199 protein-coding genes, 4 tRNA genes, 3 rRNA genes and 6 pseudogenes (2 of these 212 only partly in view) are annotated in these 230,686 nt (G+C 61.6%); 118 read left to right on the top strand and 94 right to left on the bottom strand.

Annotated features, from left to right (window positions below; all coding sequences use genetic code 11):
- From hisB to tatC, 12 genes and pseudogenes are all read left to right on the top strand, one after another.
- Positions 1-177: the end of an imidazoleglycerol-phosphate dehydratase HisB gene (gene hisB / locus RA167_RS11115; protein ID WP_076785590.1), read on the top strand. 411 nt of this gene lie to the left of the window's left edge; the window shows 177 of its 588 coding nt (coding positions 412-588); the start codon falls outside the window, past its left edge; the stop codon is at positions 175-177.
- Positions 178-264: 87 nt separating this feature from the next.
- A pseudogene (locus RA167_RS11110) lies at positions 265-435 on the top strand (MarC family protein); the annotation flags it as partial.
- A gap of 107 nt (positions 436-542) precedes the next feature.
- On the top strand, positions 543-1,184 hold the full coding sequence (hisH, locus tag RA167_RS11105; RefSeq protein ID WP_076785588.1) for an imidazole glycerol phosphate synthase subunit HisH: 642 nt from the start codon (positions 543-545) through the stop codon (positions 1,182-1,184).
- Between the two features lie 312 nt (positions 1,185-1,496).
- Positions 1,497-2,246, top strand: a complete 750-nt coding sequence (hisA, locus tag RA167_RS11100) for a 1-(5-phosphoribosyl)-5-[(5-phosphoribosylamino)methylideneamino]imidazole-4-carboxamide isomerase (RefSeq protein WP_076785587.1) — start codon at positions 1,497-1,499, stop codon at positions 2,244-2,246.
- 84 nt (positions 2,247-2,330) lie between these two features.
- On the top strand, positions 2,331-3,104 hold the full coding sequence (gene hisF, locus RA167_RS11095; protein WP_076785586.1) for an imidazole glycerol phosphate synthase subunit HisF: 774 nt from the start codon (positions 2,331-2,333) through the stop codon (positions 3,102-3,104).
- Complete coding sequence (hisI, locus tag RA167_RS11090; RefSeq protein ID WP_076785585.1) at positions 3,104-3,505, top strand: phosphoribosyl-AMP cyclohydrolase; 402 nt, start codon at positions 3,104-3,106, stop codon at positions 3,503-3,505. The genes hisF and hisI overlap by 1 nt, the downstream gene beginning before the upstream one ends.
- Before the next feature lie 17 nt (positions 3,506-3,522).
- A complete protein-coding gene (locus RA167_RS11085) occupies positions 3,523-3,927 on the top strand; it encodes a phosphoribosyl-ATP diphosphatase (protein ID WP_076785584.1) in 405 nt (134 codons plus the stop codon).
- 29 nt (positions 3,928-3,956) lie between these two features.
- Entirely contained in the window at positions 3,957-4,358 is a 402-nt protein-coding gene (locus RA167_RS11080; protein ID WP_076787473.1) for a DUF4870 family protein, read from the top strand.
- A 24-nt stretch (positions 4,359-4,382) separates the two neighbouring features.
- Positions 4,383-4,745 carry a histidine triad nucleotide-binding protein gene (locus RA167_RS11075; protein ID WP_076785583.1) on the top strand — a complete coding sequence of 121 codons (363 nt, stop codon included), beginning with the start codon at positions 4,383-4,385 and terminating at the stop codon, positions 4,743-4,745.
- Positions 4,746-4,778: 33 nt separating this feature from the next.
- On the top strand, positions 4,779-5,012 hold the full coding sequence (gene tatA / locus RA167_RS11070) for a Sec-independent protein translocase subunit TatA (protein WP_076785582.1): 234 nt from the start codon (positions 4,779-4,781) through the stop codon (positions 5,010-5,012).
- Between the two features lie 33 nt (positions 5,013-5,045).
- Entirely contained in the window at positions 5,046-5,573 is a 528-nt protein-coding gene (gene tatB / locus RA167_RS11065; protein WP_076785581.1) for a Sec-independent protein translocase protein TatB, read from the top strand.
- A gap of 45 nt (positions 5,574-5,618) precedes the next feature.
- A complete protein-coding gene (gene tatC, locus RA167_RS11060) occupies positions 5,619-6,401 on the top strand; it encodes a twin-arginine translocase subunit TatC (RefSeq protein WP_076785580.1) in 783 nt (260 codons plus the stop codon).
- A gap of 54 nt (positions 6,402-6,455) precedes the next feature.
- Here tatC and RA167_RS11055 read toward each other — a convergent pair whose 3' ends face one another.
- Positions 6,456-7,658: a Do family serine endopeptidase gene (locus RA167_RS11055; protein WP_076785579.1), complete on the bottom strand. Its 1,203-nt coding sequence runs from the start codon at positions 7,656-7,658 to the stop codon at positions 6,456-6,458.
- Positions 7,659-7,677: 19 nt separating this feature from the next.
- Here RA167_RS11055 and RA167_RS11050 point away from each other — a divergent pair, with 19 nt between their 5' ends.
- The 8 genes from RA167_RS11050 to RA167_RS11015 all read left to right on the top strand — a co-directional run bounded on the left by RA167_RS11050 (position 7,678) and on the right by RA167_RS11015 (position 15,949).
- Positions 7,678-8,424, top strand: coding sequence for a Nif3-like dinuclear metal center hexameric protein (locus tag RA167_RS11050; protein WP_076785578.1), 747 nt, complete (start codon positions 7,678-7,680; stop codon positions 8,422-8,424).
- Between the two features lie 455 nt (positions 8,425-8,879).
- A complete protein-coding gene (gene petA, locus RA167_RS11045; protein WP_076785576.1) occupies positions 8,880-9,500 on the top strand; it encodes a ubiquinol-cytochrome c reductase iron-sulfur subunit in 621 nt (206 codons plus the stop codon).
- The gene (locus tag RA167_RS11040) at positions 9,501-10,886 is read left to right on the top strand and encodes a cytochrome b (protein ID WP_076785575.1); all 1,386 of its coding nucleotides are present in this window, start codon (positions 9,501-9,503) and stop codon (positions 10,884-10,886) included.
- A gap of 32 nt (positions 10,887-10,918) precedes the next feature.
- Positions 10,919-11,668, top strand: a complete 750-nt coding sequence (locus RA167_RS11035) for a cytochrome c1 (RefSeq protein WP_076785574.1) — start codon at positions 10,919-10,921, stop codon at positions 11,666-11,668.
- Between the two features lie 94 nt (positions 11,669-11,762).
- A complete protein-coding gene (locus tag RA167_RS11030; protein ID WP_041753298.1) occupies positions 11,763-12,374 on the top strand; it encodes a glutathione S-transferase N-terminal domain-containing protein in 612 nt (203 codons plus the stop codon).
- Positions 12,375-12,465: 91 nt separating this feature from the next.
- The gene (locus RA167_RS11025; protein ID WP_076785573.1) at positions 12,466-13,044 is read left to right on the top strand and encodes a ClpXP protease specificity-enhancing factor; all 579 of its coding nucleotides are present in this window, start codon (positions 12,466-12,468) and stop codon (positions 13,042-13,044) included.
- A gap of 43 nt (positions 13,045-13,087) precedes the next feature.
- A tRNA-Thr gene (locus tag RA167_RS11020) sits at positions 13,088-13,163 on the top strand.
- An 890-nt stretch (positions 13,164-14,053) separates the two neighbouring features.
- A complete protein-coding gene (locus RA167_RS11015) occupies positions 14,054-15,949 on the top strand; it encodes a hypothetical protein (RefSeq protein ID WP_076785572.1) in 1,896 nt (631 codons plus the stop codon).
- A gap of 201 nt (positions 15,950-16,150) precedes the next feature.
- Here RA167_RS11015 and RA167_RS11010 read toward each other — a convergent pair whose 3' ends face one another.
- Positions 16,151-16,744, bottom strand: a complete 594-nt coding sequence (locus RA167_RS11010; RefSeq protein WP_338876867.1) for a tyrosine-type recombinase/integrase — start codon at positions 16,742-16,744, stop codon at positions 16,151-16,153.
- Between the two features lie 45 nt (positions 16,745-16,789).
- On the opposite strand from RA167_RS11010, the gene RA167_RS11005 reads away from it, so the two are divergent.
- Positions 16,790-17,119 carry a DUF6516 family protein gene (locus tag RA167_RS11005; RefSeq protein WP_076785571.1) on the top strand — a complete coding sequence of 110 codons (330 nt, stop codon included), beginning with the start codon at positions 16,790-16,792 and terminating at the stop codon, positions 17,117-17,119.
- A complete protein-coding gene (locus RA167_RS11000) occupies positions 17,116-17,490 on the top strand; it encodes a winged helix-turn-helix domain-containing protein (RefSeq protein WP_076785570.1) in 375 nt (124 codons plus the stop codon). The genes RA167_RS11005 and RA167_RS11000 overlap by 4 nt, the downstream gene beginning before the upstream one ends.
- Positions 17,491-17,604: 114 nt before the next feature.
- Here the strand turns inward: RA167_RS11000 and RA167_RS10995 are convergent.
- The 7 genes from RA167_RS10995 to RA167_RS10965 all read right to left on the bottom strand — a co-directional run bounded on the left by RA167_RS10995 (position 17,605) and on the right by RA167_RS10965 (position 25,601).
- Positions 17,605-18,692, bottom strand: a protein-coding gene (locus RA167_RS10995) for an IS3 family transposase (protein ID WP_139337009.1) whose coding sequence is annotated in 2 segments (ribosomal slippage) — positions 17,605-18,431 and positions 18,431-18,692 — 1,089 coding nt in all. Because the reading frame shifts where the segments join, the coding sequence is not laid out codon by codon here.
- Positions 18,693-18,883: 191 nt separating this feature from the next.
- Positions 18,884-20,101 (bottom strand): hypothetical protein, encoded by a 1,218-nt coding sequence (locus RA167_RS10990; RefSeq protein ID WP_139337008.1) that lies wholly within the window; start codon positions 20,099-20,101, stop codon positions 18,884-18,886.
- A 677-nt stretch (positions 20,102-20,778) separates the two neighbouring features.
- Positions 20,779-22,560 (bottom strand): ATP-binding cassette domain-containing protein, encoded by a 1,782-nt coding sequence (locus tag RA167_RS10985; protein ID WP_076785566.1) that lies wholly within the window; start codon positions 22,558-22,560, stop codon positions 20,779-20,781.
- A 17-nt stretch (positions 22,561-22,577) separates the two neighbouring features.
- Complete coding sequence (locus RA167_RS10980; protein WP_076785565.1) at positions 22,578-24,320, bottom strand: asparagine synthase C-terminal domain-containing protein; 1,743 nt, start codon at positions 24,318-24,320, stop codon at positions 22,578-22,580.
- Positions 24,317-25,063, bottom strand: a complete 747-nt coding sequence (locus RA167_RS10975; protein ID WP_083705989.1) for a lasso peptide biosynthesis B2 protein — start codon at positions 25,061-25,063, stop codon at positions 24,317-24,319. Before RA167_RS10975 ends, RA167_RS10980 begins: the two co-directional genes overlap by 4 nt.
- Before the next feature lie 141 nt (positions 25,064-25,204).
- Positions 25,205-25,354: a burhizin family lasso peptide gene (locus RA167_RS10970; RefSeq protein ID WP_175972412.1), complete on the bottom strand. Its 150-nt coding sequence runs from the start codon at positions 25,352-25,354 to the stop codon at positions 25,205-25,207.
- A gap of 106 nt (positions 25,355-25,460) precedes the next feature.
- The gene (locus RA167_RS10965; protein ID WP_175972411.1) at positions 25,461-25,601 is read right to left on the bottom strand and encodes a burhizin family lasso peptide; all 141 of its coding nucleotides are present in this window, start codon (positions 25,599-25,601) and stop codon (positions 25,461-25,463) included.
- Between the two features lie 350 nt (positions 25,602-25,951).
- On the opposite strand from RA167_RS10965, the gene RA167_RS15680 reads away from it, so the two are divergent.
- Positions 25,952-26,275, top strand: coding sequence for a hypothetical protein (locus tag RA167_RS15680; RefSeq protein WP_076785563.1), 324 nt, complete (start codon positions 25,952-25,954; stop codon positions 26,273-26,275).
- A gap of 305 nt (positions 26,276-26,580) precedes the next feature.
- Here RA167_RS15680 and RA167_RS10955 read toward each other — a convergent pair whose 3' ends face one another.
- Positions 26,581-26,724, bottom strand: coding sequence for a burhizin family lasso peptide (locus RA167_RS10955; protein WP_175972410.1), 144 nt, complete (start codon positions 26,722-26,724; stop codon positions 26,581-26,583).
- Positions 26,725-27,075: 351 nt separating this feature from the next.
- Between RA167_RS10955 and macA the strand changes: the two genes are divergently transcribed.
- Genes macA through RA167_RS10940 form a run of 3 tightly spaced genes read left to right on the top strand, consistent with a single transcriptional unit; the run spans position 27,076 to position 31,790 of the window.
- On the top strand, positions 27,076-28,248 hold the full coding sequence (gene macA / locus RA167_RS10950) for a macrolide transporter subunit MacA (protein ID WP_076787471.1): 1,173 nt from the start codon (positions 27,076-27,078) through the stop codon (positions 28,246-28,248).
- Between the two features lie 2 nt (positions 28,249-28,250).
- The gene (locus tag RA167_RS10945) at positions 28,251-30,347 is read left to right on the top strand and encodes a MacB family efflux pump subunit (RefSeq protein ID WP_076785562.1); all 2,097 of its coding nucleotides are present in this window, start codon (positions 28,251-28,253) and stop codon (positions 30,345-30,347) included.
- Positions 30,348-30,356: 9 nt separating this feature from the next.
- On the top strand, positions 30,357-31,790 hold the full coding sequence (locus RA167_RS10940) for an efflux transporter outer membrane subunit (RefSeq protein WP_076785561.1): 1,434 nt from the start codon (positions 30,357-30,359) through the stop codon (positions 31,788-31,790).
- 639 nt (positions 31,791-32,429) lie between these two features.
- Here the strand turns inward: RA167_RS10940 and RA167_RS10930 are convergent.
- The 3 genes from RA167_RS10930 to RA167_RS10920 form a co-directional block, all read right to left on the bottom strand.
- Positions 32,430-33,071 (bottom strand): DUF2290 domain-containing protein, encoded by a 642-nt coding sequence (locus RA167_RS10930; protein ID WP_076785560.1) that lies wholly within the window; start codon positions 33,069-33,071, stop codon positions 32,430-32,432.
- 30 nt (positions 33,072-33,101) lie between these two features.
- Entirely contained in the window at positions 33,102-34,235 is a 1,134-nt protein-coding gene (locus tag RA167_RS10925) for a DEAD/DEAH box helicase (protein ID WP_237574245.1), read from the bottom strand.
- A 299-nt stretch (positions 34,236-34,534) separates the two neighbouring features.
- Positions 34,535-35,263, bottom strand: a complete 729-nt coding sequence (locus RA167_RS10920) for a hypothetical protein (RefSeq protein WP_237574246.1) — start codon at positions 35,261-35,263, stop codon at positions 34,535-34,537.
- 300 nt (positions 35,264-35,563) lie between these two features.
- On the opposite strand from RA167_RS10920, the gene RA167_RS10915 reads away from it, so the two are divergent.
- Positions 35,564-35,701: a hypothetical protein gene (locus RA167_RS10915; protein WP_175972409.1), complete on the top strand. Its 138-nt coding sequence runs from the start codon at positions 35,564-35,566 to the stop codon at positions 35,699-35,701.
- A gap of 129 nt (positions 35,702-35,830) precedes the next feature.
- Here RA167_RS10915 and RA167_RS10910 read toward each other — a convergent pair whose 3' ends face one another.
- Entirely contained in the window at positions 35,831-37,195 is a 1,365-nt protein-coding gene (locus tag RA167_RS10910; protein ID WP_076785559.1) for a sigma-54 dependent transcriptional regulator, read from the bottom strand.
- Between the two features lie 471 nt (positions 37,196-37,666).
- Positions 37,667-38,995: an aspartate aminotransferase family protein gene (locus tag RA167_RS10905; protein WP_076785558.1), complete on the bottom strand. Its 1,329-nt coding sequence runs from the start codon at positions 38,993-38,995 to the stop codon at positions 37,667-37,669.
- A gap of 107 nt (positions 38,996-39,102) precedes the next feature.
- Between RA167_RS10905 and RA167_RS10900 the strand changes: the two genes are divergently transcribed.
- From RA167_RS10900 to RA167_RS10890, 3 genes are all read left to right on the top strand, one after another.
- Positions 39,103-39,507, top strand: a complete 405-nt coding sequence (locus tag RA167_RS10900) for an aminotransferase class III-fold pyridoxal phosphate-dependent enzyme (RefSeq protein ID WP_370642923.1) — start codon at positions 39,103-39,105, stop codon at positions 39,505-39,507.
- A 114-nt stretch (positions 39,508-39,621) separates the two neighbouring features.
- The gene (locus RA167_RS10895) at positions 39,622-41,094 is read left to right on the top strand and encodes an NAD-dependent succinate-semialdehyde dehydrogenase (protein ID WP_076785556.1); all 1,473 of its coding nucleotides are present in this window, start codon (positions 39,622-39,624) and stop codon (positions 41,092-41,094) included.
- A gap of 164 nt (positions 41,095-41,258) precedes the next feature.
- Positions 41,259-42,128 (top strand): class I SAM-dependent methyltransferase, encoded by an 870-nt coding sequence (locus RA167_RS10890; protein WP_076785555.1) that lies wholly within the window; start codon positions 41,259-41,261, stop codon positions 42,126-42,128.
- Here the strand turns inward: RA167_RS10890 and RA167_RS10885 are convergent, their stop codons facing one another.
- Entirely contained in the window at positions 42,129-42,704 is a 576-nt protein-coding gene (locus RA167_RS10885) for a DUF1415 domain-containing protein (protein ID WP_076785554.1), read from the bottom strand.
- The gene (locus tag RA167_RS10880) at positions 42,688-42,894 is read right to left on the bottom strand and encodes a hypothetical protein (protein ID WP_076785553.1); all 207 of its coding nucleotides are present in this window, start codon (positions 42,892-42,894) and stop codon (positions 42,688-42,690) included. Before RA167_RS10880 ends, RA167_RS10885 begins: the two co-directional genes overlap by 17 nt.
- 418 nt (positions 42,895-43,312) lie before the next feature.
- On the opposite strand from RA167_RS10880, the gene RA167_RS10875 reads away from it, so the two are divergent.
- Positions 43,313-44,575 (top strand): Hsp70 family protein, encoded by a 1,263-nt coding sequence (locus RA167_RS10875; protein WP_076785552.1) that lies wholly within the window; start codon positions 43,313-43,315, stop codon positions 44,573-44,575.
- A 129-nt stretch (positions 44,576-44,704) separates the two neighbouring features.
- Here RA167_RS10875 and RA167_RS10870 read toward each other — a convergent pair whose 3' ends face one another.
- A complete protein-coding gene (locus tag RA167_RS10870; protein WP_076785551.1) occupies positions 44,705-44,908 on the bottom strand; it encodes a cold-shock protein in 204 nt (67 codons plus the stop codon).
- A gap of 541 nt (positions 44,909-45,449) precedes the next feature.
- On the opposite strand from RA167_RS10870, the gene RA167_RS10865 reads away from it, so the two are divergent.
- A complete protein-coding gene (locus RA167_RS10865) occupies positions 45,450-47,048 on the top strand; it encodes an APC family permease (protein ID WP_076785550.1) in 1,599 nt (532 codons plus the stop codon).
- 89 nt (positions 47,049-47,137) lie between these two features.
- Here the strand turns inward: RA167_RS10865 and RA167_RS10860 are convergent, their stop codons facing one another.
- From RA167_RS10860 to hemA, 6 genes and pseudogenes are all read right to left on the bottom strand, one after another.
- A complete protein-coding gene (locus tag RA167_RS10860) occupies positions 47,138-48,160 on the bottom strand; it encodes a CopD family protein (protein WP_083705987.1) in 1,023 nt (340 codons plus the stop codon).
- A 371-nt stretch (positions 48,161-48,531) separates the two neighbouring features.
- Positions 48,532-49,134 (bottom strand): UbiX family flavin prenyltransferase, encoded by a 603-nt coding sequence (locus tag RA167_RS10855; RefSeq protein ID WP_076785548.1) that lies wholly within the window; start codon positions 49,132-49,134, stop codon positions 48,532-48,534.
- Complete coding sequence (grxD, locus tag RA167_RS10850; protein WP_013434908.1) at positions 49,124-49,438, bottom strand: Grx4 family monothiol glutaredoxin; 315 nt, start codon at positions 49,436-49,438, stop codon at positions 49,124-49,126. The genes RA167_RS10855 and grxD overlap by 11 nt, the downstream gene beginning before the upstream one ends.
- Positions 49,439-49,513: 75 nt before the next feature.
- Positions 49,514-50,419: a peptide chain release factor N(5)-glutamine methyltransferase gene (gene prmC, locus RA167_RS10845; protein WP_076785547.1), complete on the bottom strand. Its 906-nt coding sequence runs from the start codon at positions 50,417-50,419 to the stop codon at positions 49,514-49,516.
- Positions 50,420-50,426: 7 nt separating this feature from the next.
- The gene (gene prfA / locus RA167_RS10840) at positions 50,427-51,509 is read right to left on the bottom strand and encodes a peptide chain release factor 1 (protein ID WP_076785546.1); all 1,083 of its coding nucleotides are present in this window, start codon (positions 51,507-51,509) and stop codon (positions 50,427-50,429) included.
- A 95-nt stretch (positions 51,510-51,604) separates the two neighbouring features.
- Positions 51,605-52,750, bottom strand: a pseudogene (gene hemA, locus RA167_RS10835) (glutamyl-tRNA reductase); the annotation flags it as partial.
- Positions 52,751-53,003: 253 nt separating this feature from the next.
- Between hemA and RA167_RS10830 the strand changes: the two are divergent.
- From RA167_RS10830 to RA167_RS10820, 3 genes are all read left to right on the top strand, one after another.
- Positions 53,004-53,363 carry a hypothetical protein gene (locus RA167_RS10830; RefSeq protein ID WP_175972408.1) on the top strand — a complete coding sequence of 120 codons (360 nt, stop codon included), beginning with the start codon at positions 53,004-53,006 and terminating at the stop codon, positions 53,361-53,363.
- A gap of 88 nt (positions 53,364-53,451) precedes the next feature.
- A complete protein-coding gene (locus tag RA167_RS10825) occupies positions 53,452-53,706 on the top strand; it encodes a hypothetical protein (RefSeq protein ID WP_076785543.1) in 255 nt (84 codons plus the stop codon).
- 5 nt (positions 53,707-53,711) lie between these two features.
- A complete protein-coding gene (locus RA167_RS10820; RefSeq protein WP_076785542.1) occupies positions 53,712-55,532 on the top strand; it encodes an aminopeptidase P family protein in 1,821 nt (606 codons plus the stop codon).
- Between the two features lie 25 nt (positions 55,533-55,557).
- Here the strand turns inward: RA167_RS10820 and ettA are convergent, their stop codons facing one another.
- Positions 55,558-57,225 carry an energy-dependent translational throttle protein EttA gene (gene ettA / locus RA167_RS10815; protein ID WP_076785541.1) on the bottom strand — a complete coding sequence of 556 codons (1,668 nt, stop codon included), beginning with the start codon at positions 57,223-57,225 and terminating at the stop codon, positions 55,558-55,560.
- A 588-nt stretch (positions 57,226-57,813) separates the two neighbouring features.
- Here ettA and RA167_RS10810 point away from each other — a divergent pair.
- A complete protein-coding gene (locus tag RA167_RS10810) occupies positions 57,814-59,706 on the top strand; it encodes an ABC transporter ATP-binding protein (protein WP_076785540.1) in 1,893 nt (630 codons plus the stop codon).
- A 100-nt stretch (positions 59,707-59,806) separates the two neighbouring features.
- Here the strand turns inward: RA167_RS10810 and ychF are convergent, their stop codons facing one another.
- From ychF to RA167_RS10790, 4 genes are read right to left on the bottom strand one after another with little or no spacing between them, the layout of a single operon-like run.
- A complete protein-coding gene (gene ychF, locus RA167_RS10805) occupies positions 59,807-60,901 on the bottom strand; it encodes a redox-regulated ATPase YchF (RefSeq protein WP_076785539.1) in 1,095 nt (364 codons plus the stop codon).
- A gap of 24 nt (positions 60,902-60,925) precedes the next feature.
- On the bottom strand, positions 60,926-61,387 hold the full coding sequence (locus RA167_RS10800) for a hypothetical protein (RefSeq protein WP_139337007.1): 462 nt from the start codon (positions 61,385-61,387) through the stop codon (positions 60,926-60,928).
- A gap of 12 nt (positions 61,388-61,399) precedes the next feature.
- The gene (locus tag RA167_RS10795) at positions 61,400-61,528 is read right to left on the bottom strand and encodes a hypothetical protein (RefSeq protein ID WP_255710704.1); all 129 of its coding nucleotides are present in this window, start codon (positions 61,526-61,528) and stop codon (positions 61,400-61,402) included.
- The gene (locus tag RA167_RS10790; protein ID WP_076785537.1) at positions 61,525-63,228 is read right to left on the bottom strand and encodes a site-specific DNA-methyltransferase; all 1,704 of its coding nucleotides are present in this window, start codon (positions 63,226-63,228) and stop codon (positions 61,525-61,527) included. The genes RA167_RS10795 and RA167_RS10790 overlap by 4 nt, the downstream gene beginning before the upstream one ends.
- 346 nt (positions 63,229-63,574) lie before the next feature.
- Here RA167_RS10790 and RA167_RS10785 point away from each other — a divergent pair, with 346 nt between their 5' ends.
- The gene (locus RA167_RS10785; protein ID WP_139337006.1) at positions 63,575-63,835 is read left to right on the top strand and encodes a hypothetical protein; all 261 of its coding nucleotides are present in this window, start codon (positions 63,575-63,577) and stop codon (positions 63,833-63,835) included.
- Positions 63,836-63,906: 71 nt separating this feature from the next.
- On the opposite strand, the gene RA167_RS10780 is transcribed toward RA167_RS10785, so the two are convergent.
- Both RA167_RS10780 and RA167_RS10775 read right to left on the bottom strand, forming a co-directional pair.
- On the bottom strand, positions 63,907-64,527 hold the full coding sequence (locus RA167_RS10780; RefSeq protein WP_237574247.1) for a hypothetical protein: 621 nt from the start codon (positions 64,525-64,527) through the stop codon (positions 63,907-63,909).
- Positions 64,528-65,405: 878 nt separating this feature from the next.
- Entirely contained in the window at positions 65,406-66,488 is a 1,083-nt protein-coding gene (locus RA167_RS10775; protein WP_139337005.1) for a hypothetical protein, read from the bottom strand.
- Between the two features lie 374 nt (positions 66,489-66,862).
- On the opposite strand from RA167_RS10775, the gene RA167_RS10770 reads away from it, so the two are divergent.
- The 4 genes from RA167_RS10770 to RA167_RS10755 all read left to right on the top strand — a co-directional run bounded on the left by RA167_RS10770 (position 66,863) and on the right by RA167_RS10755 (position 71,399).
- A complete protein-coding gene (locus RA167_RS10770; protein WP_076787469.1) occupies positions 66,863-68,044 on the top strand; it encodes a UbiH/UbiF family hydroxylase in 1,182 nt (393 codons plus the stop codon).
- A 32-nt stretch (positions 68,045-68,076) separates the two neighbouring features.
- Positions 68,077-68,820 (top strand): DsbC family protein, encoded by a 744-nt coding sequence (locus RA167_RS10765; protein ID WP_076785535.1) that lies wholly within the window; start codon positions 68,077-68,079, stop codon positions 68,818-68,820.
- A 76-nt stretch (positions 68,821-68,896) separates the two neighbouring features.
- Positions 68,897-70,690 (top strand): M61 family metallopeptidase, encoded by a 1,794-nt coding sequence (locus RA167_RS10760; protein ID WP_076785534.1) that lies wholly within the window; start codon positions 68,897-68,899, stop codon positions 70,688-70,690.
- A gap of 115 nt (positions 70,691-70,805) precedes the next feature.
- On the top strand, positions 70,806-71,399 hold the full coding sequence (locus RA167_RS10755) for an FMN-dependent NADH-azoreductase (RefSeq protein WP_076787467.1): 594 nt from the start codon (positions 70,806-70,808) through the stop codon (positions 71,397-71,399).
- 220 nt (positions 71,400-71,619) lie between these two features.
- Here the strand turns inward: RA167_RS10755 and RA167_RS10750 are convergent, their stop codons facing one another.
- The 8 genes from RA167_RS10750 to rpe all read right to left on the bottom strand — a co-directional run bounded on the left by RA167_RS10750 (position 71,620) and on the right by rpe (position 79,658).
- Positions 71,620-72,591, bottom strand: a complete 972-nt coding sequence (locus RA167_RS10750) for a uracil-DNA glycosylase (protein ID WP_306666072.1) — start codon at positions 72,589-72,591, stop codon at positions 71,620-71,622.
- Between the two features lie 51 nt (positions 72,592-72,642).
- The gene (locus RA167_RS10745; protein WP_076787463.1) at positions 72,643-73,284 is read right to left on the bottom strand and encodes a CYTH domain-containing protein; all 642 of its coding nucleotides are present in this window, start codon (positions 73,282-73,284) and stop codon (positions 72,643-72,645) included.
- Positions 73,285-73,289: 5 nt separating this feature from the next.
- Positions 73,290-74,096 (bottom strand): indole-3-glycerol phosphate synthase TrpC, encoded by an 807-nt coding sequence (gene trpC / locus RA167_RS10740; protein WP_076785533.1) that lies wholly within the window; start codon positions 74,094-74,096, stop codon positions 73,290-73,292.
- An 18-nt stretch (positions 74,097-74,114) separates the two neighbouring features.
- A complete protein-coding gene (trpD, locus tag RA167_RS10735; protein ID WP_076787460.1) occupies positions 74,115-75,146 on the bottom strand; it encodes an anthranilate phosphoribosyltransferase in 1,032 nt (343 codons plus the stop codon).
- A gap of 68 nt (positions 75,147-75,214) precedes the next feature.
- Positions 75,215-75,802, bottom strand: a complete 588-nt coding sequence (locus RA167_RS10730) for an aminodeoxychorismate/anthranilate synthase component II (protein ID WP_076785532.1) — start codon at positions 75,800-75,802, stop codon at positions 75,215-75,217.
- Positions 75,803-76,401: 599 nt separating this feature from the next.
- Positions 76,402-77,907 (bottom strand): anthranilate synthase component I, encoded by a 1,506-nt coding sequence (trpE, locus tag RA167_RS10725; RefSeq protein ID WP_076785531.1) that lies wholly within the window; start codon positions 77,905-77,907, stop codon positions 76,402-76,404.
- A gap of 331 nt (positions 77,908-78,238) precedes the next feature.
- Positions 78,239-78,979, bottom strand: coding sequence for a phosphoglycolate phosphatase (gene gph, locus RA167_RS10720; RefSeq protein ID WP_076785530.1), 741 nt, complete (start codon positions 78,977-78,979; stop codon positions 78,239-78,241).
- A gap of 7 nt (positions 78,980-78,986) precedes the next feature.
- Positions 78,987-79,658 (bottom strand): ribulose-phosphate 3-epimerase, encoded by a 672-nt coding sequence (gene rpe / locus RA167_RS10715; protein WP_076785529.1) that lies wholly within the window; start codon positions 79,656-79,658, stop codon positions 78,987-78,989.
- A gap of 322 nt (positions 79,659-79,980) precedes the next feature.
- Here rpe and apaG point away from each other — a divergent pair, with 322 nt between their 5' ends.
- Both apaG and RA167_RS10705 read left to right on the top strand, forming a co-directional pair.
- A complete protein-coding gene (apaG, locus tag RA167_RS10710) occupies positions 79,981-80,355 on the top strand; it encodes a Co2+/Mg2+ efflux protein ApaG (protein WP_076785528.1) in 375 nt (124 codons plus the stop codon).
- Positions 80,356-80,729: 374 nt separating this feature from the next.
- The gene (locus tag RA167_RS10705) at positions 80,730-81,803 is read left to right on the top strand and encodes a murein transglycosylase A (RefSeq protein ID WP_076787458.1); all 1,074 of its coding nucleotides are present in this window, start codon (positions 80,730-80,732) and stop codon (positions 81,801-81,803) included.
- 107 nt (positions 81,804-81,910) lie between these two features.
- On the opposite strand, the gene paaK is transcribed toward RA167_RS10705, so the two are convergent.
- The 5 genes from paaK to paaN form a co-directional block, all read right to left on the bottom strand.
- The gene (paaK, locus tag RA167_RS10700; RefSeq protein WP_076785527.1) at positions 81,911-83,218 is read right to left on the bottom strand and encodes a phenylacetate--CoA ligase PaaK; all 1,308 of its coding nucleotides are present in this window, start codon (positions 83,216-83,218) and stop codon (positions 81,911-81,913) included.
- Positions 83,219-83,264: 46 nt separating this feature from the next.
- Positions 83,265-83,735 (bottom strand): hydroxyphenylacetyl-CoA thioesterase PaaI, encoded by a 471-nt coding sequence (gene paaI, locus RA167_RS10695; RefSeq protein WP_076785526.1) that lies wholly within the window; start codon positions 83,733-83,735, stop codon positions 83,265-83,267.
- Position 83,736: 1 nt separating this feature from the next.
- Positions 83,737-84,528 (bottom strand): 2-(1,2-epoxy-1,2-dihydrophenyl)acetyl-CoA isomerase PaaG, encoded by a 792-nt coding sequence (gene paaG / locus RA167_RS10690; RefSeq protein ID WP_076785525.1) that lies wholly within the window; start codon positions 84,526-84,528, stop codon positions 83,737-83,739.
- A gap of 45 nt (positions 84,529-84,573) precedes the next feature.
- Positions 84,574-85,776, bottom strand: a complete 1,203-nt coding sequence (gene pcaF / locus RA167_RS10685) for a 3-oxoadipyl-CoA thiolase (RefSeq protein WP_076785524.1) — start codon at positions 85,774-85,776, stop codon at positions 84,574-84,576.
- Between the two features lie 71 nt (positions 85,777-85,847).
- Positions 85,848-87,527, bottom strand: a complete 1,680-nt coding sequence (gene paaN / locus RA167_RS10680) for a phenylacetic acid degradation protein PaaN (protein WP_076785523.1) — start codon at positions 87,525-87,527, stop codon at positions 85,848-85,850.
- A gap of 124 nt (positions 87,528-87,651) precedes the next feature.
- Here paaN and RA167_RS10675 point away from each other — a divergent pair, with 124 nt between their 5' ends.
- From RA167_RS10675 to RA167_RS10635, 8 genes are all read left to right on the top strand, one after another.
- Entirely contained in the window at positions 87,652-88,428 is a 777-nt protein-coding gene (locus tag RA167_RS10675) for an enoyl-CoA hydratase (RefSeq protein ID WP_076785522.1), read from the top strand.
- Between the two features lie 450 nt (positions 88,429-88,878).
- Positions 88,879-90,411 (top strand): 16S ribosomal RNA (locus RA167_RS10670).
- Positions 90,412-90,479: 68 nt separating this feature from the next.
- Positions 90,480-90,556 (top strand) — tRNA-Ile (locus tag RA167_RS10665).
- Positions 90,557-90,609: 53 nt separating this feature from the next.
- Positions 90,610-90,685: transfer RNA gene (locus tag RA167_RS10660), tRNA-Ala, on the top strand.
- Positions 90,686-90,946: 261 nt separating this feature from the next.
- Positions 90,947-93,831, top strand: a 23S ribosomal RNA gene (locus tag RA167_RS10655).
- A gap of 109 nt (positions 93,832-93,940) precedes the next feature.
- Positions 93,941-94,054: ribosomal RNA gene (gene rrf / locus RA167_RS10650) — 5S ribosomal RNA — on the top strand.
- Together the 16S, 23S and 5S rRNA genes with 2 tRNA genes alongside form the textbook arrangement of a ribosomal RNA operon.
- 877 nt (positions 94,055-94,931) lie before the next feature.
- Positions 94,932-102,284, top strand: a complete 7,353-nt coding sequence (locus RA167_RS10645; protein ID WP_076785521.1) for a YadA family autotransporter adhesin — start codon at positions 94,932-94,934, stop codon at positions 102,282-102,284.
- A 517-nt stretch (positions 102,285-102,801) separates the two neighbouring features.
- A complete protein-coding gene (locus RA167_RS10635; protein WP_076785520.1) occupies positions 102,802-104,478 on the top strand; it encodes a long-chain fatty acid--CoA ligase in 1,677 nt (558 codons plus the stop codon).
- Positions 104,479-104,647: 169 nt separating this feature from the next.
- Here the strand turns inward: RA167_RS10635 and RA167_RS10630 are convergent, their stop codons facing one another.
- Positions 104,648-105,832 carry a porin gene (locus tag RA167_RS10630; RefSeq protein WP_076785519.1) on the bottom strand — a complete coding sequence of 395 codons (1,185 nt, stop codon included), beginning with the start codon at positions 105,830-105,832 and terminating at the stop codon, positions 104,648-104,650.
- A gap of 374 nt (positions 105,833-106,206) precedes the next feature.
- Between RA167_RS10630 and coq7 the strand changes: the two genes are divergently transcribed.
- The 17 genes from coq7 (at position 106,207) to lpxC (ending at position 126,128) form a co-directional block, all read left to right on the top strand.
- Positions 106,207-106,836, top strand: a complete 630-nt coding sequence (gene coq7 / locus RA167_RS10625) for a 2-polyprenyl-3-methyl-6-methoxy-1,4-benzoquinone monooxygenase (protein WP_076785518.1) — start codon at positions 106,207-106,209, stop codon at positions 106,834-106,836.
- A 572-nt stretch (positions 106,837-107,408) separates the two neighbouring features.
- Complete coding sequence (gene mraZ / locus RA167_RS10620; protein ID WP_076787457.1) at positions 107,409-107,837, top strand: division/cell wall cluster transcriptional repressor MraZ; 429 nt, start codon at positions 107,409-107,411, stop codon at positions 107,835-107,837.
- Positions 107,838-107,851: 14 nt separating this feature from the next.
- A complete protein-coding gene (rsmH, locus tag RA167_RS10615) occupies positions 107,852-108,805 on the top strand; it encodes a 16S rRNA (cytosine(1402)-N(4))-methyltransferase RsmH (RefSeq protein ID WP_076785517.1) in 954 nt (317 codons plus the stop codon).
- Entirely contained in the window at positions 108,802-109,161 is a 360-nt protein-coding gene (ftsL, locus tag RA167_RS10610) for a cell division protein FtsL (RefSeq protein ID WP_076785516.1), read from the top strand. Before rsmH ends, ftsL begins: the two co-directional genes overlap by 4 nt.
- Positions 109,158-110,948 (top strand): peptidoglycan D,D-transpeptidase FtsI family protein, encoded by a 1,791-nt coding sequence (locus tag RA167_RS10605; protein WP_076785515.1) that lies wholly within the window; start codon positions 109,158-109,160, stop codon positions 110,946-110,948. The genes ftsL and RA167_RS10605 overlap by 4 nt, the downstream gene beginning before the upstream one ends.
- Complete coding sequence (locus RA167_RS10600; RefSeq protein ID WP_076785514.1) at positions 110,945-112,477, top strand: UDP-N-acetylmuramoyl-L-alanyl-D-glutamate--2,6-diaminopimelate ligase; 1,533 nt, start codon at positions 110,945-110,947, stop codon at positions 112,475-112,477. The genes RA167_RS10605 and RA167_RS10600 overlap by 4 nt, the downstream gene beginning before the upstream one ends.
- A complete protein-coding gene (locus RA167_RS10595; protein WP_076785513.1) occupies positions 112,474-113,904 on the top strand; it encodes a UDP-N-acetylmuramoyl-tripeptide--D-alanyl-D-alanine ligase in 1,431 nt (476 codons plus the stop codon). Before RA167_RS10600 ends, RA167_RS10595 begins: the two co-directional genes overlap by 4 nt.
- 11 nt (positions 113,905-113,915) lie before the next feature.
- Positions 113,916-115,085 carry a phospho-N-acetylmuramoyl-pentapeptide-transferase gene (gene mraY, locus RA167_RS10590; RefSeq protein WP_076785512.1) on the top strand — a complete coding sequence of 390 codons (1,170 nt, stop codon included), beginning with the start codon at positions 113,916-113,918 and terminating at the stop codon, positions 115,083-115,085.
- A 23-nt stretch (positions 115,086-115,108) separates the two neighbouring features.
- Complete coding sequence (murD, locus tag RA167_RS10585; RefSeq protein WP_076785511.1) at positions 115,109-116,626, top strand: UDP-N-acetylmuramoyl-L-alanine--D-glutamate ligase; 1,518 nt, start codon at positions 115,109-115,111, stop codon at positions 116,624-116,626.
- Positions 116,623-117,906, top strand: coding sequence for a putative lipid II flippase FtsW (gene ftsW, locus RA167_RS10580; RefSeq protein WP_076785510.1), 1,284 nt, complete (start codon positions 116,623-116,625; stop codon positions 117,904-117,906). The genes murD and ftsW overlap by 4 nt, the downstream gene beginning before the upstream one ends.
- Positions 117,903-119,033, top strand: a complete 1,131-nt coding sequence (murG, locus tag RA167_RS10575; RefSeq protein ID WP_076785509.1) for an undecaprenyldiphospho-muramoylpentapeptide beta-N-acetylglucosaminyltransferase — start codon at positions 117,903-117,905, stop codon at positions 119,031-119,033. The genes ftsW and murG overlap by 4 nt, the downstream gene beginning before the upstream one ends.
- A complete protein-coding gene (gene murC / locus RA167_RS10570; RefSeq protein ID WP_076785508.1) occupies positions 119,030-120,421 on the top strand; it encodes a UDP-N-acetylmuramate--L-alanine ligase in 1,392 nt (463 codons plus the stop codon). The genes murG and murC overlap by 4 nt, the downstream gene beginning before the upstream one ends.
- A gap of 2 nt (positions 120,422-120,423) precedes the next feature.
- Positions 120,424-121,365, top strand: a complete 942-nt coding sequence (locus tag RA167_RS10565) for a D-alanine--D-alanine ligase (RefSeq protein WP_076785507.1) — start codon at positions 120,424-120,426, stop codon at positions 121,363-121,365.
- Positions 121,366-121,380: 15 nt separating this feature from the next.
- On the top strand, positions 121,381-122,142 hold the full coding sequence (locus RA167_RS10560) for a cell division protein FtsQ/DivIB (protein WP_076785506.1): 762 nt from the start codon (positions 121,381-121,383) through the stop codon (positions 122,140-122,142).
- 36 nt (positions 122,143-122,178) lie between these two features.
- Positions 122,179-123,411, top strand: coding sequence for a cell division protein FtsA (gene ftsA / locus RA167_RS10555; RefSeq protein WP_076785505.1), 1,233 nt, complete (start codon positions 122,179-122,181; stop codon positions 123,409-123,411).
- Between the two features lie 111 nt (positions 123,412-123,522).
- A complete protein-coding gene (ftsZ, locus tag RA167_RS10550; protein ID WP_076785504.1) occupies positions 123,523-124,713 on the top strand; it encodes a cell division protein FtsZ in 1,191 nt (396 codons plus the stop codon).
- A gap of 497 nt (positions 124,714-125,210) precedes the next feature.
- Positions 125,211-126,128: a UDP-3-O-acyl-N-acetylglucosamine deacetylase gene (gene lpxC / locus RA167_RS10545; protein WP_076785503.1), complete on the top strand. Its 918-nt coding sequence runs from the start codon at positions 125,211-125,213 to the stop codon at positions 126,126-126,128.
- Positions 126,129-126,135: 7 nt separating this feature from the next.
- Here the strand turns inward: lpxC and RA167_RS10540 are convergent, their stop codons facing one another.
- Entirely contained in the window at positions 126,136-126,615 is a 480-nt protein-coding gene (locus RA167_RS10540; protein ID WP_076787455.1) for a DciA family protein, read from the bottom strand.
- 287 nt (positions 126,616-126,902) lie between these two features.
- Here RA167_RS10540 and secA point away from each other — a divergent pair, with 287 nt between their 5' ends.
- The 4 genes from secA to RA167_RS10520 all read left to right on the top strand — a co-directional run bounded on the left by secA (position 126,903) and on the right by RA167_RS10520 (position 132,463).
- On the top strand, positions 126,903-129,737 hold the full coding sequence (gene secA, locus RA167_RS10535; RefSeq protein WP_076785502.1) for a preprotein translocase subunit SecA: 2,835 nt from the start codon (positions 126,903-126,905) through the stop codon (positions 129,735-129,737).
- Positions 129,738-129,826: 89 nt separating this feature from the next.
- On the top strand, positions 129,827-131,068 hold the full coding sequence (gene argJ, locus RA167_RS10530; protein WP_076785501.1) for a bifunctional glutamate N-acetyltransferase/amino-acid acetyltransferase ArgJ: 1,242 nt from the start codon (positions 129,827-129,829) through the stop codon (positions 131,066-131,068).
- 43 nt (positions 131,069-131,111) lie between these two features.
- Positions 131,112-131,984, top strand: coding sequence for an ATP-binding protein (locus tag RA167_RS10525; protein WP_076785500.1), 873 nt, complete (start codon positions 131,112-131,114; stop codon positions 131,982-131,984).
- 17 nt (positions 131,985-132,001) lie between these two features.
- A complete protein-coding gene (locus RA167_RS10520; protein ID WP_076787453.1) occupies positions 132,002-132,463 on the top strand; it encodes an NUDIX domain-containing protein in 462 nt (153 codons plus the stop codon).
- A gap of 3 nt (positions 132,464-132,466) precedes the next feature.
- Here RA167_RS10520 and RA167_RS10515 read toward each other — a convergent pair whose 3' ends face one another.
- From RA167_RS10515 to RA167_RS10475, 9 genes are all read right to left on the bottom strand, one after another.
- The gene (locus RA167_RS10515; RefSeq protein WP_076785499.1) at positions 132,467-132,667 is read right to left on the bottom strand and encodes a DNA gyrase inhibitor YacG; all 201 of its coding nucleotides are present in this window, start codon (positions 132,665-132,667) and stop codon (positions 132,467-132,469) included.
- 25 nt (positions 132,668-132,692) lie between these two features.
- Positions 132,693-133,448, bottom strand: coding sequence for a cell division protein ZapD (zapD, locus tag RA167_RS10510; RefSeq protein ID WP_076785498.1), 756 nt, complete (start codon positions 133,446-133,448; stop codon positions 132,693-132,695).
- A gap of 141 nt (positions 133,449-133,589) precedes the next feature.
- On the bottom strand, positions 133,590-134,201 hold the full coding sequence (gene coaE, locus RA167_RS10505) for a dephospho-CoA kinase (RefSeq protein WP_076785497.1): 612 nt from the start codon (positions 134,199-134,201) through the stop codon (positions 133,590-133,592).
- A 2-nt stretch (positions 134,202-134,203) separates the two neighbouring features.
- Positions 134,204-135,124: a prepilin peptidase gene (locus RA167_RS10500; RefSeq protein ID WP_237574216.1), complete on the bottom strand. Its 921-nt coding sequence runs from the start codon at positions 135,122-135,124 to the stop codon at positions 134,204-134,206.
- Positions 135,125-135,241: 117 nt separating this feature from the next.
- Positions 135,242-136,426 (bottom strand): type II secretion system F family protein, encoded by a 1,185-nt coding sequence (locus RA167_RS10495; protein ID WP_175972407.1) that lies wholly within the window; start codon positions 136,424-136,426, stop codon positions 135,242-135,244.
- A gap of 56 nt (positions 136,427-136,482) precedes the next feature.
- Complete coding sequence (locus RA167_RS10490) at positions 136,483-137,841, bottom strand: GspE/PulE family protein (RefSeq protein WP_083705985.1); 1,359 nt, start codon at positions 137,839-137,841, stop codon at positions 136,483-136,485.
- 202 nt (positions 137,842-138,043) lie between these two features.
- Positions 138,044-139,357 (bottom strand): HlyC/CorC family transporter, encoded by a 1,314-nt coding sequence (locus RA167_RS10485; RefSeq protein ID WP_076785495.1) that lies wholly within the window; start codon positions 139,355-139,357, stop codon positions 138,044-138,046.
- Positions 139,358-140,035: 678 nt separating this feature from the next.
- Positions 140,036-140,112: transfer RNA gene (locus tag RA167_RS10480), tRNA-Pro, on the bottom strand.
- A gap of 30 nt (positions 140,113-140,142) precedes the next feature.
- Positions 140,143-141,162 (bottom strand): polyprenyl synthetase family protein, encoded by a 1,020-nt coding sequence (locus RA167_RS10475; RefSeq protein WP_076787448.1) that lies wholly within the window; start codon positions 141,160-141,162, stop codon positions 140,143-140,145.
- A 246-nt stretch (positions 141,163-141,408) separates the two neighbouring features.
- Here RA167_RS10475 and rplU point away from each other — a divergent pair, with 246 nt between their 5' ends.
- The 4 genes from rplU (at position 141,409) to proB (ending at position 144,558) form a co-directional block, all read left to right on the top strand.
- Positions 141,409-141,720, top strand: a complete 312-nt coding sequence (gene rplU, locus RA167_RS10470) for a 50S ribosomal protein L21 (RefSeq protein WP_013434098.1) — start codon at positions 141,409-141,411, stop codon at positions 141,718-141,720.
- An 18-nt stretch (positions 141,721-141,738) separates the two neighbouring features.
- Positions 141,739-141,999, top strand: coding sequence for a 50S ribosomal protein L27 (gene rpmA, locus RA167_RS10465; protein WP_076785494.1), 261 nt, complete (start codon positions 141,739-141,741; stop codon positions 141,997-141,999).
- A gap of 268 nt (positions 142,000-142,267) precedes the next feature.
- Positions 142,268-143,386 (top strand): Obg family GTPase CgtA, encoded by a 1,119-nt coding sequence (gene cgtA / locus RA167_RS10460; protein ID WP_076785493.1) that lies wholly within the window; start codon positions 142,268-142,270, stop codon positions 143,384-143,386.
- 53 nt (positions 143,387-143,439) lie between these two features.
- On the top strand, positions 143,440-144,558 hold the full coding sequence (gene proB / locus RA167_RS10455) for a glutamate 5-kinase (RefSeq protein WP_076787446.1): 1,119 nt from the start codon (positions 143,440-143,442) through the stop codon (positions 144,556-144,558).
- 104 nt (positions 144,559-144,662) lie between these two features.
- Here the strand turns inward: proB and RA167_RS10450 are convergent, their stop codons facing one another.
- The gene (locus RA167_RS10450) at positions 144,663-145,265 is read right to left on the bottom strand and encodes a CNP1-like family protein (RefSeq protein WP_083706082.1); all 603 of its coding nucleotides are present in this window, start codon (positions 145,263-145,265) and stop codon (positions 144,663-144,665) included.
- Between the two features lie 98 nt (positions 145,266-145,363).
- Entirely contained in the window at positions 145,364-146,074 is a 711-nt protein-coding gene (locus RA167_RS10445) for an RNA pyrophosphohydrolase (RefSeq protein WP_237574207.1), read from the bottom strand.
- A 112-nt stretch (positions 146,075-146,186) separates the two neighbouring features.
- Here RA167_RS10445 and RA167_RS10440 point away from each other — a divergent pair, with 112 nt between their 5' ends.
- Together RA167_RS10440 and RA167_RS10435 are read left to right on the top strand one after the other, a co-directional pair.
- Positions 146,187-147,923 carry a proline--tRNA ligase gene (locus RA167_RS10440; RefSeq protein WP_076785491.1) on the top strand — a complete coding sequence of 579 codons (1,737 nt, stop codon included), beginning with the start codon at positions 146,187-146,189 and terminating at the stop codon, positions 147,921-147,923.
- 12 nt (positions 147,924-147,935) lie between these two features.
- Positions 147,936-148,532, top strand: coding sequence for a MarC family protein (locus RA167_RS10435; protein ID WP_076785490.1), 597 nt, complete (start codon positions 147,936-147,938; stop codon positions 148,530-148,532).
- A gap of 55 nt (positions 148,533-148,587) precedes the next feature.
- Here the strand turns inward: RA167_RS10435 and RA167_RS10430 are convergent, their stop codons facing one another.
- Complete coding sequence (locus RA167_RS10430; RefSeq protein ID WP_076785489.1) at positions 148,588-149,136, bottom strand: hypoxanthine-guanine phosphoribosyltransferase; 549 nt, start codon at positions 149,134-149,136, stop codon at positions 148,588-148,590.
- A 114-nt stretch (positions 149,137-149,250) separates the two neighbouring features.
- Entirely contained in the window at positions 149,251-150,618 is a 1,368-nt protein-coding gene (ffh, locus tag RA167_RS10425; protein ID WP_076785488.1) for a signal recognition particle protein, read from the bottom strand.
- 128 nt (positions 150,619-150,746) lie between these two features.
- Between ffh and RA167_RS10420 the strand changes: the two genes are divergently transcribed.
- From RA167_RS10420 to RA167_RS10395, 6 genes are all read left to right on the top strand, one after another.
- Entirely contained in the window at positions 150,747-151,676 is a 930-nt protein-coding gene (locus tag RA167_RS10420) for a cytochrome C assembly family protein (RefSeq protein ID WP_076785487.1), read from the top strand.
- 59 nt (positions 151,677-151,735) lie between these two features.
- A complete protein-coding gene (locus RA167_RS10415) occupies positions 151,736-152,074 on the top strand; it encodes a PP0621 family protein (protein WP_076785486.1) in 339 nt (112 codons plus the stop codon).
- A 124-nt stretch (positions 152,075-152,198) separates the two neighbouring features.
- A complete protein-coding gene (gene ampD / locus RA167_RS10410) occupies positions 152,199-152,822 on the top strand; it encodes a 1,6-anhydro-N-acetylmuramyl-L-alanine amidase AmpD (RefSeq protein WP_076787442.1) in 624 nt (207 codons plus the stop codon).
- Positions 152,823-153,169: 347 nt separating this feature from the next.
- A complete protein-coding gene (locus RA167_RS10405) occupies positions 153,170-156,148 on the top strand; it encodes a ribonucleoside-diphosphate reductase subunit alpha (RefSeq protein ID WP_076785485.1) in 2,979 nt (992 codons plus the stop codon).
- A 380-nt stretch (positions 156,149-156,528) separates the two neighbouring features.
- Positions 156,529-157,776: a ribonucleotide-diphosphate reductase subunit beta gene (locus tag RA167_RS10400; protein ID WP_422393163.1), complete on the top strand. Its 1,248-nt coding sequence runs from the start codon at positions 156,529-156,531 to the stop codon at positions 157,774-157,776.
- A 440-nt stretch (positions 157,777-158,216) separates the two neighbouring features.
- Positions 158,217-158,816, top strand: a complete 600-nt coding sequence (locus RA167_RS10395) for a histone H1-like DNA-binding protein (RefSeq protein WP_076785483.1) — start codon at positions 158,217-158,219, stop codon at positions 158,814-158,816.
- Positions 158,817-158,922: 106 nt separating this feature from the next.
- Here the strand turns inward: RA167_RS10395 and RA167_RS10390 are convergent, their stop codons facing one another.
- From RA167_RS10390 to RA167_RS10345, 10 genes are all read right to left on the bottom strand, one after another.
- Positions 158,923-159,399 carry a glycine zipper 2TM domain-containing protein gene (locus RA167_RS10390; RefSeq protein WP_076785482.1) on the bottom strand — a complete coding sequence of 159 codons (477 nt, stop codon included), beginning with the start codon at positions 159,397-159,399 and terminating at the stop codon, positions 158,923-158,925.
- A 17-nt stretch (positions 159,400-159,416) separates the two neighbouring features.
- Positions 159,417-160,355: a carbohydrate kinase family protein gene (locus RA167_RS10385; protein ID WP_076785481.1), complete on the bottom strand. Its 939-nt coding sequence runs from the start codon at positions 160,353-160,355 to the stop codon at positions 159,417-159,419.
- Positions 160,356-160,517: 162 nt separating this feature from the next.
- Positions 160,518-161,018: a thiol peroxidase gene (gene tpx / locus RA167_RS10380; protein WP_076785480.1), complete on the bottom strand. Its 501-nt coding sequence runs from the start codon at positions 161,016-161,018 to the stop codon at positions 160,518-160,520.
- Positions 161,019-161,103: 85 nt separating this feature from the next.
- The gene (locus RA167_RS10375; protein WP_076785479.1) at positions 161,104-161,901 is read right to left on the bottom strand and encodes a zinc-ribbon and DUF3426 domain-containing protein; all 798 of its coding nucleotides are present in this window, start codon (positions 161,899-161,901) and stop codon (positions 161,104-161,106) included.
- Positions 161,902-161,967: 66 nt separating this feature from the next.
- Complete coding sequence (gene prmA / locus RA167_RS10370; RefSeq protein WP_076785478.1) at positions 161,968-162,867, bottom strand: 50S ribosomal protein L11 methyltransferase; 900 nt, start codon at positions 162,865-162,867, stop codon at positions 161,968-161,970.
- 5 nt (positions 162,868-162,872) lie between these two features.
- Entirely contained in the window at positions 162,873-164,240 is a 1,368-nt protein-coding gene (gene accC, locus RA167_RS10365) for an acetyl-CoA carboxylase biotin carboxylase subunit (protein ID WP_076785477.1), read from the bottom strand.
- A 15-nt stretch (positions 164,241-164,255) separates the two neighbouring features.
- Positions 164,256-164,726, bottom strand: coding sequence for an acetyl-CoA carboxylase biotin carboxyl carrier protein (gene accB, locus RA167_RS10360; RefSeq protein ID WP_076785476.1), 471 nt, complete (start codon positions 164,724-164,726; stop codon positions 164,256-164,258).
- A 76-nt stretch (positions 164,727-164,802) separates the two neighbouring features.
- Positions 164,803-165,252 carry a type II 3-dehydroquinate dehydratase gene (gene aroQ / locus RA167_RS10355; protein ID WP_076785475.1) on the bottom strand — a complete coding sequence of 150 codons (450 nt, stop codon included), beginning with the start codon at positions 165,250-165,252 and terminating at the stop codon, positions 164,803-164,805.
- A 273-nt stretch (positions 165,253-165,525) separates the two neighbouring features.
- Entirely contained in the window at positions 165,526-166,131 is a 606-nt protein-coding gene (locus RA167_RS10350; protein ID WP_076785474.1) for a TlpA family protein disulfide reductase, read from the bottom strand.
- 91 nt (positions 166,132-166,222) lie between these two features.
- Positions 166,223-166,843, bottom strand: a complete 621-nt coding sequence (locus RA167_RS10345) for a UDP-N-acetylmuramate--alanine ligase (RefSeq protein ID WP_076787438.1) — start codon at positions 166,841-166,843, stop codon at positions 166,223-166,225.
- Positions 166,844-167,013: 170 nt separating this feature from the next.
- Between RA167_RS10345 and mpl the strand changes: the two genes are divergently transcribed.
- The 5 genes from mpl to pyrF all read left to right on the top strand — a co-directional run bounded on the left by mpl (position 167,014) and on the right by pyrF (position 173,044).
- Positions 167,014-168,408 carry a UDP-N-acetylmuramate:L-alanyl-gamma-D-glutamyl-meso-diaminopimelate ligase gene (gene mpl / locus RA167_RS10340; RefSeq protein ID WP_076785473.1) on the top strand — a complete coding sequence of 465 codons (1,395 nt, stop codon included), beginning with the start codon at positions 167,014-167,016 and terminating at the stop codon, positions 168,406-168,408.
- Positions 168,405-169,019: a YqiA/YcfP family alpha/beta fold hydrolase gene (locus RA167_RS10335; protein ID WP_076785472.1), complete on the top strand. Its 615-nt coding sequence runs from the start codon at positions 168,405-168,407 to the stop codon at positions 169,017-169,019. The genes mpl and RA167_RS10335 overlap by 4 nt, the downstream gene beginning before the upstream one ends.
- Before the next feature lie 75 nt (positions 169,020-169,094).
- Positions 169,095-171,203: a ribonuclease catalytic domain-containing protein gene (locus tag RA167_RS10330; protein WP_076785471.1), complete on the top strand. Its 2,109-nt coding sequence runs from the start codon at positions 169,095-169,097 to the stop codon at positions 171,201-171,203.
- Positions 171,200-172,078 (top strand): shikimate dehydrogenase, encoded by an 879-nt coding sequence (gene aroE / locus RA167_RS10325; protein WP_076785470.1) that lies wholly within the window; start codon positions 171,200-171,202, stop codon positions 172,076-172,078. The genes RA167_RS10330 and aroE overlap by 4 nt, the downstream gene beginning before the upstream one ends.
- A gap of 153 nt (positions 172,079-172,231) precedes the next feature.
- Positions 172,232-173,044 carry an orotidine-5'-phosphate decarboxylase gene (pyrF, locus tag RA167_RS10320; RefSeq protein WP_076785469.1) on the top strand — a complete coding sequence of 271 codons (813 nt, stop codon included), beginning with the start codon at positions 172,232-172,234 and terminating at the stop codon, positions 173,042-173,044.
- A 36-nt stretch (positions 173,045-173,080) separates the two neighbouring features.
- Here the strand turns inward: pyrF and RA167_RS10315 are convergent, their stop codons facing one another.
- From RA167_RS10315 to thiL, 3 genes are all read right to left on the bottom strand, one after another.
- Complete coding sequence (locus RA167_RS10315) at positions 173,081-173,581, bottom strand: CinA family protein (RefSeq protein WP_076785468.1); 501 nt, start codon at positions 173,579-173,581, stop codon at positions 173,081-173,083.
- Between the two features lie 70 nt (positions 173,582-173,651).
- Positions 173,652-174,212, bottom strand: coding sequence for a phosphatidylglycerophosphatase A family protein (locus RA167_RS10310; RefSeq protein WP_237574210.1), 561 nt, complete (start codon positions 174,210-174,212; stop codon positions 173,652-173,654).
- Positions 174,202-175,227 (bottom strand): thiamine-phosphate kinase, encoded by a 1,026-nt coding sequence (gene thiL, locus RA167_RS10305; RefSeq protein ID WP_076787434.1) that lies wholly within the window; start codon positions 175,225-175,227, stop codon positions 174,202-174,204. Before thiL ends, RA167_RS10310 begins: the two co-directional genes overlap by 11 nt.
- A gap of 173 nt (positions 175,228-175,400) precedes the next feature.
- On the opposite strand from thiL, the gene RA167_RS10300 reads away from it, so the two are divergent.
- From RA167_RS10300 to RA167_RS10290, 3 genes and pseudogenes are all read left to right on the top strand, one after another.
- Positions 175,401-177,713, top strand: coding sequence for an NADP-dependent malic enzyme (locus RA167_RS10300; RefSeq protein WP_076785467.1), 2,313 nt, complete (start codon positions 175,401-175,403; stop codon positions 177,711-177,713).
- Between the two features lie 502 nt (positions 177,714-178,215).
- Positions 178,216-178,627 (top strand): annotated as a pseudogene (locus RA167_RS10295) (ribonuclease domain-containing protein).
- An 8-nt stretch (positions 178,628-178,635) separates the two neighbouring features.
- On the top strand, positions 178,636-179,184 hold the full coding sequence (locus RA167_RS10290; RefSeq protein WP_076787432.1) for a barstar family protein: 549 nt from the start codon (positions 178,636-178,638) through the stop codon (positions 179,182-179,184).
- Positions 179,185-179,232: 48 nt separating this feature from the next.
- On the opposite strand, the gene RA167_RS10285 is transcribed toward RA167_RS10290, so the two are convergent.
- A complete protein-coding gene (locus RA167_RS10285) occupies positions 179,233-179,988 on the bottom strand; it encodes a 16S rRNA (uracil(1498)-N(3))-methyltransferase (RefSeq protein WP_076785466.1) in 756 nt (251 codons plus the stop codon).
- Positions 179,989-180,117: 129 nt separating this feature from the next.
- Entirely contained in the window at positions 180,118-181,035 is a 918-nt protein-coding gene (gene speE, locus RA167_RS10280) for a polyamine aminopropyltransferase (RefSeq protein ID WP_083706081.1), read from the bottom strand.
- Positions 181,036-181,355: 320 nt separating this feature from the next.
- On the opposite strand from speE, the gene tkt reads away from it, so the two are divergent.
- Positions 181,356-183,389 carry a transketolase gene (tkt, locus tag RA167_RS10275; protein ID WP_076785465.1) on the top strand — a complete coding sequence of 678 codons (2,034 nt, stop codon included), beginning with the start codon at positions 181,356-181,358 and terminating at the stop codon, positions 183,387-183,389.
- Positions 183,390-183,468: 79 nt separating this feature from the next.
- Complete coding sequence (gap, locus tag RA167_RS10270; protein ID WP_076785464.1) at positions 183,469-184,479, top strand: type I glyceraldehyde-3-phosphate dehydrogenase; 1,011 nt, start codon at positions 183,469-183,471, stop codon at positions 184,477-184,479.
- 77 nt (positions 184,480-184,556) lie between these two features.
- Here the strand turns inward: gap and fur are convergent, their stop codons facing one another.
- Positions 184,557-184,985 (bottom strand): ferric iron uptake transcriptional regulator, encoded by a 429-nt coding sequence (gene fur, locus RA167_RS10265; protein WP_076785463.1) that lies wholly within the window; start codon positions 184,983-184,985, stop codon positions 184,557-184,559.
- A 114-nt stretch (positions 184,986-185,099) separates the two neighbouring features.
- Between fur and RA167_RS10260 the strand changes: the two genes are divergently transcribed.
- From RA167_RS10260 to RA167_RS10225, 8 genes are all read left to right on the top strand, one after another.
- On the top strand, positions 185,100-185,915 hold the full coding sequence (locus RA167_RS10260) for an outer membrane protein assembly factor BamE (RefSeq protein ID WP_076785462.1): 816 nt from the start codon (positions 185,100-185,102) through the stop codon (positions 185,913-185,915).
- Complete coding sequence (dapB, locus tag RA167_RS10255; RefSeq protein ID WP_076785461.1) at positions 185,915-186,712, top strand: 4-hydroxy-tetrahydrodipicolinate reductase; 798 nt, start codon at positions 185,915-185,917, stop codon at positions 186,710-186,712. The genes RA167_RS10260 and dapB overlap by 1 nt, the downstream gene beginning before the upstream one ends.
- Before the next feature lie 37 nt (positions 186,713-186,749).
- Positions 186,750-187,007, top strand: coding sequence for a hypothetical protein (locus tag RA167_RS10250; protein WP_076785460.1), 258 nt, complete (start codon positions 186,750-186,752; stop codon positions 187,005-187,007).
- Positions 187,008-187,214: 207 nt separating this feature from the next.
- The gene (leuS, locus tag RA167_RS10245) at positions 187,215-189,809 is read left to right on the top strand and encodes a leucine--tRNA ligase (protein ID WP_076785459.1); all 2,595 of its coding nucleotides are present in this window, start codon (positions 187,215-187,217) and stop codon (positions 189,807-189,809) included.
- A 23-nt stretch (positions 189,810-189,832) separates the two neighbouring features.
- Complete coding sequence (lptE, locus tag RA167_RS10240) at positions 189,833-190,381, top strand: LPS assembly lipoprotein LptE (RefSeq protein WP_076787428.1); 549 nt, start codon at positions 189,833-189,835, stop codon at positions 190,379-190,381.
- Positions 190,382-190,394: 13 nt separating this feature from the next.
- Complete coding sequence (gene holA, locus RA167_RS10235) at positions 190,395-191,546, top strand: DNA polymerase III subunit delta (protein ID WP_076787426.1); 1,152 nt, start codon at positions 190,395-190,397, stop codon at positions 191,544-191,546.
- A 119-nt stretch (positions 191,547-191,665) separates the two neighbouring features.
- Positions 191,666-192,937, top strand: coding sequence for a glutamate-5-semialdehyde dehydrogenase (locus RA167_RS10230; RefSeq protein ID WP_076785458.1), 1,272 nt, complete (start codon positions 191,666-191,668; stop codon positions 192,935-192,937).
- Between the two features lie 12 nt (positions 192,938-192,949).
- Positions 192,950-193,366, top strand: a complete 417-nt coding sequence (locus tag RA167_RS10225; RefSeq protein ID WP_076785457.1) for a CopD family protein — start codon at positions 192,950-192,952, stop codon at positions 193,364-193,366.
- A gap of 28 nt (positions 193,367-193,394) precedes the next feature.
- On the opposite strand, the pseudogene RA167_RS10220 reads toward RA167_RS10225, so the two are convergent.
- Positions 193,395-193,532 (bottom strand): annotated as a pseudogene (locus RA167_RS10220) (transcriptional regulator); the annotation flags it as partial.
- 74 nt (positions 193,533-193,606) lie between these two features.
- Between RA167_RS10220 and edd the strand changes: the two are divergent.
- The 3 genes and pseudogenes from edd to RA167_RS10205 all read left to right on the top strand — a co-directional run.
- Complete coding sequence (edd, locus tag RA167_RS10215; RefSeq protein WP_076785456.1) at positions 193,607-195,442, top strand: phosphogluconate dehydratase; 1,836 nt, start codon at positions 193,607-193,609, stop codon at positions 195,440-195,442.
- A gap of 49 nt (positions 195,443-195,491) precedes the next feature.
- On the top strand, positions 195,492-196,127 hold the full coding sequence (gene eda / locus RA167_RS10210; protein ID WP_076785455.1) for a bifunctional 4-hydroxy-2-oxoglutarate aldolase/2-dehydro-3-deoxy-phosphogluconate aldolase: 636 nt from the start codon (positions 195,492-195,494) through the stop codon (positions 196,125-196,127).
- Positions 196,126-196,292: pseudogene (locus tag RA167_RS10205) on the top strand (gluconokinase); the annotation flags it as partial. The gene eda and the pseudogene RA167_RS10205, both read left to right, overlap by 2 nt.
- Positions 196,293-196,351: 59 nt before the next feature.
- On the opposite strand, the gene purB reads toward RA167_RS10205, so the two are convergent.
- The gene (purB, locus tag RA167_RS10200) at positions 196,352-197,740 is read right to left on the bottom strand and encodes an adenylosuccinate lyase (RefSeq protein ID WP_076785454.1); all 1,389 of its coding nucleotides are present in this window, start codon (positions 197,738-197,740) and stop codon (positions 196,352-196,354) included.
- Positions 197,741-198,125: 385 nt separating this feature from the next.
- Between purB and RA167_RS10195 the strand changes: the two genes are divergently transcribed.
- Positions 198,126-198,737 carry a glutathione S-transferase C-terminal domain-containing protein gene (locus RA167_RS10195; protein ID WP_076785453.1) on the top strand — a complete coding sequence of 204 codons (612 nt, stop codon included), beginning with the start codon at positions 198,126-198,128 and terminating at the stop codon, positions 198,735-198,737.
- Here RA167_RS10195 and mnmA read toward each other — a convergent pair.
- The 3 genes and pseudogenes from mnmA to RA167_RS10180 form a co-directional block, all read right to left on the bottom strand.
- Positions 198,685-199,827: a tRNA 2-thiouridine(34) synthase MnmA gene (mnmA, locus tag RA167_RS10190; RefSeq protein ID WP_076785452.1), complete on the bottom strand. Its 1,143-nt coding sequence runs from the start codon at positions 199,825-199,827 to the stop codon at positions 198,685-198,687. The two genes, RA167_RS10195 and mnmA, sit on opposite strands and share 53 nt — an antisense overlap.
- Positions 199,828-199,916: 89 nt before the next feature.
- Positions 199,917-200,397, bottom strand: a pseudogene (locus RA167_RS10185) (NUDIX hydrolase).
- Positions 200,398-200,711: 314 nt separating this feature from the next.
- Positions 200,712-202,004 carry a THUMP domain-containing class I SAM-dependent RNA methyltransferase gene (locus RA167_RS10180; protein ID WP_076785451.1) on the bottom strand — a complete coding sequence of 431 codons (1,293 nt, stop codon included), beginning with the start codon at positions 202,002-202,004 and terminating at the stop codon, positions 200,712-200,714.
- Positions 202,005-202,161: 157 nt separating this feature from the next.
- Between RA167_RS10180 and yajC the strand changes: the two genes are divergently transcribed.
- The 3 genes from yajC to secF all read left to right on the top strand — a co-directional run bounded on the left by yajC (position 202,162) and on the right by secF (position 205,677).
- Positions 202,162-202,539, top strand: coding sequence for a preprotein translocase subunit YajC (yajC, locus tag RA167_RS10175; protein WP_076785450.1), 378 nt, complete (start codon positions 202,162-202,164; stop codon positions 202,537-202,539).
- Positions 202,540-202,650: 111 nt separating this feature from the next.
- Entirely contained in the window at positions 202,651-204,708 is a 2,058-nt protein-coding gene (secD, locus tag RA167_RS10170; RefSeq protein ID WP_076785449.1) for a protein translocase subunit SecD, read from the top strand.
- Between the two features lie 18 nt (positions 204,709-204,726).
- Positions 204,727-205,677 carry a protein translocase subunit SecF gene (secF, locus tag RA167_RS10165; protein WP_076785448.1) on the top strand — a complete coding sequence of 317 codons (951 nt, stop codon included), beginning with the start codon at positions 204,727-204,729 and terminating at the stop codon, positions 205,675-205,677.
- A gap of 122 nt (positions 205,678-205,799) precedes the next feature.
- On the opposite strand, the gene RA167_RS10160 is transcribed toward secF, so the two are convergent.
- The 4 genes from RA167_RS10160 to RA167_RS10145 form a co-directional block, all read right to left on the bottom strand.
- The gene (locus tag RA167_RS10160) at positions 205,800-207,095 is read right to left on the bottom strand and encodes an MFS transporter (protein WP_076785447.1); all 1,296 of its coding nucleotides are present in this window, start codon (positions 207,093-207,095) and stop codon (positions 205,800-205,802) included.
- A gap of 138 nt (positions 207,096-207,233) precedes the next feature.
- The gene (locus RA167_RS10155; protein WP_076787424.1) at positions 207,234-207,794 is read right to left on the bottom strand and encodes a YceI family protein; all 561 of its coding nucleotides are present in this window, start codon (positions 207,792-207,794) and stop codon (positions 207,234-207,236) included.
- Positions 207,795-207,879: 85 nt separating this feature from the next.
- Positions 207,880-208,398: a YceI family protein gene (locus RA167_RS10150; RefSeq protein ID WP_370642894.1), complete on the bottom strand. Its 519-nt coding sequence runs from the start codon at positions 208,396-208,398 to the stop codon at positions 207,880-207,882.
- A 100-nt stretch (positions 208,399-208,498) separates the two neighbouring features.
- Positions 208,499-209,056 (bottom strand): cytochrome b, encoded by a 558-nt coding sequence (locus tag RA167_RS10145; RefSeq protein ID WP_076785446.1) that lies wholly within the window; start codon positions 209,054-209,056, stop codon positions 208,499-208,501.
- A gap of 237 nt (positions 209,057-209,293) precedes the next feature.
- Here RA167_RS10145 and RA167_RS10140 point away from each other — a divergent pair, with 237 nt between their 5' ends.
- Genes RA167_RS10140 through RA167_RS10125 form a run of 4 tightly spaced genes read left to right on the top strand, consistent with a single transcriptional unit; the run spans position 209,294 to position 213,072 of the window.
- Positions 209,294-209,938 carry a paraquat-inducible protein A gene (locus RA167_RS10140; RefSeq protein WP_076785445.1) on the top strand — a complete coding sequence of 215 codons (645 nt, stop codon included), beginning with the start codon at positions 209,294-209,296 and terminating at the stop codon, positions 209,936-209,938.
- Positions 209,935-210,585: a paraquat-inducible protein A gene (locus RA167_RS10135; RefSeq protein ID WP_076787418.1), complete on the top strand. Its 651-nt coding sequence runs from the start codon at positions 209,935-209,937 to the stop codon at positions 210,583-210,585. Before RA167_RS10140 ends, RA167_RS10135 begins: the two co-directional genes overlap by 4 nt.
- Positions 210,578-212,251, top strand: coding sequence for an intermembrane transport protein PqiB (locus tag RA167_RS10130; RefSeq protein WP_139337002.1), 1,674 nt, complete (start codon positions 210,578-210,580; stop codon positions 212,249-212,251). The genes RA167_RS10135 and RA167_RS10130 overlap by 8 nt, the downstream gene beginning before the upstream one ends.
- A complete protein-coding gene (locus RA167_RS10125; RefSeq protein WP_076785444.1) occupies positions 212,248-213,072 on the top strand; it encodes a PqiC family protein in 825 nt (274 codons plus the stop codon). Before RA167_RS10130 ends, RA167_RS10125 begins: the two co-directional genes overlap by 4 nt.
- Positions 213,073-213,084: 12 nt before the next feature.
- Here RA167_RS10125 and tgt read toward each other — a convergent pair whose 3' ends face one another.
- Together tgt and queA are read right to left on the bottom strand one after the other, a co-directional pair.
- Complete coding sequence (gene tgt / locus RA167_RS10120) at positions 213,085-214,215, bottom strand: tRNA guanosine(34) transglycosylase Tgt (RefSeq protein WP_139337001.1); 1,131 nt, start codon at positions 214,213-214,215, stop codon at positions 213,085-213,087.
- 64 nt (positions 214,216-214,279) lie between these two features.
- Positions 214,280-215,332, bottom strand: coding sequence for a tRNA preQ1(34) S-adenosylmethionine ribosyltransferase-isomerase QueA (gene queA, locus RA167_RS10115; protein WP_076787416.1), 1,053 nt, complete (start codon positions 215,330-215,332; stop codon positions 214,280-214,282).
- A 104-nt stretch (positions 215,333-215,436) separates the two neighbouring features.
- Here queA and recG point away from each other — a divergent pair, with 104 nt between their 5' ends.
- The 4 genes from recG to ubiA all read left to right on the top strand — a co-directional run bounded on the left by recG (position 215,437) and on the right by ubiA (position 220,585).
- On the top strand, positions 215,437-217,944 hold the full coding sequence (gene recG / locus RA167_RS10110; protein WP_076785443.1) for an ATP-dependent DNA helicase RecG: 2,508 nt from the start codon (positions 215,437-215,439) through the stop codon (positions 217,942-217,944).
- Positions 217,945-218,058: 114 nt separating this feature from the next.
- Entirely contained in the window at positions 218,059-219,018 is a 960-nt protein-coding gene (locus RA167_RS10105) for a hydrogen peroxide-inducible genes activator (protein ID WP_076785442.1), read from the top strand.
- Between the two features lie 23 nt (positions 219,019-219,041).
- Positions 219,042-219,524 (top strand): DNA starvation/stationary phase protection protein Dps, encoded by a 483-nt coding sequence (gene dps, locus RA167_RS10100; protein WP_076787412.1) that lies wholly within the window; start codon positions 219,042-219,044, stop codon positions 219,522-219,524.
- Between the two features lie 188 nt (positions 219,525-219,712).
- Positions 219,713-220,585, top strand: a complete 873-nt coding sequence (ubiA, locus tag RA167_RS10095; RefSeq protein WP_076787410.1) for a 4-hydroxybenzoate octaprenyltransferase — start codon at positions 219,713-219,715, stop codon at positions 220,583-220,585.
- A 15-nt stretch (positions 220,586-220,600) separates the two neighbouring features.
- Here ubiA and proC read toward each other — a convergent pair whose 3' ends face one another.
- Genes proC through RA167_RS10065 form a run of 6 tightly spaced genes read right to left on the bottom strand, consistent with a single transcriptional unit; the run spans position 220,601 to position 227,437 of the window.
- Entirely contained in the window at positions 220,601-221,413 is an 813-nt protein-coding gene (gene proC / locus RA167_RS10090) for a pyrroline-5-carboxylate reductase (RefSeq protein WP_076785441.1), read from the bottom strand.
- Positions 221,414-221,424: 11 nt separating this feature from the next.
- Positions 221,425-222,129, bottom strand: coding sequence for a YggS family pyridoxal phosphate-dependent enzyme (locus tag RA167_RS10085; RefSeq protein WP_076785440.1), 705 nt, complete (start codon positions 222,127-222,129; stop codon positions 221,425-221,427).
- A 19-nt stretch (positions 222,130-222,148) separates the two neighbouring features.
- Positions 222,149-223,375 (bottom strand): glycolate oxidase subunit GlcF, encoded by a 1,227-nt coding sequence (gene glcF / locus RA167_RS10080; RefSeq protein ID WP_076785439.1) that lies wholly within the window; start codon positions 223,373-223,375, stop codon positions 222,149-222,151.
- Between the two features lie 8 nt (positions 223,376-223,383).
- Positions 223,384-224,466: a glycolate oxidase subunit GlcE gene (glcE, locus tag RA167_RS10075; RefSeq protein ID WP_076787408.1), complete on the bottom strand. Its 1,083-nt coding sequence runs from the start codon at positions 224,464-224,466 to the stop codon at positions 223,384-223,386.
- A gap of 13 nt (positions 224,467-224,479) precedes the next feature.
- Positions 224,480-225,973 (bottom strand): FAD-linked oxidase C-terminal domain-containing protein, encoded by a 1,494-nt coding sequence (locus tag RA167_RS10070; RefSeq protein ID WP_076785438.1) that lies wholly within the window; start codon positions 225,971-225,973, stop codon positions 224,480-224,482.
- A 21-nt stretch (positions 225,974-225,994) separates the two neighbouring features.
- Complete coding sequence (locus tag RA167_RS10065; protein WP_139337000.1) at positions 225,995-227,437, bottom strand: FAD-binding oxidoreductase; 1,443 nt, start codon at positions 227,435-227,437, stop codon at positions 225,995-225,997.
- Positions 227,438-227,610: 173 nt separating this feature from the next.
- Here RA167_RS10065 and RA167_RS10060 point away from each other — a divergent pair, with 173 nt between their 5' ends.
- Entirely contained in the window at positions 227,611-228,159 is a 549-nt protein-coding gene (locus tag RA167_RS10060; protein WP_076787404.1) for a cob(I)yrinic acid a,c-diamide adenosyltransferase, read from the top strand.
- A gap of 171 nt (positions 228,160-228,330) precedes the next feature.
- Here RA167_RS10060 and aroG read toward each other — a convergent pair whose 3' ends face one another.
- Together aroG and tldD are read right to left on the bottom strand one after the other, a co-directional pair.
- Positions 228,331-229,404 carry a 3-deoxy-7-phosphoheptulonate synthase AroG gene (aroG, locus tag RA167_RS10055; protein WP_076787402.1) on the bottom strand — a complete coding sequence of 358 codons (1,074 nt, stop codon included), beginning with the start codon at positions 229,402-229,404 and terminating at the stop codon, positions 228,331-228,333.
- 353 nt (positions 229,405-229,757) lie between these two features.
- A protein-coding gene (tldD, locus tag RA167_RS10050; protein WP_076785437.1) for a metalloprotease TldD crosses the window boundary here: on the bottom strand, positions 229,758-230,686 show its 3' portion. It continues 538 nt past the right edge of the window; only the last 929 of its 1,467 coding nucleotides appear in the window; its start codon lies off the right edge, out of view; its stop codon occupies positions 229,758-229,760.

Below are 230,686 nucleotides of genomic sequence, written 5' to 3'. Positions count from 1 at the left end.
TTCCGCGGCTTCGTCAATCATGCCGGCGTCACGCTGCATATCGACAACTTGCGCGGCTTGAATGCGCATCACCAGGTCGAGACCGCGTTCAAAGCGTTCGGCCGGGCGCTGCGCATGGCCGCCGAGATCGATGAGCGCGCGGCTGGACAGATCCCGTCAACCAAGGGCAGCCTGTAGAACACGTTGCCACCGTTGCTCAACCGCGCGTTGCCGGAGATCAGGCCGGCGAGCACATTATCTCTTTCTTCGGCATTTCGATGGCGTCGCTTGGGCAACGCGCGCAGCACCGCCGAGGAGCGCGATGAGGCCAAGGTGAAGAACAGCGTGGCCGTCTTGCCGCTGGCGATTCCGTTGCTGACGGGGCCGGGGACGATCAGTACCGTCATCGTGTATGCGAACAAGTCGCACTACTGGTGCGAGTTGCTCGAACTGATTGAAAATACTGCTACCGGTACTCAGGTAGCAGGCGAACAGCGCGCGGGGCGGGTGGCGCGACCACCCCGCGCGGTTTTGGGAAGGATGTGTATCAGAAGCGGGTCTGCATGAAAACTTCGATAGCGATTGTCGACTACGGAATGGGCAACCTGCGCTCGGTCTGGCAGGCGATGTTGCACGCCGCACCACAGGCCGACGTGCAAGTGGTTAGCGACGTGCACAAGGTGCGCGCCGCGCATCGCGTGGTGCTGCCCGGACAAGGGGCGATGCGCGATTGCATGGCGTCGCTGGCCGCCTCGGGGCTGCAGGACGCGGTGCTGGAGGCGACACGCACTAAGCCGGTCCTGGGCGTGTGTGTGGGCGAGCAAATGCTGTTCGACTGGAGCGAGGAGGCTGATACGAAGGGCCTGGGCGTGCTGGGCGGCAAGTGCATGCGTTTTCAACTGGGTAGCAAGCTGCAGGACGACGGCTCGCGCTTCAAGGTGCCGCAGACGGGCTGGAACCGGGTGCGGCAGACTCGGTTCCACCCGCTGTGGGATGGCATCGCCGACCAGAGCTTCTTCTATTTCGTGCACAGCTATTATGTGGTACCCGACGACGCGTCTGACACCGTGGGTGAAACCGTGTACGGCGCGCCGTTTACGTCCGCGGTAGCACGGGATAACATTTTTGCCACGCAGTTCCATCCCGAAAAAAGCGCGGAAGTGGGGTTGCGGCTGTATCGCAATTTTGTCCGGTGGGATCCATGATGATTGCCGGTATCTGGTATCTGGTATCTGGTATCTGGTATCTGGTATCTGGTATCTGGTATCTGGTATCTGGTATCTGGTATCTGGTATCTGGTATCTGGTATCTGGTATCTGGTATCCGGTATCCGGTATCCGGTATCCGATGTTCGGTGTTCGGTGTTCGGTGTTCGGTGGCGCGCAGCCTTCGGCACTGGGTCGTGCGCCGGCCGGGGCCGCCTTACAACTTGTACTAAACTAGCAAAGACCTGCCGTCACACCGCAACGTGGTGGCAGCCCAATGAATTTCTTACTCCAGACTGACACGCGATAGTTATGTTGCTCATCCCGGCCATCGACCTCAAGGACGGTCAATGTGTGCGCCTGAAGCAAGGCGATATGGACCAGGTGACGGTCTTTTCCGAGGACCCGGCGGCCATGGCCCGTCATTGGGTGGATAACGGTGCGCGTCGGCTTCATCTGGTCGACCTGAACGGCGCGTTCGCCGGCAAGCCGAGGAACGAAGATGCGATTTGCTCAATCATCGCCGAGGTCGGTGATGAGATTCCTGTGCAGCTCGGTGGCGGGATTCGCGACCTCAATACGATCGAGCGGTACCTGGACGATGGACTGTCGTATGTGATCATCGGTACGGCCGCGGTGAAGAACCCGGGATTCCTGCGGGATGCGTGCAGTGCATTCGGCGGCCATATCATCGTTGGGCTGGACGCGAAGGACGGCAAAGTGGCCACGGACGGCTGGAGCAAGCTGACCGGGCACGAGGTGATCGACCTGGCGCGCAAGTTTGAGGATTACGGCGTCGAGGCGATCGTCTATACCGATATCGGCCGCGACGGTATGTTGCAGGGAATCAACATCGAAGCGACCGTGCGTCTCGCGCAGGCGGTCAAGATTCCGGTGATCGCCAGTGGCGGGCTGTCTAACCTGGCCGACATCGACGCGCTGTGCGCCGTCGAGGACGAGGGGATCGAGGGTGTGATTTGTGGGCGCGCGATCTATTCCGGCGAACTCAATTTCACGGCTGCGCAGAACCTTGCCGATTCGCTGCGCGAGTCCAGCGCCTGAGGCTGCGGCGCGCGCCGTGGGTCGGCTGCCCGGGCGCCGCCGTCGCGCTGGCCCCACGCGTTTCACTTTTCAGCACCTACTTTCATGGCTTTACCGAAACGCATCATTCCGTGTCTTGACGTGACCGCCGGACGGGTCGTCAAAGGCGTCAATTTCGTCGAACTGCGCGACGCCGGCGATCCGGTCGAGATCGCGCGGCGCTACGACGAGCAGGGGGCTGACGAACTCACGTTCCTGGACATTACCGCGACGTCCGACGGGCGCGACTTGATCCTGCCGATCATCGAGTCGGTTGCCGCGCAGGTGTTCATCCCGCTGACGGTCGGCGGTGGCGTGCGCACCGTCGAGGACGTACGGCGGCTGCTCAACGCAGGCGCTGACAAAGTCAGTGTCAATTCCACCGCGGTGGCCAATCCGCAGTTCGTCCGCGACGTAAGCGAGCGCTACGGTTCGCAGTGCATCGTCGTTGCGATTGACGCGAAGCAGGTCGGCGATTCGCATGAGGCGCCACGTTGGGAGGTGTTTACGCACGGTGGCCGCAAGGCGACTGGGCTTGACGCCGTACAATGGGCGTGTCGGATGGCGCAGTTCGGAGCCGGCGAGATCTTGCTGACCAGCATGGACCGGGACGGTACCAAAAGTGGATTTGATCTGGCGCTCACGCGCGCGGTATCGGACGCGGTGTCGGTGCCAGTCATTGCCTCGGGCGGCGTGGGCTCGCTGCAGCATCTGGCTGACGGGGTCACCGATGGCCGTGCGGACGCGGTATTGGCTGCCAGCATTTTCCACTATGGCGAATACACGGTCGGCGACGCGAAGCAGTTCATGGCCGAACGTGGCATTGCAGTGAGGCAGTAATGGACGGCAACGACTGGCTGGACAAGGTGAAATGGGACGCGAACGGCCTGGTGCCGGTGATCGCGCAGGAAGCGTCGAGCAACGATGTATTGATGTTCGCGTGGATGAACCGCGAAGCATTGGCCAAGACCATCGAGCTGGGGCGTGCCGTCTACTTTTCCCGCTCGCGTAACAAACTGTGGTTCAAGGGCGAGGCGTCCGGCCATGTGCAGCACGTGCGCGAAGTGCGGCTGGACTGCGACGAGGATGTCGTGCTGTTGAAGGTCGAGCAGGTATCCGGCATTGCTTGCCATACCGGCCGGCATTCGTGTTTTTTTCAGAAATTTGAAGGCACCGTGGACGACGGCGGCTGGATATCGGTCGCCCCCGTCCTGAAGGATCCGGAAAGCATCTATTCATGACCCACCCTACTCAACCTATGCTGTACGGGACGGCTGACGCCAGGCGTGCGCGGGACGTGAACGACACCCCGCGCGACGTGTTGTTGCGGCTGGCGGCGACGATTGACGGCCGCAAGGGGGGCGATCCCGAAGCCTCTTATGTCGCGCGACTGTTCCACAAGGGCGACGACGCGATTCTGAAAAAGATCGGCGAGGAGGCCACCGAAGTTGTGATGGCGGCCAAGGACGCGCGCCACGAGGGCTCGAGCGCGACGCTGGTGAACGAGGTGGCCGACCTGTGGTTCCATTGTCTTGTCATGTTGTCGCATTATGGTGTCGGGCCCAATGACGTGCTGGCCGAACTGCAACGCCGCGAGGGCCTATCGGGCATTGAGGAAAAGGCGTTGCGCAAGCGGCGCGAGCGCGAACAGGATGGTGATTGAGCCATGCGGCAGTGCTGCGGAGCGATGCGATGAATGATCCGTTAGATGACAACGAGCGTGCGGTGCGCATGGCCCAGCGTGCGCCGCTGGACGAACAGCGGCTGCGCTCGCTCAGAACGCTTACCCATCTGTTGTACGCGCTCTACGCGTTGGTGTGGTTCACTGGCGGCGTGTCGGCCCTGATTGCTGTCATCGTCAACTACGTCAAGCGTGACGATGTCGCCCACACGCCGTACGCCGCGCATTTCGATTGGCAGATTCGCACCTTCTGGTGGGGATTGGTGTGGGGCGGCGTGGGTTTCGTCACGATGGTGATTGTGATCGGTTTCGCCATCTGGTTCGCCGCCGGCGTTTGGGTACTTTACCGGATCATCAAGGGATGGCTGTATCTGAACGACAACAAGCCGTTGCCGGTGCGGGCGGCGGCATGACGGTGGGCTGACTGGAGACGTGATATGACGCAATCCGACTGTATCTTTTGCAAGATTGCCAGCGGCGAGTTGCCGAGCAAAAAGGTGTTCGAGAACGACGAATTCGTCGCGTTCCACGATCTGCGGCCGGCAGCTGCCGTGCACGTGCTGGTCATTCCTCGAAAACATATCGAAACACTGTCCCATTGCACGGAAGAAGATGCACCGCTGCTTGGTAGAATGGCAATATTAGTGGCGCGCCTGGCCGAGCAATTGGGTTGCGCGTACACCGGCGGGCAAACCGGTTTCCGGACCGTGATCAACACCGGGCCGGGCGGCGGGCAGGAGGTCTACCACCTGCACGCGCATATCCTGGCCGGCCCGCGGCCGTGGTTGAGGATGGGCTGATACACCGCACGCATTCGAAATCGGAGAGTTTTTATGGGTTCATTGAGTATTTGGCACTGGTTGGTCGTGCTGTTGATCGTTGCGTTGGTGTTCGGCACGAAAAAGCTGCGCAACATCGGCAGCGACCTCGGCGGTGCGATCAAAGGCTTCAAGGAAGGTATGCGCGACGCGAAAGAGGCTAGCACCGACCCGCACAAGGAACTGCCACGCTCCGATACGATCGATGTCGACGCGAAGGAGAAGGCCGGTTCGCGCGATGCGCGTTGAGCGCGCAGCTCGTGCGCTGTCTGGCTCCCCGCCATGCTCGACTTAGGCCTTAGCAAGATGGCGCTGATCGGCGTCGTGGCGCTGATCGTGATCGGCCCGAAGAAGCTGCCCGGTGTGGCGCGCACTGCGGGCGCATTGTTCGGCCGTGCCCAGCGCTATGTGAACGACGTCAAGGCGGAGGTGATGCGCGAGATCGAGTTGGACGAGTTGCGCAAGATGAAATCCGATTTCGAAGATGCCGCGCGGGATATGCAAACCTCGATTCACGAGCACGTGCAGCAGGCGCAAACCGAGTTGACTGATGCTTGGCGTGACGGCACCGGCCTGAGCACGGACAGTGCCGAGCAAGGTGTCGGCACCGGCACGCCGAATTCGATTTGGCACGACTCGTACAGTGGAGCGGGGCGGACCTCATCGCGCAAAAACTGGCGAGTCCAGCGCACGGCGACGCCGGTGTGGTACAAACGGGTTGCCGCACGCCGTACCCGTGTACAGTCCGGCGCGGCCCGCGTGGCGCGGCATACGCCGCCCAACTTGCGGCGTCCGATCCGTTTCCTGTGATCCGATACCGTTTCCTGTCCACTTTTTTCTCCGTCCCAGGCCGCTGTGAGCGAAGCTCCGCAAAATCCGCAGAAACCAGACACCGAAGAAACGTTTATTTCGCATTTGATCGAGTTGCGCACGCGAGTGATCCGCGCCGCCGTCTCGGTGCTGGTAGTGTTCGTGTCGCTGGTCTATTGGGCGCCGGACATTTTCCGGTTGCTGGCTCATCCGCTGATGGCGAACCTGCCCAAAGGTGGCAAGATGATCGTCACCGACGTCACAGGCTCGTTCTTCGTGCCAATGAAGGTGACGATGCTGGTAGCGTTCGTGATTGCGTTGCCGGTGGTGCTGTACCAGATCTGGGCGTTTATTGCGCCGGGCCTGTACCAACATGAGAAAAAGCTTGTGGTGCCACTAGTTTCGAGCAGCTATGTGCTGTTTCTGTGCGGGATGGCGTTCGCGTATTTCGTCGTTTTTCCGACCGTCTTCCGCGTGATGGCGCACTACAATGCGCCGCTCGGCGCCGAGATGTCGACGGATATCGACAATTACCTGAGCTTCGTGTTGACAATGTTCATCGCGTTCGGCGTGACATTCGAAGTGCCGATCGTCGTCGTGCTGCTCGCGAAGCTGAATTGGGTGACGGTGAAGAAGCTCAAAGAAGTGCGCCCGTACGTAATCGTCGGCGCGTTCGTGGTCGCCGCCATCGTGACGCCGCCCGACGTTTTCTCCCAACTCATTCTCGCGGTGCCGCTGGTCGTGCTATACGAACTCGGGATCATTGCGGCACGGCTGCTGGTCACGGGACAGCCGGACAGCGAGCCCCGAAGCGAAGAGGCAAAATAGCGGCGCGGGCGGGTCGTGCGCCCCTTTCTGCTGAGCGCCGCGCGGCGCCACCCGTCACTCATCGTCGTCGCCGTTGTCCAGCGCTTGCTTGGGTGGCGGCGGGCGCTTGCCGATCGTCACGTCGATGTCCATTTCGTGCGACTTGCGCCACAGGTGCACCTTCGCGACCGTGCCGGGCTGAATCAGCGCGATCACGTTGAGCAGGCTTGTCGTGTCGGTGATGTCCTCATCGTTGACCTTCACGAGGATATCGCCCGGCTTGATACCGGCCTTGTCCGCCGGTCCGCCTCGCAGCACGCCCGCCACGATCGCTCCCGATTTTTGCTGCAGACTGAACGATTCCGCGATTTCCGGCGTCACGTCTTGAGGCTCGACGCCGATCCAGCCGCGCGTGACCGTGCCCGTCGTGATGATGCTCTCAAGCACGCTGCGCGCCGTGGACACTGGAATGGCAAAGCCGATTCCCAGCGAGCCACCGCTGCGCGAATAAATCGCGGTATTGATGCCGAGCAAGTTGCCGTTCACATCGACCAGTGCGCCGCCGGAATTGCCCGGGTTGATCGGCGCATCGGTCTGAATAAAGTTCTCGAACGTGTTGATCCCTAGGTGATTGCGTCCAAGCGCGCTGATAATGCCCATCGTCACTGTCTGGCCGACCCCGAACGGATTGCCGATCGCCAACACGACGTCGCCCACGCGCGCATTCTCCATCCGTCCGAGCGTAATCGTTGGCAGATTGGGTAGATTGATCTTGAGCACCGCCAGATCCGTTTCCGGGTCCACGCCGATCATTTTCGCGTTCGCCGTGCGCCCGTCAGCCAACGCAACCTCAATCTCGTCGGCGCCGTCCACCACGTGCTGGTTCGTTAGAATGTAGCCCTCCGAGCTCACAATGACGCCGGAGCCGAGGTTGGACGCGGGCTCCTGGCGTTTTCGCTCGTAATTGCGATCGCCGAAGAAATAGCGGAACAGTGGGTCATTGGCGCGCGGATCCGGCATCTGAGCGCCGTCCTTGCTGGAAAATACGTTGACCACCGCCGGCATTGCGCGCTGGGCGGCGTCTGCATAGGATGTGACCAGTCCGCGGCCCGCGATGCCCGGGGCGACCTCCTGCAGCGCGACGATCGGGGACGCCAGCTGTTGCCCGAGGTTACCTTGGCGCTGCAGCCAGTGCGGCTTGAGCGTCGCGACGATGAACATCAACGCGAGCAGTACCGTCACCGCCTGCGCAAAGAACAGCCAAAAGCGTCTAAGCATTTGAACTTATGGGGCCTGCATGGATCGAAATGAACTTGAATTGTACTTGAACGGGTTGCTCGAAACGTCGCGGTTCCGGGACTATTGCCCCAACGGCTTGCAGGTTGAGGGCCGTCGCCGGATCGAGAGGGTGGTCACCGGCGTGACCGCTTGCGCGGCGTTGCTCGAGGCGGCGATCGACTGGAAAGCTGATGCGGTGCTCGTACATCACGGGTATTTTTGGAAGAACGAAGCGCCGCAAATCACGGGCCAAAAGTATCGGCGACTGCGCCTTCTGATCCAGAATGACATCAACCTGTTGGCTTACCATCTGCCGCTGGATGCTCACGCGGAATTGGGCAACAACGCGCAACTCGGTGCGCGGATGGGCTGGCTGGCCGACGCACGGTTCGGTGACAATGATCTCGGCTTCATCGCCACGCTGCCGATGCCCACGTCGCTGTCGCATCTGGCCGCACAGGTCGGCAATACGCTTGGGCGCGCGCCGCTCGTGCTCGGCGATCCCGATCGCAAGTTGCGCCGTGTTGCGTGGTGCACCGGCGCCGCGCAAGGCTATTTCGACGATGCGATTCGGGCCGGTGCCGATGTCTACCTAAGCGGTGAAGTATCCGAGCCCACCACCCACTTGGCGGCGGAGTCTGGCGTGGCGTATGTGTCGGCCGGCCACCATGCGACCGAACGTTACGGCGTGCAGGCCATCGGGGCCCTTTTGGCCGACACATTCGGCTTGGAACATCTGTTTATCGACATCGATAATCCGGTCTAGTTGGGCTGCGTCGATATCTGCACCGGCAAACTCGCATGCATCGGCGAGGAGCGAATGATGCGGCGTATTGTCGCACCCGTGCCGTGCCGTGCCGTGCCGTGCCGTGCCGTGCCGTGCCAGGGGTGGTATGTATGCACCGCCGCAGACCGCGTCGCTCGCCTTCGGCACATCACGTCCCCGCACCAGACACATCACACCGCCGGGTTGAGCCTACCATGGAGTGTGCGTCAGTCGCCGCGCCCGCGGATCCCGCGCGGCGTCGATTTTGTGATTTTGTTAAGTATTTGCTTAATTCTAGATGTCGCGCTGTGCGAATCGGTGTCGCCAAACCCTTGCGTAGCAAGCTTTTACGCGGCAGGCTGTAACCAAGGCTTGTAAATGGCGGCTACATTCCCGCACACTATAAGTGGAGAGCCGAAGGAAGACTGGAGTCCAACCAAGAAGTGGGGCGTGTGATGCGAGACAAGGAAGACAATCGCGTCGATGGCAGCCGCCGTACCTGGCTGATAGCGACGTCAGTAGCAGGTGGAGTGGGGAGCATGACAACCCTGGTGCCGTTTGCTGCATCGCTGGCACCGTCCGAAAAGGCCAGGGCCGCAGGCGCGCCGGTCGAAGTGGACATCAGTGCGCTGAAACCCGGCGAGATGATGACCGTTGCATGGCGCGGCAAGCCTGTGTGGATCATCAATCGTACCGAGCAGATGTTGGCCGAGGTCATCAAGGCCGATGGCGAGGTCGCCGATCCGCATACCCAGAATCCCTTTTCGATCCCGCTCCCCGAGTACTGCCAGAACGAATACCGCTCCCGTCCGGAGCACAAGAACATCCTCGTGCTCGTGGGCATCTGCACGCACCTGGGCTGTTCGCCGAGCCCGCGCTTTTCGCCAGGTCCCCAGCCGAACCTGCCGGCCCACTGGCCGGGCGGTTGGCTGTGTCCGTGCCATGGCTCGACCTTTGACTTGGCCGGCCGCGTGTTCAAGAATAAGCCCGCACCGCAAAATCTCGATGTACCGCCGTTCATGTTCAAGACGGCCACGCAGCTCGTGATTGGCCAGGACGAGAAGGGAGAGGCGTAAATGGCGACGACGGACAATCCTGATGAAGGCACGGGCCTGCTCGGCTGGATCGATCGCCGCTTTCCGCTGAGTTCCACCTGGAAGGCGCACGTATCCGAGTACTACGCGCCAAAAAATTTCAACTTCTGGTATTTCTTCGGCTCACTGGCCCTGCTCGTGTTGGTGATCCAGATCGTCACTGGCATCTTCCTGGTGATGAACTACAAGCCCGACTCGCAGCTGGCGTTTGCGTCGGTCGAGTACATCATGCGCGAAGTGCCGTGGGGCTGGCTGATTCGGTACATGCATTCGACCGGCGCATCGATGTTTTTCGTCGTCGTCTATCTACATATGTTCCGGGGGCTGCTGTATGGCTCCTATCGCAAGCCGCGCGAACTGGTGTGGATCTTCGGCTGCCTGATCTTCCTGTGCCTGATGGCCGAAGCGTTCTTCGGCTATTTGTTGCCATGGGGCCAGATGTCGTTCTGGGGCGCGCAGGTCATCGTGAACTTATTCTCCGCAATTCCGTTCATCGGTCCGGACCTGTCGCTGTGGATCCGTGGCGACTACGTCGTATCGGATGTCACGTTGAACCGCTTTTTTGCGTTTCACGTGATCGCGATTCCGCTGGTGCTGATCGGTCTGGTCGTTGTTCACATCATCGCGCTGCATGAAGTCGGCTCGAACAACCCCGATGGCATCGAGATCAAGGCCAAGAAAGATGCAAACGGCATTCCGCTGGATGGCATCCCGTTCCATCCGTACTACTCGGTGCACGACTTTTTTGGCGTCTGCGTCTTTCTGCTCGTGTTCTGCGCGATCATCTTCTTCGCACCCGAGATGGGCGGCTATTTCCTCGAGGCGAACAACTTCGTGCCGTCCGACCCACTCAAGACGCCGACCGAAATTGCACCGGTCTGGTACTTCACCGCGTTCTACGCGATGCTGCGCGCGACGACGGACGACTTCAAGATCGTGTTGATGATCGTAGCCGGGTTGCTCGGCGTGCTTGGCTTGATCAAGGCCCGCGGGGGGGTGAAGAAGATTGGCTCGGTCGTGGCTGCCGTGCTCGTGATCCTCGCGATGATCAGCACCCAGGCCAAGTTCTGGGGCGTTATCGTCATGGGCGGCGCCGTTCTCACGCTGTTTTTCCTGCCGTGGCTCGATTGTAGCCCGGTCAAATCCATCCGCTATCGTCCGGGCTTTCATCGATTCTTCTATGGGATCTTCGTCGTCGTCTTTCTGACACTGGCCTTTCTCGGCACGCGGCCTCCCTCCCCGGCCGCGACCGTGATCGCGCAGGCTTGCACGCTAGTGTATTTCGCATTCTTCCTTGGGATGCCGTTCTGGACTCGCCTGGGCACATTCAAGCAGCCGCCCGAGCGCGTGACCTTCAAGCCGCATTGAACGCGGGAATCGGACGCGAACGGAGAATACCGATGAAGAAATGGCTTTCGATACTTGCGCTGCTGATAGCGGCGCTGGCTGCCACGTTGGGCGTGGCCCGTGCCGAGGAGGATATCGTTCTCGATCGCGCGCCGGACCGCACCAACAATCTCGCGTCGCTGCAACATGGCGCGCAGTTGTTTGTGAACTACTGTCTGAGCTGCCACAGCGCGAGCATGCTGCGCTATAGCAAGCTGCAGTCGATCGGCATTTCGCACAAGGCAATCGAGGACAACCTGTTATTTAGCGGCGGCAAGATCGGTGACACGATGACCGTTGCGATGCGCCCGGCCGATGCGCAGGAGTGGTTTGGCGTCGCGCCGCCAGACTTGTCGCTCGAGGCGCGCGCGCGAGGCGTGGACTGGTTGTACACGTACTTGCGCACGTTCTATCGCGACCCAACGCGGCCGACTGGGTGGAACAACCTCGCGTTCCCGAATGTCGGAATGCCCCATGTACTGTGGCAACTGCAGGGCGTGCGCGACGCGAAATTCATTGAACATAAAGGTGAGAACGGTGAGGTGACGCACCAGTTCGACGGCTTTACCCAGGTAACCAACGGGACGCTTGCGCCGATAGACTATGATTCGTCTGTCGCCGACCTTGTCTCCTACCTTGCCTGGATGTCAGAGCCGGCACGCAAAACGCGCGAGCGCATAGGCGTGTGGGTGCTGCTGTTTCTCGGCGTGCTGACCCTGTGCGCCTGGAGACTCAACGCCGCGTACTGGAAAGATATCAAGTAAACACACCGTTAGCGGTGTGGGGCTGGCAGCGAAGAAGACCGGCATGGGGTGGTCTTCTCAGCACGGGCCCTTCGGTTTTTTGAGGAAAGTAAAAATGATGGTTTTGTATTCCGGCACCACTTGTCCATTCTCCCAGCGTTGCCGGTTGGTGCTGTTCGAAAAAGGCATGGACTTTGAGATCCGCGATGTTGACCTGTTCAACAAACCGGAGGACATTTCGGTGATGAACCCGTACGGGCAGGTGCCGATCCTCGTGGAGCGCGATCTGATCCTGTACGAGTCGAATATCATCAACGAGTATATCGACGAGCGTTTCCCCCATCCGCAATTGATGCCTGCCGATCCGGTCCAGCGTGCCCGTGCACGGCTGTTCCTGCTCAACTTTGAGAAAGAGCTGTTCGTGCACGTTGGCACGCTCGAGAATGAGAAGGGCAAGACCGCCGAGAAAGCGCACGAGCGCGCGCGTGCGGCGATTCGAGACCGGTTGACGCAACTGGCACCGATTTTTGTCAAGAACAAGTACATGCTGGGCGAAGAATTCTCGATGCTCGATGTCGCGATCGCGCCGTTGTTATGGCGCCTAGACCACTACGGCATCGAACTATCCAAGAATGCAGCGCCGCTGATGAAATATGCGGAACGCATTTTTAGCCGGCCTGCCTATATCGAGGCGTTGACGCCATCCGAGAAGGTGATGCGTCGTTAAGCGGCGGCGGGCTTGCGTCCCCAGCCGTCACTGCTTGCCGGTGTGGCGCCCGTGTGTCGGGCGCGACGCGTCGGCAGTTCAAGGAACAATAATGCAAGAGATTTCCACTAAGCCCTACTTGTTGCGTGCGCTCTATGAGTGGTGCACGGATAATGGATTTACGCCGCATATCGCGGCGAAGGTCGATAACCGCACGCGCGTACCTCGGCAATTCGTGCGTGACGGCGAAATCGTGCTCAACATCAGCTTCGATGCGACCAGCCAGTTGCAAATGGGCAACGACGTGATTGAATTCCTCGCGCGCTTCTCCGGCAAGTCGCACAAGATCGAGGTGCCGGTGGGCAATATTCTGGCGATTTATGCGCGCGAGAACGGGCAGGGAATGGCGTTCCCGGTCGAGGGGATTCCGCAGGAGCCGGTTGAAGGCGCGCCGGAATTCGAGGCGCTCGCGGCAGATGAATTTTACGATATGACGCCGCAGGAGAAGCAACGCGTGCTGCGTGAGCGCGTGTTGCAGCAGGCGGAACAGAGCGGGTCGGCCGCGGTCGGCCGTGAGGCGCAGCGCGGGCAGCACGCAGAGAGTCCGAGTGTGCAAGGGCCCGATGCCGGCGAGGCCGCGGGTGAGAGTCGGAAGGACAGTAGTCGCAAGCATCTGAAAGTGATCAAATGATTTTTTGCCGCAGACTAGCGGCTGTAGTATACTATATGGCTATGCCGGCTTAGCTCATCTGGTAGAGCAGTTGATTTGTAATCATCAGGTGGCGGGTTCGAGTCCTGCAGCCGGCACCAATACTGACGCGGGTCCCAGCGAATGGGGCCCGCTTTTTTTGTTCTACAAAATTAATTTTGCTGGCAAGACGGAGGCCGCGTAGCGCGCTCCGAAGGGTCAACTGGTAGTTAAGCATTTCACGCCGATCGGTGCTGCACGACTCGCCAACAACAAGAAGCTGCCGCCAGTTACCATCCCAGCCGATGGAAGAGGGCTGACCATGCAGAGAGTGCCCCCGTCACCGGCCGATCGGCGATTGAATAAGAGCACGGCTGAGTTGGCGATGCGATAACGCCCATCTTGGCGAGACGAAAAGGTTGACGCACACTTGACAAGCTTGCCTACTAGGCGAAGCAGGACCGTATCAGCCGGCAATGAGCGCGACAGCGCCAAGCGTGGCAAAGAAACTCTTGTTAGCTGAGCTACAACCACGCGTATTTACACACGTCGCTTGCAAACAAAATTGTGTCGCCGCTGTCTGGGAAACGCCTTTGTGTATTGAGTGTTGGATGGGTGATGGCCTTGTTCGATGATGCTTTTTGTCGCACCTGGATGCGCGTGCGCCGTTTGGCGCTTAGCGTTGCCTTTTTAAAATAACAAGAACGAGCCCAGCGAGTAGAAGACCCCAATACCGTGGCAATAGCCAGAGGATAGGCCGATTTTGACTTCAATACAGCCGCGCAGCGAGTTTTGGCGGGCAATCTTTGCTCTACCTTGTTAACGCGCCAAATTCAAGATGACCGACTTTGTACATGCGTTATCAGCAAGGGTTCAGAAAACCGTTCACTTACGTGTTATAAAGTCGGCGTAATCCTATTCGTATCCGCCTGGGTGGCCATGCGACATTAGGCTATCGTGCGTGCAGTATCGCTTCGCGCTGCGCTCTTCTCACTTTTTGCTAAGCTTGCCGATGGACTTTGATCTAAACGCCACTTTGAACACGCAGGCCGCCATTTACGCGAGCGACGAACAAGCCCGCCCACAGCCTACGGCTGCACCGCCCACGGGCATAAAGCGTTCGGCGAGTCCGGCACCCGACACATCGCTAAAAAAGCCGAAAACTCACACTGCGCTGCCGGTTAACGTGATTTTAACTATTGCGGATCATTTGCCGGCTAAGGATATCCCTGCGTTTTCACTACTGGACAAGCGCACTTATCACCTAATGGAGGAAAGGCGATGGGCCGCGCGCTGTACCAAGCAAGCACGCAACGTCTGTGATTTTGCGTCGTGGCAACAGCTGATTGAAGATATCGAGCGTATCCAGGCTGGACCGGAACTGCGGGTCGAACCCCTCCTGGCACTCTCTACACGATTAATATATTTACCCCCGCAGCAGCGAGTCGAAGCATTCAAACGACTGTTCGTGGCGGCCGAGCATATCCCGGAACAAGGCTTTCGAATACAAAAAAGGTTGCTATTATCCCAGCGCAGTTACACATGCCCGCAAAGCATATTCGATTTTGCCTATGCAATGGCCGAAAGACGTCGACCTGACCAAGAGAATTTCTGGCCCGAGCTGGCCGAGTTGCTTGGGGAGGTGGACTATCGACGCTTCAACTCACAAGCACCTCAGCGTGAAAGGTACCAGGCGTTGCTCAACCGGCTTGCGCACCTAGACCCGTCTGAACAAGCCAAGCTGATCCCCCTATTGGCTGATCGACTGACACTTAGCAGAGGCAATGCCCCCGACTCGGCCTCTTTGGCCTTGCTACAGCAGCTGGCTGCTTCTCAGCGAGGCAGCGCCTTGGATGCTGCTATACGGGATTCGCCCGAAGCAGAGCAGGCCGTCAGGCGCTACGCAGCATTGGCTGACCCAAGACTTAACGAAAGCAATATTCTTTCGGCCTATGTGGCCTTGCTGCAGCAAACACAATCGCTGCCCCCTTCTCAGCAAGGCGCATCGGTCGGCGCGTTGGCCGCTGCTACACGGGTTTTGCCCGAAGCAGAGCGTGCCGTGCGCTATGCAGAAATGCGACAACTGGCGTTATCGCTTTCGGACGAGCAACTGGGAATGGCGCTACGCCGTCTTCCACTAAGTTTAATTGGATTGCCACCCGAGCAACACGCGCACGAACTTCAATTACTGGAGCCTGCGCTACTGCGCGTGCTGCCCGCGCAGCGTGTGCAGGCCGCCCTCGGCCTACTGGAATGTAGTCCCTATCTGAATGACGTGCTCTCAAAGCAAGTATGGCAGCGTGCGCTGCAGCTGCTTGATGGCAGCAGTGAAGCGGAATTATTGGAGTTGTTTAGTGATTCAAGGCTCATGTCCGCCATAGAGTACTCAATGCATGGTGGAAAACGAAGCGATGCCGTCAATGAAATTTTGGCTTTTGTGGAACGTAACCACGTCACTGAGCCCACTCGTGCAATGATATTTGCGCATATGCCTTTATTATGTTCGGCCATGGGGACCATAGGGCGTCATCAGGTCGCACTCGCCCTACTGCGATATAGTTACCAGTTGGATGACATGCGCTCAAAGCAGGTATGGCAGCTTATGCTACGGCTGTTTAACGGCTACGTTGCAACGGAAATACTGGACGTGCTGAGCAAGGCAAGACAAGAGGGCGTGACAACCGCAATGAGCGACCAGAAATGGCAAGATGCCGTCAACGAAATCACGGCTTTTACGGAACGCAGCCGCCTCAATAAGTCCAGTCGTGCAACAATACTCGCGCATATACCGTGGTTACGCAACCCTAATTTGGAGCGGCCTAGGCAGCAGCGGCTAGAGTTGGAGACGAGGGGTAACGAGTGCCAACTGCGTGCCGAACATCTTCCCTTCTACCATAGGCCACAATAGGTTCGTCACCAGCCTCGGCTTATAACGGGCAGCGCTAGAACCGCAATGGCACGAATTGCGGTGTGCTCAAGACCGGGCAGCTGCCCGCCTGCGATAAACTGAACACCGTGGGGATTGGCCGTCGTCGCTAGCAGATTCACACAAAGTGTGAAAAAACTAATGTACTTCAGCGTTAACATCTCGTTTCCAGTATTGCCGCGCTTACCGGGTAGGCGTAACTTGCATGCCACGCTTGCGGACATAGTGTTCTGTCATCGCCACGCTGCCATGCCCCAGTAACGATTGCGCTGCACGTAGATCGGTCGCACTTTCCTTGTCCGTCCCCGCCTTCGCCCGTAGGTCTCTAAACTGAAAGTCTTTTTTATCAATGCCTGCTACGTCGCGGGCGCGATCGAAGCGAAAGCGCAGTGCGGCCTGCCCGAGCGGGCGTCCATACTCATCGACAATCAAACGCGTTGAGCGTGGGTTGTGCGTTCTTTTCCGGGCGGCTAACCGATTGAGCAGTGCGGAAAGCTCACCCACGATTTGGATGCGCAGGGTAAGCGTTGCGTCTTCACCGTCTGTTCGTGAAGAGCGGAAAGCGGCAATCTGATTCCCACCAGATCTGACTTGCTCCCCGAGATTAGTACGGTGACGGTGTAGAGTCCATTCTGAAAAGGAGTGGTCGTGAAGAAACGATTCACCGAAGAACAGATTATTGGCGTGCTGAAGGAAGGCGAGGCAGGCCTGAAGCCGCCGTAGCCTTGCTAGCCAGCGCAAGGTCGCCCGTAAGCTTTGGCCCTCCTGATGCGCCAAGTCTAGCCTCAGGTGTGCTATCATAGTGCACGGCTGAGGAAGTGTATGGCAAAGGTTAAAGAAATTTTGTTGGAGCAAGAACGCTTCGAACTCAAGGCCAAGTCCGGTGGCGGTCTTTTAAGTTATGAAGTATGGGGATGCAGAGAAGCGGGGCGCAACGTGGTGACGCGTTACAACTTGGCTTACATTAATCATGAAATTTATCCACGTGATAATGGTCGGGTTTTGGGTTTCGATAATGCCCACGGCTATCATCACCGGCATTATATGGGGGCAGTTGAGCCAGTCGAGTTTGAGAGTTACGAAGCCACGCTGGATCGCTTTCAACAAGAATGGCAGGATATTATTTTTCAGTATAGGAAGGTAAAACGATGACTAAGGTTGTTGTTCGTACAGGTGATATTGCAGGTTTTTTCGAGCGTGCCCGGGGGGCAGCGCGCCGCGCCGATGCTGGTAAGGTGTTCCCCGAGAAAATTACCTTGTCGTTCGAGGACCCGCAACGGATGTTCACCGTGCTCTCCGAAGCACGGCGGCGTTTAATGCACGAGATTATTAGCGAACCTCAGACTATCGCTGAACTCTCGCGCCGGTTACATCGTGAGCGTACCGCAGTCACAAAGGACGTGCGTATGCTGGAAAAGGCCGGCTTGGTTGTATCACAACGGCAAGCCAATCCTGGCCACGGCGTTCAAAAGCTGGTGCGCTCGGTAGCACCTAAAATTGAAATGGTCGCCACGCTTAACTAAACGTAAGCCGCTGTGGCGAGGCGATGGACCGGCGCGCACGGTGGACGCATCACCCTATTTTACCAGAGTGGGCTGGGTAATCTCCCCGTTTTCCACGGGGTTCAGAAGTAGAAACTATGCGGCCATGGCCAGCCGCTGTTTTGGCGTCAATCCGCCCAAGGCCATGTTCGGGCGATCGTGATTGTCAGTCCACATCCAGTCGGTCGCGAAACGCTGGACGTGCTCCAGGTCCTTCCAGTGGTACTGCGACAGCCATTCGTAGCGCACCGTCCGGTTGAATCGCTCGACATACGCATTGTGCTGAGGCTTACCCGGCTGGATGTAGTCGAGCTTGATGCCGTATTGCCGGGCCCATTCGGTGATCGTCGCGCTCAGGTACTCGGGCCTGTTGTCACACCGAATCGCCTTTGGCCGGCCACGCCAACTGATGATCTGCCGCAGCGCACGGAGCACCCGCTGCGAGGGCAGCGAGAAGTCGATCTCGATGCCGAGCGCTTCGCGGTTGAAGTCGTCGATCACGTTAAACAGTCGGATGCTGCGTCCGTCGGTCAGTGGGTCGTGCATGAAGTCCATCGACCAGAGCTGGTTGACGGCAGTGGGCACCGACAGCGGTTCCGGAACCTGCCGGACTAGCCGCTTGCGTGGCTTGATCCGCAGGTTCAACTCCAGTTCGCGATAGATCCGGTACACGCGCTTGTGATTCCAGCCGAAACCCTTCACATTGCGCAGGTACAGGAAGCACAGCCCAAAGCCCCAGTTCCGGTGGTTGTCGATCAGGCGCAGCAGCCAGTTCGCAATCTCCTCGTTCTCGGCATTGCGCAGGCCGGCGTACCGATAGCAGCTCTGGCTGATCCCAAACGCCTCACATGCCAGCCGGATCGATATGCCTCGGCTGGACACCGCGTGCATGGCTATCTCGCGCCGGCGAGATGGCCTCAGTCCTTTTTTGCGAGTGCCTCCGAAACGATTTCGGCCTTGATCTTCTCTTCGACGTACATTTTACGCAGCCGGGCATTCTCGGCCTCCAGTTTCTTCATCCGCGCAATCAGCGACACGTCCATGCCACCGTACTTCGAGCGCCACTTGTAGAACGTCGCTGTGCTAATGCCCAGCTCTCGGCACAGATCCGGTACCGCCAGCCCTGCCTCCACGCGCTTGAGCGCCTCCATGATCTGGCTGTCCGTGAATCTCGACTTTTTCATTGCGTAGAACTCCCTTAACGAGAAATTCTACTTCTGTTCCCACCGGTTTTTTGGGGGGATTACCCTTCATTGACTTTCTCTGGCTTCATTGTCCACCCTATTTGGTATCCGTAAAATTGTCAAAGTCCAATCTGGTACCACCACCGCATCGGTCCACGATCCCACATCATCTTCAGCGTTGATTGCGAGGTTCAGGTTTCTCTCATGCTGTTTTCATAGTGTTCAAGATCTTGGAGCAGACGATCAAAACCACTATACCTCTTACGATTACGTTCGACAAAGGCTATGACCTCGGTTTTGACGTCTTCCCATTGCTGGTCAGAAAAGAGTAAAACCGAATTCCAGTATGGCAATTTAGAAAGTGGAGAAAGTGCGTTGAACACGTCTTTTGTATCGCAGTTGTCAAGTAAACGTAGTGCACGCTGCCACACTTGTTGGGATAGCGCTTCATGTTCGTTTAATCTAATTGTACTCAGTGTCAGCTTAGATACTAATGATGCCCGCTGCGCTGACGGCATGTTTTGGATGGTTTCGTTGCTGCTATCGATCAAGCTTAGTGCACGCTGGACTATTTGCTTGGCTAGCCCTTTGTCGTACAGGTCTGGTGCGTATCTAATAAGCTCAATCGCCGCCAGTGCCCGCTGTTCGGGCAGCACACGTTCAATGATGGGTTCAAGTCGCGGTAGCTCGTATGCTTGTTGCTGAGCTGACGGTAAGTCTAGCACCGCTTGTAACAGATAGCGTAACGTCTCACCTAATTGGTGATCTGGCAGAGACAGCGTTAAGTGCCGTAGATTGGCATAGTATAGAGATATTTGTTCCTCTGACAGCAGCCATAGTTCTCTGGCCAACGCGCCGATCGGCGCGCCGCGGTATGACGCCGGCAAATGTTGCACCCATTGGATCAGCGTTTCGTATAATTCAGTGAGTGTCGTAGCTGTAGGATAGTGGTCGGGATCAAATTCGATTAGCAGTGCGGCCAGTTTTCTGATCAGTTCAGCTTGCTCGGCGGGGCTCAATGCGGGAAGCCGGCTCATAAAAGCCCGATATTCGGTTGCAAACTGCAAAGGGTCAATGGGGAGCTCTCTTCGAACTGATGCAAGGGCGGCCCAGGTGCTACCTTGTCCAGGGCGGCGTCGTTCGGCGTCGGCATAGGCAAACTCATACAACTCGCGTTGCGGTGAAAGACAGGCTATGGATACGATCATGTCTTTTTGTAATTGCAGGCCTCGCATTGGTACACGGCCTGCAGCTTCGAAGACCTGTTGGAATGCTGCTCTCTGTTGCTCTTCAGGCAAACCACTTAACTGCTTCGACAGCGTTTGAAGTGGCTCGGCACGCAGCATCGGCTCCGCACGGATGCGCTCAATTTCAGTGAGTAACCGTTGCACCGATGTGAGATTTGGCACAGGGCCATCGTTGGCGTTTCTGGTGCAAAACCAGCTTAGTCGCCACTCTTTGAGTGCGTGGTAGGTCCGTCTGTCTACGGCTGACAGGTTAGGGATGTCGAATAACGACATGTGGGCGGCCACCCGTTGAAGGATTTCAGGCGGCAGGTTATGGTACGTCGTCGGGCGTTGCTGTACGCCAGTATTCGCCCGCGCTGCTAAGCGTGGGGGCAGCGGTGAGGCAGTGGCCGCAGAGCTATGCTGGCTTGGTATCGCATAGACGGCAGCCTGAGCGCTATTAGGCGTGGAAGCGGGATCAAAGTCCATTGTCAACTTTAAAAGAATTGTTAACTTCAGCTAGGTTGGCGGCCGGCAATTAGTCAGCGCTTTGTATTGTAGCTGCCTGGTGTCTTACCTCATACACCTTGATAGCCGCTATAGATATGGAGCTCGTAGGCGTATCCCTTTTATGCCATATAATCCTGATTTCGAACGCCAGATGAAGCTGGCGGAAGAGATCATGCATGACGACCGCGACAGTTTGCGGGCGCTTGCCAAGTGGCCCCTTGGCGATGGATTCGCGCGGACCTGATCTATGCCGTGCATGATCGCCGAAACTACATCGCAAAGACCCGCGCTTACCGGCTAGTCGACACCCGGTTTTGAGGGGCCCATGCGGATGGCTGTGTGCGGGATTTTTATCGTGCCGCTGATAAGTCAGGTTGTTCTGTCGATAGCTGGGTCTGTTTATGCCAAAGATTGGCATAAACACCTTGTCGCCTTAGCAAACTACTATGCGTGCCCGTCTCCACGATCGCACCCTCTTGCATGACTAAAATCAAGTCCGCATGCTGAATGGCCGAAAGTCGGTGCGCAATCACGAGCCGCGTGGTGTGACGATAACGCTCATAGAGATGCTTGAAGATATCGGCCTCCGTGTGTGCATCGAGCGCCGCAGTTGGTTCGTCCAACAGTAGCAAAGGGCTATTGCGCAATAAAGCGCGGGCCAGTCCCACACGTTGTCGTTCACCACCCGACAATTTGTTGCCTCGCTCGCCAATCGGCGTGTCCAGGCCCTGGCTCGCCGCAGCAATAACGGATGTCAGCGCACAGGAATGGATAACTTGTTCAAGTTCCGAATTAGAGGCTTGCGGGCAGGCAAAGCAGATGTTTTCGCGTATCGAGCGATCCAGCAAATGCGCGTCTTGTGTCACATAACTGATCGACTGACGCAACTGCGATTCGGAAAACGATTCGATCGTTTGATCATCGATAAGGATTTGCCCTTCATCGAGCTTATACAGACGCAATAACAGCTTGATGAGCGTAGATTTCCCCGCGCCGCTCGGCCCCACCAGCGCACAGAAGGCGCCAGCAGGAATCGAAAAATTCGCGTGGTGCAATAGTCGTCTACCGCACGGATGGCGAAAGCTGGCGCTGCGAAATTCAATCGACGGTGCTTGCTTGAAGAGGGGAGGACCCAACGGTTCGAAGTGCCATCTAACACGGATAGTGTGCAGCAATTCCGATAGATTAAACAAACCTATCTGAACTTCCCGCACCACATAGCCGAACGTGCTGAGCGGCAAAGTAAATCGCAGCAGGTAACTGTTCAACAGCACGAAATCACCAATGGTGAGCCGGTGTGCCAAGATATCTTGTCCTGCCAAAGCCGTAAGCGTGGTCAACCCGATACCGACAATCAGTAATTGAGTGGCGCCAACGATTTCCATCTTGCGCGTGATATGGATACTCGCCCAGGCGCGCATTTTGAACACACGATCGAGTCGGGTTAATTCGCTGGCTTCATTCGAAAACGCTTTGACCGTATCGGCATGCGTTAGCGTATCGACCAGCCGCGTAGAGGCACGATCCGACGCTCGGTTTTTCTTGCGTTGCAGCGCTTCACAGCGCTTCGCCGTTGATACACTAAAGTAAATATAAAGGGTTAGAACCCCCAGCAAGACAGCTGCATAAACGAGGCCAAACAATGAGAACACGACGATGCCGACGACCGCGATTTCGACAACAATCGGTGCGAGGCTCCAAAAGAGCCCGATAATTGCACGCATCGCACTGTCTTGTACGCGCGAGAGTTCGCTCACAGAAGCGCCCGTTTGGTGAGCACTCAATGCCGCAGCGGGCTGACCGAGCACTCGGCTGACGTAATTCAACGTAATCGTGCGTTTAATACGTTCATTGACCAACACGAACAAATACTGTTCGCAACGGTTCGTCGCTTGTGACAGAAACCACGCGCCGCCGTAAGCTACACAGAGCAGGTAGACGCTCACTGCCGAGAGCGCCGCGTTGGACAAACCGTCGATGAGCCACTTGAGCAACATCGGTGCGATAATGGTCAGCCCGACTGAGCATCCTGTACAGCCAATGGCTGCGATGATCTGAAGACGCGTTTTCCATTCACGCGTCCACAAGCAATGCAGCAAAAACAAGATTGTTTTGAAGAGACCATGCTGCATCACGCTTTACTCGCTAGTCATTGCCATCCTTGAACAAACAGTTCGGCGGCATAGAGGTGAAGGAGGCCCATAAAATATTTGCTATGTCCCTTGCTGCTATGTTGAATCGCAGCACGTGTGCGTTTTACGTCGACATAGCCCTCTTTGGCCAAAAATCCCTCGAGACAGAGCGCCATCATATGATCCTTGTGGTCACGAATGCCCAACAAATCGATACCTGATGTTTCGCCTTTGTTTCGTCGCCATAGGTTCGGATACCCTGTGGCCGCCGAAACAGATTTTCTCAGCACAATGCGATTATGCGCTCCTTCGAAATGATCGTAACTGGGTATGGACAACGCAAACTCGACCATCGGCTGACAAAGAAACGGATAATGCGTGGGTTGAGTAAATGGATAGGCGGGCGATCGAATGTCGTCGAGCGTCAAAAAAGCCAAAGCCAGCTGATAGAGCTGACCGGGTAAACGAACCTTATTTTGCTGGAGAAACGGATGCAGATGGGCTCGTTGATCGAACGACTCGTGCTGTGTTTCTTCAGATAGAAGATCGAGTGTGCTGCCGTTATTTTCAAAAGGATCTGAAGAAAATAACGATCGGGCTGCGCCCGTTGCCACTTGAATCAGAGGCGCTCTGTAAATGAGCGCCAGGTCCATCGCCACGCGCACTAATCGTCGCCATTGCCATGTCAGTGCCGCATCGGCAAGCGCGCTGAAAGGCGGAGGCGCCAAAAAGAGCGAATCCCCTCCATGCCCGCTGATCAACTGAGTATGCTCTCCTTTCTCGAGTTGGCTTGCAAAATACTGATTAAACGCAAGCAAGCAATATCGGATATGTGGTTTAGCCACCCGCGGAACAGACTGAACAGGGGTAAACGATAATACCCTCGTATCCACCTCATGGAGATGAGCCTGTACGCTTTGTGCAACGTGACGCGCATGTTCCAGCTCGTTGGATGAAGCGACACCGGCATGGTAATAATGCGCGCAAGACAGTGGATGGTCAGCAGAGGAGACTGCGCGCATTGCCAGCAGCACGGAACTGGATTCCAGACCTCCGGAGAGTTCCAGCACGGGCCGATCGGCCAACGATACAAACCGGTTAAGATAATTCTTTAAAATGCCGAATGGGGTTTGGGTGTCATCTTCTACTGCGTGCTTGAGGGGATCCCAAACCGTCACGATTTGCGGTTGACCATCATCGATATAGGAGACAGCGCAGCCTGCCGGAATTTCTTGGATACGATCAAACGGCAGCTCACCATTTTGTACGGTACCCGTGCGTAACCATGTCGTAAAAAACTTTTTATTCCATGCCGGACGCTCGCCGCTCTCCACCAAGGTTTGATGCAGGCACGTGATCGTATCCGAAAAAAGCAAACCGTGACGGCTGGACCATGCCCAATATACAGGCCATTGGTTACTTGGATCGCTGCAGCAGATCAACTTTTTGGCAGTCAGGTCAAAGCAGATAAATAAATATTTACCCCAGAATCGAGCCATGAGATGCGCGGGACCTACTGCCGCAATTGCCTGCAAGTCGTCTTCCTTAATTTCGCTCTGGTCTAGCTTCGAAAATGCTGAACCATAAAAACAGTAGAAGTGCGTGCCAGATTGCCCACATAGGGCACGCGTCTTGGCCCTGTCTTGTTGATGCCAAAGTGCACCTGCAATCTGGTTAGATGGGTCGCGTACGAACCTCCAATCCCGTTTTTGTGTTAAATAATCCTGCGTCTTCGGATAGGCGATGCCGAGTAGGGTCATAGGGGCAGTGCTAGCAGAGGATGAGGGCATTCCAGAATAACGGATAGCTCTTTGCGTCTGAGTGGGCTATCGCCAATCACCACCTCTCCGGCTTCCGACCAGGCGTGTGCATAAAACGGAAAAGATTGCACGCCGATCACCAATTTCAATGCCAAGCCGGCACGCGCGCACAGCACAGTCAGCGCGACTGACCACTCCAAACACTTGGTTGGCCGGGGGTAAAATAGGCAGGCCCAATTGAGCGTGTTCACAAAGGGTGCATAATCTTCCGGCTGGCTGACACGCAAGCCTGCTCCGGCCTCACGGTGAGCTTGATTGCATAACTGCAACAACCCGGCCATTCCGCGCCGCGCTGCGCATCGGTGCACGGATCTCAAGATGAGCGTGGCTTTGGCGATGTTTGTCCAAGCAGGTCGATGCGCAAAAGCATCGTCAGGTAACTTCCAACCATTGGCCGACATTCCCCCTGTTTGTGGCGAGGGGCTCAACGTGTTCAGTTTAGCGTCAGCTTCTGGAAACGAAGTGGCACTAATCCAGTTGGCACGCTTTAATTCTTCCAGAATGGCTGAATGCTGAATTGTGCCAGCCTGGGAAAAGCGCTCAATATCCAGACCAAGCTGTGACGCCAATGCTGCAGATTGCCTCTCGGTTAAGACAACGTACCGATCACGCACTACATCGAGCAAGATAATTTGCTTAGCAAAACAGGCGCCCAACACATTGGGCATCAAATGATGCGGCATTTTTTTGTTCTGTATCGTGACTACAAGAGAACGCTAAGCAAAACCTTAGTATGCGTCACAATACATCTAAGATTCATGCAATCCTAAGATACATTCGAAGCAGTACTTAAAGGCATTTGCTTAGCGCTGTTTTATATCAAGTTACGCTCCATCATAGAAGCGGCCAATGCCGACTTCTTTGTATTGCCCCGTACCACCCAGCGTCGACTCAGAAGCACACAGTTCCATCAGCGATTCATCATCCAACAGGAAGTTCGACACTTCATACGTTACGTCTTGTTGCTTATTCATGAGAATCTCCTTGATCCCGTAGTGGAAAGGAAACCGCTACCCGGTAGGCAGGCGGCTGGTCGCCCTATGCCGTTCAAGCCAACATGGGCAGGATTAGTGTAGTAGATCAGAAAAAGCGGCCAACGCCAGCTTCTCGGTATTGTCCCGAACCGCCCAGCGTCGATTCAGAAGCGGACAGTTCCATCAGCGATTCATCATCCAACAGGAATTCCGACACTTCATGCTTCACGTCTTGCTGCTTATTCATGAAAATCTCCTTGATCCCGTAGTGTCAAAAGAAAGCCGCTATCCGAGTAGGCAAGCGGCTAAACCTATGTCGTTAAAATAACATAGGCATTATCAGTGTAGTAAAAAATTGAGATTTTGCAAGAGGGCGGGTGAAATTCTTGTCAGCTCCATTGGCATTGTTCATTATTCTGTGAGAAAAATGCGGAAACTGAAAATATTGTTGCGCGCATCGCACCATAAAGATACTGCCTGCCGCAGTGCCGTGAAGGTGCAACACCTTGAAAAGGTAGCGTCGGATATTTTTCGGTATCATGGTTCACTTTTGGTTGCCACTATGCGCTTGCATTTTCTCTAACTGCTCTGCCATCCATGAAGATCCGCCGTTGGCGTGCCGCGATAGTCGGCGTTATCGCTGTCGTTCTGATTGTCACGCTCTCGCTATATGTCTTTTCTCGGGACAAGCATCCGCATTACTTGACCGCAAATGTCGAACGCGGCGATCTTGAGCATGCGGTGCTCGCGACGGGCACGCTACAGGCATTCACATTGACCGGTATCCCGCCTGTTTGCGGCGAGGGGCTCAGGCTCAACGTGTTCAACTTAGCGTCAGCTTCTGGAAACGAGGTGGCGCTAATCCAATTAGCACGCTTTAATTCTTCCAGAATGGCTGAATTCTGTATCGTGCCAGTCTGAGAAAAGCGCTTAATATCCAGCCCAAGCTGTGACGCCTACACCGCAGATTGCCTCTCGGTCAAAACAGCGTACCGATCGTGCACCACATCGAGCAAGATAATCTGCCTAGCGAAACAGGCTCCCAACACATTGGGCATCAAATGATGCGGCATTTTTTTACGATTGTTATGTATCGGGGCTATAAGGAAACGCTAAGCAAAACCTTAGTATGCGTCACAATACATCTAGGATTCGTGCAAACCTGAGATACATTCGAAGCAGTACTGAAAGGTATTTGCTTAGCGTTGTTTTATATCAAGCTACACTTAGTCCAAGAAGCGGCCAACGCCGGCTTCTTTGTATTTCCCCGAACCGCCCAGCGTCGATTCAGAAGCGCACAGTTCCATCAGCGATTCATCATCCAACAGGAATTCCGACACTTCATGCTTCACGTCTTGCTGCTTATTCATGAAAATCTCCTTGATCCCGTAGTGTTAAAAGAAAGCCGCTATCCGAGTAGGCAAGCGGCTAAACCTATGTCGTTAAAATAACATAGGCATTATCAGTGTAGTAAAAAATTGAGATTTTGCAAGAGGGCGGGTGAAATTCTTGTCAGCTCCATTGGCATTGTTCATTATTCTGTGAGAAAAATGCGGAAAATGAAAATATTGTTGCATGCCTCGCACCATAACGATACTGCATGCCGCAGTGCTGTGAAGGTGCAACACCTTGAAAAGGTAGCGTCGGATATTTTTCGGTATCATGCTTCGCTTTTTGGTTGCCTCTATGCGCTTGCATTTGCTCTAACTACTCTGCCATTCATGAAAAGGATTTTCCGTCGTTGGCGTGCTGCGATAGCTGGCGTTATCGCTGTCGTTCTGATTGCCGCGCTCTCGCTACATGTCTTTTCTCGGGACAAGCATCCGCATTACTTGACCGCGAATGTCGAACGCGGCGATCTCGAGCATGCGGTGCTCGCGACGGGCACGCTACAGGCATTCAAGCAGGTTGATGTCGGTGCACAGGTCTCTGGCCAACTCAAGTCGCTGAAGGTCAAGCTCGGTGACAAGGTCAAGACGGGACAATGGCTCGCGCAGATCGACCCGGTTCTCTTGCAGAACGCGCTGCGTCAGGCGGAAACCAACGAGCAGAACCTCGTTGCGCACAGACGTGCAACGGCTGCGCAGCTTCGGCAGGCTGAACTCGAATTCCGCCGCCAGCAACAAATGCTGCGGGATGACGCGACTTCGCGGCGGGATTGCGAAGAGGCGAGAGCGGCGCTTGATGTGCAGCATGCGAATCTCGCGTCGCTCGACGCGCAGATTCGCTCGGCCCGCATTCAAACCGAGACCGCACGGGCCAATCTCGACTACACGCGAATCGTCGCGCCGATGGATGGGGAGGTGGTCGCGATTGTTACGCAGGAAGGCCAGACTGTGATCGCGCAGCAGCAGGCGCCGGTGATCCTGAAGCTTGCCGACCTCGACACGATGACGGTGAAGGCACAGGTATCGGAAGCTGACGTGATCCGCCTGCACCCAGGCCAGGCTGCATACTTCACGATACTCGGCGAACCGGACAAACGCTATTATGGCAAGTTGCGTGCGATCGAGCCCGCGCCGCAGAATTTCCTCGATACGCAACAAAATTCGCTCGGTGGCTCGTCCAAGCTCAATACGGCTGTGTTCTACAATGCGTTGTTCGAAGTGCCCAATCCCGGTCACCGGCTGCGCATCTTGATGACTGCGCAGGTCAGTGTGCTGCTCGGCGTCGCGCGGCAAGTGCTCAATATCCCGGTTTCCGCGCTTGGAGCGAAGGCGCCGGATGGGCGGTACGCGGTACGTGTGCTCGATGCCAATGGCAGGACCGTCACGCGTCAAGTCAGCACCGGGCTGAACAACAACGTCAAGGTCGAGATCCGCGATGGACTCAAGGCCGGCGAACGCGTTGTGATCGGCGACGCGTCCGATACTTTCACCAGCTCAGCGCGCTGACGATGCCCCGACCGCTGCTGCAGCTCATCAACGTCACGCGGCACTTTCCCGCCGGCGACCGGGATGTGGTCGTGCTGAAAAACGTCAACCTGTCGATCGGCGCGGGAGAGATCGTTGCGATCATCGGCGCGTCAGGTTCCGGCAAGTCGACGCTGATGAATATTCTGGGCTGCCTGGATCATCCGAGCGCCGGCAGCTACCAGGTCGATGGCCGCGAGACACGCGAACTCGACGGAGACGAGCTAGCACAACTGCGGCGCGAGCGCTTCGGCTTCATTTTCCAGCGCTACCACCTGCTGCCACACCTGAGCGCGGCAGAGAACGTCGAAATGCCGGCAATCTATGCGGGCAGTGCGCAGTCTGTGCGGCGAGCGCGCGCTGAGCATCTGTTGGCGCGGCTCGGGCTCGCGCAGCGCGCCGGGCACCGTCCGAGCCAGCTATCCGGCGGACAGCAGCAGCGCGTCAGCATCGCACGCGCGCTGATGAACGGCGGCGAAGTGATCCTTGCCGATGAGCCGACAGGGGCACTCGATTCGAAGAGTGGTCAGGAGGTAATTCGGCTTCTGCGTGAGCTGAACGCGCTCGGCCATACGGTGATCATTGTCACGCACGATGAGCATGTCGCCGCGCACGCGCGCCGGATCATCGAGATCCGCGATGGCAAGATCGTCGCAGACCGGACGAACACGCTATGCTCGGCGGCCGATGTCAGCGTATCGGCCGCGGATACGGTAGCCACCGACGCTACATTGGCCGCATCCGCCTGCGCCGACACATCATTTGCCGTTATCGACCACGTAACTGCACAGGCAAACGCACCGGTCGCATGCGGTACACCCGTTTCCGCGGTGGACACGCGGGCTGCCACGCCTGCGCTACGTGCGCGCCGCTGGCCGGCGAGTGCCGGACGCTTTGCCGAGGCATTTCGGATGGCATGGCTCGCGCTCATGTCACATCGGCTGCGCACGGGTCTGACGATGCTCGGTATTATCATCGGTATCACGTCGGTGGTATCCATTGTTGCGATTGGCGAAGGCGCGAAGCGCTACATACTCGATGAGATCGCCAGTATTGGCACGAACACGATCAACATCTTCCCGGGCCGCGACTGGGGCGACAGCCAGGCGAGCACGATCGAAACGCTTGTGCCCGTTGATGTGGCCGCACTCGCCGAGCAGCCCTATCTTGACAGCGTGACACCCGAGACGTCGCGCAGCTTGTTACTACGCTACCGAAACATCGACATCAACGCGTTAGTGAGTGGTATCGGCGAACATTACTTCCAGGTACGGGGGATACGCTTCACTCAAGGGATGGGTTTCGGTCCTGACGACGTACGCCGTCAGGCGCAAGTGGCGGTGATCGACCAGAACACACGTCGCAAGCTGTTCGGCGCCAACTCGAATCCACTCGGCGAGGTAGTGCTCATCGGCAACCTGCCGTGTGTGGTGATCGGTGTGACGGCGGACAAGAAGAGCGCGTTCGGTGAGATAAAGAGCCTAAACGTATGGGTACCCTACACGACAGCGAGCGGCCGGCTGTTTGGTCAGCGCCATTTTGACAGCATCACGGTGCGGGTGCGCGATGGACAGCCGAGCACGGCAGCCGAAAACAATCTCGTGAAGCTGATGACGCAGCGCCACGGTCGCAAGGATTTTTTCACTTACAACGTGGATAACGTGGTCAAAACGGCTGAAAAGACCGGCCAAATGCTGACGCTATTGTTGTCGCTGGTCGCGGTGATCTCACTTGTGGTCGGCGGGATTGGCGTGATGAATATCATGCTCGTGTCGGTGATCGAGCGAACGCGCGAGATCGGCATCCGGATGGCCGTCGGCGCGCGGCAGAGCGATATCATGCAGCAGTTCCTCATCGAGGCGGTTGTGGTATGCCTGATGGGCGGCGCAATTGGCATCGTGTTGTCGTTTGGCACGAGTTTTATCTTCCCGCTGTTTGTCGCTCAATGGAAAATGGTGTTCTCTGTCGCCTCCATTGTCACCGCGTTCTTGTGTTCGACGCTGATCGGCATCATTTTCGGTTTCATGCCCGCTCGCAACGCTGCACGGCTCGATCCGATCGATGCGCTCGCGCGCGATTGAGGTGACGCCATGATGATCCGCATTGCGAGCGTTTTCCACCGCCTGCTCGCGCTCGCCTGCGCCGCCGCGTTGCTTGCGGGTTGCACGAACGCGCGCCGCCAGCCTTTGCCTGCAGTGGGCCTGCCTGCCCATTGGACAGTGTACGACGCGAGCGGCGCGACAGTGCAGACGCATCCCTGCGCTGCCTCTAGCTCATCTGAGCCTTGCGCGGCAGCGTCTATTCCGGCCGACTGGTGGCGCAGCTTCGGTGACCCGGTGCTCGATCGGCTGATTGCTGACGCGCTTGCCGTGAACAACGATCTCGCCGCCGCTGCGATCCGCGTCTATCGCGCACAGCTGCGGGCCAATCTTGTCGCGACCAACCTGACGCCCACCGTGACGCTAGGCGGCAACGGCCGCGTCTCGCGCACGCTGGATTCGCACCAGACATTACGCGCGAGCAGCGTATCCGGCTCACTCAACTACGAACTCGACCTGTGGGGCAAGCTCGCCGCGCAGCGCGATGCGGCGCGTTGGGAAGCCGACGCGACGCAGGCCGACCGCGACGCAGCACGGCTTTCACTGATCGGCACGACGGCCGCGTTGTATTGGCAGATCGGCTACCTGAACCAGCAGATTGCGCTTGGCGATGCGAACATCGCGTATGCGCGGCGCACGCTCGCGCTGGTGCAGGCGCGTCATGCGGCCGGCGCGGTTTCCGGGCTCGATGTCGCGCAAGCCGAGCAGAGCCTCTCCATGCAGCGCGCGATGCAAACACAATGGATTCAGCAGCGTACCGAAAACCGTCACGCGCTCGCGATCTTGCTGGACCGTCCGCCGCAAGCGCGGGCCGCCGAACCAGCTGCGCTGCCAGACCGGCCGTTGCCGGCAGTGCCAGCGGGCTTGCCTGCTGACCTGCTCGCACGGCGTCCGGACCTGCGCGCGGCGGAGTTCCGATTGCGCAGTTTGCTCGCGAACATTGATATCACGCGCACCCACTTCTACCCGTCGTTCACGCTGACCAGTTCGATTGGTACATCAAGTGTGAGCCTTGAGCGTGCGCTGTCGAATCCTATCGCAACGCTAGGCCTTGGGCTCGCGCTGCCCTTTATTCAGCGGAACACGATGCAGCTGCAGATTAAAGTGTCGCAGACACAATATGAGGAAGCCGTCGTCAACTTCCGTCAGCAACTGTACACGGCGCTCGGCGAGGTCGAGAACGCGCTGTCCGCACGCGTGCAGCTCGAACAAGAAAGCGAACAGCGTACACTGTCGCTCGCTCAGGCGCAGCGCGCGGAAGCGCTTGCGCGGGCCCGCTTCGTTGCTGGTGCGACTGGCGTACAGCCGTGGCTTGATCAGCAGCAGCGGTTGCGCGACGCGCAGAGCGCTGATGCACTGAACCGCTTGAATCGACTTAACAACCGAATGACTTTATATAAGGCGCTAGGCGGCGGTGATTACTGATTGAATTGCCATTCTTCCAGAGCCACATATCCCCGAGACTATCCACCGGCATTCGCCGGCTTGCCATCGTCGAGCTTCTTGTGGTGGTTCGCCGTGGGGGGCTGCCAATTGGCATGAACAGCAGACGCATGGTTTTGGCATTCATCGCCGCGCCATAGCGTTTGGCCAAGCGCGTGAGAAACGGCATGTTGAGTTCTTCTTGTCTCTAGGATAAAAAACTCATTTGCCGGATGACTGCAAGAAACGTCTCGATCGCTAGATGGACTTCAGGCATTCAGACCTACAAAGTATTGAGAATTCGAGAATCTCACACAGATTCTCCTACGCCATACTTAGGACGTGCTGCAGCCGATTCATGCCACCTATGACCGGAATACGGCGATTTCGTGGCGGATCGCTACGTTTGCCGATTATCCGGTTGAAGCGCTCGGCGGCACGCTTCCCGTGCAGCGGGCGGAGACATGGGCGGATTGCGAAATCGATGCCATCGTTAGCGAGGCTGAGACTCTCCCAATCAGGGCAGTTTTAAAGTGGAAATTTCCGGCCCTTCGGGATGGGCCGAATCGGCCCGGGGCTTGCACTGGCAGAACGCCTGATTGATATTGAGCTGGTCAAAGTTCCCACGCTGTCAGATATTCGTTAAATTGTTGGAACTACCACGTGCATCAACAGCTTTTCGTTTTCGGTGATTGCTTCATCAAAACCAAGCCTATGAGCAGGTAGGCGGCCGACAAAGTCGTGCGATTCAGTTTGATAGAAATTTCTGAGGATAAATTCGGCAAACCATCGAGGGGTTATCCCAGAAGAAACAGGAATGCGACATCCCTGAACATCGCCCAATGTAAGGTGGCAGCATGGATGGTTAATGTCGACGGCGGCTGCTTGATCAAAGTCAAATCGCAAGGGGGAGGGCACGATGCGCCGCGATACGATATCCAAAAAGAGCTCATCTCGCATGTACGAATCAGGATCATTCTGGAATGCGCGCAAGCTGGGCGAGGGATAATACGCGAGTCGATGCTTGACGAGCTGTTCACCTTCAAAAAGGTACATCATCTGAAGCAATCCCCCATCGAGTAGCTTGACGTTGTACGAACGTTTATCCGACAGCTCCAGATGAATAACCTCGTAGTCGACTTCGCCCATGGCAATTGATACGTGCTCGGCCCCACCAAATGTGATCTCCCATCCCTGAGCGGAAAGTTGTCGTAGAACGGGAAAATTTTGATCATCAGCAATTCCAAGTTCTATCAACGGTGACACGATTTGCTCGATGTCCATCTCTGACCGTGCGCGGTTGTTGCGGGGGCTTCATACATCGTCCCTAAGCAGTCGAAGAAGCTTCTGCTTTGTTTCTTCATCAAGATCATCGGGCGTGAGTTCTCCTCGTTCCAAGGCGTCTACCAATTCAACTGCACGCCCCTTTTTTTGCTCCAAGCGTCGCTTTTCGTGCGGCGATAGATCGCGGTATGCGATTCTAATCTTTCCGAGAACGCTATCGGTGGGATAGGTGAAATACAAGCGAAAATCATTTTGCTTCAACCGCTGAAATTCTTGAATAAGATGAGACATTCCTTCGCCATGTCCTATCACGCGTACCCACGCCTTGCTTCGGGTGATTGCAGTGAACAAACGGTTGCGCAGATTGGCTAACCCGGCCCCAGCACCATCACAATCTTGTACATTGATCACATATACCATGCCGGCTTCGTTGCCCTTAGCGCGGTAAATGCCGGTGAAAGTGACAGACGGGGTTTCTGTCTTGAAGAAAACATCAGCTAATGTGTCTACACCCGCCAGATGACTCTGAATGCCGCAATCGAACAAGGTCTTTCGAATCGGTCCAAATCGCGTGCGTGCCGATACGGGATCTGGGTGAATGACGATGATATCATCGTGCCGTAGCTCGTCCTCTTCAATATTTTTCTTGATTTGGTCGACAAGCCAGGTATTTTGCTCAGCCTCATTATTGAATTGCTGGAACGAAACCAGATCGTCTATGGGCGAGTGATCGGCAAGGAACTCGGGGCTTGTCTCATTTGTACGTTCGAGAACAACGCGTTCTCCCTTGGCTAAAGTACCTTGGCTGACTCTATATCCAATTTCTTTCCAAAGTGCTGGTTGATCGAACATTTGGACGAGTCCGGTCTCTGTGCCTTTGGGCTGATCATGGTAGATACCAAAACCCAGAGCATGGGCGGTAACAAGCACCGGCCGCGAGTTCCGGTAGCACTTTCCCAAAATTACGTCTCGCCTCGTATCATCGCCGAGGGACACCAAGGGAGCCCCCTTCGTATCAATACCAAAGATGTCTTCCGGAGGAGGTAGCGAGGCCCCAGAGAGATTTTGTAGTTCATCGTAAGCGTAAACTAACCGCTTCGGTGATTTCAGCGTCGAATAACAAAGACGCAAAAAGCTTGGCGCAAAGTCTTGCGCTTCATCCACTAAAACAGCGTCGTAGAGCTCAGGTGCTGACTTCAGGGCACCCAGTGCGGCTTGGCAGGCGCCCTCGAATGCTTTCGCGTCGCCGCCAAACCGGGCGCTCGCAGTTCGAAAATCGTGAAAGTCTTGACCAGTAGCGCGGCAAAATTCATAGTAAACGCCATCACGTTCGTCACCTCCTGGGGCGCCCCATGCGTTTATTATCCGCAGTTTTGACCAATCAGGCTCTTCGCCACTCTGCTCAATGCAAAAATTGTTAATGAGGCGCTTGAATTGCCCCTTTAATGATCGGGTATGAAATGTTACGGCGATGCGCCAATCTGGATGTGTTGTGTGTGAAGATATGCTGCTTTTAGAGCAAGCACGATCGTTTTTCCCGACCCAGCCAAGCCTCGAATGCGCTGTACGCCGTCCACAGTCTCGATGACTGCGCGGTTCTGGCGATGATCCAGCGTAGCAATCGAGTCCTCGAGTTTCTTGAGTTTTGCACCGCGAGAATTGGGTTTGCTGACTTCTCGCTTCGAGCGGCTCTTGCGGATTGAGGACAGGCTCTCGACGGCGGAAAGCGTCATCCGGTATAGGGCCTCGGTGCTGTCATCCCACGATGATATAGACGCGATGACTTCTGCCAAACTCTTGTCGTTGGCAATCGGGTAGCCGTTCTGCGCGAGTCGCTTAACATCATTGATCGCTGGCGCGAAGGAGATGACCTGGAGTACCGGGATCAATCGTCGCCCCTTGACAAGCTCCTTGTGGAGACGGAGTTTGGCGTCAATTTTGTTAGCTAGGTCGTCTTGGCGGGCGGCGTAGTCACCAACGTCTGTCCCTTCAATCAAATCGAAAAGGACAACCCCCTTCTCTGGACTGACAAATGTTGCATCGAGGAAGTACTTGCCCTCGGGGGTGGCGATTAGCGGATACCCAAAGAAGCATTCACCGGAAAGTCCGTCGATCGCGGCCAAAGCTTCTTCCAGTGCCTGTGTGGCGACGGGCTTTCCATTGGCTCCACGCGTGAAGTTCACTTTGGTCATGTCGATTGTCCGTCCAGCAATGCTATAAATCCGTGTCGATACTTCCGCTCGAACTACTTATTACGGTTCTCGGGCGAAACGTTAGCGAGCTGCCAAGCGCCGAAGCTGCGCCTTGTGGTAGGCACTTGGGGACGGAACCCGCGAAGGCGCCGACTACAGACGCCGCATACCGTCCTTCGACAGTGGTACAAAACGCTATGTTCGCCTACCCGTGCGAAGATGGACACTCGGCCGTTTGTCCGCGTTCCGCAGTGAGCAGGGTTTGAGACGTGTGAGCTGTGCCGCCGCATTATCGCATCGTTGATTGCCGATCGCCCGCGATCGGATCAGATCGCGGTGCTGGTCGACGCGATCATCGCGATGGCGCATGTGCTGAAGCCGTGGGTCACTGCCGAGAGCGTCGAGATTGCCGAGCAGGCACGCTTGCTCGGCGAGTGAGTGTACGACCGAAGCACAGGTTTGGGGTATTCCCAGCCGGTCGATGCCATGGCACCGAGCCGGTTCATCGCACCGACACGCTGCCGCTCTAGCGTCGCATCGCGTGGGCCGCTCCGGTCGCGCTTGGGATCATCCCGCGTCCGTAGCCATCTCCGCAAGACGCTGGGTGCGCAGTCGGCGGTACAGCGTGGAGCGGGAAATACCCAACTCTCGCGCCGCTTCGGTTTGCCGGCCGCGGTGCCGCTTCAGCGCCTGGTCGATCAAATGGTCATTGATGACCACGGGCGGCTTGATGATCGGCACGGCCTCCGGCGGCACCCACTGTTCGAGTTCCAGATCGTGAGCCGTTAGGAGGTTGCCGTCAGTCATCACTAAGGCACGCCGTACTCGGTTGATCAACTCGCGCACGTTTCCTGGCCACGGATAGCGACGCATTGCGACCATGGCCGACGGAGAAAAGCCCTTCACGTGCGGCGCATCCGACTTGTATCGTTCGAACATACATTGCGCGAGCACTTCGATGTCTTTGCCGCGCGTGCGCAACGCGGGCTGCTCCACGCGCAGCACGCACAGCCGATGATAGAGATCGGCGCGGAAGCGCCCGGCGTTGACGGCTTCCTCCAGGTTCGCGTGCGTGGCTGAAATGACCCGCACGTCGACGTGGATCGTGTCACGCCCGCCCAGGCGCTGGATCGTGCGCTCTTGCAGGAAGCGCAATAGGCTGGTCTGGCTCTCCAGTGGCAGATCCGCGATCTCATCGAGGAACAGCGTGCCGTGATTGGCCGTCTCGATCCGGCCGACCTTGCGCGACACTGCTCCGGTGAACGCGCCGCGCTCGTAGCCAAACAACTCGGACTGGACCAGGTGAGGCGGAATCGCCCCACAGTTGATCGCGACGAACGGCCGTTTGGCACGGGGCGAGCGCTCATGGATCGCGATCGCGGTCAGCTCCTTGCCGGTGCCCGACTCACCGGAAATGAGCACTGGCGCGTCGGTGCGCGCGATTCTCGGTATCTTGTCGAACAGCTTCAGCATCGCGTCGCAGGTACCGATCATCCTCCCTTCGCGCGAGCGTGACTGGCCCTGGGGGGCGCGCAGCATGAGCATGCCGTATGCTTGGCCAACTGCATCGGCTATGCGCTGCTGCGACGCAGGAAGCGTTACATAATCAAAACAATAGTCACGAAGCACTGCCCTGACTGCCGCGATACTGAGCTGCCGCGGCTCAACTAAGCCGATCCAGGCTACGTCCGATGCCGCCTGGCAGACCGCCAGCGCATCCAGCAATTCGGTGTCGGGCACCGTGCTCAGGTCGAGGATCCCGCCTGCCTGATCGACATGCTGCAGCGCGTGCCTGACGGCATGCCCATCAACGACGACCGACACGAGCCAGCTGCGTCGGGACAATTGTTGTTGTAGGTCCTGGGACGGCTCGCGTGTCCAGTAGACGAGTCTTCGAGAAACGGTGAATTGACTGCCGTTAGATAGCGACATGACTGCCCCGTATCGATGCATTGTTTTTGCTATAGGGACAATCACCCCCGCGGCATAACACGAAAGTGATAGATCTTGTCAAATCGTCGGTTGGCATGTCGCAATCGAGCCGCAGCAACAGCGAATAGTTATCGGATAGGCCGGTCTATTGACCCCCGCCGTTTCTGCCGGCTTTGGATGTCCGGCACTTTTAAACTATAGCGAGGCTCTCCTACTGGGATCGGCACGCATGCGAAAGAGGAGCGAGAAAAACGCAACAATTTGGCACGGGTAGTGTCGGAAGTGATTGGGCCGGTGGCTGAAAAAAATAACATTGGGCGAGAGCGGGGCCGGGTTTCCGTCATACGGGCAACAGCAAATGCTTGCGTTCCCACGAACGGATCACGCGGATGAACGCTTTGTACTCTATTTCCTTCAGCAGCGTACTCGATGGCGTCGGCGCTGGCCGAATACGCGGCTATGGCGTTGTCGTTACTTCAGCGTTTGCAACGCGTTGCGCACCGTGTCGAAAACTTGCGTGATTTGTTGTTCGGAGATGATCAGCGGTGGCGAGAACGCGAGCGTCTCCCCGGTATAGCGGATCAACACGCCAAGCTCGAAACACTTGACGAACGTTTCGTAGGCGCGCGCACCGAATGCGCCGTCGCGTGATTTCAGCTCCACACCACCGACCAACCCCAGGTTGCGCACATCCTTCACGTACGGCGCATCGCGCAGCGCGTGGATCGCATGCTCGAAGAAAGGCGCGATCTTTGCCGCCCGCTCAAATAATCCCTCGCGCTGATACAGGGCCTGCGTCGCGACTGCCGCCGCCGCCGCGATTGGATGAGCCGAATACGTATAGCCATGAAACAGCTCGATGGCGCCCGGCGCGCCGGCGTTCACGATCGTGTCGTAAATCTTCCTGTCCGCGGCTACCGCGCCCATCGGCGCAGCGGCGTTATTGATCGCCTTGGCCATCGTGATTAGGTCTGGCTTGACGCCGAAGAACTCAGCGGCCGTCGCGCAGCCGAGCCGCCCAAAAGCGGTGATGACCTCATCAAAGATCAGCAAAATGCCGTGTTTGGAACAGATCTCTCGCAGCCGCTGCAGGTAGCCCTTTGGCGGAATCAGCACGCCAGTCGAGCCGGCCACCGGCTCGACGATCACGGCTGCGATCGTGGATGCGTCGTGCAGCGCGACCAGCCGCTCGAGTTCGTCGGCTAGGTGCGCGCCATGTTCGGGCTGTCCGCGGGAAAACGTGTTCCTTGCCGGATCATGCGTGTGCGGCAGATGGTCGACCGCGGGCAGCAGCGCACCGGAGAATGCCTTACGGTTGGCGACGATGCCGCCTACCGAGATCCCGCCGAAACCGACTCCATGGTAGCCGCGCTCGCGGCCGATCAGCCGGGTGCGCTGCCCGTCGCCGCGCGCCCGGTGATAGGCGAGTGCAATCTTCAGCGCGGTATCGACTGACTCCGACCCCGAGTTGGTGAAGAAGATGCGGTCCAGCCCGTTCGGCATGATGTGGGCCACCTTGGCCGCCGCCTGGAAGGCGAGCGGATGGCCCATTTGAAATGGCGGCGCATAGTCGAGCGTGTCGGCCGATTGCTGTATTGCAGAGACGATCTCCTCGCGCGCGTGGCCTGCATTCACACACCACAGGCCGGCCACGCCATCGAGTACTTTGCGGCCGTCGCTGCTCGTGTAGTACATGCCCTTGGCCGACGTTAGCAGGCGCGGCGCGGCCTTGAACTGGCGATTGGCGGTGAACGGCATCCAGAAGTTCGACAGGTCGCTGACGGTATCGAATGAAGTCATGGTGGCTCCTTGAGTCGTTATCTAACTCTATCGCCGTCCACTCGCCGACGGACAGATACAGTTTGCCAACTGCGCTGCTAACTGTATCGTTTACCACTCAAGCTGTGTTGGACCATACGAGACGTCGAATCGCGATCATCGAGCCCGACCTGCAGCTGGACCGCGACGGGACACGGGCGCCGCGGGCGGACCAGTTGATGCACAGCTTTGCTCGCTGCCGTGGGATGCAGCACGACGATGTCAAACCGGACTTGATAACGATGGCGAAGAGTCTGGCCGGTGGCATGCTGCTGTCCGATATGGTCGGCCGGGCCGTGCTGACGGATGCCGCGGAGCCCGGCGGACTGGGCGGCATCTACGTGGACCATTCACTCGCCTGCACGGCGGCGCATGTGGTGCTCGAGGTGATCGTCGAAGAGAGCCTGAGCACACGGGCCGGACACGCTGGGGCGGCAACTGAAGAAGCGACTCGAGCATGGCCTGTTGCTGCTCGTAGGCAGCGTACATGGTAAGGTAATTCGCTTCCTTTTCCGCTGACGAGCGAGCCGGCAGCGCTGGACGAGGGCTGGACATACTTGAACACGCGCTGACGCACGGCGCCGTCGCGCAAGCATAGGAACAAGAGCATGGGATCGGACAATCAGGCGTTATCGTTGAAGGATTCGTCGCTGCTGCGCGATCTGGCCTACGTCAGCGGGACGTGGGTCGGCGCGGATGAGGGGCGCACGTTCGATGTGGTCGATCCGGCGACGGGCCGTACGCTAGCGGCCGTTCCGGCGATGGGCGCGGCCGAGACGCGTCGCGCGATCGATGCAGCGCAGCTGGCACAACGCGCGTGGCGGGCGAAGACGAGTAAAGAGCGTGCCGCGGTACTGCGTCGCTGGCACGATTTGATGCTAGCCAATGCGCACGACCTGGCCACGATCATGACGGCCGAGCAGGGCAAGCCGCTTGCTGAGGCAAAAGGTGAGATCAGCTATGCGGCATCATTCCTCGAATGGTTTGCGGAAGAAGCCAAGCGGGTGAATGGCGACACGTTGGCGAGCCCCGCCGGCGACAAGCGGCTTGTCGTGCTGAAGGAGCCGGTGGGCGTATGTGCGGCGATCACACCCTGGAATTTCCCGGCAGCGATGATCACGCGCAAGGTGGCCCCCGCGTTGGCGGCCGGCTGTGCGATCGTGCTTAAGCCGGCGGAAGCCACGCCGCTGTCGGCGCTCGCGCTGGCAGCCCTGGCCGAGCGCGCTGGCGTGCCGGCGGGTGTGTTCAGCGTGGTCACGGGCGATCCGAAGACGATCGGCGCGGAAATGACGTCCAATCCGGTCGTGCGCAAGCTGTCGTTCACGGGCTCGACACCGGTCGGCCGGCTGCTCGCGGCCCAGTGTGCGCCGACAATTAAAAAGCTGTCACTGGAGCTGGGCGGCAATGCGCCGTTCATCGTGTTCGACGATGCGGATCTGGACGCAGCCGTGGAGGGCGCGGTCGCCTCGAAGTACCGCAATGCCGGCCAGACCTGCGTGTGCACGAACCGCTTCTACGTGCACGACTCGGTGTACGACGCATTCTCGCGCAAGCTTGCCGATGCGGTCAGCCGGCTCAAGGTGGGCAACGGGTTCGACGCGGGGGTGACGCAGGGACCGTTGATCAACCAGGCTGCGGTGGACAAGGTCGAGTCGCACATCGCCGACGCGCTCTCCCATGGCGCACGCGTGCTCTGCGGCGGCAAGCGGCATGCGTTGGGCGGCACTTTCTTCGAGGCAACGGTATTGGCCGGCGTGACCCAGGCAATGCGCATCGCGCGTGAGGAAACATTCGGTCCCGTCGCGCCGCTGTTCCGCTTCAGTACCGATGATGAAGTAATCCGTCTGGCCAACGAGACAGAATTCGGGCTGGCTGCGTACTTCTACAGCCGGGATCTGGGGCGCGTGTGGCGCGTGGCGGAAGCGCTCGAGTATGGCATGGTGGGAATCAACACGGGCTTGATATCGAATGAGATCGGCCCGTTCGGCGGTATAAAGCAGTCAGGGCTGGGGCGCGAAGGGTCCAAGTACGGGATCGACGAGTATCTCGAGATGAAGTACCTGTGCATCGGTGGGGTTTGATTCCTTCTGCTCGGGCGCACCGCTCGGAAGAGCGGTACCGCAAGCTTTTTCGGTACACTGTCACCGGTAGGCCGGTTGCGCGGATTGTGCAACCGGCCTACCGGTGACAACTGTGCGCCACCGCGCTTGTCGGCGTGGCGCTTGAACCTGTGTTTCGACCTGCCATGTCCGAGAAGTACAACGTCCGCCCCGGCCAATCCATCGAATTGCTCAAGGAACTCCATATCCTGACGCGCGAGGGCAAACTTAACCAGGACAGCCGGCGCAAGCTCAAGCAGGTCTACCACCTGTACCAATTCATCGAACCACTGCTCGCCGAGTTGAAGCAACAGGGCGGCGACGTGACGCTAGTCGATCACGGTGCCGGCAAGTCGTACCTCGGTTTTATTTTGTACGATCTGTTCTTTAAAAACCTGGGCGACGGCTCGCGTCTGTACGGTATCGAGGCGCGCGACGACCTGGTCACCCAATCCGTTGACTTGGCTGCCCGGCTCGGGTTTTCTGGTATGTCGTTCCTAAAATTATCCGTAGCGGAATCGATCTCATCGGACAAACTACCGTCAGCGGTAGACATCGTCACTGCGCTGCATGCTTGCAATACTGCGACCGACGATGCGATCCGCTTTGCTCTGGCCAAGCAGGCCCGCTATATCGTGTTGGTGCCGTGCTGCCAGGCAGAGGTGGCGGCCGTGTTGAGGCGCAACAAGGCGAAGGCGCTCGGACGCACCGCGCTGAGCGAGCTATGGCGTCATCCGCTGCACACGCGCGAATTCGGTAGCCAGTTGACCAACGTGCTACGCTGCCTGCAGTTGGAGGCGCATGGGTATCACATTAGCGTGACCGAACTGGTCGGCTGGGAACACTCGCTGAAAAACGAACTCATCATTGCCACTTACAAAAATCTGCCACGTCGCAAGCCGTCCGAGCGTCTGACGGCGATGTTGGCCGAACTAGGGCTGGAAGAACTCGCACCACGTTTCTTCATCCCGGCGCTGACCCGCGAGAGCGAGCAGCGGATCGCCAATCCGGCATGATCAACGGCGTTCGTCGTCCGCTTCCAGCAGGCGGCGCCAGCCCGCGTGACCGAGTGCGCGCATCGTTTGCTCGTTGCGTTCGTAGATTTGCGCCGCATCCGCAAACGCGTCAACGGCCCGCGTCACGCTGGCTTCCCGCAGCAGATGCAGGATCGGATACGGCGCGCGGTTCGTATAGTTCTCGATGTCGTGCTCACCGGTGCCGGCGAATTGGAACAGTGGATGAAAGCTCGCGATCTGCACGATGCCTTCCAGCGCGCGCCGACGCAAAAGCTTGTCCGCACGTGGCAGGAAGTCGTTGAACGCGTAGAAGTCGGCAAATGCGTCCGGCAATATCAGCAACGTCGTATCGATCCATTGCGGATCCGCGTCGACCAGCGCCTGCAGTTCGACATCGAGCGCGGCCAGCACGTCGGCGGCGCTGTGGGCGTTGCTGACTGTGTAGCGGATCTGCCGCTTGACATGGACGGACTTCGCGAAAGGGCATAGATTCAGGCCAATGACGGCCCGTTCGAGCCATCGCACCGTGGTGCTAACGACGGCGGCGTGACCCTTGTGTTCATCGTGCATCGGCATCGGAGGGCGCGGTGGCCGCGTCGATCAACTGGGCGGCCAGAGTCGGCGCCGAGGCGATCACGTCGCAGCGCGGATCGAGGGTCTGGCTGGCAGTGTAGACGCCCTCAACGAGCAACGCAAGCGACGCGCCGAGCCGTGCGGGCTCGCGTGCGCCGGCCTGTCGCGCCAGATCGGTCAGTCGTTCGAGCAACGCTGTCTTGTTACGGGTGACGATCTGGCGCGCCGGGTGCTCGCGCTCCGAAAACTCGCACGATACATTGACAAACGAACAACCCCGGTAGTCGGCTCGGCGCGCGCCGAGGCATGCTGGTGGACGGCATCCGCCCCTGTGTGGAGGGTTGATTGCTGTGACTCATGACTCATTCCAGCGCTGCACCAATACGAGATGCCCGGCAGTGCGATACCGTTTCTTGACATGTTACCGCTCAGTCTAAGATCGCAACGCCATGTTGCCGACCGGTAACATGGCGTTGCGATCGAACCAACGGGACAGGCACAGACAGCGACAGAGGCTTTGCCTGCGGCACCGCTTCGTGCTAAAAACCTGTCCCTTCCCGAGTTGGTGGTGTCAGCCGCGAGGTCGCAGCCGGCCGTCCCAGGAGCATTGAATGAATTATTGCGCAATCGATTTTGGCACGTCCAATTCTGCCGTCGCGCTGCCGGCACGGGACGCCGCGCCGCATGGCGTCCGGCTGGCCCCGGTCGAGGGCAACCATGCGACCCTGCCCACGGCCGTGTTCTTTAATCTGGACGAGGACATTCGTGTGTTTGGCCGGGCTGCGATCGAATCCTATATCGATGGTTATGACGGACGGTTGATGCGCTCGATGAAGAGCATTCTGGGCTCGCCGCTGGCCGAGCAGAGCACTGAATTGGGGGATGGCACTGCGGTGCGTTATTTGGACGTGATCGCGCTGTTCCTACATCATCTGAAGCAGTGTGCGGAGGCCGCGGCGGGCCGGCTGGTGGAGCGGGCGGTGTTGGGCCGTCCCGTATTCTTCGCCGACGACGATCCCCGGGCCGATCGTCTGGCGCAGGACCAATTGAAAACAGTTGCCCATGCTGTGGGCTTTCGGCACATCGAGTTCCAATTCGAGCCGATTGCTGCGGCGTTCGACTACGAGTCGCGGCTCGATTCCGAGAAACTGGTGCTGGTCGCCGATATCGGCGGCGGTACGTCCGACTTCTCGCTGGTGCGGGTCGGGCCGGAGCGGGCGCGAAAGCTCGAACGGCAAGCAGATGTGCTTGGCCACCACGGCGTGCACGTGGCCGGCACCGATTTCGATCGGCGCGTGGAACTGGTGGCGATCATGCGTGAGTTGGGCTATCAATCACTGGATGAACAGGGACGTGAGGTGCCGAACCGAATTTACTTCGACCTCGCGACTTGGCACCTGATCAACACCGTTTATGCACCCAAGCGGGTGGGCGAGTTGCGGCTGACCAAGTACGTTTATGCGCAGCCCCGCTACCATGACCGGTTGATGCGCGTCATCGATGCGCGGCTCGGCCATGCGCTGGCTGGGCTGGCCGAGCGCGCGAAGATCGACGTGGCCGTGGGCGGCGACGCGACGCTCGACTTGTCCCAGGTTGAGTCCGATTTGGCGGTGACTTTTTCCGAGCCGGAACTGCTGGAGGCGGCGCAGGACGAGATCCGCCGGATTGCGAACGCGGCGCGCGACACGCTACGTCAGGCCGGCGTGCAGGCCGCCGATTTGGGGGCGGTGTACTTCACCGGGGGCTCGACCGGGTTGCGCTGCGTGACCGGGGCGATCGGCGACGCGTTTCCTCGGGCGGAAAAGGTCTTCGGTGATCGTCTAGCCAGTGTCGCCACCGGACTGGGGATCCACGCGCGGCGTTTGTTTGATTGACGCGTACGCCGGATGAAAAAAATCGCGCTCGCCTAAAAGACGCAACCCCACGCTTCGAAGAACGTGGGGTTCGTCAGCAGTCTGCCCGCGTAGAGGGGGCATTGGCGCGTCGCGCCAGGCGGGAAGGGCTTACGCCGCGCGAATATTCGCCGCTTGCTTGCCCTTCGGGCCCGTCTTCACTTCGTACGTGACTCTTTGGTTTTCCTGAAGGCTCTTGAAGCCATCCATGCGAATTTCGGAGAAATGCGCAAACAGGTCTTCACCGCCGCTGTCCGGCGTAATAAAGCCAAAACCTTTGGCGTCGTTGAACCACTTGACGGTTCCGGTTTCCATAAAACGAATCCTTAAAAATGAATAAGAGCCGAGGCCCGATAGCGCACGAAAATCAAGGAAGGGTGAGAGGAACAACCGAAGTACCGTCGTGGGAGACTACAGATGGATAACCACCAACACTCGCCGCTTGAAATCCTGCAAACACAGTTATATTGCGAAAATCAGACCCGGTCAATGCTTTTGTCGCAAACTCAGTAGTTTCCCCGATGCGCTCCAACCGGTGTCGCTTCGGGTCTCGACCTTTTCGCCGTTTTTTCGTAACGGCCCGCCTCGTCATCGAAATGGGCGTAGAACTCGCTTTCCACGCCGAGTCTGGCGCTTTGTGTTAATCATTTGTCATTTGTTTGATGACCCGCGCATGGGTTAATTCCACGCTTGTCGGGTCGCCCCGTGTTTCGTCGATTCGCAACTGATCAGCCAGTTGAAAGGTGCCACCGTTAAACTTCGCGCCGGTTGCAACCGACGCGTGACGCGTATTCACGAGACGTGCCAGCCGGAAACGGCACAGCGGTAAGGCGCGCTCATGTTCCTAGGAGATGTTGTGGATAGTTCGATCAAGCGAAACATCAGCCCATTCGCGCTGATGTTGACCGGCTTGGGCTCAATCATCGGGTCGGGCTGGCTCTTCGGGGCCTGGAAGGCAGCAAAAATTGCAGGGCCTGCGGCAATCATTGCATGGGTGATTGGCGCGGTGGTGATCCTTGCGATCGCGCTGACCTATGCGGAACTCGGTGCGATGTTCCCCGAGTCGGGCGGCATGGTCCGCTATGCCCGCTACTCCCATGGCTCGTTGGTCGGCTTCATCAGCGCGTGGGCCAACTGGATCGCGATCGTCTCCGTGATACCGATTGAGGCAGAGGCATCGATCCAATATATGAGCTCATGGCCTTATGATTGGGCTCATGCGCTGTTCGTACACGGCGAGTTGGCCTTACCCGGGCTCCTGCTGTCGGCTGTGCTCGTGGTCGTGTACTTCCTGTTGAACTATTGGGGTGTGAAGCTGTTCGCGCACGCGAATTCGGCAATCACGATCTTCAAGTTCCTAATTCCGGGCGCCACCATTTTGGGCCTCGTGCTGACCGGCTTTCATACGGACAACTTCGCGACCGGTGCGACTGGGCAGTTCGCGCCCTATGGCTGGTCGGCGGTGCTGACCGCGGTGGCCACCAGCGGCATTGTCTTCGCGTTCAATGGGTTCCAGAGTCCGGTGAACCTAGCGGGTGAGGCGCGCAATCCGGACCGTAGCGTGCCGTTTGCCGTGGTCGGCTCAATTCTGATCGCGCTGGTTATCTATGTGCTGCTGCAGGTCGCGTATATTGGCGCCATCAAGCCGGCGGACATCATCAAGGGCTGGGACAAGTTGAACTTCAGTTCACCGTTTGCCGAGCTTGCGCTCGCGCTGAACCTGAATTGGCTTGCGATGCTGCTGTACGTTGATGCGTTTGTGAGCCCCAGCGGCACCGGTACCACCTACATGGCGACGACGACCCGGATGATCTACGCGATGGAGCGCAACAACACGTTGCCCAAGATTTTCAGCAGCGTGCATCCGCTCTATGGGGTGCCGCGGCCCGCGATGTGGTTCAACCTGATCGTTTCGTTCATCTTCCTGTTCTTTTTCCGTGGCTGGAGTTCGCTAGCTGCGGTCATCTCGGTGGCCACGGTGATCTCGTACTTGACGGGGCCAATCAGCCTAATGGCGCTGCGCCGCACCAGCGGGGACATCGCGCGGCCGCTGCGCATCCCCGGCATGGGTTTGATAGCGCCGTTTGCGTTTGTCTGCGCGTCGCTGATCTTGTATTGGGCAAAATGGCCGTTGACCGGCGAGATCATCCTACTGATGGTCGTCGCGCTGCCGGTCTTCTTCTACTACCAAGCTAAGGCGGGCTGGAAAGGATTCTCTAAGGACTGGCGCTCAGCCTGGTGGATGGTCACCTATCTGCCGGTGATGGCAGTGCTGTCGTACATCGGCAGCAAGCCGTTCGGCGGGATTGGCTATATCCCTTATGGCTGGGACATGGCGGTCGTCGCGGTGACCTCGCTCGGGTTCTATCAGTGGGGTGTGTCTAGCGGCTGGCGCACCGCGTATCTGGACGAGCGGGAACAGCGCGAGGAAATCCTGGAAGGCGTCGGTATTTGAGCGTGGGGGCATCGGTATCGGCGTGCCGTCGCGTGCATCGGCGCTGATTGACACCGAGGCACGCGGGCCGGCTCGCGCCGCCGCACGCGTTACGCCGGCGGTAGGTGCGATAATGTTGCCGCCGCAATCAGCGCGGCCGCCAGCAGCGCCGACTCGGCTAACAGTGTTTTGCCAAGATGGGCGGCTGTGACTGAATAGCGCGGCGACAACCTATTGCTTTCCCCTCCATGGGCGTGTTGCGCATCGCGCAGCCGCGGCAACCATACAGCACGGTTCAGTGTCCTGAGCAATGCGACTGCTGCCACGATGACGAGCTTGGCGCCAAGCCATCGGCCATAGTATGTGCCGGCCAGCGGGGCGGGCACGTTGGCGCAGATCCATACGACGTTGTATAGGCCCGTGAGCGCGACCAACGTCAAGGAGACCGCCGACGCGCGGGAGAGTCGTTCACAAAACGCCAGATGCCGCCCGCCGTCGGCGCGTGTATGCAATGCGAACGTCGGCAACACGAAGGCCGCGATGCTCACGCCGCCAGCCCATGCGGCGCTCGCTCCGACATGCACGCAGTACACGGCCTGCGCGAGGCTGAAGTCCCCCGTACCTGCCGCATGACTGACTGCGGCCTTACCTGCCGCGTACAGCGCGAGACCCAGCACCGTGATGCGCATCGGCCAACGGGGTGGGGCGCTGCCCGGCCCGGGTGGCGGACCACCTCGTGCTTGGCCGCCGCGCAGATGCATGCGCGAGGCGGCGAGTGCCAACGCGATACCGGTCGTCCCGGTCAGCCACGCGGCGCCGTCATGCGACTGTCGCAGCACGATGCCCAGCGCGGCGCTCAATGTCGAGCCGCTCATCGTGGCGGCCTGCAGCCACAGGTACACCACCTGGGCGATGGCCAGCGCGCACAACGAAAACCATTGGATGGCCGGCAATCGGATGCCGGGCATGGCTTGCTTGATCGAGCCACGCAGCCGCAGCCGTGCCGCGTCGCGAGACGAAGCGAACACGGCGGCCAGTGTCGCGCCGCACAGTATCGAGCCTGCGGCGATCGCGAACAGCACGTCCTGGATGGCGGCGAGCGCCATCTGCATGATGGACAGGGACGAGGTCATCGGGCCGCGCTCCGGTTGACGGCCACGCGTGTGCGCGGTCGCGCGACGGTGGTGGGCGAGGCGTCTTCACGGGTTGTGGCAGTGTTTTCGCGGGCGGCGACGGAAAGTGGGCGCAATGCTTGGATAGTCATCGAGGCTGGAGCGGTCGGCGGGCTGCCTCACCAAGCCATGGCGACCGTCATCGCGTTGTCGGCGGTGGCAAGGCGGGCGGCAGGGGGCGGCGCCGGGGCGCGTATGTGAGGAAGACGAGCACCGATTATGCCATGCGTCGCGATGGGGCGACCGTGCGCAGAGCCGTCTCGCGCAGGGGCCTGAGTGCGCGCCCGTCTAATCAATGCGACCGCAGGCAACGCATTGTGTCGTGTCGGTTGTTAATCTCGCGCGGCTGCCAGTCCTGTCCATGCTCGCGAGCGCGCTGCCGCAAGTCCGAACATATCCAGCGCGCGCGCGACAGTATCGGCCACCACTTCGTCGATCGTCGCGGGACGGTTGTAGAACGCCGGCACCGGCGGGAACACAATGCCGCCCATCTCAGTGACGGCCGTCATGTTGCGCAGATGCGCGAGATTCAGCGGCGTTTCGCGAACCATCAGCACGAGCCGGCGCCGCTCCTTCAGCGTGACATCGGCAGCCCGGGCAATCAGGTTGTCGGACAGGCCATGCGCGATGCTGGCCAGCGTTTTCATCGAGCACGGCGCCACGATCATGCCGTCCGTCTGAAATGAGCCGCTCGAGAGCGTCGCGCCGATGTCGCGCGGATTGTGCACGTGATGCGCCAACTGTTCGAGTGCCGCACGCTCGATGCCCAATTCGTGCCGTATATTGAGCCAGCCGGCGCTGGAGACGACCAGATGGCTTTCGACGCCGTCCAACTCACGCAGCGCGCGCAGCACGCCGGCGCCGTAGACGGCGCCGGTGGCGCCGGTGATCGCGACGATTAACCGTCGTGTCGACGGCCGCGCGTCATGAGGCATTCGTAAACAGCTGTTGCAATTCTCCGGACTGATACATCTCCATCATGATGTCCGAGCCACCGACGAATTCACCGTTCACATACAACTGCGGGATCGTAGGCCAGTTCGAAAACGTCTTAATGCCTTGCCGTACTGCCTCGTCTTCGAGAACATTGACCGTATGCACCGAATCAACGCCGCACGCCTTCAGGACCTGGATGGCTCGGCCGGAGAAGCCGCACATCGGGAACTGCGCGGTGCCCTTCATGAACAGCACGACCGGATGGTCGCTGACGATTTGCTTGATGCGCTCTTGAGTATCCATAGCTGACCTTGCTTCAAATGCGGTTTGGATTAGATGATAGCGGATTTCGTCTGCCCGAGCCGGCGTTGCGGCTCGCTAGCGGCTGCCGCAGGTGACGCGCTCGATGCCGGCCAGGTCCCGCACAGAGCGTACCGAATCAAAGCCGTGCGCGTCGAGCAGCGCGCGCACGGCTTCAGCCTGGTCGTACCCGTGTTCGAGCCATAGCGTGCCGCTCGGCGCTAGCCACGCGACGGAGGCGGTGACGATCGCGCGAATCGCGCTGAGCCCGTCTGCGTGGTCGGTCAACGCGTCCAGTGGCTCGAAGCGCAGGTCGCCCTCGCGCAGGTGCGGGTCCGATGCGGCGATATAGGGCGGATTGCTGACGATGGCGTCAAAGCGCGCCGGGGCGGCGCGATGCGGTTCGCTAAGCGCCTTGAACCAATCGCCGTGGCGTAGTGCGAGACGGGGCTGCGTGGGTGTGCCTGACGTGACGAGGCCGTGACGCGCGGCCGACGCCGGCCGTGCCGGTGCAAGTGCCGCGTCGCCGAGCAGGCGCTGCGCATTGCGCCGCGCGACATCCAGCGCGTCAGCGCAGCGATCCGTGGCGACGATCCGTGCATCCGGGCGCGCATGGGCGATCGCGATCGCGATGGCACCGCTGCCAGTGCCAAGATCGAGTATGTGGGGGGATGGGATTGTCCGTACCGCGTCCAGCGCGCACTCAACCAGCAGCTCCGTCTCCGGACGTGGGATCAGCACGTGCGGCGTCACGTCGAACTCGAGCCCGAAGAATTCGCGCGAACCGACTAGTTGCGCGATCGGCTCGCCCTCGACTCGCCGGGCCTGCAACGCCAGAAAGCGCGCCGACAACGCGTCCGGCAGCGTGTCGTCAGCACGCGTGATCAGCGCGGTACGCGGCCAATTTAGCACGTGGGCGAGCAGAATCCGCGCTTCCAGCGGGGCCAGCGGCGAGGTTCGCAGCAGTTGCGCGACGCAAGTCATAATATGCTTACTCGGTTTCGCCCATCGCGGCGAGCAGCTCGGCCTGGTGTTCCGAGACGAGTGCGTCGATGAGGGTGTCCAGGTCGCCGTCCATCATCTGTTCCAGCTTGTACAGCGTCACGTTGATCCGGTGGTCGGTTAGCCGGCCCTGCGGGAAATTGTAGGTGCGAATGCGCTCGGAGCGGTCGCCCGAGCCCACGAGACTTTTGCGGGTGGCGGCCTCCTTCGCATGCTGCTCCTGATATTGCTTGTCCTTGATGCGGGCGGCCAGCACCTTCATCGCGCGGTCCTTGTTTTTGTGCTGCGAGCGATCGTCCTGGCATTCCACTACGATGCCAGTTGGGAGGTGCGTGATGCGCACTGCCGAGTCGGTCTTGTTGATATGCTGACCGCCGGCGCCCGATGCGCGGAACGTGTCGATACGCAAATCGGCCGGATTGAGTTCGATCTCGGCGATCTCGTCCGCCTCTGGCATCACGGCGACCGTGCAAGCCGACGTGTGGATACGCCCCTGTGTCTCGGTGGCCGGCACCCGCTGCACGCGATGCCCGCCTGATTCGAATTTGAGCCGCGAATAGGCGCCCTGGCCGATGATGCGAACGATCACTTCCTTATAACCGCCCAGGTCCGACGCGCTTTCCGACATCATCTCGACCTGCCAGCGATGGCGTTCCGCATAGCGCAGGTACATGCGTAGCAGGTCGCCGGCAAATAGCGCGCTCTCGTCGCCGCCGGTGCCGGCGCGAATTTCCAAGAAGATGTTGCGCTCGTCGTTCGGATCCTTGGGCAACAGCATTTTCTGCAAGTCGCACTCCAGTTGCTCCATCCGGCTGCGCGCTGCACTGAGTTCGTCCTCCGCGAAATCTCGCATCGATGGATCGGCCAGCAACTCCTGAGCGGTCGCCTCATCGTTGCGCGCGGTTTTCCACTGCGCATATTGCTCGACCACTGGCGCGAGTTCCGCGTGCTCGCGGGTTAGCTTGCGGTACTGGTCAAGATCGGATGTGACATCTTCGCGCGAAAGCTGTTCGTTTAACTCCAGCAGTCGCTTGGTCAGCTGCTCCAGCTTGGCTTGCATACTCGGTTTCATCGGCGCATCTGGCAAAGGGCGCGAACAGGGTCGCGTTCAATGGAAAACGAAGGCACGCTCGACGATACGCGCGTGCCGGCGGGTGACGAGCGCCACTAACGCTCGGAGAGGCCGGCGTGCTGGTAGAAGCCGGACATCAGCTCGACCAGCTTGTCGCGATCGCCGCCGGCCGCGTGGGTCAGCGCATGCGTCGGGCCATGGATGAACTTATTGGTCAGCGCCTGCGACAGTGCCTCGAGCACGGCGGCGGGATCGTCGCCGCGTGCCAGCATTTTCTGGGCGCGCTCCAACTCCACACGGCGCAGCCGGTCGGCTTGCGTGTGCATGTGACGGATCACCGGCACGATGCTGCGTTGCTCAAGCCAGTGCATGAAGGCTTGCACGCGTGTCTCGATAATCGCCTCGGCCTGCGCGACGGCGGCCTGCCGGATGGCATTGCCTTCCCGCACGATCGAGCCGAGGTCGTCCACCGTATAAAGGAACACGTCGTCCAGCTCGGCCACTTCGGGCTCGATGTCGCGCGGCACCGCCAGGTCCACCATGAACATCGGCCGGTGCTTGCGCGCCTTGACCGCGCGTTCCACCGCGCCCAGGCCGATGAGCGGCAGGGTAGACGCGGTACACGACACGACGATGTCGAACTCGTGCAGCCGCGACGGCAGATCGGCGAGCATGATCGCCTTGCCGCCGAAGCGCTCGGCCAGCTTGCTGCCGCGCTCCACGGTGCGGTTGGCGACAATCAACTCACGTGGATTGTGCGCAGCGAAATGCGTCGCACACAACTCGATCATCTCGCCAGCACCGATGAACAACACGCGTTGCCCGGCGATGTTCTCAAAAATGCGTTGCGCCAGTCGCACGGCTGCGGCGGCCATCGATACCGAATGCGCGCCGATCTGCGTCTGCCCGCGCACTTCCTTGGCCACCGCGAACGTGCGCTGAAACAACTGGTTCAGATAGGTACCGAGCGCACCGGCTTCTGACGCGGTACGCACAGCGTCCTTCATCTGGCCCAGGATCTGGGTTTCGCCGAGCACCATTGAATCCAGGCCCGATGCCACTCGCATCGCATGGCGGACTGCTTCGGACTGCGGCAACGCGTAGATATGCGGTGCAAGCGCCTCGACCGGGATCCGGTGATAGCTCGACAGCCACGCGATCGCATGCTCACGCGCGGCGCGGTCGTCAGTCGCACAGTAGATTTCGGTCCGGTTGCAGGTCGACAGTATCGCGGCCTCCGCCAGTGCTTGCGGTGCGTGCGCAATACGCGCGACGGCGCTGGTGGACGCGATGCGCGCCTCATCGCGTCGCGCCCACGCGTCCTTGAGCGTGTGCAAGGCTGGCTTGATCTGCTCGAGCGGAAACGCCACGCGCTCGCGCAATGCGACCGGCGCGGTGTGGTGGTTGATTCCGATGGTGAGCAGATGCATTGGTTGCCGTCAAAAGTAGCGGTCATTATAACTTTTTTGGCTGTTGGCAACCCCGGACGCTGGCGTGCTAAGGGCGGCGCATCGCGGCCGGCTGGCGTTCGATGACGATACCCAATATTCTTGTGCTGGGCGACTTTTCCCGGCGCCGTTCACCTTCCCGATTCGACTAACCGCCGGGATCCTGATTGGCGGCGATCGCCAGTGGCACTGCCACGCGCACGAGCCGCACGTACACGAGATTAATGGCGTGACGGTGTCGGACAGCGGCCAGTCGATTCATGCGAGGCTGCGTCGTCAAGGCTTCACGTTGCAGCGCAAGTTCCTGATCCTGCATCGCCCGCGCAGCACTTTCGGAATGTGCGGGGAACACCGTCGCTATGCGCTACCATATGGAAACCTGTTTCTGATCTCGATGCCTGTTTAAAGCCGTACCCCATGATTCAGGACCGAAACGCAATGCCGGCCGTGGGTGTTCGTCAGGCGAATTCCATGATACTTGGCACAATGCGCTGATGGGCTGGATTGGCACCTTGCTGTTGGGCGCCGCAATTGGCGGCTTTGGCTGGTGGCGCCATCCAGCACGCCGCACGGCGGCACTGCCTGCGCTTATCGTTGGCGCGTTGACCGCCGGCGCGGTTAAACTGGCCGGCAACGCGAGCGGGCTGTTCGAGGATGGCGAAGTGCTCGAATGGTCGCTGTGCGTGCTTGGCGCGATGACGGCCGTGGCCGTGACCGTCTCGCTTGGCTCACATCCTTTTCGCCGATGAACTCAATGAATGTCCGACAACCCGCCGCCGACCAGGCGGTCTCCCTCGCCGAGCGGCTGGCGCGGCTGCGCGATGCGATGAAACGAGCCGATCTGGCCGCGTATATCGTGCCGTCTGCTGATCCGCACTTGTCCGAGTACCTGCCGCAACGCTGGCAGGGCCGTGCGTGGTTATCCGGCTTCACCGGCTCGGCTGGCCTGTTGGTCGTGACCCCGGACTTTGCGGGACTGTGGACCGACAGCCGCTACTGGGTGCAGGCTGCCACGGAACTGGCCGACAGCGGCATCGAGTTGATAAAGATTCAAGCTGGACAGGCGCAGCCCCATGTGGACTGGCTCGCCGCACACCTGGAACCCGGTGCGCGGGTCGGCGTGGATGGCAGTACGCTTGGCTTGGCCGCTGCGCGGGTGTTGCAGGACGCGTTGCAGGCGGCTGGCGTGCAACTGCGCGCCGACGTGGACCTGCTCGAGTTGATCTGGGACGGCCGGCCAACGCTGCCTGGGACGCCGGTGTACGAGCACGATCCCGCCTACGCGCCCGTGACCCGCGCGCAAAAGCTCGACCAGGTGCGCAGCGCGATGCGCGACAAGGGGGCGCACTGGCATTTCGTCTCCACGCTGGATGACATCGCATGGATTTTCAACCTGCGCGGTGCCGACGTGAGCTACAACCCGGTATTTGTTGCGCACGCGTTGATTGGGCCGCAGCACGCGACGCTGTACGTGGCCGACGGCAAGATCGACGCGGTGTTGCGTGAGCGGCTGGCGCAGGACGGTGTGCGCGTCGCCCCATACCGGGACGCGCCGGCGGCGCTGGCCGCGATTGAGCCGGGCAGCACGCTACTGATCGATCCGCGCCGCGTCACGTATGGGTTGATGCAAGCCGTGCAGCCTGGTGTGAAATTCGTCGAGGTGGTGAATCCGTCGACCTTTGCAAAGTCGCGCAAGACGGAAGCGGAAGCCGTCCATGTGCGTGCAACGATGGAGCAGGACGGCGCCGCGCTCGCGGAATGCTTCGCGTGGTTCGAACAGGCGCTCGGGCGTGAGCGCATCACCGAGTTGACGATCGACGAAAAGCTCACCGCCGCGCGAGCACGCCGCCCCGGCTTCGTGTCCCTTAGCTTTCCAACGATCGCTGCGTTCAACGCCAACGGCGCGATGCCGCACTATCGCGCAACGCCGCAGTCGCATGCGCTGATCGAGGGCGACGGTCTGCTGTTGATCGACTCCGGCGGTCAGTATCTGGGCGGCACCACCGATATTACACGCGTCGTGCCGGTGGGCCGGACCAGTGCCGAGCAGCGGCGCGATTTCACGCTGGTGCTCAAAGGTATGATTGCGCTGTCGCGCACGACGTTTCCGCGTGGCGTGCGCTCGCCGATGCTAGACGCGATAGCACGGGCGCCGATTTGGGACGCATGCATGGACTTTGGGCACGGCACGGGCCATGGGGTCGGCTATTTCCTGAACGTGCATGAAGGACCGCAGGTGATTTCGCACTACGCGCCGGCCGAGTCCTACACGGCGATGGAAAAAGGCATGATCACGTCGAACGAGCCTGGTATCTACCGTCCCGGCCAGTGGGGCATCCGCATCGAAAACCTGTTGCTGAGCCAGCCGGCGCGCACGACCGAGTTCGGCGAGTTCCTCTGCTTCGAGACGCTGACGCTGTGCCCGATCGATACCCGCTGCATCGAGCGGTCGTTGCTGCGTGAAGACGAAGTGGCCTGGCTCAACGCTTACCACGCGCAAGTGCGTGAGCGGGTCGGCAAGCATTTGAGCGGCGACGCGAAAGCGTGGCTCGAGGCCCGTACTGCGCCAATCTGACGCATAAGCGGCCCGCGACCGGATGTCAACGCGTGATCGGCTTGTACCGCAGCCGCTTTGGTGCGGCTGCCTCGTCGCCGAGACGCGCCCGCTTGTCGGCTTCATATTCCTGGTAGTTGCCATTGAAGAACACCACCTGCGAATCGCCTTCGAACGCGAGGATGTGCGTGGCAATCCGGTCCAGGAACCAGCGATCGTGCGAAATCACCATCACCGATCCCGCGAATTCGAGCAGCGCATCCTCGAGCGCGCGCAACGTTTCGACGTCCAGGTCATTTGATGGTTCGTCCAGCAGCAGCACGTTGCCCCCGGCGATCAGCGTCTTGGCCATGTGCAACCGTCCGCGTTCGCCCCCCGACAGGTTCCCCACCTGCTTTTGTTGGTCGGCGCCGCGGAAATTGAAGCGGCCGATGTACGCGCGCGACGGCGTTTCGTAGCGGCCGACCGTCAGCACGTCCGCGCCGCCGGAAATCTCCTCGAACACCGTCTTGTCGGCGGCCAGCGCATCCCGGCTTTGGTCCACGTAGGCGAGTTTGACCGTGGGTCCGAGCTTGACGGTGCCGCAGTCCGGTTGCTCGCGGCCCGTGATCATCCGGAACAGCGTCGACTTGCCCGCACCGTTCGGCCCGATGATGCCGACGATCGCGCCGGGCGGTACCGAAAAGCTCAGATTGTCGATCAGCAGGCGGTCGCCGAAGCTTTTGCTGACGTTCTGGAACTCGATGACTTCGTTGCCGAGACGCTCGCCCACCGGGATGAAGATTTCCTGTGTCTCGTTGCGCTTCTGGTATTCGACGCTGTTCAGTTCCTCAAAGCGGGCGATACGCGCCTTGGACTTGGCCTGGCGGCCCTTCGGGTTCTGGCGTACCCACTCCAGTTCCTTATGGATCGCCTTCTGACGAGCGGACTCCGCCGCCTCTTCCTGCTTTAAGCGAGTTTCCTTCTGGTCCAGCCAACTGCTGTAATTGCCTTTCCACGGGATGCCGTGGCCCCGATCCAGTTCCAGAATCCACTGCGCTGCGTTATCCAAGAAGTAGCGATCGTGCGTGACGGCCACGACCGTGCCCGGGAAGCGCACCAGAAACTGTTCGAGCCACTCGACCGATTCCGCGTCGAGGTGGTTCGTCGGCTCATCGAGCAGCAGCATGTCGGGCTTTTGCAGCAGCAGCTTGCACAGCGCGACACGGCGTTTTTCGCCGCCGGACAAGTGCTCGATCCTGGCGTCCCATGGCGGCAGTCGCAGCGCGTCGGCTGCCACCTCGAGTTGCTGCTCGGCGCTACCGCCTTCGGCGGTGGCCAGGATCGCCTCGTACTTCGCCTGTTCGGCAGCCAGCGCGTCAAAGTCGGCGTCCGGTTCGGCATAGGCCGCGTAGATTTCATCAAGCCGCTGCTGCGCGTGGAACAGCTCGCCGAGGCCTTCTTCGACCGCTTGCTTGACCGTGTGTTGCGGGTTAAGTTGTGGTTCCTGGGGCAGGTAGCCGATCTGGATGTTAGACATCGGGGTGGCGTCACCCTCGATGTCTTTGTCCAATCCGGCCATGATTTTCAGCAAGGTCGATTTGCCCGAGCCATTCAGGCCGAGTACGCCGATCTTCGCGCCAGGAAAGAATGACAGCGAGATGTCCTTTAGGATATGTCGCTTGGGCGGCACGATCTTGCCGACCCGGTTCATGGTAAAGACGTATTGAGCCATCGGGTTTGCGTAATAGAGACGAAGCTGGAGGGGGCAGCTTGGCGCGGGCGCGAAGCGCATGCGCGGCTGACTAAAACCATTATTGTACGGCTCCGGGCGACGATGATGGATCGCATCGGCAGTGTGGTAGCTTGGCCCGCGTGCAAGCGGTGCTATAGAACAAGCCGGGGTGAGGAGCAAGGCGGGGCGCGCCCGGAAGTGAGGGGCTATGCGTCGCTACGATAAGGCAGGATACCGCCGTGGAGCGCGTTGCGGCGCGACACCGCCTGGTCGTGGCCGTAGCATGTTAAATTGTCGTAGTTTGCAGTTGCATTGTGCTGCTGCTACGATTCGATTTTTGGCATTCCCGCTTTTCTTTTCTGATCAACAGACACCGAGGGAGGCGCGGTGATGCTGATGCCGCAGATCGCCGTCCCACGTGTGGCGCCACATCATCGTTAGATCGCTGCCGGTGCGGGTTGCCCAGCACCCGCGCGGCTTCCCGACAGATCCGTTGCTTGTCGCCGGTTTATCCGGTCCGCATCGTCTGTCCGTTTCTGTTTCTCTTTTGGGACAGTCCCGCGACCCGCGAGTCGTGGGCGGTTGCAAATGACTCGAAAAAAAATCGACTTTGGCGGGCAGGCCTTCAAGGCTGTCCTCGGTTTCACCTTTTCGCATTGGGGCAAGCAGCCCTGGCGGATCGCGGCGATCGCATCACTGGCGTTGCTGTCGGCGCTCGCCGATGTGCTGACGCCGCTTTATGCGGGACGCCTGATCGATGCGCTCGCCACCGGCGCGAGCGGCGCCGCAGGCAAGCAGGCCGCGTGGGGCGCGGCGGTTTCGGCCTTCTGGACTGTTGCGACGCTGGGGTTGGGTGGCATGTTGATGCGCCAGTTCGGTTTTTTGAGCATCATTGCGCTCACGTTAAAAATGATGAGCGAGACTGCGTCCAGCGCGTTCTATCGCGTGCAGCGTTTCTCCGCCGACTGGCACGCGAACAGCTTTGCCGGCTCGACCGTGCGCAAGATCACGCGCGGCATGTGGGCACTGGACCTGCTCAACGACACATTGCTAATCGCGCTGTTGCCGTCGCTGGTGATGCTCGTTGGCGCCACCGTGCTGCTCGGCGTGCAATGGCCGGTGATGGGCATCGTGGTCGGCATCGGATCGATCGCGTATGTCGCAGTCACCGTGATGTTGTCGCTTGGCTACGTGGCTCCGGCCGCGCGGCTGGGTAATGCGTGGGACACGCGGATGGGCGGCGCGTTGGCCGACGCGGTCAGTTGCAATGCCGTGGTGAAGGCGTTTGGCGCTGAACAGCGCGAGGACATGCGCCTTGCCCGTGTGATCGGCAAGTGGCGGCAACGCACGCGCCGTACTTGGATCCGCGGCACGATCAGCGGTAGTGTGCGGGGCAGCATGTTGGTCGCGATGCAGGCTGCGATGCTTGGAGCGGCCCTGCTGCTGTGGGTTCGCGATTTGGCCAGCGTAGGCGATATCACCTTTGCGCTGACCATGTTCTTTATGTTGCAGGGGTATCTGCGCGACGTGGGCATGCACATCCGCAACCTGCAGCGTTCAGTCAACGACATGGAGGAACTGGTGTCGTTGCAGGCGCAGCCCTTGGGTATCGACGACAAACCGGGCGCGGGGCGTATCATGATTCGACGGGGCGAGATCTGCTTCGAGCACGTGACGTTCCGATACGGCGCTCACCCGACACCGCTGTACAAGGATTTCTCTGTGCGCATCGTCCATGGCGAGCGTGTCGGCCTGGTCGGCCATTCAGGCTCGGGCAAGACGACGTTTATTAAGCTGATCCAGCGGCTGCACGACGTAAGCGGCGGGCGGATCACGATCGACGGGCAGAATATCGCCAACGTCCAGCAGGCGTCGCTGCGCAGCCAGCTTGCGATCGTGCAGCAGGAGCCGCTGTTGTTCCATCGCTCGCTGGCCGAAAACATCGCGTATGCGAAGCCCGGCGCAAGCCGTGCGCAGATCGAGCGTGCGGCGAAGCTGGCCAGTGCTCACGACTTCATCACCGCGCTGCCCGACGGCTACGAGACGTTGGTCGGCGAGCGGGGCATCAAACTGTCCGGTGGCGAGCGCCAGCGGGTGGCGATCGCGCGTGCCTTTCTTGCCGATGCGCCGATCCTAATCTTGGACGAGGCGACCTCCAGCCTAGACAGCGAGAGCGAGGTGCTGATCCAGCGGGCGATGGAGCGACTGATGATGGGGCGCACGACGCTGGTCGTCGCGCACCGGCTGTCCACGGTCCGAACACTGGACCGGCTGCTCGTGATGGATAAGGGACGGATTGTCGAGGAAGGCAGCCACGATGAATTGATTCGCGTGGAGGGGGGCTTCTACCGACGGTTGTTCGAGCGCCAGGCGCTGGAGTTGACGCGGGGATGGGACGCCACCGGTGCGACTGTGGGGCGCCGGCAGGCCGCGGCCGCAGGCGTGCCGGATGCCGATTGGTCGCTGCCGTTGCCTGAGTAGCGGCGGGGACGGCTGCAATGCACGGACATGGCGGCGGGTGACTCGCGGAGTTTGTCGCGGCGCAGTGAGCGCTATTGGACCGCGCGCCGGCAACAGCGCGTTAGACGTTGAACAAGAAGTTCATCACATCCCCATCCTGGACGACGTACTCCTTGCCTTCGGCGCGCATCTTGCCCGCTTCCTTCGCGCCTTGTTCTCCTTTGTACGTGATGTAATCATCGTACGAAATCGTCTGAGCGCGGATAAAGCCGCGCTCGAAATCCGTATGGATGACACCGGCCGCTTGCGGTGCCGTATCACCGACATGGATGGTCCACGCGCGCACTTCCTTGACGCCGGCGGTGAAGTACGTCTGCAGCCCCAGCAGCTTGAAGCCCGCCCGGATCACGCGATTCAGTCCAGGCTCGTCCATGCCCATGTCGGACAGAAAAATGCCTTTTTCATCGTCCGGTAACTCGGCGATTTCCGCTTCGATGGCGGCGCACACGGCGACGACCGGCGAGCCTTCCTTCGCTGCGTAGCCACGCACCGCATCGAGGTACGGATTGTTCTCGAAACCGTCCTCCCGCACGTTAGCCACGTACATCGTCGGCTTCGCAGTAATTAGGCAGAACGGCTTGATCAACGCACGTTCGTCCTCGGACAGATCCATCGCACGGACCGGGCGTACCTGGTCCAGCTGTGCGCGTACCTTGTCCAACACGGCTGCTAGCTTGACTGCTTCCTTGTCATTGCCCGATTTTGCCGCCTTCGAATAGCGTGCGAGCGCCTTCTCCACGGTCGCCAGGTCAGCCAGCGCCAACTCAGTATGGATCACTTCGATGTCCGCGAGCGGGTCCACCTTGCCGGCGACGTGAATCACGTTGTCGTCGTCAAAGCAGCGCACCACGTGCGTGATCGCATCCGTCTCGCGGATGTTGGCCAGGAACTGGTTACCCAGACCTTCGCCCTTGCTCGCACCCGCGACGAGCCCGGCGATATCGACGAACTCGACGACCGCTGGAAGCACGCGTTCAGGCTTGACGATCTGTGCCAAAGCGTCGAGCCGCGGATCCGGCACCTCGACCACGCCGACATTTGGCTCGATCGTGCAAAACGGATAGTTCTCGGCGGCGATGCCCGCCTTAGTCAGCGCGTTAAAGAGAGTGGACTTGCCGACGTTGGGCAAGCCGACGATGCCGCATTTGAGGCTCATGAAATTTCCTGAAGTATCAATCGTTTAAGCGCTGTCTCTATGCGACAGCGGTGGCGATGCCGGGAAAAGGCGGCAGCCAGGCGACGAGAGCAACACGCACAAATCGGAGCGGAAACGCAGCGATTTTGTATAAATTTTAATCACGGAAATGGCAATTGTAACGTTTTTGGAGGCGCTTCTAGCCAAGGGTGCAGGCAAGTCGGGTACGGTTTTGCGGGACAGGATTTTGTGCGGTCTTTGTCTATGGGTTGGGAGTGGGACCACCCTGATTGCCGATGATTTCATCGCTATGCGGTGCATACGAAATCTGTATTTCCGCAATGAAGATGATTTTTTTGCCCGCTGCGAGCGGGTGTTTGCGGCTTGACCAATCAGCGTGGCATAGGGCGCGAACCAGAGCCAGACGACGTTATCGAGCGACGAGAAGCGCGCAACGACTTCGGTTGCAATCAGCGTTTTGCCAATGCCAGTCGGTGCCTGCAGCATGACGGCCGCCGACTACTTGCACAGCGTGTTCAACTCGCCCGGATTCGTTAACCGATTGTAGTCGTCGCGCAGATTCGGGAATCGTTCGACCAGCGCAGCGATATGCCGCTCCTGGAACGGTAACGGGTCGATGCGGCTCATGCTTGAACGCCCCCGAGCTTGCCAAATCGGAAGCCGCGCGTCAGGTCGGACGGCACTTCTCGCAGGTTGTTTTCGTTGACCACATCCACCAATGCCGCTGGCGTCCAGGTATAGACAATGGCTTGTGGATGCTCGGCCAGTGCTTCGCGCAGGGCGGTTTTCATCTTCGCCGTGGTGTTTGGTACATAGATGATGACCTCTTGCATCCAGGCCGACACCGAAATCAGCCTGCCGCGCTCGGACAGAGGATGATGGTGCTTCATCTGGATATACGACCAGACCATGCCATCGTCCAGCCGTTCTTCCAGGCGATGCGTCGGGATGTGGCGGGCACGCACGTATGCGAAATCGCCGCCGAGGCCTTCGACCTGGCCAGCCTTAGCGGACGTGTAGCCTTCGATTGCTCGCCGTACTCGCGTCGCGCACACATCGCGGCACAGGTTTTTGTCCGGCTCGGAATCGGTGGCTTCGGTGTTAGATACCAGAATGAAACGGCGCTCGCCGCCATCTTCCTTGTTGAGTTGCAACATGGCTTGTGCCAGCGTGCCGGAACCGGCAAAGAAGTCGAGAACCAAATCGCCGGGTTTTGTTGCCAAACGCAGGATACGGTCCATCAACTGTAATGGCTTTGGGGTCGAAAATACATCTTCGTTTCTGTCCTTTGACAATATTTCATTGAGCTGCTTTTTTGCGTCTTGTGTGTGGCCTACGGCGTCGTAGGTCCACAGCGTTTGAGGTACGACGCCTTGCTTGACCTCGGAGAGAAATCGTTTGACGGCAGGAGTGTTATTTCCATTTTTCCCCCACCAAATTCGATTATCCGCATCCAGTTCAAGGAGTTTTTCTTTTGAAATTCGCCAGTATGTGCCCGCCGGCGGACCTTCGATTACTCGCCCGGAGGGACAGGTTACCGGATACCGACCTGCGCTATATGGATTGCGCGCCGTCATATTTTCGGCCTTCCATACACCACGAGCATCATTATCGAGATTTTTATATGCCTTGTCTTGTTCTGCTGAACGAGGTAAAGGATTCGGTCGCCAAATATTCCGGTCGGCAGTGTAAATTAACACGTACTCATGGTCATCAGAGAAATGAATGGCCGTATTTTTCGGGGAATAGACTTTCTGCCAAATAACATTGGCGATGAAATTTCCTTCGCCAAACACCTTATTCATTAACAATCCGAGGTTAAATAGCTCGTTATCGTCGATGGACACAAAAATAACCCCATCTTCCGTAAGCAGGTCTTTGGCTAGCCGTAGCCGCTGATACATGAACTCCAACCACGTCGAATGCCGATAGCGATTGGTCGAGTCAAAATAACTGTCGTTGTAAACAAAATCTTTACGCCCCGTGTTATACGGTGGGTCAATATAGATAAGCTTGACCTGCCCGGCATAGGTACTGACTAGGTTGCGCAAGGCATCGTAGTTGTCGCCCTCGATGATGAGATTGCGCCATGGTGCCGCACCGCACGACAACGAGGGGTTTAGCTCAAGCGCGACAAAATCGCGGTTCAGTGCCTTGTCTTGCACAATGTTCTTGCTTTCCCAGACTAAGCCATATGGGGTCTGGCGGTCGCGTCGCCTCAACATCTCAATAAGCGTTTCGCGCGGAAGGTTTTCGTACTCCGCTGCATTCAGGCGCGATGCCTTGTCCGAGTCTGCTTGAGGAGCGTTCTGCAAGTTTTGAGTCATCTGCACAAAGTGATGCTATGAAGTCGAAGCCGTGATGATAGATGCTTCGGGGCTGTCGTGATGGCCGTTCTCATGTGAGGAAAAAATTGGCAGCCAGGGTCGAGGATGACGCTACAGCATCCATCCCTTTTTGCCGATAACCAAATTTTCTGGATTTTAGCTTCAAAGCATATACAGCATCATAACCTTGTATCTGTTATACGTAATAGGGAACGGGCTGGCATGTGAGGTGGATTATAAGAGATGATCAGAGAAGTCCGGTAATTCTGGTTGCGAATGTGCGTCTGCGCGATGTCATGAATACTCTTTTATGGTGATAATCAAGATTCGTTACTTGAGTTGAAAATTGAGTAAAGAAGATTCAACGAAAAAATCGATGGCTAGATTCATTGCCAACCTCATGAATCCGCCGACGGGTGATGAGACTACACAGATAATCGAGGATTACGGATACGTTGATAACTATGACGCACGGAGTGAATTAAATGGATTGTGTCTTACGTTTGGCAACGGAAAACGCATGATAGAGCAAGTGGTGCGCGTGGATTACTATGCCGACGAAGTATCTGCCATGCCTGTTCCTATTGCAAAAAAATCAGACACCTGAAGCAATCAATTCGGCGCCATCGCGCGCCCAGAAATTGGGGAAATATTGAGGAGCGTCAGCTATTAATATGTTTAATTTGACGAGCTGAGGTCAAGATTGGGCCATGAACTGAAAAACGGCCTGGCCGATGCGCTTACTCTGGTTTGTTTATGCCCGTTTTTTAGGGATGATGCGCGAAGACATCGCGAACTGGCGGCTGCCGTTCCTGGGTGGCTGGCTTGAAAAAACACTATAGCCAGAAAATGGTTCTCGGGACAAGAAAAAAGAATTTCTGAAAATGTGGCGACTGGGAAAATACAAAACGAAAACACGATACCCGCAATCGCGATGTCGTTCGCGATGCTGTGGTGGCGGAACTGCGCCGAGCTGAAGCGCCTCACCCAATCCTTGCCCGATACCGCCGGCATGCCGAGCTGCTGCGCGAGCCAGCGCACGCCTGCTTCGGTGAGCGTGTAAATCAGACTGTTATCAGGTGCCCGCGCTCGCAGTACCTGGCGAGCTAGATACAGCCGGCGCAGCGTGTGCTGCGCCATCAGCCGGGCCGATGGAGCCGGCATCCGCGGCTGCATGTCCGGCTCGCTGGCCGGCTTCCGCAACCAGGGCTGCCAGAGTAGCGCACCAAGCGACTTTGTGGGCAGCCAGCCGAACCGATTGAGCGCGCGCAGTACGCGCGCCTCGTTCTGGCTAGCCACAATCCGGCCGTCCTACGCTGTCACAGTATGTCTCTGCGATAGTTTCGACATTTCCGTATAGCGTGCGCATGCCCATATGTGCCCCTGTATGCTCGAGGTCATACAAGGGAATAAAGCCGCTTCTGCGGCAAGGTCACCATCCCCTTACGTGGCTTGCACGGACACATGGGGATTCGTCGGGTTGGACGCCCGCCGTATCCTTAAAACCAGCGCCCCAAGCTGCGCATGTAGGGATTGCGCCCAGTCAGGCGCGACGCCGGTTTCGTCGCGGGTATCGCATACCGCCGTCTTTCGTCACTGCGTCGCACAACCAATGGTGACTCTACGCATGGCAGTCAGGTTGAACCTGCACATGGGTCCCGGCGACGACGCAGAGCTGGTCATCATGATTCTGATGCCGAACGAGGACTAATTTTCACCTGCCCCGCGAAAAGACGCGTGGCATTTCACTACCTCCTCACAAGGAGAGCCGCTATGTATCCAGTCAATCCAGCAACAAGTTTATCGATGAGCACCGACGACTACAGCGGCGTCGATGTTGGCGGCAACCCATATGGCACGAGTCTGTAGTCCGCCGCAATCCCTGGTTGCGGGTTTGAACAGGGAGCCGTATGAGTCAGAAGGGGCGGGCACTGCCGAAGTCCGGCAGTGCCTGATTGATGCATCAACGCTGACGCTTGGCTGTTGCGTTACGCGGTAGATGAGGTATCTTGGCGATGCCCTATTGGGGCAGCATAGGCTCGCTCAAATTTGATGCAAGTTTGCCTCTAGGAAACATGAGGTGACTAGCGCGCTTGCGCGCGCCGAGCGCGACGGCGACGGGATGCGCGACGCATAGCGCTACCCGGGCTGAGCCTCTCGTCGCCGTCCGGGGGGCATCACGCGCCGACTGGATGATGACGCGTCTTACGGAAACGCCGACTGACACGTGAGCTGAAGCTTCTCACGCTGGCCGCGATGCTGGCAAACGAGCGCCTAGTCCTCCCCGTACTGTCGGTATTCGTCGTATCTTGCCGCGTCGGACGGTGTATGCCGGTTTCAATATTTGCATTCGCGGATTCGGTTTTATTTTTTTTCTTGAGAAAACTCTTGACTCGTTTAAGAATGTTTGGCTTTGATGCGAATTGGCTTTGCTGGTCAATAGCCTCTGACGAACCGGTGATATTATGTGCAAATGGCTTAATAGATGATGGAAGGCCGTGATCGTTTATTAATTCCGTTTGCGTGTGGGTTGCCTTGGTTATTCCCTGCTTTAACTGCAACTGCTTTTGGCTGTGTGCATCACTCGCTGCGGGATCCACATCTTTAAATTGACTTTCCAACCATGCTTTAGCCTGCAGTATGCTCTGATTGAGGTCATCGTCCCAAATCTCGTTTATAGAAGAGCGATGGGCTTGAGTCGGTTTTGATTCGGGACTTTGCTTTGCCGGTTGACTCGCCTGGGACGCTGCACTATGGGTAGGTTGAGCCACCGGGCGACCTGCTGACATTGAGGCTCGTACATGTGCTGCGTAGCGCGATGCATCGGTATCGTACTTTGCAGAGCGGCGCTCCGGTGTCCGGGGCTGCTCGTCGTTTTGCGCGCGGTCCTGATGCTGCGCACTCAGTTTATTTTTGTCAAGAGGATTAGCATGTGGATTCTTCAATGCTTTTAAAAATTTGTCGCCCTTTTCTTTGGCTTCTTCTAAATTCGAGAAGCTGGGCACTCTCCTGAGGCTGGTCGGCTGAAAGGATGCTGTATCACGTGCCTGGGAGCTCTCTCCAAGCAGCAATTGGTAAAACTGATCAAGAGTAACGGGTTTCCGTGGTGAAGTTGGCTGCTGTGTCCGCTGGGCAGCACCTCTAAATGGATTGTGGTCTTCTGCGCTGAATGGGTTATCGCTTGCCGAACCTGATACGGCGAGTTGCGTTATGTGCCGATCCGCGAGGGCATTATTTACTTGCATATCGTCAACCAGCATGATTAATTGGAGTTTGCACTTTAACGATTTTGCTTGAGGCGGGATGCCAATTGCGCGATTCCGGGAGGACATAAACGAAGCTACGTAATCATTGATTTGCCTGTGTTTTAATATCCGCCATAATCGGTATATTCTCGGACGGGTGAGGGCTTCATGCAGTTGACGACGCAGTGGTTAATGCAAAAATTGCATCGCAAGCTGTGGCTTGTGTTTGTTGATTAATACATTACGTACCGTGTACTAGTGTGCTGGACGGGGCGTTCCGCACCGATGTTGTCCGGTGCAATCGTGTACCTGTTCGCCGACCGCAAATGCGGCCCTTGCGCGTAGTATCTCGGCCCGAGATCGCCGGCCCCGGCCGCTATAATGTGCCGATGAATTCCGCACATTCGAACCATCAGGTCATCGTAATCGGCGGCGGGCTGGTCGGTAAGGCCGCCGCGCTCGCGCTGACTCAAGCCGGCCTGCGCGTCGCGTTGCTCGCGCAGCGCGCGCCCGAGCCAAGCGAATATCGGTTCGACACGCGTATCTATGCGCTGTCGTCCAGTTCACAAGCGTTGCTGGAGCGGCTGCGGGTCTGGCAAGCGCTTGACCCGGCGCGGTTGTGTCCAGTGTACGACATGCGTGTGTTCGGCGATGCGCACGCGCAACTCCATTTTTCTGCATTTCAGGCGGCGGTTCCGCAGCTGGCGTGGATCGTTGAATCAAGCTTGATCGAACGCGCGCTCGACGCAGCATTGCAGTTTCAGCCGCTACTGACCTGGTGCGAATCGCGGGCACAGGCACTACAACACCACCCGGAAGCCGTCAGCGTGACGCTGGACGATGCGCGGGTGTTGTCTGCCGACCTGGTCGTCGGTGCGGATGGTGCGCACTCGTGGGTGCGGCAGCAGGTCGGCGCGAAGGTAAAACGGCGCGACTACCGGCAAACGGGTGTTGTGGCGAATTTCCGATGCAACAAGCCGCATCACGAAACCGCATTCCAGTGGTTCATCGACGGCGAGATCCTCGCGTTGCTGCCGTTACCGGACTCGCACGTGTCGCTAGTCTGGTCCGCCCGTACCGAGCACGCAAATGGGTTGTTGCAACTGGACCTGGCCGCGCTGGCCGAACGGATCGAGGTCGCCACGGGCGGTGCTAGTTTGCGTCAGGTCGGCACGCTCGAAGGCGTGACCCCCGCGCAAGGATTTCCGCTGGCGCTGCAGACAGTGGACCGGCTGATCGCACCGCGCGTGGCGCTCGTCGGCGATGCGGCTCACCTGATCCATCCGCTCGCGGGGCAGGGGGTCAACCTCGGGCTGCGCGACGTCGCTGCGTTGCTAGATGTGGTGAACCGCAAGGAACCGTTTCGTGATCTCGGCGATCTGACGCTGCTTAGACGTTACGAGCGTTCGCGTCGCGAGGACATTCAAAAGTTGACTATCGCAACCGATGGGCTGCAGCGGTTGTTTGCGCTGCCGGGCGGTCTGGCCCGTGGCATTCGCAACGTCGGGATGGCGATGGTCGGCGCGCAGCCATTCATCAAGCGCTGGCTGGTGTCGGCTGCGCTCGGCTGACGTGTGTGCGCTCAATCAAACAAGGAACCACGATGACACTTCGAATTCGCACGATCGCGCTGACCTCGGTGGCCGGTGCGCTGCTGGCAGCCGCCGCGTTGGCAAGCTATTCCGCATTTGCCGATCCGAGCCTAGATAGCGTGAAGGCCGCGGTGCAGAACCGGCTTGGTTCCGACGCGAGCATCAAGGGCGTGGCTAAGACGCCGATCGCCGGGCTGTACGAGGTCAATCTTGGCAAGGAAATCGTCTATAGCGACGCCAATGCCGATTATCTGGTGCTGGGCGACCTGGTGGAGACTCGCACGCGGAAGAACCTGACGCAGGTACGCAACGACGAGTTGAACAAGGTCGATTTCGCGAGCCTGCCACTGGCCAACGCCGTCAAGGTTGTCAAGGGTAATGGCGCGCGCAAACTCGCAGTGTTCTCTGATCCGAATTGCGGATACTGCAAGCGGCTGGAGACGACGCTGAAGGGACTCGACAATATCACCGTCTACACCTTCCTGTATCCGATGCTTTCGCCCGACTCCGACGTGAAGGCGAAGGCGATTTGGTGTTCGGCGGACCGCGCGAAGGCGTGGCAGGCGTGGATGCTCGATCATCAGTCACCGAGCGGGGCCGGTAATTGCGATACCAGCGCGCTGCAGAAAAACCTGGCGCTGGGCCAGAAGTTGAATGTGAGCGGCACGCCGACGATCATCCTGGCCGACGGGCGCCGGCTCCCCGGCGCGGTGCCGGCCGAGCAACTCGACAAGGCTCTGTCCGCGCAGCATTGACGTTTCGCCCAGTGGCGGTCCGTGGCTCCCGATTCGTTCGTCCGGCCGGCGGGCCGGCGCCTACCTGCGTATCCCGATGAAGCCGATTCGTTATTCCATCATCCCGAAGCACCCGGCTGCCCACTTGTTCGAGGTCACGTTGACCGTGGCGGATCCGGAGCCGGACGGCCAGCAGTTTATGTTGCCGGTTTGGATACCGGGCAGTTATCTGGTACGCGAATTTGCACGCCATATTGTGACGCTGAGGGCGACGAACCAGGCCGGCCGTAAGGTCGCCGTCGCCAAGCTGAACAAGAACACGTGGCGTGCAGCTGCCGTGGACGGCCCGTTGACGTTGACCTACGAGGTCTACGCGTGGGACCTGTCGGTGCGCGCCGCGCATCTGGACGAGTCGCTCGGTTTTTTTAACGGTACCAGTGTCTTCCTAGCCGTGGCCGGACGTGAGCAGTGGCCGTGCGAGGTGGAGATCCGGCGACCTGAAGGCAACGCCTATCGCGGCTGGCGGGTCGCTACCGCGTTGCGCGAGGCACGTGGCACGCGTCGTTACGCGTTCGGCTTGTACGTCGCACAGGACTACGATGAATTGATCGACCATCCGGTCACGGTTGGCGAGTTCGAACTGGCCCGCTTTGATGCGCACCGCGTGCCGCACGACGTTGTGATGGCAGGTAAGGTACCGGCGCTGGACATGCCGCGGTTGTGCGCAGATTTGAAGCGGATATGCGAAGCGCAGATTGCGCTGTTTGAGCCACGCACGAAGCATGCGCCGATGGACCGGTACGTGTTCATGACGCTAGCGGTGGGCGACGGATACGGTGGGCTCGAGCATCGCGCGTCGACCGCACTGATCTGCAAGCGCGATGATCTGCCGGTAAAGGGCAAGCCGCAGACCACGGATGGCTATCGCTCGTATCTCGGCCTATGCAGTCACGAGTATTTCCATACCTGGAACGTGAAGCGGATCAAGCCGGCGGCGTTTGCACCGTACGACCTGACGCGGGAAAACTATACGCCGCTGCTTTGGCTGTTCGAGGGGTTCACGTCGTACTACGAAAACCTCATACTGGTCCGAGCAGGGCTGATCTCGCAGGACGAATACCTTGTGCAGTTGGGCAAGACAATCGGCTCTGTGCTGCGCGGCGCCGGGCGATTGCGTCAAACCGTGGCCGAAAGCTCGTTCGATGCATGGATTAAGTACTACCGGCAGGATGAGAATGCGGGCAATGCGATCGTGAGCTACTACACGAAGGGATCGCTGATTGCGCTGGCATTCGACTTGTCGATTCGGGCGCAGACGCGCCATCGCAAGTCGCTCGATGACGTGATGCGTCTGCTGTGGCAACGCTACGGACGCGACTTCTACGCGGGGCGGCTAACCGGCGTCGAGGCGGCCGATATCCCGGCGTTGTTTGCCGAGGCGAGCGGCGCGGACTTGAGCCGGCTCTTTCGTGACGCGGTGAACGGCACGCGCGATTTGCCGCTGGACGCACTACTCGCGCCGTTCGGTGTTGAACTGGCTGCTGCCGACACGAACGGCAACCCATCGTTGGGGGCGCGCTTGCGTACCGGCAATGACTGTACGCTTGCGAGCGTCTCCGACGGTGGCGCGGCGCAAAAGGCAGGTTTGTCCGCGGGTGACGTGTTGGTGGCCATTGATGGGTTGCGGGTGCCCGGCAGCGGACCTGATGCGCTGCTGGCACGCTATCGGCCCGGTGACGTGGTGCAGGTGCACGCGTTCCGTCGGGACGAATTGCGTACTGTACGACTCAAGCTGGATGCACCGGAGGTGGTGAACTACACGCTTACGGCACGGACGAGTCCTGCGCCGGCCAAGCGCGCGCGCGACGCGTGGTTGCATGCCGGCCGATGATCGTTCCGCCAGTGCAACAATCCGTGTCGCGCAGCCCCCTTTTTCGCGCTGTGCCAAAAACTAGAATGGCTCTTGACCGGGCATGACGCTCGAACTGAACCTGACGGAGCCCAAAATGACTACGATTCTCCAGATCAATTCCGCTGCGCGCACGGAGGCGCAATCCACGCTGTTGGCTAATGAATTGACGGCGAAGCTGCAACAGTCGCATCCGGATGCCACGCTGGTCGTGCGGGATCTGTTGACCGATAGCTTGCCGCACCTGGACGAAGCAGCAATTGGCGCCTTCTTCACGCCGGCAGAACAACGCAATGCGCAGCAGCAGGCGATCATCGCCCGCAGCGACGCCTTGGTGGCGGAGTTGAAGGCTGCCGACATCATTGTCATCGGCGCGCCAATGTACAACTTTGGTATCTCCAGCCAGTTGAAGGCGTATTTCGACCATGTCGCGCGTGCTGGCGTGACCTTCCGCTATACGGCGGAGGGCCCACAAGGACTGGTCACGGGCAAGAAGGTGTATGTCGTGAACGCGCGCGGTGGCAAGTATCTCGGCACGCCGGCGGACTTGCAGACGCCTTATTTGAAAACGTTCCTCGCCTTTATCGGCCTGACCGACGTCACGTTCATCTTCGCCGAAGGGCTGAACCTCGGTGAGCAATCCAAACAAAGCGGCCTGGCGGCGGCGCGCGAGGCAATTGCCGCTCTGTGATGCGCAGTTGCCGGCGTGCGGGCATGACGTCGCCAGTAGCACTGCCAGTTCCGAGCGGTGTTCCGGCCTGCCGACTGGGCGGCCAACGGAGCGGCGCCCCGAATGGGGTTGGCTTCCGGCCGCCTCCAATCGGCTTCGGGCAGGCTTATAGCCGGCTCCCGGCAGGCCACAATCGGCTCAAGGCACGCCCCAGTCAACTCATGGCAGGGCACCAGTCGGCTTACAGCACGCGCCAATCGATCGGCTCGCGACCAACCTGGCGCAGATGCTCATTGGCAAGCGCGAAGTGGCGGCAACCAAGGAAGCCGCGGTGCGCCGACAGCGGTGACGGATGCGGTGCTTCGAGAATCCGGTGGCCGCGGCCGTGCAGTAACTGTCGTTTGGCTTGCGCATGCGAGCCCCACAGCATGAACACGAGGCCTTCGTGTTGCGTGGCAAGGTGCTCGATCAGCGTGTCCGTGCATTGCTCCCAGCCGCGCTTTGCATGGCTGGCCGCCCGGTTACGCTCGACGGTCAGTACTGTATTGAGCAGCAGCACCCCTTGCCGGGCCCAATGATCCAGGCAGCCATGGCGTGGCACCGCATGGTCGAAGTTCGCGGCGATCTCCTTGAAAATATTGCGTAACGACGGGGGAGGCCGGACGCCGGGGGGGACGGAAAACGCTAGTCCGTGCGCCTGCGGCACGCCGTTGTCCTCGCCGTGATAGGGATCCTGACCCAAGATGACCACCTTGACGTCGTCCGGCGACGTCAGATGCAATGCGCGGAATACGTCCGTCGGATAGACCGTCTTGCCGCTGCTGCGCTCGTAGTCGACGAACTCGCATAGGCGTGCGTATGCCGAACTGCCGATGAACGGTACCAGGTGCGCGCGCCACGCCGGTGGCAGGCTGTCGAATTGTTGTTCGAGGGTGAGTGTCGTGCAAGACGGTGGACATGACCGCGGCGATGGTGCCACCGTGCACTCATGCGGGGGCGGTGGATCGTCGAACAACGACGGTTGCCGAGGGGCAGCCTGTGCGTCGCCGAGCCACGATGGCTGCCGGGATTCGCCGGCGGTGTCGCCGTGCAACGATGATTGCCGATGTTCGGCCCGCGTCTCATCGAGCAACGACGGTTGCTGGCGCTCGGTTCGCTGTTCGTCGGCACCGCGCAATGCGGCGGTGGTGGAGTGTCTAGTGCGGGAAGCCATGATCGCGATAAAGTCGGATGGAAGGGTGGGGCGCCGGCAACCACGGATGGTTCACTGGCCGCTGCGCAACCGATAACCCCGTTCGGCCTTGCTGACGTCCTCGGACGTGGTGCCCGGCAAGTGCTGCTTGATGACGGCGGCGAGCGCGTCGAGAGCCGCATGCGCACTGGCCTTCGGCGCATCCTTCAGTTCAAGTTCGATTTCGCAGATCGGCGCACGCCGCACTGCGCCGTCCACCTCGGCCTGCACTTCGCCAATGTCCAGCGCGGCTTCGATGGGTGTGCCGGTCCAGTGAAGCGGCCATAGCGTGCGCGTGAAGTCGGTGCGAAACAGAGGCACGAGCGTCGCCGCAGCGTTGCGCACGAGCGCGCGCGCTTGCGCGTCGCCGCACGCGGCGAGCAGCGCGTCGAGTTCAAGCGCGTCGCCGGCCACCGCCATTTCCCATTCATGGCGACTGTGCACCCCGTCCGACGCGCCGCCGCCGAACTTGAAAGTCTGCAGCCAGCCATCAGGCGTGCGTCGCAATCGCAATGCACCGCCGGCGCGCGCGAGCCTGTCGTCGGGCGTATCGAAGTAGAGATTGGCGAGGGCGGTCGGTTGGCCATCATGTCCACTCAACTCGGCGAGCAGCGCGCGGGCGGCCTCGATCTGCGACGCCGGCAGCGCAAGCTTGATTTCGCGTTCGATGCTCATCGTCGTCATGGACGTTGCAGTCCGAAAAACATGTCGGCGAGCGCGGCACCGGGATTGTCCGCGCGCATGAACGCTTCGCCGACCAGGAAAGTATGAACGTCGGCTGCACGCATCCGGTCCACGTCGTCGCGCGTCAGGATCCCCGACTCGGTTACCACGATACGCTCGTCGGGAATGCTGTCGAGGAGCCCAAGTGTGGTGTCCAGCGTGACGGCGAACGTGCGCAGGTTGCGATTGTTGACGCCGATCAGCGGTGTCTTTAGCGTCAACGCCACGTCCAGTTCGTGCGCATTGTGCACTTCCACCAGTACCGCGAGCCCCAGCGAATGGGCGTACGCTTCCAGCTCGCGCATCTGCGCTGGCTCCAGCGCGGCGGCGATCAGCAGGATGCAGTCCGCACCCATCGCACGCGCCTCCAGCACCTGGTACGGGTCGATGATAAAGTCCTTGCGCAGCACGGGCAGTGGGCACGCGTCGCGAGCCTGCTGGAGGTAGCGCGCGCTGCCCTGGAAAAACGGCACGTCCGTGAGTACCGACAAGCATGCGGCGCCGTGCTGTGCGTACGAGCACGCAATGTCGGCTGGCACAAAAGTTTCGCGCAACACGCCCTTGGAGGGGCTGGCTTTTTTCACCTCGGCGATGATCGCCGGCTGTCCGAGCGCGTGTTTGGCACGCAACGCCGCAACGAAGTCGCGTAGGTCGCCGCGCCGCGCGTGGGCGCTCAGTTGCAACGCTGCCAGAGGTGCACTCGCCTGCGCGGCACGGATCTCATCGCGCTTGACTGCAATGATGCGATCGAGAATATCAGTCATGATGGTGCTCTGTTTGGCTCAATGACTCAACTGCTGCGTAAAACGGACAAGTTCATCGACCTTCGCACGGGCGGCTCCGCTGGCGATTGCCTCACGCGCTTGCCGGATCCCGTCGCCGATCGAAGCGACGACGTTGGCCGCATACAGCGCGGTACCGGCATTGAGCGCGACGATCTCGCGGGCAATGCCCGGCGTATTGTCCAGTGCGCTGAGCAGCATTGTTTTCGATTCGTCCACGTTGGCGACCTTCAGGGAGCGATTCGACACCATTTGCAGGCCGAAGTCTTCGGGATGAATCTCGTATTCGTGCACCTGGCCATCGCGCAGCTCGCCGACCCGTGTCGCCGCGCCGAGCGATACTTCGTCCATCCCGTCTCGCCCGTAGACGACCAGCACGTGGTTTGCGCCAAGCTGTTGCATCACCCGGACCTGGATGCCGACCAGATCCTCGTGGAACACGCCCTGCAGTTGGTTCGGTGCCCCCGCCGGATTGGTCAACGGTCCCAGTATATTGAAGATCGTGCGTACCCCCATTTCGCGACGGATCGGCGCGACGTTCTTCATCGCCGGATGGTGGTTCGGCGCGAACATGAACCCTATGCCGGTCGCCTCGATAGACTGCGCCACCTGTTCCGGCGTTAGGTTGATGTTGACGCCGAGCGCTTCGAGCACATCGGCGCTGCCGGACTTGGATGACACGCTGCGATTGCCATGCTTGGCGACCTTTGCGCCGGCTGCGGCGGTCACGAACATCGTTGCCGTGGAGATATTGAACGTATGCGAGCCGTCGCCGCCGGTGCCCACGATATCGACAAAGTGCCGGTTGTCGGCTACCTGTACGTGGTGAGCGAACTCGCGCATGACGGTTGCCGCTGCAGTGATCTCTCCGATCGTTTCCTTCTTCACGCGCAGCCCGGTGATGATGGCGGCCACCATGACCGGCGACATTTCTCCGCGCATGATCATCCGCATCAGGTGCAGCATCTCGTCATGGAAGATCTCGCGGTGCTCGATGGTACGCTGCAGCGCTTCCTGAGGGGTGATGGGCATCCGGTTCTCCGTGCGGGTTAGGCCAGTGAGCGGGGGAGACAGGGGCATCGCGTCGGTAGGGCGCGCGTTCATCGGGTAAGCGCCGCAGTGCGGCTTTGAGCGATGAAATTCTCAAGCAGGGCATGGCCATGCTCGGACAGGATCGATTCCGGATGGAACTGCACACCCTCGATCGGCAGCGTCTTGTGGCGCACGCCCATGATTTCGCCATCGTCGGTCCATGCGCAGACCTCCAGACAGTCGGGCAGCGTGTCGCGCTCGATGGCTAGCGAATGGTACCGCGTGACCTGAAAGCGGTGCGGTAGATCGGCGAAGATCCCCCGCCGATCGGTCTCGATTTCGCTGACCTTGCCATGCATGATCGTCTTGGCTCGCACGATGCGGCCGCCGAACGCCTCGCCGATCGCCTGGTGTCCCAGGCATACGCCAAGCATCGGGATGCGGCCGGCGAAGCGTTGGATGACCGAGAGTGTCACGCCGGCGTGTTGCGGATTGCTGGGTCCAGGCGACAGGCAGATACGCTGCGGGCTCAGCGCGGCGATCTCGTCACAGCTGATCTCGTCATTGCGGTAGGTCTGCACTTGCTCGCCCAACTCGCCAAAGTACTGGACGAGGTTGTAGGTGAACGAGTCATAGTTATCGATCATCAGCAGCATACGGCACCCAATGGACTGATATTGAACGAAAAATCGACGCGATGAAGCTGCTGGCCCACGGACCTGCTCAATGCGGTCCGGCATGGGGCCGCCACAGGCGGGGTCGCCACAGGCATCCGACACAAGCGAGAGCGAACATGAACCCGGGCGCGCAGCGCGCGGACGTTGCACGCGCAACCGGTTGCGCGTGCCACAGCAGGGACGACGGGGCCCGCATCGAGCGGTTCGGGCGTGTTGGCGACGACTGGATCTGTCAACGGCATCGGCAATCTCCTTGAGCTTGGAGCCGCCGTACCGTAGCACTATCAGGGTTGTCAACCTGCCACCGGATACGGCGGCAAGGTGCGGTGGGCGAACCACGACGTGCCGCTTCCTAGCGGAAGCGCCACCACTGGGCTGCACGGGTCAACGTGGTTCGAAGCATGGGTTACGCCTGGCTGAAATAGCGGCCCGGCGCGTTGGCCGGGTCGGTCGGGTTCATTGTAGCGTTTCGCGCGCGGGCCTGTCGACCCAAATGACACAGTGCGGCTGCCGACAACGCGTTCACGCGTTCAATCTGGTTGGCGGCGGGCACGCGTCGCTCAATGGGGGCGGGCCTGTCAGAACTGCGCGTCCAGGCCATCCTGCACGTGCTCGGCGGCGCGCAATACGGCACGCGCTTTGTTCTCAGTTTCCTGCCATTCCGCTTCAGGCACCGAATCAGCGACGATGCCGGCGGCGGCCTGCGTGTACAAGTTGCCGTCGTGGATCACGCCGGTGCGGATCGTGATCGCCAGATCCATTTCGCCAGAAAATGACAGATAGCCGACCGCGCCGCCGTACAGGCCGCGCTTGACCGGCTCAAGTTCATCGATCAATTCCAGCGCGCGGACCTTCGGGGCGCCGGACAGCGTGCCGGCTGGGAATGTGGCGCGCAGCACATCGAAGGGCGTCATGCCGGGCTTGAGTTTGCCCTCGACTGAGCTGACGATATGCTGCACGTGCGAGTATTTTTCGATCACCATCTTGTCAGTGACGACCACGGAGCCCGTTTGCGCGATGCGGCCGACGTCATTGCGCGCGAGATCAATCAGCATCACATGCTCGGCGATCTCCTTCGGGTCGTTCAGCAACTCCGTCGCCAACTGCGCGTCGCGCTCCGGCGTACTGCCGCGCGCGCGCGTGCCGGCTAGCGGGCGGATCGTCACGATCTGCTCGCCGCCGCGCTCTTCCTGCCGCACCAAGATCTCAGGTGATGCGCCGACCACGTGGAAGTCACCGAAGTTGTAGAAATACATATACGGCGACGGGTTCAGCGAGCGCAGCACGCGATACAGCGACAGGGGATGGTCGCGAAACGGTTTCGAAATCCGCTGCCCGACTTGCACCTGCATCAGTTCGCCGGCGGCAATGTATTCCTTGGCTTTGCGCACCGCGGCCAGATAGTCGTCCTTGGCGAACTCGCGATAGGTGTCAGTGCGCACCGTCGGCGACGTGACCGGAGGCTGGGCCGGGCTGCGCAACCGGTTGCGCAATTCGCGCAGCCGCTGCTTGGCGCGCGTGTACGCCTCCGGTGCACCCGGATCGGCGTAGACGATCAGGTAGAGCTTGCCGGCCAGGTTGTCGATCACTGCCACTTCTTCGGTCAGCAGCAGCTGGATGTCCGGCAGGCCCAGATCGTCCTTGGGCGTCGAATGCGCGAGCTTCTTCTCGATGAAGCGCACCGCGTCGTAGCCGAAGTAGCCCGCCAGGCCGCCGCAGAAACGGGGCATGCCGGGTCGGAGCGCGACTTTGAAACGCGCCTGGAACTGCGCAATGAATGCAAACGGATCGCCTTCGTGCGTTTCGATGACCTGGCCGTCGCACACCACTTCGGTGATGCCGGTGCCGTCAGCTTGCCGCGTACGCAGCAAGGTGCGCGAGGGTAGGCCGATGAATGAATAGCGGCCGAAGCGTTCGCCGCCGACCACCGACTCGAGCAGAAACGAATTCGCGCCTCCTCGTTCGGGGTGAGCGAGTTTCAGATACAGCGACAGCGGCGTATCAAGGTCGGCGAGCACCTCAGCAATCAGCGCAATGCGGTTGTAACCTTTGTTGGCAAGGGACTGGAATTCAAGCTCGGTCATGTTGGCAAGTCCTATTGTCCTATTGGTGCTCGGTGCACGGCGCGGTATGCACTGAACCAATGTCGCGGCCCGGCCGCAGCATAGGTGCCGAAGCCAACGTACCGGGACGCGGCGGCGCTACATGGTGCGTAGCGCGGACACGGCCGCGATGCCGGGGGCGACAACGAAAACAAAAAACGGGGAAATCGAAACCCGGCAAGCAACGGGTTTCGACGCGCAATCGCGCTCAGGCGTGCCAGCGGCGCCAGGGCCAGGCTCCCCGGTCGATACTGCCAAGACTGCGTTTTCTGTTTAGAAACATGACGATGTTGCGGATACCCTGGGACGGATGCTATTGCGCGGCGTGTGGCGCCGTCACCCGGTTGGCCGCCTCCAGCAGCGAACCCACTATACCATCCGAGTCGATCGATTGTACAGGTTGGCCGTGGTTGTAACCGTATGGTACGGTCAACGTCGCGAGCCCGGCGCCGCGCGCCGCGCGCGCGTCGTTTTCCGAGTCGCCGATCGCGACCGCCTGCGCGGGCGGCACGCCGAGCGCGTCGCACGCGGCTAGCATTGGCAACGGGTCCGGCTTTTTCCGCGGCAGGCTGTCGCCGCCGAACACCACTTCGAAATACGGCCGCAGGTTATACTGCTCGAGCAACTCGAGCGCGAATCGAAGCGGTTTGTTGGTCACGCATGCAAGCTTGATCCGCGCAGCCCTGAATGCGTCCAGCCCGCGGATCACGTCCGGGTAGAGCCGCGTGTGGCGACCATTGACCACCGCGTATGCCCGCTGGTACCTGGCCAGTGCCACATCGAACCGCTGCTCGACCTTGGTTGGCGGCAGGCGTGCCGACAGCACGCTGCACACGAGGTGCTCGGAGCCCTTGCCGACGTAGGCGACGACTTCGGCTTGATCGATCGGCGGCAAGTCGAGCTCGCCGAGCACCGTGTTGAGCGCCGCCGTGAAATCGCCGGCGGTATCGACCATCGTGCCATCCAAATCGACGATCGCGGCCTCGACCGGTCTGATGGGGGGCGCACCGCGGCGATTGTCATCGGCAACCGGTGTCAGGCTGGTGTCAGTCATCGCGCGCTCACCGTCTGAGTGCAGCGCGCATCTGGTTGATCACCTGTCGGTAGTCGGGCTGCCCGAAGATTGCCGAACCCGCGACAAACGTATCGGCGCCGGCGGCCGCGATTTGCGCGATATTGTCGGCCTTCACGCCGCCGTCCACCTCCAGGTGGATCTCGCGGCCCGTCTGTGCCGCATACGCGTCGATGCGCCGCCGCGCCTCGCGCAGCTTATTCAGTGCCTCGGGAATGAACGACTGTCCACCGAAACCGGGATTCACCGACATAATCAGCACCAGGTCGACGCGGTCCATCACGTGGTCCAGGTAGTTCAAAGACGTGGCGGGATTGAATACCAATCCCGCCTTGCAACCGTGGTCCCGGATCAGTGATAGAGTGCGATCGATATGGTCGGACGCCTCTGGATGGAAGCTGATCACGTTCGCGCCCGCCCTTGCGAAGTCCGGCACGAGGCGGTCCACCGGACGGACCATCAGATGCACGTCGATCGGCACGTTGACGTGCGGGCGGATCGCTTCACAAACCATCGGGCCGATCGTCAGGTTGGGTACGTAATGGTTGTCCATCACGTCAAAGTGGATCCAGTCGGCGCCGGCGGCGACCACGTTGCGCACTTCTTCGCCGAGGCGGGCGAAGTCAGCGGAAAGAATGCTTGGGGCGATGCGAAAAGTCATCTTGGAATGCGTTGGCGGGCGCTGAGCGGCAAACAAAGCGTTATTCTAGCGTGCCGGCGCGACGCCAGCCTAGCCCGGGAGCGGCGCCCTGATGCCTGCATTGACATGTCAGTGGATCGCGTCACGCTAGCTACGTCACGTCAACCACGTCGGATTAGCCACGTCAGACCAGCCACGTCGGGTCAGCCCGTCGTATCAGCCACATCGCATTGCAGGTTGCGACACGCAAGCGCATCAACGAAAATGCGATGCGCAGGGATCTGCATGCCCGCGCCATGGGTGAGCGTGCGCCCGTATTGCGCGACCTTTATCGGAATCCAGGATGAGTCAGTATGAATTGAGCGTCTCGGCGCGGGCGGCCTATCTGCCGGACCAGTCCGACCCGGAGCACCAGCAATATGCGTTTGCCTACACGTTGACGATACGCAATACCGGACAGGTTGCCTCGCAGTTGATTGCGCGCCATTGGATCATTACCGACAGCGAGGCGAAGGTGCAAGAGGTCAAAGGACTCGGGGTCGTCGGACATCAGCCATTGCTGCGGCCGGGCGAGCAATTCGAATATACGAGTTGGGCGGTCATTGCGACGCCGGTCGGCACGATGCGCGGCGAGTATTTTTGCGTGGCCGAGGACGGTACGCGCTTCGAGGCGCCGATAGCGGAATTTGCGCTGTGCATGCCGCGCATGCTGCATTGAGCGCGCACGATGGCGGCGCGGCGCGGCGCGGCGCCGCGACCGCTTCGGCGTGGACCGCCGTGGCGGCTGGCCGGCGCAGCGCCGCAGGGCGTCAATCGCGCTTGCGCGGCGGGCGGCGCACGTACCATACGATGTACGCGAGCAATCCAATCGGCAGCAGTATTTCAACCGTGGGTAGTAGCCACGGGCAAGCGGTGAAGAACGCAGACATGACGGTTTGGGAAACGAGCGAGCATTTTAACGGTTGCGTGTATGGTAACGGTGGCGCGCATGGCAGCGGGCCGAGGCGGGCGGCCGCAAGGGACCGGCATGCAGCCGGTGTGCGGCGCTGGGGCCGCGCCGCGACACTGATCGCGACGATCGTCGCAGCGGCGATGCTTGCGTCATGCGGTGGCAGCGGTGCGGTGCGGCCGGTGATGCACGTGCCGCCGGTCGTTGCCACGCCAAGCCAGCAGGCGCTGATCAGTGCGCGGCTCACGCCGGTCAGCTGGCAGCAGGTGCCCGGTTGGCAGGAGGACAGCCTGATCGGAACTACCGGCGCGCTGCGGCAGAACTGTGCACGCATGAACACGCTAGCGAATTGGCGGCGTGCGTGTGTTGCTGCGCAGCAACTGGATGATCTTGACGTGGCCGCCGCGCGTACGTTTTTTGAGACGTACTTCACGCCGTTTGTGCTGGCTAATAGCGACGGCACGCTCGACGGTCTCGTCACCGGCTACTACGAGCCGTTGTTGCATGGGTCTCGGTACCGGCGTGCGCCGTACCTGTACCCATTGTATCGCTGGCCGAGGGCAGCCCGCCCGGACGCGGTGTTGCCGCCGCGTGCACAGCTGATACGCTCCGGCATGCTGGCCGGCAACGAGCTTGTCTACGTGGACGATCCGATCGAGGCGTTTTTTCTGCAGGTGCAAGGCTCCGGCCGGGTATTGCTCGACGACGGCACGGTGATGCGGGTCGGTTACAGTGGCACCAACAACCAGCCGTATCGTTCGATCGGCCGTTGGCTGATCGATCGTGGCGAGCTTTCACCGGCGCAGGCGACGATGCAGGGAATTAAGGCATGGGCCCGGGCGAACCGGTTGCGCGTCGATGCTCTGCTGGATGTGAATCCGCGCTTCGTGTTCTTCAAGGAAGTGCCATCCAGCGAAGGCGTGCCCAGCGGCGGAGCCGACGGGCCGGTCGGTGCGTTGGGGGTGCCGCTCACGCCCGAACGCTCGATCGCGGTTGACCCGACGTCGATCCCGCTCGGCACGCCGGTATTCCTGCAGACCACCCGGCCATTGTCGAATCAGCCGATGAACCGGCTGGTGTTCGCGCAGGACGTGGGCAGCGCGATCAAAGGCGGCGTGCGGGCCGACTACTTTTGGGGACTAGGTGATGACGCGGGCGACCTGGCGGGCCGGATGAAGCAGGGCGGCCGGATGTGGCTGCTGCTGCCCAATAGTTGAGTGGCTGGATGTGGCTGCTGCTGCTCAACAGTTGGGCGGCCGGATGTGGCCGCTGCTGTTCAACAGTTGAGCGGCCGTGTTGCGCGTGGCCGCCATCGGCTCAGGCCTCAGGCTGACGCACGACGTTTGTCCACGACGCGGCGCGCCTTACCCACTGAGCGCTCGATGCTGTTCACTGGCAAGGCGGCGATTTGCGCCGTGACGCCGACCAGCGCCTTGACATCGTGCGCTAGGCTTGCGCGTGCCGCTTCGATTGCGCGTTCGTCCAGTGCCGATCCCGGGCAGGGCTCGACATGGATCGTCATCACGTCGAGCGGACCTTCCTTGGTCAGCACGATCTGGTAGTGAGGGGCAAGCACGGTGGCGTACTTGAGCAACAGCTCCTCGATTTGTGACGGGAACACGTTCACGCCCCGGATGATCATCATGTCATCGCAGCGGCCAGTGATCTTCTCCAGGCGCCGCATCGCGCGTGCGGTGCCGGGCAGCAGCCGGCTTAGATCACGGGTACGATAGCGGATGATTGGCAAAGCCTCTTTGGTCAGCGAGGTGAACACCAGTTCGCCGAATACGCCTTCGGGCAGCACCTCACCAGTGTCCGGATCGATGATTTCCGGATAGAAGTGGTCTTCCCAGATCGTCGGGCCGTCCTTGGTTTCCGCGTATTCGGAGGCGACGCCGGGGCCGATGATCTCTGACAGCCCATAGATGTCGACCGCGTCGATGCTCATGCGTTTCTCGATCGCCGCGCGCATGTCGTTGGTCCACGGCTCCGCGCCGAAAATGCCGATGCGCAACGACGATTCGGCCGGATCCAGGCCCCGTCGCTCGAATTCATCGGCGATCGATAGCATGTAGCTCGGCGTGACCATGATGATGTCGGGGCGAAAATCCTGGATCAGCTGGACTTGCTTCTCGGTCTGCCCGCCACCGAACGGGATCACGGTCAGGCCCGCGCGTTCTGCCCCGTAGTGCGCGCCCAGCCCACCAGTAAAGAGCCCGTAGCCGTAGCTGACATGGACCTTGTCGCCGCGCTGCGCCCCTGCTGCGCGGATGGAGCGCGCCATGAGGTTGGCCCACATGTCGATATCGTTGGCCGTGTAGCCGACCACGGTCGGCTTTCCGGTGGTGCCGGACGAACCGTGGATGCGCGAGACCTGGTCCATTGGCACGGCGAACATGCCGAACGGATAGCTATCGCGAAAGTCTTGCTTCGTCGTGAACGGGAAGCGGGATAAGTCCGACAGCGTTTTCAAGTCGTCCGGATGCACGCCCGCTTCATTAAATTTGCGCTTATACACTAGTGAATGTGTATACGCGTGCGCTAGCGTTTTTTTCAGCCTTTCCAGCTGCAGGGCCTGTAGTTCGTCGCGACTGGCTTTTTCAATTGGCTCCGGCGGCAGGGCAGTGTTCATTAAAATCTCCTTATTGCTGTGTCTGTCCCGTAGCTTGTAGCGGGCGTCAATCGTTCGATCGAATGACGTTTCCTTTGATGTGTGCCGACTTGCCGCGAAACATCGCGACCGGCTCGCCGGCGCGATTGGTCACACGGATATCGTAGAGGCCGGTGCGCCCAGATCGCACCTGCTCCACGGCTTCCGCGGTCAGCGCGTCGCCGCGGTGCACCGGCCGCAGGTATTCGATCGTGCATCCGGCTGCCACCGTATTCACGTTATAAGTGTTGCACGCAAATGCGAATGCCGAATCGGCAAGCGTGAAGATCAATCCACCGTGGCAGATATCGTGGCCATTCAGAAATTCGGCGCGCACCTGCATCGTCGCGCGCGCGTAGCCGGGCCGAATTTCAACTATCTGAATGCCGAGCCAGCGGGTGCACGCATCGTTCTCGTACATCGCCGCGGCACAGTCGCGCGCGAGCAGCTCGGCTTGCACCACGCCGGGTTCGGCGTCGGTGAGAGGAGAGTGGTCCATATCAGTGTCCGTCAAAACGGGGTTGACGTTTCTCGATGAACGCGCGCACGCCTTCCGCATAGTCGTGCGACACGCCAAGCTTGCGCTGCAGGTCGCGTTCAAGATCCAGCTGTACATCCAAATCCAGCGTTGCGCCGCTGCGGATGGCCTGTCGGGTCGCGACGATCGCGGCGGTGGGCTGCTGCGCGAGTTCCGCGGCGAGCTCTCGCGCTTGTGGCAGAAGGGCCGCATCATCAACGACGCGCCAGATCAGGCCCCACGCTTCAGCCTTTTCCGCGCTAAGCTTCTCGCCAGTGAGCGACAGTCCCAGCGCGCGAGCGATACCGACTCGTCGTGGCAGCGTCCACGTGCCGCCAGTGTCCGGTACCAACCCGATCTTCACGAAAGCCTGGATGAAACGGCTCGAACGCGCGGCAAGTGTGATGTCGCATGCCAACGCCAAGTTTGCGCCGGCGCCGGCTGCGGTGCCGTTGACCGCTGCGGTCACCGGCAGCGGCAGCTGCTGCAGCCGCCGCACGAGTGCATTGAAGTTTTGATCGATTAGCTCGCCCAGGTCGGTTTCATGGCCGGGCGTGAAGTCGAGGTCCTCGAGGTCCTGACCCGCGCAAAATGCCTTGCCAGCGCCTGTCAGGACCAGCGCCCGGGCACCCGAGTGCTGCACTTCATCCAGCGCCGCGCGTAGCTCGGCGTGCATCGCGCGGGTGAAGCTGTTGAGCTTGTCCGGGCGGTTCAGCGTAATGGTTGCGACGTGAGCGGCTGCGTCGATGTCGAGCAGAATTGACGTGTAAGTCATGGGAGTTTCCTCCTGCCTAGGCGAAATGAATGCGCGAGGCCGACTTCAGACGCGCTCGATGGCCAATGCAATACCCTGTCCGACTCCAATGCACATCGTACACAATGCATAGCGGCCGCCGTTGCGGTGCAACTGGTACATGGCGGCCGTTACCAGCCGCGCGCCGGATGCGCCGAGCGGGTGGCCGAGCGCGATCGCTCCGCCGTTTGGATTCACGCGCGGGTCGGCGTCGGCGATGCCCAGCAGCCGCAGCACGGCCAGGCCTTGTGCAGCGAATGCTTCGTTTAACTCGATGACGTCGAACTGATCGAGCGTCATGTTCAATTGCCGCAGCAGCTTGCGCGTCGCGGGCGCCGGTCCGATGCCCATCACGCGTGGCTCGACTCCCGCCGTTGCCATGCCAAGCACGCGCGCCTTCGGCGTGAGCCCGTGCGCGCGTGCGGCTGCTTCGCTGGCGATTAGCAGCGCACAGGCGCCATCGTTGATGCCGGACGCATTGCCGGCGGTGACAGTGCCATCTGGGCGTACCACACCGCCGAGCTTGGCCAGTGCGTCCATTGACGTTTCGCGCGGATGCTCGTCGTGCTGCACCACGATCGCATCGCCGTTGCGGGACGGCACGGTGACCGGCACGATCTCGGCAGCCAGTACGCCGTCACGCTGCGCACGGGCGGCCTTTTGCTGGCTGCGTAACGCAAATGCATCCTGATCGGCACGGCTCACGTTATAGGCGGCCGCGACGTTTTCGGCGGTCTGCGGCATCGAATCGATGCCGTACTGCTGTTTCATCAGCCGGTTCACGAAACGCCAGCCAAGCGTCGTATCGAAGACTTCGGCCTGGCGTGAGAACGCGGTGTTGGCCTTGCCCATCACGAACGGCGCGCGCGTCATGCTCTCGACACCGCCGGCCAGCATCAGCGACGCGTCACCTGCGCGGATCGCTCGCGCCGCGGTGCCGATCGCATCCATGCCCGAGCCGCATAGTCGGTTCACCGTGGCGCCCGGCACGTCAATGGGCAGGCCGGCGAGCAGCCCGACCATCCGAGCGACGTTGCGGTTATCTTCGCCGGCCTGATTCGCGCAGCCGAAGATCACGTCGTCCACCGCCGCCCAGTCCATTGACGGGTAACGTTCGAGCAGCGCCTTGATCGGGATCGCGCCAAGGTCGTCTGCGCGAACGTCTTTTAGCGCGCCGCCATAGCGGCCGAACGGCGTGCGGATTGCATCACAGATAAAAGCTTCAGTCATGGTGCCAGTCGCCTGTGCTTGTCCGGTAGCGTCGTTCTCGTCGGTGTGGAGCAATGCCGGGGTGGCGCCGGTTAGCCGCGCGGTGCCACGTGCGCGCGGCTTTGCACGACGCGGAAACGGTTCGCCACGAACGCAGCGTCGGTCAGCGTCGCATTGGCCGCTGGGTTTGCACCGGTGCCGTGGAAGTCCGAGAACGCCGCGGACTGGTTCACGAACACGCCGCCGGTTAAGTTCAGCGACAGCGCGACGCCGCCTTCGATTGCCGCTTCGTGCGCGGCTTGCTGCACTGCCTCGTCACCACTGTATACGGATAGCGTCAGCGCGCCGTGCTGTGCGGCAATCGAGCCGGCCAGCGCCAGCGATTGCGCGGTGGAATCCGTCGCGATGACGAATGCGATCGGGCCGAACCATTCCTGCGTAAACCGTTTCTGGTCGGTGGCCGCATCCAGCTTGACCAGCAGCGGCGTATGCACTCGTGCATGCTCGAACGCGGGATGCACGAGCGGTTGGCTGTCCAGTAGCACGGTACCGAGCGAGCGCGCCCGTTCGATGCGCTGCACTACGGCGTCGTTTTGGAGGGCTCCAATTAATTCGACCGCCTTGGCTGGGTCCGACGTCAGTTTCCGGACGGCCTCGGCGATTGCTTGGGCGACTTCGTCGAAGCTAAGCGTACCGTCGGGGGTGCGGATGCCGTTGCGCGGCACATAGATGTTTTGTGGCGCGGTACACATCTGGCCCGAGTACAGTGCCAGCGAGAATGCGATATTGCGTGCGGCTGCCTTGATGTCATCGACCGAGTCGATGACAATCTGGTTCACGCCCGCCTTCTCGGTATACACGTGGGCCTGGGTCGCGTTGCGCTCGAGCCAATTGCCATTGTGCGTGCTGCCCGTGAAATCGATCAGTCGGACATCGGGGCGCGTGGCGAGCTGCTGCACGAGCGTGCCGTCATCCGGATCCGTTGCCAACAGCGTAACGACGTTCGGATCGAAGCCGGCCTCGCGCAGCACGTCGCGCGCGATACGTACGGTGATCGCCAGCGGCAGGATCGCGCCAGGATGGGGCTTGACGACCACCGCGTTGCCAGTCGCAAGATCGGCGAATAGTCCCGGATAACTGTTCCATGTCGGAAAAGTACAACAGCCCAGCACCAGGCCGATGCCGCGCGGCACGATCGTAAAGTGCTTTTCCATTGCCAGCGGCGGGTTCTTGCCTTGGGGTTTTTCCCAGTAAGCTTGGGCCGGGATGCGCCGCAACTGGTCCCATGCGCATGCGATGGCCTCGAGCGCGCGGTCCTGCGCATGCGGCCCGCCGGCCTGGAACGCCATCATGAATGCCTGTCCGGTTGTATGCATCACGCTGTAGGCAATCTCGAAGCTCGCCCGGTTCAGCCGCTGCAGAATCTCCAGGCTCACGCCCACCCACGTGTCGCGGCCCGCACGCTGCCATGGTTGCTGCGCGCGCGCCACGGCGGCGAATAGCGAGTCCGGATCGGCTTTCGGATAGCGCACGCCCAAAGCGAAGCCGAACGGCGAGTGCTCCTGGCCTACCAGTCCATTGCGGGGCTGATCCAAATCGAACGTTTGGTTCAAAAGCGCTTTGAACGATTGCTCACCGTCCGCGTTCGCCGTTTCCCCGTACACCTTGGGGCTGGGCATCTCGGGGAACGGACTCCAGTAGCCGCGCGTTTCCTGTGCCTGAAGTGCCTGTGTCAACGTCGATTCATGCTTCACAAACAGCGGATGTGTCATGGCGAGTCGTCGGAAAATTGAGGCGGAGACGGATAAATAAACCGACCGGTTGGTTGGAAAATGGTAGCATTCTTTTCGGATTGCGCGGCGTTTTTTCGCGGGTCCCCTTGCCAATGGAGCATTCATGACATTCGAAAACATCCTGGTCGACACAAGCGGACGGGTCGGGCTGATCACGCTGCACCGCCCGAAGGTGCTCAATGCACTGAACGACGCGCTGATGGACGAGTTGGGCGCGGCGCTCAAGGCGTTCGACGACGACGAGCAGATCGGCGCGATCGTGGTGACGGGCAGTGAAAAGGCATTTGCCGCCGGCGCGGACATCGGAATGATGGCGAAGTACACCTATATGGATGTTTACAAAGGGAACTACATTACGCGCAACTGGGAGGCGGTGCGTGCGGTGCGCAAACCGGTGATCGCCGCAGTGGCGGGCTTGGCGCTGGGCGGCGGATGCGAACTGGCGATGATGTGCGACATTATCATCGCGGCCGACACCGCGCGGTTCGGTCTGCCGGAGGTCAAGCTCGGGGTCATGCCGGGCGCCGGTGGCACGCAGCGCTTGCCGCGTGCGATCTCTAAGGCCAAAGCGATGGACCTGTGCTTGACCGGGCGGTTCATGGATGTACACGAAGCGGAGCGCGCGGGACTGGTATCTCGCGTAGTCGCGGTAGGCAAGCTGTTAGACGAAGCGCTTAGCACGGCGGCTGCGATTGCTGAATATTCGCTGCCTTCGGTGATGATGATTAAGGAATCGATCAATCAATCGTACGAGACCTTGCTTACCGAGGGTGTGCATTTCGAGCGCCGGCTGTTCCACTCGCTGTTTGCCACCGAGGACCAGAAGGAAGGGATGGCGGCGTTTGTCGAGAAGCGCAAGCCTATCTTCAAGCATCGTTGAAAACGGACTTGCGTTGAAGGTGATGGGTCGCTAAAATCTTATTTTTCGCGCTGCGGATGCCGTTGCGCGAAAGTGGGGCGGGTGAGTAGGATCTTCTCGAATCACTGTGGTGGAAAAAGTTTTCAAAAACTTCTTGACGCTGCGACGAGAAATCTTCATAATCTCGTTTCTCTGCTGCTGATGCAGCGACGCGACGCGACGCGATGCGGGGCCGAGGCCAGATAGGTTGAGGCGAAGCGGTTGCGATGCTCTTTAACAAGTAACAGCCGATAAGTGTGGGTACTTGATGGTGCAGGCGTGCTGCGCCCGGGTGGTAAAAGCCGGGTGGGGCGATGCGAAAGAATCATTAAGTCTCATGCGAAATGAAGGTGGGTTTTGAGAGAATCGAAACCTGTCAACGTTTTGAGTTGAGCGACAGGGTCCTTTGTGGCCCGAACAAGTAACAGGTTTGAACTGAAGAGTTTGATCCTGGCTCAGATTGAACGCTGGCGGCATGCCTTACACATGCAAGTCGGACGGCAGCGCGGGCTTCGGCCTGGCGGCGAGTGGCGAACGGGTGAGTAAGACATCGGAACGTGTCCTAGAGTGGGGGATAGCCCGGCGAAAGCCGGATTAATACCGCATACGCTCTGAGGAGGAAAGCGGGGGACCTGCAAGGGCCTCGCGCTCAAGGGGCGGCCGATGGCAGATTAGCTAGTTGGTAGGGTAAAGGCCTACCAAGGCGACGATCTGTAGCTGGTCTGAGAGGACGACCAGCCACACTGGGACTGAGACACGGCCCAGACTCCTACGGGAGGCAGCAGTGGGGAATTTTGGACAATGGGGGCAACCCTGATCCAGCAATGCCGCGTGTGTGAAGAAGGCCTTCGGGTTGTAAAGCACTTTTGTCCGGAAAGAAAACGGCCTGGCGAATAACTAGGTTGGATGACGGTACCGGAAGAATAAGCACCGGCTAACTACGTGCCAGCAGCCGCGGTAATACGTAGGGTGCGAGCGTTAATCGGAATTACTGGGCGTAAAGCGTGCGCAGGCGGTTTGCTAAGACCGATGTGAAATCCCCGGGCTCAACCTGGGAACTGCATTGGTGACTGGCAGGCTAGAGTATGGCAGAGGGAGGTAGAATTCCACGTGTAGCAGTGAAATGCGTAGAGATGTGGAGGAATACCGATGGCGAAGGCAGCCTCCTGGGCCAATACTGACGCTCATGCACGAAAGCGTGGGGAGCAAACAGGATTAGATACCCTGGTAGTCCACGCCCTAAACGATGTCAACTAGTTGTTGGGGATTCATTTCCTTAGTAACGTAGCTAACGCGTGAAGTTGACCGCCTGGGGAGTACGGTCGCAAGATTAAAACTCAAAGGAATTGACGGGGACCCGCACAAGCGGTGGATGATGTGGATTAATTCGATGCAACGCGAAAAACCTTACCTACCCTTGACATGGTCGGAACCCTGCTGAGAGGTGGGGGTGCTCGAAAGAGAACCGGCGCACAGGTGCTGCATGGCTGTCGTCAGCTCGTGTCGTGAGATGTTGGGTTAAGTCCCGCAACGAGCGCAACCCTTGTCCTTAGTTGCTACGCAAGAGCACTCTAGGGAGACTGCCGGTGACAAACCGGAGGAAGGTGGGGATGACGTCAAGTCCTCATGGCCCTTATGGGTAGGGCTTCACACGTCATACAATGGTCGGAACAGAGGGTTGCCAACCCGCGAGGGGGAGCTAATCCCAAAAAACCGATCGTAGTCCGGATTGCAGTCTGCAACTCGACTGCATGAAGCTGGAATCGCTAGTAATCGCGGATCAGCATGTCGCGGTGAATACGTTCCCGGGTCTTGTACACACCGCCCGTCACACCATGGGAGTGGGTTTTACCAGAAGTGGCTAGTCTAACCGCAAGGAGGACGGTCACCACGGTAGGATTCATGACTGGGGTGAAGTCGTAACAAGGTAGCCGTATCGGAAGGTGCGGCTGGATCACCTCCTTTCTGGAGCAAGAAGTCTGCGCTTCAAGTACTCACGCTTATCGGCTGTGAAAGTCACAGGGACAGACGAAGGGTCTGTAGCTCAGTCGGTTAGAGCACCGTCTTGATAAGGCGGGGGTCGTTGGTTCGAATCCAACCAGACCCACCACGCGAGTCTGGTGTGCGCCACGAGCGCTGCGCGCAGCGCGGCCCGAACCCAAGGGGGGCATAGCTCAGCTGGGAGAGCACCTGCTTTGCAAGCAGGGGGTCGTCGGTTCGATCCCGTCTGCCTCCACCACTGCTCAATCGCGAGCGCTCCCAAACGGAGTGTTGGCGATTGACCCGTGGGTCAAGCAGTGCAGTATGGCTGTGACGTTCTTTAACAATCTGGAAAAAGAAGCAGTAATGTCTATTGGACGCGTCTTGAGATGGGCGCAGAAGATAGACGGGTAGTGATTGAAAGTATTGTTTTGAGTGATCTGAAAAGACGCTTGGAAGATACGGCACAACGCGAAAACTCAACCTATAGCCGGTGCGTTGCAAGACGGACTTGTTATAGGGTCAAGCGAACAAGTGCATGTGGTGGATGCCTTGGCGATCACAGGCGAAGAAGGACGCGGTAGCCTGCGAAAAGCTGCGGGGAGCTGGCAAACGAGCTTTGATCCGCAGATGTCCGAATGGGGCAACCCGGCCCGTATGGGTCATCCGTGACTGAATCCATAGGTCACGTGAAGCGAACGCGGCGAACTGAAACATCTAAGTAGCCGCAGGAAGAGAAATCAACCGAGATTCCCAAAGTAGTGGCGAGCGAAATGGGATCAGCCTGTACCATTTAGCCTCTGAGTTAGCCGAACGCTCTGGAAAGGGCGGCCGTAGCAGGTGATAGCCCTGTAGGCGAAAACTCAGATGTGGAACTAGGGGTACGACAAGTAGGGCGGGACACGTGAAATCCTGTCTGAAGATGGGGGGACCATCCTCCAAGGCTAAATACTCGTGATCGACCGATAGTGAACCAGTACCGTGAGGGAAAGGCGAAAAGAACCCCGGGAGGGGAGTGAAATAGATCCTGAAACCGCATGCATACAAACAGTCGGAGCCTCGCAAGGGGTGACGGCGTACCTTTTGTATAATGGGTCAGCGACTTACGTTCAGTAGCGAGCTTAACCGGATAGGGCAGGCGTAGCGAAAGCGAGTCCGAATAGGGCGAACAGTTGCTGGGCGTAGACCCGAAACCAAGTGATCTATCCATGGCCAGGTTGAAGGTGCGGTAACACGTACTGGAGGACCGAACCCACTAACGTTGAAAAGTTAGGGGATGAGCTGTGGATAGGGGTGAAAGGCTAAACAAACTTGGAAATAGCTGGTTCTCTCCGAAAACTATTTAGGTAGTGCCTCGTGTCTCACCTTCGGGGGTAGAGCACTGTCATGGTTGGGGGGTCCATTGCGGATTACCTCGCCATAGCAAACTCCGAATACCGAAGAGTGCAATCACGGGAGACAGACGCCGGGTGCTAACGTCCGACGTCAAGAGGGAAACAACCCAGACCGCCAGCTAAGGTCCCTAAAATTGGCTAAGTGGGAAACGAAGTGGGAAGGCGAAAACAGTCAGGAGGTTGGCTTAGAAGCAGCCACCCTTTAAAGAAAGCGTAATAGCTCACTGATCGAGTCGTCCTGCGCGGAAGATGTAACGGGGCTAAGCCAGTTACCGAAGCTGCGGATGCGCACGCTAAGTGCGCATGGTAGGAGAGCGTTCCGTAAGCCTGCGAAGGTGCATTGAGAAGTGTGCTGGAGGTATCGGAAGTGCGAATGCTGACATGAGTAGCGATAAAGGGGGTGAAAGGCCCCCTCGCCGTAAGCCCAAGGTTTCCTACGCAACGTTCATCGGCGTAGGGTGAGTCGGCCCCTAAGGCGAGGCAGAAATGCGTAGCTGATGGGAAGCAGGTTAATATTCCTGCACCGTCGTTAGATGCGATGGGGGGACGGATCGCGGAAGGTTGTCCGGGTGTCGGAAATCCCGGTCCCTGCATTGGAGAAGGCGCTTTGGCAAATCCGGGCGCGTAATTCAAGGGTGTGGGGCGAGCGGCGTTTAAGCTGCGAAGCAATCGGAAGGGGTCCCAAGAAAAGCCTCTAAGCTTCAGTCTAACGAGACCGTACCGCAAACCGACACAGGTGGGCGAGATGAGTATTCTAAGGCGCTTGAGAGAACTCGGGAGAAGGAACTCGGCAAATTGGTACCGTAACTTCGGGATAAGGTACGCCCTGCTAGCTTGACTGGCTCGCGCCAGAAGGGTGAAGGGGTTGCAATAAACTGGTGGCTGCGACTGTTTAATAAAAACACAGCACTCTGCAAACACGAAAGTGGACGTATAGGGTGTGACGCCTGCCCGGTGCCGGAAGATTAAATGATGGGGTGCAAGCCCTTGATTGAAGTCCCGGTAAACGGCGGCCGTAACTATAACGGTCCTAAGGTAGCGAAATTCCTTGTCGGGTAAGTTCCGACCTGCACGAATGGCGTAACGATGGCCACACTGTCTCCTCCCGAGACTCAGCGAAGTTGAAGTGTTTGTGATGATGCAATCTACCCGCGGCTAGACGGAAAGACCCCATGAACCTTTACTGTAGCTTTGCATTGGACTTTGAACCGATCTGTGTAGGATAGGTGGGAGGCTTAGAAGCGCGAACGCTAGTTTGCGTGGAGCCGTCCTTGAAATACCACCCTGGTTTGTTTGAGGTTCTAACCTAGTGCCCTGAATCGGGCACGGGGACCGTGCATGGTAGGCAGTTTGACTGGGGCGGTCTCCTCCCAAAGCGTAACGGAGGAGTACGAAGGTACGCTAGGTACGGTCGGAAATCGTGCTGATAGTGCAATGGCATAAGCGTGCTTAACTGCGAGACCGACAAGTCGAGCAGGTGCGAAAGCAGGTCATAGTGATCCGGTGGTTCTGTATGGAAGGGCCATCGCTCAACGGATAAAAGGTACTCTGGGGATAACAGGCTGATACCGCCCAAGAGTTCATATCGACGGCGGTGTTTGGCACCTCGATGTCGGCTCATCTCATCCTGGGGCTGTAGCCGGTCCCAAGGGTATGGCTGTTCGCCATTTAAAGAGGTACGTGAGCTGGGTTTAAAACGTCGTGAGACAGTTTGGTCCCTATCTGCCGTGGGCGTTGGAAGTTTGAGGGGGCCTGCTCCTAGTACGAGAGGACCGGAGTGGACGAACCTCTGGTGTACCGGTTGTCACGCCAGTGGCATCGCCGGGTAGCTATGTTCGGAAGAGATAACCGCTGAAAGCATCTAAGCGGGAAACTCGCCTCAAGATGAGACTTCCCCGGGGACGCGATCCCCTTGAAGGGTCGTTCAAGACCAGGACGTTGATAGGTCGGGTGTGTACGCGCAGTAATGCGCTCAGCTAACCGATACTAATGGCCCGTAAGGCTTGATCCTATAACTGGTCCGTTTTACCGTTGTGCCGTCCTCGACGACATAATCCTACCGGCTGCTTCTTGTTCCAGATTCGCTGGCGCGCCCCGCCGCGCGACAGCTCCCCCTTTTGCCTGATGACCATAGCGAGTCGGTCCCACCCCTGCCCATCCCGAACAGGACCGTGAAACGACTCCACGCCGATGATAGTGCGGATTGCCCGTGTGAAAGTAGGTAATCGTCAGGCTCCCCCATTGCCCCCCAACGCCCGCTTCCCCCCGAAGCGGGCGTTGGGCTTTGCGGCCCACCTGTTCAGCCCACCCGTCTTTTCCCCCTGCCCGTGAGCGTAAGCGATCGACGGTTATCGTCCGGGTGCCAGTGACGCCAGCGGCGAACGCAGTCCATTTTTTACTTGATCCGCTGTTAGCATCATGTTGTTCGTGCGTGCGACGCCGCGTGTAATTCCGTGACCTCATTGCCAGCAAAATAACGATGCAGTTGGCAGAACATGACGCAGGTTGACAGTCCTAGCGGCTCATTTTGTTAAGGATTTTAGTATCCGCGGTGCCTATAACAAATCCTCCAAATCATCGAGAGCGGCGCGCCGGCCATATCGGCCGCGAAAATCGCAGCGGTGCCGAACAGTGTTATCGCTGCATTGTTAATAGTGGTGCTGCGAACAGACAGTGGCGCATTCATATTGATGTTGCGTCCGCAATGGTATGGTGCAGGGAACGCTGTGACCATGAGACGCGGGCGCATGGCGTTGCGGTTCCACCATTCCCCGTGCAGTACGGACCACCGTCAAAAAATTTTGAATAAATTAATTTAAATAATAGTTACGGTGTTGGAGGTGTCCTTTGATGCCGCTATAACAATAAACCTTTTAACCAGTATATGGGCAAGCCGACGAACTCCTGTTAAATTCCGCAACAAGCTTCGCGTCTGATTGCATAGGAGCGGGTCTACGCGTACTGTCACCTTCACCCCGCCCGACTAGCAGTTGACTAACAACTAGAGACTTTAAAATGCGGATTCATAATGCAACACCAGTAGCAGTGTATGGTGCTCCGTGCGCTCGTCGCCCCAATTACTTCAGGTTTGCTTTAACAAGGAAGTTGTGTGTGCTCGGGGTCGTTATTGCATTGCTGTTTTCCGACGACGCGAAGTCAACCATAGTCGAGTCCGATACGGAAGATACACCGATGGACGACGCGTCATCGCATGGTGAGGGGTCGAGCCAGCCGAAGCCACGGGTAACGCGATGGGATGTGACGCCGGAGCAGAAGGCTGAAAAGATGTTGAGGTCCACGCCCGTGTCGGGTATGCAAGACACGCTGATTGCCGAAGCGGCATGGGATAAGAAGCCGTCCGACATGCAAGCTATGATGCAAGCTATGTCGATGGACGATGCGTCATCGTACGGAGAGGGAGCGAGCCAGCCAAAGGTTCGGAAAGAGTCGCGCTGGGATAAGAAGCCGTCCGATATGCAAGCTATGAGGCAAGTTCAAGCTATGTCGATGGACGACGCGTCATCGCATGGTGAGGGGTCGAGCCAGCCGGAGCCACGGGTAACGCGATGGGATGTGACGCCGGAGCAAAAGGCTGAAAAGATGTTGAGGTCCACGCCCGTGTCGGGTATGCAAGACATGCCGATTGCCGAAGCGGCATGGGATAAGAAGCCGTCCGACATGCAAGCTATGATGCAAGCTATGTCGATGGACGATGCGTCATCGTACGGAGAGGAGGCGAGCCAGCCAAAGGTTCGGAAAGAGTCACGCTGGGATAAGAAGCCGTCCGATATGCAGGCTATGAGGCAAGCTCAAGCTATGTCGATGGACGACGCGTCATCGCATGGTGAGGGGTCGAGCCAGCCGGAGCCACGGGTAACGCGATGGGATGTGACGCCGGAGCAGAAGGCTGAAAAGATGTTGAGGTCCACGCCCGTGTCGGGTATGCAAGACATGCCGATTGCCGAAGCGGCATGGGATAAGAAGCCGTCCGACATGCAAGCTATGATGCAAGCTATGTCGATGGACGATGCGTCATCGTACGGAGAGGAGGCGAGCCAGCCAAAGGTTCGGAAAGAGTCGCGCTGGGATAAGAAGCCGTCCGATATGCAGGCTATGAGGCAAGCTCAAGCTATGTCGATGGACGACGCGTCATCGCATGGTGAGGGGTCGAGCCAGCCGGAGCCACGGGTAACGCGATGGGATGTGACGCCGGAGCAAAAGGCTGAAAAGATGTTGAGGTCCGCGCCCGTGTCGGGTATGCAAGACATGCCGATTGCCGAAGCGGCATGGGATAAGAAGCCGTCCGACATGCAAGCTATGATGCAAGCTATGTCGATGGACGATGCGTCATCGTACGGAGAGGAGGCGAGCCAGCCAAAGGTTCGGAAAGAGTCGCGCTGGGATAAGAAGCCGTCCGATATGCAAGCTATGAGGCAAGCTCAAGCTATGTCGATGGACGACGCGTCATCGCATGGTGAGGGGTCGAGCCAGCCGGAGCCACGGGTAACGCGATGGGATGTGACGCCGGAGCAAAAGGCTGAAAAGATGTTGAGGTCCACGCCCGTGTCGGGTATGCAAGACATGCCGATTGCCGAAGCGGCATGGGATAAGAAGCCGTCCGACATGCAAGCTATGATGCAAGCTATGTCGATGGACGACGCGTCATCGCATGGTGAGGGGTCGAGCCAGCCGAAGCCACGGGTAACGCGATGGGATGTGACGCCGGAGCAGAAGGCTGAAAAGATGTTGAGGTCCACGCCCGTGTCGGGTATGCAAGACATGCCGATTGCCGAAGCGGCATGGGATAAGAAGCCATCCGATATGCAAGCTATGTCGATGGACGATGCGCCATCGTACGGAGAGGAGGCGAGCCAGCCGAAGGTACGGAAAAAAGAGTCGCGTTGGGATGTAAAGCCGTCCACGCTCGGTTCGGATACGCAAGATAAGCTGACTCCGGGACGGGAGTGGAAACAGCGATTGGACGTGACGGCTGGAACACCAACGGATGTTGGCGTACGAAGAGAAAAACGGCGGCGCAAGAGGTCTCAGTCGGTCCCAATAAGTTTGCCCAGTGAGTCTTCGCCAAGGGAGGCAGACCGTTTAGTGAAAAGGAAGCGACCGGCAAATGAGTTGCTATCGGTCATAGACTCACAAAAGGGCAGTGGAATGCCCAGCGGCCCGCAGAAGGACGCAGCTAATCAAATCGACGCGCGAGGGCTGCACCCATCACATACGGGAAAGGACCATGCCGACGACAGTCATGCGCCGTTACCTAGCATGCAAGGAGCTAACCGGGTACGCCAGCGGTCTCGGTCGCTACCAGTATTAGCGCCCGGGTTGGAACAACGCCGTTTGCAAGCTGATACGCCGCTGTTCATTCCTGTGCATACGTCTGACGACGGAAATCCGGATAGCGTGCAACAGATAGGGACGCACGAATTGGCCTGGCATCAATCGTCGTTTACCGATGTGCCGCCGATCACTGTTTCCGGCATAGACGTTAGCGTCGTAGATAACAAGGTTGCTGTGTTGCATGATGCAAGTGGCGATACGCATACTCCAATTCTCGGAAAGAATAGTTCCGCCTTTGAGAATGGAGGCAAAGGACAGGGGACGTTGGCCCCGTATGATAAGCTTACGAAACCGTATATTGTGGACAGGGATGACGATGGATGGCAAAGCGGCCCAGCTCCTTCAAGGGAGATGAAACTGTCCACGCTCGGTTCGGATACGCAAGATAAGCTGACTCCGGGATGGGAGTGGAAACAGCGACTGAACGTGACGGCTAGAACATCAACGGATGTTGGCGTACAAAGAGAAAAACGACGGCGCGAGAGGTCTCAGTCGGTCCCAATAAGTTTGCCCAGTGAGTCTTCGCCAAGGGAGGCAGGCCGTTTGGTGAAAAGGAAGCGACCGACAAATGAACCGCTATCGGCCATAGACCTACAAAATGACAATGTAAATCTCAGTGGCCTGCAGAAGGACGCAGCTAATCAAATCGACGCGCGAGGGCTGCACCCATCGCATACGGGAAAGGACCATGCCGACGACAGTCATGCGCCGTTACCTAGCATGCAAGGAGCTAACCGGGTACGCCAGCGGTCTCGGTCGCTACCAGTATTAGCGCCCAAGTTGGAACAACGCCGTTTGCAAGCTGATACGCCGCTGTTCGTTCCTGTGGACACGTTTGACGACGGGAATCCGGATGGCGTGCAACAGGCAGGGGCGCACGAATTGGCCTGGCATCAATCGTCGTTTACCGATGTGCCGCCGATCACTGTTTCCGGCATAGACGTTAGCGTCGTAGATAACAAGGTTGCTGTGTTGCATGATGCAAGTGGCAATACGCATACTCCAATTCTCGGAAAGAATAGTTCCGCCTTTGAGAATGGAGGCAAAGGACAGGGGACGTTGGCCCCGTATGATGAGCTTACGAAACCGTATATTGTGGACAGGGATGACGATGGATGGCAAAGCGGCCTAGCCCTGTCAAGGGAGATGGGCGTTAGGCAGGTGCCGGCGGAACAGCCAGCCTTGTCTCGAAGCAGCACGTCAACGATGAGCGATGCCGGTGCAGATCCGGTTTCTGTCAGTCAAGCCGCTGTAATGGCGAAGACGGATAATGAAAAGCGGTCCCAAGTAGGCGAGAACATCCCTGAACCGGTTGTCAGCAATTCCTCAAGTGTTTTAAATAGTGTGCAGGCCGATCAATATCCAAACTCTGAGCGGGCAAAAACGCAGAGCCCAAAGGCCAGTTTATCCCCTGCCTTGACAGCAGCTGACAAGGTGCAAGGCGTTGCACCAGATAACAGGGGCGTATCTGATTCGGCAGAGTTGCCGCAGCAGGCGCAGCCAACCGAGACGGGGGTAAGTGCCACAATGTTGGCACACTCGGCCTCGCACCGAAGCAGCGCGTCAACGATGAGCGATGCCGGTGCCAGTATCGGCAGTAGGTCAACACAGTCCGCTGACGAGTCCCGCACTCAGCCCTTGGTCCAGACCCCGGAGACCAGTTCGTCCTTTGCCGCGCAGCAGACAGTGGCTGAGAAGGTGCGAGACGTTGCACCGGGCAACAGGGGAAGATCCAAATCGGCAGTGTTGCTGCATCAGCAGCCCCAGGTGGCGAAGCGGTTACGATCCAGCAGTGAAGACCGACGCAGATCGGACGGCCTGGATGCAGCAGGCTTGGAGGGCGGTATATGGCAAAGCGGCCCAGCCCCGTCAAGGGAGATAGAAGTTGGGCAGGTGCTGGCGGAACGCCTGGCTTCGCCTCGAAGCAGTGCGTCAACGATGAGCGATGCCGGTACGCGTGTCGGCAGTAAGCCAACACAGTCCGCTGAAGAGACCCACACTCAACTCCAGACTCTGGAGGTCAGTTTGTCCCCTGCTTTGACAGCAGCTGACAAAGTGCAAGACGTTGCACCAGGCAACAGGGGCGGATCCAACTCGACAGAGTTGCCGCAGCAGGCGCAGCCAGCCGAGCCGGTGGCAAGTGTCACAACGTTGGCACACTCGGCCTCGCGCCGAAGCAGCATGTCAACGATGAACGATGCCGGTGCCAGTATCGACAGTAGGTCAACACAGTCCGCTGACGAGTCCCGCACTCAGCCCTTGGTCCAGACCCCGGAGACCAGTTCGTCCCTTGCCGTGCAGCAGACAGCGGCTGAAAAGGTGCGAGATGCTGCGCTGGGCAGCAGGGGAAGATCCAAATCGGCAGTGTTGTTGCATCAGCAGCCTCAGGTGGCGAAGCGGTTACGATCCAGCAGTGAAGACCGACGCAGATCGGGCGGCCTGGATGCAGCAGGCTTGGAGGACGGTATATGGCAAAGCGGCCCAGCCCCGTCAAGGGAGATGGAGGTTGGGCAGGTGCTGGCGGAACACCCGGCCTTGCCTCGAAGCAGCGCGTCAACGATGAGTGATGCCGGTGCCCGTGTCGACAGTAAGTCAACACAGTCCGCTGACGAGTCCCGCACTCAGCCCTTGGTCCAGACCCCGGAGACCAGTTCGTCCTTTGCCGCGCAGCAGACAGTGGCTGAGAAGGTGCGAGACGTTGCACCGGGCAACAGGGGAAGATCCAAATCGGCAGTGTTGCTGCATCAGCAGCCCCAGGTGGCGAAGCGGTTACGATCCAGCAGTGAAGACCGACGCAGATCGGACGGCCTGGATGCAGCAGGCTTGGAGGACGGTATATGGCAAAGCGGCCCAGCCCCGTCAAGGGAGATGGAGGTTGGGCAGGTGCTGGCGGAACACCCGGCCTTGCCTCGAAGCAGCGCGTCAACGATGAGTGATGCCGGTGCCCGTGTCGACAGTAAGTCAACACAGTCCGCTGACGAGTCCCGCACTCAGCCCTTGGTCCAGACCCCGGAGACCAGCTCGTCCCTTGCCGCGCAGCAGACAGTGGCTGAGAAGGTGCGAGACGTTGCACCGGGCAACAGGGGAAGATCCAAATCGGCAGTGTTGCTGCATCAGCAGCCCCAGGTGGCGAAGCGGTTACGATCCAGCAGTGAAGACCGACGCAGATCGGACGGTCTGGATGCAGCAGGCTTGGAGGGCGGTATATGGCAAAGCGGCCCAGCCCCGTCAAGGGAGATGGAAGTTGGGCAGGTGCTGGCGGAACGCCCGGCTTCGCCTCGAAGCAGTGCGTCAACGATGAGCGATGCCGGTACGCGTGTCGACAGTAAGCCAATACAGTTCGCTGAAGAGACTCACACTCAACTCCAGACTCTGGAGGCTAGTTTGTCCCCTGCTTTGACAGCAGCTGACAAAGTGCAAGACGTTGCACCAGGCAACAGGGGCGGATTTGGCCCGGCAGAGTTGCTGCAGCAGGCGCAGCCAGCCGGCCAAGATGCGAGCGCCACAACATCGGCACACCCGGCCTCGCGCCGAAGCAGCACGTCAACGATGAGCGATGCCGGTGCCAGTATCGGCAGTAGGTCAACACAGTCCGCTGACGAGTCCCGCACTCAGCCCTTGGTCCAGACCCCGGAGACCAGCTCGTCCCTTGCCGCGCAGCAGACAGTGGCTGAGAAGGTGCGAGACGTTGCACCGGGCAACAGGGGAAGATCCAAATCGGCAGTGTTGCTGCATCAGCAGCCCCAGGTGGCGAAGCGGTTACGATCCAGCAGTGAAGACCGACGCAGATCGGACGGTCTGGATGCAGCAGGCTTGGAGGGCGGTATATGGCAAAGCGGCCCAGCCCCGTCAAGGGAGATGGAAGTTGGGCAGGTGCTGGCGGAACGCCCGGCTTCGCCTCGAAGCAGTGCGTCAACGATGAGCGATGCCGGTACGCGTGTCGACAGTAAGCCAATACAGTTCGCTGAAGAGACTCACACTCAACTCCAGACTCTGGAGGCTAGTTTGTCCCCTGCTTTGACAGCAGCTGACAAAGTGCAAGACGTTGCACCAGGCAACAGGGGCGGATTTGGCCCGGCAGAGTTGCTGCAGCAGGCGCAGCCAGCCGGCCAAGATGCGAGCGCCACAACATCGGCACACCCGGCCTCGCGCCGAAGCAGCATGTCAACGATGAGCGATGCCAGTGCCCGTGTCGCCAGTAAGCTAACACAGTCCGCTGACGAGACCCACATGCAACTTCAGATTCTGGAGGCCAGTTTGTCCCCTGCTTTGACAGCAGCTGACAAGGTGCAAGACGTTGCACCAGGCAATAGGGGCGGATCTGACGGGGCAGAGTCGCTGCAGCAGGCGCAGCCAGCTGGCCATGATGCGAGCGCCATAATGTCGGCAGCACCCCCGGCCTCGCGCCGAAGCAGCACGTCAACGATGAGCGATGCCGGTGCAGATCCGGTTTCTGTCAGTCAAGCCGCTGTAATGGCGAAGACGGATAATGAAAAGCAGTCTCAAGTAGGCGAGAATATCCCTGAACCGGTCGCCAGCAGTTCCTTAAGTGTTTCGAATAGTGTGCAGGCCGATCAACCTCCAAACTCTGAGCCAACAGAAATGACGTCCTTGACACGGCCCAGCCCAAGTACGGCAGCCGCTACGTCACGTGACGCCGCCCCCGAACAAGACGTGCTTCATGGGTGGTTGCGCGAGGCGATCGCGGCAGAGTTGCCGTCGGTCATGACCGAGCAACTCGGTATTAGCGTCGACGAAACTCGCGTATCAGTCGGCACGCCTGGCCAGGAGCGCAAGATCACGCATGTCGCACGCGGCACTGAACCGACCGATGCAGTCAACAAAGCTCAGTTGGACGAAGCCGTTGCGCGTGTCGATCGTGACGCGTCAGCAGGCATTGCAGCGGCAATGGCGGTGGCGGGATTGCCACAACCGACGTTACCCGGGAAGAGTTTGGCGGCGTTTGCGGGTGCAACATACCGCGGCCAGTATGGCGCTGCGCTTGGCATATCGCACGTCACGCCGAATAATCGCTGGGTTTTCAAGCTCGCCGCAAACGCGAACGGTCGCGGTTATTTGGGGGCCGTTGCGTCAGGAGGATTCCAATGGTGATAGGTCCTCCTTAGCAGCTCACGCATTTTGCAATGCGGTACTGATGTTGCCGAATCGGATAACTGTGGTTGCGGATCCAACCGCTTCTGCCACCACCCATACCGTGCCGGGCGCGCTACGCCATCGAAAACGGCATAACGGCGTGCATCTTCGACGACCGTGGCGCGATGACTGAGCGAGTCACGGTCACGGATCGTGCACGCGATCAAGGGGCGGTTGGCTTGTCGATACGGTAGAAGAAACTGGCTCCGGATGGCCGCAACGCCAACGAGGTGACCCGCCAGCGATTGACCGGCTCGGGCCGCGGTGCAGGCGCTCTACGACTGCCTGGTCCAGTTCGAAGCCGCTTGAACAGTCAATGCTTCCTGCACGGCCAACACCGACTGCACGTTCAATGCCGACTGAAAGGGGCAATGTCGGCCGAGGAGACCATCTAAAGCGATTGTCCGAGAACGCCGTTGCGGCTAGCATGCCATTTTTAGCACGATCATTCGAAATCAATCGGAGGAGGTGCCGCATGGAACGCATCTGGCTTAAATCGTATCCCGCCGGCGTGCCAGCGGATATCGATCCGTCGATCTATGCGTCGGTGACGCTGCTGCTCGAGGAGAGCTTTGGCAAATTTGCTGAGCGGCCAGCGTTTGCCTGCATGGGGCAGGTGTTGACCTATGGGGAACTGGACCGGCTGTCGCGGGCATTGGCCGCCTATTTGCAATGCAAGGGTCTGACTCAGGGCGCTCGCGTCGCAGTGATGATGCCAAACGTACTGCAGTATCCCGTTGCAATTGCTGCCGTGTTGCGGGCCGGATATGTCATGGTCAACGTCAATCCGCTATACACGCCGCGCGAGCTTGAACACCAGCTGCGCGACAGTGGCGCACAGGCAATCATCCTACTCGAGAATTTTGCGACGACGCTGCAGGCGGTCGTGCCCAACACCGATGTCAACCACGTTATTGTGGCAGCGATGGGCGACCTGATGGGCGTGAAGGGCTGCCTGGTCAATTGGGTCGTGCGGCATGTGAAAAAGATGGTGCCGGCCTGGTCGCTGCCGGGCTCGGTGCGCTTCAACGATGCGCTCGCGCAGGGCAAGCGAGGCACGTTTCGCCCCGTGCAGCAAGGACCGGATGATGTCGCCTTCCTGCAATATACCGGAGGTACGACGGGTATCGCGAAGGGGGCGACGCTGCTACATCGGAACATCGTTGCGAACGTACTGCAATCGGAAGTCTGGCTTAATCCGGCGCGCAGCGCGCATGCAGAACTCACGCAATTGACTACGGTGATCGCGCTTCCGCTGTATCACATTTATGCGTTGACCGTCTGCGCACTGCTGACGATTCGTACCGGCGGGCTTGCGGTATTGATTCCAAACCCGCGCGATATTGCCGGTACGATCAAGCAGCTGAAGGGGTACGCGGTCAGTATGTTCCCCGCAGTCAATACACTGTACAACGTGCTGCTCAATCATCCAGACTTCGGCAAGCTGGACTTTTCGAAACTGGTGGTAGCTAACGCGGGAGGGATGGCCGTGCAGGAGGCGGTGGCGAAGCGGTGGTACGAAATGACCGGTGCGCCGATCGTCGAAGGCTATGGTTTGTCCGAGACGTCACCTTGCGTGACGTGCAACCCGGCGACCTCGACCGAGTACACAGGCACGATCGGCTTGCCGTTGCCGTCCACCGAAGTGTCGATCCGTGACGACGAAGGCAACGAGTTGCCGCTGGGGCAGCCCGGCGAGATCTGCATTCGCGGCCCGCAGGTCATGGCCGGCTACTGGAACCGCCCGGGTGAGACGGCCAGCGTGATGACGGCGGATGGTTTCTTCAAGTCCGGCGACGTCGGCGTGATCGATGAACGTGGTTACGTGAAAATCGTCGACCGCAAGAAGGACATGATCCTGGTGTCGGGCTTCAATGTCTATCCGAACGAGGTCGAGGACGTGGTCGCGCAGATGCCGGGCGTCTATGAAGTCGCCGCGGTGGGCGTGACGGACCCGCATTCCGGCGAGGTGGTGAAGCTGTTCATCGTGAAAAAAGACCCAGCGCTCACCGAGCAGGCTGTTATCGAGTTCTGTAGGGAGCGCCTAGCTGGCTATAAGCGTCCGAAAGCGGTCGAGTTCAGGGCTGAACTGCCGAAGACAAACGTTGGCAAGATCCTGCGGCGCGAGCTGCGCGACGCGCCTCGACACTAAGCCTGCTCTGACATTAAGTTTGCTGGGACGGCGAGTGCGCCGAGACATTGAACTGGCCCCGGCGCTGAGCTAGCTGCGACGTCGAACCTGCCGTGTATCAGCGTGGCAGCGCATTAAAAAAGGCACCCGAAGGCGCCTTTAAAGGTTAAAACCGTTTTAAAGCATGTTATTAGAATTTGTGGCGGATGCCGACGCGAACCGTGGCTTGGTTGTTCGTCGTCGACGGCGACAGGCCCATGATATTGGCGGTGGCCGCAGCCACCGAGTCTACGCCGCTCGACGAAGTCGACACCGTGTTGCCTGACGCGTGCTGGTAGACACCGATCAGGTAGACGTCAGTACGCTTGGACAGGAAGTAGTCCGCGCCCAGCGCGCCTTGGTGGTACTTCGCAGGAGACTGGCCGTTGATCGAGCTGCCCTTCGTGAAGTCATACGCTGCGCCGAGCACCAACGCCGGGGTCAACTGGTACTTAAAGTTGATTTCGGCGTTGTTGAACGTCGCAGTGCTGCCAGCGAAAGCCGATGCGTACGTGCTGCCCAGCTTGTAGAACTTCGTGTTCGAGTACGTGATGCCGACCGTTGCCGGGCCGAACGTGTACGCGCCGCCCGCACCGATCACTTGATACGTGTGGGCCGAGCCGTAGCCGCCGTAGACCGATGAGGTCACGTTCGACACGCCAGCGTTGATCGTGCCCGACGTGCTGTTGCCAAAGAAACTGACGTTCGGGTTACGCACGTTCAAGTAGCCGACACCCAACACCAACGGGCCGTTCGTGTAGCCGGCGCCCAGCGAGAACGCTTGGTTGCGCGAGAAGTCGCCAGCCACGCCGCCTAAGCTGTACAAGCCACCGAAGGTCAAGCCTGCGAAGTTTGGGCTCGTGTACTTGATCGAGTTGTTGATGCGATAGGTGTTGTTGAAGTTGTCCAGGTCGCCCGGGTGAGCGGCAATGTAGCCACCCCATTGGTCACCGGCTTCCAGTGGGCCGACGTAGTCGACCACGGAGTCGTATTGACGACCCAGCGTGACCGTACCGAAGCTGCTCGACGACAAACCGACGAACGCTTGACGGCCGAATTCGAGGCCGCCTTGACCGAGCTTGCCGGTGTTGACGTCAAAACCGTTTTCCAACGTGAAGATCGCCTTCAAGCCACCGCCTAGGTCTTCGGTGCCACGCAGGCCCCAACGGCTGCCTTGCATCACGCCGCTGGACAGGTTCCATAGCGTGTGGCCGCCGCTGTTGCTCGTGTAATTCAGGCCTTCGTCAATGATACCGTACAGCGTCACGCTGCTTTGCGCATGGGCAACACCTGAGAAAGCGCCCAATGCCGCGAGAGCGAGAAGCGACTTTTTCATCAAAATGATCTCCAGAGATTGTCTGACTGATAGGCAAAGTCAGTGTGATAATTTCCTTGCTTTGCAACTTCGCGAGAAGCTAGAGCTTAATGTAGCAAAAGGGTTCATATCGACCAAGAAAAAGACGGTTTTTGTCCGTGCTTGGGGTGCCTTGTGTCACTTTTACGCAACAGCCAGCCAGTAGCTATCCTGATCGGCCACGACTGCAAAGAATCGCTTCAATGTCAATGGTTTATGAGCGTGGGTGTGATGGCGGAATCAATTAAGTTAGCCCGGCGCTATCCGTTACGCGACGGTTGCCGGGCGCGGGCGCGCGCAAGGGGTACCCGGTGCCGCGTCCAGTGATAGTGACGTATGGATGAAGGAGTATTGAAATGTTGCTCGACGAGTTGATCGGGGAGTTTGACCGTGGCTTGCGCTCGATCACAGGGGTGGCCAAAATGAGCCGGCCGGTGCCGCAGCCCGACGTGGTGGCCGACGACAGTGAAATGACGGTGGCCGAGCAAAGTCATGCGGCGGCGCTGATGCGAGTGAACCATGTCGGTGAAGTATGCGCGCAGGCGCTTTATCAGGCGCAGAAGCTGGCGACCCACTCCGAGCGGCTGAAGCAAGCGTTCGAGCGGGCTGCGCGCGAGGAGGAGGACCACCTGGCGTGGACCGCACATCGGTTGCGCGAACTAAACTCGCGGCCGAGCTTGCTCAATCCGTTGTGGTACGCTGGCTCGCTTGCCATCGGCTTTGTCGCCGGCCGGTTCGGCGATCGCGTCAGCCTTGGCTTCATGGCTGAAACGGAGCGCCAGGTCGAGCAGCACCTGGATGGCCATCTGGACCGGCTGCCGGCGCTCGACCACGCGTCACGTGCGATCGTCATGCAGATGCGCACAGACGAGATTACACATGCGCGTGCTGCGTCGGACGCTGGTGGTGTGGAGCTTCCCGCCCCGGTGACCGCACTGATGCGCGTGGCCGCGCGTGTGATGACCCGTACTGCGTACTATATCTAGCTCTAGCGCTATCGCATGCGCCGCCCGGACCTAGCGGGCGTGGGACCGGCCGCAGGCGGGCGACTTCCCAATGCCGATTGCGTTGACACGGTGCGACTGCCGGCGATCTGATCGCGTCGACATGGCCGGGTGCCGTGACGTCGAGCGTGATGACACGGCCGGTAGCTCGCAACGCCGATCGCGTTGGTCCTACGGGTTACCGGGTCAACTCGCCCGATCCGGCGTGGCGCTGCTATTGTTGCGCAAAAATGACCTTTTGCCGGCCCGCGAACCCCGCGACGCAGTGAAAAAAGTGCCGAATTCTCACGTACTACTTTTAAAAGCGCAGGCAATCCCTTCATTTAGTTGAAAAATCTTTATGGAACCCGCTTTAACGGGTTGCGCTAAGTCTTTGTTCTATCGAATGAATTCGCGTGCAAAACCGCAGTTGCGCCCTTGACCCCTGCCGGGCGTTCCTCTAAAGTGGGGCCCAGTGTGAAAAAGTGTAGTTTTGTGTGTTATCTGCGCGACTTGTGCGATGAGGTGGGTCCGGGTGGCATGCGCTGCGCATGTCGGTGACAGGGAGATGGGACGTGTTCCAGGGGGCGTCGGCGCTAACGCTCGATGCGAAGGGCCGGATGTCGGTGCCGTCGCGTTATCGGGAAGCGCTGTTAGGACAGGCAGAGGGCCGGGTAACGATCACCAAGCACCCCGATGGCTGCCTGTTGCTATTTCCATGGCCTGAATGGGAAGTGTTCCGGAACAAGATTGCCGCGTTGCCGATGGATGCGCACTGGTGGCGACGGATCTTCCTCGGTAATGCATCGGACGTCGATATGGATTCTGCGGGCCGGGTGCTCGTCTCGCCTGAGTTGCGCGCCGCTGCGAACCTGGAGCGTGAGGTGATGCTGCTCGGCATGGGTAGCCACTTCGAGTTGTGGGATGCGCAAACGTATGCTGCGAAGGAGCAGGCCGCGATGGCGCAAGGTATGCCCGACGCACTAAAGAACTTTACTTTCTGATTGCGGAGCATCGGATGGCGTCCGCAATAGAAAAGCCGGGACAGCATCGCACGGTGCTGCTGGAAGAAGCGGTCGATGCGCTGGTCACGCGCGCCGATGGGATCTATGTCGATGGCACATTCGGCCGGGGCGGCCACAGTCGCGCGGTGCTCGCGCGGCTTGCGCCTGCCGCGCGGTTGATTGCGTTCGACAAAGACCCGCAGGCGATCGAGGTGGCACGCCGAATCGCCGATCCACGGCTGGATGTCGTGCATGGCAGCTTCGCGCAACTACGCGACGTGCTGGCGGCGCGCGGCGGTGTGCGCGTGTCGGGCGTATTGCTGGATCTGGGCGTGTCGTCGCCGCAAATCGATGATCCGGCGCGAGGTTTCAGCTTTCGCCACGATGGTCCACTGGACATGCGCATGGATCCGACGCGCGGCGAGTCCGCCGCACAATGGCTCGCGCATGTAGACGAGCGGGAATTGATAGGGGTGATACGGGATTATGGGGAAGAACGGTTTGCTGTTCAGATTGCAAAGGCGATTGTTGCTCGCCGGGCGGAATCCGGGCGTCTCGGGCCTCTCGTGCGCACACGCGAGCTTGCCGAGATCGTGGCGCGTGCCGTCAAGACCCGCGAGAAGGGCCAGGACCCGGCCACTCGCACCTTTCAAGCTATACGGATTCACATCAATCAAGAGCTTGCGGAGCTGCCGGTAGTTCTTGAGACTGCATTGGAGTCGTTGGAGCAGGGGGGCCGGTTGGTGGTCATCAGCTTTCATTCGCTAGAGGACCGCATCGTCAAGCGATTCCTTCAATCGCGCGCGCGCGCGCCGGCCATAGACCGGCGCCTGCCGATTCGCGCGGCGGACTTGCCCAGTCCGCCGTTGCGCATTCTTGGGCGTGTCTTTGCTGGCGAGGCGGAAGTGGCGGCCAACCCGCGTGCCCGCTCCGCTGTGATGCGCATCGCTGAGCGGGTGTTGGCATGAGCCGGCTCAATATTGTCCTGCTCATCGTTGTGTTGGGCTGCGCGCTGTCGGTCGTCAACGCGACGAACCGGCAGCGCGAGGTATTTATCGATCTTCAGCGCGCCCAGTCGCAAGAGCATCAGCTGCAGTTGGACTATGCGCAGTTGCAATACCAGCAAAGCGCATTGTCAAAGACCTCGCGCATCGAGCGTATCGCCACCGCCGACCTGAAAATGCAGCCGGTGGTGCCGGGTCGTACCCAGTATGTGAGCGTTGACCCGGCGAGCGTGCCGGCCGATACGCCGCCGGCCAGCGATGTGGGGGTTGGGGCATCTGGCTCCGCGTCGCCGAGCACCACGGTGGGAGTGGCTCGATGAAGCGCTCGGCCCATCATCGTCGTCATGTACCGTTCTCATCGAGCCCGGTGCTGTCGGTGCCCTTGCCGATGTGGCGCTCCAAGCTTGTCGTGTTTCTGCTGTTCGTCGCGTTCGTCGCACTGGCGGCGCGTGCATTCTGGATCCAGGGACTGGGCAACGCGTTTTATCAAAAGCAGGGTGAAAGCCGCTACCAGCGCACCATCGAGTTGCCGGCCACGCGCGGCAAGATCCTGGACCGCAACGGGCTAGTGTTGGCTACCAGCTTGCCGGTGCGCGCGATCTGGGCCATTCCCGAATCGGTGCCCGACGATCTGGGCGCCGATAAGCTGACGAAGCTCTCGCAGCTGTTGTCGATGGGTGAGAAAGAATTGCGCGCAAAGTTGTCGCAGGACAAGACATTCGTCTACGTGAAGCGGCAAGTGCCATTAGACGTCGCGCAGAAGGTCGCCTCACTAGACATCCCCGGCATCTACGCGCGTGCTGAATACAAGCGCTTTTATCCAGAAGGCGAGATCACTGCACATATGATCGGCTTCACCAACGTCGAGGACGAGGGGCAGGAAGGCATCGAGCTGGCGGACCAGAAGGAGTTGGCCGGCGTGCCGGGCAGCCGCCGCGTGATTAAAGACCGGATCGGGCGCATCGTCGAAGACGTCGACGAGTTGGTCAAGCCGCGCAATGGGCAGGACGTCGAGTTGTCACTGGACAGCAAGATCCAGTACATCGCGTACGCTAACCTGAAGGCGGCGGTCGATCGGTTCAAGGCGAAGGCCGGCGCGGCGATCGTCATCGACGTGAAGACGGGCGAGGTGCTCGCGCTGGTCAATTATCCGACATACAACCCGAATGACCGCTCGCACATGACCGGCGAACAGTTGCGCAACCGTGTGCTGACCGACGTGTTTGAGCCCGGCTCGATCATGAAGCCGTTTACTGTGTCGCTCGCACTAGATTTGCGCCGTGTGTCGCCGACGACGTTAGTCGATACCGGTGGGGGCCGCTTCACATTGGATGGCGCGACGATCACGGACGACGCCGGCTTTGGCGTGTTGACCGTTGGCGGTGTCATTCAGAAGTCCAGCAACATCGGTGCGACAAAGATCGCGATGCAATTGCGGCCCGAGGAAATGTGGAATATGTATACGAGCATCGGACTGGGCCAGGCGCCGAAGGTCGGCTTTCCCGGCGCGGCAGCTGGACGGTTGCGCCCTTGGAAGAGCTGGCGTCGCATCGAGCAGGCGACGATGTCGTATGGTTACGGCTTGTCCGCGTCGCTGTTCCAGCTCGGCCGGGCCTATACCGCGATCGCGCATGACGGCCGCATCATTCCGCTCACGCTGGTCAGGGGCAACAACGGTGACGAGCCGCAAGGCACGCAGGTGTTCTCGGCTACTACGGCGCGGCAGGTTCGCGCGATGCTAGAGACCGTCACGCGGCCGGGCGGCACATCGCCCGATGCGGCGGTGCCGGGATACCGCGTCGGCGGCAAGAGCGGCACTGCATACAAGCACGTGGGACGCGGCTACGACCGCGGTAAATATCGGGCGTCGTTCGTCGGCATGGCGCCGATGCCGAATCCGCGCATCGTAGTGGCAGTGTCGGTCGATGAGCCGACCGTTGGCAGTCACTTCGGCGGACAAGTCTCCGGTCCGGTCTTCTCGGCGATTGCCGGCGACACGCTGCGCTCGCTGAATGTGCCGCCCGACATGCCGGTCAAGCAGCTCGTGGTCAGCAACGACGCTAAGCCAATCATCAATGTGAGCGCGACGCAAAGGACCGTACGATGAGCCGCCCGCCACTGACGCCCGAACAAATCGAGCGCGCGCGGGCCGATGTGCTCGCGTGGTTGCGCACCCGGCTTGCGCCGCATGCGCAATTGCAGGCGGACAGTCGCGCAGTGCGCGCTGGCGATGCGTTCGTCTCGTATGCAGTGGACGGCGCAGACAGTCGTCCGTATATTGCCGATGCATTGCAGCGCGGCGCGGCGGCCGTGCTGGTCCAGGCCGGCGGCGAGTCTCCGGCTGGCGGACCGGTGCTTGAGGTTCCTGAACTCGATCAGCTTGCGGGCCACATTGCTAGTGCGTGGTATGGCGAGCCCAGTCGCGACATGCTGATGGTCGGCATTACGGGCACCAATGGCAAGACCACCACCAGTCACTGGGTCGCGGGCGCGCTGAGCGGCAGCGGCACCCGTTGCGCGATCGTTGGCACGTTGGGCACCGGACTGCCGGGGCAGCTTTCGCCCACCGGGTTCACGACCCCCGACGCGCCGCAGGTGCACCGCAGCCTGGCGGCGCTGCGTGCGCACGGCGCAAGCGCAGTATCGATGGAAGTGTCCTCGCATGCACTGCACCAAGGGCGCGTGAATGGCGTCGCGTTCGACATTGCGGTGTTCACTAACCTGACACAGGACCATCTCGACTATCACAAGGACCTTGCGTCGTACGAGGCCGCCAAGGCGCGGCTGTTCGAGTGGCCGGGCTTGCGCGCGGCGGTCATCAATCGCGACGACGAGGCCGGGCGCCGGCTGATCGGGCATTTGGCCACACGGGTGCGCACGATCTCGTACGGCATCGCCTCGACCAGGCCGCGCGGCGACGCTTCGCTGCATGCAATGGCGATCCGCGCGACCGCCACCGGCACCGCCTTCACGGTGGTATCCGACTGGGGGCACGCCGAACTCGAGGTGAGCACGCTCGGCATGTTCAATGTCGCCAATCTGCTCGCCGTCCTCGGCGTGCTACTGGCCGCCGACGTGCCATTCGATACGGCGCTGTCGCAAATCACGCGGCTGGAACCGGTCAACGGCCGGATGCAACAGCTCGGCGGGCGGCTGCAAATGGATGAGCCGCTGGTAGTCGTCGATTACGCACATACGCCGGACGCCTTGGAAAAGGCGCTTGACGCACTGCGGCCGATCGCCACGCAGCGGGGCGGCAAGCTCGTCTGCGTGTTCGGCTGTGGGGGCGAGCGCGATGCAACCAAGCGGCCGCTGATGGGGGCGATTGCCGAGCGGCTCGCCGACGGCGTCATCGTGACGAGTGACAACCCGCGTAGCGAGCCGCCGCTGGCCATCATCGGCCAGATCGTCGGTGCGATGCGCGAGCCGGCACGCGCGCGCACCATCGAAGATCGCGCCGGCGCGTTACTGCAGGCGGTGCGTGGCGCGGCCGCTGCTGACGTCGTGCTGATCGCCGGCAAGGGGCATGAGGCAACACAGGAAGTGATGGGCAAGAAGCGGCCGTTTTCGGATCAGGATCATGCACGCCTCGCGCTCGCGTCGCGCGCCACGCAACCTCGCGGAGAAGCCCAATGACGAGGTTGACGCTGCGCGAGGCGGCTGCACTAATCGACGGCGCCACGGTATTGGGCGACGATACGGTCGCTTTCGATCAAGTCTCAACCGACAGTCGCAGTTGCGGGCCGGCAAGTCTGTTTGTCGCGCTCAAAGGCGAGCGTTTCGACGCGCACGATTTTCTGCCGGAGCTTGCGCGGCGCGGCGTGGCCGCCGTATTGGTATCGCGTAGCCCCGGCGACTGGCGTGTGCCGGCGATCCGCGTGACCGACACACGGGCCGCGCTCGGCGCGCTTGCGGCCGGCTGGCGTCGCAGGTTTGCGTTGCCGCTGGTCGCGGTGACCGGCAGCAACGGCAAGACCACGGTCAAGGAAATGATCGCGTCGATCTTTGCCGCCGCCGTCGGTCAAGCGCAGCGGCTCGCGACGCAAGGCAACCTAAACAACGTCACCGGCGTGCCGCTCACATTGTTGCGGCTCGCGCCGCAGCATCGGCTCGCGGTCGTCGAGCTTGGCATCAATCATCCCGGCGAAACGCAACAACTCGCCCGGATTGCCGGACCCACGATCGCGCTGGTGAACAATGCCCAGCGCGAGCATCAAGAGTTCATGGGGACGGTTGAGGCCGTGGCGCTGGAGCACGCGAGCGTGATCCATGCGCTGCCGCCGGACGGCACGGCGGTGTTCCCCGCCGACGATCCGTATGCCAATATCTGGCGGGTGGCGGCCACCGGCAACCCGATCGTGGAATTCGCGCTGCGCCGGCCCGGTGCCCATAGCGATGCGGCGGTTCAGGGTACGATCGCGGACACTGGCGCATTGCGAATTGAGACCCGCGCCGGCGCGCTCGAGGTATCGTTGCGCGCGCCGGGCGAGCACAATGCGCGCAATGCGCTCGCTGCCACCGCGGCCGCCCTTGCCGCCGGCGTCGGACTGGATGCGATACGGCGCGGGCTCGAGGCCTTCGAGCCGGTCAATGGACGGCTGCAGGCCAAGCTCGCCCAAGTGACGCCATGGGCCGGCGCGACGGTTATCGACGATACCTATAATGCCAATCCGGATTCGATGCGCGCGGCGATCGACGTCCTGGCCATGCGTGCAGCGCCGCGCGTGCTGGTGATAGGCGACATGGGAGAAGTCGGTGACAACGGCCCCGCGTTTCATCGCGAAGTCGGCGCCTATGCGCGCGAACGCGGGCTCGATGCACTGTACGCGCTCGGTGACGCGAGTCGCGCTGCGTGCACCGCGTTCGGCCCGCACGCTCATCATTTCGATTCAGCCGAGGCACTCGTTTCCGCGCTGCTCCGCCAGGATGCCGTCGCATCGGAGCGCGCCGCCGGTGCGACGATTCTGGTTAAGGGTTCGCGTTTCATGCGCATGGAGCGCGTGGTCCAGGCTCTGACCCTTCCCACTGCAACCGATGCGCCGGCTAAGACCGGCGCGCATTGAAAGGACCTCGAATGCTATTGGCGCTGGCGCAATGGCTGCAAAGCGATGCAAGCTATTTGCGTGTGATCAACTATCTGACGTTTCGCGCGGTGATGGCGACCATCACCGCGCTGTTGATCGGACTCGTCTGCGGCCCTGCGGTGATCCACAAGCTCTCCGCGCTGAAGATGAGCCAGGCCGTGCGCAAGGATGGACCGCAGACGCATTTAATCAAGTCCGGCACGCCGACGATGGGCGGTGTGCTGATCCTGATTGGCATTGCCGTGTCGACGCTGTTGTGGAGCGACCTGACCAATCGCTTCATCTGGATTGTGATGCTGGTCACTTTTGGCTTCGGTGTGATCGGCTGGGTCGACGATTATCGTAAGGTCGTCTACAAGGACCCGCGCGGCATGTCCTCGCGCGAAAAGTACTTTTGGCAATCGGTGATCGGCTTGTTCGCCGCCGTGTATCTTGCGTTCTCGGTATCCGAGGCGAATAACGCGCGCGTGTTCGATCTGTTCATGGCGTGGGTGCGCAGCGGATTCTCAATCGGCTTGCCGGCGCGCGCCGATCTGGCCCTGCCGTTTCTGAAAGCGATCAGCTATCCGCTCGGCGTCTGGGGATTCATTGCGTTGACCTATTTCGTAATCGTCGGCTCGAGCAATGCGGTGAATTTGACCGACGGGCTGGACGGACTGGTGATCATGCCGGTCGTGCTGGTCGGGGCAGCGCTCGGCGTGTTCGCGTATGTGATGGGCAGCGCCGTCTATTCGAAGTACCTGCTGTTTCCGCATATTCCCGGCGCGGGCGAGTTACTCATCTTTTGCTCGGCGATGGGCGGTGCGGGACTCGCGTTCCTTTGGTACAACACGTACCCCGCGCAGGTATTCATGGGGGATGTCGGCGCGCTCGCGCTCGGTGGCGCGCTGGGCACCATTGCAGTGATCGTGCGGCAGGAAATCGTGCTGTTCATCATGGGCGGCGTGTTTGTCGCCGAGACCGTCTCGGTGATGTTGCAGGTCACGTGGTTCCGCTACACGAAGCGCCGCTATGGCGAGGGCCGGCGCATCTTCAAGATGGCGCCGTTGCATCACCATTTTGAGTTGTCTGGATGGAAGGAGACCCAGGTGGTCGTCCGCTTTTGGATCATCACGTTGATGTTGTGCTTGTTTGGTCTGTCCACGCTGAAATTACGGTAACTGGGAACTGAGGAAACGAAACGATGTTCGGTGAGAAGTTCGGAGAACGGCAACGCCCGACGACGCTCGTGCTGGGGCTCGGCGAATCGGGGCTGGCGATGGCGCGCTGGTGCGCGCGCCACGGTTGCCGCTTGCGTGTGGCCGATACCCGCGCCGCGCCGCCGAACCTGTCGCAATTGGCAGCGCTGGGTATCGACGCCGAATTTGTCAGCGGTGCGTTCAGTCCCACGCTGCTCGATGGCGGTATCGAGTTGGTGGCCATCAGTCCCGGTTTGTCGCCGCTTGGTGCGGAACTGGCTGCGCTGATCGACGCGGCCCGCGAGCGCGGCATTGAAGTGTGGGGCGAACTCGAGTTCTTTGCGCAGGCGTTGTGCGCGTTGGCCAACGACGGCTACCAGCCCAAGGTGCTGGCGATTACCGGCACGAACGGCAAGACGACGACCACGGCGCTAACTGCGCTGCTGTGCGAGCGGGCTGGTAGGAGCGTTGCGGTGGCCGGCAACATCAGTCCGGCCATGCTGGATAAGCTGGCCGAGGCCATCGACACGGCGAAGCTGCCTGACGTCTGGGTACTGGAGCTGTCCAGCTTCCAACTCGAGACATCGTACACGTTCGAACCCGAGGCGGCGGTGATCCTCAACATCACGCAAGACCATCTGGACTGGCATGGCGGAATGGACGCCTACGCTGCCGCAAAGGGGCGGGTCTTCGGGCTGCGTACGCTGCGTGTATTGAACCGCGACGATGCGCGCGTGATGGCATTCATGCCGGCTGGCGATGCCATTGCATCGTATTTGACCTTTGGACTTAACGTGCCGCAGAACGATGGCGACTACGGTATCCAACGCGATGGAGGCATTGCGTGGCTTATCCAGGCATACGAGCGCAACGATGCATCCGAACAACGCGCGACGAATCGCCGTCGCAAGCGCGGCGGCTGCGCGCCCGATATCGTGGTCAAGCGGCTCATGCCTGTCGATGCCCTGCGCATTCGTGGTTTGCATAACGCGGCGAATGCGATGGCCGCGCTTGCCTTGGCCCAGTCGATCGGCCTGCCGCTCGCCGCGTTGCTGCACGGCTTGCGCGAGTACCGCGGCGAGCCGCATCGCGTCGAGTGGATTGGATCGATCGACGGAGTCGACTACGTCGATGACAGCAAGGGTACCAACGTCGGCGCGACCGTGGCCGCGCTTGATGGCCTCGCGCAGCGGATCGTATTGATTGCCGGCGGTGACGGCAAGAACCAGGATTTTGCGCCGCTTGCGGCGCCGGTGGCGCGCTGGTGCCGGGCTGTGATGTTGATCGGCCGTGACGCGCCTGCGCTGCGCGCGGCACTGGCTGATACCGGTGTCGAACTGGCCCTGCACCCGAGCCTGCAGGCGGCGACGCGTGCCGCGGCAGCCGTCGCCCAGCCCGGGGATGCGGTGCTGCTGTCTCCCGCGTGCGCGAGCCTGGACATGTTTTCCGGATATGCGCAGCGTGCGCAGGTGTTCCGCAGCGAAGTCGAGGACATCGCGGCCGACAAAGGAGGGATGCTATGAGCCGGGTGCAGCGGATCGCAGCAAGGCTCGCTGGGCGCCGCTACGCAGTGCCCAGCGACGGGATCGGCGCCGCCAGTGCGGCCACCCCGGCACGCGGCGTGGGGCTGGCCAGCGCGGTCAGCGGCATCCGCCCGTTGCGCTCGCGCATGCGCGACTATGACCACTCGTTGCTCTGGGCAACGATCGCGCTGTTGTCGCTCGGACTCGTGATGGTGTATTCGGCATCGATCGCGCTGCCCGACTCGCCCAAGTACTCGGCCTATATGCCATACCATTTTCTCGTGCGGCACGTTGCGTCGCTCGTGACCGGTGTGCTCGGCGCGCTGGTGGCGTTTCGCATTCCGGTCAAGACCTGGGACAAGTACGCGCCGCGTCTCTTCCTTGTCGCGTTGCTGTTGCTGGTGGTCGTGCTCATACCGTACCTGGGCAAGGGCGTGAACGGCGCGCGCCGGTGGATTCCACTGGGCATCACAAACATGCAGCCGTCGGAAATCATGAAACTGGCGGTGACGATTTACGCGGCCAACTATACGGTCCGCAAACAAGAGTACATGCACCAGTTCGCGAAGGGCTTCTTGCCGATGGCGCTTGCAGTCGGCGTGGTCGGCGCGCTGCTGCTGCTGGAGCCGGACATGGGGGCGTTCATGGTGATCGCGGCGATCGCGATGGGCGTGTTGTTCCTGGGCGGCGTAAGCGGGCGGCTGTTCGGCGGCCTGGCGCTGACCGCCATTGGCACGTTTGGCATGCTGGTCTGGGCCTCACCGTGGCGTCGCGAGCGCATCTTTGCGTACCTGAATCCGTGGGACGACCGCTATGCGCAAGGCAAGGCGTACCAGCTTACCCATTCGTTAATCGCATTCGGACGCGGCGAGTGGTTTGGGGTCGGTCTGGGCGGCAGCGTCGAGAAGCTCAACTATTTGCCTGAAGCGCACACCGACTTCATTCTCGCAGTGATCGGCGAGGAGCTTGGCTTTGTTGGCGTGGTCGTTGTGATTCTGCTGTTTTATTGGATCGTGCGGCGCGCGTTCGAAATCGGCCGCCAGGCGCTCGCACTGGATCGCACGTTCGCCGGATTGGTCGCGAAAGGCATCGGCCTGTGGGTCGGCGCGCAGACGTTCATTAACATGGGGGTGAACCTCGGTCTGTTGCCGACCAAGGGGTTAACGCTGCCGTTAGTCAGCTACGGCGGCTCCGGCATCCTGCTCAACTGCGTGGCGCTGGCGCTGCTGATGCGCGTCGATTACGAGAACCGGGTGCTGATGCGCGGAGGCAAAGTATGAGCGCACGCACGTTGCTCGTTATGGCGGGCGGCACCGGCGGTCATGTGTTTCCCGGACTGGCGGTCGCGCAGCGGATGCAGGCGCAGGGCTGGCGGGTCGTATGGCTTGGCAATCCGAAAGGCATGGAAGCGACACTGGTGCCTAAGTACGACATCGCGGTCGAGTTCGTGCGTTTTGGCGGCGTGCGCGGCAAGGGCATTGTCACAAAGCTGTGCTTGCCACTGAACCTGCTGCGCGCGTGCCTGCAAAGTCGCGCAGTGCTTGACCGCGTGCGGCCCGACGTCGTGCTCGGCATGGGAGGCTACATCACGTTTCCGGCCGGCGTGATGGCTGTGCTCGCGCGCATTCCACTGGTGCTGCACGAGCAAAATTCGATTGCGGGCCTGGCCAACAAACTGTTAGCCAGGCTCGCGCGCCGCGTACTGGTTGCCTTTCCCGACGCGCTGCCCAGCGCGCAATGGACCGGTAACCCGATCCGCGCGGAACTGGCTGCGGTGGCCCCGCCTCAGGCGCGGTACGCGGCGCGCACCGGTCCATTGCGCGTGCTGGTGGTCGGCGGCAGCCTCGGCGCCGCGGCGCTCAACAAAACGGTGCCGTGCGCGTTGGCGTTGCTCGATCCGGCGCGGCGTCCACACGTGGTGCACCAGGCCGGCGCCAAGCATATCGAAGCGTTGCGTGCGCATTACGCGGACGCGGGCCTGGCGCAGGGCGACGGCATCGAGCTGGTTCCGTTCATCGACGACATGGCGCGCGCCTATGCCGAGGCCGACCTCGTGATTTGTCGCTCCGGCGCGATGACGGTATCGGAAATCGCCGCTGTAGGCGTGGCTGCGCTGTTCGTGCCGTTCCCGTTCGCTGTCGACGACCATCAGACGAGCAACGCGGCATTTCTCGTCGCGCATCACGCGGCGAGCGTCATGCAACAAAATGAGTTGTCCGAGAAGAAACTCGCGGACTGGATTGGCGGTCAGACGCGCGCGTCGCTCGCACGAGTCGCGGCCCGTGCACGCGAACTAGCCATGCCCGATGCCGCCGAGCGCGTCGCACAAGTGTGCGCGTCGCTCGTCACGCGCGATGTGGCAGCCGCATCGCACCATGCGCGGCATGGGGCGCAAGGAAAGCAATGAAACATATCGTCAAGCATATTCACTTTGTCGGGATCGGCGGTGCCGGGATGAGCGGCATCGCCGAAGTGCTCGTCAACCTGGGTTACCAGGTCAGCGGCTCGGATCTGAATCGCTCAGCTGTCACCGACCGGTTGAGCAGGCTCGGCGCCCACGTCAAGTTTGGTCACGACGCACGGCATATCGACGGCGCGGATGCGGTTGTCATCTCTACGGCGGTGCGCACCGACAACCCCGAGGTGCTTGAGGCACGCCGCAGGCATATTCCGATCGTGCCGCGCGCCGTCATGCTCGCGGAGCTGATGCGACTCAAGCAAGGCATCGCGATTGCCGGCACGCATGGCAAGACCACGACGACTAGTCTCGTGGCCAGCTTGCTGGCGGCCGGTGGACTGGATCCGACTTTCGTCATCGGGGGGCGGCTGATCAGCGCGGGCGCGAACGCACGGTTGGGCACGGGCGATTTTATCGTTGCCGAGGCCGACGAGTCGGATGCATCGTTCCTTAACCTGTTCCCGGTGATCGAAGTCATCACGAACATCGATGCCGATCACCTGGATACGTATGGTCATGACTTCGCCCGGCTCAAGCAGGCGTTCATCGAATTCACACATCGGCTGCCATTTTACGGTATCGCGGTGCTGTGCGTGGACGATCCGAACGTGCGCGAGATTTTGCCGTTCGTGTCCAAGCCGACCATCCGCTATGGGTTCGCGCAGGAAGCGGACGTGCGTGCGACCCAGGTGCGCGCCAGCAACGGGCGGATGCATTTCACCGTCCATCGCGCCGACGCGGCGCCGTTGGACATCGTGCTGAACCTACCCGGCACGCACAACGTGCAGAACGCGCTCGCGGCCATCGCGATCGCGACTGAGCTGGAGGTGGCCGATGCCGATATCCAGTCGGCGCTCGCCGAATTCAACGGCGTGGGCCGGCGTTTCCAGCGTTATGGCGAAGTGCCGCTCACGCGCGGCGGCGCGTACTTGCTGATCGACGATTATGGTCACCATCCGGTCGAGATGGCCGCGACGATTGCCGCGGCGCGCGGTGCATTTCCGGACCGGCGGTTGGTCCTCGTGTTCCAGCCACACCGCTACACGCGCACGCGCGATTGTTTCGAGGACTTTGTCAAAGTGCTCTCGACGGTGGACGCGCTGGTGCTGACCGAGGTCTACGCGGCCGGCGAGGCGCCGATCGTGGCCGCGGACGGTCGCGCGCTGGCGCGCGCCATCCGCGTGGCCGGCCGGGTCGAACCGGTGTTTGTTAACACGCTCGACGAGATTGCGGACGCGCTGGCGGCGGTGGTCGCCGACGGCGACGTCGTGATGACGATGGGGGCGGGCTCGATCGGCGGTGTGCCGGCGCGGCTTACGCAGGAGCAAAGGGCGTGATGATGGGCGCGATCGATCCCAAGGCGTTTGGCAAGGTGGCGGTGCTCTATGGCGGCGAGTCGTCTGAGCGCGACGTGTCGCTCGTGTCCGGCCCGCTGGTCTGCCAGGGGCTGCGTGACGCCGGCGTGGACGCGCACTTGTTCGATCCGAAGGAGCGGCCCTTGTCGGCGCTCAAGGACGAAGGGTTCGTGCGCGCATTCATTGCGTTGCACGGCGGATATGGTGAAAATGGTCAGATCCAGGGCGCGCTCGATTTCTACGGGATCCGCTACACTGGCCCGGGCGTGCTGGGCTCGGCGCTGGGCATGGACAAGTTCCGCACGAAATTGATCTGGCAGCAGCTCGGGATCCCGACGCCGCCGTTCGACACGGTGCTACGCGGCGAGGACTACGACACGCGAGCGCAGCAGATCGTCGCGAAACTCGGGTTGCCGCTGTTCGTCAAGCCGGCCACCGAAGGGTCGAGCGTCGCGGTGATCAAGGTCAAGGCGGCCGACAACCTGCCGTATGCACTGGCGCAGGCCGCGCAGCATGATCCGGTCGTGCTGGTGGAGAAGAGCATCGACGGTGGGGGGGAATACACCGCGTGCATCGCTGGCTCGCTGCCGTTGCCGCTGATTCGGATCGTGCCGGCTGGCGAGTTCTATGATTACCACGCGAAATACGTCGCCGACGATACCCAGTACCTGATTCCGTGCGGATTGAGCGATGCCGACGAGCAGCGGCTGACGGCGCTCGCGCGTCGCGCATTCGAGGTCCTCGCGTGCGTCGGCTGGGGGCGCGCCGACTTCATGCTTGACAGCGATGGCAACCCGTATTTCCTGGAGGTCAACACTGCGCCCGGCATGACCGATCACTCATTGCCGCCGAAGGCGGCGCGTGCGGTCGGCATCTCGTACAGTGAACTGCTCGTGAACGTGCTTGCGCTCACGCTGAAGGATTGACGCCCGGCTACCCACATGTGGAACAATCCGCGCCAGCTCAACATGATCACCAGCACGCTGCACGCCGCGCTGCTGGCGATTGTGCTCGCCGGTGCCGGCCTGTGGCTGCTGCAGCGGCCGGCCTTCGCGTTGCGCACGCTGCTGATCGACGGCGATATCGAGCACATCAACCGGCCGACGGTGCGCGCGAACGTGTTGGGCAAGCTGCACGGCAATTTCTTTACGGTGGATCTGGACGGCGCGCGTGCCGCGTTCGAGCAGATCCCGTGGGTGCGCCATGCGAGCGTGCGCCGCGTGTGGCCGAATGCGCTGGCGGTCACGCTCGAGGAGTACAAGCCCCTGGGTACGTGGGGCAGCGACCAGTTCGTTAGCGTCGATGGCGAGGTCTTTACGGCCAATCAGGCCGAGGCCGATGCCGAGTTGCCGGTGTTCGCCGGCCCAATAGGCTCGGAGCGCGACGTCGTGGCCCGTTACCACGATTTCCAGAAATGGTTCGAGCCGTTGGGTGCGAAGCCGGAGGAGGTCACGTTGTCGCCGCGCTACGCGTGGACCGTCAAGCTGACCAATGGCATGCAGGTGGAGCTGGGGCGCGAACGTAACAAGGATATGCTGGCCAGCCGTGCGCGGCGGCTCGTGGTTGCCTGGCCGATGGTCACGCAGCGCTGGGGCAACGACATCGAATATGTGGATTTGCGCTACCCGAACGGGTTCGCGATCCGGGCTGCAGGGATGCGCTTCATTCCCGACGACCCGAAGGCGAAGAAGCTGCGTCCATGACGCAATGAACGGACAACACTCGCAATTGAGCACGCTATGAGCAAAGACTACAAGGACCTGCTGGTTGCCCTTGACATCGGGACGTCGAAGGTGGTGGCCGTTGTCGCCGAGTTAAAAGGCGAGGGCCACTATGAAGTGATTGGGCTCGGGCAAAGCGACTCGAAGGGTCTGAAGAAGGGGGTGGTCGTTAATATCGAGGCGACGGTTCAGTCGATCCAGCGCGCGCTCGAGGAAGCTGAACTGATGGCCGACTGCAAGATTACCAACGTGTTCACCGGCATCGCCGGCAGCCATATCCGTAGCTTCAATTCGAGCGGCATGGTGGCGATCAAGGACAAGGAGGTCACGCAGGCGGACGTCGCGCGTGTGATTGAGACGGCGAAAGCGATCAATATTCCGACCGACCAGCAGGTGCTGCACATCCTGACGCAGGAATTCATCATCGACGGCCAGGAAGACGTGCGCGAGCCGATTGGCATGAGCGGTATCCGGCTGGAGGTGAAGGTGCACATCGTGACGGGTGCCGTCTCGGCCGCACAGAACATTGTCAAATGCGTGCGCCGCTGCGGGCTGGAGGTCAACGATCTGATTCTGCAGCCGCTCGCGTCGAGCCTGGCCGTGCTGACCGAGGACGAGAAGGAGCTCGGTGTTGTGCTGGTCGATATCGGCGGCGGGACTACCGACATCGCGATCTTCAGCGAGGGGGCGATTCGCCATACCGCAGTGATCCCGATCGCGGGCGATCAGATCACCAGCGACATCGCGATGGCGCTGCGCACGCCGACGCCGGACGCGGAAGATATCAAGGTAACCTACGGGATCGCCAAACAGGCGCTGGCCGATCCGGACGAGATGATCGAGGTGCCGGGGCTGGGCGAGCGCGGCCCGCGGGTGCTGTCTCGCCAGGCGCTGGCGGCGGTGATTGAGCCGCGCGTGGAGGAGCTGTTTTCGCTGGTCCAGCAAGTCGTGCGCGAGTCCGGCTACGAGGAGCTGCTGAGCTCCGGCGTAGTGTTGACCGGTGGCGCGGCGATGATGGCCGGCATGGTTGAACTGGGCGAGGACATCTTCCTCAAACCGGTGCGTATCGGCGTGCCGGAATATGCCGGCGGACTGGCGGACGTAGTGCGCAACCCGCGCTATTCGACCGCGATGGGGCTGCTGGTGGAGGGGCGTTCACAGCGCATGCGCGGGCGTAAGGTCGCCACGCAGTCTGGTTCCGCCACGCAGGTGTGGGCCCGGATGAAGGACTGGTTCCTAGGCAATTTTTGAAGTCGTTTCGCAACGCGCTGGCGGCGGCGGCCAGTGCACGGTGACGGAATTGCCCGATTCCGCCACCGCGTAACGCCGAGTGAAGTCGCTTAATACTTGACGGAGGCACTAATGGAATTCGAAATGCTGGAAACCGAAACCAACGGCACGATCATCAAGGTCGTCGGGGTCGGTGGCGCTGGCGGCAATGCCGTCCAGCACATGATCAACCGCGGTGTGCAGGGCGTTGATTTCATCGTGATGAATACCGATGCTCAAGCGCTGAATCGGTCCAAGGCACCGTCCGTGATCCAATTGGGTAAGACCGGCCTGGGCGCCGGGGCGAAACCCGACATGGGGCACGCCGCCGCGGAGGAGGCTCGCGAGCGCATTGCCGACGCGCTGCGCGGTGCGCACATGGTGTTCATCACGGCGGGCATGGGCGGCGGCACCGGTACCGGCGCCGCGCCTGTGGTCGCGCAAATTGCCAAGGAGATGGGCATCCTAACAGTAGGTGTCGTTAGCAAGCCGTTCGAGTTCGAGGGCGGCAAGCGCATGCGGATTGCCGAAGCGGGTTCGCAGGAACTTGAATCGCATGTCGACTCGCTGATCGTCGTGCTGAACGACAAGCTGTTCGACGTGATGGGCGACGACGCTGAGATGGATAAGTGCTTTCAGTGCGCGGACGATGTGTTGCATAACGCGGTGGCCGGCATTGCCGAGATCATCAATGTCGACGGCCTCGTGAACGTGGACTTCGAGGACGTCAAGACCGTGATGGGCGAGCAAGGCAAGGCGATGATGGGCACCGCGACGGTGGCTGGCGTCGACCGCGCGCGGCTGGCAGCCGAACAAGCTGTGGCCAGCCCGCTGCTCGAGGGCGTGGACCTGTCTGGCGCGCGAGGCGTGCTGGTCAACATCACGTCGAGCCGCTCGCTGCGCCTGTCGGAAACCCGCGAGGTGATGAACACGATTAAGAGCTACGCGGCCGACGATGCGACGGTGATTTTCGGCGCGGTGTACGACGACGCGATGGGCGATGCGCTGCGGGTAACCGTGGTGGCGACGGGCCTTGGCCGCGTCGCCAAGAAGCAGCAGGCGGCGCCGATGACGCTGCTGCGCACTGGCACGGATAATCATCCAATCGCCGCGCAGCCGGTCAGCTATGCCGCCGCGCCGAGCGCGACCGACTATGGCGCACTGGATACGCCGGCAGTGTGGCGCAACTCGCGGGAAACTGCTGCATCGCACGTGCAGGCATTGCAAGAAAAGGGCGTAGACACGTACGACATCCCGGCGTTTCTGCGCAAGCAAGCCGACTGATCAGCGCGCCCGACGCAGGCGTCACAGCGACGCGGACCGCGCTGGCTGGACCCGCAAGCTCGGCATCCCGCAAGATGCTCGCCCCGCTTGCTGCCCGCTGAAGAAACAGCGGATGCGACGTTGCGCGCCGGTGGCATGATAGACGCCGGTCGCGAGTGGGCGCTTGGCCGACGAAGAGGTGCAAGCGCAGCAGTGATAGCACGTCCCGGGCAGGGCGTGTGGTTCACCGACGGCGCAGATCTAACGGGATAGCCGCTGCTGTTGCGTGCTGGCAACGCGTGCGCGAGCGTTTTTCGCCCTGCTGTCACACGGCCCGGTGCCTGGAAACCGCCTCCTTCCAGGTATCGGGCCGCTTTATCATCCGTTCAACACGGAAAACGTAACAACGGGAAACAGTTTTATACAGATGGATAAAAGCGGGAATTGAGCAAGTCGAGTATACTAATGACTATGGGATTAAAACCCGCGATTAGAATAACCTATTAAGAGTTAAGACGATGTTGAAGCAGCGGACCATCAAATCGATCGTGAAGACGGTTGGCATCGGCCTGCACTCCGGGCGCAAGGTCGAGTTGACGCTGCGTCCGGCTGCTGCCAATACCGGAATTGTGTTTTGTCGCACCGACTTGGCCGTGCCGGTCGACATTCCGGCCAGTGCGATGTCGATTGGCGACACGCGCCTTGCGTCGGTGCTGGAAAAGGACGGCGCGAGGGTATCGACCGTTGAGCACCTGATGTCGGCTTGCGCGGGGCTCGGGATCGATAACCTGTATGTCGACGTGACGGCCGAGGAAATCCCGATCATGGACGGCAGCGCGGCGTCGTTCGTGTTCTTGCTTCAGTCGGCCGGGATCGACGAGCAGGCTGCCGCCAAGCAGTTCATCAAGGTCACGCGGCCGGTCGAGGTGCGTGATGGGGACAAGTTTGCCCGGCTGGAGCCGTACTTCGGTTTCAAGTTGAAGTTTACGATCGACTTCCGTCACCCGGCGGTGGACAAGACCGGCCAGGAACTGGAGGTCGATTTTGCCGACACGTCCTATGTGCGCGAGATCGCGCGGGCTCGCACATTCGGCTTCGCGCACGAAGTCGAAATGATGCGCGAGTTGGGCCTGGCGCGAGGCGGCAGCATGGACAACGCGATCGTGCTAGACGAGTACCGCGTGCTGAACAACGATGGCCTGCGCTATGGCGACGAGTTCGTGAAACATAAAATGCTAGACGCGATCGGCGACCTATACGTGGTCGGCCATCCATTGCTGGCATCGTACACCGCGTACAAGTCCGGTCACGGCTTGAACAATGCGCTACTGCGCGAATTGCTCGCCCACGAGGACGCGTACGAGATCGTCACGTTTGCCGACCAGAAAGCGGCGCCGCGCGGTTTTGCCTATGACCCGCAGGCAGTGTACGCGTGAAGTCTCGCTAGGCGCGGCGGCGACCCGTATGCCGCTGCGCCATGCGGGCAACGGCTTGCTGCAGCGGCGAAGGCTCCAATGCGTCGGCCAACTCGCGAAGACAATCGGCGCCGGCTACTGAAACCCGGGCTTGCTTGATCTGCGCAGCAGCGGCTGGCGCTTGCGGGCGCACGCGGATCTTAATCGCCCGCAGTGCGAAACCACGCTGCTGCAGTTCGGTCAGCACGGTGGGCTCCAGATGACGCAACCGGGCGGCCAACGCAGTGTGGGCTGCAAAAAGGGTCAGTGCCTGATCCTTGATTGGGCCGGCATGCACATGGCTGGCCAGATAACTGGGCAGCACGGCTTGCAGTGCCGCTTCCAGCGCCGCCACTTGTCGCACGCCGGCTTGCAGCGCGGCCAACTCGGCGCTGGACGACATCAACTCGGCGAGCGGCCGGGGCGTCAACGGCTTGCGTGGCAACGGATAGGGCGAATAGCGGCTCATGGCACTCATGCAGGGACTGGCGGCTCGCGGCCGTCGGGGAATCGACGTGTATCCACGCCACTATTGTAGCCGCTGGTGGCCGGCTTCGACGATTATTGCGCCGCTGGCCGGCTGCACGGGTTGACAACCGCGCGCGAGCGCGTCCTGACGCGGGCAGTACACAGTCGGCGTGATAAAATCGCGCCTTTAAATCCAACTGGACACAGCCGTCGAACCGCCGTTCGCCAACGGGTCGTGCGAGAGTCGCGCCGATCCGGCGTCGCGTGCCGACTCGAGATCCCGATCCGATGACCACCGGTTTTCTGCAAAAGATTTTTGGCAGTCGCAACCAGCGGCTGATCAAACAGTATCAAAAGACTGTCGCGACGATCAATGCGCTGGAGGCGCAGATCGAAAAGCTGACGGACGAGCAATTGCGCGCGAAAACCGACGAATTCAGGCAGCGCGTAGCGGCTGGGGAGTCGCTCGACAGGCTGCTGCCGGAGGCATTCGCGGTGTGTCGGGAAGCGAGCCGCCGCGTGCTGAAGATGCGGCACTTCGACGTACAGCTGATCGGCGGCATGGCGCTGCACTACGGCAAGATCGCCGAAATGCGCACCGGCGAGGGCAAGACGCTGGTGGCCACGCTGGCGGCGTACCTGAATGCGCTATCGGGGCGCGGCGTGCATGTGGTGACGGTCAACGACTATCTCGCGCAGCGCGATGCGGAGTGGATGGGCCGGCTCTACAATTTTCTCGGTCTGTCCGTCGGCATCAACCTGTCGCAGATGGAACACGGCCAGAAGCAGCAAGCTTACGCGTCGGACATCACGTATGGCACGAACAACGAATTCGGCTTCGACTACCTGCGCGACAACATGGTCTATGAGACCGATGCGCGCGTGCAGCGTGGGCTGAATTTCGCGATCGTCGATGAGGTCGACTCGATTTTGATCGACGAGGCGCGCACGCCGCTGATTATTTCGGGGCAGGCTGAGGACCACACCGAACTGTATGTGCGGATGAATGCGTTGCCGCCGCTGCTGGAGCGCCAGATTGGTGAAGAAAAGGCCGATGGTAGTGGCGTCGAGAAGCCGGGCGACTACACGCTGGACGAGAAGGCGCGCTCGGTATTCTTGACTGAATCGGGTCACGAGAAGGCCGAGCGTCTGCTGGCCGAATGGGGCCTCATTGGCGATGGCGAGAGTCTTTATGCACCGCAGAACATCACGCTGATGCATCATGTGTATGCGGCGCTGCGCGCGCATACGCTGTTCTTCCGCGATCAGCACTATGTCGTGCAGAATGGCGAGGTAATCATCGTCGATGAGTTCACCGGGCGCCTGATGCCGGGTCGGCGCTGGTCGGACGGCCTGCACCAAGCTGTTGAGGCGAAGGAGCATGTGAAGATCCAGGCGGAGAACCAGACGCTGGCGTCGATCACGTTCCAGAATTACTTCCGGATGTATGCCAAGCTGGCTGGCATGACCGGCACGGCGGACACCGAGGCGTACGAGTTCAACGAGATCTATGGACTCGAGACGGTCGTGGTCCCGACCAACCGGCCGTCCAAGCGCACGGATCGCCAGGACCAGATCTACAAGACCGCGAAGGAGCGCTATGACGCGGTGATCCGCGATATCCGCGACTGCTACGAGCGCGGACAGCCGGTGCTGGTCGGCACCACGTCGATCGAGAATTCCGAGTTGCTATCGCGCCTGCTCAAGCAGGCCGGGTTGCCACACGAGGTGCTCAACGCAAAGCAGCACGCGCGTGAGGCGGCGATCGTCGCCGAGGCTGGCCGTCCGAAGCGCATCACGATCGCGACCAACATGGCGGGCCGTGGCACCGACATCGTACTCGGCGGCAACCCGGACAAGCAGGCGTCGCTGATCGAAGCCGATGCGTCGATCAGCGACGACGAGAAGCGACGTCGGATTCAGCAGATCCACGACGAATGGCAAACGCTGCACGAGCAGGTCAAGGCAGCCGGTGGACTGCACATCATCGGCACCGAGCGGCACGAGTCCCGCCGGATCGACAACCAGTTGCGCGGACGGGCGGGCCGCCAGGGCGATCCCGGTTCGTCGCGCTTCTACCTGTCGCTCGAGGACCCGTTGCTGCGCATCTTCGCCGGTGACCGTGTGCGCGCGATCATGGACCGGCTGAAGATGCCGGAAGGCGAGGCGATCGAGGCCGGCATCGTGACGCGGTCGATCGAATCGGCGCAACGCAAGGTCGAGGCCCGTAACTTCGATATCCGCAAGCAGTTGCTCGAGTATGACGACGTCGCCAATGACCAGCGCAAGGTGATTTACCAGCAGCGCAACGAGTTGCTGGAAGCGCAGGACATTCACGAGACGATTGGCGCGATGCGGCATGGCGTGCTGACTGAGGTGGTGCGCACCTATGTGCCGGCTGGCAGCATCGAGGAGCAGTGGGATGTGCCGGCGCTCGAGGAGGCGTTGCGCAACGAGTGGCAGCTCGATCTCGCGTTGCAGGAGATGGTGAACGAGGCGGACACAATCGAGGCCGACGAGGTACTCGACGCGGTGATCGCGGCAGGTGACGAAGCGTACGAGGCGAAGGTCGCGCAGGTCGGCCGCGATGCGTTCAGTGGCTTCGAGCGCTCGGCGATGCTGCAGACGCTGGATTCGCGTTGGCGCGAGCACCTGGCCGCGCTCGAGCATCTGCGCCAGGGCATTCACCTGCGCGGCTATGCGCAGAAAAATCCGAAGCAGGAATACAAGCGCGAGGCATTTGAGCTGTTTGCTGCGATGCTGGACGCGGTCAAGCACGAGGTCACGCGCATTGTGATGAACGTGCAGATCCAGACACCGGAGCAACTCGAGGCAGCGGCCGAGCAATACGAAGAGCAGGCGAGCCATTTGGAGAACGTTGAATTTCGACACGCTGACTTTGCCCAGGCCGCCGAGGCCGAGGCCGCGTTCGCCGATGCGCTGCCGCGCGGGTTACCGATGGCGCCCGCGCCCCATACGGTCTCTGGGCTGTCACTGGACTTCGCCGCCGGCCAGTCGTCGGTGGCCGCGCGCGACAACCCGTACCCGAAGGTCGGCCGCAACGATCCGTGCCCGTGCGGCAGCGGCAAGAAGTACAAGCAGTGCCACGGTCGGCTCGCGTGATGTGCTCCGCGAGCGGGGTGGTCCCGTTCCTGTCCGATGCCGCCCGCTGTGCCCGCGGGCGGCTTTTTCTCTGACCAGCGCTTGCAATCATGGCCGTCAATTTCCCCTCGATCGATCCCGCGTCGCTTCATCCCGTGCCCGGCGTCACGCTCGGCTGGGCCGAGGCCAATCTGCGCAAACCGAATCGCAAGGATGTACTGGTGATCGCCGTCGATGACGGTGCAACGGTGTCCGGCGTGTTGACCACGAACCGCTTTTGCGCCGCGCCGGTCGTCGTGTGTCGTGAGCATCTCGCGTCGGCGCGTGGCGGTGCCGCGCCGATTCGAGCGCTGCTCGTCAATACTGGCAATGCGAACGCCGGGACCGGCGAGCCGGGTTTGGCGCATGCCCGCGACAGTTGTGCGGAATTGGCGCGGCTGCTGCGCATCGATGCGCAGCAGGTGCTGCCGTTCTCCACTGGCGTGATCCTTGAACCGCTACCGATTGAGCGGCTCAAGGCAGGATTGCCGCAAGCCGTTGCGCAACTCGCGCCGGCGCACTGGTACGAAGCTGCGCAGGCGATCATGACGACCGATACGTTGCCCAAGGCCGCCTCACGGCAGCTCGACATCGACGGCCATACGATCACGCTAACTGGGATCAGCAAGGGCGCCGGGATGATCAAGCCGAACATGGCCACGATGCTAGGGTTTGTCGCGACCGATGCGGCCATCACCCAGCCCGTACTGGACGCACTGGTCAAGGACGTGGCCGACCAATCGTTCAACTGCATCACCATTGATGGCGATACGTCGACGAATGACTCGTTCATCGTCGTAGCGTCCGCCCGCTCGACGCTGCCGGCGATTACGTCCACGCAAAGCGCCGCATACCGCGCGTTGCGCGACGCGTTGACGCAACTCGCGCAGACCCTGGCGCAATTGATCGTGCGCGACGGCGAAGGGGCGACGAAATTCATGACAGTGCGCGTCGAGGCGGGCCGCAGTGTCGACGAGTGCAGGCAGGTGGCCTATGCGATTAGCCACTCGCCTCTGGTCAAGACTGCTTTCTATGCGTCTGACCCCAACCTGGGCCGGCTCCTGGCAGCGATCGGCTACGCTGGCATTGCTGACCTAGATGTGAGCCGCATCGAGCTGTACCTGGACGACGTGCTGGTGGCCAAGGCCGGTGGCCGCCATCCCGACTATCGCGAGGAGGACGGCCAGCGCGTGATGAAGCAAAGCGAAATCACGATTCGCGTGCGCTTGGCGCGCGGTGATGCCCAGGCGACCCTCTGGACCTGCGACCTGTCGCACGACTACGTGTCCATCAATGCCGATTACCGCTCCTGACCCACACTAACGGACATGACCGTACCGCTGGAGATCGATTGCGATGGACAAGCTTGAACAATTCCTGACGCGCGCCGAGGCGCTGCTCGAACGCCTGGAGGCTGTGTTGCCGCCGGCCGCGCCGGTTACCGACTGGGACGCGGCCATTGCGTTTCGATGGCGCTCACGGCAGGGGCGGGGCTTTTTGCAGCCGGTCGCCCATTCGTCGACGCTCCAGTTGTCTGACTTGCAGAACATTGACCGGCAAAAGGCGTTGGTCGAGCAGAACACCCGTCAGTTCGTGCGGCGCCTGCCGGCGAACAACGTGCTGCTGACGGGCGCGCGCGGCACCGGCAAGTCGTCGCTGATCAAGGCCTGCTTGAACCAGTTTGCGCCCGAAGGCCTGCGCCTGATCGAAGTCGACAAGGGCGACCTGCACGATCTGGGCGACATCGTTGAGCAGATCGCCTCGCGCCCGGAGCGGTTCGTCGTGTTTTGCGATGACCTGTCGTTCGAGGAAGGCGAGTCCGGTTATAAGGCGCTGAAGGTGGCCTTGGATGGCTCGATTGCAGCCCAGTCCGACAACGTGCTGATCTACGCGACGTCGAACCGTCGTCATTTGCTACCCGAGTACATGCGCGACAACGAGACCTACCGGCACACGGCGGATGGCGAGATCCATCCGGGCGAAGTGATCGAGGAGAAGATTTCGCTGTCCGAGCGCTTTGGGCTGTGGGTCAGCTTCTATCCATTTAAGCAGGACGACTATCTGGCGATCGTCGCGCATTGGCTCAGGCATTTTGCGTGCAGCGATGCGCAGATCGAGGCCGCGCGGGGCGACGCGCTGGTTTGGGCACTGGAGCGCGGCTCGCGTTCGGGCCGGGTTGCGTGGCAGTTTGCCCGGGACTGGTCTGGCCGACGGCAGGAAGCCCAATGACCGCGCGGCGCCCGACCATGACGCCGGATACGGTCGCACGGCGCGACGTGTCGCAGGCGCACGCCGCCACGCATACTGCTGATGGACGTCGGATCACCGAAGTGGCCGTCGGTGTAATGTTGCATGAGGACGGGCGTTTCCTGCTCGCGCAGCGGCCCGCCGGCAAGCCATACGAGGGCTACTGGGAATTTCCGGGTGGCAAGCTGGAGCCGGGCGAAAGCGTCGAGGACGCATTGGCGCGCGAGCTGCATGAGGAACTCGGCGTGACGATTGTCGATTGCGTGCGCTGGCGGGTCCTTGAACATGACTATCCGCACGCTTACGTGCGGTTGTTCTTCTGCAAGGTGACCCGGTGGAGCGGTGAGCCGAGCGGTCGAGAAGGGCAGGCGTTTGTCTGGCAGGCACCCCCCATCCAGGTTGCGCCGCTACTGCCGGCGGCATTGCCGGTGATCGACTGGCTCGACGCTGAACGGGGTTAAACCTCAGTTTAGCCCGCCCGGTTTTTGCGGGTCGCCATGCGGCTCATCGGCCGGGCGGTCATCGCCGCCAATCGTGTACTTCCCGGTGGCCCACGCGCCGAGATCGATTTGCTTGCAGCGCGCGGAACAAAAAGGACGGAACCGGCTTTCTGGCTTCCATTCGACCTTTTGGCCGCAAGTCGGGCAGTTGACGACAGTCGTCATATCGGCAAAGGGTTGATTATCCGGCTTACAGGTTGCACAACGTTAGTTGGAATGGCACGTCGACGTCAACAGCACGCGGCCGCATGTCGCCGTCCTGCGCAGTGAAGCGCACCCACAACATATACTTGTTGGCGCTAGCCTCGGGAATGACCCGCAGGTCCGGCGCCACACGCACTTGCATCAATTGATAGGCCCGCCCCGACAACATTTGCTGATAGCTGCCCTGCATCGCCATGACCTTCGCGGCCTGCCCCGATTCGCGGGCAAGACGCAATATAATGACTGTTGCATCGCGCAGCGGCAACAACGGCATCGCCCATTGCATGATATCTGCGCGGCGCTGCTCTGCAGCGCTGCGCTGCCATGCGTAGTACGACGGCAGATCGAAGCGGCAAGTTCCGCCGGGAATGATGGCCCGGCTGCGGATGCTGGCCAGCCATTCATTATCGGTCAAATGCTGCCCCGTTTTCCCTTGGATCTGCGCAAGGCCGGCCAGCGTTTGCTCGATTTCCGAGAGGACGGTCTCGAGCGCGTCCTGCTCGATCTCGGGATTGCCGCGAAAGGGTGTCAGGGCCTGGCGCTGGCGCTCAAGCTCCTTCATCAGATCCGACTTCAAGTCGCTGCGGCTTGTCACTTCAGCGATCTCGAACAGGGTGGTCAGTGCGACGTGGTGTTCTCTCGGGTCTTCTTGCGTTAGGAAGAACGTAAAGCGCTCGAACAGGTCTTCGAGGCGCAACAACGTCCGAATGCGCTCATTGAACGGATACTCGTAGAGAATCAAGCGTAGGTGCCTTTCACTTTGGAAATGCCGGAGAGAAGCGGCAATTTGCGCCCATTCTAATGCGCTCGAATTCCGCTAGCAATCGCTGTGGAATTCGCAACGAAATTCGCACTGTATTGCATGCCACCGGCGCACGCCGATTCACGATGGTGCATTACGCGCCAATAACAAATAGCGCTGATGCAGCGATGCGATTTCTGGCCGCAGCGGCTCGATGGTGTCGGTTTCATTGACGATGATATCGTCTGCGGTGGCGAGTCGCGTCTGCCGTGTGGCCTGACGTGCAATGATGGCGTGCACCTGTTCGCGCGTGAAGCCATTGCGCCGCATGACGCGCTCGACCTGCGTCTGCACCGCGCAATCTACCACCAGCACGCGATCGACGCGTTCGCGCCAATTGCCCGCCTCAACGAGTAACGGCACGACACAGATCACGTAGGGACCGCTCGCCGCTTGCATTTCGCGTTCTGTCTCGGTGCGGATCAGCGGGTGCATGATTGCTTCGAGCCGTTGCTTCGCTTGCGCGTTGCTGAACACTAACTCGCGCATCCGCGCGCGGTCCAGTGCACCTTGCGCCGTGATGAAGGTGGTACCGAACTGTGTCCGGATGCCGGGTATCGCCGCGCCGCCTGGTGCGGTGACACGATGCGCGATCAAATCAGTGTCCACGATCGGCACGCCATAGGCGGCGAAAGCATTGGCGACCGTTGTTTTGCCACTGCCGATCCCGCCCGTCAGTCCCACCTTGAACATCGTTAACCTCCGAGCAGCTGATAGAGCGGCGTGCCGCCGAACAGCGTGAGCACCGCTGCCCCCGCCAGAAACGGACCGAACGGCAACGGCTCCTCCAGGCGCATCCGCTTGGCGAGCGTGGCGCCAAGACCGACGATCGCGCCACACACTGAGGCAACTAGTATGACTTGCAACAGTGGGCTCCAGCCGAACCATGCGCCAATGGCGGCAAACAACTTGAAGTCGCCGTAGCCGATACCCTCGGCGCCGCGCACGAGCTTGAACAGCCAGTAGACGGCCCACAGTGACAAATAGCCGGCCGCCGCACCGATCACGGCCGCGTCCAGGGGTGCGAACACGGCGTGTAGATTGATCAGCAGCCCCGCCCAGAGCAGCGGCAACGTCAGCGAATCGGGCAGCAGCTTGGTCTCCAGATCGATGGCGCTCATCGCCAGCAGCGCAGCGCAGAACGCAAAGGCGATAAGCGCCGTAGGCGTGGGGCCGAACGCCGCGAGTGAGAGCGCCGCGAACAGTGCACAGGCGGACTCGATCAACGGATAGCGCCAATGGATCCGCGTACCGCATGCCGAGCATCGGCCGCGCAATGCGATAAAGCTAAGCAACGGGATGTTCTCGTACAAGCGCAACGTATGTCCGCATGCAGTGCACGCCGAGCGTGGCACACACAGGTTATAGCGCCGTGGCAAATCGGGTTGCGACGACGGAGCGGGACTTCGCTCGGGCGTCGGATTGGGCTCGGCACCGTGCTCATCGCTTGCTGCGCTTAACGCGTGCAGCGCATTGTGCGGCACGTAGCCGGCCAGTTCTTGCTGCCATGCGTGTTCAAGCATCTGCGGCACACGATGTACGACAACAGTCAGGAAACTGCCGATGACCAATCCGAGCACGCATGCGAAAGCGTACTGCCAAGCAACCGGCAGCATCGAGAAAGCGTCGGCGAAGCCGGCGATCCAGCGGCCGGGGCCGTAGGGGACGATGACAGGAAACGAATGCATGTCGATGGCCAGCGAGGAACGGTACGCGATGCTACCTGATTGAAATTACATTACGTTACCCATTTCGATAATGGGCAAATACATGGCGACCACGAGTGCGGCAATCAGCGCACCGGGCCCGACAATGATAAGCGGTTCGGCCAGTTGTGCGAGCAGGCCGATTCGTTCCGCCACGAGCTGGTCATTCCAAGCGCCGATGTCGGCCAGCGTCGTGCCGAGCGTGCCGGCTTGCTCGGCAAGTGCGATCGTGGCCACGACGTCGGGCGGGAAGCAGGTGCTGGCACGCATGGCATCGGCCAGGCTTGCGCCGACGCGCACGCGTGCCGCGATGTCGCGTGTTGCCGCGTCCATCGCGGCATTGCCGCTAATGCCGTCCACGGCATCGAACCCGTCAGCCAGGGCGATGCCAGCATCGAGAACCTGGCCCAGCGCATGGCTCCAGCGCGCGATGACCGTGCGCTGCACGATGGGGCCCACGAGCGGCGCACGTAACAGCAGTGCATGCAGGCGCAGGCGAAACTGTGGCGAGCGTTGCCAGGCAAGCATGCCGCACGCGATCCCGAGGCCCCCCGCCGCGACCATCGCCGGGCCGTGAGTTAGCCACTGCCGGGACAGCGCGACCACGATCCGCGTGGGTTTGGGCAACTGCGAGCCGAATCCGGCGAATACTTGTTCGAATGTCGGTACCACCCAGACCAGCAGTAGCGCGCACAGGCCCAGTGCCAGCGCGAGGATTAGTGTCGGATACCATAGCGCGTTGCGCAGCCGCGCACGTTGTGCGGCCACACGGTCCCGAGTGTCCGCCAGTTGAGCGAGGATCGTATCGAGCGAGCCGGTGTGTTCCGCAAGCTCGACGAGCCGCCAGTACGCGGCCGGAAACACATGGCTGTGGCGTTGCAGCGCCCTGGACAGCGTACTGCCTTCTGTGATGTCTTGCAGCACGGTTTCGAATAGGGGTCTCAGTGGCGTACTCGCGTGCTGTGCCACCAGCGCCAACGCAGGTTGCAGCGACAGTCCACTGCGCAGCAGCATGGCCAAGTGTCGCGTGGCGCGCGTCAGATCGGTGTGGCGTACGCGTGGACTCCACCGTGCGCGGACCTCGATAAGCTCAATCGCGACAATCCTGTCGCGCCGAATACGCTCGAGTGCCGAACGCGCGTCGAGCGCCACGAGCGTACCGCGACGTCGGCGGCCGTCGGCGTCGATGCCTCGCCAACGGAAGCGGGACATTGCCGGCCGACGGGGCGAAGTGGCTTGGATAGGAGACTGCATCGCGCATCAATCCATCACGCATCGTCTGTCACCGCAAGGGCTTCATGCAGCGATGTCGTTCCATCGCGCACGCGCGCGAGCGCGGATTGCCGCAATGTTTGCAGGCCGGCTGCGCGCATCGCGTCTGCCAGCGCATGGGTCGGCGTCCGCGCTGCGATGCGCTGTTGCAGTGCGGTGGTTACAGGCACGACCTGATGGATCGCGCAGCGGCCCACAAAGCCGGTGCCGCGGCATGCCGTGCAGCCGACTGGTCGATAGGATTGCCAATAACCCGCCAGCGCTTGGTCGACATGTGTGGCCGTCATGCCGGCCGCACGCAGCGCGACGGGGTCGGGCGTATCGGCGAGCCGGCACGCGTTGCATAACCGCCGCACCAGCCGTTGCGCCGTGATGAGCTTGACCGCTGCCGCCACGTTGTACGGTTCCACGCCCAGGTCCGTGAGTCGCGCGAGCGTCGCTGGCGCATCATTGGTGTGCAGCGTGGCAAGCAGCAAATGCCCGGTTTGTGCAGCGTTGATGGCGACCGAGGCGGTTTCCGTATCGCGGATCTCACCGACCATGATCACGTCCGGGTCTTGCCGCAGCAACGCGCGCAGCACCGATGCGAAACCCAAGCCTGCTCGGTCGTTGACCGACACCTGGTTGACGCCGGCGAGCTCGATCTCGGACGGGTCCTCGATCGTGCAAAGATTAAACGCATCACGATCGAGTTCGCGCATGAAGGTATAGAGTGTCAGCGTCTTGCCGCTGCCCGTGGGTCCGGTGACCAGCACCATGCCTTGTCGGACGCGCAACGCATGCTGTACGGCGGACAACTGGGCGGCGTCAAAACCCAGTCCTGTTAGATCCAGCTCATCGGGTAGCGCATCAAGGCGGCGCAGCACCACTTTTTCGCCGAATACCGTGGGCAGCGTTGACACGCGGAATTCATCGAACTCGGTGCCGGACACGGCGATGCGCAACCGGCCATCTTGTGGCGCGCGCCGCTGTGCGATGTCCAGTCGCGACAGCACTTTGATTCGTGTGATGACTGCGTCACGCAGGTGCGCGGGTGGATTGTCGAGGCGATGTAGTCGACCGTCGATCCGCAGCCGAATTTGCCATTGGTGTCGGCTCGGCTCGATATGGATATCCGAGGCGCGACACGCGCCGGCTTGTGCAAATAAATCGTTCAGCAGGCGTACCGCCGGTGCGTCGGTGTCGTCTGATTGCGCGGCGTGTGCGAGCGCGCGGGCACGCTGTGCCGCACGCGTCGTCAGCTTGGTAGCGACGGGCGCCGCAGCCGAGCGCACCGGTGCGGCCGGCGCCGTGAAACCGGAACGCGTGTGCTCATCGGCTTCGCGCGGCACGGGCGGCTCAGCCGTGGACCGCATGGAAATGGGATGGGCGCCGTGCGCCGCAGGGGACGGTGGCACGGCTGGGAACAACGGGTGATTGGGCATGCTGGCGATGTGCTGACGGCGCAATGCAATAAAGACCTACTTATCGTCGCGTGCTCGCTGCATTCGCGCCATTCAGCCGAACGGCCAATCGCGTTGGTGTACTGCCGGGCCGGCGTACCGCTTTGCTGATAGGCTAGCGGGCGTGCTGCCGTGCTGCCACCGCGTGCGCGGCGTCCAACCGCGTGGGCCGGAAGAGTTTCACCGTGCGAATGGCTTGATTGTCGATCTGCATGACCTCCATGCGCGTGTCGCCGACCACCAGGCTCACGTCGCCTTCCGGGATGGCCTCCAACAGTTCCAGGATCAGGCCATTTAACGTCTTTGGACCATCAAGCGGCAACCGCAGACCAAGCCGGCGGTTCAACTCCCGTAATGGGATGCCGCCCGCGACGATGCATTCCCCTTGCGCGTTCCAGCCGCCTGCCGCGCCGCTTGCCGTGCGCGGCAATGTCGTCGTGAACTCGCCGATCAACTCCTCGATAATGTCCTCCGGCGTCACCAGCCCTTGGACTTCGCCATATTCGTTGACGACCAGCGCCATCCGGTGCCGGTTCTCTTGGAAGAACTGCAACTGCTGGAAGACCGGCGTGCCGCTGGGCACGAAATAGGGCTCCGTGAGCAACTCGCGCAGTTTTTCTCGCTCGAATTCCTGGTTGTGCAACGCGGCTAGGGTCTTGCGCACATGAAGCATGCCGAGCACGCGGTCAATGTCCCCCTGATAGACGACCAACTTGTTGTGGTAGCAGGTTTCCAACTGCTGGACCAACTGGTCGAACGGCGCATCGAAGTCTAGCGCCTCGATGCGCCGGCGTGGCACCATGACATCATCGACCGAGATGCTCTCCAGATCGAACAGGTTCAGCAGGATGCTGCGGTGCTTGCTTGGCATGAAGCTGCTCGATTCCAGTACGACGCTGCGCAATTCGTCGTTGGACATGCGCAGTTCACGCCCGCTTTTCGTATTGATGTGCAGCACGAGCAGGATGCCGTTGGCCAGCATGTTGACGAACCACACCAGCGGGCGGGCGAGGGTGATCAGCGGCTTGATGACGAGGCTGGCCGGCAACGCGATCTTTTCGGGATAGGTCGCGCCGACAATCTTCGGTGTGATCTCGGCGAACACGATGATGAGGAATGCGACGATCCCGGTGGTGATCGACAGCACCGCGCTGTGGTTGCCGAACGCGTGCAGCGCGATCGATGTCGTGAGCACCGGGATGATGACGTTCATCAGATTGTTGCCGATCAGGATCACGGACAGCAACTGGTCGGTGTGCACGAGCAGGCGCTGCGTCGTCTTCGCACCCACCACGCCCTTGCCCGCCAAATGCTTGAGCCGATGGCGGTTTAACGCCATCATCGCGGTTTCCGAGATTGAAAAAAAGCCCGATATGAGCAGCAGCACGACTACGGCGCCAATTTGCGCCCAAAGAGGGAGAGTTTCCACGTGAAAAAGCCGGATGCCGGCTAATGGACGATGAAGTCAACTATATCAGAGCGCCGGGGGCGTCCGTGCAGTAGCCCGGCGGGCGACATACTGGCGCGACGCGCGTCCTGCCGGTTCTTTGCATCCCTGCATTAGCGCTTTTGAGCCGCCACAGCTCCCCATTCCTTTCAATCCAGCCCGAAAAGTAGGAGGCTGGGTGGAGACCGACGGAGCATGGTGTCATGGCATGACTCGCATCGCCAGCGTGAAAGCCAGCACGCCACACGTCGGGGTCTATCTGCACGCCGATTGTCATCGTATTCCCTTCGAGTGCGAGAACGGCGCCGGCGTTTGCCGCTGCCAGGCGGTCTGCTGCGCTTTTGTGGGACGGGGCCGTGCGGGCGCCGAGCAGTCGGAGGCGGAGGTTTCTGGTTGGCATCGATCCACGCGAGAACCTTGCACTCGTACCTTCACAGCCGCCGGCTATGAGGCACCTTGAACGAGCGTCCGCCGCGAATCCAACGTTCCTGGCCATGAAGCTTGCAGCCATGAATGCTGACGTGAGGGAAGACAGTCAAAAAGAAAATGTCCTGCTAACTTGGCGGGACATCCTTGGGCAACTCGATGTAGGATTTATTCTATCTCGACATGGACATCGAGTTAGAAGGACCGGTAAATCACTGATCCTATTGAGAATTCTGGTCGGGGTGAGAGGATTCGAACCTCCGGCCTCTACGTCCCGAACGTAGCGCTCTACCAGGCTAAGCTACACCCCGAATTGGATCACTTCAGCATTTTCGTCTCTTTCAAGACTGGCGCGCCGCTGAATAAGAGCATAATTGTAGCAGCGATTCTTTGAATTGGGAATCTGGAAATGCAAAAATGGCGCGCGCCGCGGCCTGTGCTTCCGCTTCGGCGCAGCGCAGCGTGTGGTCGAGCGCGCCCGACTCGGTGACGGCGGTGAAAATCGTGTCGAATCGGTCGGTGCCGCCGTGCTCGATGGCGTCCCGGGCCAACTGCGCCTGCTCGTCGGTGCCGTGCTCGATCAAATAGATCAGCGGTAGCGTCGGCTTGCCTTCGCGCAGGTCGTCGCCGGCATTCTTCCCCATTGACTCGGGCGTGCCTGTGTAATCGAGCCAGTCGTCCATGATCTGGAAGGCGGTGCCGATCGTGCGGCCAAACTCCGCCGCGGCGGCCTCCATCGCGGGGGGCGCACCGGCGATGACCGCGCCCAACTGGGCTGCCGCCTCGAACAGCTTGGCGGTCTTGTAGCGGATCACCTGCATGTAGCGCGCTTGATCCACGTCCGGATCATGCATGTTCAGCAACTGCAACACCTCGCCTTCCGCGATGACGTTGGTGGCGTCCGACAGGATCTGCATTACACGCAAGTTACCGCACGCGACCATCATCTGGAACGCGCGCGAATACAGGAAATCGCCGACCAGCACGCTGGCTGCGTTGCCAAACAGCGCATTGGCGGTTTGCTTGCCGCGCCGCAACTGTGATTCGTCGACCACGTCGTCATGGAGTAGCGTCGCCGTGTGGATGAACTCGATGACCGCCGCTAGCTCATGCCGGTGGCCGCTGCGCTCTCCCAGTGCGTTCGCCACCAGCAACAGCAGGGCGGGGCGCAGGCGCTTGCCACCCGCACCGATGATGTATTCGGCGATCTGGTTGATCAGGACGACGTCCGACGCGAGCCGCGTGCGGATCACGCGATTGACTTGTTGCATGTCGTCGGCGATCGGCGCTAGCGTGGCGGCCGCGGACGGGGTGGTGGTGGCTGTCAACGACGTAAACCGGAAAAAGGGTGGGCGGAGCAAAACAGGCGAATTATAAGGCACTGGAGCGGCCGACCGTGCTTTGCCGCCAGTTTGTCGATCATGGTCGGAGGAGGCGCCCGCTCGTGTGCGCTCGATCTGCAGCAGGTTTTGACTTGCCTTAAAAATCTCTATATAATCAAGCGTTTCTGTGCATGGCGCGCAGAAACGCACGAAGCGCGCGAAAACGCGTGTTCGAAACCAATGAAGGGGTCCGGATCCGGGCCGCTTTTCAAGTGAGGTTCAACAATGTACGCGGTCATAAAAACCGGTGGCAAGCAGTATAAGGTCGCTGCCGGCGAAAAATTGAAAGTAGAACAGATACCGGCAGACATTGGCGCTGAAATCACGCTCGACCAGGTGCTCGCAGTCGGCGAGGGCGAATCGATTAAGTTCGGTACGCCGCTGGTGGGTGGGGCTTCCGTCAAGGCTACCGTGGTATCGCACGGACGGCATGCGAAAGTGACAATCTTCAAGATGCGTCGCCGGAAGCACTACCAGAAGCATGGCGGTCATCGCCAGAATTACACCGAATTGCGCATCGACGCGATTAACGCGTAACGCGCAGGGAGTCCACAGATGGCACACAAAAAGGCAGGCGGCTCGTCCCGGAACGGCCGCGATTCCGAAAGCAAGCGTCTCGGCGTCAAGGTGTTCGGCGGCCAGGCAATCCATGCCGGTGGCATCATCGTGCGTCAACGCGGCACGCGGATGCATGCTGGCGACAACGTCGGGATTGGCAAGGACCATACGCTGTTCGCGCTGACCGACGGTCATGTCCGCTTTGCGGTCAAGGGCGCGGCGAAGAAGCATATCGTCAGCGTGGTCCCGGCTGCTTGAATACCCGGTGGTCACCACGCGAACCGGCTGACCGGATCCGGCACTCCGCCGGGCTCGCCCCGGTGACGTCGCTCCGGGCTGCCGATGCAGAGCGGGCGTGACGAAGCAAAAGGCCTCGCAATCTGCGGGGCCTTTTTGTTGGTGCTGGCAAGATAGGTTGTGAGTGCCGCAACGCGTTGGTGAGCGCGGACAAAATCGCGGCGCCGGCGGCACGATCGGCGGGTCGGCGGCAGCAGGCAAACGGCGCAAGCCGAACGGAGCAATTTGAATGAAGTTCATTGACGAAGCGAGGATCGAGGTCATCGCCGGTGACGGAGGGGATGGCAGCGCATCGATGCGCCGTGAGAAGTTCGTTCCGTTCGGCGGGCCGGATGGAGGTGACGGCGGGCGTGGTGGCAGTGTTTACGCTATCGCGGATCGCAACATCAATACGCTGATCGACTACCGGTACGCAAAGAAGCACCAAGCGCGCAACGGCGAGAACGGGCGCGGATCGGACTGCTACGGCAAGGGAGGCGAGGACATCACGTTGCGCATGCCAGTCGGCACGGTGATCACGGATCGGGATACCGGTGAGCTGATCGCCGACCTGACTGAGCACGATCAGCGCGTGCTGCTCGCCAAGGGCGGCGCCGGGGGGCTCGGCAACCTGCATTTCAAGTCGAGCACGAACCGGGCACCACGGCAAAAAACCGAAGGCAAGCCGGGCGAGCGCCGCATGCTCAGGCTCGAGTTGAAGGTGCTGGCCGATGTCGGCCTGCTGGGCATGCCCAATGCGGGCAAGTCGACGTTTATCGCGTCGGTGTCGAACGCGAAGCCGAAGATCGCCGACTATCCGTTCACGACGCTTGCGCCGAACCTTGGTGTGGTGCGGGTCGGACCGACGAAGAGTTTCGTGATCGCTGATATCCCGGGCCTAATCGAAGGCGCCGCCGAAGGCGCTGGGCTGGGGCACCAGTTCCTACGGCATCTGCAACGCACCAGGATATTGCTGCATTTGGTCGATCTTGCGCCGTTTGATGCCGGCGTCGATCCGGTCGCGGAGGCAGGTGCGATCGTCAACGAGCTGCGCAAGTACGACGAGGCGCTTTACCGCAAGCCGAGGTGGCTGGTATTGAACAAGGTTGACATGATTGCAGAGCACGAGCGCGAAGCGCGCGTGGCCGACTTTGTCGAGCGCTTCGGTTGGCAGGGACCGGTATTCCAGATCTCGGCGCTCACCGGTCTAGGCTGCGAGAATCTGTGTTATGCGGTCTACGACTACTTGAGCGAGACTGGACTGGCGGCGCGTGCGCAGCATGCCGAGGACCTGGCGGCCGACGTGCGGTTCCGGGATGACGCACAGACGTGCGACGACGCGACACCACCCGGCGCCGATACACAGTGACTGTCGCCGCCGCGCAACACGATACCGAACGGGAACACAAGGACGGCGCAACGATGCGTTCGATCATTGCCGATGCAAAACGGCTGGTTGTGAAAGTGGGTTCGAGCCTGGTCACCAATGACGGGCGTGGGCTGGATCATGACGCGATCGGGAGATGGGCCGCGCAAATTGCCACATTGCGCCAGCAGGGCAAGGACGTGGTGCTGGTCAGTTCCGGCGCGATCGCCGAGGGGATGCAGCGACTGGGCTGGAACCGGCGTCCACGCGAGATCGCCGAGCTGCAGGCCGCGGCCGCGGTTGGCCAAATGAGGCTGGCGCAGGTCTATGAAAGCCGCTTTGCCGAGTATTCGATCCGCACGGCCCAGATCTTGCTTACGCACGCGGACCTTGCCGATCGCGAGCGATACCTGAATGCACGCTCGACGCTGCTTACGTTGCTCAGACTCGGCGTGGTGCCGATCATCAATGAGAATGACACGGTCGTCACGGATGAGATCAAGTTCGGCGACAACGACACGTTGGGCGCGTTGGTGGCGAACTTAATCGAAGGGGACGTGCTGGTGATTCTGACCGACCAGCGTGGTTTGTACACGGCCGATCCGCGCAAGGATCCTGCCGCGACGCTGGTGCAACAGGCCGACGCCGGCGACTCCGCGTTGGAGGCAATGGCCGGTGGCACCGGTACAAGCATCGGCCGGGGTGGGATGCTGACCAAGATTCTGGCCGCCAAGCGCGCCGCGCACAGCGGCGCGGATACGGTGATTGCAAGCGGTCGAGAGCCGGACGTGCTGGTCCGGCTGGCGGCGGCGGAGTCGATTGGCACGCAACTCATTGCGCGGACCGCCCGCATGGCCGCGCGCAAGCAATGGATGGCGGACCAACTGCAAGTGCGCGGCCATGTCGTGATCGACGCGGGCGCGGTCGAGAAGCTGACATCCGGCGGCAAGAGCCTGTTGCCGATCGGCATCGTCGACGTGCAAGGCATTTTTGCTCGCGGCGAGGTGATTGCGTGCCTGGACGAAGCGGGCCGCGAGGTGGCGCGTGGGTTGACGAACTACAGTAGCGTCGAGGCGCGGCTGATTCGCCGCCATCCGAGTGCGCAGATCGAGTCGATTCTCGGTTACATGCTCGAGCCCGAACTGATCCACCGGGATAACCTGGTGATGCTTTAATGCCAGCGAGGTGCACGCCTCGCGGTGGACCCGCGATGCGTGAAGCCAGTTGGCTTTGCTATCCTGCTATCGGGGTCGCTACTGGGGCTCACTATTGGGGCTCTCTATTGATAGCGCGATGCGGCGATCCGTTTGTAACGGATATTCTGCACGATCGACGAGGCCTTGCTCTGCGGCATCTTGTTCGCGCACATGTAGTCTTGGTATAGCGCGGCCTGATACGCGTTCAGCTGGCCGTTCTCGATGCGCCGCCAGCCGTTTGCCGCGCCCCGATCCCATTGTTCGCCGCTGTCATCGGCGGCCGCATAACGGCGCCATTCATAGGTTTCACAACGCAAACCTTCGTAATAGACATTGCGTGCGCCTCGCGGGCTCGTGATCACGATCGTATAGCGCACGACGCCGTCAGTGCCCACCGACACGGAAGCCGCGTCAACGGCAAACTGTAGGTTCGTCGTCGCGGAGACCTCGAATGGCAGCAGGTCCGCGGCGCGCGGCATCGGCGGCAACTTATCGACCTTGCTCTCGATCCAGTTCTGCGTGCGCTCCAGCAGGTAGACGAAGTCCTGACCGGGCTTGGGCCCCTGCTCCGGCGACGGGGATGAGCATGCGCCGAGCAGCGCGGCGGCGGTGATCGTGCTGATCAGGGCGGTGACGCGGCACGGACTTGGGCGCGATGGATAGGCAGGCGGGCAGACGCGTTTCAAGACGAATTCCTGGCACAAAAGGTGGTGTATTAAAGCACAAGGGCCGGGATCCAGAGGCGGATCTCCGGACCGCGGCCCTCGGCGGTTTGCTCAGGCGGCTATGCGCCGCCAGGCAAACCCATGTGGCAGTCATGGTCGGGCTTGGCGTCGACCGGCTCGACGACCAGCGCCGCGGCAGCCACGCTCAGCACTGCGGTCGCTGCGCGACCTGGGTTAGGCTCAGTGCTGGGCTCGGTGTTCGAACATACCGTCTTAATCGATACCGTTACCACTTTTGCATTTGCCTTTGGATGGCGGGTGCCATGGTGCGACGCAGAACGTTCATGGCGTCCGGGCTGCCGTCGCACGAAGCGGGAAAGCTCGGTTAGCGCCATCTGGTACACATCTCTCTTGAACTCGATCACGGCGTCCAGCGGCACCCAGTAACTGTTCCAGCGCCACGCGTCGAATTCCGGATGATCGGTCGCGCGCAGACAGATATCGCAATCGCGTCCGATCATGCGCAACAGAAACCAGATCTGCTTCTGTCCTCGATAGTGACCGCGGACTTCACGCTTGATGTACTTGTCGGGCACCTCGTAACGCAACCAGTCGCGCGTGCGACCGATGACCTTGACGTGCTCGGGTCTCAAACCGGTTTCTTCGTGCAACTCCCGAAACATCGCTTGCAGGGGCGTCTCACCATACTTGATGCCGCCTTGCGGAAACTGCCAGGAATGCTCACGCAGCCGTTTGCCCCAAAACACCTCGTTGCGCGCGTTCAAGAGGATGATGCCGACGTTCGGGCGAAAGCCTTCACGATCCAGCATACAACCACCTTCGAATCCTTTAAAATTGCTTTGATTATAAACAGTTAATGGGCGCCGTGCGACCCGGCTGGAGTCGGGTGCGCCGGCGCCCTCGTTTTGGAACCTCTCAAGAATGAAAGCTTCGCGTTTTTTCATCGGCACGCTTAAGGAAGCGCCGGCCGATGCCGAGATCGTCAGTCACCAGTTGATGGTCAGGGCGGGGATGATTCGCCGCGTCGCCGGCGGTATCTACAACTACATGCCGCTCGGGTTGCGCTCGATCCGCAAGGTGGAGGCGATCGTACGCGAAGAGATGAACCGTGCGGGTGCCGTCGAGCTGTTGATGCCGGCGGTGCAGCCGGCCGAGCTATGGCAGGAATCCGGCCGCTGGGAGCAATATGGTCCCGAACTGCTGCGCGTGAAGGACCGCCACGACCGCGACTTCGTCGTCGGACCGACCCATGAGGAAGTGATCACCGATATCGCGCGCAAGGAAATCAAGAGCTACCGCCAGATGCCTGTGAATTTTTACCAGGTGCAGACCAAGTTCCGCGACGAAATCCGCCCCAGGTTTGGCGTGATGCGGGGGCGCGAGTTCATCATGAAGGACGCGTATTCGTTCGATCGCGACCATGCCGGGCTGCAGCTGTCGTACCAGAAGATGTACGACGCGTACGTGAGAATCTTCACGCGCCTGGGGCTCGAATTCCGTGCGGTGGCGGCCGACAACGGCTCAATCGGCGGCACCGGGTCGCACGAATTCCATGTGATCGCTGCGACCGGCGAGGATGCGATCGCGTATTGTCCTAGCTCGGACTATGCGGCCAATGTTGAGGCTGCCGAAGCCGTATCGTTGATCGCGTCGCGCGCAGCGCCGAGCGAGCCGCTGACAAAGAAGGCCACGCCGGGCAAGGCGAAATGCGAGCAGGTGGCCGATTATCTGGGTATTGCGTTGGAGCGCACGATCAAGTCGATCGTGCTGGCCGTGGATAACGAGGGTGCCGACCCGACGATTTGGCTGCTGTTGCTGCGCGGCGACCATGAACTGAACGAAATCAAGGCTGGCAAGGTGTCGGGGCTGGCCGGCTATCGGTTCGCCACCGAGCAGGAGATCGTCGATTGGTTTGGCGCGCCGCCCGGCTATTTGGGGCCGCTGAACACGCGCAAGCCGGTGAAGGTAGTCGCGGACCGCACCGTGGCGAATATGAGCGACTTCGTTGTCGGCTCGAACGAGATGGACTACCACACGACGGGGGTCAATTGGGGTCGCGATCTGCCGGAGCCGGAAGTGGCGGACTTGCGCAACGTGCGCAAGGGCGACCCATCGCCGGACGGCCGCGGCGAGCTGGACCTATGCCGTGGCATCGAGGTCGGGCATGTATTTCAGCTTGGCACGAAGTACTCGGAAGCCATGGGCGCGACGTTCCTGGACGAGAACGGCAAGCCGGCACCGATGACGATGGGGTGCTACGGGATCGGCATCACGCGGATCCTCGGTGCGGCGATCGAGCAGAACTTCGACGAACGCGGCATCATCTGGCCGGAGGCCATTGCACCCTTTCATTTGGTGCTGTGTCCGATGGGCTACGAGCGCAGCGACGCAGTGCGCGAGCAGGCGCACAAGCTCTATGACGAACTGCTCGGCGCGGGGATTGACGTGATCTTGGACGACCGGGGCGAGCGTCCCGGCGTGATGTTCGCGGATTGGGAATTGATCGGCGTGCCACACCGGCTCGTGATCGGCGAGCGCGGCCTCAAGGAAGGCAAGATCGAGTATCAGGGCCGCCGCGATGTGGAGCCGACGCTGTTGCCGCTCGAACAGGCGGTAGCATGGGTGGTCGAGCGGGTGTGCGCGGCACTGGCACGTTGACGGACCACGGCCGTGCAATACACATTTCTATCCGCGACGGTCCTGCTGATCCTGATTACGGATCCGTTGGGTAATATCCCATTGTTCATCAATGTGCTGCGCAATGTTGCGCGAGAGCGGCGCCCGAAGGTGATCCTGCGCGAAGTGGCGATCGCGTTCGTCATCCTGCTGGTATTCATGATCGCTGGCCACGCGTTCCTGCGCATGATGCACCTAACTGATTTGTCGTTGCGGCTGGCGGGCGGGATCGTGCTGTTTCTGATTGCGCTCCGGATGATCTTTCCGCACGCGGAAGGTCCGTTCGGCGGCGATCCGCTCGGCGAGCCGCTGATCGTGCCGCTTGCGATTCCGGCGCTGGCGGGACCGTCCGCCATCGCGACCGTCATGCTGCTGACGTCACAGGCGCCGGGCAAGATGCTCGAATGGATCGGCGCGCTCACGGTGACGATGGCCGTGTGCGCGATCGTGCTGCTACTGGCCGATAAGATCCAGCGATGGCTCGGCACGCGCACCGTTGCCGCGTTCGAGCGGTTGATGGGACTCGTGTTGGTCGCCATTTCGGTGGAGATGATCCTCGAGGGTATCCGGATCTTCATGCGACAGCTTTAAGGGTTGCAGGCCCGGAGCGAAAACAGGCGGGCCGACGCGGTGGCCTGCACCGGGCTCAGGCGTCGCTTTTCAGCGCGCGGATCGTAGATAGGTTGCGCCAATACCCATTGACGTCCATCCCGCAGCCGAACACATAGCGGTCCGGCACTTGGAAACCACAGAAATCGGGGCGCAGCGGCTTAGTCTTCGCAAGAATCTTCTCGCACAGCACCGCGCTAGCGAAGCGACGCGCGCCCTTCTCGATAATCCGGTCTCGGATCGCTGCCATCGTTTCGCCTTCATCCAGGATGTCGTCGAGCACCAGCACGACTCGGTCCTTGACTGATTCGGCCGGTGCCACGCGCCACTGCATGTCATGGCTGCGTGTCGTATTGCGATAGCGGGTCAAATGGATATAGTCGAACTCGAGCGGGAAGTCCAGATGCGGCAGCAGCATGCCGGTGAACACCGCGGCACCGCCCATCACGGACAGCACAAGCGGGAACTCGTCACTCATCGCGTCGCGGATTGCAACGGCCATCCGCTGGATTGACGCCGCCACGTCGGCGGACGATACGATCTCCTCGGAGTGGCGGAAAATATCCAGGGCTTCTTCGCGGTTCATCGGGATCTCGGCGAGGGGCCTAATAGAGAGTGTGAATCAAAAAGAGTGTGAATCAAAAAACGGCGCGGGCTCCACAGAGAAAACCCGCGATGGCAGCTGCCGTGGTAGCTCGGCTCAGCGCAGCCCGGGCAGCATGCCTTTCATGCCGCGCATCATCTTCTGCAGGTTGCCGCCCTTGAGCTTCTTCATCATGCCGCGCATCTGTTCAAACTGGTTTAGCATCCGATTCACCTCCTGTACCTGCACGCCGGCGCCGGTCGCGATGCGTCGCTTGCGGCTTGCTTTGATCAGCTCTGGCTTGGCACGCTCGGCCGGCGTCATCGAATTGATGATGCCTTCCATGCGGCGCATCTGTTTTTCGGCCTGAGACATGTCGGCGTTGCCAGCGGCCTGCTGGAATTGCGCCGGCAGCTTGTCCATCAGCGTCGATAAGCCACCCATTTTCTTCATTTGTGACAGTTGGGCACGGAAGTCATTCAGGTCGAAAGCGCCGCCTTTCTTCACCTTTTCGGCGAGCTGCTGCGCGGCCTGCACGTCCACGCCGCGCTGCGCCTCCTCGACCAGCGCCAGGATATCCCCCATGCCCAGGATCCGGTTGGCCATCCGTTCTGGGTAGAACGTCTCTAGACCGTCGAGCTTCTCACCGACGCCGACGAACTTGATCGGCCGGCCGGTCACGTGGCGTACCGACAACGCCGCGCCGCCGCGCGAGTCGCCATCGAGTTTGGTCAGCACGACGCCGGTGAGCGGCAGCGCGTCGTTGAAAGCCTTCGCGGTATTGACCGCGTCCTGGCCAAGCATCGCATCGACGACGAATAGCGTCTCGGCCGGCTTGAGCTGCGCGTGCAACGCGGCGATTTCCTGCATCATCGCATCATCGATGCCGAGCCGGCCCGCCGTGTCCACGATTAATACGTCATGATAGTGCCGCTTGGCCCAGTCCAATGCGTCCCGTGCAATATCCAGCGGCTTTTGATCTGGTTGGGACGGGAAGAAATCCGCGCCGACCTGCTCGGTGACGGTTTTCAGCTGCGCGATCGCCGCGGGCCGGTATACGTCGCACGATACGGTGAGGACTTTCTTCTTCTGCTTCTCGTGCAGCAGCTTGGCCAGCTTGCCGACCGTAGTGGTCTTGCCGGCACCCTGTAGGCCCGCCATCAAGATCACCGCTGGCGGCGTGACTGCCAAGTTCAACTCGGCCGCCTTGCCCTCGTAGTCGCCACCGATCACCGCGGTCAGTTCGCGTTGTACGACACCGACCAGCGCCTGGCCGGGGGTCAAGCTGCTAATCACTTCCTCACCAAGCGCTTTTTCCCGAACCTTCGCGATAAACTCGCGCACCACCGGCAGCGCGACGTCTGCCTCGAGCAGTGCCAGGCGTACCTCGCGCAGCATCTCTTGCGTGTTGGCCTCGGTGAGCCGGGCTTCGCCGCGTAGCGTCTTCACGACGCGCGCCATACGTTGTGTGAGATTGTCGAGCATGGGAGTTACGTGCGGTTTGCCGCGCATCGACGCGAGCCCGGGCGGGTGGCGCGGTCCGGGTGCATCAAGACACACGGGGGCAGCGAGATCCGGGCCGGCGGCGGGGCGCTAGTGTAAACTGAATGACTATGCACATTGTACTGTATGCCTTCACCGCGCTTTTGTATGGCAGCCTTGGCATCGCCGCCTGGCGGTCGCATCGGCACGTGCGCGATCCGCACGGCACGCTGCTGGCCGCGGCGCCGGTAGCCGCGTTGCCGGCGGCGTCCGGCCGCGGCGCCGGCAACGGCACGTCACCGGTGGCACGCGCGGTGCTGTTCGCCGCGCTGGTGCTGCATGGGGTGCTGCTGCATATGACGATCTTCCCGGCCGATGCGATGGTATTCGGCTTTGCCTTCGCGCTGTCGGCAATGCTATGGCTCGGCGCGGGCATTTACTGGATCGAGAGTTTCTTTTTCCGGCTCGACGGGCTGCGACTGCTGCTGATGCCCATTGCCTGTGTGGCTACGCTGCTGCCGCTGCTGTTCGGCGGCATACACGTGCTGGCCTATGCGGCGGATCCGCTGTTCAAGGTCCACTTCGTGTTGGCTAATGTCGCGTATGGGTTGCTGGCGATCGCCGCGTTGCATGCGATCCTCATGTTGCTGGTCGAGCGCCGGCTGCACGCGCTGCGCGGCGTGGCCGGGCGGCGCACGCCGGGGCCACCCGCGCGTGACTGGTTATCGAGTTGGTTCGATACGCTGCCACCGTTGTTGACGTTGGAAAAGTTGCTGTTTCGCCTGATCACCGCTGGCTTCGTGCTGCTGACACTGGCGCTGATCAGCGGCGTGTGGTTCAGCGAGCAACTGATTGCCCAGGCCGTCAAGCTGGATCATAAGACCGTGTTCGCGTTCGTGTCATGGATCATGTTCGGCGCGTTGCTAGTGGGCCGTCATCGGCGCGGCTGGCGCGGTCGCACCGCGTTGCGTTGGGTGTTGGCGTCGTTCGCGGCGCTGCTGTTCGCGTATGTCGGCAGCCGCTTCGTGCTGGAAGTGCTGTTGCATCGCGCGGTGGTCTGATTGACACAGTCGGCTCGCGGTGGCATCCGAATCGTTTCCTGTGTGCTTATTCGTTCGTCATGGCCCGCATTCTCTTTTGGCTTTTTGTAATTCTCGCCATCCAGTGGCTGTGGCGTCAGGGCGCGCGTCGTGATCGGCATGCCAGCCGCGAATCCAAGGCGGAACAGGAATCCATGCGCCCGCAGGCCGAACAGGGTCGCGCTGATGGCGCGGCTGGCACGCGGCGCACCGGTGCCGCCGGTGACGGCGCACTGCCGGAGGCCATAGTGCGTTGCGCACAGTGCGGCGTACACGTACCCGTGAGCGAGACGGTGTCGGTAGAAGGCCAGCCCTTTTGTTCCAACGAGCATGCTGTCCGCTACGCGGTCCGGCCGGCCAGGCGCGATAATGCGCGGTGAGCGGGCGATGTGCGCAGCGCAGAAATCCGTGAACGACGACGCAGCGGCAACGAGTCGCGCGGCGTGCCTGATGACCGACCCGACGATTGGCCTGACAACGACAACGGGTCCGATGACCGGCCCGATGACTGATCCAGCGGCGGGCGCGCCGCGCGGCGAGGGCGCTGCCGCGCCGGCGCGCCTCGTGGTCGATGTGCTAGGGTGGGCCCGGCCCGCCCGGCACACGCCGTGCGCGAATTTCGATGCGCGTCCCGCAGGAGTCGAGCCGACGCTGGTGGTGGTGCACAGCATCAGTCTGCCGCCGGGACAGTTTGGCGGTGATGCGGTGGCGGCGCTGTTCCTCAATCAACTCGATTGCGACGCGCACCCGTACTATGCGCGACTGCGCGGGCTGCGCGTATCGGCGCACTTTTTTGTGCGGCGGGACGGCAAATTGCTGCAATTCGTCTCGTGCAATGAGCGCGCGTGGCATGCTGGCGCGTCGAGTTTCGTCGGTCGCGAACGCTGCAACGATTTTTCGATCGGCATCGAACTGGAGGGCTCGGACGAGCACGTGTTCGAGGCGCCCCAGTATGACACGCTGACGCGATTGTGTGCCGCACTGTGTGAGCGTTATCCCATCACCGCGCTGGTCGGCCATGCGGACATCGCGCCGGGTCGCAAGACCGATCCGGGGCCGCATTTCGACTGGCATCGGTTGCGTGCGCAGCTTGCGCTGCCGGCGACGTTTTTCCCCTATTTGCGCTGAACGGGTGTCGCGCGGGTGCACGCCGCGACGCCAGGGCGTGCGGCGTCTCTGCGCTTGCGTGGTGGCGAGCCCACAACCGGTGGCGCATGCCAAAAAGTCAAGTCTCCGAACGCAAATTTATTCGTGGAATCTGGGGTAAATTTCCACTATAGTTGGTGTGTGGCGGCAGCGCCGCTACTAGATATTGTGGTTTTTATGCGGCGCCTCGTTGACATCGACGGCGCCGCATTGCCTTCTCAGACATCGTTTTTTGGGGCGCCGCGGTACCGCGCCAATACGCTGTGCCACGCCCCGCTCGTTCCAAGAACGCGGATTCACCGCACGACACAAGATCAGGAGTTTTGCCCATGCAAACCACCGAGAACGTCACGTCCCAACAGCCCAATGCCGCAGCTGGCTTGCCGCATGGTGGTGGCGCTGCGCATGGCGCGCGCGCATTGGCGCCGCAGGCGACGCTTGCCGACTACAAGGTCATTCGCCGCAACGGGAGTGTGGTGTCGTTCGAGCCGTCCAAGATCGCGATCGCGGTGACCAAAGCCTTCCTTGCCGTCAATGGCGGCCAGGGCGCCGCGTCGGCACGCGTGCGCGAATTAGTTGAGACGCTGACGCAGGCGGTCGTGCGCGCGCTTGTGCGCAGCCGGCCGAACGGCGGCACGTTCCATATCGAAGACATTCAAGACCAGGTCGAACTCGCGCTGATGCGGGCCGGCGAGCACAATGTCGCTCGCGCCTACGTGCTGTATCGCGAGAAACGCGCTGCAGAGCGCACGCACGAAGTGGCGCAACAGCCGGCGCAAGGCGGATTGAACGTTAACGACAATGGCATTGTGCGCCCGCTGGACCTTGCCGCGTTGCGCAATGTGATCACGGCCGCCTGCGACGGGCTCGGCGAGGCGGTCAGCGCGGAGCCGATCGTCGCCGAAACGGTGAAGAATCTTTACGACGGCGTGCCGTTGTCGCAGGTCTACGACTCGGCGATCCTTGCCGCGCGCACAATGATCGAGAAGGAGCCGGCCTACAGCCAGGTCACCGCGCGGCTGCTGCTGCATACGATCCGCCGCGAGATCCTTGGCGAAGAGGTGTTGCAGTCCGAGATGGGCGAGCGCTATGCGGAGTACTTCTCGCAGTTCTTGAAGCGAGGCGTCGAGGCTGAGTTGCTCGACGAGAAGCTGCTGCAATTCGACTTGAAGAAGCTGGGTGACGCGCTGGATGCGTCGCGCGATCTGAAATTCGGCTACCTCGGGCTGCAGACGTTGTACGACCGTTACTTCCTGCACGTGGACGGGCAGCGTATTGAAATGCCGCAGGCCTTCTTTATGCGGGTGGCGATGGGGCTCGCGCTGAACGAAATCGATCGCGAGGCGCGGGCGATCGAGTTCTACAATGTGCTGTCGACGTTCGATTTCATGAGCTCAACGCCGACGCTGTTCAATTCCGGCACGCGCCGCTCGCAACTGTCGTCGTGCTACCTGACGACCGTCGCGGACGACCTGGACGGCATCTACGAGGCACTGAAGGAAAACGCGCTATTGTCCAAGTTCGCCGGCGGGCTCGGCAACGACTGGACCCGCGTGCGTGCGCTCGGCTCGCATATCAAGGGCACCAACGGCAAGTCGCAGGGCGTAGTACCGTTCTTGAAGGTCGTCAACGACACGGCGGTCGCGGTTAACCAGGGCGGCAAGCGCAAGGGCGCGGTGTGTGCGTATCTCGAAACTTGGCATCTAGACATCGAGGAGTTTCTCGAACTGCGCAAGAACACCGGCGACGATCGCCGCCGCACGCACGATATGAACACTGCGAACTGGATCCCGGATCTGTTTATGAAGCGGGTGATCGAGGGGGGCGATTGGACACTGTTCTCGCCGTCGACCTGCCCGGACCTGCATGAAAAGTTCGGTACTGAGTTTGAACAGGCGTATGTCGCTTACGAGGAAAAGGCTGCGCGCGGCGAATTGAAGCTGTTCAAGAAGATTCCGGCCGCGCAACTGTGGCGCAAGATGCTCGGGATGCTGTTCGAGACCGGCCACCCATGGATTACATTCAAGGATCCGTGCAACGTGCGCTCGCCGCAGCAGCACGTGGGCGTCGTGCATTCGTCGAACCTGTGCACTGAAATCACGTTGAACACGAGCGACAACGAGATCGCGGTCTGCAACCTGGGCTCGGTCAACCTGGTCGCGCATATGAAGCAAGGCGCGGACGGCGGCTATGTGCTGGACCACGATAAGCTCAAGCGCACGATCAGCGTGGCGATGCGCATGCTCGACAATGTGATTGATATCAATTACTACGCGGTTGCCAAGGCGCGCAACTCGAATCTGAAGCACCGGCCGGTCGGCATGGGCATCATGGGGTTCCAGGACTGCCTGCACCTGCTGCGCACGCCGTATGCGTCGCAGCAGGCGGTGGAGTTCGCGGACCGCTCGATGGAAGCCGTCTGTTACTACGCGTACTGGGCGTCCACCGAACTGGCGAGCGAGCGCGGCCGATACTCGTCGTACCGCGGCTCGCTGTGGGACCGCGGAATCCTGCCGCAGGACACGCTGAAGCTGCTCGCCGACTCGCGCGGCGGGTATGTCGAGGTCGACTCGTCCGAGACGATGGACTGGGCCGCGCTGCGCGAGCGCGTCGCTACGCACGGCATGCGCAACTCGAATTGCGTCGCGATCGCGCCGACCGCAACGATCTCGAACATCATTGGCGTGTCCGCGTGCATTGAGCCGACGTTCCAGAACCTGTATGTGAAATCGAACCTGTCGGGCGAATTCACGGTCGTCAACGAATATCTGGTGCGTGACCTGAAGGCGCGCGGGCTCTGGGACGAGGTGATGGTGGCCGATCTGAAGTACTTCGATGGATCGCTGGCGCGCATTGATCGTATTCCTGCCGATCTGCGCGAGACGTATGCAACCGCGTTCGAAGTGGATCCGAAATGGCTCGTGGAAGCGGCGGCGCGCCGGCAGAAGTGGATCGATCAGGCGCAGTCGTTGAACATCTACATGGCCGGTGCGTCGGGCAAGAAGCTGGACGAAATTTACAAGCTCGCCTGGCTGCGTGGCTTGAAGACGACGTATTACCTGCGCACAATCGCCGCGACGCACGTTGAGAAGTCGACGGTTGCGCACGGCGCGCTCAATGCGGTGCCATCCAGCGACGGTGGGGCGGGCGCGATGCATGGCGCGGGTGGCGTGTCGGGCAGCGCGACGGCGCACAACGCCGGTGTGCACGCCGCTGCCGATGCGGGATCACAAGATGAGATCGCGGGACCGGTTTGCATGCTGCGTCCTGGCGATGCAGGCTTCGACGAGTGTGAAGCGTGCCAGTGATGCGTTGGCGTGTGAGCGTGCTCGACCGTGTTGTCTGAGTTCGCTCGCGGTTATACTGCATGCGGTACACGATAGGGCACGTGACGAGTGCTGCTTTGCACGCATCGCACGTATATCGGGTGTCACGCGATACGCGCGATGCGTGGGGGCCACGTGTATGGCAGGCGCGGCGAGTGTGATGAAACGGATGGCACACTTACTGCGCCGATCGATATGAAGCGATGCGTCGATCCGGGTTGTGATGCAACCGATGCGAAGACATCGACGATCACATCGATCAAAGTGTTGTATGAAGGTCTCAATGCGAGATCAAAAGAGCGTTTTTCATCAGTGGACTCTTTTATCGCTGGTGAAAAGATGGTACAAACCGATCTAAATTGATGGTGACATTTATGCTCAATTGGGATGACGAGATTACTGCCGTAACTCCCCCGAGCGTTGCGCAACCAACGGTGCGAGAAACGACGGCGACTGGAGCCGCGGCATCGTCCGCCGGGTACGCAGCGCAAGCTGCGGGTACGTCCGCTCCGTTGGCACAGGATATCTTCACGCGTGATGTTGCTGTCGCGCCGGGCCAGCAACCGAACGCGTCGCCCGCACCTGCACCCGAGGCCCGCGTGAACGTGGCCGACAAGCGGATCATCAACGGCAAGACCGACGTCAATCAGCTCGTGCCGTTCAAGTACAAGTGGGCGTGGGAGAAGTACCTCGCCGGCTGTGCGAACCACTGGATGCCGCAGGAAATCAACATGTCCCGCGACATCGCGCTCTGGAAGGATCCAAACGGGCTGACTGACGACGAGCGCCGCATCGTCAAGCGCAACCTGGGTTTCTTCGTCACGGCCGATTCGTTGGCGGCGAACAATATCGTGCTTGGCACGTATCGCCACATCACCGCGCCCGAATGCCGTCAGTTCCTGCTGCGCCAAGCATTCGAGGAAGCGATTCATACGCACGCGTACCAGTACATCGTCGAGTCGCTCGGCCTGGACGAGGGTGAGATCTTCAATGCGTACCATGAGGTGTCATCGATCCGTGCGAAGGACGAATTTCTGATCCCGTTCATTCATACGTTGACCGATCCATCGTTCAAGACCGGCACGCTCGAGGCGGACCAGAAGTTGCTGAAGTCGTTAATCGTCTTCGCGTGCGTGATGGAGGGGCTGTTCTTCTACGTCGGGTTCACGCAAATACTGGCGTTGGGTCGGCAGAACAAGATGACCGGTGCCGCCGAGCAATACCAGTACATCCTGCGCGACGAGTCGATGCACTGCAACTTCGGCATCGACCTGATCAACCAGATCAAGCTTGAGAATCCGCATTTGTGGACGCCGGCATTTCGTGAAGAGATTCGCGGTTTATTCAAGCATGCGGTCGAACTCGAGTACCGGTATGCAGAGGACACGATGCCGCGCGGCGTGCTGGGCTTAAATGCCGGCATGTTCAAAAGTTATCTGCGTTTCATCTGCAATCGGCGCTGCCAGCAGATCGGCCTGGAGCCGTTGTTCCCGAATGAGGAAAATCCGTTTCCGTGGATGAGCGAGATGATCGACTTGAAGAAGGAGCGCAACTTCTTCGAGACGCGAGTGATTGAATATCAAACCGGTGGTGCGCTGAGTTGGGAATAACGCGTACCAGTGAATAGGCAGGGGTGTGCAGCACGCGATGGCGGCGATGACGCCGCCGCGTGTGTCGCACGGGTTTAGGAGAAGCGCCGCCTGATGCAATGTGTGCCTGACCGCCTGGATAGCCGACTGACGACGAACGGCACTGTGCGAACCCTTCAGTGGGATGGGCAAACTACCCCCGGAAAAGCCTCCGGCCGCGGTGTCGCGTGTCGGACTGCTTCAAATCATTCACCGGCAGCGATGCCGGTCGTGTTTTGGCGCACGCAGCCGCTAGGTCGGTCTCGTGCGCCTTGCCGCATTCATTAGCGTAAGCAGGATGTAGGTGCGTACGCCGATGAATAATCCGCTTCGCAGCCGCCGCGTTGAAAAAACGCGTTGGCGGGAAGCGGGTTTTGACGAAGGGTGTTTGTAACTCTCATCTAAACCTGAAGGAGAAAAAGATGGTTACTGCGAAGAAAAAACCGGCTGCAAAGAAAGCAGCAGCAAAACCCGCTGCGAAGAAGGTCGCGGCGAAGAAGGCAGCATCGGCCAAGAAAGCGGCCCCGGCGAAGAAGGCGGCGCCGGCCAAGAAAGTTGCCGCCAAGAAGGTTGCTGTGAAGAAGGTCGCCGCGAAGAAGGCCGCACCAGCGAAGAAGGCCGCACCGGCGAAGAAAGCGGCGGTAGCGAAGAAAGCGGCACCGGCCAAGAAGGTCGCCGCGAAGAAAGTCGCCGTGAAGAAGGTCGCCGTGAAGAAGGTCGCCGTGAAGAAGGTCGCGGCGAAGAAGGTCGCCACGAAGAAGGCGGCGCCGGCGAAGAAAGTTGCGGTGAGAAAGGTCGCTGCGAAGAAGGCGGCCCCGGCGAAGAAGGCGACGGCTGCCAAGAAGACGCCGGCGAAGAAGGCTGCGGCCAAGAAGCCGGCGGCGAAGAAGGCGGCGGCGAAGAAGGCTGCCGCTGCCCCTGCCGCCCCTGCGACGCCGACGCCGGCTGTGCAGGCGAACGCGGTAAAGACCGCATTGAACCCGGCTGCGGCATGGCCATTCCCGACTGGCGGCCGTCCGTAATCGACACATCGACTAGGGCCGGTGCGTTGCGACACGCCGGCGCCCCACGAGTCGTCGAGCGACATGACATCCCGCACCGGGCGTGCGCCCAGTGCGGGATGTTTTTTCAATGCGTCACGCGCGTGATGCCGCCCGCAGACAGCAACCGGACGCGATCGCCGGCACGGAATAGCTCGCCGGTGGCTGCCTGCGTGATCGAGCGCAGGTCGCCGTTATCGAGCCGCACCGTGATCTCCAGGCCGTTGGAGGTGCCGGCCCGTTGAGCAACGGTATTGCCTGCCACTGCGCCCGCAATGCCGCCGACGATGCCGGTCAGGAGCGAGCCGCGGCCGCCCCCGATCGAACTGCCTGCCACCGCGCCAAGCGCCCCCCCGCCGAGCGTCCCAAGTGCGGCGCTACCTTCGTTATCCGAAGCGATGTGGACTGCCCGCACACTTTCCACGGTTCCCATGCGCACTGTCTGTTCGCGTTGCGCTTGCGATACGGTGTAGACATCGGCCGAGCCAGCGGGCGTAAAGCACGCTGCCAGCGAGAGGCTGGCAGACAGCATCACGACGAGCGTAATGTGTCTGTTGATCATCATCGTTATTCTCCCATAGCTCAAAACAAGCGATAGCCAAATGCGGCTTCAAAACGGGCGCCGATTTCGATTCGATTCAATGCGTAGGTCTGTGGTCCTTGATGCTCGATCTTGATCGAGCCCATCAGGCTCGCGAGGCGTCCGGTGGTGGCCCAGTCCAGGCCCTTTTCGATGCCGTAGAGCAGGCCACTGCGGAACGCGTCGCCACAACCGGTAGGCTCGACGACCCGCTCTGCCGGCACGACCGGAATGGCTTCGACGCCGTTGCGGTGATGAATCGTCGCACCCTGCGCACCGAGCGTGATGATCAGCGCGTCGACGCGACTCGTGATGTCCGATACGGACCACCCGGTCTTGTCGCTCAAGAGTTTCGCTTCGTAGTCATTGACTGCCACGTAGGTCGCAAGTTCAATCATCCGGCGCAGCTGGGCGCCATCGAGGATCGGCAGCCCTTGGCCCGGATCAAACATGAACGGGATGTTCGCTTGCGCGAATTGCTCCGCATGCTCGCACATGCCTTGTGCACCGTCCGGCGCGACGATGCCGAGCGTGACATCCTGCGCGTCGCTGATGCGGTTCAGGTGACTCATTAGCATGGCGCCGGGATGAAACGCGGTGATCTGGTTGTTTTCCTGATCGGTCGTGATCATGGCCTGTGCCGTGTGCGTATCCGGCAGCACGCGCACGCAATCACGGCGTATGCCCAGCGAGTCGAGTCGCTCCAGATAGCGCTGAGCGTCGATTTCGCCGAGCGTCGCCATGATCAGTGGCTCGCCACCCAGTAACTTCAGGCCGTATGCGATATTCCCCGCGCAGCCGCCAAATTCACGGCGCATGGACGGGACGAGGAAGCTGACGTTCAGGATATGGACTTGGTCGGGCAGGATGTGCTCGCGAAAGTACCCTTCGAACGTCATGATGTTGTCGTACGCGAGCGAGCCGCAGATCAGTGTGGCCACAGTGGTGATTCCTTATGATAGGTTAAGTGCCGGATCGCCCTCCGCGCGTATCGCCGACAGGCAGGTGCGTGCTTGCACCAGCCGCCGGGCACAATACACTCGTGGCCGCACGGCCGGTATCGAGCCGGTCACCTGCGCCGGGTGGCGGCAGGCAGGGAGAGTTTATTTCAATGCAGCAAGGGCCGCGTCGTAATTCGGTTCGTTTTTAATTTCCGACACCCGTTCCACGTGCAGCACGTTGTCGTTCCCATCAAGCACGACAACGGCGCGCGCGGTCAAGCCGGCCAGTGGGCCGGTCTTGATGTCCACCCCGTATTGGCTGGCGAACGCTCGGTTACGGAACGTGGACGCCGTGATCACGTTCTCGATGCCTTCGGTCGTGCAGAACCGCGTCGCTGCAAACGGTAAGTCAGCCGAAATCACGATTACGACGGTGTTCTCCAGCTTGCTTGCCGCTTCGTTGAACTTGCGCGTCGATGTTGCGCAGGTGGGCGTATCCAGGCTCGGCACAATGTTCAGGACCTTGCGCTTGCCAGCGAAGTCATGGAGTTTCACCTCCGCGAGGCCTTTGCCGACCAGTGAAAATGGCGCCGCCTTCTGGCCGACGGCCGGCAGCGTACCGGCGACTTCGATCGGGTTACCCCCGAGAGTGACTTGGCTCATGGTTTGCTCCTGCGATGGTGGCGGTGGGCGCTCGAGCCGAGTGCTTACCGCCGGGTCAACGATAGGGTGGCGCGCATGCCGCGCGTCACGGGTAGAAAATCTGCGCTCGGTAGTCTGCCGTATCGACGCTGCCGACATCGAGCCGCACGGCGATGGGCTGCACGGTGCGTGCGGGCACGCCGCGGTGTTCGGACGCGACCGACGGCAGGTACTCGCTGGGCCGTAGCACGCGCCTCACGACGATATCACTGTTGCTGCTCAACAACGTCACTTCCAGGTCGGGATAGGCGAGCGCGACCGCGTCGCGGTTGTGCAAGCTGAAGTGCAACTCGAGTTGGTGTGCGGTGCCAGTTTGCCGCAGCGAGGTTTGTTCGATCGCCAGTCCATCAATGTCGCGCGGCGGTGGCACGATACAGCCCAACTGTGCACACGCGAGCGTGTAGACTGCTTCGGTGCGCGGCCACGCGGTTACGATTTTTTCCCGTTGCCACCAAGCAATCTGCACGATGAGCAACACAGTCAGCGTGAGCGAGACGAGCCAGCCCACCCGACGCAGCGTACCGCGATGGCTCGGCACGGGTATTTCCCGCGTCACGGAGAACGGCGCACTGACGCCGTGCGGGTGGAAAGCGGGCTCCAAGGGGCCGTTATCGATCAGCTTGCATGCGGCCCGGTCGGGTGATGGCCCGGTGTCCCGCGCGTCGGACCCGTCGTCGGGTTGCACGGCGACGTTGGTCAGCAACAAGGGTTCGACTTGCCGGGCCGCACCGTCGAAGATCTCCTGACAATGACCACAGCGCACCAAGCCGTGGTGCAGTTTCAATTGATCGGCGACGAGCTGGTAGACGGTACCGCAGCGGGGACAGCGGGTGGTGAGCGTCATGTTAACGGGTTACCCTGAACCGGCGCACCGCGCGCCGGTCAATCGGTTGAGGTACCGGTGTTCTGATTAATTATCTCGTCGCTGCCCGGCCAGGCATACCCATCCGTCCTGTTCACGCCAAACGGCAAGCTCGATATGGCGCGCATAGGCCGCCGCGACTTCGTCTGCTTGGCGCGCCAGCACCCCGGATAGCGCAAGTCTTCCGCCCGGCTTTACCCTGGAGGCCAGCATCGAAGCCATGAGCTTCAGCGGATTGGACAGGATGTTGGCGACGACCACATCGAACTCGTTTGCGGGGCACTCGTGGGGCAGCCCATACGTGACGTCGACGTGATTGCGCTCGCTGTTGTGCTGGGCCGAGTCGATCGCCTGCGGGTCGATGTCGATGCCGACGACCGGCGTGGCACCGCACTTGCGCGCGAGTATCGCCAGGATGCCAGAGCCACATCCATAGTCGAGCAGCGAATCGCCGGCACGCACGTGCTGCTCGATCCATTCCATGCACAGGCGTGTGGTCGGATGGCTGCCGGTGCCAAAGGCGAGCCCCGGGTCGAGTTCCAGTACCACGGCGTCGTGCTGCGGTGCCTCATGCCATGATGGCACGACCCAGATCCGCTGGCCGATATGGATTGGCTCGAATTGGGATTGCGTAAGTCGCACCCAGTCCTGCTCCTGGACGTCGCGCGCAGTGAAGGCCAGCGGTGTGGATAGGCCGACCTCATTCGCGGCGGCCGCCAGCAACACGGTGGGGTCCTGTTCCGCGGCAAGCATGGCAATCACCCGCGAGTGCGTCCACGCGGCGCGCTCCGGCACGAGGCCGGGTTCACCGAACAGCGCTTGTTCGTGCGGCGTGTCTGCGTCGGCGTCCTCGACGCAGACCGACAACGCGCCAAGCTCGAGCAACGCGTCTGATAACGGCTCGGCGCGCTCGCGATCAACTTCGACGACGACTTCGCGATAGCTCATGCCCGTTACGCTTCCTTAGGGGCGGCCTGCTGCTTGGCAGCCAACTTATCTTCGAGGTAATGGATGCTGGTGCCGCCCTCGACGAACTTGGCGTCCAGCATCAATTCCCGGTGCAACGGGATATTCGTCTGGATACCCTCGACCACCATCTCGGACAACGCAATACGCATCCGGTTGATCGCCTGTTCGCGGGTCGCACCGTATGCGATCAGCTTGCCGATCATCGAATCGTAGTTGGGCGGCACGAAGTAGCCATTGTACGCGTGTGAGTCGACGCGGATGCCCGGGCCGCCAGGCGCATGCCATGATGTGATCCGCCCCGGCGATGGCGTGAACTTGAATGGATCTTCCGCGTTGATCCGGCATTCGATTGCGTGACCGCGAAATGCGATGTCGCGTTGCCGCACCGACAGTTTCTCGCCTGCTGCGATGCGGATCTGCTCCTGGACGATATCCACGCCCGTGATCAGCTCGGTCACCGGGTGCTCAACTTGGACCCGGGTGTTCATTTCGATGAAGTAGAATTCGCCGTTCTCGTACAGGAACTCGAACGTGCCGGCACCCAGGTAGCCCATTTTCTTGCACGCTTCGGCGCAGCGGTCGCCGATCCGGTCGAGCAACCGGCGCGCGATGTGAGGCGCCGGCGCCTCTTCGATCACTTTTTGGTGGCGCCGCTGCATCGAGCAGTCGCGCTCGCCGAGCCAGACCGCGCTCTTGAACGAGTCCGCCAGCACCTGGATCTCGATGTGTCGCGGATTCTCCAGGAACTTTTCCATGTAGACCTGCGGGTTGCCGAACGCGCGACCGGCTTCTTCGCGTGTCATGTTGACCGCGTTGACGAGTGCCGCTTCCGTATGCACGACCCGCATACCGCGCCCGCCGCCGCCGCCGGCCGCCTTGATGATCACCGGATAGCCGATCGAGCGCGCGATCTTGACGATCTCCTTCGGATCGTCCGGCAACGCGCCGTCCGAGCCCGGCACGCACGGCACGCCTGTCTTGATCATCGTCTGCTTGGCGCTAACCTTGTCGCCCATCAGCCGGATGGTCTCCGGGCGCGGGCCGATGAACGTGAAGCCGGACTGCTCGACCCGCTCCGCAAAGTCGGCGTTCTCGGACAGGAAGCCGTAGCCCGGATGGATCGCTTCGGCGTCGGTGACTTCCGCCGCGCTGATGAGCGCCGGCATGTTCAGGTAGCTCAGGTTCGATGGCGCCGGTCCGATGCAGACTGCTTCGTCGGCAAGGCGCACGTACTTCGCTTCCTTGTCGGCTTCCGAATAGATGACAACCGTCTTGACGCCAAGCTCGCGGCACGCGCGCTGGATGCGCAGTGCGATCTCGCCGCGGTTGGCAATGAGTATTTTCTCAAACATAGGCGATGCGACCCGTTAGCCGATGACGAACAGTGGTTGGCCATATTCGACGGCCTGGCCGTTTTCAACGAGGATTTCCTTGACTATGCCCGTCTTGTCGGCTTCGATCTCGTTGAGTAGCTTCATCGCTTCAATAATGCAGATCGTCTGACCCTCCTTGACCGAATCGCCGACTTGCACGAACGGATCGGCCCCCGGCGATGGCGCGCGGTAGAATGTGCCGACCATCGGCGAGGTGACCACATGGCCTTGCGGCGTGGCGGCGGCGGGAGTCGCGGGTGCGCTGGACTCAGCCGACGGGGCAGCCGGCGCGCCGGACGCACCGGTGACCTGCGGCGCCGGGGCATATTGTGCCTGGGACGGCAGATAGACGGGCGCCGCGTTCTTGACGATCCGCACCTTGCCTTCGCCTTCGGTGACTTCGAGTTCCGAAATGCCGGATTCGGATACCAGGTCGATCAGGGTTTTAAGTTTGCGTAGATCCATCGGAGGTCCCCAAATTGATGTGGCGTCCGGGCCAGGCCCGGGATAGCGAAAGTGTGGTGTTGCCAGAAAAAAGACGTCAATGCGACCGGCCCAGGCGCTCCAGCGCAAAGTCCAGCGCGTAAAGGTAGCCTCGCCAGCCGAGCCCGCAGATCACGCCCTCCGCCAAGTCGGAGAAATACGACGCATGGCGGAAAGCTTCGCGTCGATGCACATTCGACAAATGGATCTCGACAAACGGGATCCCGGTTGCCGCGATTGCGTCGCGAATCGCAACGCTGGTGTGCGTGAAGGCGGCGGGGTTGATCAGCACAAAGCCGATCTGCTCGTCGCGCGCCTGGTGCAGGCGCTCGATGATTTCGCCCTCGTGATTGCTCTGGAAGCAACTGAGCGCCGCCCCCGCGGCGGCGGCTTTCTCCGCCAGCGCTTGCTCGATCTGGGCGAGCGTCGTACTGCCGTACGTCTGCGGCTCGCGCGTGCCGAGCAGATTCAGGTTGGGGCCGTTGACGACCAGGATGCGAAGACTCATGGGAGTTCGTTTTCTGCGAAGTTGCGCGCACTTTACCGCTGATTCAAAAAAAGTGTCCAGTTTTCGGCGCGTTTACCGTGAAAAGAACGGGCGCTCGTCAAAGCATGGAAACTGTAACTGTAGCCGATCGAGCGACAAAAAGCGGACAACAGCGGCAAACGTCTACAATTTATCAATAAATTACCATGTAATTTGTGATCGACACGCGCTGTCGGTGACTGGTACGCGAGTGCCGCGCTGGCGTGCCGCATGACACCGACTGTTCCGCCTATGTCATAGCGCGTCCAGTTCCATGCTCAGCCGCGCCGCGTCGATTTCACCCAGCTTCAAGTAGCGAACATGCCCCGATTTGTCGATGACCACAGTGAACGGCAATCCGCCGGCCTGGTTGCCGAACTGACGAGCCAAGTTTGCGCCGCCAAAGCCGGCTACATAGACCGGATAGCCGATCGTCACCTTGGATAGGAATTGCGATACATTCCGTGCCGAATCGACGCCAATGCCGACGAAACGTACCCCTTTGTCCGCGTAGCGGCGTTGTAACCTAGACAGCGCCGGCATTTCCTTCACGCATGGCGCACACCACGACGCCCAGAAGTTCACCACGGTGACTTTGCCGCGATACTGGGCCAAAGGCTGAGGCTGGCCTGCCGGATCGGGCAGTGAACTAGCAAACAGCGCGCGTACCGCATCGTCGTGTGCCGTGTAGGGCGGCGCGACGGCGTATGCCGACTGTGCGGCGCCCGCTGGCTGCGCTGCGCAGGCAGGCAGCGGCGCGCACAGTAAGCAGGCCGCTGCGAGCCGCGCGGCACGGGTGCGGCGTGTTGGCGCTGACGCAGGAGAAGCAAGCAGGAAGCTAGAATATAACGTCGCATTCATCGCATTTCCATTAAAACAAGGGCGAAGTGCTGCAGCCTGTGTCGGTTCCGAGCTGCGGTGCAGTACGGGCGTGCGCATCTGTCGCTGCCATTTAACCTGCATCGAGCAGCGCCCGGACCGACGCCGCGTTCGCACGCGTCTGCCGTCCGCGCGCGTCGGCGCGGACTGCGCCACGCAAATCATCCGTGTCGTACAGCGCGACATGGATGCCGACCGCGTTGCCGTCGCCGTCGTGGGCGATGAAGCTCAATGTCTCGACCGCTCTCCGGCCAGCGAAATGACGCGTCTCGGATACGTCGTACTGTACGCCGGCGTTCAGCAGGTGGATCGCCACCTCTTTCGGATTGTCGCAAAACACTTGCAGATGGATGTCCGAATGGACACTGGCCGTGCCGTTGAGCACTGCGCCGGTCAAGTAGGGGTCGAACTGTGCGAGCTGCGCCATCCAGTTCAGCGCGGTTTCACGCAGCCGCCGCAGGATGCCAGGTTGCGTATCGCCATGGAACAACGCCAGATATTCCTGTATTTCTTCCTCGATCTGGTCATTATCCGGCAACCATTCGCCAGCAACACGCGTCTGGCCGATGATCTGCCGGGCTGCCTTGCGCTTGGCGCTGGCATAGTCGAGCCCATCTTCGGCGATCAGGCGCGCGGCTACCATCGCGATTTCATCGCGCACGCGGTCCCGCTCCAGGTGCAGTCTCGAAGCCATAGCAGTCATGATACCCGCAGTTCGCACCCGCGCCGCGCATTGCGGCCGCGGGGGGGCCGCGTCGCGTGTGGCCCCTCGGTTACAATATCGCACTTTACTCCACGCCAGTTCCGGACGCAGTTCGACGATGTGGCGCGGGCCGCGCCGGCTCGGTGGACGGACTCAACGCTATGCACATTCATATTCTCGGGATTTGCGGCACGTTCATGGGCGGCCTGGCCGTACTGGCGCGTGCCGCAGGTCACAAGGTCACGGGCTGCGACAGCGGTGTGTACCCGCCGATGAGCACCCAGTTGCAAAGCCAGGGCATCGAGTTGATCCAGGGCTATGGCGAAGAACAACTGGCGTTGCAGCCGGACCTGTTCATCGTCGGCAATGTGGTGATGCGCGGCAATCCGCTGATGGAGGCGATTTTGGATCGCGGCTTGCCCTACGTGTCGGGCCCGCAGTGGTTGGGGGAGCACGTGCTGGCCGGCAAATGGGTGCTGGCCGTCGCCGGTACGCACGGCAAGACCAGTACAGCGTCGATGCTCGCGTGGTTGCTTGAGGACGCGGGGATGAATCCCGGTTTCTTGATCGGCGGCGTGCCGTTGAACTTTGGCATCTCCGCCCGTTTAAGCGATTCGAGCTTTTTCGTGATCGAGGCAGACGAGTACGACACCGCATTCTTCGACAAGCGGTCCAAGTTTGTCCATTACCGGCCCCGCACGGCCATATTGAACAATCTCGAATTCGATCATGCCGATATCTTCGACAACCTGGCGGCGATCGAGACGCAGTTTCACCACCTAATGCGCACCATTCCAAGGACCGGGCGGATCGTCGTGAACGGCGCCGATGACGCATTGCAGCGCGTGCTGGCCCACGGTTGCTGGAGCGAGGTCGAGCGCTTCGGCGTCGAGGGTGGGTGGCAGGCGCTGCCGGCCGATGAGGTGGGTCCGGCAGACGAGCGTTTCGCGGTGTATTGGCGTGCGCAACGGGTGGGCGTGGTCGACTGGCCGCTGCAAGGCGAGCACAACCGGATGAATGCGTTGGCTGCGATCGCGGCCGCGCACAGCGTCGGTGTGCCGGCTGCACAGGCGGCGACGTCGCTTGGCGGTTTTCGCAACGTGAAGCGCCGCATGGAAGTGCGCGGCAGCGTCGATGGTGTTACCGTCTACGATGACTTCGCGCACCATCCGAGCGCGATTGGCACGACCATTGCCGGCTTGCGTACCCGCATCGGCGATGTGCCGCACGCCCGGATTCTTGCGGTGCTCGAGCCGCGCTCGAACACAATGAAACTCGGCACGATGAAGTTGCAGCTTTCGGCAAGTCTGGCAGGCGCCGATCTGGTGTTCGGTTATGGTGCGCCCTCGGGCAAGGACGCGCTGGGCTGGGATCTCGGGGCGGCGCTTGCGCCGCTGGGAGACAAGGCGCACGCCTTCGATGACCTCGACGCACTGGTGCGGGCCGTTGCCTCGGTTGCGCGTGCCGGCGATCATGTGCTCGTGATGAGCAACGGCGGTTTCGGCGGCGTGCACCAGAAGCTGCTTGACGCGCTGGCGAACCGAGGGGCGGCATGATTCTCTATCTGCACGGATTTCGCTCTTCGCCCCGCTCGTTCAAAGCACGCTTGCTGGCCGAGCGGCTGGCGCGGCTCGGTCGAGCCGGCGACTGGCTGTGCCCGCAATTGCCGGTGTCGCCGCGCGAGACGATCACGCTGGCTGAGCGACTTGTCCAACAGACTCAACAGGCGCGTGCGGCGGATCGCGACGCGCCGGTCACGCTGATTGGCAGCTCGCTGGGCGGTTTTTTTGCCACCTATCTGGCCGAAAAACATGGCTGGCCGGCGATGCTGCTCAACCCGGCGGTGGTGCCGCAGCGCGACTTGTCCGCGTATCTCGGTGAGCAGCCGTTGTGGCACGGCGGCGGCTCGATCGTTGTCGAGCCGCATCATCTCGACGAGTTGGGTGCGCTGCAGGTCGCCGCGATCACGCGGCCCGAGCGGTATCATCTGATTGCCGCGACCGGCGACGAAGTCCTCGACTACCGGGAGATGCTTGCGCACTACGCCGGTGTGCGCACCACGCTGATCAATGGCGGCGACCATGCGATCAGCGATTTTGCGACGTACTTGGATGACGTGCTCGCGTTTTGCGGCATCGACACCGGCCGCGGACCCGCCGCGGCGTAGGACTGGACCCCCGGGCGGCGCACGCGGCGCTGCCCTCGGCCGCCGCGTGCGGCCTTCACGTTTCGAGAGTACCGAGTGAACGTTTTTTTTGAGGAATCCGGCAGTTTTAAGGCTGGCACGGTATTGAATCGGCAAGGTGACGCGTTCCAGGTCGAGTTGCCGGGTGGGCGTCGCGCCAAGGTTCGCAGCAAGGACGTGCTAATCGAGTTCGACAGCCCGAGCGCCGCCGAGCTGATTCAGCAGGCCGATGCGGCGGCGAAGGAAATCGACCTGGATTTCCTGTGGGAAATCTCTCCGCCGGACGAGTTTCGCTTCACCGACCTGGCCAATGACTATTTCGGTGGTACGCCGGATCCCGTACAAAAGAGCGCGCTGGTACTTTGCATGCACGGCTCGCCGGTCTACTTCCGACGCAAGGGACGGGGACAGTACCAGCGCGCGCCCGAAGAGCAATTGAAAATGGCGCTCGCAGCGCTGGAGCGGCGGCGCCAACAGGCGATCGTGCAGCAGCAGTACGAGGACGAACTTAAGGCCGGTAGGCTGCCTGCCGCGTTCGATGGCAAGGTGCTCGGCTTGCTCACGCGGGCGGACAAGAATTCGATTGAATACAAGGCGCTGGAAGCGGCCGCACTCGCATTGGGCAAGTCGGCCGCGCAACTGATGCTGGATGTCGGCGGCATCCCGTCGGCACGCGCGTTGCACGAAGCGCGGTTCCTGTCCGAGTACTTTCCGCACGGTACCGGTTTCCCCGCGTTGAACGCGGGTCCGTTGCCGGAGGACCTGGGTGAGGCGATCGGCGTGCAGGCGTTTTCTGTCGACGATGTGACCACCACCGAGATCGATGACGCCTTCTCGGTTCAGCGCCTGTCGGACGGGCGCGCCAGGATTGGTATTCACATCGCGGCGCCCGCGCTGGGCATCGAGCGCGGCGACGCCGTGGACGCGATCGCGCGCGCGCGCCTGTCGACCGTCTACATGCCGGGCGACAAGATCACGATGTTGCCGGACGATTTCGTTGACACGTTCACCTTGAAGGAAGGCGGATTGCGGCCGGCGTTGTCGCTGTACCTGATCATCGACACCGCCACACAGGACATCGTGATGACCGAGACGGTGGCCGAGCGCGTGCATGTGCTCAGCAACCTGCGGCACAACGTGTTGGACGAGATCATCACCGAGCAGACGCTCGAGGCCGGCACCGGTGACTACCCGCACAAAGACGAAATTGCGGTGCTGTGGCCCTTTGCCAAGACACTGTACGAGCGACGTCAGCAGGCGCGCATTGGCTACGGTCTCAGGCGCGAGGTGCCGCGCAACGTTGACTACAATTTCTACGTTGACGGCGAGCATGTCAGCATCACGCCGCGCCGTCGCGGTTCGCCGTTGGACCTGATCGTCGCGGAACTGGCGATCCTAGCTAACAGCCGCTGGGGCGCGTTTTTGCATGAGCATGGCGTGCCGGGCATTTATCGTGCGCAGCGCGCGTTCGGCCCAAATCGCACGCGGATGCAGACCACGCCGGCGCCGCACGAAGGGCTTGGCGTGACGCAGTATGCGTGGAGTACCTCGCCGCTGCGCCGGTATGTTGACTTGGTGAATCAGTGGCAGCTGCTGGCGTGTGTCCGACATGGTGTCACCGCGAAGCTGGCCGCGCCGTTCAAGCCGAAGGACGCAGACCTATACGCCATTGTGCAGCACTTTGACGAAACCTATACCGCGTATGCTGACCATCAGCGGCGCATGGAACATTTCTGGTGTCTGCGTTGGCTGAAGCAAGAACAGCGCGATCGGGTGGTGGCCACGATCGTCAAGGACGACGTCGTGCGACTCGAGGAAGTCCCGCTGCTGTTGCACGTGCCGGGGTTGGGCGTGCAGGCGCGCGGCACGCGTGTGCTGCTCGAGGTGATGGCGATTGACGAGCTGCGCGTGGAGGCGTCGTGCCGGCTCATAGAGGTGCTGGACGTGGCGCGCGTGACGGGCGGCGACGAGACGAATGAGGACGCGGATACGGCGCTGGACACGGACAGCGGAACGGACATGGAAGCCGCGGTGGGTGATGACGTCCAGGCGTTAGGCGACGCGGCCGATACGCTGGCGCAACCGGATAATGCACAGCCGGACGCGGGCGCGGCCGTTCGCGGCGACGTGACACACACGCGCAATGATGGTGAGGTGGCGCAATGAACGCGCCGCCAGCGCCTGCGCCGGGTGACCAGGGTCCGGACCGCTACGCGGTGATCGGCAACCCAGTCGCGCATAGCAAGTCGCCGGTTATCCATGCGAACTTTGCCCAGCAGACGGGCGAGCCGGTCGAATACGACCGGATTCTTGCACCGGTGGACAGCTTCGCGCAGGCCGTGGACGCTTTCATGTCGGCCGGCGGGCGCGGGTTGAACGTCACGGTGCCGTTCAAGCTGCAGGCCTATGCGTTGGCGACACGACGTTCCGCGCGGGCAGAGGCGGCCGGGGCGGTTAATACGTTGCGCTTTGACCGCGTGGACGGTGGTCGCATCGAGATCTTGGGCGACAACACCGATGGCGTCGGACTGGTCACCGACGTCGAAGCGCAGCCGTGTGTCGCGCTCAGCGGCGCGCGTGTGCTGTTGCTCGGCGCGGGCGGCGCGGCGCGCGGCGTGATCCTGCCTTTACTGGAGCGCCGGCCCCACGCGCTGACGATCGTTAACCGGACTGCGGTGCGCACGGCCGAGCTGATCGAGCGCTTTGCAGCGTCTGCCCGGGCGGTGGGCTGCACATTGGAAGGCGGCGCGCCGGGCGTGGAGCACGGCGTCTACGATATCGTGATTAACGCGACCGCTGGCAGCCTCGATGGGGCCGTACCGGTATTCGCAGCGGCGTGCGTCGGCCCACGTACACTTGCGTACGATATGATGTATGCAGCCGGGCCCACGGTGTTCATGCAGCATGCAGCACGCCTGGGCGCGCGCACTGTCGATGGCCTCGGAATGCTCGTGCGGCAGGCCGCGGAATCGTTCTTTGTTTGGCGTGGCGTGCGTCCCGACCCGGCTCCGGTGCTCGCGGCGCTGCGCGCGTCGCTGTAGGCGCGCGCGCGGATGGCCTCGTGCATTCTGTTCACCGCGCAGCAGTTCATTGTCGATGGAGGCTGGGCGTGAGCGCGCTGGGCCGTCCGTATAAGCAAGTAGAATACGGGTCCGCCCGCCGCGTCGTTCGCGGTGCTTCTTGCAGATTCGACCATGTCCTTCATTGCTACCCTGGAGCGTGCCTGGCAGCGCACGCAATCGTTGCTGTGCGTCGGGCTTGACCCCGAGCCATCGCGCTTTCCGCCGCATCTGGCTGGGCGCGCCGATGCCATCTTCACGTTCTGCCGCGAGATCGTCGACGCCACCGCGCCCTATGCGAGCGCATTTAAGCCGCAGATCGCCTATTTCGCCGCACACCGCGCGGAAGAGCAACTCGAGGCGTTGATCGCGCACATCCACGCGCGGCACCCAGGGCTGCCGGTAGTGCTGGATGCCAAACGCGGCGACATCGGCAGCACCGCGGAGCAGTACGCGCGCGAAGCGTTCGAGCGATATCGCGCAGACGCGGTGACGGTCAACCCTTATCTGGGGTTCGACTCGATCGAGCCGTATCTCGAGTATCGGGACAAGGGCGTGATCGTGCTGTGTCGCACGTCGAATCAGGGCGGCTCGGACTTGCAATTCCTCAACATTGGGGGGCGGCCTCTGTACCAGCACGTGGCAGCGCTTGCCGCTGAGCAATGGAATACCAGCGGACAGCTCGGGCTGGTGGTGGGCGCGACGTTCCCGAAGGAGATTGATGCGGTGCGCCAGCTCGTCGGTACGATGCCGCTGCTGATCCCGGGAATCGGCGCGCAAGGCGGCGACATTGGGGCGACGGTCAATGCCGGTCGCACGACCGACGGCACTGGCATGATGATCAACTCGTCGCGCGCGATTCTGTACGCGCGCAGCGGCGAGGACTTCACATCGGCTGCGGCCGATGCTGCGCGCGCCACGCGCGACGCGATCAACGCTCATCGCTAACGGGCCGACGGGACGCGCTTGCCGGCGACGGCTCGCTCAGTGTTCTTTTTCGTCCAATAGCTTGAGTAGCCCGCGCAACGCGTGCGCCGCCGCCTGCTTGCGAATCTGGCCGCGATCCCCGCGCAATAGCTGGATCTCGCTAACCGTATGCAATCGGTTTGTCCACGCAAACACGACGGTGCCCACCGGCTTGGTCTCGCTGCCGCCGTCCGGGCCGGCCACGCCGGTAATCGACAGCGCGAGTTGCGCGCGGCTGTTGCGCAATGCGCCTTCGGCCATCGCACGCGCCACAGGCTCGCTGACCGCACCGTGGCGCTCGATCATGTCGGCCGGCACGCCAATCATCTCGGTTTTGGCCAGGTTCGAATAGGTCACGAAGCCCCGCTCGAACCAGCCGCTGCTGCCCGGAATGTCGGTGATCGCCGTCGCGACCATGCCGCCGGTGCACGATTCCGCGGTGACGAGCATCAGGCGCTCGTCGCGTAAGCGGTTGCTAACGCGAATCGCAAGTTGGTGGACTACCGTGTCAGTTGCCATCGAATTAAACTTGTTGTTAGCTAGCAAGGGAAAACCACGGCCATCATCGCATGCATGCTGTCGTGACGCGTCAAAGCGAGCGTACCAGCGCGATGACGAGCAAGGTGAAGAATGCCGCGACGATATCGTCGAACATGATGCCAAAGCCGCCTGACAACCGCTTGTCGAAATAGCGGATCGGCGGCGGCTTGACCATGTCGAAAAAGCGGAATGTCAGGAACGCGCCGAGTTGGCCGGCAAAGTTCGCCGGCGTGACGAATAGCAGCACCAGCCAGATCGCAACGATCTCGTCCCAAACCGCCGCGCCCGGATCCTTCACGCCCATGCGTCGTGCCGTGAAGCCGGTGAAGCCGCATCCGGCGACAAAGCCGACAACAATCAGCATCCACCATTGCACGATGCTCAGGTACGGATTTAATGCGATGAACGACACCCAACCGAACAGGGTCCCGACCGTACCGGGCATCACCGGCGACAGGCCGCTGCCAAAGCCGAACGACAACACGTGCAGCGGATGGGACAACATGAATCGCACGGTGGCGCGCGAGCGCGGCGCGGCGTCGGGGCCGAGTAGGGTCACCGGCGTGACGTGCGGCGGGTGCGCATCGGAGTGGGAAGAGTCATTGTGCATGGAAATGGTCAAAACTGCGCCAAGTTGTGCCGATCGGACTGCCGGACGCATCGTACCAATGCACCGCGTGCGAGTCGATGGCGGTGGTGTTACCCGCGGGCGGATCGGCAAGGGCGTCTATTGTACCTATCCGTGTAAGCGGCACGCCGATGCGTGCGGCGAGCGCGAGCAGCGTGTCGCGCTGGCTGGGCGGCGCGGTGAAGCACAGCTCGTAGTCGTCGCCGCCCTCAATCGTGCAACGGCGTTGGATCGACAGGGGCTGCGCACGCAGGGCGGCCGAGCGCGGCAGCGCGTCGACGTCCACGCGCGCGGCCACATTAGAACGCTTTAGAATGTGTGCCAAGTCTCCGGCCAACCCATCGGACAGGTCGAGCGCGGCGTGCGCGATGCCCCTTAGCGCGATGCCGAGCGAGATCCGGGGTTCGGGCATCTGCAGCGCATGACGTAACGTGGGCAGCGCGTGCGCGGCGAGCGGCCATTCGCCGCGCAGCGCGCCCAGCGCCAGTCGCGCGTCGCCCAGCGTGCCAGACACCCAAATGTCGTCGCCGGGCTGGGCGGTGTCGCGGCGCAGTGCCTGGCCGCTGGGCACGTCGCCGAACACGGTGATGCAGATGTTCAGCGGCCCTGCGGTGGTGTCGCCACCGACCAACTCGCAGCCGTGGCGACCGGCTAGCGCGAACAGTCCGTGCGCAAATGCCTCGAGCCAGTCCTGGCGCGCCGCGCCAGCATCCGGCAGCGCCAGCGCCAGCGTGAACGCGCGCGGTTCGGCGCCCATGGCGGCGAGGTCCGACAAGTTGACCGCCAGAGCCTTGTGCCCCAGCGTCGCCGGCGGGACGTCGGCGAAGAAGTGGCGCCCTTCGATCAGCATGTCGGTGGACACCGCCAATTCGTGCCCGGGCCGCCCGGCAAGTAACGCGCAATCGTCGCCGATCCCCAGCACGGCGTCGCGGCGTGGTTGCTCGTGCCGGGCGAAATAGCGATCAATAAGGCTGAATTCAGATAAGAATGTCGGCATGATGCGGGACGAAGCTTGCATGGCAGGGATGCACGCCGCGTCGTGCACGACGCGGCTGCACGGTGCCGTCACTGCGGCGGCAATCGGGCAATCGGACAGCACCCGTCCAGGGTCCGCCAGTGACGTTACAATGCGGCTCAAACATGCATTTTAATCCGCACTGCCAAGCCATTATGTCCACACCGACCAATAGCAAGCTGCGTGAAGCTGCGCTTGATTATCACGAATTCCCGACCCCCGGGAAGATCGCTATCGCGCCCACCAAGCAAATGATTAATCAGCGCGATCTCGCGCTGGCCTATTCGCCAGGCGTGGCGGCGGCGTGCGAGGAAATCGTGGCTAATCCGCTCAACGCAGCGCGCTTCACCGCACGCAGCAATTTGGTGGGCGTGGTGTCGAACGGCACGGCCGTGCTGGGCTTGGGCGATATCGGCCCGCTTGCGGCCAAGCCGGTCATGGAAGGCAAGGCCGTGCTGTTTAAGAAGTTTGCCGGCATCGACGTGTTCGACATCGAACTAAATGAAAAGGACCCGCAAAAGCTGATCGAGGTGATCGCCGCGCTGGAGCCGACCTTCGGGGGGATTAACCTGGAGGACATTAAGGCGCCGGATTGCTTCACGGTCGAGCGTGAGTGCCGCAAGCGGATGAAGATCCCAGTATTCCACGACGACCAGCATGGCACGGCGATCGTGGTGGCCGCGGCGGTGACCAACGGGCTGAAGGTCGTCGGCAAGTCGCTCGGCGAGGTGAAGGTGGTAGCCAGCGGCGCGGGTGCCGCGGCACTGGCATGCCTGAACCTGCTGCTCGACATGGGGCTGAAGCGCAAGAACGTATTTGTCACAGACCTGGCCGGCGTCGTCTACGAGGGCCGCACGGAGCTGATGGATCCGGACAAGGCGCTGTTCGCGCAGGTCACCGACGCGCGCACGCTGTCCGATGTGATCGGTGGCGCGGACGTGTTCCTCGGTTTGTCCGCCGGCGGCGTGCTCAAGCCGGACATGGTCAAACAGATGGCGGCCCGGCCGCTGATCCTGGCGCTGGCCAACCCGACGCCCGAAATCCTGCCGGAGGTCGCGCTCGAGGTGCGTCCCGACGCAATCCTGGCGACTGGCCGCACCGATTATCCGAACCAGGTCAATAACGTCCTGTGTTTCCCGTTCATTTTTCGCGGCGCGCTCGATGCCGGCGCGACGACGATCACCAAGGAGATGGAAATCGCCGCGGTCAACGCAATCGCCGAACTGGCGCGCCAGGAACAAAGCGACATCGTGGCGACGGCGTACGGGATCCAAGATTTGACGTTCGGTCCCGAGTACCTGATTCCGAAACCGTTCGATCCGCGGTTGATCGTGAAAGTCGCGCCGGCGGTCGCGCAGGCTGCAATGGATTGTGGCGTCGCAACGCGGCCGATCGAGGATATGGACGCTTACAGGCAGCATCTGCAGCAATTCGTGTATCACAGCGGCACGACGATGAAGCCGGTCTTCCAAATCGCGCGCAGCATTGACGCGGACAAGAAGCGCATCGTGTTCGCCGAGGGCGAGGAGGAGCGCATTCTGCGCGCGGTACAGATTGTGGTCGACGAGCGACTGGCCAAGCCCATCCTGATCGGACGACCGGCGGTGATCGAGCAGCGCATCGCGCGCTACGGGCTGCGCCTTGTGGCAGGACAGGATTTTACGATCGTCAATACCGACTACGACGAGCGCTACCGCGATTTCTGGCAGACGTACTTCAAGATGATGGCGCGTAAAGGCATTACGCAGCAGCTGGCGAAAGTCGAAATGCGGCGGCGCACCACGCTGATCGGCTCAATGCTGGTGCTCAAGGGCGAAGCCGACGGGATGATCTGCGGTACGATTTCGACCACGCACCGGCACTTGCACTTCATCGACCAGGTCATCGGCAAGCGCGCCGGCTGCTCGGTTTACGCGGCGATGAACTGCCTGGTGTTGCCGAACCGGCAGATCTTCCTAGTCGACACGCATGTGAACGTCGACCCGACACCGGAGGAACTGGTCGAGATCACGTTGATGGCCGCGGACGAGGTGCGTCGTTTCGGCATCGAACCGAAGATTGCCCTGCTGTCCCACTCCAATTTCGGTTCGAGTAACGCGCCCAGCGCCAAGAAGATGCGCGACACGCTCGCGTTGCTGCAGCAGCGCGCCCCGCAACTGCAGATCGACGGTGAAATGCATGGCGATGTCGCGCTCGACGCGAACCTGCGCAAGTTCGTGCTGCCGGAGGCGACGCTCGAGGGTGACGCAAACCTGTTGGTCCTGCCCAACGTCGATGCAGCCAATATTTCATACAACCTGCTCAAGACCGCGGCGGGCAACAACATCGCGATCGGGCCGATTCTGCTGGGCGCGGCAAAGCCCGTGCATGTGCTGACCGAGTCCGCGACCGTGCGACGCATCGTGAACATGACTGCGCTGCTGGTGGCCGATGTGGCCGCGGGTACCAAGGAGTCGGGCGGGCGATGAGCCCCCGGGTGGCAGGCAACAGCTCTGCCACCACGGCACGGTGTGTGCCGCATGAGGCGCACGCCTCGAATCTGGATGCACAAAAAAGCGTGCCTCACGAGTGAGGCACACAAGCGGCGGCTGGGGGCAACCGCCGGACTGCTCGACAATGCTGCGCGACATTTGCGCGCAGCACCAAAACTCTCCACCGTTCCAACTCGACCTGCCGGCCGCGACATCGAGGGCCGGAGCGCGCCGTTACGCGTTGGCGCAAACGTTTGCGCTCCCGTATTCGGATGGTATGAAGGAGATGTTCCGGACGCAAGCGAATTTTCGATGACCGCAGCGACCATCCAAACCTGGATTGCTTCTTAGACACTTTGGCAAGTTTAGACTCCAACCCTGTGTGCCGGTCATGAAAATTAACCTTGTAATCGTCTAACACCATTGATTATTAAGGCGATTCGGGATAACCTTATGTTTTTAATGGTCGTATACGCGTCCTCTTCGCGAAACGAGATACCTGATCGGCAAGTGGCTCCGTTACGGCGTGCTTGCGGTGAACGTGTCCGCCACCAGCGTGCCTGGGTTGGTTTCCACCGCGTGGGCGCGATACTCGCTGCCGTTGGACGCGCCCCTTGGCGCCGCGCTCGGCGAGGTGTTAATTACCGGTCTACCCGGTGAAGCGCAGTTCACGTTCAAATCGATCTAGGCCGGTGGCCCGTTCCCTTATCCGAAGGATGGCGAGGTGTTCGGTAATTTCGAGCGACACCTGTCGGTGCGGTCCCGTGACTATTAGCATGAGTACACGGTGAAGACGCCGCGCGCGCTATCGCGGAGTACGCAGAATCGTCTGCAGGGGAGTGCCGCGTTATACCGGTGAATGCTATGACATCGGCGACCATTACGCGTTTTTCAAACGAATTGTGGGATGACGACGGTTATGAGCGACAACACTTATTCGCAAGGCACCGGGGTCGCGAGCGATATCTTCGCGCTGAACGACAGCAGGTTATTTCAGCGCGTGCTGCGCCAGCAGGACGCCGAACGCGAGCAGCGCCGTATCGACGCGCTGCTGTTCAATGAGGGAAACATGAGCCTTTTCAAGACGGTGCGCTCGAACATCGTGCAATCGATCCGTGCGTTCCGCGTGCCGGAGTTGGCCGACGAGGCGGCCCGGCTGGGCCACCATTTCCTGTATGCATATTGCGCAGCCGCGCAGACGAAGGCGGAAGTGCTCGAGACGATCTCGACGTCATTTCTTTTCCCGAAGCACTTTGGTAAGAACTACGATGCGCTGTACGACTGCTTGACCGACGCTGTGCACAAGGCGGGAGCGCAACCTGGCTTCGTGATCGTGCTCGAGGGGTTGCCCGCGACGCAAAAGTTCGACAAGGAGGCGCGGGAGACACTGCTCGATGTGTTCCGCGAGGCGGCCGAATTCTGGGCCGAGCGGAAGGTGAACTTCCGCGTGTTCTATTCGTTTGCTTGACGTAGTTCGGCTCGCCCGCGTGTGACGTGGGCAGCCCATGCCGGCTTCTCACCACCCGCCCCAGCGCGCCGCCAGCGCGGCGAGCACCGCGATGCCGGCCGTCTCGGTGCGCAGCACACGTGGGCCTAGGCCAAGCGGCATGAAGCCGTGAGATATCACGGCTGCCTCCTCGGTGGCCGACAACCCGCCTTCCGGCCCGATCATCACGATGACCGGCGCAGCAGGCGCGGTGCTGGGCAGTGTCGCGAACGGCCGCTCGGCGCGCGGTGACAGTAACAGACGCAGTGCATTGTCGCGAGGCGGGGCCGCGCAGGACTCGAGCCATGTCATGACGTCGGTGAGCGGCGCAACGTCGGGCAGCCGATTACGCCCGCATTGCTCGCATGCGGCTCGCACCAGCGCCTGCCAGTGCGCGTGGCGTCGAGCGGCGCGCTCGCCGGTCAGCCGTACGACGCTGCGCCCGGTCATCAGTGGTATTACGCCAGCCACGCCCAGTTCGACGGCTTTCTCCAGCAGCCAGTCCATTTTGTCACCCCCGGCGATGCCTTGCGCTAACACGACGCGATAAGGCGGCTCGACCTCCCGCGCGTCGAAGCGGCCGACTTGCACCGTCGCTGAACGCTTATCCAACTGTAGCAATTCGGCCTCGAACTGGCCGCCTTCGCCGTTGAACAGGATCGCCTTGTCACCGGCCTGCAGCCGCAGCACGTGCATATGACGCACGACATCGTCCGGCAGCAGCGTGCTGTGGCCGCTGTGCAGCGGCATGGGGACAAAAAAGCGAGGTGACGATAGCGTGGTCATTGTCGAGAGGGCAGGGTGTGGCGTGTGACGCGAGCGTGCGCATCGGCCGGATTGTGTCATAACCACAGTGGCGTAAGAACCACAGTGGCGCAAGCGAGCCGCCGTCCGGCGGTGCGTTGCGGCGCGGCATCACTTCAGCACCGTACCGCGATCCGGTATCCGTTCGATGAAAAAAGCATCGTGGCGGGACGGGTCGTAGTGTTCGAGGCCGGACAATCCCCATTGCGCCGCGCGCTCGGCCGCCCGTTGCGCGGGCAGTTGTCCGGCATCGAACGTGTCGCTGACCACGGCCATTTGCCACAGCGAGCCGTATAGTGGCACATACGTCTGCATGAGCGCGACATGGCCAAATGCGGCGCGCAGAGTGCCGAGTAGTGCCGCGACCTGGTCGGGCTGGAACAGCGGCGAGCCGAGATGGATCGACAGCACCGCATCGTCCACCATGCGTGTGCGCAGCAATGCGTAAAAACTGGGCGTGTACAGCGTCGAAGCCGGCGAATCGGGCGGCGTCAAGTCGAACACGACTGCGTCGAAGCGCTCCTGCGTGTGCTGCACGAAGTGCAACGCGTCACCCGTGACAATCTGCACGCGCGGATCGTCGAGCGCGCCACGGTGCACGCGCTGTAGGTGGCGTCGCGCCATCGCCACGACCGCAGGATCAAGCTCCGCGATGACGATGTGCTCCAGTGCCTTGTACTTGAGCCACTGCCGCGCCGCGCCGCCATCGCCGCCGCCGAGAACCAGCACGCGCCGCGCAGGCCGCTCCCGCGCTAGCGCGCCAGGGTGCACCATGCTTTCGTGATAGAGATATTCGTCGCGCTCGGACGTCATCGGGCGGTTGTCGAGCACGAATAGCTTGCCGAGCAGCGGCGTCTCCCAGACCTCGATATGCTGGTACGCCGAATCGATCGTTTGTAGCCGCCGCGCGCCGGTGAACGTGTACGCATAATGCGCGCACGGGCGCAACGTCAGTGAGTTGCCGTGCGCGTCCGGGCGGTCGGCGTTGTCCGGGCGGTCGATGTCGTGCGTGGGGGCGGCGTTGTGCATGGGGTCGGCGTTGTGAAGGGGGTCGGCGGGTTGCACGGCGGGCGGCGGCGTGCGCGATGATGGCGGTTCCGGTTCCAATTGGCAAAGTCCCTCAACGGTGGCATGGCATCGCTGTGGCGGTGTGGCCAGGCAGTTTGCGATCCCTGTGCGATCGCCCGTGGCACGGCGCAACATCGCCAAGCAGCGGCAGGCCTGTCTGTTAGAATAATAATCTTTGCGACGCTTCGCGCGCGGGTGTGCCCGCATGCGATTCCCATTGCGCCGGCGCGGCCGCGACTCGCGACGCGCGCGGCCCTGCTTTTCCTGAGTCCGGACCCGACATGACAACCCCGCCCGACACCCAGACCACCATGATGGCCAACGCAATCCGTGCGTTGGCCATGGACGCCGTTCAGCAAGCCAATTCCGGCCATCCGGGGATGCCGATGGGCATGGCGGAAATCGCCGTGGCGCTGTGGCAACGTCATCTGCGGCACAATCCGGCTAATCCACATTGGGCGGACCGGGATCGCTTCGTACTGTCCAATGGGCATGGGTCGATGCTGCTGTACGCGCTGCTGCACCTGAGCGGCTATGACTTGCCAATGGACGAGTTGAAGCGTTTCCGCCAATTGCATTCGAGGACACCTGGCCATCCAGAGGTCGGAATCACACCGGGTGTCGAGACGACCACTGGGCCGTTGGGTCAGGGATTAGCCAACGCGGTGGGCATGGCGCTGGCCGAAGCGCTGCTGGCGGCCGAATTTAACCAGCCTGACGCGAAGATCGTCGATCATTACACGTACGTGTTCGTCGGCGATGGCTGCCTGATGGAAGGCGTGTCGCACGAGGCTTGTTCGCTGGCGGGCACGCTGGGATTGTCGAAGCTGATCGTACTGTATGACGACAACGGCATTTCGATTGACGGGGATGTCGGGCACTGGTTCGCCGACGATACGCCGAAGCGTTTTGAGGCTTATGGCTGGAACGTGATCCGCGCGGTCGATGGTCACGATGTGGATGCAGTGGACGCGGCCATTTGCGCCGCAAAGCAGTCGGACAAGCCGACGCTAATTTGCTGCCGTACCGTCATCGGCAAGGGGGCGCCGAACAAGGCCGGCGGCCACGACGTGCACGGCGCACCGCTGGGCGCGACGGAGATTGCCGCGACGCGCGCGGCGATTGGCTGGGGCGCCGAACCTTTCGTGATCCCGCAGCACGTCTATACGCTGTGGGACGCGAAGGAGACGGGCGCCCAGGCCGAGTGCGAGTGGAATGAGGCCTTTGCCGCCTATCGCGCGAAGTATCCGCAGCAGGCGGCCGAGTTCGAGCGCCGCGTCGCCGGCCGGCTGCCGGCGCATTGGGCCGATGCCGCGCGGCGGCTGATCGCCGCCGCCAACGAGCGTGCTGAGACGGTCGCGACCCGTAAAGCGTCGCAGCAGGCGATCGAGGCGCTGGCTGCGGCGTTGCCGGAACTGCTGGGCGGTTCGGCCGATCTCACCGGCTCGAACTTGACCAACTGGAAGGCCAGCAAGCCGGTACGCGCTGGCCGTGAAAGCGGCACGCAGGTGTTGCAATGGGGCAATCACGTCAACTACGGTGTGCGTGAATTCGGCATGAGCGCGGCGCTCAACGGCATTGCGCTGCACGGTGGCTACTTGCCGTTCGGCGGCACGTTCCTGACCTTCTCGGATTACAGCCGCAACGCATTGCGGATGGCCGCACTGATGAAGACCCGCTCGATCTTCGTGTTCACGCACGACTCGATCGGGCTCGGCGAGGATGGCCCGACGCACCAGTCGATCGAGCACGTGTCGAGCCTGCGCCTGATTCCGAACATGGACGTGTGGCGCCCGGCCGACACGGTCGAGACCGCGGTGGCCTGGACGCAGGCGGTCGAGCGCCATGGTCCATCGTCGTTGATCTTTAGCCGGCAAAATCTGGCGTTCTGTGCGCGGACCGACGCGCAGATTGCGGCGGTCGCCCGGGGCGGGTACGTGCTGCGCGACTGGAATGACGATATCCCGGCTCGCAAGGTGATCCTGGTCGCGACGGGTTCCGAGGTCGAGCTTGCGCTGAACGCTGTCGAGCCGCTTGCGCGTGTGGGCATCGGCGCCCGTGTCGTATCGATGCCCTCGACCACGGTGTTCGATCGGCAGGATGCCGAATGGCGCGAGCGCGTCCTGCCACGCGGCGTGGCGCGGGTGGCGATCGAGGCCGGCGTCACGGCGTTCTGGCATAAATATGTGGGAATCGACGGCGGCGTGGTTGGGATCGACACATTCGGCGAATCGGCGCCCGCCGGCGTGTTGTTCAAGCATTTTGGCTTCACGATCGATAACGTTGTCGACACCGTGAAGTCGATACTGGGTTAAGCCGAGGGTGTGTGACGTGCCGACTGTGCGTCGCACACTCTTGCTCGGAGCGTTGCCATTTACCCATTAGGAGATAGACATGACGATTCGCGTCGCAATCAACGGTTATGGCCGTATTGGCCGCAATACGCTGCGGGCCCATTATGAGGGTGGCAAGAAGCACGACATCGAGATCGTGGCGATCAACGACCTCGGCAATGCCCAGACCAACGCGCATCTGACCCAGTATGACACCGCGCATGGCAAGTTCCCGGGCACCGTCTCGGTTGACGGCGACTACATGATCGTCAACGGCGACAAGGTCCGCGTGCTCGCGAACCGCAACCCGGTGGAGCTGCCGTGGGGCGATCTCGGTGTGGATATCGTACTTGAGTGCACCGGTTTCTTCACGTCGAAGGAGAAGGCGAGCGCGCACCTGAAGGGTGGTGCGAAGAAGGTCGTGATTTCAGCGCCGGGCGGCAAGGATGTCGATGCGACGATCGTCTATGGTGTGAACCACCAGGTGCTGAAGGCGTCGGATACGGTCATCTCGAACGCCTCGTGCACGACGAACTGCCTTGCGCCGCTGGTCAAGCCGCTGCACGACAAGATCGGCGTCGAGAACGGCCTGATGACGACGATTCATGCGTACACGAACGACCAGGTGCTGACCGACGTGTACCATGAGGACCTGCGCCGCGCCCGCTCGGCCACGCACAGCATGATCCCGACCAAGACCGGCGCGGCAGCAGCCGTCGGGCTGGTGCTGCCGGAGCTGAACGGTAAGCTGGATGGCTACGCGGTGCGCGTGCCGACGATCAACGTGTCGATCGTCGACCTATCGTTCATCGCGTCGCGCGATACGAGCGTGGACGAAGTGAACAAGATCTTGAAGGAAGCGTCGGAAGGTGCGCTCAAGGGCATCCTCGCCTACAGCGACGCGCCGCTGGTATCGGTTGACTTTAATCACAACCCAGCGTCCTCGACATTCGATGCAACGCTCACGAAGGTGTCGGGCCGTCTCGTGAAGGTGTCGAGCTGGTACGACAATGAGTGGGGCTTCTCGAACCGGATGCTCGATACGACGGTGGCGCTGGCCAACGCGAAGTAACGCTCGAACACACAAGCAGCAGCGTGTGTGACAAAAAGCCGCCTGGCCGGGCGGCTTTTTTTCGGCGCGCAGCGCGATCAGGGCTTGCGGTGCGGGCAGTTTTCCTTCGTGCAGGAGCCGTACATCGCGAGCGCGTGCTCCTGTAGCTTGAAGCCCCGTTCTTGGGCGATCAACTGCTGGCGGTGCTCGATCTCGGGGTCGTAGAATTCCTCAACCCGGCCGCAGTCCAGACAGACCAGATGGTCGTGGTGCGTACCCTCATTGAGTTCGAACACCGCTTTGCCAGACTCGAAGTTGCTGCGTGTGAGCAGGCCGGCCTGTTCGAACTGCGTTAGCACGCGATAAACAGTCGCCAGGCCAATATCCAGCTCCTCATTGAGCAAGTTGCGGTAGACGTCTTCCGCGGTCAAGTGGCGCACGGAACTGTGTTGGAAAATCTCCAGAATCTTCAGGCGCGGCAAGGTTGCCTTGAGCCCCATGTTCTTGAGGTCAGCGGGATTGGTCATCGCTAGGCATCCCTAGAGTACAATGCAAGGTTCTAATAGTAATGGGTTTTTGGGTATTCCGGGCGGCGCAGACGTGTCTCGGGCCCAAATCGATCAAAGCGTCAGACGCGTTTTATGGGTGAAATGAGTTCAACGTTCTTTTCCGGGTCGCGCAGGCGCGCCACCGCCTTTGCGGTAACGGCCCGCGTCGTCGTGCTGGCCGCCGTGGTTTCGCTCGGTGCATGCAAGACATACGACAGCCTGACGCAACGCATCGCGCGTTCGATCACCCCATACCGGATCACGGTCGTGCAAGGCAACTTCGTATCAGCGGAGGCTGCATCGAGGCTACGCGTTGGCATGTCCCGCGACGAAGTGCGCAGCGTCCTCGGTACACCACTGCTCACCGACCTGTTCCATGCCGATCGCTGGGACTATGTGTTCTATTTCAAGCGCGGCTCGACTTCTGTTGTGCAGCAGCGAGACTTGGTCGTGAATTTCGTCGGCGATCACGTGGCAAGCTGGACGGGGGCTGACGACCTGCCATCCGAGTACGAGTTGATTGCCGAAATCGATGGTGACCGCAAGGGTTTGAAGAAAGCGCAAGCCGAGGCCGTCGCGGCCAAGGCGGCAAAGGCCGCTGCGGCTGACGCGTCGGCAGCAGCGGCGGCGAGCGAGCCGGTTGCGCCAGTGCCCGGCACGGCTGGCACGGCCGCGGCGAGCGGCGTCAGCGATGTCAGTGTGTTGCCGTCGTCGCAAGCCGCCAACGAGGAAGCCGCGGCCGCGGCGAACCGCGCGACTGCTCAGGTCGCGCCGCAGCACATCGCGTTGCCGCCGACTGGCGTCGCACCGTCGCCGGATCCGTCAACCGGCCTGGCGTCGCCCAGTGCCGCGGGCCTGCAGAACCAGCCGGTGCTCGAGCGCAGCGGCGCACAAGGGACGCGTCAATGATGAAGATTGCCATCGCAGGGGCATCGGGCCGCATGGGGCAAATGCTGGTCGAAACGGTGCTGAATACGTCGGAAGTCACGTTGTCGGGCGCGCTGGAGCGCGCGGGCGCTGCCGCGCTGGGGCAGGACGCTGGCGCGTTCGCCGGGCGGCAGACCGGTATTGCGATCACCGATGACGTGGAGCGCGTGCTTGCGCATGCAGATGTGCTGATCGATTTCACGCGGCCCGAGGGCACGCTTGAGTACCTAAAGGCGGCGCGCCGGCACGGCACTCGCATGGTAATCGGCACGACGGGTTTTGCCGAATCACAGAAGGCCGAGTTGGCCGCCGCCGCGCAGACGCTCGGGATTGTGTTCGCACCGAACATGAGCGTGGGCGTGAACGTGACGTTGAAACTGCTGCAAGTGGCCGCTGCGCATTTCGCCACCGGCTACGATATCGAGATCATCGAGGCGCATCACCGGCACAAAGTTGATGCGCCGTCCGGCACAGCGTTGCAGATGGGCGAAGTGATCGCAACGGCGTTGGGTCGTGATCTGGCATCCTGTGCCGTGTACGGACGCCATGGCGTGACCGGTGAGCGCGATCCGTCGACGATTGGGTTCTCAGCCATCCGCGGCGGCGACATCGTCGGCGACCACACGGTGATGTTCGCCGGTACCGGCGAGCGGATCGAGATCACGCATAAATCGGCGAACCGGCTCGCGTACGCGCAGGGCGCGGTACGGGCCGCTCGTTTCCTGGCCGGCCGATCGGCGGGGCTGTACGATATGTGGGACGTGCTGGGCCTGCGCTAGTCGTCGTACGCGCCGCGGCACATCGATCGCAGCGCCGGTGCGTTCCGCGCAGTGGGTCGCGCGCGGGCGCGTGTTGCGCGATGCGATGGGCGTATCGCGACGCAGGCTCGGATTTGGCCAGGTGCTGCTCGCGCCGATCGGCGCCGACGGGCGTTTGTCCTGCGACGGGCAGTTGGTCGATACCGCGCAATTGTTCACGCGGTTTGTGCAAGCTGCCCGTGAGCCGGTGCCGGCGCAACTGGAACGGCGGGCCGAGACCATGCCGACCCGCTACGAGTCCATTGCCGGCGTGTGATGAGCGCCGTGCAGCGGGCCGGGCTCACGCGCATTGCGTTCGTGACGCTGCCGGTCGGCGACGACGCACACTGACGTAAGCAAGCGCGTGCCGTCCGCGGGCGCGCAGACGCTATAATCGGCGTTTCCTATGGCTTTCCCAAGGCGCGGTACTGCATGTGCGCCCCCTGCGCGGCACGCCGCAAGCCGATTGTCCCCGACGACCATCATGCAAGATAAATACGTTCCCGCCGATGTCGAATCCGCCGTGCAGCAAGCATGGCGGGACAACGATGTCTATCGTAGTGCCGAGCGCGCCGACAAAAAGAAATTCTATTGTGTGTCGATGCTGCCGTACCCGTCGGGCAAGCTGCATATGGGGCACGTGCGCAACTACACGATCAACGACGTGATGTATCGTCACCGGCGCATGAACGGGTACAACGTGCTGATGCCGATGGGCTGGGACGCATTCGGGATGCCGGCGGAAAACGCGGCGATCGCCAACGGCGTGCCCCCGGCCAAGTGGACATACGAGAACATCGCCTACATGAAGAAGCAGATGCAGGCGATGGGGTTGGCGATCGATTGGTCGCGTGAGATTGCGACATGCAAACCGGACTACTACAAGTGGAACCAGTGGTTGTTCCTGAAGATGCTCGAAAAGGGCATCGCGTATAAGAAGACGGGGACGGTGAACTGGGATCCAGTCGATCAGACCGTGCTGGCCAACGAGCAGGTCGTCGACGGGCGCGGCTGGCGTTCCGGCGCGGTGGTTCAGAAGCGCGAGATCCCGATGTACTACTTGCGGATCACGGACTACGCGGAGCCGTTGTTGCAGGACCTGGATGTGCTGGGATGGCCCGAGCGCGTGAAGGTGATGCAGCACAACTGGATCGGCAAGAGCCATGGCGTGAACTTCGGTTTCCCGTATGAAATCGATGGGCAGCAGCAATTGCTGCGCGTGTTCACGACCCGCGCGGACACGATCATGGGCGTCACGTTTGCAGCCATCGCTGCGGAGCACCCGCTCGCCACGCGGCTGGCGCGGGACCAACCCGCGTTGCAGGCGTTCATCGACGAGTGCAAGCGCGGCGGGGTGGCCGAGGCGGACATGGCGACGATGGAGAAGAAAGGCGTGTCCACCGGCTTCTTCGTCAAGCATCCGCTGACCGGCGCCGACATCGAGGTCTGGATCGGCAACTACGTGCTGATGAGCTATGGCGAAGGCGCGGTGATGGGCGTGCCGGCCCACGACGAGCGCGACTTTGCGTTCGCGACGAAGTACCGCCTGCCGATCAAGCAGGTCGTTGCGGCGCAGGGCAAGGTGTATTCGACCGAGGCGTGGCAGGACTGGTACGGTGACAAGGACGCCGGCATCTGCGTGAACAGCGGCAAGTATGACGGCATGCGCTACGAGCAGGCGGTGGAGGCGGTCGCGGCGGATCTAGCCGCGAAGGAGCTTGGCGGCAAGCAGGTCACGTACCGGTTGCGCGACTGGGGCATTTCGCGTCAGCGCTATTGGGGCACGCCGATCCCGATCATCCATTGCCCGAGCTGTGGCGATGTGCCGGTGCCGGAGCAGGACTTGCCGGTGTTGCTGCCCGAGGACCTGGTGCCGGATGGCAGCGGCAATCCGCTGGCCAAGTCTGAGGCGTTTATGCACTGCACGTGCCCGCGCTGCGGCGCCGACGCGAGGCGCGAGACGGACACGATGGACACGTTTGTCGATTCCGCCTGGTATTTTTCGCGCTATGCGTGCCCGGATGCGCCGACGATGGTGGACGCGCGTACCGACTATTGGATGCCGATGGACCAGTACATCGGCGGCATCGAGCATGCGATTTTGCACTTGCTGTATTCGCGCTTCTGGGCCAAGGTGATGCGCGACCTCGGGCTGACCGACTTTTCCGAGCCGGCGACCAATCTGCTGACGCAGGGCATGGTGCTCGACCAGACGTACTATCGCGAGGACGCGACCGGCAAGAAGATGTGGTTCAACCCCTCTGACGTGACGTTGTCATACGATGACAAAGGGCGTGCGGTCAGCGCGGTGCTGCACGCCGATGGTCAGCCGGTCGAGATGGGCGGCGTCGAAAAAATGTCGAAGTCGAAAAATAACGGCGTCGATCCGCAACATCTGATCGATTCGCACGGTGCCGATACCGCGCGACTATTCACGATGTTCGCGGCGCCGCCCGAGCAGTCGCTCGAATGGTCCGGTGCCGGTGTCGAAGGCGCGAGCCGTTTCCTGCGACGGCTGTGGGCGTTCGGCTACGCGCATCATGCAACGTTTGCGACGCGGCCGGCGCTGGACGCTGCGACGCTGAATGACGCAGGCAAGGCGCTGCGCCGCGAGATTCACTCTGTGCTCAAGCAGGCCGATTTCGACTATCAGCGGCTGCAGTACAACACGGTCGTGTCCGCGGCGATGAAAATGCTCAACGCATTGGAGTCGGCCAAAGACGTCGGCGCCGCGGTCCTCTACGAGGGATATGGCATCCTGCTGCGCGTACTGTATCCGGTGGTGCCGCACGTCACGTTTACGCTGTGGCGCGAACTTGGTTACGCGACGCAATTCGGCACGCTGCTGGACGCGCCGTGGCCGAAGGTGGACGAGCAGGCGCTGGAGCGAAGCGAAGTCGAACTGGTGCTGCAGATCAACGGCAAGGTGCGCGGCGCGCTGAAGGTAACTAACGGTGCGCCACGTGAGGCGATCGAGCAGGCGGCATTCGCGCACGAGATGTTCAACAAGTTTGGTGAAGGCAAGACGCCGAAGAAGGTGGTGATCGTGCCGGGACGGCTCGTGAACGTGGTCATTTGAGGGCCTGCATGACTGAATCGAAACTGACGCGCCGATCCTGCATTGTGCTTGCCGCGGCGGCATTGTTGCTGGCCGGATGCGGCTTCCAGCTGCGCGGTAACTATGGCTTCCCGTTTAAGCGGCTTGCGCTGGTCGGCCCGGGTCCGGAGCTTGGCGCACGGATTCAGCGGCTGGTCGAAGGCGGCAGCCAGACGCGGATCGTCAAGAGCACCGACGGCGCGGACGTGATCTTGTCGATTTCGGAGGGGCGCGGCACCGGGGCGCTGACGCTCAATGCGGCCGGACAGGTCAACGAGTACGAACTCGATTACACGATGTCGTACCAATTGGTCGGCGCCGATGGCACAGTGCTGTTGCCGCCCAGCGTGATCCGTATCAACCGGGCGATGACCTATTCCGACCAGTACGCGCTGGCGAAGTCGCAGGAGTTCGAACTGCTGTATCGCGATATGCGCAACGACGCGCTCGACCAGCTGTTGCGACGCATGAGCGCAGTGCGCGAGCTGCACCCGGCCCATGGCGGGGTTCGCGCGGTGGCGCCGCGCGCGCCGCTGCCCACGCCGCCGCTGTAACGGACACGACACGATGCAACTGCGCGCAGACGCCCTGGAGTCGCACCTGGCCAAGACGTTGGGTCGCTTGTACGTCGTGTACGGCGACGAGCCACTGCTCGCGCAGGAAGCCGTGGCGCGCATCCGCACCGCGGCGCGCGCGGCCGGTTTCACCGAGCGCAACGTATTCTCTGTCGAGCGCGGTTTTGATTGGAGCCTGCTGCTCGGCGCCACGCAATCGATGTCGTTGTTCGGCGAGCGGCAGCTGATCGAATTGCGCATCCCGACCGGCAAACCGGGCAAGGATGGCGGTGATGCATTGAAGGCGCTGGCGGCATCGGACAATCCCGACGTGCTGACGTTGATTGCATTGCCGCGGCTGGACGCGGCGACGCAAAAGACGGCATGGTTCACCGCATTGGTCCAGGCTGGTGTGGCGATACGCATCGACACGGTCGAGCGTGCGCAGTTGTCGAACTGGATTGCGCAACGGCTCGCGGCGCAGCAGCAGCGCATCGTCGCCGGCGACGGAGGGCGGCGCGCGCTGCAGTTCATCGCCGAGCGGGTCGAGGGCAACCTGCTCGCCGCGCATCAGGAAATCCAAAAGCTCGGCCTGTTGTATCCTGCCGGCGAATTGACGCTCGAGCAGGTGCAGGACGCGGTACTCAACGTCGCCCGCTACGACGTGTTCAAGCTCAACGAGGCAATGCTTGCCGGCGATGTTGCGCGCTTGGCGCGGATGCTCGATGGATTGCGCGGCGAAGGCGAGGCGACGGTGCTGGTGCTGTGGGCTGTCGTAGAGGAAATCCGTGCGCTGGCGCGAATCAAGCGGGGGCTGGCTGCCGGCAAGCCGTTGGCGATTCTGATGCGCGAGAATCGCGTGTGGGGACCGCGTGAACGGCTGATGGGCCCCGCGCTGCAGCGCGTCGACGAACGTTCGCTTGAACGGGCGCTGGCGCTCGCGGCGCGACTGGACCGGCAGGTCAAGGGGCTCTCTGGCGGGGTGCCGGCGCGTGTAGGCGTCGCGCCCGCTCGCGCGTCGCTGCCGCCGGCCGATCCGTGGGATGGCTTGTTCGATCTGGCGATGACGATTGCGCGGCCCGGCGGCAGCGATGGTGGGTGCCGGGCGGGTGGCAGTGCGCCGCACGGCGCCACCGCCACTGCCGTGCGGGCGATACGACCGTAGCCTTACAATAGAGGCCATCGTACTGCCGCGTGGCGCGGCGGGTCGCGTGCAACGGCTTCAATCTGTGCGGATCTGGCGTCCACAAACCAACCGCATTGACGCACTACGGGAACACGAAGATGGACATTGACCGCTACATGACCGATCTGGGTCGCCGCGCGCGTGCGGCGTCAAGGGCGATCGCCCGGGCGCCGGTGGCCGCGAAGAACGCGGCGCTCGAACAGATCGCGCTGGCGATCCAGGGACAGGCCGACGCGCTCCAGCGCGCGAACGCGCGCGATGTCGAGCGGGCACAGGCCAACGGACACGATGCGGCCTTCATCGACCGACTGACGCTGTCGGACAAGGCGCTGACGACGATGGTCGAAGGTCTGCGGCAAGTTGCGGCGCTGCCTGACCCGATTGGCGAGATCACCGGCATGAGGACGCGTCCGACCGGCATTCAGGTGGGCCAAATGCGGGTGCCGCTCGGTGTGATTGGCATCATTTATGAGTCGCGGCCGAATGTCACGATCGACGCTGCCGCGCTGTGCCTGAAATCGGGCAACGCGACGATCTTGCGCGGCGGCTCGGAGGCGATCGAATCCAATACCGCACTTGCCGCGCTGATCGCCGAGGCACTGCGCATGAGCGGCCTGCCCGAGGCGGGGGTGCAAGTGGTCGGTACGCCGGATCGGGCGGCGGTTGGCAAGCTGATCACAATGACCGACTACGTCGACGTGATCGTGCCGCGCGGTGGCAAGCGCTTGATTCAACGGTTGGTCGATGAAGCGCGGGTGCCGATGATCAAGCACCTGGACGGCGTGTGCCATGTCTACGTGGATGATGGCGCCGATGTCGGCAAAACGCTGGCGGTATGCGATAACGCGAAGACGCATCGGTACGGCACTTGTAACACGATGGAGACGCTGCTCGTCGCACGGGGCATCGCGCCGACCGTGCTGCCGTTGCTGGGCAAGCTGTACCGGGACAAGGCTGTTGAGTTGCGAGTGGACCCGGCTGCACGCGCGATCCTTGCCGATGCCGGTGTCGCGCCGCTCGTGGACGCAACCGAGGCCGATTGGCGTACCGAATACCTGGCGCCAGTGCTGGCGATCAGGGTGGTGGACGGCATCGACGCGGCGATCGAGCACATCAATACGTATGGCTCCGCGCATACCGATGCGATCGTGACCGAGCACTACGATCGCGCGATGCAGTTCCTACGTGAGGTCGATTCAGCCAGCGTGATGGTCAATGCGTCAACGCGCTTCGCGGACGGCTTCGAATACGGGCTGGGCGCCGAAATCGGCATCTCGAACGACAAGCTGCATGCGCGCGGGCCGGTGGGCCTCGAGGGGCTGACGTCATTGAAATACGTCGTGCTGGGCCACGGCGAAGTGCGGCAATAAAGGAGTTCGTGCATGTTGTGGGTCAAAACCTTTCATATCGTGTTGATTGCCTCCTGGTTCGCGGGGCTGTTCTATCTGCCCCGCATCTTCGTGAACCTGGCGCTGGAGATCGAACCTGCCGTGTCGCGGCGCTTGCTGGTGATGGCGCGCAAGTTGTATCGCTTCATGAGCCTGATCGCCGTGCCAGCGCTCGTGTGCGGGCTCTGGCTATGGCTCGTGGTGGGCATCGGTCGCGGGCAGGGGTGGATGCATGCGAAACTGGCGATCGTCGTGCTGCTGATCGTCTATCACGCGATGTGTGGCAGGTTGCTCGCCACGTTCGAGCGGGGCGCGAACCGCCGCTCCGACCGGTGGTATCGGATGTTCAACGAATTGCCGGTGCTCGGCTTGCTCGGCGCAGTCGCGCTGGTGGTCTTCAAGCCCTTTTGAGCGGCCTTCATCCCTTCCGAGCAGCTTGTTACCAGTCGCGCACGGCCACACGGCGTTGTGCGACGACTTGTGACATGCGCGAGGTCATCGGCGAGAATACGTCGGTTTCCTCGGCGATGTTGGCCAACAGGCTGATTGGGGCCAGCCGCGCCAGCGGCGAGTTGCTGAACTTGCGACCCTCCGGCGATTCAAACCTTCCGGCGCACTTGCGCGTGCCGCCCGTTTCCAGGAGCGATTCCTATGGCTTCGTTGCACCCCCGGCTGACGGCCGTGACCGATCGCATCATCGAACGCAGCAACGCAACGCGGCACGCCTATCTTGCCCGGATCGAGCATGCGCAAGGACAGTTTCCTGCGCGCGGCGTGCTGTCTTGCGCGAACCTGGCTCACGGTTTTGCCGGGCTCGAAGGGCAGGACAAGATCGCGATCCGTGCGATGCGGCAGCCGAACATCGGCATTGTGTCGGCCTACAATGAGATGTTGTCCGCGCATGCGCCGTACCGCGACTTTCCCGACATCATCAAACAGGCGGCGCGCGAAGCGGGGGGCATCGCGCAATTTTCCGGTGGCGTGCCTGCGATGTGCGACGGCATTACGCAGGGCAACGCCGGCATGGAACTGTCGCTGTTTTCCCGCGAGACAATCGCGATGTCAACGGCGATCGCGTTGACGCACAACATGTTCGACGCGGCGCTGTGCTTGGGCATTTGCGACAAGATCGTGCCGGGCCTATTGATCGGCGCGTTGCAATTCGGCCACTTGCCGACGATCTTCGTGCCCGCCGGGCCGATGACCAGTGGCCTGTCCAATGATGAGAAAGCCAAGATCCGCCAGCAGTTCGCCACCGGCGCTGTGGGGCGCGACGTGCTGCTCGACAGCGAGGCGCGCGCGTACCATGGTCACGGCACCTGCACGTTCTATGGCACGGCGAACTCGAACCAGCTGCTGATGGAAATCATGGGCCTGCATTTGCCCGGTGCCGCGTTCGTCCATCCGCATACGCCGCTGCGCGATGCGCTCACCGCCGAGGCGGCACGCCGCGTGCTGCAACTGACCGCGCAAGGCGCGCACTACACGCCGATCGGCCGAGTGATTGACGAGAAAGCGATTGTCAATGGCATCGTCGCGCTGCTGGCCACCGGCGGCTCCACCAATCATACGCTGCACCTGGTGGCGATTGCCCGCGCGGCTGGCATCGTGATCGACTGGAACGACTTCGATGACCTGTCGCGTGCAGTGCCGCTGCTCGCGAAGATCTATCCAAATGGCAAGGCGGACATTAACCACTATCACGCGGCGGGCGGCATGGCGTTCCTGACGCGCACGCTGCTCGAGGCAGGCTTGCTGCACGACGATGTGACGACCGTTGCCGGCGCCGGCTTGTCGGCCCATTACACGCGCGAGCCCAGACTGGTCAACGGTAAGCTGGCCTGGATCGACGGCCCGCGCGAGAGCCACGACAAGGCCGTGCTGCGCAGCACCGCGGAATCGTTCCAGCCGGATGGCGGGTTGCGATTGGTGCAGGGCCGGTTGGGTCGAGGTGTGATCAAGATTTCCGCGGTCGCGCCGCAACATCGCAGTGTCACCGCGCCGGCGATCGTCTTCGATTCGCAGGAAGGCGTGCAGGCCGCCTTCGATCGCGGTGAGCTGGAGCGCGATTGCGTCGTCGTGGTGCGATTCCAGGGGGCAAGAGCCAATGGCATGCCCGAGCTGCACCGGCTCACGCCGCTGCTGGGCGTCTTGCAGGACAAGGGCTTGCGCGTGGCGCTAGTGACCGACGGCCGGATGTCGGGCGCCTCGGGCAAGGTGCCGGCAGTGATCCATCTGTCGCCTGAGGCGCTGCTCGACGGCCCGCTCGGCAAGGTGCGCAGCGGCGATGTGATTACGCTCGATGCAGAAGCCGGGCGATTGGACGTGGACGTGGACGAAGCCGAATGGGCGCGCCGCGCGAACGAAAAGCCCGTGCATCGCCACGAGCATGAACTGGGTTTTGGCCGTGAGCTGTTCGGCGTTTTTCGTGCCGCTGCGCTGCCGGCCGAGCAAGGGGCGTCGGTGTTCGGCGCGATGACCGAATGAGAGAATCGAATGAGGGCATCGTTCCATTCTGAACTACAGGAGAGCTGCAATGAGACCCGTGAGCGAAATCGTGCGGATCGGCCCGGTTATCCCGGTCCTGACATTTGAGTCGGTGGAGCAGGGCGAGCACGTCGCGCACGCGCTGTACGAGGGCGGGGTAAAGGTGCTCGAGATCACGCTGCGAACCACGGCCGGACTGCAGGCGATCGGGCGCGCATCGCAGCTTGCCGCGGATATCGTCGTCGGCGTTGGTACGCTGACCACCGCCGCTCAGGTCGAGGAGGCTAAGCGCGCCGGCGCGACATTCGGCGTGTCGCCGGGGCTCACACGCGAGATCCATCGGGCGGCGCAGGACGTCGGCTTGCCGTTGCTGCCCGGTGTGATGACGCCGTCCGACATCCTGTTCGCGCTCGAGCTTGGCTACGACATCGTGAAGTTCTTCCCGGCGCAGCAGGCCGGCGGCTTGGATATGCTGCAAGCGTTTAGCGGACCATTCCCGGCGTTGCGGTTCTGCCCGACCGGCGGCATCACGCAGGAGTTGGCGACGAGCTTTCTCGCGCTGCCCAACGTGGTTTGCGTCGGCGGCTCATGGCTCACGCCCCGGGCGGTGCTGGCCGCACAAAACTGGGCCGAGGTGACACGCCTGGCGCGCGCGGCGAGTCAACTGGCGCGGCCCAATACCTAAGCTTAACCACCGCACCGGCCACTTCTTTGGCCCGTCGTTGCTGCAACGTCAATGGGACACGCTCGAGGAGCCGGGCCTGACGAGGCGATTACGGTGAGCATCGATGAGCCGCCGGAGCGCATCGTCGGCCGGGTACTCGAGCGGTTGGCCGCGCGCACCCGTTGATCCACACGGCCCGAGCGGCTACCTCGGCATGCGCGCCCGTCACGGCCGGCGCATCGATGTCAGCCGATGCGTTGCGCGAGCTTGACCGCTTTGCCGACATAGGATGCCGGCGTCATCGCCAGCAGTCGCGCCTTGGCCTCGTCCGGGATCGGCAGCGTGCCGATGAAGGCGTGCAGTCCATCGCGGGTGATACCCTTGCCACGCGTTAGCTCCTTCAACTGCTCATACGGATTCTCGATTCCATAGCGGCGCATGACGGTCTGTACCGGTTCGGCCAGCACTTCCCAGCAGTCATCCAAGTCCTCATCAAGCCGTTGTGGATTGACTTCGAGCTTATCGAGCCCGCGGATCAGGGCATCGTACGCGAGTAGCGAATAGCCGAATGCGACGCCAATGTTGCGCAGGACCGTCGAGTCGGTCAGGTCGCGCTGCCAGCGTGACACTGGCAGCTTGTCCGCCAGATGGCGCAGCGTGGCGTTGGCCAGGCCCAGGTTGCCTTCGGAGTTCTCGAAATCGATCGGATTAACCTTGTGCGGCATCGTCGATGAGCCGATTTCTCCCGCCTTCGTTTTTTGCTTGAAGTAGCCCAGCGAGATGTAGCCCCACACGTCGCGGTCCAGGTCTAGCAGGATCGTGTTCGCCCGCGCGAGCGCGTCGAACAGCTCCGCCATGTAGTCGTGCGGCTCGATCTGGATCGTATAGGGATTGAACGTCAGCCCGAGCCGCGTCTGCACGACATCTCGGGCGAAGGCTTCCCAGTCGAAATCCGGGTAGGCAGACAGATGGGCGTTGAAATTGCCGACCGCGCCGTTCATCTTGCCCAACAGTGTGACGGCGGCGATCCGGTCGATGGCACGCGATAGGCGCGCGGCCACGTTGGCGATTTCCTTACCCAGCGTCGTCGGGCTGGCCGGCTGTCCGTGCGTGCGTGAGAGCATCGGTTGCGCGGCGTGCGCGTGCGCGAGCGCGACCAGCCGCTGGTGCACGGTGCGCAGCGCCGGCAGTATCACATGCTCGCGCGCGCCCTTGAGCATCAACCCGTGCGACGTGTTGTTGATGTCCTCGGACGTGCAGGCGAAATGGATGAACTCGCTCGCGCGCTCCAGTTCCGGCTGGCCCTTGACCGACTCCTTCAGCCAGTACTCGACCGCCTTCACGTCGTGGTTCGTCACGCGCTCGATGTCCTTGATCCGGGCGGCATCGCGCGGGGAAAAGCGCTCGACCAGTTGCAGCAGGAATTGTTCGGATGACGCGGAGAACGCCGGGATTCCCGGCAACCCGGCCTGTGACAGCGCGATCAGCCAATGGACCTCGACGGTGACGCGGTGGCGCATGAACGCGGCTTCGGACAGCCAGTCGCGCAGGGCTTCGGTTTTGGCCGCATAGCGGCCGTCCAGTGGCGATAGCGCGGTCAGCGCAAAGAGGGTATCGGGACGAATGTCAGACATGGCACGGGACGCCACAGCGGCGCCGGAAAAGCGTGGAGAACCGCGCATTTTACCATTGGCCGTGTCCCGGTGAGGCTGGCCTTACGCCACGTCGCCGGTGCGCCGTACTGCCGGTATGTCGTGCTGCCAGAGCACCGTACTGCCAGGGCGCCGTACTGTCAGGGCGCCGTACTGCCAGGGCGCCGTACTGCCAGGGCGCCGTACTGCCAGGGCACCGTACTACCAGAGCGCCGCCGCACTGAGATGCGGCGGCGGTTCATGCACCGTTTCAGGCTGTTGTAATCCAAACACAATGGTCACGCGTTAGAGTGCCTGTCGCGCGAATGCGACGGATAAGATGATGTCCGGGGGCGCTATATCGCCCAAGACTCTCTGAAGGGGAAAGATGAAATTAATCGGTTCGCTCAGCAGCCCGTTCGTTCGCAAGGTACGGATCGTGATGGCTGAAAAGAAAATCGACTACAAGCTGGTGCTCGAGAATCCCTGGGCGGTCGATACGGTCATTCACGACTTCAATCCGCTGGGCAAGGTGCCATGCCTGGTCATGGAGGACGGCGAGGCGATGTTCGATTCGCGGGTCATTTGCGAGTACGTCGACACGCTGACGCCGGTGGGCAAACTGTTGCCGCAGCTTGGCCGCGAGCGCGCCGCGGTGCGTGGCTGGGAGGCGCTGACCGATGGAGTGCTCGAGGCTGCGGTGCTGGTGCGGGTCGAAGCTACGCAGCGCGACGAGGGGCAGCGTAGTCAAGCGTGGGTGGAGCGGCAACAACGCAAGATCCACGCCGGCCTTGCTGCGATGGCGCGCGGACTCGGCGAGCGGCCGTGGTGCCACGGCAATCACTACACGCTGGCCGACATTGCGCTCGGCTGTACGCTCGGCTACCTAGACTTTCGCATGTCGGAGCTTGCGTGGCGCGATGCGCACCCGAATCTGGACAAGCACTTTACGAAGCTGTCGCAGCGGCAGGCGTTTGTCGATACGTTGCCGCAGGCGTGAACGGCGCCGACGTGGCGCCGATGATGCCGCCGCCCAAGCACACGTCGCCGTCGTACAGCACGGCGGATTGTCCCGGCGTCACCGCCCATTGCGGCTGCGCGAAGCGCAACGCAAAGTGCCCGTCTGGTGCATGCTGGAATATGCAGGTCGCGTCCTGCTGGCGATAGCGTGTCTTGGCCGCACACGGGTGTCCTTCCTGCGGTGCTGCGCCTGAAATCCAACTGGCGTTCCCCGCCTGCAGCGTCGAGCTGAGCAACCACGGGTGATCGTGCCCCTGCACGACATACAGTGTGTTGCCCGCTATGTCCTTGCCGGCGACGAACCACGGCTCGCCGCTGCCATCGCGGCTGCCGCCCAAGCCGATCCCCTTGCGCTGACCCAACGTGTAAAATGCGAGCCCGATGTGTTCGCCGACGACCTTGCCCTCCGGGGTTTTCATCGGGCCGGGGCGGGTCGGCAGATAGCGGTTCAGGAACGTGCGGAATGGCCGTTCGCCGATGAAGCAGATGCCAGTCGAGTCCTTTTTTGCCGCGTTGGGCAACCCGATTTGCGCAGCAATCTCGCGAACCCGCGCCTTGGGCATTTCGCCGAGCGGAAACAGTGTGCGGCTCAACTGCGATTGGTTCAGGCGATGCAGGAAGTAGGATTGGTCCTTGGACGAGTCCAGTGCCTTGAGCAGTTCAAACCGCTCGCCGACCCGGCGCACGCGGGCGTAGTGGCCGGTCGCGATGGTTTGCGCACCCAGCGCCATCGCGTGGTCTAGGAATGCCTTGAATTTGATCTCTGCATTGCACAGCACATCCGGATTGGGCGTGCGGCCCGCCGAATACTCGCGCAGGAACTCGGCAAAGACCCTGTCCTTGTACTGCGCGGCGAAGTTTACCGCTTCGACGTCGATGCCGACGAGGTCCGCGACCGATACGACGTCGATCCAGTCCTGCCGGCTCGCGCAATATTCGCTGTCGTCGTCGTCTTCCCAGTTCTTCATGAACAGGCCGACCACGTCGTAGCCCTGCTGCTTGAGCAGCCACGCGGCGACCGACGAATCCACGCCGCCGGACATGCCGACGACCACGCGTTGCTTTGCCATGATGCGTTACCGTTGCCAGTTTGGGCGCCGCGGGCGCCACGCGGCGCGAGCGCCGGTTGGGTTGCTCAAAGCCGGTCGCGGTACGCTATTTAGCGCGGTGCGGCCGGGTAGGATTGCACGAACTCGAGCGGATAGCGGCGTCCCGCCAGGTAGTCCTCGATACAGTGCAACACGAGCGGCGTACGGTGGCGCGACGCTTGTGCGCGCACCGCGTCGGCGCTCAGCCAGAGCGTGCGCAGGATATCGGGGTCGAGCTTGCGCGGGACTGGAGCGTGACTGGCGGTGCCGCAGTACGTAAAGCGGACATAGGTGGCCGGCACACCGTGCCCCCGCTCGAACTGCGCGACGTACACGCCAACCAACGCCTGCGGCGTGAACACCTGCCCGGTCGGTCTCCTCGAGCGTTTCGCGCACGACCGCCTCGAGCAGCGTTTCGCCCGGCTCCAGGTGACCAGCCGGCTGGTTCAGCCGCAGCCCGTGCGGCGTGTGCTCCTCGACCAGCAGGAACCGCTGCCCATGCTCGACGATGGCGGCCACGGTCACGTGCGGCGCCCACAGTTGCGTATCCATAAGAGCCAATATTGTACCGCTGTCGGGTGCAGCGAGCGGCCTTCCCATCCGCGCGCCGTCACGGCGGCCCATCCGGTGGCGGACACCGACCCGCGACCGTGTGGCGCGATCCAGGTCCCTATTGCATTGCCCGCTTGTAGATAATGATGTCGGACGCGGCGTCACCGGCACCGATAGGCGCTCAAGGAGGTCAACGAGGCAGATCGGTATGCCTGCCGACACGCGGGAAGGCGAAACGCGCGTTGCGGCGACGCCGGAGACGGCCAAGAAAGAAGCTGGGGCGGGGCGTATGCGCGTTGCCAGCGCCGGGCCGTTCAATCGGATGAGTCCGTCTGCGCGCGCGTCGCCGAGCGTTGCCGCATCGCGCCGGCGACCAGATCGAAGCGGAACAGCCGGCATTCGAGCGCGCCGTTGTACAACGGCGTCTTCGTCGATTCGCGCAGCCGCATCTGGCCGGGCAGGGTACGATCGGCGCTGAGCACGAACGCGTGCCAGCCGGGGAACCGCTGCTTGAGCACGTCGCCGAACGAGCGGAAGAACGCGCTGTCCGCGTCGTCCGGACGGGCGCGCTGAAATCTCGTGCCATCGCCGTCGTCTGTGCGGGCGCTGCGGCCGCGCATGGTGATTCGCTCGCCGTAGGGCGGATTGGCTACCAGCACGCCCGGCGTGTCGCATGGCGCCACGATGTCGCGCGCATCGAGTTGCTTGAGCGGCACCATGGGCGCACCTGCGCGCTGCAGGTTCGCGGCGGCCTTAGCCAGCATGTCGCCGGATACGTCGCTGCCGTAGATCGACAGGGCATCGCCCGGCGTGGCGCGCGCGCCGGCCTCGCGTTTAGCGTCCAGCGCTTGCGCCTTCAGGCGCTGCCACGCGCCGACATCATAGTGCTTGAGCTTTTCGAATCCGAAACGCCGCTCCACGCCTGGCGCGATGCCTAGCGCGATCTGCGCGGCCTCGGCGATGAACGTGCCGCTGCCGCACATCGGATCGAACAGCGGCGTGCCTGGTGTCCAGCCGGTCAGCCGCAGGATTCCGGCGGCCAGATTCTCGCGCAATGGCGCGGCGCCTTTGTCTAGGCGCCACCCGCGCTTGAACAACGGCTCGCCGGAGGTGTCCAGGTACAGCGTGCAGTTTGTGGCGGTGACGAACGCCTGCACCCGCACGTCGGGTTCGGCGGTGTCGATGCTGGGCCGCGCACCGGTTTGCTCGCGCAGCCGGTCGCAGATCGCGTCCTTGATGCGCAGCGTCGTAAATTCCAGACTGCGCAGCGGCGACTTGATCGCGGTCACGTCCACCCGCAACGTGCGACTAGCGTTGAACCATTGCTCCCACGGCTGCTCGCGTGCCAGCGCGTAGATATCGTGCTCGTCGCGATAGGGCCGCGCGGCGATCTTCAGCAGGATCCGGCTGGCGATCCGTGAATGTAGGTTGGCTGCGATGGCGGCAGCCCATGCACCGCTGAACGGCACGCCGCCGGCCGCCGGCGCTTGCACGGCGAACGTCGGATCGGCGGCAAACGCGGACAGCTCGCCGAGTTCGACGGCGAGCGCGCCCTCCAGGCCGCGGGGGCAGGGGGCGAAGAATTCGAGGCAGGTGGCGAAGGACATGGGGGACGCGCCGGGCGCAAAACGGACCAGTGTGTATTGTACGTGGCCACGCGACCGATGGGCCGGCTCTGAGTCCCGATGTCCTGGCCGTGGGCGCTGCCGCGTCCGCCGCATCGGCCCGTACAGCCGCCAGACGGTACTTTGCCGTCCTGGGCAGATGGTAGAATGTTCGGCTATTTTGACCTTCCACCACGGAGAGACCAACGTGTTCATTTCTAATGCGTACGCCCAGGCGGCACCCGCCGCAGGCGGTGCCGCCGGCTTTATCCAGACGTACGGCTTCTTCATCCTGATGATCGTGGTGCTGTATTTCTTCATGATCCGTCCTCAGATGAAGCGGCAGAAGGAGCACCGGAACATGCTCGCCGCGATGACCAAGGGCGACGAAGTGCTCACGTCCGGGGGCATCGTGGGCAAGGTCACGAAGGTCGGCGAGGCCTATGTTGGCGTCGAGTTGTCCGACGGCGTCGAGGTCACCGTGCAAAAGAGCGCGGTCTCGGCGATCCTGCCCAAGGGCACGATCAAGTCGCTCTGATCGCCGGCGTGTGTCCGGTCCGCGCGGCACGGCGCCTGGTGCACCGACCGCGCGCCGAAGCGGATACAGCCCGGCGAGCGTCGCGCCAGAATTCCTCTGTCCGGTCATTCCATGAATCGCTATCCCCTCTGGAAATACGTCGTGATGCTGATGGCGCTTGCCATCGGCTTGCTGTACACGCTGCCCAACTTCTTCGGCGAGGCGCCGGCGGTGCAGGTGTCCAGCGGCAAGGCGACGGTCAAGCTGGACTCGTCGGTGCTCAATACTGTTGAGTCGACGCTCGCCGCGAACGGCGTGCAGGCGGACGACGTGACGTTTGACAACACGAGTCAGAACGCGACTATCCGCGTGCGGCTGAAGGACACCGACACGCAACTGCGCGTGAAGGACCTGCTGCAAAAGGCGCTCAATGCCGATCCGGCGGATCCGACCTATATCGTCGCGCTGAACCTGCAATCGGCCTCGCCGCGCTGGTTAGCGTCGCTGCACGCGCTGCCGATGTACCTGGGCCTGGACTTGCGCGGCGGCGTGCACTTCCTGTTGCAGGTGGACCTGGCCGGCGCGCTGAACAAGAAGCTCGATTCGGATGCAGCTGATGCGCGTACGCTGCTGCGCGACAAGTCGATCCGCGATGGCGGCGTGAACCGCGTCGGCCAGACGGTGGTAGTCAACTTCGTCGATCAGGACGTCGCGAACCGCGCGGGCCAGCTGCTGTCGGACAACGTCACCGAGTTGACCTGGCAGGTGCAGCCGGCTGCCGGCGGCTACCAGGTCGTGGGCGCGTTCACACCGGCCGCGCAAAAAACGGTGCTGGACAGCGCGCTAAAGCAAAACATCACAACGCTGCACAACCGAGTCAACGAACTCGGCGTCGCGGAACCGATCGTGCAGCAACAGGGCGTGGACCGGATCGTCGTCGAACTGCCCGGCGTGCAGGACACCGCAAAGGCCAAGGACATCATCGGGCGGACCGCGACGCTCGAGGCCCGCATGGCCGATTACCAGAATTTGGTGCGCAACATCAACGATCCGGTGCCGGCTGGTGATGATCTGTTCACGCAGGGCAACGGCGCGCCGGTGTACCTGAAGAAACAAGTGATCTTTACCGGCGACCGGATCACCGACGCATCGGCCGGTTTCGACGAGCACCAGCGTCCGGCAGTGAAGATCCGCCTCGATGCGCGCGGCGGACGGGTGCTGCGCGACGTGTCGCGCGACAACATCGGCAAGCCAATGGCGATCGTGTTGTTCGAGAAGAACAAGGGCGAGGTGCTGACGGTGGCGACGATCCAGTCCGAGCTTGGCGAAAACTTCCAGATCACCGGCCAGCCGACGCCTCAGGCGGCGACCGATCTCGCGCTGTTGTTGCGCGCCGGTTCACTGGCCGCGCCAATGGAGATCATCGAGGAACGCACGATTGGACCGAGCCTGGGCGCGGACAACATTAGAAAAGGTTTCGACTCGGTGCAGTACGGGTTTGTCGCGATCGCGGTGTTCATGATCGCGTACTACATGTTGTTCGGACTGATCTCGGTGATTGCGTTGTCGGTGAACCTGCTGCTGCTCGTTGCGGTGCTGTCGGTGATGCAGGCGACGTTGACATTGCCCGGCATTGCGGCAATCGCACTGGCACTGGGCATGGCGATTGACGCGAACGTGCTGATCAACGAGCGCATCCGCGAAGAATTGCGCCGCGGCGCGCCCGCGCAACTGGCGATCCAAAATGGCTTCTCGCATGCATGGGCGACAATTCTGGATTCGAACGTCACGACGCTGATCGCTGGGCTGGCGCTGCTCGCATTCGGCTCCGGGCCGGTGCGCGGCTTTGCGGTCGTGCACTGCATCGGCATCCTGACATCGATGTTTTCCGCAGTATTCTTCGCCCGTGGACTGGTGAACCTGTGGTATGGCGGCAAGAAGAAGCTCAAGTCGCTGTCCATTGGCCAGGTATGGCGTCCGGAAGGCGCACCGGTCGCGTACGCCGAATCTGCTCAGCAGGGGGCGGCCGGTGCGGCGCAGGCGCTGCCACGCACCCCGGGCGCCAAGCGCACGGGACCGAAGCGCGCGGCGCGGCGCAATGCGCCAGCGGTGCCGCGGCCCGGCGATGTGCCCCCGTCGGAACGCACACCGCAACGTGATGCGCCGATTAAGCCGGGCCAGTCCCGCTGACCACGCTCGGAGATCCTCATGGAATTTTTCCGGATTCGCAAAGACATTCCGTTTATGCAGCGGGCGTTGATCTTCAACGTGATCTCGCTCGTGACGTTCCTTCTCGCGGTGTTCTTTCTGCTGCATCGCGGTCTGCATTTGTCCGTCGAATTTACTGGCGGCACCGTGCTAGAAATCCACACGCCGCAAGCCGCGCAAGTCGACCCGATTCGCGGCGCGCTGGACAAGATCGGCTATGCTGATGCGCAGGTACAGACCTTTGGCACGTCGCGTGATGTGCTGATCCGGCTGCCCTTGAAGGGGGGGCTGTCGTCGGCGCAGCAAAGCGACCAGGTGATGGCCGCGCTGAACGGGCTTGATGCGCAGATCAAGCTGCAGCGCGTGGAGTTCGTCGGGCCGCAGGTGGGCAAGGAGCTGGCGACCGACGGGTTGCTTGCGCTCGCGTGCGTGGTCGTGGGCATCGTGATCTACCTGTCGTTCCGCTTCGAATGGAAATATGCGATTGCCGGGATCATCGCGAATCTGCACGACGTCGTGATCATCCTGGGTTTCTTTGCGTTCTTCCAGTGGGAATTCTCGCTGTCGGTGCTGGCCGCGGTGCTCGCGGTGCTCGGCTATTCAGTCAACGAATCCGTGGTCATTTTCGATCGGATTCGCGAGACGTTCCGGCGCGAGCGCAAGATGACGGTCACCGAGGTCATCAATCATGCGATTACGAGCACAATGTCGCGCACGATCATCACGCACGGCTCGACGCAGATGGTGGTGTTGTCGATGCTCTTGTTCGGCGGTCTAACGCTGCACTATTTTGCGCTGGCGCTGACCATCGGTATCTTGTTCGGCATCTATTCGTCGGTGTTCGTCGCAGCGGCGCTGGCGATGTGGCTCGGGGTCAAGCGCGAAGACCTGATCAAGGAAAAGAAGTCGGGGTACGATCCGAACGATCCGAACGCCGGCGCGCAGGTGTAGCCACGCTCGCCGCGCTGTGGCGTGTTGGCCGGTCCGTGATGACTCGGACCGGCCAATTGCTACGGCACGACAACTGCTACGGCCGCTACAACCACTACGGCCGCTACAACCGGCTCGCGCGTTTAGCGCACCGCGAGCCGCAAGCGTACCGCGAACAGCGCAACGATGCTAATCGCCGCCGCGAAGATCATGTAGAAGCCGGGCGCTACCTTAGTGCCGGTCGATGCGATCAACCAAGAGATGATGAACGGTGCAAAGCCGCCGAAGATCGTCACGGCAATGTTGTACGACAACGATAGCCCGGTCGTGCGGGTGCTGACCGGGAAAATCTCCGATAGCAACCCGGGCAGCGTGGCGAAATAGCCGCTTATCAGAAAGCCGAAGATGATCTGCACGACCAGCAACGTCGCCAAGGTCGGATGCGAAACCAGCATCGCAAACGCAGGGTAGATCAGCACGAGGATCGTGATCGCCGACGCGAGCATGATGCCGGTGCGGCCGTGCCGGTCGGACCAGTGGCCCACCAATGGCGACACGACCAGCTGGATCATACCGGTCAACAGGATCGCGGCGAACGACGCCGACGCCGGCAGGCCGAGCTGCTTCACCGCAAAGGTCGGCATGAACAGCACGACATACGTGGACACGGTGGCCAGAATTACCACACCGATGGCGATCAGCAAACGCTCCTTCTGCGTCGCGAGCGTATCGCGCACGGGTGTCAACGTGGTCTTGCTCGACATCTCGGCTGCGACGAACTCGGGCGTCTCATCGACGCGCTTGCGGATATACCATGCGACCGGCCCAATCAACAGTCCGAAGAAAAACGGGATCCGCCAGCCCCATGCATCCATTTGCGCGGGTGACAGGTTGCCATTGAGCACGACGCCGAAGATGGCTGCGAGCAGCATCGTGAGCCCCTGGCTGGCGACTTGCCAACTGGAGAGAAAGCCGCGGCGCTGCGGCATGTGCTCAGCCAGGAACGCGGTGGCGCTGCCGAACTCGCCGCCGGCGGAAAAGCCTTGCAGCAATCGCGCGATGACTAGGATGAGCGGCGCGGCCAGGCCGATGGTCGCGTAATTGGGCAGCACGGCGATGATCAGCGTGCCGACCATCATCAGCGAGATCGACAGCGACAGCGCGGCCCGGCGGCCGGCGCGGTCCGCATAAGCGCCGAGCACGATGGCGCCCAGCGGTCGCATGAAGAACGATACGCCGAACGTGACCAAAGTGAGCAGCAACGATATCGTGTCGTTGCCGGCCGGGAAGAATTGCTGGGAGATGACGACCGCAAAGAAGCCGTAGGCGACCAGATCGAACCATTCGAGCGCGTTGCCGATCGAGGCGGCGGCCACTGCGCGCCAGACCTTCAGCCGCACGGCCGGAGCGACGGAGGACGACGAGACAGATGCACCCATGCGAGTTCCTTATCCTATGAACTGCGTTGACGAATGCCGTCGCCTGATCGTTGCACGCACAATGAATTACCTGGCGCCGGTGCCTGCGTGCACGCCACCTTAGCGGTAACGCCGTCGGATTTCAACCGGTCGCGTTCACTATTGTTTGATGCCTTCGACCTGGATCTGGAGCGTGGTCTGCATGTTGAAGCCGTAGGACTTGCCATAGTCCAGTCCGAAGTCAGCGCGGTTGAAGCTGGCTTTGGCATCGGCGCCGCACCACCAGCGCTTGAGCATCGGATGCTGCTTGCATTGGAACGAGTCTAGCGTCAGCTTTATCGGCTTGGTGACGCCGTGCAACGTCAGTGTGCCGTCGACCTCGACCGGCTTGTCGCCGTCGAACCGGATCGACGTACCCTTGTAGACGGCGCTCGGGTACTTGGCCACGTCGAACACTTGCGGCCCCCGCAGGTGCTCGTCTAGTTTCGCGTTTCCGGTATCGACCGACGCCATATCGATCGTCACGTTGACCGCGCCACGCTTGGCTTGCGTATCGAGCGTCACCGTACCGCTCGACTTGTTGAACTTGCCTCGCCAAATTGACATACCGCCAAAGTGGTCTGCTTCAAAGCTCGGATACGTATGGTTCGGATCTAGCTGGAATGTCTCCATCGAGGCCAATGCGCAGGAGGCGAACAGCGTGGCGGCGGCGAGCGCCATGCCGCGCAGCGTGCGTGTTTTCAAGCGTTTCTCCTTCAAGATGACGAGGCGGCCCGTAGGCCGTCGAACGGGCGCCAGCCGCGGATCAATGCTTGGCGCCAACAAGGTGGAACTGAATCGTGATTTCGTCGGCTACGACGGACGTGTCTTTCCATTCGCCGGTGCCGACGGCGAATTGCGAGCGGCGGATCGGCAACGTGCCGTCGAAGACCTGCTGTCCTGCCTGCTGGCTGACCGAGACCGGAACGATCACATCCAGCGTCTTGCCCTTGATCGTCAGCTTGCCCGCGACGCTGTACTTGTTGTCGCCGGCCGGCTTCACGCTGCTCGAGCGGAAGGTCGCCTTCGGGTAGGCGAGCGCGTCGAACCAGGTCTTGCTACGCGCTTCTGAATTGAAGCTCTCGTCGCCAAGATCGTAGCTGGCCACGTCGACGCTGACCTGTGCGCTGGCGGACGCTGGCTTGGCGGGATCGAAATGGACTTGTGCGTCGAATTGCTTAAATTTGCCTTCCACCGGCACGTTCATCTGCTTGAGTGTGGCGGTGACACTGCTTTTCGCGACGTCCACCTGCGCGTACGCCACGGGTGCGACAGTCAGCAGCATCGCGCTGACGCCGCTCAGCAGCCATTGATGGATGGACCGGTTTAGCGGGAGATTGAACATCATCTTTTCACCTTTTGCGATGCGCGAATGTATGGACGCGCTATTTGACAAATGGAAACATGCGCAACAGCAAGCCGTCGTGGTCCACGAATTGGTGCTTTAGTACTGCGGCGACGTGCAGTGCCACCAGCACGAGCAGCATATCGTTCAGGTACACATGGATAGATTGGAGCACCGGCTTGAGCGCCGGATTCGGTGCGATGAGCGAGGGCAACGGGACCAGGCCGAGATAGACGACGGGCACATTCGACGCACAGCTATACAGATAGCCGCTGACCGGGATCACGAGCAGCAGCGCGTACAGTAGCCAGTGCGTGATCGTGGCCGCCTGCTGCTGCCAGCGGGGCATCGGCGCGAGCAGTGCCGGCGGGCGGTTCACCGAGCGCCAGATCAGGCGCAGCACGGCGAGCAGGAACACTGTGCAACCGATCCACTTGTGCCACGAGAAGTATTTAAGTTTGGTCGGCGTGATGCCCGGGATGTCGGTCATGACCCAGCCGAGCGCGAAGCCGCCGACGATCAGCGCAGCGGTGATCCAGTGCAACGCGATAGCAGGGCCGGTGTATTTTTCGGCGCGGCAGGGAGTCGGGCGGCTCATGAGGTGTGATGTTGGGTAAGGTCGTGGTGCGGCGAAAAGCCGCGTTGCCTGGCCGTCATCGTATCGCAACTGCCAATGCGACGTCAGCGGACGGCACAAAAGTCAGTCTCTCCTGACAGGAAACAATGCAGTAGTATTTCGCTCGAATCCCTCCTCATGTTAAAGGAGGCAACGCCGGCGTCATGCTTTGCTAAGATGGGGATCGCCGCATGGCGCTTACCGGAACGTCGAACCTGTATGGACCCTACCGAGCTGATTGCGTGTCACCAGTGCGACGCGCTGCATTACAAGCGCGCGCTGCATCCGGGCACAGTGGCGCGCTGCGCTCGTTGTGGCGCAGTGCTGTATCGTGGCCTGTCCGAGCGGCTGGACCGGGTGACCGCGATGACGCTTGCCGCGCTGATTACGTTCGTGATCGCGCAGGCCGCGCCGATCGTGCAGTTGGAGACTAGCGGGATCGCCACCCAGACGACGCTGGCCGCCGCGATTGCCGCGCTGTGGGCTGAAAATAGCCAGTTGATTGCGATGCTCGTGTTGTGCTCTACGACGCTATTTCCACTCGCCGAATTGTGTGCGCTACTCTACTTGCTGTTCTCGTTGCGCGCCGGCATTCGCCCGTATGCGTTCGACGAGTTGTTGCGGATGATCCAGTGGATTCGGCCGTGGGGCATGATCGAGGTATTCATGCTCGGCATTCTCGTTGCGCTGGTCAAGCTGTCGAGCCTGGCGGAGATGCGCCCGGAAGCGGCGTTGTTCGCGTTCGGCGCGCTGACGCTGATGACCGCCTCGGTGGTGACGTTCGATCCCCGCGTGCTATGGGACGTCGCGGACCGACTCGACGAAGGCGTGACCACGTGCAGCCGCGCGACGAGGCATTCATGAGCGCGCCGCGCACGAGCTATCCGAGCGCGCAGCGCGCCGGCCTGGTAGCGTGCCATGCGTGCGGGCTGGTGTCGCCGTTGGTGCGCACCGGCGAACGGCAGTGCTGTGCGCGTTGCGGTGCGACGCTGCATGGGCGCAAGCCGGATTCGATTGCGCGCACGTACGCGTTCTTAATTGCCGCGGCGATGATGTACGTGCCGGCGAACTTGCTGCCGGTGATGCATACGTCGTCGTTGCTCGGCTCGCAGGACGATACGATCATGTCCGGCGTCGTCTATTTCTGGACCTCTGGCGACTGGCCGCTGGCCGTGATCGTATTCGTGGCGAGCATCCTCGTGCCGATGCTCAAGCTTGCTGTACTGACGCTGCTGGCCATCACGGCCCAAACCGGTTCGAGATGGCGGCCGTTGCAGCGCACACGGTTGTATCGCGGCGTCGAGGCGATCGGCCGCTGGTCGATGCTGGATATCTTTGTCATCACGCTGACTGTCGCGCTGGTGCGCTTCCGCTCGCTCGCGGAAATTACCGCCGGACCCGGTGCGGTTGCGTTCGGCGCGGTCGTCGTACTCACGATGATCGCCTCGATGCAGTTCGATCCCCGCCTGATCTGGGACAACATCGAATCGTCAGGAAAGGAACATGAATAACAAAAACAACGCCACCGGGACCGGCTCGTCGGGAGCGGGGCCGGGCGGCCCCGCTGGGGCGGCTGGCGGTGGCGTGCCGCCGCGGCTGCCCGAGCCGGTCGTGCAGCGCAGGAGCCGCTGGTTGCCGTCGCTGGTCTGGGTGATTCCGCTGATCGCCGCGCTGGTCGGCGTGTCGCTGTTCGTGAGGACGGTGCTGGAGCGCGGGCCGACAATTACCATTACGTTCAAGACGGCCGAAGGGCTTGAGCCGGGCAAAACGCAGGTCAAATACAAGGACGTGGTGATCGGCGCCGTGAAGACCATCACGTTGTCCAAGGATCTGACCACCGTGCTCGTGACCGTCGAGTTGACTAAGCAAGCCGAGGACTTCGCCGTCGCCGACACGCGCTTTTGGGTCGTACGGCCGCGCGTGGCGGCCAGCGGCGTATCGGGGCTAAACACGCTGCTCTCGGGCGCCTATATTGGTGTGGACGCCGGCCGGTCGCGGGAAACGCGCAAGCAGTTTGTCGGACTCGAACAGCCGCCGCCGGTCACGCGCGATCAGAGCGGGCGCCAATTCGTACTGCACGGCGACAGCCTGGGATCGATCGACATCGGCTCGCCGGTGTTCTATCGGCGCGTGCAGGTCGGGCAGGTGGTGGGCTACAGTCTCGACCCGAACGGCACCGGCGTGACGATGCAAGTATTCGTCAACGCGCCCTATGATCAGTACGTCGGTAAGAACACGCGCTGGTGGCATGCGAGCGGCGTCGACCTGCGGCTCGATTCGGGCGGCTTCAAGCTCAATACGCAATCGCTGGCAGCCGTGGTGATTGGTGGCATCGCATTCCAATCGCCGCCGAGCGAGCCGAGGGGCGAACAAGCGCGCAACGACGCCCATTTCCGCCTGGCGAGCGATGAGGCCGATGCGATGCGAGCGCCGGACGGCGAGGCGGTGCCGTTCGTGCTGAACTTCAATCAGTCGCTGCGCGGCCTGTCGGTCGGCGCGCCGGTCGATTTTCGCGGCATTGTGCTGGGCCAGGTACGCTCGATCGGTATCGATTACGATCCGGTGAAGCAGGCGTTCCGGATGCCGGTGACCGTCGAGCTGTACCCGGACCGGCTAGGGCCGCGCGTGCGCGAAGCGGCGCGCCCCGGCGGCGCGCGAGCGCGCGCGACGATGATCGAAAGTCTGGTGAAATCGGGGCTGCGGGCTCAGTTGCGCACCGGCAACCTGATCACCAGCCAGTTATACGTCGCGCTGGACCTGTTCCCGAATGCGCCGCCGGCCAAGGTGGACATGAGCCGCTCGCCGATCGAGTTGCCGACCGTGCCCAATACGCTGGACGAACTGCAGCTGCAGGTGGCCGACATTGCGAAGAAGCTTGACAAGGTGCCGTTCGACGAGATTGGCGCGCGCTTGAACAGCACGTTGAAGAACGCGGACAGCTTGTTCAAGCAACTCGATACACAGCTTGCACCGCAGGCTAAAGACACGTTGAACGCGGCGCAGCAAACGTTCCATGCCGCACAGTCGTCATTGCAACAGGATTCGCCGCTGCAGACCGACGTGCGGCAGGCGCTGCAACAGCTGACTCGTACGCTGCAGTCGCTCAATGCGCTGTCGGACTATCTCGAACGTCATCCTGAATCGCTGCTGCGCGGCAAGGGGAGAGATCAACTATGAAGTTGTGCCGATCTTCGCGGCGCTGTCCCGCACACATTGCGCTGCTTGCCGCCCTGTGCGCGGCGGCATGGCTCGCGAGCGCGTGTGGCAGTGTGGTGCCCGATCGTTTTTATACGCTGGCGGAGCCGGCACGCGGGGCGCCGCGTGCGGCGCCAGCGGGATTCTATATCGAGTTGATGCCGATCGATGTGCCGCAGCAAGTGGCTCGCTCCCAGTTTGTCGTCACGACCGGCCCAGGCCAGGTGGATCTGCTTGAGCACGAGCGGTGGAGTGCGCCGTTGTCTGATGAGGTGGGCCGCGCGTTGTCTGACGAACTGAGCCGCGCGCTCGGCGCGATCGATGTCTATCGCACGCCGCATCTGGCTACTGCGCCGGTGTTCCGGATTCACGTCAACGTGCAGCGTTTCGAATCGGCGCCCGGCGTGCACGTCGGCGTGGAGGCGACGTGGAGCGTGCGCGCGTTGCCCGACGGGGTGCCCGTGATATGCCACAGCACGATCGAGGAGCCCGTTACGGCCGGCTATGAGGCGCTTGTGGCTGGTCATCGGCGTGCGCTGCAACGCTTGTCGGCTGACATCGTCGGCGTAGTGCGCAGGCTTGAACAAGATCGCTCCGCGCCCGTGCCCGCGGCTTCGGCACCGACATCGGCATCGGCACCGACATCGACACCGACATCGACATCGACACCGACACCGACACCGACATCGACACCGACACCGACACCGACATCGACATCAGCCGCGGCGCCAGGCGGGCGCACCGGCATCTCGCCAACAGGGGCAGCGCCAGATTCAGCGCTGCGATATCCGGCTCCTGCTTAAGTGTGCGAGCCGCTATTCGACGCCGCGTGCGCGATCCGCTTGAAAGCGCGTGACGAACGCGTTGAACGTTCCCGCTTCGATGGCATCGCGGATCTCCTGCATCAGGTTCAGGTAGTAATGCAGATTGTGGATCGTGTTCAGTTGCGCGCCGAGGATCTCACCGACGCGATGCAGGTGATGCAGATACGCGCGCGAAAAGTGGCGGCATGTATGGCAGGCGCAGCTTTCATCCAGCGGCCGCGTGTCGTTGCGGTGCATCGCGTTGCGGATCTTCAAGTCGCCGAACCGCGTGAACAGCCAGCCGTTGCGCGCGTTGCGTGTGGGCATCACGCAATCGAACATATCGACGCCGGCGGCCACACCGGCCACCAGGTCCTCCGGCGTGCCGACCCCCATCAGGTAGTGCGGCTTGTCGACCGGCAGCCTGGGGCCGATGTGCTGCAGTACGCGCAGCATGTCCTCCTTCGGTTCGCCGACTGACAGGCCACCGATCGCGTAGCCGTCAAAGCCGATATCCGACAGCCCCGCAAGCGATTCGTCGCGCAGTGCCTCGTACATGCCGCCCTGCACGATGCCGAACAGTGCGTTTGGATTGGCAAGGCGCCTAAATTCGTCGAGCGAGCGTTTAGCCCAGCGCAGCGACATCTGCATCGAACGTGCCGCGGCATCATGCGAGGTGGGCACGCCGTCGGTCGCGTACGGGGTGCACTCGTCGAATTGCATCACGATGTCGGAGTTCAGCACCTTTTGCACCTGCATTGACACCTCGGGCGACAGGAACAGCCGGTCGCCGTTGATCGGCGACGCGAACGTCACGCCGTCCTCGGTGATTTTGCGCAACTCGCCAAGCGAGAATACCTGGAAGCCGCCGGAGTCGGTCAGGATCGGCCGTTGCCAACCCATGAAGCGATGCAAGCCGCCATGCGCGGTGACCGTATCGAGTCCTGGACGCAGCCATAGATGGAACGTGTTGCCTAAGATGATCTGTGCGCGGATGTCCTCAAGCTCGCGTGGTGCCATGGCCTTGACCGTGCCATAGGTGCCGACCGGCATAAAGATCGGCGTGTCGATCGTGCCGTGGTTCAGCGTGAGTCGGCCGCGCCGTGCGAGGCCATCGGTGCGCAAGAGGTCGAATTTCAACATGATGGGTTCAGGTCGGGCTCGTGGGCGGTGCGCGATGACGGCGAGCGCGGGTGGCGATGTCGGGTCATGGCTGTGCAACGGACGCGGCCCGCGTGAGCAGCATCGCGTCGCCGTAGCTGAAAAAACGGTAGCGTTGCGCGATCGCGTGGCGGTACGCGCGGCGGATCGGCTCGACACCGGCGAATGCGGACACCAGCATCAGCAGCGTCGACTTCGGCAAATGAAAGTTTGTCACGAGCCGGTCGATGACGCGGAACTGGTAACCGGGCGTAATGAAGATATCCGTTTCGGCACGGATCGCACGCAGTTCACGGCCATCGCGCTCGGCATCGCGGGCTGCTGCTTCCAGTGCGCGCATCGACGTCGTGCCGACCGCGATCACCGAGTGTCCCGCAGCCCGCGTGGCCTCGATTGCTTCAACGAGCGCCGGCGGGATGTGGTACCACTCGCTGTGCATCTTGTGCTGCGCAATGTCGTCGGTGCGCACCGGCTGGAACGTGCCGGCGCCCACGTGCAGCGTCAACGTAGCACGGCGCACGCCGCGCGCATCCAGCGCAGCCAGCGTTGGCGCATCGAAGTGTAGGCCGGCGGTAGGCGCTGCGACCGCGCCTGGCGTCGTCGCGAACACGGTTTGATAGCGTGCCTCGTCGTACGTGTCGGGACTGTGCTCGATGTAGGGCGGTAGCGGCAACCGCCCATACCTGTCAATCAATTCGAAGCAATCGTGCGGGAAATGCAGCGTATGAAATGGCTCGACGCGCTCGCCGACGCTCACGTCGAATGCGTCTGCGAGCCGGATTGTCGAACCCGGCGCGGGGCGTTTGCTTGCACGGATTTGCGCGAGTGCGGTGCGCGTACCGGTCACGCGCTCGATCAGCACTTCGACACGTCCGCCGCTCGCCTTGACCCCGTCGAAGCGGGCCTTGAGCACTTTCGTGTCGTTGAACACCAGCAGGTCACCGGGCTCAATGCAAGCCGGCAGTTCACCGAAACGGTGGTCCAGCAGTGCGCCGCTCGGCGTGACTTCGAGCAGGCGGCTCGCGCTGCGCTCGGGCAACGCATGTTGTGCGATCAGCTCCGGGGGCAGATCAAAATCGAAATCGGACAGCGTGTACATGAAATAGGACGGGCAGCGCAGCGGCACGCTCGCGCAACCGCGCTACCCTGATGCACAATGCAGGGCCGTGCCAATAAAATCGATATTGTACTTGCGATAGCCCAATGCCTTTGTCCCGTTATCCGCAGCCGGTGTTACCGCGATCAGGTGAACCCGATGCCGTGCCTGGCGATGCCGCCGCAGGCGGTGCCACCGTGCCCGGGTGCGCCGCCGGGCCGTCAGCACGCAAGCGCTCCCCGGCGGCCACGGGCGGCGACAAGGCCGCGGTCCAAGCCACCGCTGACACGGCTGCCCAAGCTGTCGGCCGTCCCGCCATTCGGCCCGCTGGCAACGATTTGGCTAAGCCCACCGACAAGGCTACGATGGAGCCTACCACCCAGGCCCTGGCTGAACCCGCTACCGACGCTTCGGCCAAGCCTGCTACCGAAGCTTCAGCCAAACCCGCTGCCGATGCTCCAGCCAAGCCTGCTACCGATGCTCCAGCTAAGCCCGCTACTGAGACTGCAGTCAAACCCGCCGCCAACGCGGCGGCCAAGCCCGCCGGCAAGTCGGGTGGTAGGCCGAGCGATAAATTGGCTCGGCTGGGGCTGGCGCGTGACATCGACCTGGTGCTGCATTTGCCGATGCGCTACGAGGACGAGACGACGCTGACGCCGATCGGCAAACTGCTGCCGGGCATGACTGCGCAGGTCCAGGGTGAAGTGGTGGACAATGAAATCGCCTACCGACCACGCCGCCAGATGCTGGTACGGCTGCGCGACGAACATGGCGATGTGCTGATGCTGCGGTTTCTGAACTTCTGGGGCTCTCAGACCCGGCAACTCGCGCCTGGCGCGCGCTTGCGCGTGCGTGGCGACGTGCGAGGGGGCTTCTTCGGGATGGAGATGGTGCACCCGGCATACCGCGTGGTCGAAGACGACGCGCCGTTGCCTGACGCGTTGACGCCTGTGTACCCGAGTACGGCCGGCGTGTCGCAGGCGTATTTGCGCCGTGCGATCGACAGCGCGCTGCAACGCACACCCTTGCCGGAGTTGCTGCCGCCGCGGATCGCCGACGCGTTTCTGGCCCCGCTTGGGGTGCCGCCGCTGGCTGATGCGGTTCGCACGCTGCATCACCCGCGTGCGGATGCGGATGAGGCCGCACTAATGGACCGAACCCATCCGGCTTGGTTGCGAATCAAATTCGAGGAGTTACTCGCGCAGCAATTGTCGCTCAAACGCGCGCATGATGAGCGGCGCTTGCGCGCCGCTCCAGCGATGGCGCGTCGTCCCGCTGCCGATCGCGACGCGCTCGTCACGCGGTTGCATGCCGCACTGCCGTTCCAACTGACCGGCGCGCAGCAGCGGGCCAGCGAACAAATTGCGGTGGATCTGGCCGCGGCGCATCCGATGCAGCGGTTGCTGCAGGGGGACGTGGGCAGCGGCAAGACGGTGGTCGCCGCGCTGGCGGCGGCGCAGGCGATTGATGCCGGCTACCAGGCGGCGCTGATGGCTCCCACCGAGTTGCTGGCTGAACAACATGCGCGCAAACTGCGCGGCTGGCTCGAGCCGCTGGGTGTGCGCACTGCGTGGCTGGCCGGCAGCTTGAAGGCGCGCGACAAGCGCGCCGCACTGGAGGCGGCGTCCAGCGGCGACGCGCAGCTGGTGGTCGGCACGCATGCGATGATCCAGGAGGCGGTGAAATTCGCCCGGCTTGGTTTGGTGATCGTGGACGAGCAGCACCGCTTTGGCGTCGAGCAGCGGCTTGCATTGCGCGCGAAGGCGCAGGCCGAAGCCGCGGTGTCGGGGTTTCAGCCGCATCAATTGATGATGTCCGCGACGCCGATTCCGCGCACGCTCGCGATGACGTACTACGCAGACCTGGATGTGTCCACGATCGATGAGTTACCACCGGGGCGCACGCCGGTGCTGACCAAGCTGGTATCGGACGCGCGTCGCGATGAAGTGATTGCCCGCGTGCGCGAGGCCGCACTGGCTGGACGCCAGGTGTACTGGGTGTGCCCGTTGATCGAGGAGAGCGAGGCGCTGCAACTGCAGACTGCCGTGGACACCTATGAGACACTCGTCGCCGCGCTGCCGCAGCTGCAGGTGGGGCTGGTGCACGGTCGCCTGGCGGCAGCCGATAAGGCCGATGTGATGGCGCGCTTTACCCGCAATGAGATCCATTTGCTGGTAGCGACCACAGTGATCGAGGTCGGCGTTGACGTGCCTAATGCGTCGTTGATGGTGATCGAGCACGCGGAGCGCTTCGGCCTCGCGCAATTGCACCAATTACGCGGCCGGGTCGGCCGGGGCAGCCAGTCGTCGGTGTGCCTGCTAATGTACGCCAGCCCGCTGTCTTTGGCGGCGCGCGAACGACTGCGCACGATGCGTGAGACCACGGACGGTTTCGAGATCGCGCGCCGGGATCTGGAAATCCGTGGCCCCGGCGAATTCCTTGGCGCGCGGCAATCCGGCGCAGCGATGTTGCGCTTTGCAGACATCGAACAGGATGCTTGGCTAATCGAGCCGGCACGGCGCGCGGCCGAGCGGCTGCTGGGCGAGTATCCGCAGGCCGCCGCGGCACACTTGGCACGTTGGCTCGGCAGCCGCGAGCAGTACTTGAAGGCGTGAGGGTGAGAAGGCAGGTTTGCGACCATGCCGGCGAGGGGATAAAGGCCCTTGGCAAATGGGCCGGCAACGCGTATAAGAGAAAACTATCGAAAGTATCGTCTCGATTAATCGACAATGACGCTCACCGAACTCAAGTACATCGTTGCCGTTGCCCGGGAACGCCATTTTGGCCGGGCGGCGGAGGCGTGTTTCGTCAGCCAGCCGACGTTGTCGGTTGCGATTAAGAAGCTCGAGGACGAACTGAACGTTCAGATCTTCGAGCGCGGTACCAGCGAGGTCAGCGTCACGCCGATCGGCGAGCAGATTGTCACCCAGGCGCAACGTGTGCTCGAGCAGACGCTTGCAATCAAGGAAATCGCCAAGCAGGGCAAGGATCCGCTGGTCGGGCCGCTGCGGCTCGGCGTGATCTATACGATCGGCCCGTATTTGCTGCCGGCGCTGGTCAAGCAGATGATCGAGGCGGTGCCGCAGATGCCGCTGATGCTGCAGGAAAACTTCACGCTGAAGCTGATTGAACTGCTCAAGCAAGGCGAGATTGACGTCGCGATCATGGCGCTGCCGTTCTCGGAAACCGGCTTGATGGTCCGTGCGCTGTATGATGAACCGTTCGTGGTCGCGCTTCCTGCGGGGCACCCGTGGGAGCGGCGTAACGCGATCAATGCCGAGGACCTGAAGCAGGAAACGATGTTGCTGCTGGGCAGCGGCCACTGTTTCCGGGACCATGTGCTGGGCGTGTGCCCGGAGCTAATGCGCTTTTCGCAGAACGCGGACGGGATTCAGAAGACGTTCGAGGGCAGCTCGCTGGAGACGATCCGTCACATGGTGGCCAGCGGCGTGGGCATCACCGTGCTGCCGCGCACCTCGGTGCAGGAAGTACGCGCGCATGCGAGCGGCGTGGACAATGGCCTGCTTAGCTACGTGCCGTTCACCGAGCCGCAGCCGGACCGGCGCGTGGTGCTGGCATGGCGCAAGAGCTTCACGCGGATGCCGGCGATCGATGCGATCTGCGATGCAATCCGCGCGTGCGAGCTACCCGGTACGCGCAAACTCGAATTGCCCGCCTCGGTCAACTGACTGTTTTTTCCACGGAGGCCATGATGTCACTTCACCCCACTCGTAACACGCTGCCCGAGGACATCCGCCGCCAATCGATCGGCTTGCTTGGACAGTCATTGATCACGGCAATCGATCTTCAGCGGCAGGCGAAGCAGGCGCATTGGAATGTCCAGGGGCCGCAATTCATCACATTGCACTTGTTGTTCGACGAAGTCCACTCGGCAGCGGTCGCATGGGCGGACTTGAGCGCCGAACGACTGGTCGCGCTTGGCGGCACAGCGGATGGCCGCATTCAGCAGGTCGCCGGCCAGTCGCCACTGCCGCCGTATCCGCTCGAACTCAGGGACGGCAAGGACCACGTCCGGCAACTTGCCGATGCGTTGGCCAAGTACGGCCAGCAGGTCCACCAGGCGATCATCGCAACGGCCGACGTCGGCGATCCGACATCGTCCGATCTGTTCACCGAAATTTCCCGCGGCGTGGACGAACATCTGTGGAAGGTCGAGGCGCATCACTACGGGTGATGGCCTGTACGCCGGTCCGCTGTCCGGGCGGCCCGGCCCACGCGAAGCCGCGTGGCGCCGCTCCCGCGAAGCCACCTGGCGGGGCCCACGCAAAGCGGCGCAGCGCGACCAGCAGGCGGCAAGCGGCGGCCTACGCGCATTTTCACCTAAAATAACGGATCACGACGTTTCGATCCGAGTGCTGCATGATGTCCACGCTAACCTTGCGTCTGCCGTTGTATTTCCGTCTGCTGCGGCTGCACAGGCCGATCGGTAGCGTGCTGTTGCTGTGGCCGACGCTCAACGCGTTATGGGTAGCGGCAGACGGCCATCCCCCTGCCTATATCGTTGCGATCTTCGCGATTGGCACGGTTCTGATGCGCTCGGCCGGATGCGCGGTCAACGATTACGCAGACCGCGATTTCGACAAGCATGTGAAGCGCACGCAGGATCGACCTCTCACGTCGGGCCAGATTGCCCCGTGGGAAGCACTTACGGTAGCGGCCGTGCTTGCGCTGGTGTCGTTCCTGCTGATCCTGCCGCTGAACTCTCTGACCAAGTGGCTCTCTGTCGCGGCGCTGTTCGTGGCGGGCACGTATCCGTTTATGAAGCGCTTTTTCGCGATTCCGCAGGCCTACTTGGGCGTTGCGTTCGGCTTCGGGATCCCGATGGGGTTCGCCGCGATCCAGGGCCATGTGCCGCCGCTCGCGTGGCTGATGCTGCTGGCGAACGTGTTCTGGTCGCTCGCCTACGACACCGCCTACGCGATGGTGGACCGGGATGATGACATCAAAATTGGCATTCGCACGTCTGCATTGACGTTCGGCCGTTTTGACGTACTGGCCGTGATGCTGTGCTACGCAGCGATGCTGGGCATTTATGCGTGGATCGGCTATGCGCGGCACTGGTCCGTCGCGTACTGGGCTGGATGGGCGGGCGCACTCGGCTGTGCGGCGTACCACTACACGTTGATCCGTGACCGCGACCGGATGCGGTGCTTTGCGGCGTTCATGCACAACAACTGGCTTGGCGGTATCCTGTTCGCCGGTATCGCCGCGCACTATGCAAGCACGGGGCTCTGAGCGCGCGGCGCCGGCTCATTGTTTGCCGAACGCGTCGCCCATCTGGATCGCTCGAGTGTGGGCTGCCAACGCGCCGCGTACGATTGCTGCGCCGATGCCGTCGGCCTCGAAGGACTCGAGCGCGGCGGCCGTTGTGCCACCTTTTGAGGTCACGCGCTCGCGCAGCACGCTGGCGGACTCGCCTGACTGTGCGGCCAGTTGGGTGGCACCGGTGAACGTGGCGAGCGCCAGGGCGCGCGCCTGTTCATCGTCGAGTCCCAACTGGCGCGCGGCGCGCTGCAGGGCCTCGATGAAGTAGAACACGTAGGCCGGGCCGCTGCCGGAAATGGCCGTCACCGCATCGATTTTCGATTCATCGTCGCACCACACGATCTCGCCGACCGCGCGCAGCACCCGCTCGGCGAGCGCCCGGTCGGCATCATCGACACCGTGTAGTGCTGCCAGACCGGTTACGCCCATGCCAATCAGCGCTGGGGTATTGGGCATCGAGCGCACTACGCGCGGGTAGCCGTTGAGCCAATGCGAGATGTCCGCCGCGCGGATCCCGGCGGCAATGCTGATGATCAGCTGCGCACGCAGCCACGGCGCGAGCGATTCGACCACGGTTTTCATTAGCTGGGGCTTGACCGCGATGACGATCGCATCGTAGTCGCCGAGCGAGGCGTCGGCAGCCTCGCCGGTCTGTATCGGCTGTTGCTGCGTCAAGCGCGCGCGCGCGTCGGCTGATGGGTCGATGGCGTACAGGTTGGCGCTTGGGATGCCACGCTTGAGCAGCCCGCCGATCAGGGCGGCGGCCATGTTGCCTGCGCCGATGAATGCGATTTTCATGGGGATTCCGTTTAGTGAGTGGGATAGGTTCGTGCGCCGAAAATCGCGGTGCCGACCCGCACGATCGTCGCGCCTTCGAGAATGGCCGCGTCCAGATCGGCCGACATGCCCATCGACAGCGTATCGAGGCCGAGGCCTTGTGCATTGACAGCATCGAATAGTTCGCGCAATCGCCGATGGGGCGCGCGCTGCGCGTGCAGTCCGGACACGGGCTCAGGGATCGACATCAGTCCGCGCAGCCGCAGCCGAGGCAGCGCCGCCACGTCGCGTGCCAGCGTGGCAACCTCATCGGGCGCGACGCCGCTCTTGGACGCCTCGCCGCTGACGTTGACTTGCACGCAGACATTGAGCGGCGGCAGGTGGGCGGGCCGTTGCTCGGACAGCCGATGCGCGATCTTGAGTCGGTCGACCGAATGCACCCAGTCGAACTGTTCAGCGACCGGCCGCGTCTTGTTCGACTGCAGTGGCCCGATGAAATGCCATTCGAGCGACGCACGCAATGGCTGCAGGGCGGCGATCTTGTCCAATGCCTCCTGCACATAGTTTTCACCGAACGCCTGCTGGCCCGCCGCGTGGGCAGCGCGTAGAGTGTCGGTTGGAAAGGTCTTGGACACGGCGAGCAATTGCACGCTCGCCGGATCGCGGCCGGCGGCTGCAGCCACCGCGGCAATACGTCGGCGGACTTCGTCCAGATGTTGCGCAATGAGGGAGGGCATGACATGGAACGGGAAGGGTTTAATCGGACAGCAGGCGATCGACGAGTTCGATCCAATGCGCGACCGGCGTCGACGTGCCGCTTTGCAGATGCGCAATGCAGCCCACGTTTGCCGAGACGATCATCTGCGGCTCGAGTGCCGACAAGCGTTCGAGCTTCTGGTTGCGCAGCGTGTAGGAGAGCGCTGGCTGCAGCACTGAGTACGTGCCGGCCGAGCCGCAGCAAACGTGTGCGTCGGATGGCACACACACTTCCAGTCCAAGCGCCTGGAGCAGCCGCTCGACGCGACCGGTGATTTTCTGCCCATGCTGCAGCGTGCATGGCGGGTGGTAAGCGACCGTATGGACGCCGCGCCGGCGTAGGCGGGACGCGAGTTCGGCTTCATAGCGGGGCAGCAGCTCGGCCAGGTCCTGTGCCAGGCTGGCCACGTGCGCCGCCTTGTGGGCGTATGCTGGATCGTCGCGCAGCAGGTGTGCGTATTCCTTGACCGTCACGCCGCATCCGGAGGCATTGATGACGATGGCCGCTGCGCCCTGCTCGATGTAGGGCCACCAGGCGTCGATGTTGCGGCGTGCGTCATCGAGCGCCTGTGCGTGGTACCCCAGGTGCAGCCGGATGGCACCGCAGCAGCCGGCGTCGCCGGCCACGACCGGTTCGATGCCGAGCGCGTCGAGCACGCGCGCAGTCGCTACGTTGATGTTGGGCATCATGCCGGGCTGCACGCAGCCGGTCAGCATTAGCATCTTGGTTGGGTGCCGCGCTGTTGGCCACGCGCGCGGACGTTGCCGTGGTGGCACTTTGTCGCGCAGCCGCTTGGGTAGCAGCGCACGCAAATGCTGTCCGAGCCGCATCGCCAGCGTGAACAGTGTCGCATTCGGCAGCAAGCTTGCCAGCAGGCGCCGTACGAGCCGCGAGCGCCAGCGGCGCGGCACCTTCTGCTCAATAAGCTTGCGCCCGATTTGCGCCAGTCGCCCGTACTGCACGCCGGACGGACAAGTCGTCTCGCAATTGCGGCACGTCAGACAGCGGTCCAGGTGCAACTGCGTGCTACGCGTGACCGGTGCGCCCTCAAGCATTTGCTTGATCAAATAGATGCGCCCGCGCGGGCCGTCCAACTCGTCGCCGAGGATTTGATAGGTGGGGCAGGTTGCCGTGCAGAAACCGCAGTGCACGCATTTGCGCAGGATGGCATTGGCCTCGTTGCCGTCCGGTGTATTGCGAATGAAGTCCGCGAGATTGGTCTGCATCGCAGCAGTCAGAAGTCCGGGTAGAGCCGGCCACGATTGAAGATGCGTGCCGGGTCGAATACCGCTTTCAGGCGGCGATGAATGTTCATCAGCGGTGAGGGCAGCGGGGTGAACACACCGACGTTACGATTGTAGCGCGAACCGCAGCGGAACAGCGTCGCATGGCCGCCGGCCTGCCGCGCCGCCATGCGCACCGTTTGCGCATCGGTATCGGTGACCCACCAGCGCTGCGCGCCGCCCCATTCCATCAACTGGGCACCGGGTAACTGTAGCGGTTCGGTGATCGATGGCAGCGACAGGCGCCATAGCGCCGCGTCGGCTGGAATCATCTGAAAGAACGCATCGGTCTGCTCGCGCAGTCCCATCCAGAAGCGCTCGGCCTCCACCGCGTCGACCACCTCGCCGCCGAGCCTGTTGCGCGCGCTCTTGAGCGCGCTGTCCGCACCGCCTAGGCGCAACGCCAGCGTGCCGTTGCGCCATGCACTGGCGGTCAGCGGCAGCGGCCGGCCAGCCCAGTCGTTGAGCTTGCGTACCGCGTCGGTGCCGTTCATGTCGAACTTCAGCGTCAACTCCGCATTGGGGCGTGGCAGCACTTTCAACGACACGTCCAGCAGCAGGCCGAGCGTGCCGAGTGAGCCGGCCATCAGCCGCGCGATATCGTAGCCGGCGACATTCTTCATCACGCGACCGCCAAAGCGCAGCACGTCGCCGCGTCCGTTCATCACGGTCGTACCCAGCACGAAGTCGCGCGCCGCGCCCGCGCTGGCCCGGCGTGGGCCAGCCAGGCCGGCGGCGATGCAGCCGCCGATTGTCGCGCCACGACCGAAGTGCGGCGGCTCGAACGCGAGCATTTGACGATGCTCGGCCAGTGCCGCCTCGATGTCGGCCAACGGCGTGCCGCAGTACGCGGTGATCACCAGTTCGGCCGGATCGTAGGCGATGATGCCGCTTGCCGCGCGCGTATCGAGCACTTCCCCCTCGATGTGCTGGCCATACCACGACTTGGTGCCGCCGCCGCGGATCTGCAGCGGCACGCCGCGCTCGCTGGTTTGCATGACCTGCGAGCGCAGGCTCGCGTAGGGATGCGTCATCTGCGTCATCGTGTCAGAACCTGGGCAACTCGGGATGCGGCAGCAGACCTCGATGGACCCGCATCCTGCCGTATTCGGCACAGCGCGCCCGCGTCGGGATGCCCTTGCCCGGATTGAGCAGCCCTGACGGGTCGAACGCGCGCTTGACCGCGAGGAACGCGTCGCGCTCCTGCGCACAGAACTGCACGCACATCGAATCGATCTTTGCGATGCCCACGCCATGCTCGCCGGTGATCGTGCCGCCGAACGCCACGCAGGCCTCCAGAATTTGTGTGCCGAAGGCCTCGGCGCGCCGCCACTCATCGGGATCGTTGCCGTTGAACAGGATCAGCGGATGCATGTTGCCGTCGCCCGCATGGAAGACGTTCATGCAGCGTAGCCCGTATTGCTTTTCCATTTCGGCGATGCGCGAGAGCAGTGGCCCGATTGCTCGCCGCGGCACGGTACCGTCCATGCAATAGTAGTCCGGCGAGATGCGCCCCGCGGCCGGAAATGCATTCTTGCGCCCGGACCAGAACTTGAGCCGCTCCGTCTCCGAGCGCGAGATCTGGATCCGCGTCGCGCCGTGCGCACGCAGCACCGCAGTCATGCGCACGATTTCATCGGCGACCTCCTCGGGTGTGCCGTCGGACTCGCACAGCAGGATGGCCTGCGCCTCCAGGTCGTAGCCGGCCTGCACGAATTCCTCCACCGCGTGCGTGGCCAGCTTGTCCATCATGTCGAGGCCCGCAGGCACGATGCCGGCCGCGATGATCGCCGCGACCGCGTCGCCGCCCTTGACTACGTCATCAAAGCTAGCCATGATGACCTGCGCCGCTTGCGGCTTCGGGAGCAGTCGGACCGTCACTTCCGTGACGACGGCAAACATGCCCTCGCTGCCAATCAGCACCGCCAGCAGGTCCAGCCCTGCACAATCCGGCCCCAGTGAGCCGAACTCGACCAGCTCGCCCTCCATCGTGACCGCGCGCACGCGCAACACGTTATGTACGGTCAAGCCGTATTTCAAGCCATGCACGCCACCCGCATTCTCGGCGACATTGCCTCCAATCGTGCAGGCGATCTGCGATGATGGATCAGGCGCGTAGTACAGCCCGTATGGCGCGGCCGCCTCCGAGATCGCCAGATTGCGTACACCCGGCTGGACCGTCGCGGTACGCGCGTAGGGATCAATGTTGACGATCTTTTTGAGGCGCGCGAGCGACAGCACGATGCCATCGCGCAGCGGCATTGCGCCACCGGACAGACCTGTGCCGGCGCCGCGCGGCACCACCGGCACGTCGAGCCGGTAGCATGTCTGCAGCACGTGCTGCACTTGCGATTCTGTCTCGGGCAGCACCACCGCGAGCGGCAGCCGTCGATACGCGGCAAGCCCGTCGCATTCGTACGGCGCCGTATCCTCGGCGCGATACAGCAGGCAATGCGTGGGCACAACCGTCATCAGCGCCTGAACCACTTCGCGTTGTCGTGCCGCGATAGCTTCTGGGGACGGTTCGACTGAAGCGTTCATGGCATGCTCCGCGCGACGTGTCTAGTGCGGTCCATGAAAGGCAAAGATCTTGCCAGGATTCATCAGATTGCGCGGATCGAGTGCATGCTTGATCGCGCGCATCGTGTCAACGGCATCCGCGCCATGCTCGTCGACGAGGAAACCCATCTTGTGCAGGCCGACGCCGTGCTCGCCGGTGCACGTGCCGCCAAAGCGCAGCGCGCGTGACACGAGCCGCTGGTTCAACTGCTCCGCCTCCTGAATCTCGGCCGGGCTAGCGGGGTCAATCAGCATCGCGACGTGGAAGTTGCCGTCGCCGACATGGCCTACGATCGGACACAGCAGTGACGATTGCTTCAGGTCTGCCTCTGTCTGTTCGATGCATTCAGCCAGCTGCGAAATCGGCACGCACACGTCAGTGGTCAGCGCACGGCAACCGGGGCGCAGCTGCAACATCGCAAAGTATGCGCTGTGTCGCGCGTTCCACAACCGACTGCGCTCTTCCGGACGAGTGGCCCATTCAAAGCCTTGCCCTCCATGTTGCGCGGCAATGTCCTGTACCGTCTGCGCCTGCTCACGCACGCCGGTCTCGCTGCCGTGGAACTCGAAGAACAGTGTTTGCGTCTGCGGCAATGTCAGGTTCGAGTGGCGGTTGATCGCACGGATCGCGAGCGCGTCGACGAATTCCACGCGCGCCACCGGCACGCCAAACTGGATCGTCTCGATCACGGTGCGCACAGCGTCGCCCATGCTTGGGAATGCGCACACGGCCGCGGAAATTGCTTCAGGCAATGGGTACAGGCGTACGGTGAGGTCGGTGATCACGCCAAGCGTGCCTTCAGAGCCAACAAAGAGGCGTGTCAGATCGTAGCCCGCCGACGACTTGCGCGCGCGCGAGCCCGTGTGGATGATGCGTGCATCGGCCCGCACCACCGTCAAGCCTAGTACATTCTCGCACATCGTGCCGTAGCGGACCGCGTTCGTGCCCGAGGCGCGTGTGGCGGCCATGCCGCCGATGCTCGCGTCGGCGCCGGGGTCGATTGGGAAGAACAAGCCGGTGTCGCGCAACGCGTCATTGAGCGCCTTGCGCGACACGCCGGCTTGCACGGTGGCTGTCAGGTCGTGCGCGTCGATCGATAACACGCGGTTCATCTCGGACAGATCAATCGTCACACCGCCCTGCACCGCGAGCAGATGGCCTTCGAGCGACGAGCCGTTGCCATACGGAATCACCGGCACCTCGTACTGCGCGCACAGTGCGACAATGGCCGCGACCTCCTGCGTTGTGCGGGCGTAGACGACTGCATCCGGCCATTGCGGATCGAACATCGACTCGTCGCGCCCATGGTGCGCGCGTACGGCTTCGGCGACCGAGACGCGTTCGTCGAATGCGGCCTTGAGTGCCTCGAGCAGCGATGGGGGGAAGGGCTTGCGCACGGCGGCACGCGCAATCGAATGAGTCACGGGGCGGTCTCCTGAACGCATGGCATGCAAGCGGGTCAACTGAGTGGCTATTTTAAGCCAATGCGCATTGCCCAAGCCGCTTGCATCGCGAGGTGAGGCGCTGGACGAGACCGCGTGGCAGCATGCACGTCACTATAATGTGCGTCGGACGCGGCAAATTGCCCTCGAGCCGATTGTCAATCACAGGAGCCATGATGGGAAACCGCTTGAGCAAGATCGTCACGCGCACAGGTGACGACGGCACCACCGGCCTGGGGAACACGAGCCGCGTGGCCAAGGACGATACGCGCATCGCGGCGATCGGCGACGTAGACGAGCTGAACTCGTCGCTGGGCGTGCTGCTGGCCGAAACCTTGCCGGCCCGCGTACGGGAGATGCTCGTCGCGGTGCAGCACGATTTGTTTGACGTCGGTGCGCAGCTATGCATGCCGGGCGAGGTGATGATCGTGGACGAGCATGTCGCGCGGCTCGACGACTGGCTCGAGTACTTCAATGCGCAACTGCCACCGCTGCGCGAGTTCGTTCTGCCCGGCGGCTCGCGGCCGGCTGCATTGTCGCACCTGTGCCGTACCGTTTGCCGGCGAGCCGAGCGCACGATCGTCGCGCTCGGCCATGAACAAGCCGTTGATGCGGCGCTGCGGCAGTACGTGAACCGCCTGTCGGACCTGCTGTTCGTCCTGGCTCGCGTGCTGAATGGCGAGACGGGCCAGCCGGAGGTGCTGTGGCGGCATGAGCGGGCGTAAGGGGCCGCTCATGCCGGTGTCACGGCATGGTGCCGCCAGCCCATTGCGGCGCATGGCTATGTTCCGCTGTCCGTCAGTGGTCACCGCCGTCGATTGCATTGCGATGAATCGCCGTCGCCGGTCAGTGGTTATCTCCGGTCAATCGCCGTTGTCGCAGCGTTGCCGCCCGCTTCAATTGCCGCTGCCGCGTGCGATGCGCCGTTGCCGGACCGCTTTGGCTAGTCCTTCGAGCACCGTCACGCTATCATCCCAGCCGATGCAGGCGTCGGTGACACTCTGACCATAGGTCAACTTGCAGCCGTCTTTCAAATCCTGGCGTCCCGCGACCAGATGGGACTCCACCATCACGCCGACAATGCGCTCGTCGCCGGCGGCGACTTGCCGAGCGATGTCTGCGCAGACCGGAATTTGGTTTTCGTGCTTCTTCTCGCTGTTCGCATGGCTTGCATCGATCATCAATCGCGCCGCCAGCCCCGACTTGCCGATCGCGGAGCACGCGGCATCGACGCTTGCTGCATCATAGTTCGGTGTCTTGCCGCCGCGCAGGATGAGGTGGCAGTCCTCGTTGCCAGCGGTCGATACGATCGCCGAATGACCGCCCTTGGTCACCGACAGAAAATGGTGCGGCTGCGAAGCGGCCTTGATCGCGTCAACCGCGATTTTCACGTTGCCGTCGGTGCCGTTCTTGAAGCCGACCGGGCACGACAATCCAGAGGCCAGTTCCCGATGCACCTGCGATTCGGTGGTGCGTGCGCCGATTGCACCCCACGAGATCAAATCGGCGATGTATTGCGGGCTGATCATGTCGAGGTACTCCGTGCCGGCGGGCAGTCCGAGCGCGTTGATTCGCACTAGCAGTTCGCGCGCGGTACGTAATCCGTCGTTGATCTTGAAACTGTTGTCCATGTAGGGGTCGTTGATCAACCCCTTCCAGCCCACGGTCGTGCGCGGCTTCTCGAAGTACACGCGCATCACGATTTCCAATTCGCCGGCAAAGCGCTTGCGTTGCTCCGCCAGGCGCTGTGCGTACTCTAGTGCCGCACGCGTGTCGTGGATCGAGCACGGGCCAATCACGACGATGAGCCGGTCGTCCATGCCGTGCAGAATCCGATGCAGCGATTGGCGAGCGTTGAAGATCAGGCCAGCGACGCGCTCCTCGCAGGGAAACTCCCGCAGCAGGTGCGCGGGCGGCGTCAATTCCTTAAGCTCGCGGATTCGAACATCATCGGTGTTGTGCAGGGCCATCATTGTTCTCCGGTTCAACGGTACGCGCCTCGCGCGCGGTGTTCGGGGCCTGGCGCCTGGCGAAAAAAAACCGCCAGGCGAAGCCGGCGGTTTTTCGGGAATGTGGGGTAATTCGCTTATCCGTCACCCACCCTCTCGGTCCGCCAGCGGCCTGAGATGCCAAAAGAAATAAAAGTAAAACTTGGCGGACATCGCGAAATGCAAACGAATTGAAAGGTGGTGTCGGTTCCGACTATATCGACTTTATACTCTGGACGAGCCCCCGTTGGCAACAGAGGGCCGTCAACGACGACGCATGATTGCGTCATTTCAATAAGAACCGCAACCCCCTTGCGGCTTCTGCGTGATTGGCGTCATACCGTGCCACCCACCGTCATGCGGTCGATGCGCAGCGTTGGCTGCCCGACGCCGACCGGCACGCTCTGGCCTTCCTTGCCGCACACGCCCACGCCTGTGTCCAACGACATATCGTTGCCAATCATCGACACGTACTTGAGCGACTCCGGTCCGCTGCCCACCAGCGTCGCGCCCTTGACCGGATAGGCAATCTTGCCGTTCTCGATCATGTAGGCCTCGGAGGCTGAAAACACAAACTTGCCGTTCGTGATATCGACCTGTCCGCCGCCGAAATTGACCGCGTACAGGCCATGCTCGACCGACGCAATGATCTCGGCGGGATCTTTGTCGCCGCCCAACATGTAGGTGTTGGTCATGCGCGGCATCGGCAACGCGGCATACGATTCGCGCCGCGCGTTACCGGTCACCTTCATCTTCATCAGCCGCGCGTTTAGCGTGTCCTGTATGTAGCCGGTCAGGATGCCGTCCTCGATCAGCGTCGTGCATTGCGTGGGGTTGCCCTCGTCATCGATGTTCAGCGAGCCGCGCCGGTTCGCCAGCGTGCCGTCGTCAACCACCGTGACACCGTTGGCCGCGACCCGCTCGCCGATGCGTCCGGCGAACGCCGACGAGCCCTTGCGGTTGAAGTCGCCTTCCAACCCGTGGCCGATCGCCTCGTGCAGCAGCACGCCCGGCCAGCCCGGCCCGAGCACGACGGTCATCGTGCCGGCGGGCGCGGGGCGTGCCTCCAGGTTCACCAGCGCGGCATGCACCGCGTCGTCGACGTATCGCGTCAGCACTTCGTCGGTGAAGTAGCCATAGTCGTAGCGGCCTCCGCCACCGCCGGTGCCGATTTCGCGGCGCCCGTTCTGCTCGGCGATTACGGTGACCGACATGCGCACGAGCGGACGCACGTCGGCGGCCAGTGCTCCGTCGCTGCGTGCCA

The sequence above is a fragment of the Mycetohabitans endofungorum genome (assembly GCF_037477895.1).
GTDB lineage: Bacteria > Pseudomonadota > Gammaproteobacteria > Burkholderiales > Burkholderiaceae > Mycetohabitans.
This window is presented reverse-complemented; position numbering and strand designations above follow the sequence as displayed.

Bases quoted from the DNA above. Each gene is read 5' to 3' on its own strand.
- RA167_RS10130 (WP_139337002.1), top strand. From the start codon at position 210,578: ATGAATAACAAAAACAACGCCACCGGGACCGGCTCGTCGGGAGCGGGG.
- RA167_RS10515 (WP_076785499.1), bottom strand. From the start codon at position 132,667: ATGACGACTGTCGTCAACTGCCCGACTTGCGGCCAAAAGGTCGAATGG.
- secD (WP_076785449.1), top strand. From the start codon at position 202,651: ATGAATCGCTATCCCCTCTGGAAATACGTCGTGATGCTGATGGCGCTT.
- ychF (WP_076785539.1), bottom strand. From the start codon at position 60,901: ATGAGCCTCAAATGCGGCATCGTCGGCTTGCCCAACGTCGGCAAGTCC.
- RA167_RS10445 (WP_237574207.1), bottom strand. From the start codon at position 146,074: ATGCTGGATCGTGAAGGCTTTCGCCCGAACGTCGGCATCATCCTCTTG.
- ftsL (WP_076785516.1), top strand. From the start codon at position 108,802: ATGAGCCGGCTCAATATTGTCCTGCTCATCGTTGTGTTGGGCTGCGCG.
- RA167_RS11035 (WP_076785574.1), top strand. From the start codon at position 10,919: ATGAAGAAATGGCTTTCGATACTTGCGCTGCTGATAGCGGCGCTGGCT.
- apaG (WP_076785528.1), top strand. From the start codon at position 79,981: ATGAGTCAGTATGAATTGAGCGTCTCGGCGCGGGCGGCCTATCTGCCG.
- RA167_RS10825 (WP_076785543.1), top strand. From the start codon at position 53,452: ATGGGCTGGATTGGCACCTTGCTGTTGGGCGCCGCAATTGGCGGCTTT.
- RA167_RS10730 (WP_076785532.1), bottom strand. From the start codon at position 75,802: ATGCTGCTGATGATCGATAACTATGACTCGTTCACCTACAACCTCGTC.
- RA167_RS10525 (WP_076785500.1), top strand. From the start codon at position 131,112: ATGGACAAGCTTGAACAATTCCTGACGCGCGCCGAGGCGCTGCTCGAA.
- RA167_RS10985 (WP_076785566.1), bottom strand. From the start codon at position 22,560: ATGCAGCATGGTCTCTTCAAAACAATCTTGTTTTTGCTGCATTGCTTG.
- RA167_RS10065 (WP_139337000.1), bottom strand. From the start codon at position 227,437: ATGCGTTCAGGAGACCGCCCCGTGACTCATTCGATTGCGCGTGCCGCC.
- dps (WP_076787412.1), top strand. From the start codon at position 219,042: ATGTCACTTCACCCCACTCGTAACACGCTGCCCGAGGACATCCGCCGC.
- recG (WP_076785443.1), top strand. From the start codon at position 215,437: ATGCCTTTGTCCCGTTATCCGCAGCCGGTGTTACCGCGATCAGGTGAA.
- RA167_RS10390 (WP_076785482.1), bottom strand. From the start codon at position 159,399: ATGATGATCAACAGACACATTACGCTCGTCGTGATGCTGTCTGCCAGC.
- RA167_RS10155 (WP_076787424.1), bottom strand. From the start codon at position 207,794: ATGGCGCTCGCCGCCGCCACGCTGTTCGCCTCCTGCGCATTGGCCTCG.
- RA167_RS10860 (WP_083705987.1), bottom strand. From the start codon at position 48,160: ATGACCTCGTCCCTGTCCATCATGCAGATGGCGCTCGCCGCCATCCAG.
- paaN (WP_076785523.1), bottom strand. From the start codon at position 87,527: ATGACACATCCGCTGTTTGTGAAGCATGAATCGACGTTGACACAGGCA.
- RA167_RS10420 (WP_076785487.1), top strand. From the start codon at position 150,747: ATGCACATTGTACTGTATGCCTTCACCGCGCTTTTGTATGGCAGCCTT.
- ampD (WP_076787442.1), top strand. From the start codon at position 152,199: ATGACTGATCCAGCGGCGGGCGCGCCGCGCGGCGAGGGCGCTGCCGCG.
- RA167_RS10870 (WP_076785551.1), bottom strand. From the start codon at position 44,908: ATGGAAACCGGAACCGTCAAGTGGTTCAACGACGCCAAAGGTTTTGGC.
- tkt (WP_076785465.1), top strand. From the start codon at position 181,356: ATGACAACCCCGCCCGACACCCAGACCACCATGATGGCCAACGCAATC.
- RA167_RS10375 (WP_076785479.1), bottom strand. From the start codon at position 161,901: ATGACGCTCACCACCCGCTGTCCCCGCTGCGGTACCGTCTACCAGCTC.
- RA167_RS10565 (WP_076785507.1), top strand. From the start codon at position 120,424: ATGGGCGCGATCGATCCCAAGGCGTTTGGCAAGGTGGCGGTGCTCTAT.
- RA167_RS10430 (WP_076785489.1), bottom strand. From the start codon at position 149,136: ATGAACCGCGAAGAAGCCCTGGATATTTTCCGCCACTCCGAGGAGATC.
- aroQ (WP_076785475.1), bottom strand. From the start codon at position 165,252: ATGAGTCTTCGCATCCTGGTCGTCAACGGCCCCAACCTGAATCTGCTC.
- RA167_RS11040 (WP_076785575.1), top strand. From the start codon at position 9,501: ATGGCGACGACGGACAATCCTGATGAAGGCACGGGCCTGCTCGGCTGG.
- RA167_RS11075 (WP_076785583.1), top strand. From the start codon at position 4,383: ATGACGCAATCCGACTGTATCTTTTGCAAGATTGCCAGCGGCGAGTTG.
- RA167_RS10520 (WP_076787453.1), top strand. From the start codon at position 132,002: ATGACGCCGGATACGGTCGCACGGCGCGACGTGTCGCAGGCGCACGCC.
- RA167_RS15680 (WP_076785563.1), top strand. From the start codon at position 25,952: ATGAAGATCCGCCGTTGGCGTGCCGCGATAGTCGGCGTTATCGCTGTC.
- glcF (WP_076785439.1), bottom strand. From the start codon at position 223,375: ATGCAGACCAATCTCGCGGACTTCATTCGCAATACACCGGACGGCAAC.
- proC (WP_076785441.1), bottom strand. From the start codon at position 221,413: ATGAAAATCGCATTCATCGGCGCAGGCAACATGGCCGCCGCCCTGATC.
- RA167_RS10060 (WP_076787404.1), top strand. From the start codon at position 227,611: ATGGGAAACCGCTTGAGCAAGATCGTCACGCGCACAGGTGACGACGGC.
- RA167_RS10630 (WP_076785519.1), bottom strand. From the start codon at position 105,832: ATGAAAAAGTCGCTTCTCGCTCTCGCGGCATTGGGCGCTTTCTCAGGT.
- ettA (WP_076785541.1), bottom strand. From the start codon at position 57,225: ATGGCTCAATACGTCTTTACCATGAACCGGGTCGGCAAGATCGTGCCG.
- RA167_RS11030 (WP_041753298.1), top strand. From the start codon at position 11,763: ATGATGGTTTTGTATTCCGGCACCACTTGTCCATTCTCCCAGCGTTGC.
- RA167_RS10980 (WP_076785565.1), bottom strand. From the start codon at position 24,320: ATGACCCTACTCGGCATCGCCTATCCGAAGACGCAGGATTATTTAACA.
- prmC (WP_076785547.1), bottom strand. From the start codon at position 50,419: ATGACTTGCGTCGCGCAACTGCTGCGAACCTCGCCGCTGGCCCCGCTG.
- RA167_RS10765 (WP_076785535.1), top strand. From the start codon at position 68,077: ATGACACTTCGAATTCGCACGATCGCGCTGACCTCGGTGGCCGGTGCG.
- macA (WP_076787471.1), top strand. From the start codon at position 27,076: ATGAAAAGGATTTTCCGTCGTTGGCGTGCTGCGATAGCTGGCGTTATC.
- RA167_RS10920 (WP_237574246.1), bottom strand. From the start codon at position 35,263: ATGACCAAAGTGAACTTCACGCGTGGAGCCAATGGAAAGCCCGTCGCC.
- RA167_RS11055 (WP_076785579.1), bottom strand. From the start codon at position 7,658: ATGCTTAGACGCTTTTGGCTGTTCTTTGCGCAGGCGGTGACGGTACTG.
- dapB (WP_076785461.1), top strand. From the start codon at position 185,915: ATGAAGATTGCCATCGCAGGGGCATCGGGCCGCATGGGGCAAATGCTG.
- edd (WP_076785456.1), top strand. From the start codon at position 193,607: ATGGCTTCGTTGCACCCCCGGCTGACGGCCGTGACCGATCGCATCATC.
- ffh (WP_076785488.1), bottom strand. From the start codon at position 150,618: ATGCTCGACAATCTCACACAACGTATGGCGCGCGTCGTGAAGACGCTA.
- eda (WP_076785455.1), top strand. From the start codon at position 195,492: ATGAGACCCGTGAGCGAAATCGTGCGGATCGGCCCGGTTATCCCGGTC.
- pyrF (WP_076785469.1), top strand. From the start codon at position 172,232: ATGTCCTTCATTGCTACCCTGGAGCGTGCCTGGCAGCGCACGCAATCG.
- RA167_RS10810 (WP_076785540.1), top strand. From the start codon at position 57,814: ATGACTCGAAAAAAAATCGACTTTGGCGGGCAGGCCTTCAAGGCTGTC.
- RA167_RS11015 (WP_076785572.1), top strand. From the start codon at position 14,054: ATGGACTTTGATCTAAACGCCACTTTGAACACGCAGGCCGCCATTTAC.
- coq7 (WP_076785518.1), top strand. From the start codon at position 106,207: ATGTTGCTCGACGAGTTGATCGGGGAGTTTGACCGTGGCTTGCGCTCG.
- rsmH (WP_076785517.1), top strand. From the start codon at position 107,852: ATGGCGTCCGCAATAGAAAAGCCGGGACAGCATCGCACGGTGCTGCTG.
- gph (WP_076785530.1), bottom strand. From the start codon at position 78,979: ATGACTGACACCAGCCTGACACCGGTTGCCGATGACAATCGCCGCGGT.
- RA167_RS10150 (WP_370642894.1), bottom strand. From the start codon at position 208,398: ATGCTGCTGACTGTCGCACCCGTGGCGTACGCGCAGGTGGACGTCGCG.
- RA167_RS10795 (WP_255710704.1), bottom strand. From the start codon at position 61,528: ATGAGCCGCATCGACCCGTTACCGTTCCAGGAGCGGCATATCGCTGCG.
- RA167_RS11000 (WP_076785570.1), top strand. From the start codon at position 17,116: ATGACTAAGGTTGTTGTTCGTACAGGTGATATTGCAGGTTTTTTCGAG.
- ftsZ (WP_076785504.1), top strand. From the start codon at position 123,523: ATGGAATTCGAAATGCTGGAAACCGAAACCAACGGCACGATCATCAAG.
- RA167_RS10490 (WP_083705985.1), bottom strand. From the start codon at position 137,841: ATGCGGTCCACGGCTGAGCCGCCCGTGCCGCGCGAAGCCGATGAGCAC.
- RA167_RS10955 (WP_175972410.1), bottom strand. From the start codon at position 26,724: ATGAATAAGCAGCAAGACGTGAAGCATGAAGTGTCGGAATTCCTGTTG.
- mpl (WP_076785473.1), top strand. From the start codon at position 167,014: ATGCACATTCATATTCTCGGGATTTGCGGCACGTTCATGGGCGGCCTG.
- RA167_RS10405 (WP_076785485.1), top strand. From the start codon at position 153,170: ATGCAAACCACCGAGAACGTCACGTCCCAACAGCCCAATGCCGCAGCT.
- rpmA (WP_076785494.1), top strand. From the start codon at position 141,739: ATGGCACACAAAAAGGCAGGCGGCTCGTCCCGGAACGGCCGCGATTCC.
- tatA (WP_076785582.1), top strand. From the start codon at position 4,779: ATGGGTTCATTGAGTATTTGGCACTGGTTGGTCGTGCTGTTGATCGTT.
- hisH (WP_076785588.1), top strand. From the start codon at position 543: ATGAAAACTTCGATAGCGATTGTCGACTACGGAATGGGCAACCTGCGC.
- RA167_RS10145 (WP_076785446.1), bottom strand. From the start codon at position 209,056: ATGAGCCGCCCGACTCCCTGCCGCGCCGAAAAATACACCGGCCCTGCT.
- RA167_RS10965 (WP_175972411.1), bottom strand. From the start codon at position 25,601: ATGAATAAGCAGCAAGACGTGAAGCATGAAGTGTCGGAATTCCTGTTG.
- RA167_RS10495 (WP_175972407.1), bottom strand. From the start codon at position 136,426: ATGTCCCGCTTCCGTTGGCGAGGCATCGACGCCGACGGCCGCCGACGT.
- RA167_RS10140 (WP_076785445.1), top strand. From the start codon at position 209,294: ATGGACCCTACCGAGCTGATTGCGTGTCACCAGTGCGACGCGCTGCAT.
- accC (WP_076785477.1), bottom strand. From the start codon at position 164,240: ATGTTTGAGAAAATACTCATTGCCAACCGCGGCGAGATCGCACTGCGC.
- RA167_RS10180 (WP_076785451.1), bottom strand. From the start codon at position 202,004: ATGTCCTTCGCCACCTGCCTCGAATTCTTCGCCCCCTGCCCCCGCGGC.
- RA167_RS10755 (WP_076787467.1), top strand. From the start codon at position 70,806: ATGACTACGATTCTCCAGATCAATTCCGCTGCGCGCACGGAGGCGCAA.
- RA167_RS11025 (WP_076785573.1), top strand. From the start codon at position 12,466: ATGCAAGAGATTTCCACTAAGCCCTACTTGTTGCGTGCGCTCTATGAG.
- aroE (WP_076785470.1), top strand. From the start codon at position 171,200: ATGAACGCGCCGCCAGCGCCTGCGCCGGGTGACCAGGGTCCGGACCGC.
- petA (WP_076785576.1), top strand. From the start codon at position 8,880: ATGCGAGACAAGGAAGACAATCGCGTCGATGGCAGCCGCCGTACCTGG.
- RA167_RS10855 (WP_076785548.1), bottom strand. From the start codon at position 49,134: ATGCCTCATGACGCGCGGCCGTCGACACGACGGTTAATCGTCGCGATC.
- RA167_RS11050 (WP_076785578.1), top strand. From the start codon at position 7,678: ATGGATCGAAATGAACTTGAATTGTACTTGAACGGGTTGCTCGAAACG.
- glcE (WP_076787408.1), bottom strand. From the start codon at position 224,466: ATGACGCATCCCTACGCGAGCCTGCGCTCGCAGGTCATGCAAACCAGC.
- prfA (WP_076785546.1), bottom strand. From the start codon at position 51,509: ATGAAACCGAGTATGCAAGCCAAGCTGGAGCAGCTGACCAAGCGACTG.
- RA167_RS10310 (WP_237574210.1), bottom strand. From the start codon at position 174,212: ATGCACAATGACTCTTCCCACTCCGATGCGCACCCGCCGCACGTCACG.
- tpx (WP_076785480.1), bottom strand. From the start codon at position 161,018: ATGAGCCAAGTCACTCTCGGGGGTAACCCGATCGAAGTCGCCGGTACG.
- lpxC (WP_076785503.1), top strand. From the start codon at position 125,211: ATGTTGAAGCAGCGGACCATCAAATCGATCGTGAAGACGGTTGGCATC.
- RA167_RS11080 (WP_076787473.1), top strand. From the start codon at position 3,957: ATGAATGATCCGTTAGATGACAACGAGCGTGCGGTGCGCATGGCCCAG.
- trpD (WP_076787460.1), bottom strand. From the start codon at position 75,146: ATGCCCATCACCCCTCAGGAAGCGCTGCAGCGTACCATCGAGCACCGC.
- RA167_RS10290 (WP_076787432.1), top strand. From the start codon at position 178,636: ATGAGCGACAACACTTATTCGCAAGGCACCGGGGTCGCGAGCGATATC.
- ubiA (WP_076787410.1), top strand. From the start codon at position 219,713: ATGTCCACGCTAACCTTGCGTCTGCCGTTGTATTTCCGTCTGCTGCGG.
- trpE (WP_076785531.1), bottom strand. From the start codon at position 77,907: ATGACCGAGCTTGAATTCCAGTCCCTTGCCAACAAAGGTTACAACCGC.
- RA167_RS10905 (WP_076785558.1), bottom strand. From the start codon at position 38,995: ATGACTTCATTCGATACCGTCAGCGACCTGTCGAACTTCTGGATGCCG.
- RA167_RS10500 (WP_237574216.1), bottom strand. From the start codon at position 135,124: ATGCTGCCGGTTGCTTGGCAGTACGCTTTCGCATGCGTGCTCGGATTG.
- RA167_RS10975 (WP_083705989.1), bottom strand. From the start codon at position 25,063: ATGCCGCATCATTTGATGCCCAATGTGTTGGGCGCCTGTTTTGCTAAG.
- hisF (WP_076785586.1), top strand. From the start codon at position 2,331: ATGGCTTTACCGAAACGCATCATTCCGTGTCTTGACGTGACCGCCGGA.
- paaK (WP_076785527.1), bottom strand. From the start codon at position 83,218: ATGAACACTGCCCTGCCGCCGGAGCCAATTGAAAAAGCCAGTCGCGAC.
- thiL (WP_076787434.1), bottom strand. From the start codon at position 175,227: ATGCCGACATTCTTATCTGAATTCAGCCTTATTGATCGCTATTTCGCC.
- secA (WP_076785502.1), top strand. From the start codon at position 126,903: ATGACCACCGGTTTTCTGCAAAAGATTTTTGGCAGTCGCAACCAGCGG.
- RA167_RS10895 (WP_076785556.1), top strand. From the start codon at position 39,622: ATGGGATCGGACAATCAGGCGTTATCGTTGAAGGATTCGTCGCTGCTG.
- yajC (WP_076785450.1), top strand. From the start codon at position 202,162: ATGGTAGAATGTTCGGCTATTTTGACCTTCCACCACGGAGAGACCAAC.
- RA167_RS10595 (WP_076785513.1), top strand. From the start codon at position 112,474: ATGACGAGGTTGACGCTGCGCGAGGCGGCTGCACTAATCGACGGCGCC.
- mraY (WP_076785512.1), top strand. From the start codon at position 113,916: ATGCTATTGGCGCTGGCGCAATGGCTGCAAAGCGATGCAAGCTATTTG.
- RA167_RS10105 (WP_076785442.1), top strand. From the start codon at position 218,059: ATGACGCTCACCGAACTCAAGTACATCGTTGCCGTTGCCCGGGAACGC.
- RA167_RS10160 (WP_076785447.1), bottom strand. From the start codon at position 207,095: ATGGGTGCATCTGTCTCGTCGTCCTCCGTCGCTCCGGCCGTGCGGCTG.
- tatB (WP_076785581.1), top strand. From the start codon at position 5,046: ATGCTCGACTTAGGCCTTAGCAAGATGGCGCTGATCGGCGTCGTGGCG.
- accB (WP_076785476.1), bottom strand. From the start codon at position 164,726: ATGGATCTACGCAAACTTAAAACCCTGATCGACCTGGTATCCGAATCC.
- cgtA (WP_076785493.1), top strand. From the start codon at position 142,268: ATGAAGTTCATTGACGAAGCGAGGATCGAGGTCATCGCCGGTGACGGA.
- tgt (WP_139337001.1), bottom strand. From the start codon at position 214,215: ATGTTGAAATTCGACCTCTTGCGCACCGATGGCCTCGCACGGCGCGGC.
- RA167_RS10775 (WP_139337005.1), bottom strand. From the start codon at position 66,488: ATGCTGGTTGACGATATGCAAGTAAATAATGCCCTCGCGGATCGGCAC.
- ftsW (WP_076785510.1), top strand. From the start codon at position 116,623: ATGAGCCGGGTGCAGCGGATCGCAGCAAGGCTCGCTGGGCGCCGCTAC.
- murC (WP_076785508.1), top strand. From the start codon at position 119,030: ATGAAACATATCGTCAAGCATATTCACTTTGTCGGGATCGGCGGTGCC.
- RA167_RS10540 (WP_076787455.1), bottom strand. From the start codon at position 126,615: ATGAGCCGCTATTCGCCCTATCCGTTGCCACGCAAGCCGTTGACGCCC.
- grxD (WP_013434908.1), bottom strand. From the start codon at position 49,438: ATGGATACTCAAGAGCGCATCAAGCAAATCGTCAGCGACCATCCGGTC.
- RA167_RS10875 (WP_076785552.1), top strand. From the start codon at position 43,313: ATGAATTATTGCGCAATCGATTTTGGCACGTCCAATTCTGCCGTCGCG.
- RA167_RS10415 (WP_076785486.1), top strand. From the start codon at position 151,736: ATGGCCCGCATTCTCTTTTGGCTTTTTGTAATTCTCGCCATCCAGTGG.
- RA167_RS10300 (WP_076785467.1), top strand. From the start codon at position 175,401: ATGTCCACACCGACCAATAGCAAGCTGCGTGAAGCTGCGCTTGATTAT.
- paaG (WP_076785525.1), bottom strand. From the start codon at position 84,528: ATGACTTACACGTCAATTCTGCTCGACATCGACGCAGCCGCTCACGTC.
- RA167_RS10705 (WP_076787458.1), top strand. From the start codon at position 80,730: ATGCTTGCGTCATGCGGTGGCAGCGGTGCGGTGCGGCCGGTGATGCAC.
- RA167_RS10335 (WP_076785472.1), top strand. From the start codon at position 168,405: ATGATTCTCTATCTGCACGGATTTCGCTCTTCGCCCCGCTCGTTCAAA.
- coaE (WP_076785497.1), bottom strand. From the start codon at position 134,201: ATGTTCAAGGTGGGACTGACGGGCGGGATCGGCAGTGGCAAAACAACG.
- RA167_RS10910 (WP_076785559.1), bottom strand. From the start codon at position 37,195: ATGTCGCTATCTAACGGCAGTCAATTCACCGTTTCTCGAAGACTCGTC.
- RA167_RS10820 (WP_076785542.1), top strand. From the start codon at position 53,712: ATGAATGTCCGACAACCCGCCGCCGACCAGGCGGTCTCCCTCGCCGAG.
- hisA (WP_076785587.1), top strand. From the start codon at position 1,497: ATGTTGCTCATCCCGGCCATCGACCTCAAGGACGGTCAATGTGTGCGC.
- trpC (WP_076785533.1), bottom strand. From the start codon at position 74,096: ATGACTGATATTCTCGATCGCATCATTGCAGTCAAGCGCGATGAGATC.
- RA167_RS10675 (WP_076785522.1), top strand. From the start codon at position 87,652: ATGACATTCGAAAACATCCTGGTCGACACAAGCGGACGGGTCGGGCTG.
- leuS (WP_076785459.1), top strand. From the start codon at position 187,215: ATGCAAGATAAATACGTTCCCGCCGATGTCGAATCCGCCGTGCAGCAA.
- pcaF (WP_076785524.1), bottom strand. From the start codon at position 85,776: ATGACTGAAGCTTTTATCTGTGATGCAATCCGCACGCCGTTCGGCCGC.
- RA167_RS10770 (WP_076787469.1), top strand. From the start codon at position 66,863: ATGAATTCCGCACATTCGAACCATCAGGTCATCGTAATCGGCGGCGGG.
- RA167_RS10230 (WP_076785458.1), top strand. From the start codon at position 191,666: ATGGACATTGACCGCTACATGACCGATCTGGGTCGCCGCGCGCGTGCG.
- RA167_RS10225 (WP_076785457.1), top strand. From the start codon at position 192,950: ATGTTGTGGGTCAAAACCTTTCATATCGTGTTGATTGCCTCCTGGTTC.
- RA167_RS10285 (WP_076785466.1), bottom strand. From the start codon at position 179,988: ATGACCACGCTATCGTCACCTCGCTTTTTTGTCCCCATGCCGCTGCAC.
- argJ (WP_076785501.1), top strand. From the start codon at position 129,827: ATGGCCGTCAATTTCCCCTCGATCGATCCCGCGTCGCTTCATCCCGTG.
- RA167_RS10885 (WP_076785554.1), bottom strand. From the start codon at position 42,704: ATGCCGATGCACGATGAACACAAGGGTCACGCCGCCGTCGTTAGCACC.
- RA167_RS10930 (WP_076785560.1), bottom strand. From the start codon at position 33,071: ATGGACATCGAGCAAATCGTGTCACCGTTGATAGAACTTGGAATTGCT.
- secF (WP_076785448.1), top strand. From the start codon at position 204,727: ATGGAATTTTTCCGGATTCGCAAAGACATTCCGTTTATGCAGCGGGCG.
- RA167_RS10790 (WP_076785537.1), bottom strand. From the start codon at position 63,228: ATGACTCAAAACTTGCAGAACGCTCCTCAAGCAGACTCGGACAAGGCA.
- RA167_RS10890 (WP_076785555.1), top strand. From the start codon at position 41,259: ATGTCCGAGAAGTACAACGTCCGCCCCGGCCAATCCATCGAATTGCTC.
- RA167_RS11085 (WP_076785584.1), top strand. From the start codon at position 3,523: ATGCTGTACGGGACGGCTGACGCCAGGCGTGCGCGGGACGTGAACGAC.
- RA167_RS10750 (WP_306666072.1), bottom strand. From the start codon at position 72,591: ATGGCTTCCCGCACTAGACACTCCACCACCGCCGCATTGCGCGGTGCC.
- RA167_RS10350 (WP_076785474.1), bottom strand. From the start codon at position 166,131: ATGAATGCGACGTTATATTCTAGCTTCCTGCTTGCTTCTCCTGCGTCA.
- RA167_RS10605 (WP_076785515.1), top strand. From the start codon at position 109,158: ATGAAGCGCTCGGCCCATCATCGTCGTCATGTACCGTTCTCATCGAGC.
- RA167_RS10315 (WP_076785468.1), bottom strand. From the start codon at position 173,581: ATGGCAACTGACACGGTAGTCCACCAACTTGCGATTCGCGTTAGCAAC.
- prmA (WP_076785478.1), bottom strand. From the start codon at position 162,867: ATGAGCTATCGCGAAGTCGTCGTCGAAGTTGATCGCGAGCGCGCCGAG.
- proB (WP_076787446.1), top strand. From the start codon at position 143,440: ATGCGTTCGATCATTGCCGATGCAAAACGGCTGGTTGTGAAAGTGGGT.
- RA167_RS10635 (WP_076785520.1), top strand. From the start codon at position 102,802: ATGGAACGCATCTGGCTTAAATCGTATCCCGCCGGCGTGCCAGCGGAT.
- murG (WP_076785509.1), top strand. From the start codon at position 117,903: ATGAGCGCACGCACGTTGCTCGTTATGGCGGGCGGCACCGGCGGTCAT.
- RA167_RS10395 (WP_076785483.1), top strand. From the start codon at position 158,217: ATGGTTACTGCGAAGAAAAAACCGGCTGCAAAGAAAGCAGCAGCAAAA.
- RA167_RS10135 (WP_076787418.1), top strand. From the start codon at position 209,935: ATGAGCGCGCCGCGCACGAGCTATCCGAGCGCGCAGCGCGCCGGCCTG.
- RA167_RS10760 (WP_076785534.1), top strand. From the start codon at position 68,897: ATGAAGCCGATTCGTTATTCCATCATCCCGAAGCACCCGGCTGCCCAC.
- RA167_RS10440 (WP_076785491.1), top strand. From the start codon at position 146,187: ATGAAAGCTTCGCGTTTTTTCATCGGCACGCTTAAGGAAGCGCCGGCC.
- RA167_RS10800 (WP_139337007.1), bottom strand. From the start codon at position 61,387: ATGCTGCAGGCACCGACTGGCATTGGCAAAACGCTGATTGCAACCGAA.
- RA167_RS10940 (WP_076785561.1), top strand. From the start codon at position 30,357: ATGATGATCCGCATTGCGAGCGTTTTCCACCGCCTGCTCGCGCTCGCC.
- RA167_RS10970 (WP_175972412.1), bottom strand. From the start codon at position 25,354: ATGAATAAGCAACAAGACGTAACGTATGAAGTGTCGAACTTCCTGTTG.
- RA167_RS10070 (WP_076785438.1), bottom strand. From the start codon at position 225,973: ATGAACGCTTCAGTCGAACCGTCCCCAGAAGCTATCGCGGCACGACAA.
- mnmA (WP_076785452.1), bottom strand. From the start codon at position 199,827: ATGGCAAAGCAACGCGTGGTCGTCGGCATGTCCGGCGGCGTGGATTCG.
- murD (WP_076785511.1), top strand. From the start codon at position 115,109: ATGTTCGGTGAGAAGTTCGGAGAACGGCAACGCCCGACGACGCTCGTG.
- gap (WP_076785464.1), top strand. From the start codon at position 183,469: ATGACGATTCGCGTCGCAATCAACGGTTATGGCCGTATTGGCCGCAAT.
- paaI (WP_076785526.1), bottom strand. From the start codon at position 83,735: ATGGACCACTCTCCTCTCACCGACGCCGAACCCGGCGTGGTGCAAGCC.
- RA167_RS11005 (WP_076785571.1), top strand. From the start codon at position 16,790: ATGGCAAAGGTTAAAGAAATTTTGTTGGAGCAAGAACGCTTCGAACTC.
- aroG (WP_076787402.1), bottom strand. From the start codon at position 229,404: ATGGCCCTGCACAACACCGATGATGTTCGAATCCGCGAGCTTAAGGAA.
- RA167_RS10745 (WP_076787463.1), bottom strand. From the start codon at position 73,284: ATGAGCATCGAACGCGAAATCAAGCTTGCGCTGCCGGCGTCGCAGATC.
- rplU (WP_013434098.1), top strand. From the start codon at position 141,409: ATGTACGCGGTCATAAAAACCGGTGGCAAGCAGTATAAGGTCGCTGCC.
- RA167_RS10400 (WP_422393163.1), top strand. From the start codon at position 156,529: ATGGTGACATTTATGCTCAATTGGGATGACGAGATTACTGCCGTAACT.
- ftsA (WP_076785505.1), top strand. From the start codon at position 122,179: ATGAGCAAAGACTACAAGGACCTGCTGGTTGCCCTTGACATCGGGACG.
- purB (WP_076785454.1), bottom strand. From the start codon at position 197,740: ATGTCTGACATTCGTCCCGATACCCTCTTTGCGCTGACCGCGCTATCG.
- RA167_RS10560 (WP_076785506.1), top strand. From the start codon at position 121,381: ATGTGGAACAATCCGCGCCAGCTCAACATGATCACCAGCACGCTGCAC.
- RA167_RS10085 (WP_076785440.1), bottom strand. From the start codon at position 222,129: ATGCCCTCCCTCATTGCGCAACATCTGGACGAAGTCCGCCGACGTATT.
- speE (WP_083706081.1), bottom strand. From the start codon at position 181,035: ATGCACAACGCCGCCCCCACGCACGACATCGACCGCCCGGACAACGCC.
- queA (WP_076787416.1), bottom strand. From the start codon at position 215,332: ATGTACACGCTGTCCGATTTCGATTTTGATCTGCCCCCGGAGCTGATC.
- RA167_RS10345 (WP_076787438.1), bottom strand. From the start codon at position 166,843: ATGGCTTCGAGACTGCACCTGGAGCGGGACCGCGTGCGCGATGAAATC.
- RA167_RS10260 (WP_076785462.1), top strand. From the start codon at position 185,100: ATGGGTGAAATGAGTTCAACGTTCTTTTCCGGGTCGCGCAGGCGCGCC.
- RA167_RS10945 (WP_076785562.1), top strand. From the start codon at position 28,251: ATGCCCCGACCGCTGCTGCAGCTCATCAACGTCACGCGGCACTTTCCC.
- RA167_RS10195 (WP_076785453.1), top strand. From the start codon at position 198,126: ATGAAATTAATCGGTTCGCTCAGCAGCCCGTTCGTTCGCAAGGTACGG.
- rpe (WP_076785529.1), bottom strand. From the start codon at position 79,658: ATGACTTTTCGCATCGCCCCAAGCATTCTTTCCGCTGACTTCGCCCGC.
- hisI (WP_076785585.1), top strand. From the start codon at position 3,104: ATGGACGGCAACGACTGGCTGGACAAGGTGAAATGGGACGCGAACGGC.
- RA167_RS10600 (WP_076785514.1), top strand. From the start codon at position 110,945: ATGAGCCGCCCGCCACTGACGCCCGAACAAATCGAGCGCGCGCGGGCC.
- holA (WP_076787426.1), top strand. From the start codon at position 190,395: ATGCAACTGCGCGCAGACGCCCTGGAGTCGCACCTGGCCAAGACGTTG.
- fur (WP_076785463.1), bottom strand. From the start codon at position 184,985: ATGACCAATCCCGCTGACCTCAAGAACATGGGGCTCAAGGCAACCTTG.
- RA167_RS10125 (WP_076785444.1), top strand. From the start codon at position 212,248: ATGAAGTTGTGCCGATCTTCGCGGCGCTGTCCCGCACACATTGCGCTG.